The sequence below is a fragment of the Pseudomonas sp. TE3895 genome, assembly GCF_056278855.1.
On sequence record NZ_JBWBQE010000001.1, the window covers coordinates 1849060 to 2071990 of the forward strand.

The window sequence follows — 222931 nt, forward strand, 5'->3', positions numbered from 1 at the left end:
CTTCGAGCCAGGCAAGGTGCTGATGCCTCCGGAGCAGCCGCAGACGCTTTGATACCCACAAGGAGGGTTAGCATGATCAAGCATTACCTGGCAGGCCTGGCACTGGCCTGCGTGCTACCGGTAGCGATGGCGGACGATTACACGGCGGCCTACGGGCAGTGCATGGACAAGGCCTCCAGCACCGTGGCCATGAGCGCGTGCATTGGGGCCGAAACGCAAGTGCAGGACCAGCGCTTGAACCGGGTGTACAAGCAATTGATGGGCAAGCTGGATGCCGGGCAACAGAAGAGCCTGCGGGATGTGCAGCGCAAGTGGCTGGCCTACCGTGATGGCAATTGCCAGTTCCATGTACAGGCCAGTGGTGGAACCCTGGCGCAGCTGGAAGGTGGCAGCTGCATGATGGACATGACCCGCGACCGCGCTGCGGAGCTGGAGCGGGTGCTTAGCCCTGGGCAGTAGCGCCTGTTCAGGCATGATTGGCCCACATTTGCAGGCGCGGGTTCAGCCGCGAACACCGGCTTTGCCGGTGTCATGCTCCGCGTTGCCTTCTTCGCGGGTGAACCCGCTCCTACAGGGCACTGCAGGGTGCTGGTTCTATTTACGCGGTTGGCGCAGCGCCCGGGCCTTGAGGTACTCGCGCACTTCCACGGCATCCCCGGCAAACTCGATGCGCTCGGCCTTGGCTGCGCGCTGGTAGGCATACATCGGGTCGTAGTACTCGTTCAGCAAGCCTTCGATCCAGCCCCGGTGCAGGTCTACTGCGCCGCTGCGCTGCTGCTCTTCCAAGGCTTCGCGCAGCATCTCGGACAAGCGCTGATGGCGCTCTCCACCTAAACGCTTGTAGATGTTGGCCATGCTCTGCAGCATGCGCTCGGCAAACAGCCGGGGGCCGTCTTCTTCGCCATGCACGGCCTTGAACTCGGCGCTCAGGTTGACCACGTAGTCGCGCAGGATGCGCTCCACGCGGTTGGTGAAGCTGTCTTCAAGCCACACCAGCGGGTAATGCTGCATGCCTTGGTACAACTCCAGCGGCACCGTGCAGCTGCCAACAATGCGGCCTTCATCTTCCAGCACAAACTGCCCGATACCGCGGGCGCGCTTTTTCAGCACGTCGATTGCCAGCTGGTTTTCAAAGTCGATCTGCGCCGGTTGCGCCGTGGCGCGCTTGCCGAAACTGGAGCCGCGATGGTTGGCGTGGCCCTCAAGGTCCAGCACGTTGTCCAACTGGTGCAGCACATCGGTCTTGCCGGTACCGGTCAGTCCACCGACCAGTACGAAATCACATTGCTCCACCGCTTGCTGGGTAGTCTCCAGCAGGAAGGTACGCATGGCCTTGTAGCCGCCTTTGACACGCGGGTACTGAATACCCGCCTCATCGCGCAGCCAGCCCTGCACGATCTGCGAACGCAGGCCGCCACGGAAGCAGTACAGGTAACCGTCAGGGTGCGCCTTGGCAAACGCTGCCCAGGCCTCCAGGCGGGCTTGCTTGGTGGTGCCACTGACCAGCTGGTGGCCCAGGGCGATGGCGGCGGCCTGGCCCTGCTGCTTGTAGCAGGTGCCGACCTTCTGCCGCTCCTGGTCGTTCATCAGCGGCAGGTTTACCACGCCAGGGAAGGCGCCTTTGGCGAATTCGACGGGGGCGCGCATGTCCATCATCGGCACGTCGTCGAGGAACAGCTGACGGAAGTCGGTGCAGTCGGGGCGCATCAGATTACCTCGACCGCATGGCTCTGTCGCTCGACCAGCTTGCCGATCGGAGACAGTTTCAGGCCCAGTTCGGCAGCCACGGCGAGGAACTCGGTTTCACCCTCCGGGGCAACAGCAACCAGCAAGCCACCGCTGGTCTGCGGATCGCACAGCAGGTGCTTCTGGTCGTCGCTGAGGGCGCCGATCTTGTGCCCGTAGCTGTCGTAGTTGCGCAGGGTTCCACCGGGGATGCAGCCTTCGGCCAGGTAGTGGTCGACGCTAGGCAGGCGTGGCACGGCGGCGTAGTTCAGGTGCGCGGTGAGGCCGCTGCCTTCGGCCAGCTCGACCAGGTGGCCGAGCAGGCCGAAGCCGGTGACGTCGGTCATGGCCTTGACCCCGTCCAGCTTGCCGAAGCGGCTGCCGGGCGTGTTGAGGGTGCACATCCAGTCACGGGCCAGGCCTTGGTCTTGCACGCGCAGCTTGGCCTTCTTTTCGGCGGTGGTGAGGATGCCGATGCCCAGGGGCTTGGTCAGGTACAGCTGGCAGCCCGCGTTGGCAGTGTCGTTGCGTTTGAGGTGGCGTTTATTGACCACGCCGGTGACGGCCAGGCCAAAGATCGGCTCAGGCGCGTCGATCGAGTGGCCGCCGGCCAGCGGGATACCCGCTTCGGCACACACTGCGCGGCCGCCGCGGATGACTTCGCGGGCGACTTCCGGCGGCAGCACGTTGACCGGCCAGCCGAGGATGGCAATGGCCATCAGCGGGTCGCCGCCCATGGCATAGATGTCGCTGATGGCGTTGGTGGCGGCAATGCGGCCGAAGTCGTAAGGGTCATCGACGATCGGCATGAAAAAGTCGGTGGTCGAAACCACGCCGCGCTCGTCGTCCAGCGCGTACACTGCTGCATCGTCGCGCGAGGCATTGCCGACCCACAGTTTCGGGTCCAGGGCCTGGGTGCCGCTTTCGGCGAGGATCACGTCCAGCACCTTGGGGGAGATCTTGCAGCCACAGCCGGCGCCATGGCTGTACTGGGTCAGGCGAATCGGCTCGCTCATATGCACCTCTGCAGGTCAAATTGTTGCGCGATTGTAGCAAAGCTGGCCTTTAGGCCCTTGCCTCTTATAATTCCCGGTGTCGGCAAATGTGTCGGCACTTCCCCGCTATTGAACCGGAGAACACCCATGCTCAACCGCCCCCTGGCGCTCGCCGCCGGCCTCGTGCTGTCTTGCTGTGCCGCTGTCGTTCAGGCCGCAGAAACCCTGCGGGTCAGCGCCATCCCCGACGAAGCGCCGACCGAACTGCAGCGCAAGTTCAAGCCTTTGGGTGAGTACCTGGCCAAGCAACTGGGCATGGAAGTGAAGTTCGTACCCGTGGCGGACTACCCGGCGGTGGTCGAGTCGCTGGCCGCAGACCGCCTCGACCTTGCCTGGCTGGGGGGCTTCACGTTCGTTCAGGTGCACCTGAAGGACCCGACCGCCACGCCACTGGTACAGCGTGAGCAGGACGCACAGTTCACCTCCAAGTTCATCACCGCCAACCCCGACGTGAAAAGCCTGAGCGATCTGAAGGGCAAGTCGTTTGCCTTCGGTTCCATTTCGTCTACTTCGGGCAGCCTGATGCCGCGTTACTTCATGCTCAAACAGGACAATATCAAGCCTGAAGAGTACTTCAGCCGCGTGGCCTATTCTGGCGCCCATGATGCCACCGTGGCCTGGGTGCAGGCTGGTAAGGTCGATGGTGGCGTGCTGAACGCCAGCGTGTGGCAAAAGCTGGTGGATGCCGGCAAGGTTGACACCACCAAGGTGAAGGTGTTCGCCACCACCCCGACCTACTTCGACTACAACTGGACCGTGCGCGGCAACATGGACCCGGCGTTGAAACAGAAAATCAAGAAAGCCTTCCTGGACCTCGACCCGAGCAACCCGGAGCACAAGGCGATCCTTGACCTGCAGGCCGCCAGCCGCTTCATCGAGACCAAGCCTGAGAACTACAAGGGCACCGAACAAGCTGCACGCGAGGCCGGCCTGCTCAAGTGACAGCTTCGAATGCGGCAATCCATCTGCACGGTGCCAGCCTGCGCCATGGCCAGGTACGCGCGCTTGACGCGGTGAGCCTGCGGATCGCGCAGGGCGAGCGTGTCGCCATCATCGGGCCGTCGGGGGCGGGCAAGTCCAGCTTGCTGCACCTGATGGCCACGGCCATCCAGCCCAGCAGTGGGCGCCTGGAGTTGCTTGGCGAGCAGCCTTGGGCACTGTCGGCAAGGGCACGCCAGCGACTGCGTGCGCGGGTTGGTCTGGTGCATCAGTCACCGCCTTTGCCACCGCGCCAGCGGGTGGTGACCGCAGTGCTGGCGGGTCGCCTGGGGCAGTGGGGGACGCTGCGCGGCTTGCTCAACCTGCTGTATCCCAGCGATGTGCCGGGGGCGCGCCAGGTGTTGGCTGAACTGGGCCTGGCCGACAAGCTGTTCGTGCAGTGTGGGCAGTTGTCCGGTGGCCAGTTGCAGCGGGTGGGCATTGCTCGGGCGTTGTACCAGCGTCCGCAGGTGCTGCTGACCGACGAACCGGTGTCGGCCATGGACCCGGTGTTGGCCGACCACAGCCTGGCCTTGCTCAATCGCCATGCCCAGGCCACTGGCGTGACGTTGGTGGCGAGCCTGCACGCCGTAGAGTTGGCGCTGGCGCATTTTCCGCGGGTGATTGGTATTCGGGAAGGGCAGGTTGTGTTCGACTGCCCGGCCGAAGCGGTCACCGAGCAACTGCTGGACGCGCTATACGCCAACGAACAACTGGCTCCGCCGCCCACCCAGGGGCCGACCCTGACCGTGCAGATTCCGCGATGCTGAAGGCCGACGCCCGCGACCCGGCGCTGCTGCCACGGTTGCTGCTGGCCCTGTTGGCGGTAGCAGTACTGTGGCCGGCTATCCAGACAAGCGAACTGAACCCCGGGGTGCTGTTGCAGGCGGACAACCGTCAGCAGATTGCCAGTTTCACCAGCGCCTTCTGGCCGCCGGCACATGATGCCGATTTTCTTGCACTGCTGTATGAAGCCACCTTGCAGACGCTGGCCGTGGCGACTGCCGGCATGGCGCTGGCGTTGTTGTTGGCGATCCCGGCTGGCTTGCTGGCCAGCCGTGCCTTGTCCTTGCGTGCTGCTTCACGCGGTGGGCGGGCCGGGTTCTGGTCGCGACTGTTGCGCCTGCCGGTGCGCGGGCTGCTGATTTTCCTGCGTAGCGTGCCGGAGATCGTCTGGGCGTTGCTGTTCGTGCGCGCCGTGGGGCTGGGGCCGACGGCGGGCGTACTGGCTATCGCCATCACCTACAGTGGCATGCTCGGCAAGGTTTACGCCGAAATCTTCGAGTCGGTCGACCAGCGCCCGGCGCATGCCTTGTTGCAGGTGGGCAGTGGCCGGCTGGCGGCGTTTTTCTACGGCATCCTGCCCAATGCTGCCTCCGAAGTGGTGTCGTACACCGTGTACCGCTGGGAGTGCGCGGTGCGGGCTTCGGTGGTGATGGGCTTTGTCGGTGCTGGCGGGCTGGGCCAGCAGATCGACCTGTCGATGCGCATGTTTGCGGGTGCGCAAGTGGCGAGCATGCTGTTGACGTTCTTGCTGCTGGTGATCCTGGCCGACCTGCTCAGCCGCCTGCTGCGCTGGAGGCTGGCATGAACCGGGTGATCAATTGGGTGTTGCTGGGCGCCATGGTGGCAGCGGCGGTGGCCTCGTTCGCGTATCTGGAACTGGACCTGCACGCACTGGTCGGCAATGGCGGGCTGGGGCAGATGGGCGAGTACGCCGGGCGCTTCCTGCAGCCGGATCTGTCTGCGGGGCACCTCAAGGCGGTGTGGCGCGGGGCCCTGGAAACCCTGGCCATGTCTGGCATGGGCACCTTGTTGGCGATGGTATTGGGGATGTTGCTGGCACTGCCGGCGGCGGGCCGCTTCGGTTGGCCGTTGCAAGGGGCCGCGCGTTTGCTGCTCAATGCCTTGCGTGCCATTCCTGAACTGGTGTGGGCAGCGCTGACTGTGCTGGCGGCTGGGCTGGGGCCGAATGCCGGTACCCTGGCTTTGGCGTTGCACACCGCTGGCGTGCTGGGGCGGTTGTTTGCCGAGGCGCTTGAGAACGCCCCGCCCGAGCCGGCGGCGGCGATCCGTTTGCAGGGGGGCAGCCAAGTGGCGGCGTTCTGCTTTGGTACCCTGCCCAACCTGTGGCCGCAGTTGCTGGCCTACAGCTTGTACCGCTGGGAGAACAACATCCGCATGGCCAGCGTGCTCGGGTTCGTCGGGGCGGGCGGGTTGGGGCAGATGCTGTACACCACCTTGAGCCTGTTCCAGGAGGCCCAGGCCAGCACGGTGATCATCGGTATGCTGGTGTTGGTGTTGCTGGTGGATGTGTCGAGTGATGTGTTGCGTCAGCGCTATGTGCGGGCCTGACGGAAAGCCCGGGCTGCAAAGCAGCCCCGACATCTCTCAGGCGTCTACAGCCTCGGCACACTGCGCCTCCCGCTGCATCGACTCCAGGTTACGCTCGATCGTCTCGCATATGGTATCCATCTGGATCTGATGCTCGCTGAACCTGAACGGGCTCTGCAAGTCCGTGCCGATCCGCTCGATGGCCAGCAACATGAACCCTACCACCGTCGACGCCAGCGGCGTGAACCAGCCCAACGACTCCACCAGCCCCACCGGCACGATCAGGCAGAACAGGGTGATGAACAGCCGTGGGAAATACACATAGGGGTAGGGCAATGGCGTATTGGCAATCCGCTCCATGCCGCCCTGGGCGTTAGACAGGTCTACCAGCGTTGACTCCAGCCGCGCCAGGCGAATGCTGTCCAGTCGCCCGGCCTGGTATTCCCGCGCCAGCAAGGCTGCCGAGCCGCCGAGAATGTCATTGGCGAAATTGTTCGAGCGGTTGCGCCGTTCGAACTCACCTGGCGGGATGAAGGCCATCAGCTCCTCCGGGCAGGGCTCACCTTTCAGGTGCGCCGCCAGGCAGTTCACATAGGCGATATGCCGGCGCAGCAGGGTGGCCTTGACCGGGTTCAGGCCGTCATCCGGGTCATCGATCAGCGTCAGCGTCTGCCGGGCGAAGCTGCGCGAACTGTTCACCAGCGCGCCCCACAGGGTGCGAGCCTCCCACCAGCGGTTGTAGGCGCTGCTGTTGCGAAAACTTACCAGCACCACCAAGGCTGAGCCCAGCAGGGTCAGCGGGATCAGTGGCAGGGTGAACTTGCTGTTCAAGAACAGCATGAAATCGATGGTGACCAGCACATCCCAGATCAGCAGCCAGAACAGCGACCAACCGATATAGCCGATGGTCTTCACCACCAGGCGGTACTTGCGGGCGATGACGTCTTTCACGCGGGGGTACCTCGAAACGCGGGGGATGCAGGATGGGACGCCGAGGCTCGTCGAAGGTTCGAGGGTTGAATGTTGCAAGGGATTTTGTAGCTGAAACGAAGGGAAAACTCCGACCAGCCTATCAGACGTGCCTGAATTCCTGATTCAGCTCAAAAACGACAGAGTGGGTCGCTTCAATCCTTGAATGGGTGTATCCATAAGGATACGATTGGGTGACCACTTGATGTTTCTCGTTGAACAGACGGAAAGCTTTGCCGCTTGGCTATCGAGCTTGAGAGATTTGAGGGCCAGGCTGGCGATAGGTCGTAGGCTGGAGCGAGCAGCGGCGGGCAATCTTGGTGACTTCAAGTGGCTTGGAGGCGGTATTGGTGAGCTTCGCATCGACGTAGCTGCCGGTTATCGCGTCTATTTCACGCAAAAGGGGCAGAGGTTGGTTTTACTGCTGGTCGGCGGCGACAAGTCCACCCAAGCCGCCGACATCCTCAAAGCCAGAAAGCTGCTGAAGGAGATGAAATGAGCGAAAAATTGATCCCGTTTGATATGGCAGCCTTGTTGAGCAGCGATGAGGCAATCAGTGAATACCTTAGCCAGGTGCTATCAAATGGCGATACCGAGGAAATCATTCGAGCACTTGGCCATATCGCTCGTGCACGGGGCATGACACATATTGCTACGGAGAGTGGGCTGGGTAGAGAAAGCCTGTACAAGGCGCTGAGCCCTGGCGCGAAGCCTCGTTTTGACACTGTATTGAGGGTCATTCGTGCTCTGGGGGTGGACCTTCTCGTTCAGCCACATGCAATGACCCGCTGATCCAGCTCGGTTAAGTCAGTATTTGCTTCATCTGCACCAACGCTACCCGCGTGCCGTCCCACGCCTGCCGCTCCTCGATGCCGAACGGTGTGAAGCCCAGCTGTGGATAAAGCAGCAAGCCTGCGGTGTTGTGATTGAAGCATGACACCCAGACCTCCCGGGCGCTGTACTGCTGGCGGGCGAGGTCGATCATTGCCGTTACCAGATAACGCGCTACACCAAGACCGCGGGCGCTGGGGGCCACCACTACGTTGCCCAGGGCACATAGGCCGCCATGTTCGGCTTTGTAGAAATTGGCGAAGGCCAGGACAGCGCCGTTATCTTCCACTACCGTGGAGCCGCTGCGTTGGGCTATGGCGTCGCTCAGCTGGTTGGGGGTGAGGGGGTAGGTGGCTTTGGGGAACATGTAGAACAGTTCGTCCGGGCTCTGCGGGAAGCTGCAGATAACGGGGATGTCTTCTGGCCGGATGGGGCGGTGGGTCAGGTGCATGGCAGGTCCTTCTCGCGTTGGCTGGCAGGGCCTCTTCGCGGGTAAACCCGCGAAGAGGCCATCAGCCTCACATCATAGGCCGCTTTTCATCCAACACCGCGCCCCGATTCACGGCTTGGCAGCCACCGCCACGTAGCCTTTGACCGCAGCTGGTGCCTGGGGCTTGGCCTTGTGCGCCAGCAGGTACTGATAGCGTCGCCATTCCTTGTCGATTTCGCTGAACGACATGAACACGCTGATACGGTCCTTGCCGACCAGGTCCGGGCGCTTGCCCGCATCGATCTCGTTGGTGGGAATGATGGCCACGTTGATGCCCACCACCTTGCCGTCATCGGCAAACACCGGCCCACCCGACATGCCTTTGGTGATCGGGCCGTCATGCACCGAGTAGAAAACACTGCCAGGCGTACCTTCAAGCCGTACCAGTGACGGCAGGGCATGGCCCTTGCCCTGCATCGGCATCATGAAACTGTTGAAGCCCACCGCCGTCACGGCTTCCCCTGGCACGTACTGGCGCCAGTGCGGCACGCTGCTGGCTTTGTGCTTGAAGAACACTACGTCACCGAGGCCCTCGTGGACCACGTTGCGCAGGAAGGGGGTGTGTTTGGCGGTTACAGCGTAATCCTCGTTCCACTGGATGGCGCTGGCCATCAGCAACATCGGCAGAGGGGCACCAGAAGTGACCACGAAAGCCTGACTGTAGACGGGATCTGAAACGTACGACGTTGGCACTCCATTGCACCCACCGAGCAGCATCATTGCCGCCATGCAGGGCGCGATTGTTTTCATGTGTCACACAGGGCGTGGAAAAATGGGAACGCAACTATGGCTAAGTGCCATTACGCTAGCAATACTTTCGGCATATATCCGACGAATGACAGCTTAAGTGTTAGTCATGACGGCGGCCAATAGAATGCAGGTATGGCTACAGGTCCCAGAGCCATTGGGGCGGCGTCAAAGTGAAGGGATTTTTTTTCGGGCGAATCTGAGGGGTGTGAACTGCATTGAGCTGCATTGGGCGACCACACTGACAAGCTACCTTTTTCAGGGCGACCTGTTCATAGTTGCCAGTCGACTTACCCTGAAAGGAATCAGAACATTGTTTAAGCTAAATCCCCTGGTGCCGGAGCTGATTGTTTCTGATCTACCTCGCAGCCTGGCATTTTACTGCGGCGTACTCGGCTTCAAGATTGAATACGACCGGCCAGAAGAGCATTTTGCCTTCCTGTCTTTTGGTGGCAGCCAGCTGATGCTGGAGCAGGACTGGCAGAGTGAGTCACCCTGGCGGGTCGGCCCGCTGGAGCCGCCGTATGGTCGAGGCATCAACCTGTCGATCGAATGCGCTGATGCACTGGCCTTGGTCGCGTCGCTGGGGGTTGCGGGGCATAGCATCAGAAAGCCGATTGAAGAGTGTTGGTACCGCCAGGGCGGCATGCTGGTCGGCCAGCGCAATTTCCTGGTGCAGGATCCGGACGGCTACTTGCTTCGGTTTGCTGAAGATCTCGGCGTGAAGAGCGCCTGAGCCACGGGCGGGCACACGAAAAATTGACCCCAGGTTGCGCTCGATGGTCTCGCAACGGGTATCCATCTGGATCTGGTGCTCACTGAACCTGAACAGGCTCTGCTAATCCGTGCCGATCCGCTCCATGCCTCCCTGTGCATTGGACAGATCTACCACCGTCGGATCCTGATGCCTTTCTCCACACTGAATATGTGGCAATGAAGTGTTGCCGCATAACGCTATGCACCCACACAGTTACTGAATCCGCAGCGCTTATTGCCCCCGCGCACTTTCGGAACTAAGCCAGCATCTTCGCTCGAACTAACTTCCCTCTTTCGAGTGTTGAGTGTCGCCATATTAACTATTTATGTCACTTGCGCGATAGTTTCAAAATGGCTGAACTAAGTATTTGCCCACAGCGCTTTTTCCCGAAGCGGGTCATCAACAAAATAGCCGCCCTTCAATTTTAAACATCAGCCTGACGCGGTGGCCGAAAGTTGGCCGCGGCGGCTGGCGGCCGGGTAGGTGGCTCGCCGCCTGAGCTGATGAACCCACACCGATTACCAGGAAAGGAAAGTGTCATGGGAATGACGAGGCGTAAATTTTTGATCGGCGGCGGCGTCGTGGCTATTGCAGGTGGCGCAGGCATTCTGACCCCCTTGCTGACCCGCGAAGGCAGGTTGATCCCCGGCAAACCGCGGTTTGGTTTTGTAGAAGGTAGCGAAGGTGCGCTTCCCAAACAGGCAGACGTCGTCGTTGTTGGCGCTGGTATTCTGGGGCTCATGACCGCAATCAATCTTGTCGAGCGTGGCCTCTCGGTAGTCGTCGTTGAAAAAGGTGATATTGCCGGCGAGCAGTCATGCAGGTTCTATGGTCAGGTCATGACCTACAAGATGCCTGATGCGACGTTCCAGTTGCACCATCTTGCCAAACAACGGTGGCGCGAGATGAATGCCAAAGTGGGTGCAGATACCAGCTATCGCACTCAGGGCCGGGTCGAAGTTCCTTTCGATGAAGAAGACCTGGAAAACGTCAGAAAGTGGATCGATGTCAAAAGCCGGGAAGTAGCAGCGGACAACCCCTTCAAGACTCGGATCATTCAGGGGAATGAACTCGAACAGCGGCTGCGCGGTGCATCCTCGAGCTGGAAAATTGCAGGTTTCGAGGAAGACTCCGGTAGCCTGGACGCCGAGCGCGCATCGTTTGTCATGGCGGAGTACGCCAAGAAAATGGGTGTGCGCATCTACACCCACTGCGCCGCAAGGGGCCTGGAAACCCAGGCGGGCGTCATCTCCGATGTGGTGACCGAGAAGGGCGCCATCAGGACTTCTCGCGTGGTCGTGGCAGGCGGCGCCTGGTCCAGGCTGTTCATGCAGAACCTGGGCGTCGATGTGCCTACCTTGCCGGCCTACCAGTCCCAGCAAATCATCAGCGCGGCGCCCCGTGCACCGGGGGGCAACGTTGCATTGCCAGGGAATATCTACTTCCGTGAGCAGGCCGACGGTACATACGCCACCTCGCCGCGCGTCGTCGTTGCCCCGGTGGTCAAAGAATCGTTCATGTATGGTTATAAATACCTGCCATTGCTGGCCATCCCCGACTTCCCGGTGCACATCTCACTCAACAAGCAACTGATCGATTCGTTCACTCAGCCCACCCAGTGGAGGCTGGACGAGGTATCGCCCTTCGAGAAAAACAGGCTGATGACGGCGGCCCCGGATATTCCAGAGCTGGATGCATCTCTGGAAAAGCTCAAAGTCGAGTTCCCTGCCTTCAAAGATGCGAAGTTGATCGATCAGTGGAGCGGTGCCATGGCCATCGCCCCGGATGAGAACCCGATCATTTCGCAGGTCAACGAGTACCCAGGCCTGGTCATCAACACCGCGACCGGTTGGGGTATGACGGAAAGCCCGGTGTCGTCCGAGCTGACGGCAGACCTGCTGCTTGGAAAGGCGCCGGTGCTGGACCCGAAACCCTTCAGTTTGTATCGATTCTAAGTACGCATACCGCAATGGAATGACCCGTACACGCATAAACGGTGCGTGTACATTCTTGTGTAACCATCAGGAGAGAAATATGAAATGCGCTTTCAAGACCGTTGCAGCATTGGCGTTGGGAATAGCCGGTGGCAGCGTTCATGCACAAGATATCGTGCGCCATGGCGCAGGTAGTTTCCCTATCTCGTCGGCTGTAGAGATTCCTGCCGGGAAGTCGGTCGTCTATCTGAGCGGTTCCGTCCCGTCGGTGATCCATCCCGATGCGCCCAAGGATTCGCTGGAAGCCTACGGTGATACCAAGGCACAAACCATCAATGTGCTTGAAAGCATCCAGCAGCAGCTGAAAACGCTGGGTCTTGGCCTGACTGACGTGGTGAAGATGCAGGTTTTCCTGGTGGGTGGGCCGGAGAACGGCGGCAAGATGGATTTCGACGGTTTCATGGCTGGCTACACCCAGTTCTTCGGGCCAGCCGCCAAGCAGCCGGTGCTACCTGCGCGCTCGGCGTTCCAGATTGCAGGCCTGGCGCACCCTGCCTGGCGGGTTGAGATCGAAGTGACAGCGGTTCGTCCCTGAGAGGACCTTGGCCCAGCCCGACAAAATCGTCGGGCAAAAAAAAACCGACCATAAGGTCGGTTTTTCCGGATTTGGTGCCCCGAGGGAGACTCGAACTCCCACTCCTTTCGAAAACGGATTTTGAATCCGCCGCGTCTACCAATTCCGCCATCAGGGCGTGGCGCGCAGTATAAAGAGGTGCCGCTGGTCGGTCAATCGGCTTTCATGGTCAATTTTCACACATTGGGCTAAACTTCCCGGCCCTGCCGAACCGAACATCATCATGCGCGTCGCCGATTTTTCCTTCGAACTCCCTGATTCCCTGATCGCCCGCCACCCGTTGGCCGAGCGCCATGGCAGCCGTCTGCTGGTGCTCGATGGGCCTACCGGCGCGCTGGCGCACCGGCAATTCCCCGACTTGCTCGACTATCTGCGCCCCGGCGACTTGATGGTGTTCAACAACACCCGAGTGATCCCGGCGCGGTTGTTCGGCCAGAAAGCCTCCGGCGGCAAGCTGGAGGTACTGGTCGAACGCGTGCTCGACAGCCACCGGGTGCTGGCCCATGTGCGCGCCAGCAAGGCGCCCAAGGTTGGCGCGGTCATCCTCATCGATGGCGGTGGCGAGGCCGAAATGGTCGCGCGCCATGACACGCTGTTCGAACTTCGCTTCACCGAAGAGGTGCTGCCGTTGCTCGACCGTGTCGGCCACATGCCGCTGCCGCCCTATATCGACCGCCCGGACGAGGGCGCCGACCGTGAGCGCTACCAGACCGTGTACGCCCAGCGCGCCGGCGCGGTTGCCGCGCCTACCGCAGGCCTGCACTTCGACGAGGCGCTGCTGGAAAAGATCGCCGACAAGGGCGTCGAGCGCGCCTTCGTCACCCTGCATGTGGGCGCCGGCACCTTCCAGCCGGTGCGGGTCGACAAGATCGAAGACCACCACATGCATAAAGAGTGGCTCGAAGTGGGCCAGGATGTGGTCGATGCCATCGAGGCCTGCCGGGCCCGTGGTGGTCGGGTGATCGCGGTTGGCACCACCAGTGTGCGTTCGCTGGAAAGCGCCGCGCGTGATGGCGTGCTCAAGGCCTTCAGTGGCGACACCGACATCTTCATCTACCCGGGCCGGCCGTTCCATGTGGTCGATGCCCTGGTCACCAACTTCCATCTGCCGGAGTCCACGCTGCTGATGCTGGTCTCGGCTTTCGCCGGCTACCCCGAGACCATGGCTGCCTACGCAGCGGCGGTCGAGCACGGGTACCGCTTCTTCAGTTACGGTGATGCCATGTTCATCACCCGCAATCCGGCGCCACGCGGGCCCGAGGATCAAGCATGAGTCGCACCTGTCGAATGTCCTTCGAACTGCTGGCCACCGACGGCAAGGCCCGTCGGGGTCGCATCACCTTCCCACGTGGCACCGTGGAAACCCCGGCATTCATGCCAGTGGGGACCTATGGCACGGTCAAGGGCATGCTGCCACGCGACATCGAGGCCATCGGCGCCGAGATGATCCTCGGCAACACCTTCCACCTGTGGCTGCGTCCGGGCACCGAGGTGATCAAGAAGCACAACGGCCTGCACGATTTCATGCAGTGGAAAGGCCCGATCCTCACCGACTCCGGTGGTTTCCAGGTATTCAGCCTGGGTGCCATGCGCAAGATCAAGGAAGAGGGCGTGACCTTCGCTTCGCCGGTCGATGGTTCCAAGGTGTTCATGGGCCCGGAAGAGTCGATGCAGGTTCAGCGTGACCTGGGCTCGGACGTGGTAATGATCTTCGACGAGTGCACCCCGTACCCGGCCGAGCACGATGTGGCACGCACTTCCATGGAGTTGTCGCTGCGCTGGGCCCAGCGCTCGAAGAATGCCCATGCCGACAACACCGCAGCGCTGTTCGGCATTGTCCAGGGTGGCATGTACCAGGACCTGCGCATGCGCTCGCTGGAAGGCCTGGAAAACATCGGTTTCGACGGCTTGGCCATTGGCGGCCTGTCGGTGGGCGAGCCCAAGCACGAAATGATCAAGGTGCTGGATTATCTGCCGGACCAGATGCCTGCTGACAAACCTCGTTACCTTATGGGGGTAGGCAAACCGGAAGATCTCGTTGAGGGTGTGCGCCGCGGCGTCGACATGTTCGACTGCGTGATGCCGACGCGTAACGCGCGCAACGGTCATCTGTTCGTTGATACAGGGGTGATCAAGATCCGCAATGCGTTCCATCGTCACGATGAATCGCCGCTGGATCCGACCTGTGACTGCTATACCTGCACCAACTTCTCGCGCGCCTATCTCCATCATCTGGACAAATGCGGCGAAATGCTGAGCAGCATGCTGAATACCATCCACAACTTGCGCCATTATCAGCGCTTGATGGCCGGTTTACGCGAGGCTATTCAACAGGGTAAATTGGCCGCCTTTGTCGACGCCTTCTACGCCAAGCGCGGGCTTCCTGTACCGCCCTTGGACTGACTGTCCGCATCCATTATTAGAAAATTACATTAGGAGTGCCCAATGAGCTTCTTCATCCCCGCCGCATACGCGGACGCTGCAGCACCTGCCGCTGGCCCAGCCGGTACCGGCTTCGAGTGGATTTTCCTGGTCGGTTTCCTGGTCATCTTCTACCTGATGATCTGGCGCCCGCAGGCCAAGCGCGCGAAAGAGCAGAAGAACCTGCTGAGCAACTTGCAGAAAGGTGACGAAGTTGTCACCAACGGCGGCATCGCCGGCAAGATCGTCAAGGTTTCCGATGACTTCGTGGTGCTGGAAGTGTCCGACACTGTCGAGCTGAAGTTCCAGAAGGGTGCCATTGCTGCGACCCTGCCAAAAGGTACGCTCAAGGCTATCTGAGTTACCGGTTTTATTTTCCAGTCGGGGCGCGCAACGCGCCCCGCGTCTTGAACGGGCGGCGTGATGCTGAACAAATATCCTCTGTGGAAATATGCACTGATCGTGCTGGTACTGGTGGTCGGTTTCATTTATTCCGCTCCCAACCTCTACCCGGATGACCCGGCGGTACAGATCAGCGGTGCCAGCTCGGCGCTGCAGGTGAATCAGGCCGACCTTGATCGCGTCAGCAAGGCGCTGGTCGATGCCAAGATCGCTGTCAAGGGCGCAAGCCTGGGTGAAAAGGGCAGCGGGCTGATCCGCCTGACCAATCAGGAAGACCAGCTGCCAGCCAAGGATGTAGTGCGCAAGGCACTGGGCGATGATTACGTCGTGGCCCTGAACCTGGCCCAGACTACCCCGCAATGGCTGCGCAACCTGGGCGCAAGCCCGATGAAACTGGGCCTGGACCTGTCTGGTGGTGTGCACTTCCTGCTGGAAGTGGACATGGACAAGGCCATGACTGCCCGCATGAAAGTCTACGAAGGCGAGGTCAAGACCTTGCTGCGCAAAGAGCGCGTCCGCTACCGCAGCCTGCCTCAGCAGGATGGCGGCATCATGCTGGGCTTCGCTGACGATGCCACCCGCGAACAGGCACGTGCCCTGATCCGCAAGAATTTCAATGATTTCGACCTGACCACCACCGATCGCAACGAGCTTGCGGTGCTGCGTCTGGCGCTGACCCAGGCGAAAGTCGCCGAGATCCGCGAATACTCGATCAAGCAGAACCTCACCACCGTGCGCAACCGCGTGAACGAGCTGGGTGTGGCAGAGCCTCTGGTACAGCGCCAGGGCGCCAACCGTATCGTGGTCGAGCTGCCAGGCGTGCAGGACACTGCCGAAGCCAAGCGTATCCTTGGTAAAACGGCCAACCTGGAGTTCCGCTTCGGTGCCGAACCGGGTGCATCCAAGGCCACTACCGAGGTGTTCGAGTTCCGTGAGGGCGGCCGCTCCGCCGCAGTCGAGCGGGGCCTGATCATCACGGGTGACCAGGTTACCGACGCCCAGGCCAGCTTCGACGAGCATGGCCGCCCGCAGGTGAACATTCGCCTGGATGGCCACGGTGGCGAGCTGATGAGCCGTGCTACCCGTAGCAACGTCGGCCGTAGCATGGCGGTGATCTTCATCGAGCAGAAGCCGGTTACCCGCTACGTCAAGCAAACCGTCGGCGGCGTCGAGAAGGACGTTGCCGTGCAAAGCTTCGTCGAAGAGAAAAAAATCATCAGCCTGGCGACCATCCAGTCGCCGCTTGGCAGCCAGTTCCGCATCACCGGCCTGAACGGCCAGGGCGAATCGTCCGAGCTGGCCCTGCTGCTGCGTGCCGGTGGCCTGGCCGCGCCGATGTACTTCGCTGAAGAACGTACCATTGGCCCAAGCCTGGGTGCTGACAACATCACCAAGGGTATCGATGCCTCGCTGTGGGGCATGCTGTTCGTCTCGCTGTTCATCATCGCCATCTACCGCGCCTTCGGTGTGCTGGCCACCATCGCCCTGGCGGGCAACATGGTGCTGCTGCTGGCGTTGATGTCGCTGCTGGGGGCGACCCTGACCCTGCCGGGTATTGCCGGCATCGTGTTGACCATGGGTATGGCGGTGGACGCCAACGTGCTGATCTTCTCGCGTATTCGCGAAGAAATCGCGGCTGGTATGTCGGTGCAGCGCGCTATCCACGAAGGCTTCAATCGCGCCTACTCGGCAATCGTCGACGCCAACCTGACCACCCTGTTGGTCGGCGGCATCCTGTTTGCCATGGGTACCGGCCCGGTCAAAGGCTTTGCGGTCACCATGTCCCTCGGGATTTTCACCTCGATGTTCACCGCCGTCATGGTGACCCGTGCATTGGTCAACCTGACCTGTGGCGGGCGTGACATCAAGAAGCTGTGGGTTTGAGGGAGCTGCGATGAAAACCATCAATTTCATGGGCGTGCGCAATGTCGCGTTCGCCGTCACCGTGCTCCTCACCGTGTTGGCGCTGTTCAGCTGGTGGCAAAAGGGCCTGAACTTCGGGCTGGACTTCACCGGGGGTACGCTGATCGAGCTGACCTACGAGCGTCCTGCCGACCTCAAGGCGGTGCGTGCCGAGCTGGTCAACTCCGGCTTCCACGAGGCGGTGGTGCAGAGCTTCGGCGCCACCACCGACCTGCTGGTGCGCATGCCGGGCGATGACCCGCAGTTGGGCAACAAGGTAGCTGCCGCGCTGCAGAAGGCAGGCGGTGACAACCCGGCCACGGTCAAGCGTGTCGAGTTCGTCGGCCCGCAGGTCGGTGAAGAGCTGCGCGACCAGGGCGGCATGGGCATGCTCCTGGCCCTGGGTGGTATCCTCATCTACCTGGCCTTCCGCTTCCAGTGGAAGTTCGCCGTGGGCGCGATCATCTCGCTGATCCACGACGTGGTGGTAACGCTGGGTATCCTGTCGTTCTTCCAGATCACCTTCGACCTGACGGTGCTGGCGGCGGTCCTGGCGATCATCGGTTACTCGCTGAACGACACCATTGTTGTGTTCGACCGGGTACGCGAGAACTTCCGCGTCATGCGCAAGGCCTCGCTGATCGAGAACATCAACATTTCCACCACCCAGACCCTGCTGCGTACCGTCGCCACTTCGGTTTCGACCTTGCTGGCCATTGCTGCGCTGCTGTTCTTCGGGGGTGACAACCTGTTCGGTTTCTCGCTCGCCCTGTTCATTGGTGTCATGGCCGGTACCTACTCGTCGATCTATATCGCCAACGTGGTGCTGATCTGGCTGAACCTGAACAGCGAAGACCTGATCCCGCCGACCAAGGCCGAGGGTGTGGATGATCGTCCGTAAGGGCTAGTCCATCACCGCCTGGCGGTGTAAAAGGCGCGAGTATTGAACTCGCGCCTTTTTTTTTGCTCCAAGGCTGGGAGAAGCGCGGGTTGATACCCGCTGGTACGATCAGGAGGTCCACGTGAACAAATCAATGCTGGTGGGTGCGGTACTGGGTGCTGTCGGTGTGACTGCCGGAGGTGCTGTCGCGACCTACAGCTTGGTCAACAAGGGGCCTGAGTATGCCCAGGTCACCGACGTGCAGCCGATCAAGCAACAGGTGAAAACCCCGCGCGAAGTGTGCAAGGACGTTACCGTTACGCGCCAGGCGCCGGTCAAGGACCAGCATCAGATCGCCGGCACCGTCGTGGGTGCGCTGGCCGGTGGCTTGCTGGGTAACCAGATCGGTGGTGGCACCGGCAAGAAGATTGCCACGGTGGCCGGTGCGGTCGGTGGTGGTTATGCCGGTAACAAGGTGCAGGAAGGCATGCAGGAGCGTGATACCTACACAACCACGCAAACTCGCTGCAACACGGTCAACGACATCAGCGAGAAGGTGGTGGGCTACAACGTGACCTATTCCATCGGTGATCAGGTAGGCAAGGTGAAGATGGATCGCGAGCCGGGATCGACCATTCCGCTGGACAAGAATGGCAAGTTGATCCTGAGCGAAGCGGGTCAGTAATTTGCGTGGCCTGTGCCGGCCTCTTCGCGGGTAAACCCGCTCCTACATGGAACGCATTGTCCCTGTAGGAGCGGGTTTACCCGCGAAGAGGCCGGCACAGGCCGCGCAAAACCACCAGGCACAAAAAAAGCACCTCGAGAGGTGCTTTTTGTTTGCCAGCAATCTGCGCTTAGCGCTTCATGCTTTCTGGCAGGTGCGGTTGGATGGCAGTCAGTACTGCCTTGAAGCACTTGATGTTGCCTGCAACGATGTGACCTTTGTCGAGGAAGTCGTGGCCACCGTTGAAGTCGCTCACCAAGCCACCGGCTTCCTGGATCAGCAGTACGCCAGCTGCCATGTCCCATTCGGACAGGCCCGACTCCCAGAAGGCGTCGAAGCGGCCAGCAGCCACGTAGGCCAGGTCCAGGCTGGCGGAGCCGGCGCGGCGGATGCCGGCGGTCTGGCCGGTCAAGGCGCGGAACATGCCCAGGTAGTTGTCCATGTCCGCCATCTGGCCGTCACGGAACGGGAAGCCGGTGCCCAGCAGGGCGCCTTCCAGGCTTGTGCGCGAGCTGACGCGCAGGCGGCGGCCATTGAGTTGGGCGCCACGGCCACGGCTGGCGGTGAATTCTTCCTGGCGAACCGGGTCGACGATCACGGCGTGCTCAAGGCGGCCGCGGTATTTGCAGGCGATGCTGACGGCGAAGTGCGGGATGCCGCGCAGGAAGTTGGTGGTGCCGTCCAGCGGGTCGATGATCCACAGGTAATCTTTGCCTTCTTCGCCGCTACCCGCGTGCAGGCCGGTTTCCTCGCCCTGGATGGAGTGGTTCGGGTAGGCCTTGCGCAGGGCGTTGACGATGCTCTGCTCGGCTGCGCGATCGACTTCGGAAACGTAGTCCTTGGCCTCTTTCTCATCGACCTTGATGCTATCCAGGCGTTCGATGGAGCGGAAAATCAGTTCACTGGCGCTGCGAGCGGCGCGCAGGGCGATATTCAGCATAGGCTGCATGGGCGGGTCACCTGGAGATGTTAAAGAAGAAAGCCGATCATTCTAGCAGAAAACTTTGGCGGCAGAAGTGTCACATTTGCTTTCATGGCGTTACGTCTGTCGGTTCTGTAAGATCGAAGGCCCTGATTCCTGCATCTGTGAGCACAACACCTTGCTGCAAAATATTCGTGTTGTTCTGGTCAATACCAGCCACCCCGGCAACATCGGCGGCGCTGCGCGTGCCATGAAAAACATGGGCTTGTCGCGTCTGGTGCTGGTGCAGCCGAAAGAATTCCCCGCCGTGGATGCCAGTGCCCGTGCTTCGGGCGCCGACGATGTGCTGGATAACGCCCAGGTGGTCGACAGCCTCGAACAGGCGCTGGTCGGCTGCAACCTGGTGATGGGCACCAGCGCCCGCGAGCGCAGCATTCCCTGGCCGTTGATCGGCCCGCGTGAATGCGGTGCCAAGGCGGTGGAGCATGCCAATGGCGGCGAGGAAATCGCCCTGGTGTTCGGGCGTGAGCACGCCGGCCTGACCAACGAAGAACTGCAGCGATGTCACTTCCACGTGCACATTCCCTCCAACCCCGACTTCAGCTCGCTGAACCTGGCGGCTGCCGTGCAGGTGCTCTCCTACGAGGTGCGCATGGCCTGGCTGGCTGCCGGTGAAGCGCCGGGCAAAGTCGAGAAGGTTGACGCCGCTGAGCTGGCGACCATGGATGAAATGGAGCTGTTCTACGACCACCTGGAGAAAACCCTGGTGGGCATCGGCTTCCTCGACCCCGAAAAGCCCAAGCACCTGATGCCGCGCTTGCGCCGGCTGTATGGACGGGTGGCGGTCGAGCGTTCGGAAATGAGCATTTTGCGCGGCATCCTCACCGAGACCCAGAAAGTGGTCCGGGGCGAGCCACATAAACGGAAGGACTGACAGATGTTCGAACGTCTGCGTGAAGATATTCAAAGCGTATTCCACCGTGATCCGGCTGCACGCAATGCCTTCGAGGTGCTCACTTGCTACCCCGGCATGCATGCCATCTGGCTGCACCGCCTGGGCAATGCGCTGTGGAGGCGTGATTTCAAATGGTTGGCCCGGCTGGTGTCGAACTTCGGTCGCTGGCTGACCGGTATCGAAATCCACCCTGGCGCCACCATTGGCCGGCGCTTTTTCATCGACCACGGTATGGGCATCGTCATTGGCGAAACCGCCGAGATCGGTGATGACGTCACCCTGTACCAGGGGGTGACGCTCGGTGGCACCAGCTGGAACAAGGGCAAGCGCCACCCCACCTTGGAAAACGGCGTGGTGGTAGGGGCGGGTGCCAAGGTGTTGGGGCCTTTCACGGTCGGCGCCGGGGCCAAGATCGGTTCCAATGCGGTGGTCACCAAGGCGGTGCCGGCCGGGGCTACGGCGGTAGGCATTCCGGGGCGGATCATCGTCAAGAGCGAGGACACCGAAGTCGAAGCCAAGCGTAAGGCAATGGCCGAGAAGATCGGCTTTGACGCCTATGGTGTCAGTGGCGACATGCCCGATCCGGTGGCGCGGGCCATCGGCCAGATGCTCGATCATCTGCAGGCCGTCGACGAACGGTTGGAGGGTATGTGTGGCGCGCTGACCAAGATGGGCAGTGACTATTGCGCCAAGGAACTGCCGGCCTTGCCGGAGGACGACTTCACCGAGGTTACCCAGGTGGCCCAGCGCGACACTCAGCCGCATTGATCGCGCCGCACTGAAGTCATGGTGGCATGTGGGGCGTGTGCTCGCGCCCCTCGTCTGCTACAATCGCGCCCGCCTCCCTGATGCAAACCCGACTAAAGCAGTAGGTCTAATAGTTGACTTAAATGCTCGGGAATCGCATACTCGCACACATCCTGAAACTCCCGTGGTACCCAATAGCCATGCGACTGACTACCAAAGGCCGATACGCCGTGACCGCCATGCTCGACCTGGCGTTGCACGCGAAGCATGGGCCGGTGTCTTTGGCCGATATTTCCGAGCGCCAGGGCATTTCCCTCTCTTATCTGGAGCAGCTGTTCGCCAAGCTGCGTCGCAGCAGCCTGGTTTCCAGTGTGCGCGGTCCAGGCGGCGGCTACCAGCTGTCGCGGGGCATGGAAACCATCCAGGTGGCCCAGGTCATCGACGCGGTCAACGAATCGGTCGATGCCACCCGTTGCCAGGGGCTCGGGGACTGCCATGCCGGTGATACCTGCCTGACCCACCACCTGTGGTGCGACCTCAGCCAGCAGATCCATGAATTCCTCAGCGGCATAAGCCTGGCCGACCTCGTCAAGCGCCGTGATGTGCAGGAAGTCGCCCAGCGCCAGGACCTGCGCCGTGTCGCAGGACGAACCGCCCAGCTGGACAAGATTGAGACGTCTGCCGTCGATTGATCCTTTGGGACGACGAGCGACGCCACCGCCTGATAGGAGAGACAAATGAAGTTGCCGATCTACCTTGATTACTCTGCGACCACTCCGGTCGACCCACGCGTGGCCCAGAAGATGGCCGACTGCCTGCTGGTCGACGGGAACTTCGGTAACCCGGCCTCGCGCTCCCACGTCTTTGGCTGGAAAGCCGAGGAAGCGGTGGAGAACGGTCGCCGCCAGGTTGCCGAGCTGATCAACGCCGATCCGCGCGAAATCGTCTGGACCAGCGGTGCCACCGAGTCCGACAACCTCGCGCTCAAAGGTGTCGCGCACTTCTATCAGACCAAGGGCAAGCACATCATTACCTCCAAGATCGAGCACAAGGCGGTCCTGGATACCGCTCGCCAGCTGGAGCGCGAAGGTTTTGAAGTCACTTACCTGGAGCCAGGCGAAGACGGCATCGTTACCCCGGCCATGGTAGAAGCGGTGCTGCGCGACGACACCATCCTGGTCTCGCTGATGCATGTGAACAACGAAGTCGGCTCGATCAACGACATTGCTGCCATCGGTGAACTGACCCGTTCGCGCGGCGTATTGTTCCATGTCGACGCCGCCCAATCGGCCGGCAAGGTCGAAATCGACCTGCAAAAGCTGAAAGTCGACCTGATGTCGTTCTCGGCGCACAAGGTCTATGGCCCGAAAGGCATCGGCGCGCTGTACGTCAGCCGCAAGCCGCGTGTCCGTCTTGAAGCCATCATTCACGGCGGCGGTCATGAGCGCGGCATGCGTTCGGGCACCCTGCCGACCCACCAGATCGTCGGCATGGGCGAAGCCTTCGCCATTGCCAAGCAGGAAATGGTTGCAGAAAACGCACGCATCAAGGCCCTGAGCGACCGCTTCTTCAAGCAGGTCTCAAACCTTGAAGAGCTGTACGTCAATGGCAGCCAGACAGCACGTGTACCGCACAACCTGAACCTGAGCTTCAACTACGTCGAAGGCGAATCGCTGCTGATGTCGCTGAAAGACATCGCCGTATCGTCCGGTTCGGCCTGTACCTCCGCGTCGCTCGAGCCGTCCTACGTACTGCGTGCTCTGGGCCGCAACGACGAGCTGGCGCACAGCTCGATCCGCTTCTCCTTCGGCCGTTTCACCACCGAAGAAGAAGTCGACTACGCCGCGCAGAAAGTCTGCGAGGCCGTCAACAAACTGCGTGAGCTGTCGCCGCTGTGGGATATGTACAAAGACGGCGTTGACATCTCCAAGATCGAGTGGGCCGCCCACTAAGCAGTCGCCGGCAAGAGCGGCTCCCTGATGAGGAAGGAATTGCACCATGGCATACAGTGAAAAGGTCATCGACCACTACGAAAACCCGCGCAACGTCGGCAAGATGAATGCCGAAGACCCGGATGTCGGCACCGGCATGGTCGGCGCCCCGGCCTGCGGTGACGTGATGCGCCTGCAGATCAAGGTCAACGAGCAGGGCGTTATCGAAGACGCCAAGTTCAAGACCTACGGCTGCGGTTCGGCCATCGCGTCCAGTTCCCTCGCCACCGAGTGGATGAAGGGCAAGACCCTGGACGAGGCCGAAACCATCAAGAATACCCAACTGGCCGAAGAGCTGGCGTTGCCGCCGGTCAAGATTCACTGCTCGGTACTCGCCGAAGATGCCATCAAGGCAGCCGTACGCGACTACAAGCAGAAGAAAGGCTTGATCTAAGTCGCCTGTTGCAAGGTAAGGAGTTCTGATGGCTATCAGCATGACAGAAGCCGCCGCCAACCACATTCGCCGCTCCCTCGACGGGCGCGGCAAAGGTGAGGGCATTCGCCTGGGCGTGCGCACCACCGGTTGCTCGGGTCTGGCCTACGTGCTGGAATTCGTCGACGAACTGGCGGACGAAGACCAGGTGTTCGAAAACCATGGCGTCAAGGTGATCATCGATCCCAAGAGCCTGGTCTACCTCGATGGCACCGAACTGGATTTCGTCAAGGAAGGGTTGAACGAAGGCTTCAAGTTCAACAACCCCAACGTGCGCGGTGAGTGTGGCTGCGGCGAAAGCTTCAACGTTTGAGGCTGGCTGTGGGTACTCCTTGTCATTACGCATTGTTTGACCTCCAGCCAAGCTTCCGTCTGGATCTCGACAAGCTGGCCACTCGCTATCGCGAGCTGGCCCGCGAAGTCCATCCCGACCGCTTTGCCGACGCCTCCGAGCGTGAGCAGCGGGTAGCGCTGGAAAAGTCCGCAGCACTCAACGACGCCTACCAGACCCTGCGCAGTGCGCCGCGGCGCGCCCGCTATCTGCTGGCCATCAGCGGCCATGAAGTGCCTCAGGAAGTCACGGTCCACGACCCTGACTTCCTGTTGCAGCAGATGCAGTGGCGTGAAGAGCTCGAGGAGTTGCAGGACGAAGCCGACCTTGATGGTGTCGGCGTGTTCAAGAAGCGCCTCAAGGCTGCCCAGGACACGCTGAACGAGGACTTTGCCGCCTGCTGGGATGCCCCAGGCGAGCGCGACAAGGCCGAGCGCCTGATGCGCCGCATGCAGTTCCTCGACAAGCTCGCCCAAGAAGTGCGCCAACTGGAAGAGCGCCTCGACGATTAACCCGGTGTTGCCCGTGATGACACCTAAGGTATTCAGATAAGCATGGCCCTACTGCAGATTGCCGAACCCGGTCAAAGCCCTCAGCCTCACCAGCGCCGCCTGGCGGTGGGGATCGACCTGGGTACCACCAACTCTCTGGTCGCTGCACTGCGTAGCGGCCGCAGCGAGCCCCTGCCCGACGCGCAGGGCAACGTCATTCTGCCGTCCGCGGTGCGCTACCTCGACGGGCGTATCGAAGTGGGGCAGGCTGCGCGTGACGCCGCCTCAAGCGACCCGCTGAACACTGTGCTGTCGGTCAAGCGCCTGATGGGGCGCGGCCTGGCCGACGTCAAGCAACTGGGCGAGCAATTGCCGTACCGCTTCGTTGGCGGTGAGTCGCACATGCCGTTCATCGACACCGTGCAGGGTCCGAAAAGCCCGGTGGAAGTGTCTGCCGACATCCTGAAGGTGTTGCGCGAACGTGCCGAAGCTACCTTGGGTGGCGAGCTGGTAGGCGCGGTGATCACCGTGCCGGCCTATTTCGATGACGCCCAGCGTCAGGCTACCAAAGATGCTGCGCGTCTGGCCGGCCTGAACGTGCTGCGCCTGCTCAACGAACCGACTGCGGCCGCCGTAGCCTACGGCCTGGACCAGAACGCCGAAGGCGTGGTGGCCATCTATGATCTGGGCGGCGGTACTTTCGATATTTCCATCCTGCGCCTGACCGCTGGCGTATTCGAAGTGCTGGCCACCGGGGGTGATACCGCCCTTGGGGGGGATGACTTCGATCACACTATTGCCGGCTGGATCATCGAACAGGCGGGTTTGTCGTCTGACCTCGACCCGGCTACCCAGCGCGCGCTGCTGCAAACCGCTTGCGCCGCCAAGGAGGCCCTGACCGACGCTGACGTGGTCAACGTCAGCCACGGTGCCTGGCACGGTGAGCTGACCCGCAGCGCCTTCGAAGCCATGATCGAACCATTGGTTGCCCGCAGCCTGAAGGCTTGCCGCCGTGCGGTGCGCGACAGTGGTGTTGAGCTGGAAGAGGTCAGCGCCGTAGTCATGGTCGGTGGTTCTACCCGCGTGCCGCGTGTGCGTGAGGCCGTCGGTGCACTGTTCGGGCGCACCCCGCTGACCTCGATCGACCCAGACCAGGTGGTGGCCATCGGTGCCGCCATCCAGGCTGACACCTTGGCCGGCAACCGCCGCGAAGGTGGCGAGCTGCTGCTGCTCGATGTCATCCCGCTGTCGCTTGGTCTTGAGACCATGGGCGGGCTGATGGAGAAGGTGATCCCGCGTAACACCACCATTCCGGTGGCGCGCGCTCAGGAATTCACCACGTACAAAGACGGCCAGTCGGCCATGATGATCCACGTCCTGCAGGGCGAGCGCGAGCTGATCAGTGACTGCCGTTCGCTGGCCCGTTTCGAGCTGCGCGGTATTCCGGCCATGGTTGCCGGTGCTGCGAAAATCCGCGTTACCTTCCAGGTGGATGCCGATGGCCTGCTCAGCGTCGCTGCCCGCGAGCTGGGTTCGGGCGTGGAAGCCAGCATTCAGGTCAAGCCGTCCTACGGCCTGACCGACGGCGAAATCGCCCGCATGCTCAAGGACTCCTTCGAAAACGCCGGTTCCGACAAGCACGCCCGCCAGTTGCGTGAGCATCAGGTAGATGGCGAGCGGCTGCTCGAGGCGGTACAGGGCGCCCTGGACGCCGACGGCGAGCGCCTGCTCAGCAGTGACGAGCGCGACGCCATCGAATTCCAGATGCAAGAACTACGTGATTTGCTGACCGGCACCGATGGCGCAGCCATCGAGCAACAGACCAAGCGTCTGTCGCAGGTGACCGATGCATTTGCCGCCCGTCGCCTTGATTCGACGGTTAAAGCCGCACTGGCCGGGCGCAACCTGAATGAGATCGAGGAGTAATCGATGCCGCTGGTGACATTCCTGCCGCATGAGAAGTTCTGCCCCGAGGGGCTGACCGTGGAGGTCAAGCCCGGGACCAACATCCTGGAGCTGGCCCACGACCATCACATCGAGATGGAAAGTGCCTGCGGCGGCGTCAAGGCCTGTACCACTTGCCACTGCATCGTGCGCAAGGGCTTCGATTCGCTCGAAGAGGCTGACGAGCTGGAAGAGGACATGCTGGACAAAGCCTGGGGCCTGGAAGCGCAATCGCGCCTTGGTTGCCAGGTTTTCGTCGCTGACGAAGACCTGACCATCGAGATCCCCAAGTATTCGCTCAACCATGCCGCCGAAGCACCGCACTGAGGGCCTGTACATGAGTCTGAAATGGGTTGATGTACTTGAGATCGCAATCCAGCTTGCAGAAAGCAAGCCTGAGGTCGATCCTCGTTATGTGAATTTCGTGGACCTGCACCGCTGGGTGCTGGCGTTGCCTGAGTTCAGCGACGATCCGTCACGCGGCGGTGAGAAAGTGCTCGAGGCAATCCAGGCCGCCTGGATCGACGAAGCCGACTAAGCGTCACTTGCAGGTTAGGCAATCCCCCGGAACCCGCGTATAATTCGCGGGTTTAATTTTTCGTAACACTCATATTCTGGAGTTTTCCATGGCTGTTCAACGTACTTTCTCCATCATCAAGCCTGACGCTGTTGCCAAAAACGTCATCGGCAAGATCACCACTCGCTTCGAAGAAGCCGGCCTGAAAATCGTTGCCTCGAAAATGAAGCAACTGTCCAAAGCCGAAGCCGAAGGCTTCTACGCTGAGCACAGCGAGCGCGGCTTCTTCGGTGACCTGGTTGCCTTCATGACTTCCGGTCCGGTCGTTGTCCAGGTTTTGGAAGGCGAGAACGCCATTGCCAAGAACCGTGAGCTGATGGGTGCTACCAACCCTAAAGAAGCTGCTGCCGGCACCATCCGCGCTGACTTCGCCGAATCGATCGACGCCAACGCCGTTCACGGTTCGGACTCCGAAGCTGCTGCTGCTCGCGAAATCGCTTACTTCTTCGCTGCTACCGAGGTAACCACTCGCTAAGCGAAAGCTTACGGGTGAGGGTGAATCCATGACGACATCTACTGGCAAAATCAACCTGTTGGGTCTGACCCAGCCGGAAATGGAACAATTCTTCGACTCTATCGGGGAGAAGCGCTTCCGTGCCGGCCAGGTGATGAAATGGATTCACCATTTTGGCGTGTCCGACTTTGCGGCCATGACCAACGTAGGCAAGGTCTTGCGCGAAAAGCTCGAGGCCGTTGCCGAAATTCGCCCACCGGAAGTGGTCAGTGAAGACATTTCCGCCGACGGCACCCGTAAATGGGTGATCCGCGTTGCCTCCGGCAGCTGCGTCGAGACCGTCTATATTCCAACCGACGACCGTGGCACCCTGTGCGTATCGTCGCAAGCCGGCTGTGCCCTGGACTGCAGCTTCTGCTCCACCGGCAAGCAAGGCTTCAACAGCAACCTCACTGCCGCCGAAGTGATCGGCCAGGTGTGGCTTGCCAACAAATCCTTCGGGACCGTTCCTGCCAAAGTCGACCGCGCGATTACCAACGTGGTCATGATGGGCATGGGCGAGCCCTTGCTGAACTTCGACAACGTCATTGCCGCCATGAAAATCATGATGGATGACCTTGGCTATGGCATTTCCAAGCGCCGTGTCACCTTGTCCACCTCGGGCGTGGTGCCGATGATCGACGAACTCGCCAAGCACATCGACGTGTCGCTGGCCCTGTCGCTGCATGCGCCGAACGACGAACTGCGCAACAAGCTGGTACCGATCAACAAGAAGTACCCGCTGAAGATGCTGCTGGAATCGTGCATGGGCTACATGTCCACCTTGGGCGGCAAGCGCGTGCTCACCGTCGAGTACACCCTGCTCAAGGACGTCAACGACCAGCCCGAGCATGCCGCGCAGATGATCGAACTGTTGCGCGATGTACCCTGCAAGATCAACCTGATCCCGTTCAACCCGTTCCCGCATTCGGGCTACGAGCGACCGAGCAACAACGCCATTCGTCGCTTCCAGGACCTGCTGCACCACGGTGGCTTCAACGTCACCACCCGTACCACGCGCGGCGACGACATCGACGCTGCCTGTGGCCAGCTGGTCGGCCAGGTCAATGACCGTACTCGCCGCAGTGAGCGCTACATCGCTGTTCGCCAGCTTTCTGCGGACGTCGAACTGCCAGACAGCGCCGCCAGCCACTGACAGGTACCTTGCCCATGAGCCTGCGCGCCGCGCTGTCGATCCTTGCGCTTTCGCTGCTGGCCGGCTGCGTGTCGGGCGGCGCGAGCGACCCCTTGGCCAGCCGCCAGGGCAGGGTGGAGGCGGGGCGGGCTTATGTGCAGCTTGGCTTGGGTTATTTGCAACAAGGTTTGACCGAACAGGCCAAGGCGCCGCTGGGAAAGGCCCTGGCGCTGAATGACCAGGATGTCGATGCGCACGCCGCCCTGGCGGTAGTGTTTCAAGCCGAAGGCGAGCCGGCGCTGGCCGAAGCACACTTTCGCAAGGCCTTGCTGATAAGCCGCGGTGACACGCGAATTCGCAACAATTACGGCAGTTTCCTTTATGCTCAGGGGCGATTTGCCGAGGCCAAGCAGATGTTTCGCCTGGCCAGTGCCGATACCCTGTATCCTGAGCGCTCACGCGTTTACGAGAATCTGGGCCTGACCGCCCTGAAGCTCGAACGCCGCGATCAGGCGCACGCGTATCTGTTGAAAGCGTTACAACTCAACCAGCGGCAACCAAAAGCGTTGCTGGAAATGGCTGAGTTGTCCTACGAAAACAGGCATTATGTGCCGGCCCGGGACTACTACGATCGTTTCAGCCAGTTGAGCGACCACGACGCCCGTAGCCTGCTGCTGGGCAGCCGCCTTGCCAGGGTGTTCGACGAGCAGGGCGCACTGGCCGAATTGGGCCAGCAATTACAACGACTTTATCCCGGTACGCCGGAATACCAGCAATACCTGTCGGAGCAACGATGAACGCCGCGCACCCCGAAGTAGCAGTAGCGCCTGGCCAGAACCCCGGTGAGCTTTTGCGCCTGGCCCGTGAGAAACGGGACTGGTCTCAAGCCGAGGTGGCCCGCAAGCTCAACCTCACTGTCAGTTCGTTGAACCACGTGGAAACCGGCGCCTTCGACAAGCTGCCCGGGCATACTTTCGCTCGTGGCTACATTCGTGCCTACGCCAAGCTGATGGACCTCGACCAGGCTGCCCTGGTAGATGCCTTCGACCGTTACACCGGTACCCACGCCAAAGGCAGCGACGTGCATTCGCTGGGCCGTATCGAAGAGCCTGTGCGTCTGTCGCACAACATCCTGCGCGGCGTCAGCCTGCTGTTGCTGGTGGCTGTGGTCGGTGGTGGCTTTTTCTGGTGGCAGGACCAGGGCAGCCTGCGGGGCAAGGACCTGGCCAAGATTGCCCTGGAGCATGTCGAGGTCGAAAGCGCCGACGGCACCACACAGATTCACCCGCTCGATGAGCCTGAAGACCAGGCCGTTTCCGCTGGCCAGCAAGCTGAAAGTGCGCCGCTGGCGCTGGAGCAGGGCGCTGCCGAGCAGCCTGCTGCCGCTGAACAAGCACCGGTAAGCTCTGAGGCCGCCATTGCCGCAGCGCCTGCTCCAGCACAGCAAGCGCCGGTGCAACCCGCCCCTGCTGCTTCGCCTGCACCGGTTACGCCTCCGGTACAGGCCACTGCTGCACCTGCACCTGCACCGGCCGTGGCGGCCACCGAGCCTGCCGCAGTGCCAGCTGGCAGCGCCAAGGTCGCCATCCAGTTCACCGCCGATTGCTGGACCCAGGTCAGCGACGGCAACGGCAAGGTGCTGTTCAGCGCCATCAAGCGCAAGGGGGACAACCTCGAGCTGACCGGCAAGCCGCCATTCGCGGTACGCCTGGGCTTTGCCCGGGGCGCCCAGGTCAGCTACAACGGCCAGGCCGTCGATGTTGCCCCATTCACCAGTGGCGAGACTGCTCGCCTGAAGTTGGGACAGTAAGTCATGCACGGCGAATCTCCGATCAAACGTCGCGAATCCCGCAAAATCTGGGTTGGCAATGTGCCGGTGGGTGGTGATGCGCCCATCGCGGTGCAGAGCATGACCAACACCGACACCAACGATGTCGCTGCTACCGTGGCGCAAATCCAGCGACTGGTCGATGCCGGCGTGGACATCGTGCGTGTCTCGGTGCCGGACATGGACGCCGCCGAAGCGTTTGGCAAGATCAAGCAACGGGTCAGCGTGCCGCTGGTCGCCGACATCCATTTCGACTACAAGATTGCCCTGCGCGTTGCCGAACTGGGCGTTGATTGCCTGCGGATCAACCCGGGCAACATCGGCCGTGAAGACCGTGTGCGCGCTGTGGTCGATGCCGCCCGCGATCGCGGCATTCCGATTCGTATCGGGGTCAACGCCGGTTCGCTGGAAAAAGACCTGCAGAAGAAGTATGGCGAACCGACCCCGGCCGCACTGGTCGAGTCGGCCCTGCGCCACGTCGAGCATCTCGACCGCCTGGATTTCCAGGACTTCAAGGTCAGCGTCAAGGCCTCGGACGTGTTCATGGCTGTCGAAGCCTACCGTCTGCTGGCCAAGCAGATCGTACAACCGCTGCACCTGGGCATCACTGAAGCCGGTGGCCTGCGTTCGGGGACGGTGAAGTCCGCCGTCGGCCTCGGTATGCTGCTGGCCGAGGGTATTGGCGATACCATTCGCATCTCGCTGGCGGCCGACCCGGTCGAAGAAGTGAAAGTCGGCTACGACATCCTCAAGTCGCTGCATCTGCGTTCGCGTGGCATCAACTTCATCGCCTGCCCGAGCTGCTCGCGGCAGAACTTCGATGTGGTCAAGACCATGAACGAGCTGGAAGGGCGTCTGGAAGACCTGCTGGTGCCGCTGGATGTGGCGGTGATCGGTTGCGTGGTCAACGGCCCGGGTGAAGCCAAGGAGGCCCATGTCGGGTTGACCGGCGGCACGCCGAACCTGATCTACATCGACGGCAAGCCTGCGCAGAAACTGACCAATGACAACCTGGTCGATGAGCTGGAAAAGCTCATCCGCCAGAAAGCGGCCGAAAAGGCCGAAGCTGACGCGGCGCTGATCGTCCGTGGCTGACACACCGAATTCGTAAGGACTTTTCGTGAGCAAATCGCTGCAAGCCATCCGTGGCATGAACGACATCCTGCCAGAACAGTCGCCGCTGTGGCGCTACTTCGAAGGCACCGTGGCCGGGCTGCTGGACACCTACGGGTACAGCCAGATCCGCACGCCGATCGTCGAGTTCACCGAGCTGTTCAAACGCTCGATCGGTGAAGTGACCGACATCGTCGAAAAAGAGATGTACACCTTCGAGGACCGCAACGGTGATTCGCTGACCCTGCGCCCTGAAGGCACCGCGGCCTGCGTGCGAGCGGTGCTCGAGCACGGCATCACCGGCAACGGTCAGGTGCAGAAGCTGTGGTACATCGGCCAGATGTTCCGCCACGAGCGCCCACAGAAGGGCCGCTACCGTCAGTTCCACCAGATTGGCGTGGAAGTGTTCAACCTGGACGGCCCGGACATCGATGCCGAGCTGATCATGCTGACCTGGCGCCTGTGGGGCCTGCTGGGCATCCAGGACGCGGTCAAGCTGGAGCTCAACAGCCTGGGCACCAGTGAAGCCCGCGCACGCTACCGTGACGCGCTGGTCGAGTTCCTCTCGGCGCGCCTGGAGCAACTGGACGAAGACAGCCAGCGCCGCCTGAAGAGCAACCCGCTGCGCATCCTCGACAGCAAAGACCAGAACACCCAGGCGGTGTTGGTCGGCGCGCCGAAGTTGGAAGACTACCTGGACGAAGAGTCGCGCGTGCACTTCGAAGGCCTCAAGGCCCGCCTGGACGCAGCCGGTATTCCGTTCGTGATCAACACCAAGCTGGTACGTGGCCTGGACTATTACAGCAAGACCGTGTTCGAGTGGGTAACCGACAAGCTCGGCGCCCAGGGCACGGTGTGCGCGGGTGGCCGTTACGACGGCCTGGTCGAACAGATGGGTGGCAAGCCGACCACTGGCGTTGGTTTCGCCATGGGCATCGAGCGCCTGATCCTGCTGTTGGAAACCTTGGGCAAGGTGCCGGAGTCCATCAGCCGCCAGATCGACGTTTACCTGTGCGCCTTTGGCGAGCAGGCGGAGCTGGCAGGCCTGCGCCTGTCCGAAGGCTTGCGCGACCGCTTGCCGGGCCTGCGCCTGGCTGTCAACGCCGGGGGTGGCAGCTTCAAGAGCCAGTTCAAGAAAGCCGACAAGAGCGGTGCACTGTTCGCCCTGATCCTCGGCGACGACGAGCTGGCCAAGCAAGAGATCGGCTTGAAGCCCCTGCGTGGCCAGGGCGAACAACAGAACATTGCCTGGGATGCTCTTGCAGAGCACCTGGAAACCGCGATCGCGCAGGCGTAACGCGGTTCAACAAGCGAATAGGCGAAAAGGAGTATTGGGGTGTCGAGTACCGATGATGATGACCTGGCAGGGGTCAAGGACTGGTGGAACCGCAACGGCAAGCCGCTGCTGACCGGTGCATTGCTGGCTGGCGTGGTGGTGTTGGGCTGGAATACCTGGCACAAGTACCAGACCAACCAGTCGCAAGGTGCCTCGCAGTTGTATCAGGCGCTGATTGAAACCAGCCTGACACCGACCGGCCAGCCGGACGCCACCAAGGTCGCGGAACTGGCCGGCAAGCTCAAGAGCGAGTTTGGCGGCACCGCTTACGCCCAGTACGGCAGCCTGTTCGTGGCCAAGGTCGCGGTCGACAGCGGCAAGCTCGATGACGCCGCAGCCGAGCTGAAAAGCGTGCTGGATAAACCGGCCGACGTTACCTTGGGCGAGATTTCGCGTCAGCGTCTGGCGCGCGTACTGGCAGCCCAGAACAAGGCCGAGGATGCCCTCAAGCTGCTCGACGGCGACGCCGACAAAGCCTTCCTGGCCAGCCGTGAAGAGTTGAAGGGTGACCTGCTGGTGCAGCTGGGTCGCGCCGACGACGCACACAGCGCTTACGAAAAAGCCAAGGCTGCGCTGTCCGATGACGCGGCGGTCGGTGGCCTGCAATTGAAGCTGGATGACCTGGCTAAAGGGGACGCGTAAGTGATCGGTTGGAAACATGCAGCAGTGCTGACCCTGGCCGTACTGGCCGCAGGTTGCAGCAGCAACAGCAAGAAGGAACTGCCCCCGGCCGAGCTGACCAAGTTCACCGAGGAAGTGGTGCTGAAGAAGCAGTGGAGCCGTTCGATCGGTGACGGCCAGGGTGAAACCTACAACACCCTGGTACCGGCCATCGAGAACGACCGTATCTACGCTTCCGACGTCAACGGCGAAGTCTTCGCCCTCGATCGCATCACGGGTGACGTGGTGTGGAAGAAGGACCTGGAGCTGCAGGTTTCCGGTGCAGTTGGCGTAGGCTATGGCCTGGTCATGCTCGGTACCCTCAAGGGTGAAGTCATTGCTCTGGACTCCAGCACCGGTGAGGAGCGTTGGCGCTCGCGCGTGACCAGCGAAGTGCTGGCCCCACCTGCCAACAACGGTGACGTGGTGGTGGTGCAGACCCAGGACGACCGCCTGATCGGCCTGGATGCCGCCACTGGCGACCGCCGTTGGATCTACGAAAACTCGCCGGCCGTGCTGACGCTGCGTGGCACCGGTGCGCCGATCGCCACCAACCGCCTGGCGGTTGCCGGCCTGTCCACCGGCAAAGTGGTTGCGGTTGACATCAACAACGGTGTGCCGGTGTGGGAAAGCCGCGTGGCCATCCCGAAGGGCCGTTCCGAGCTGGACCGTGTGGTTGATATCGACGGCGGCTTGCTGCTGTCTGGTGGTACCCTGTACGTCAGCACCTACCAGGGCCGTGTAGCGGGCCTGGACCTGGAAAGCGGCCGCGAGCTGTGGCAGCGCGATGCTTCCAGCTATGTGGGTGTCGCTCAGGGCTTCGGTAACGTCTACGTCAGCGAAGCCTCGGGTACCGTGGAAGGTGTGGATGAGCGCTCTTCCAGTGCCCTGTGGAGCAACGACAGCATGGCTCGCCGCCAGTTGACCGCCCCTGAAGTGTTCAGCAGCTACGTGGCTGTGGGTGACTTTGAAGGTTACCTGCACCTGCTGAGCCAGGTGGATGGCCGCTTCGTCGGCCGTGAGCGTATCGACAGCGATGGCCTGCGCGCCCGCCCACTTGTGGTCGGCGACACCATCTATGTCTTCGGCAACAGCGGCAAGCTCGAGGCACTGACCATCCGCTGAAGCTATGCTTGAAGCCTTGGCGGGCTTCAAGCCGCGGCGTAGGACACGCCGCCCAAACTCCGGCCGCTGCCTTGCAGCGGCCTTTGCATTTTCAAGAATTCGAGAGTGGAGAGCCGATGGTTCCCGTAATTGCCCTGGTGGGCCGCCCGAACGTCGGCAAATCCACCATGTTCAACCGCCTGACCAAGACCCGCGATGCCATCGTCGGTGACCTGTCGGGCCTGACCCGTGACCGCCAGTATGGTGATGCCAGCTGGCAGGGTCGTTCCTTCATCCTGATCGACACCGGTGGTATCACCGGTGACGAAGTGGGCATGGACGAAAAAATGGCCGAGCAGTCGCTCATGGCCATCGAAGAAGCCGACTACGTGCTGTTCCTGGTTGATGCCCGAGCGGGCATGACCGCAGCAGACCAGATGATCGCCGAGCACCTGCGCAAGCGGAACAAGGCCGCGATCCTGGTTGCCAACAAGATCGACAACATCGACCCCGACGTTGCCCGCGCCGAATTCTCGCCAATGGGCATGGGCAACGCCATTCCGGTGGCAGGCTCCCAGGGCCGGGGTATCAGCGCCTTGATGGAGGCCGTGCTCGGTCACCTGCCGCGTGATGCCGAAGACGAAGCCCTCGAACAGGACGTTGCTGAAGGTGAGGAAGCCGTGCGCATTCCTGGCCCAAGCGAGAAGGATGGCATCAAGATCGCCATCATCGGCCGCCCGAACGTTGGCAAGTCGACGCTGGTCAACCGCATGCTCGGCGAAGAGCGTGTGGTGGTCTACGACGAGCCGGGCACCACCCGTGACAGTATCTACATCCCGTTCGAGCGTGATGGTGACAAGTACACCTTCATCGACACCGCCGGTGTGCGTAAGCGCGGCAAGATCCACGAGGAAGTCGAGAAGTTCTCGGTGGTGAAGACGCTGCAGGCGATCAAGGACGCCAACGTCGTCATCTTCGTCATGGATGCCCGCGAAGGTGTGGTCGACCATGACCTGAACCTGCTGGGCTTTGCCCTTGAAGCCGGTCGCGCCATCGTCATTGCCCTGAACAAGTGGGATGGCATGGAGCCGGGTGAGCGCGCCTACGTGAAGACCGAGCTGGAGCGCCGGCTGTTCTTCGTCGATTTTGCTGACATCCACTTCATTTCTGCGCTGCATGGCACGGGCGTGGGCAACTTGTACAAGTCGGTGCAGGCTGCGTTCCAGTCCGCGGTCACCCGCTGGCCGACCAGCCGCCTGACGCAGATCCTCGAAGATGCCGTGAGCGAGCACCAGCCGCCGATGGTCAATGGTCGCCGCATCAAGCTGCGCTATGCCCACCTCGGCGGTGCCAACCCGCCGCTCATCGTGATCCACGGCAACCAGACCGACAGCATTCCCAAGTCGTACTCGCGTTACCTGGAAAACACCTATCGCCGGGTGCTCAAGCTGGTCGGTACGCCGATCCGTATCGAGTACAAGGGTGGTGAGAACCCGTACGAGGGTAAGAAAAACACCCTTACCGATCGCCAGGTCAACAAGAAACGCCGCCTGATGTCGCACCACAAGAAGGCCGAGAAGAAGCGTCGCGACAAACGCTAAGCAGCCCCATGTGGGGGCGGGTAAGGCTGCCCCCACAGACACCCTTTGATCCAGAACAATCCCCCTATTGTTTCAACCTTTTTCCTGACCGCTCGATCCGCTATGCTCGGACTCCACCCCGTGCCGGATATACCCCAGGAAAGAGGGCTCCATGATCCGCAGCAAACTGCCGAATGTCGGCACGACCATCTTCACCACCATGTCTCAGCTCGCCGTGCAGACTGGCGCGCTCAACCTGTCCCAGGGCTTTCCTGACTTCAATGGCCCCCAGGCCCTGCTCGATGCAGTGGGCCGGCACGTGGCTGCCGGGCATAACCAGTATTCGCCGATGACCGGCCTGCCGGCCTTGCGCCAGCAGGTAGCGGCCAAGGTCGAGCGGCTGTATGGGGCCAGGGTGGACGCCGATCAGGAAGTGACTATCACCCCCGGCGCCACCGAGGCTATTTTCTGTGCCATCCAGGCGGTGGTGCATGCCGGTGATGAAGTGATCGTCTTCGACCCCTGCTACGACAGTTACGAGCCGTCAGTGGAGCTGGCCGGGGGCCGCTGTGTACACGTGCAGTTGAGCGACGGCGACTTCCGTATCGACTGGCAGAAATTCAGCGATGCTTTGAGCCCGCGCACGCGCATGGTCATCCTCAACTCGCCACACAACCCCAGCGGCGCGTTGATCACCCGCGAAGACCTCGACCAGTTGGCCGCACTTATTGCCGACCGCGATATCTACCTGGTCAGCGATGAAGTGTACGAACACCTGGTCTACGACGGCGTACGCCACGCCAGTGTGCTGGCCCATGAGCAGTTGTACTCACGTGCCTTCGTGGTCAGTTCCTTCGGCAAGACGTACCACGTTACCGGCTGGAAGACCGGTTACGTGATCGCACCGCCAGCCTTGAGCGCCGAGCTGCGCAAAGTGCACCAGTACGTCAACTTCTGTGGCGTGACGCCGCTGCAATGTGCCTTGGCCGACTTCATGGCCGGGCACCCCGAGCATATTGATGAGTTGCCGGCCTTCTACCAGGCCAAGCGCGACCTGTTCTGCGGTTTGCTGGACGGTTCGCGTTTCAACTTTACCCGCACGACGGGCACTTATTTCCAGCTGGTGGACTATTCGCAAATCCGTCCGGACCTGAACGATGTCGACATGTCGCTGTGGCTGACGCGTGAGCACGGCGTGGCGACCATCCCGGTATCGGTGTTCTACCAGCACCCCATCCCCGAGCAACGCCTGGTGCGCCTGTGCTTTGCCAAACGAGAGGAGACGCTGCGTCAGGCAGCGGAACGACTATGCGCGATCTGAGTACACTGCCGAACCTGAAAGTCGCCCTGGTGCAAACCACCTTGGCCTGGCACGACCGCGAGGCCAACTACGCGCACTTCGAGGTGCTGCTGGAGCAGGTGGGCGAGGTCGACCTGGTGATCCTGCCGGAAATGTTTACCACCGGTTTTTCGATGCAATCGGAAAGCCTGTGCGAGCCGGAGAACGGTCCGACCTACAAATGGCTGAAGGCACAGGCCAAGAAGCACAACGCGGTGATTACCGGCAGTGTGATCATCCAGGCCGCCGATGGCAGCCACCGCAACCGCCTGTTGTGGGCGCGGCCGGACGGCGAGATTCTGCACTACGACAAGCGCCACCTGTTCCGCATGGCCGGTGAGCACAAACATTACACCCCAGGCGAGCGGCAGGTGCAGTTCGAGCTCAAGGGCTGGCGGATTCGCCCGCTTATCTGCTACGACCTGCGCTTCCCTGTGTGGAGCCGTGACGCCCAGGACACCGACCTGCTGCTGTACACCGCCAACTGGCCGGCCGCGCGTCGCCAGCACTGGAACCGCCTGCTACCGGCGCGGGGGATCGAGAACCTGTGCTATGTGGCGGCGGTGAATCGAGTGGGCACGGACGGTAAAGGCTTTGCTTACTCTGGTGACAGCCAGGTGCTGGATTTCCAGGGCGAGAGCCTGCTCAGTGCCGGGGAGGCGGACGGGGTGTTCACTGCAGTACTGAGCGCGGCGGAACTGGCGGCGTACCGGGCCAAGTTCCCGGCCAACCTGGATGCCGATACCTTCGAGCTGCACTGACAGCAGGGCCGGCTTCTTCGCGGGTAAACCCGCTCCTACACACGCATCGGCGGTTGGTCACAGGCCGTTGTAGGAGCGGGTTCACCCGCGAAAGGGCCGGCCCTGCTGACCAATTTCCATCCGACGTTCACCATTGCCGCCGCCACCGTATTCGCGGGTAAACCCGCTCCTACACACGCATAGGCGGTTGGTCACAGGCCGTTGTGTAGGAGCGGGTTCACCCGCGAAAGGGCCGGCCCTGCTGGCCAATTTCCACCTGTCGTTCACCATTGCCGCCGCCACCGTATTCGCGGGTAAACCCGCGCCTACACACGCATCGGTGGTTGGTCACAGGCCGTTGTGTAGGAGCGGGTTTACCCGCGAAGAGGCCGGCCCTGCTGGCCAATTTCCACCGGCCGTTCACCGTTGCCGCCGCCACCGTATTCGCGGGTAAACCCGCTCCTACACACCGATCAATACACATCCCGCCGATACCGCCCATCCTCGATCAACTGCTGTACAGCAGCTTCACCCAGCATGCCTTTGAGCGCCGCATCCACCCCCGCCGCCATGCCTTGCAGGCTGCCGCAGACATACACGCAAGCCCCGTCGGCCACCCAGCGCTTGAAGTCCTCGGCCTGCTCCAGCATCACGTCCTGCACATACACCTTCTCAGCCTGATCGCGCGAGAACGCCAGGTCCAGCCGTGCCAGGTCACCGTTGTCCAGCCAAGCGTGCAGCTCATCGCCACACAGCAAGTCATGCGCCCGATTACGCTCGCCGAACAACAGCCAGTTGCGCTGCTCACCGGCATTGACCCGGGCGCGCAACAGGCTGCGAAGGCCCGCCAGGCCAGTGCCGTTGCCGATCAGGATCATCGGCGCAGCGGCCTCAGGCAGATGGAAGCCACTGTTACGCCGCAGGCGCAGGCTCAGGGTGCCATTCATTGGCAGGTATTCGGTCAGCCAGCCAGAGCCCAAGCCAAGGCTGCCGTCGGGGTGGCGTTCCTGGCGCACGATCAGCTCCAGCACACCATCGCTGGCGATCGAGGCGATGGAGTATTCGCGGCTACCGATTGGCACCAGTGCATCGACCAGCGCTTGTGGCTGCAAGCCGATCAGGTGGTCGCGGCGCGTCGGCAGTTGGCGGCCAGCGAGTGCCTGGGCAAGGGTTTCACTCAGGCCATTCACCTGCACCTGGCTGCTGGCGTCCAGTGCCATGCCCTTGAGGAACGCGTCGATCCGTGGCTGCCCATTCAGCGGCAGTATCTCCACCAGATCGCCGGCTTCCCAGCTTGCAGGTTCTGCAGCCTGCAGGCCAAGCAGGTACACCGGTTGGCCTTGGCTGCCGGGGTTGAGCAGTTTGCGGCGCACCAGCGACCAGTTGGCAAAGGTTGGCGGCTGCCAGGCGGCCACCGGCTGGACGCCCGTCAGTTGCGCCAGTTCCTGCTGCCATTGCTGCAGGGCGGCCTGGTCGGCGTTGTCCACTTCCACCGGGCTGAATGCACTGCTGGCACCGCGCTCCCCCAGCCACGCCTGGAGACGACGAGCGAAACCGCAGAAGTGCGGGTACTGACGATCACCGAGGGCGAGCAGGGCATAGTTGAGGTTGTTCAGTGCCCAAGGCTGGCCGAGCACCTTGCGCTCGAAGACGCGAGCGCTGTCGGGCGCTTCGCCGTCGCCGAAGGTACTCACCACGAAGAGCGCGCGATGGGCCTGGCGCAGGTCGTTTTCACCCAGCTCGGCAAGGGCGCGCACCTGAACGGGCTGGCCAGCTGCCTGCAGCTGCTCGGCACTCTGCCAGGCCAACTGTTCGGCAAAGCCACTCTGGCTGGCAAAGCCGATAAGCCAGCCGTCGCCATTGCCGCTGTTGGCGACGTTGCCACGGACTGCGCGCACCTGACGTTTCTTGCGGCGGCGGTCGAGGTACAGCAGCCAGCCGGTGACGAAGAACAACGGCATGGTGAGGCTGGCGATGGTGACGATGATGCGCCCCGGCAAGCCGAAGTATTCGCCGACGTGCAAGGCGTAAACACTCTGCAGCAACTGCGCCTTGAATGACTTGTCGGTGTAGCGGTCGTGCTTCTTAACTTGGCCGGTGGCCGGGTCAAGGACCAGGGTATTGAAGGCACGTGGGTGCGCGGCGTCGTCGAGCAGGTAGAACAGGTTGGCCGGCTGACCGCCAGCAGGCGGCAGGCGCAGGTTGTAGGTGGACAGGCCTGGGCCTGCGGCGTCCTTGAGGTTGGCCCAGATGGCGTCGTAGTCCACCACCAGCGGCGGCGCATTCTTGTCGACTTTTTGCGGCCCGTGCCGGCCACGGCCTTCACCACGTTTTTGCTGCTGGCCCGCAGCCGGCGCGTCGGCCAGCAGCTTGTTCAGGCCTTCACGGTACCACTCATAGGACCAGAACAGCCCGGTCAGGGCGAACAGAAGATAGAACAGCAGGCACCAGGTGCCGGCAACGGCGTGCAGGTCCCAGTTGAAGGCGCGGCCTTTCTTGGCCCAGTCGAAGGTCAGCCAGGTGCGCCAGTCCAGCGCTTTGCGCGGCCAGCGCAGGTAAAGGCCGGACAGGCAGAAGAACACCAGCATCAGGGTGCAGGCCCCGGTGATTTGCCGGCCAGTATCGCCCATGGCGAGGAAGCGGTGCAGCTTGAGCATGAGGTTGAAGAAGCCTTGCCCGGCCGCTTCGCCCTTGAGTTCGCCGGTGTACGGGTCGGCATAGCGCAGCTCGCCACGGCGTTCGCCCGGTGCGGGCATGAAGAAGATCCGTGCAGCGTTGCCTTCGCGTACGTCGACCCACAGCATCGACACTTTGTCGTGTTGCTGGGCTTCGACCCGCTTAACCAGCTCGGCCGGCGGTAGCACGCCTTCGGCGCGTACTTCTACCTTGAGTACATCGGCATTGAATGCGCGCAGCAGTTCTTCCTGGAACGAGTACAGCGCCCCGGTAATGCCCATCAAGGCCAGCACCAGGCCAGCGGTGATGCCAAAGAACCAGTGCAATTGGAACAGCGTCTTCTTCACCACGTTTCTCACCTTGAGTTGCTGCCGCGACCCGCGCGGCGTGCATTATGCCTTGATACGCAAAAGCCCCGCTCACGGGAATGAACGGGGCCGGGTGGGCTGCTTTTCGTGTTGTCTGTGCGGGCCTCTTCGCGGCTAAGGCCGCTCCTGCACCGGCAACGCAGGAGCGGCTTTAGCCGCGAAAGGGCCGGCACAGGCGCAGCCCTTCAACAGATCAACCCAACCCAGACATCAGAAGTGCACGCTGGTGGTCAGCAGTGCCGTCCGCCCGGCCGCCTGGTTGGCGAAGTGGGTGGAGAAGGCCTTGTCGTAGTACACCTCGTTGGTCAGGTTCTGCACGTTCAGTTGCAGGTCGACGTTCTTGGTCAGCTTGTAGGCGGCCATGGCGTCGTAGCGTACGTAGCTGTCGACCATGGTGGTGTTGGCCACGCTGCCGTACACGTCATCCACGTAGAACGCACCACCGCCAACGGTCAGCTTTGGCGTGATCGAGTAGGTGGTCCACAGGCTGGCGCTGTTGTTTGGCGTGTTCGGCAGCTGGTTGCCGTCGTTGGCCTTGCCCACCGGGCCGCCGTCGATCTGGCGAGCCTGCATGTAGGTGTAGCCGGCGAACACCTGCCACTTGTCGGTCAGCTTGCCGCTGGCCGACAGTTCGATACCTTGCACGCGAGTTTCGCCGACGTTCTCGTAGGTAGTGGTGTCCACCTGAACGCGGGCGTTTTCCTTCTCAGTGCGGAAAAGCGCCGCTGCCAGCGACAAGCGTTCGTCCAGTAAGTCCCACTTGGTACCGATTTCGTAGTTGGTGGTTTCTTCTGGTTCCAGGTCGCTGCCCAGAATATTGCCGCTGCGGTCGGTTGTACCTGGCAGTGAGTTGGTCTCGGTACCTTCGCCGAGCATTGCGCCTGGCGGTGTCGCCGAGGTGGCGTAGGAAATATAGATGCTACCGTTCTCGGCTGGCTTCCACACCAGACCCAGCTGGCCCGTGAAGAATTCGCTTTTGTCGCGACCTTTGGTGGGTACGCCGTTCTTGTTCAAGACGGTTGCGCCGCTGGCGTCGTAGGTGCGGAACTTGGTATCGAAATGGTCGTAACGCAGGCCCATGTTCAGCAGCCATTGGGGTGTGAGCTCCAATGTGTCGAAGACATAGATCGCTCGGGTCTTGCCGCTGGTCTTGGTGCCGGCGTAGTTGCGCGAGACAGTGCCGTCCCAAGTGTCGTCCGGGTTAGGGTCGCTCAGTGAGGTGCAGCTACCACCATTGCCAGGCCCGGTGCAGGTGAGCTTGCTGTTTGGCGTGACGGTGTAGCTCTGGCGGTCGGATTCTTCCTTGGTGAGTTCGATACCGGTCGAGAAGTTGTTTTTGAAACCGCCGACGAAGAACTCGCCGAACAGGTCGGTCTGGTTGGTGGTGGTGGCGGTGTTACCCACGCGGGTGTTGGCACGACGCCATACACCATTGTTGTTCACGTTGCCGACACTGTCATCCGGCTGGGTCAGCACGTAGTCTTGCATGCTGTTGCCGTGACGCAGGGTGTTCTTGATGGTCAGCGAGTCGGTCAGGTCGTGCTCGATGGCGAAAGTGGCGATGTCCACGCGGCTCTTGCGGAAGTCGCGACCGGTTAAGCCGTAGAAGTTGTCGCTGTCACCGCCATCGATCGGCTTGCTCGGGTGCGCCGAAGTACGGGCAGCGCTGCCAGTAACGGGGATGCTGTAAGGGATACCCGAATCCGGCAGGTCGTCGCTTTCCAGGTGGTAGTAGTCAAGGTTGACGCGGGTCGGCGTGCCCAGGCCAAAGGCCAGCGACGGGGCGATACCCCAGCGGTCGTAGTTGACCTTGTCGCGGCCGGCGACGTTGCTTTCGTGGGTCATCAGGTTCAGGCGACCGGCAACGGTATCGCTGAACTGGTAGTTGCCATCGAAGGTGTAGCGCTGGGTCTGGTCGCTGCCCCAGGTCCAGGCGCCGTCCAGCGAGTTGCCCAGATGCGCGCGCTTGCTTACCAGGTTGATGGTACCGCCGGCCGCGCCGCGGCCACCGATGGCCGAGTTCGGCCCCTTGGCCACTTCAACGGATTCGATGGCGAAGATTTCGCGGGTTTGGGCGCCAGTGTCACGTACGCCGTCCAGGTAAGTATCGCCCTGGGCGTCGAAGCCGCGGATGAACGGGCGGTCACCTTGCGGGTTGCCGCCTTCGCCAGCGCCGAAAGTAATGCCTGGCACGGTGCGCAGGGCATCCTGCAGGGTCAGGGCGTTGGTGTCCTTGATCACTTGCTGCGGGATCACGGTTATCGAGCGCGGGGTGTCTACCAGCGGCGCGGTGTACTTCTGCGAGGCGGCCTTGTCCACCTTGTAATCGGTGCTGGCTTGTTCAGCCTTGCCGTTGACGCTGGTGGCATCGAGGGTGATGGCGCTGCTGGCGGCCGGATCGGCGGCATAGACCGACGAGGCACTCAGGGCGACACCGATGGCAGACACGATCAGGCGTGGCGAACTCACAGCAGATGGTACGTACTGGCGCATTGCAAAGAACCTTCCCCAAGGTATTGAGGCGGTGGATCTTAATGTAAGCAATTTTGACTAACAATTGAGACTCGTTACCATTCGTGAAGAATTTACAATCTTTACAATTTGTCTTTACGGTTTCATGCCGCTGAAACGTCTTAAGTGGCGAATGGGGCTTGTGTAGCGTAAAAGGGAATCAATATCATTGAGCCTTTACATTTCCTAACGGTGCTGTTGCCATGCTGCTTCACATTCCAGGCCTGTTCGACGCTGATGAACTGGCCCGTATCCGCGAGGCGCTGGAGCGGGCCGACTGGGCCGATGGCAAGGTTACGGCGGGTTATCAGTCGGCCAAGGCCAAGCACAACCTGCAGCTGCCGGAAGGCCATGCACTGGCCAAGGAAATCGGCACTGCGCTGATCGACCGCCTGTGGAAGACCCCGCGCTTCATGTCGGCAGCCTTGCCGCACAAGGTGTTCCCGCCGCTGATCAACTGCTACCGCGATGGCGGCAACTTTGGTTTCCACATCGACAACGCCCTGCGCCAGCCCAAGGGCAGCCCGGAGCGGGTGCGTACCGACTTGTCTTCCACGCTGTTCCTCAGCGACCCGGAAAGCTACGACGGCGGTGAGCTGGTGATCCAGGACACCTATGGCGTGCAGCAGATCAAGCTGGCCGCCGGTGACATGGTGCTGTACCCCGGCACAAGCCTGCACAAGGTCAACCCAGTAACCCGTGGCCAACGCTATGCCGCATTCTTCTGGACCCAGAGCCTGGTGCGCGATGACAGCCAGCGGGCGCTGCTGTTCGAGATGGACAACGCCATCCAGCAACTGACTGCCGATGTGCCGGACCATCCTTCGCTGTTGCAGCTGACGGGCACCTACCATAATTTGCTGCGCCGCTGGGCTGAGGTCTGAGTCGTGTCCTACTTGCTGCGACGTGAGGAAGTGGTGGATGTGGCCGGCTTGCAGGCCATGCTCGAGGAAACCCCCGGCAAGGCCGCCCAGGCGATTCTGGCGGCAGCGGGGCAGGGCGTGGTCGAGGCGCAGTTGCTGCTGGGGCAGATCCTGCTGGATGGGTGTGGCATCCAGCAGGATGCCACGGTTGCCCGGCGTTGGTTCGGTATCGCTGCACAGAGTGGCAGTGCCATGGCGCACAACATGCTCGGGCGTTGCCTGGAGCATGGTTGGGGCGGCGAGGTGAGTTTGGCGCAGGCTGCCGTTCACTACGCCCGTGCGGCCGACTCCGGGTTGGACTGGGGCCTGTATAACCTGGGCAACCTTCTGGCGACCGGGCGTGGGGTGCCGGCCAATCAGGTGCAGGCACTGATGTGCTACGAGAAGGCTGCGCAGCTGGGGCATGCCAAATCGATGAACCTGTATGGGCGTTACCTGGAGCAGGGCATTGCCACGGCACCCAGCCCGGCGCGGGCGGTGCGCTGGTATCGGCGTTCGGCCGAGGCGGGGGATTTTCGTGGGATGTTCAGCCTGGCGCTGGTGCTGGTCGAGCGTGGGCAGTTGGCCGAGGCAGGGCAGTGGCTGGAGCAGGCCCGGGTTGCGGGGAACATGAATTTCCTGCGTGCTGCGTTGGTAACCCTGCAGGGTGCGGGGCCGGTGTTGATGGCCTTTGCGGCGCGGTATGCCGAGGAGATCGATCGGCGTGGTGAGTGAGGTTGACTGTGCCGGCCAATTTCCACTGGCCGTTCACCGTTGCTGCCGCTACCGTATTCGCGGGTAAACCCGCTCCTACACACGCATCGGTGGTTGGGCGCAGGCCGTTGTACGGTTTACCCACCAAGAGGCCAGCATCGACAGCACGCACATGAAAACGGGGCCTTTCGGCCCCGTTGTGCATTACAGGTAGTAAGCCTTCAGCGGCGGGAAACCGTTGAATTCCACTGCGCTGTAGCTGGTGGTGTAGGCGCCGGTCGACAGCCAGTACAGGCGGTCACCGATGGCCAGGTTCAGCGGCAGCCCGTACTTGTAGTTCTCGTACATGATGTCGGCGCTGTCGCAGGTCGGGCCGGCGATGACCACTTCTTCGGCTTCGCCTTTCTTCTCGGTCCAGATCGGGAACTTGATGGCTTCGTCCATGGTTTCGATCAGGCCGGAGAACTTGCCCACGTCGGTGTAGATCCAGCGCTCGACGGCGGTACGCGACTTACGTGCGACCAGCACCACTTCGCTGACCAGGATGCCGGCGTTGGCGATCAGCGAACGGCCGGGCTCGAGGATGATTTCCGGCAGTTCGTCACCGAAGTCTTCCTTGAGGAAACGGATGATTTCTTCGGCGTAGGTTTCCAGGCTGTTGGTACGGGTGATGTAGTTGGCCGGGAAGCCACCACCCATGTTGATCAGCTTCAGTTCGATGCCGTCTTCTTCTTTCAGGCGTTCGAAGATTACCTTGACCTTGGCGATGGCGGCGTCCCATACGCTGATGTCGCGTTGCTGCGAGCCCACGTGGAAGGAGATGCCGTATGGCACCAGGCCCAGGTCGCGGGCGAGGATCAGCAGGTCCATGGCCATGTCGGTCTGGCAGCCGAACTTGCGGGACAGCGGCCAGTCGGCAGTGGTGGAGCCTTCAGTCAGAATACGCACATACACTTTCGAGCCCGGTGCGGCCTTGGCGATGTTGCGCAGGTCGGCTTCCGAGTCGGTGGCGTACAGGCGCACGCCCTTCTCGTAGAAGTAGCGGATATCCTTGGACTTCTTGATGGTGTTGCCGTAGCTGATGCGGTCGGCGCTGACACCGCGGCCCATCACTTTGTCCAGCTCGTAGATCGAGGCGATGTCGAAGCTCGAACCTTTCTCTTTGAGCAGGTCGATGATTTCCACGGCCGGGTTGGCCTTGACTGCGTAGTAGACCTTGGCAAATTCGAAACCGGCGCGCAGGTCGTCGTACGCCTGGCTGATCATCTGGGTGTCGATGAGTACGAACGGGGTTTCCTGCTTGTCAGCGAACGCCTTCATTTTCTGGAAGGTTTCACGCGCGAAATAGTCTTCGACCTGGATCGACATGCTCAGGGACTCCATGGGCAAACTGAAAGATTAAGTGGCTGCAAACTGAACGTCCTCCGTATCCCCACTTTGGTTCGCCTACTCAGTACTTGAGCCGGATGGATCGTTTCCAGCATGGACGTTCGGCGCGCACTTTAGGGCGTGAAGAATGCAGAATCAACAGGCAATCCGGGCGTGATCGACGTGGATCGACGACCAGCCATTTGAATAACCGACTCGTGTGACCGGCTGATGTTCCCTGCGATCTTTCAAGCGTAAAAAATTGTGGAATGGAGCGTGTTGGGCCCTTCGCGGGCAAGCCCGCTCCTACAGGGGATACGCGTTCCATGTGGGGGCGGGCTTGCCCGCGAAAGGGCCGGAGGTGTTCATATTTATGGCCACATTTTCCTGGTACCCCCGTACAGGAAATCGCCCATAAATTTTTTGTTACCGACTGGCGGATTTGCTGCTTTTGATGCGAAACATTACTATTCGCACCCTTATCTGCCTCCCTGATGACCCCGACCGTGTCCGGACACAAAGGCTTCCTCGACCATTACCATGAGCTGATCGGCACCTGGACGCGCAAGCTGCGCAGTCGTCAGCAGGCCGAGGACCTCACCCACGATGCCTTTGTCCGGGTACTGGAAACCCCGCGCGAGCAGGTTGAGCAGCCACGCGCCTACCTGCATCAGGCTGCGCGCAACATCGCCGTGGATGGCTTCCGTCGCGAAGACCGCCGCCAGGCCCTGGAGCGGGAAGCCTTCGAAGAAGGCGCAACCGGCAGTGGCGACCCGGAAGCCTACGTGCATGCCCTGGAGCTGGCCGACAGCGTCGAGCGGGCCCTGGCCGAGCTGCCACTCAACTGCCGGCAGGTGTTCATCTGGCAGAAGCTCGAAGGCCTGACCCAGGCCGAGATTGCCGAGCGCATGGGGTTGAGCAAGAACATGGTCGAAAAGTATATGATCCGCACGCTCCGGCACCTGCGTGAGCACCTGGATGTGTCGGCATGAAGAGTCAGGAGACCTTTTCGATGAAACAGCACGGTACCGATGCCGTCCGCGAGCAGGCGGCCGCATGGTTCGCCCGCGTGCAGGATGCACCTCGGGATGCCGGGCTGCACAAGCAGTTGCATGCCTGGTTGGCGAGCGACGAGCACCACCGGGAAGAATATGAGCATCTCTGCCGCGTGTGGCAGGCCGCCGACTTCATTCCACGCCAGCACCTGGAGGCGCTGTGCCAGCCAGACCCGGTGCAGCAGCTACCACGACGGCGTTTCATGCGCCAGGCGTTGGCCGCCAGTGTTGCGGTAGTGGCGCTGGGCCTGGGCTGGGGCGGCTGGCACCACCTGCAACTGAACCATCAAGGCAGCCTGCAGACGGCCTTCAATGAGCGCCGTCAGGTCGAACTGCCGGATGGCTCGCATCTGGAGCTCAATGGCAACACGCAGTTGCAGGTCGAGTTCAGCGCCGGCCGGCGGCACGTGCGCCTGAACGCCGGTGAAGTGATGTTCAGCGTCGCCCATGACAGTAGCCGGCCGTTTGTGGTCGACACTGCCCAGGGTAGTGTGATCGTCACAGGTACCCGCTTTGACGTCCGCCTGGACCCAGCCAGCACCCGTGTGGCGGTGGAACAGGGGTCGGTGCGGGTGCAGGGCAAGGGCGCCTCGCTGGCGCAACTGACGGCCGGGCAGGGGTCGCATATAGATGCACAGGGCCTGGTCGCCGCACCCTATGCGGTCAACACCGGCGCCATGACCGCATGGCGACAGGGCAAGCTGGTGTTCGACAACGCAACCCTCGCCGAAGTAGTGGCCGAAACCTCGCGCTACCGTCGCCAGCCATTGCGGGTCGCCCCTGGGAAAGTCGCCCGGCTGCGCCTGTCCGGTACCTTCAGTACCAACGATACAGACGCTCTGCTGCGGGCCTTGCCGAGCATCCTCCCGGTGGCCATCAAAGCCCATGAAGACGGCTCCAGCGAAATAATCGCCAAATAGATTCAGGTTTTTTTTCACTCGTTCGTCTTCCTCGCCAGCTGCAACTGCCAAGCATTTCCATTTGCACGCGGTTGGCGTTTATTCCGCATTCCAGGATGTTTCGACGACGTGAACAACAACAAACCTCTCCCACGCTTTCGCGCCCTGGCGCTGGCCCTGGCGGTCAGTACTGTGGCCGTTGGCAGCCAGGCCGCAGAGGCCGCTAATGCCCTCCACATCCAGGCCCAGCCATTGGGTTCGGCGCTGAACCAGCTCGGCCAGCAAACCAGCCTGCAGCTGTTTTTCAGCCCCGAGCTGGTCGCCGGCAAACAGGCCCCGGCGGTATCGGGCAACCTGGCGCCGGTGCAGGCGCTGCAACAGCTGTTGCAAGGCAGCGGGCTCACCTACGAGATGTCCGGGGACACCGTTGTGGTGAAGCCTCTGCCGACTACCCTTGACCTGGGCAGCGGCAGCCTGGAGCTGGCCCCCACCGACATCAAGGTGGTCGGTGACTGGCTGGGTGATGCCCAGCAGAGCGTGGTACAGAACCACCCTGGGGCACGCACCGTGGTACGCCGCGAGGCAATGGTGGAGAAGGGCGCAATGAACGTGCGCGACGTGCTGCGCGGCATCCCCGGCGTGCAAGTGCAGGACTCCAACGGGACCGGTGGCAGCGACCTGTCGCTGAACGTGGGCGTACGCGGCCTTACTTCGCGCCTGTCGCCGCGCTCCACGGTACTGATCGATGGCATCCCGGCCGCCTTCGCGCCGTATGGCCAGCCACAGCTGTCGATGGCACCGATTTCCTCTGGCAACCTCGACAGCATCGACGTCGTGCGCGGTGCCGGCTCGGTGCGCTATGGCCCGCAGAACGTGGGCGGCGTGATCAACTTTGTAACCCGGGCGATACCGGAAAAGGCCTCGGCAGAGCTGTCCACCACCCTGGAGACCTCCCAGCACGGTGGCTGGAAACACACCGAGTCAGCGTTCGTTGGTGGCACGGCCGACAATGGCATGGGCGTGGCGCTGTTGTACACCGGGGTGAATGGCAACGGTTACCGTGAAAGCAACAACGGCAACGACATCGACGACGTTATCCTCAAGACGCATTGGGCGCCAACCGATGTCGATGAGTTCTGGCTCAACTTCCATTATTACGATGGCCGTGCCGACATGCCGGGTGGCCTGACCCAGGCCCAATACGACAGCAACCCGTACCAGTCGCTGCGCGATTACGACTACTTCGCGGGCCGGCGCAAGGATGTGTCGTTCAAATGGCAGCGGCAGCTCGACGATGCCACCCAGTTCGAAGTGCTGACCTACTACACCGACAGCTTCCGCGGCAGCACCATCGCCTCGCGGGACATGAAGACGTTGTCGTCGTACCCGCGCAACTACCACACCTTTGCCATCGAACCCCGTGTGTCGCGCATCTTCTTTGCCGGCCCAACCACCCAGGAAGTCAGTGTCGGTTACCGTTACCTGAAGGAAGCGATGCGCGAACAATCGACTCGCCTGGCGCTGATCGACAACGTGCCGACGGTGACCCCGACTTCCGACGGCCACGTGTTCCAGGACCGCAGTGGCGGCACCGAGGCCAGCGCCTACTACATCGACGACAAGATCGACGTGGGCAACTGGACCATCACCCCTGGCGTGCGCTTCGAGCACATCAATACCGACTGGCGCGACCGCCCGGTGCTGGACGCCAACAACCGCCCGGTAGCCGAGAAGAAGCGCAGCATCACCAGCAATGAGCCTTTGCCGGCACTGAGCGTGATGTACCACGTTTCCGATGCCTGGAAGGTATTCGCCAACTACGAGACTTCGTTCGGTAGCCTGCAGTACTTCCAGCTGGGCCAGGGCGGTTCTGGCAACAGTACGGCCAATGGCCTGGAGCCGGAAAAAGCCAAGACCTACGAAATCGGTACCCGTTATGACAATGGCGGCTTTGCCGGTGAGCTGACGGCGTTCTACATCGACTTCGATGATGAGCTGCAGTACATCAGCAACGACGTGGGCTGGACCAACCTCGGTGCGACCAAGCACCAGGGTATCGAGGCTTCGGTGCGTTATGACCTTGCCGGGCTGGACCCGCGCCTGGACGGGCTGTCGGTGAGCGGTGGCTACACCTATACCCGCGCAACCTATGAAGGGGATATCCCAGGGTTCAAGGGCCGAGACCTGCCGTTCTATTCACGCCAGGTGGCCACTGCCGGGGTGCGTTACGCAGTTAACCGCTGGACCTGGAACCTGGACGCCTATGCCCAATCGAAGCAGCGTGCGCCGGGAACCGGGATCAATGCCGATGGCAGTTTCAATGGCGACTACATCACCGAGCCGAGTGCTGACGGGCAGTATGGCGATATTCCGGGTTATGTGACCTGGCATGCCCGCGGTGGGTACGAATTCGGGCCTGAACTGTCCAACCTGAAGCTGGCGGCGGGGGTGAAGAACCTGTTCGACAAGCAGTACTTCACCCGCTCCAGTGACAACAATGCCGGCCTTTACGTGGGTGAGCCGCGGACCTTCTACGTGCAGGCCAGTGTTGGGTTTTGATCGAGACTGCCGGGGCCGCTTTGCGGCCCTTCGCTCGCTCTTGTAGGATCGGGTTTACCCGCGAAAGGGCCGGGCCTGCTGGCCAATTTTCACCAGTCGTTCACCGTTGCCGCCACCACCGTATTCGCGGGTAAACCCGCTCCTACACATGATCGGTGGTGGACATACATCGGGGATTGAACACAGGCCGTTGTAGGAGCGGGTTTACCCGCGAAGGGGCGCAAAGCGCCCCCGACGATTACGAAACCACCGCCTCGGCCGGCGAAACGATACTGCTCTTCGCCCCCCGCGATCTCCCCGAGCTCAGGTACGCGGCAATCGACTCCTGCGTCACCTCGCCCAAGAACACCTGCTCGGCATCCAGCACTGGCAACCACGCGCGGTTGAACTCGTACATGCGCGACAGCAGGATGCGCAAGTGCTCATCGTACGAGGCCGTGGCATTGAACGGCCGCAGGAAATCGCCACACGTCCCTTGCTGGCGGTGCATGTCGCGCCGGCGCACATAGCCCAAGGCCTTGTTTTGCGCATCGGTCACCACCACGTAGCGGCGGTCGTGCTCATCGAGCAGCTCCAGCGCGTCGCCCACCGGTGTTTCCGGGCTCACCGACGGCGCGTTGTCCGCTGCATCCTCGGCACGCACCAGCAACAGGCGTTTGAGGGTGCTGTCCTGGCCCACAAAATTGCTGACGAAATCATCCGCCGGGTGCGCCAGCAGGGTATCCGGGTGATCCAGCTGCAACAGCTTGCCGGCACGGAAGATGGCAATCTTGTCGCCCAGCTTGATCGCTTCGTCGATGTCGTGGCTGACCATGATCACAGTCTTGTTCAGCGCCCGCTGCATTTCGAAGAACTCGTTCTGGATCATTTCGCGGTTGATCGGGTCGACCGCGCCGAACGGTTCATCCATCAACAGCACGGGTGCATCTGCTGCCAGGGCGCGAATCACGCCGATACGCTGTTGCTGGCCGCCAGACAGCTCGCGCGGGTAGCGTTGCAGGTACTGCTTGGGTTCGAGCTTGATCATGTGCATCAGCTCGCGAGCCCGCTCGTGGCATTTCTGCTTGTCCCAGCCAAGCAGGCGCGGGACCACGGTAATGTTCTCCTCGATGGTCATGTTGGGGAACAGACCGATCTGCTGGATCACATAGCCGATGTGCCGGCGCAGGGTAACTTCGTCCAGGCCGGTGGTGTCTTCGCCGTTGATGAACACCTGGCCCGAGGTGGGCGTGATCAGGCGGTTGATCATTTTCAGCGTGGTGCTCTTGCCGCAGCCCGACGGGCCGAGGAACACGCAGATTTCCCCTTCATTGACGGTGAGGCTTACCGAGTCGACGGCTTTGACGTCCTTGCCGTTGACGTTGAAGGTTTTGCTGAGGTTCTTCAGTTCGATCATGAGCGCAGTCCTTCTGGAGTCAGGGCACGTTGCAGGGTTTGCAGCAGCAGGTCGGCGATGATCGCCAGCAGGCTGACCAGTACGGCGCCGACCAGCAGCATCGACATGTCGCTGCGGCTGATGGAGGTAAGGATCAGCACGCCGAGGCCGCCGGCGCCGATGGTGGCGGCAATGGTCATCACACCGATGTTCATCACCACGGCGGTGCGCACGCCGGCGAGGATCACCGGTACGGCGATGGGCAGCTCGACCATGCGCAGGCGCTGGCCGAAGGTCATGCCGATGCCACGCGCGGCTTCACGGATACCGGGCTCGACATTGGTCAGGGCCAGGTAGGTGTTGCGCATGATTGGCAGCAGCGAATAAAGAAACACGGCAGTGATCGCCGGCAAGGGGCCCAGCCCCTGGCCGAACTTGGAGTAGAACGGCAGCAGCAGGCCGAACAACGCAATCGAGGGGATGGTCAGCAGCACTGTGGCGCTGGCCTGCAGCGGGCCGGCCACCGCCGGGAAGCGGGTCATCAGGATGCCCAGCGGCACGCCAACGAGGATCGCCAGGCCGACGGCGATGCCGACCAGCATGATGTGCTGCCAGGTCAGTTGCAGCACCTGGGCCCAGTCGAGGTGGGCGAACGTGTCGAGCAGGCTCATGGCTGTACCTCCTTGAGGGGATGCTCTCGCAGGAATGCGGCGGCCACAGCGGTCGGGTTCTGGTGGTCTACGTCAACCTTGGCATTGAGCTGGCGCATGGTCTCGTCATCGAGCTGCTCGGCCAGTGGCTTGAGCAGGGCGACCAGTTGCGGGTTGGCGTCGAGCACGGCCTTGCGCACCACCGGGGCGGCGGTGTAGTCGGGGAAGTAGTGCTTGTCGTCTTCGAGCAGCTTGAGGTTGAACGCGCTCAGGCGACCGTCGGTGGTGTAGACCAGGCCTGCGAACACCTGGTTGTTGTGCATGGCCGTGTAGACCAGGCCCGCGTCCATCTGGCGGATGTTGGCGCGGCCGACCTGCAGGTCGTACATTTCCTTGAGCCCGACCAGGCCGTCGGGGCGGTTGGCGAACTCGGTGTCCAGAGCCACCAGGTGATTACGCTTGCGCTCGTCGCGCAGCACCTGGTTGAGGTCGCTGATCGAGTTGATCTGCGGGTAGGCCTCGGCGACCTGCTTCGGCAAGCCGAGGGCATAGGTGTTGCTGAATTTCGACGGGGTCAGCCAGATCAGGTCTTTTTTGGCATCCAGCTCCTTGACCTTGGCGTAGGTGGCCTCGGCGCTGGGCATACGCTCATCAATATGGTTGTAGGACACCAGCGACACCCCGGTGTATTCCCACATCAGGTCGAGCTGGCCGGTTTCCTGGGCCTGGCGAGCGATGCTGCTGCCCAGGCCGGTGGTGACGCGTACGTCAAAGCCGTTGGCGCGCAGGTACTGCGCGGTGATTTCGGCGAGCACGGTCTGTTCGGTGAACACCCGCGCGCCGATGCGCACCAGGGGTTTTTCCGCTGCCTGGGCAACTCCTGCGAACAGCAGGGCCGCGCCCAGCAGCAAGGCGATTCTCTTCTTCATACGTTTCCTATCCTTATTGGGCCAGGCCACGTTCCAGCCAGCGCCTGCTGGAGAAACTCACCGCCGCGTCCAGCACCAGTGCCAGCAGCGCGGTGCAGGCGGCACCCAGCAGCAGCTGCGGCTGGTTGTTCAGGGCGATGCCGGGGAAAATCAGGCTGCCCAGGCTGTTGGCGCCGATCAGGAATGCCAGCGGTGCGGTGCCCACGTTCAGCGCCAGGGCCACGCGTACGCCGCCGACGATGATCGGCACGGCGTTGGGCAGTTCTACCTGCCAGAGTTGCTGGCGCGGGGTCATGCCGATGCCGGTAGCGGCTTCCTTGAGCGATGCGGGGACGTTTTTCAGGCCTTCGTAGGTGTTGCGCACGATGGGCAGGAGGGACGCGAGGAACAGTGCGAAGATCGCAGGCCCGGCGCCGATGCCCAGGATACTCAGGGCGATGGCCAGAACGGCCAGAGGGGGGATGGTGTTGCCAACGTTGAAGAACTGCATGAAACGCTCGGCTTTGTCGACCCGGTGCGGTCGACTTAACGCAATGCCGGCGGGGATGCCCACGGCCAGCGCCGCCGCCATCGAAGCCAGCACCAATACCAGGTGCGCTTGCAGGTAGAACCCAAGATCGTCGCGATAACGCGCGATCGTGTCGATGCCGATCCAGTGGACCAGCAGGGCCAGGATGACGAGCACGGCGGCCCATCCCAACAGCCCCTTTCCGTAGCGTTTAGCCACAGGCGGACTCCTTGTGTTGTCGGCGAGCACACTTCTTGGAAGCCGGCCAATCCTGGCGGCGGGTGGTGTGTTCGCGAGTAGCAGCGAGATGCAAGCCGAAGGCTGCGATCAGGCCATGAGCCGAACCCCGTCGGGCCCGAAAATGCTGATGAAACCAGTCCCCAACCGAAGCGGGTTGCAGGGGAGTGGACGTCTCCGTGGGCGTAAAGGTTCCCATCTGAGGCGGCATTTGGCCAGCGTTAATCGCTGGGTGGCAGGATTTTTGGCGAGAAAAAACAGCGACTTAATGCGCTGCAGGCGTTGAAATAACTGCGCTTTGGGCATTTGTCGTGATAAATCGATTGCCTGTTGGATTTCTTTTGTCTGTGCCGGCCTCTTCGCGGGTAAACCCGCTCCTACAGTGACTGCACCGCATCCGAACCCTGTGTCGTACCTGTAGGCGCGGGTTTACCCGCGAAGAGGCCGGCACAGGCGCCATTCATTCGGCAGATTTTGGTCCAGGCCCAACTTCAGGTATGATACTGCCCCTTTCAAATCCCCCAGTCAGGCGATTTCCCATGACCAACCAGGCCGCCGAAGTCGCGAAGCGCCGCACTTTCGCAATCATTTCCCACCCCGACGCCGGTAAGACCACCATCACCGAGAAGCTGCTGCTGATGGGCAAGGCCATTGCCGTCGCCGGTACCGTGAAGTCGCGCAAGTCCGACCGCCATGCCACCTCCGACTGGATGGAAATGGAGAAGCAGCGCGGCATCTCCATCACCACCTCGGTGATGCAGTTCCCGTACCGCGAGCACATGATCAACCTGCTCGACACCCCCGGCCACGAAGACTTCTCGGAAGACACCTACCGCACCCTGACCGCGGTGGACTCGGCGCTGATGGTGCTCGACGGCGGTAAAGGTGTAGAGCCGCGTACCATCGCCCTGATGGACGTGTGCCGCCTGCGCGACACGCCTATCGTCAGCTTCATCAACAAACTCGACCGAGACATCCGCGACCCGATCGAACTGCTCGACGAGATCGAAGCCGTTTTGAAGATCAAGGCCGCGCCAATCACCTGGCCGATCGGTTGCTACCGCGACTTCAAGGGCGTGTACCACCTGACCGGTGACTACATCGTGGTGTACACCCCGGGCCATGGCCACGAGCGCACCGAAGCCAAGATCATCCAGAAGCTGGACTCGGACGAAGCCCGCGCGCACCTGGGCGACCAGTACGATTCGTTCGTCGAGCAACTGGAGCTGGTGCAGGGCGCTTGCCACGAGTTCAACCAGGAAGAGTTCATCAACGGTCAGCTGACCCCGGTGTTCTTCGGTACTGCGCTGGGCAACTTCGGTGTCGACCACGTGCTCGACGCCGTGGTCGACTGGGCGCCGCGCCCGCTTGGCCGTGTGGCCCACGAGCGCACCGTGGAGCCTGTGGAAGAGAAGTTCACCGGCTTCGTGTTCAAGATCCAGGCGAACATGGACCCGAAACACCGCGACCGTATCGCCTTCATGCGCATCTGCTCGGGCAAGTACGAGAAGGGCATGAAAATGCGCCACGTGCGCTTGAACAAAGACCTGCGTATCGGCGATGCGCTGACGTTCTTCTCCTCCGAGCGTGAGCAGCTGGAAGAAGCCTTTGCCGGTGACATCATCGGCCTGCACAACCACGGCACCATCCAGATCGGCGACACCTTCACCGAAGGCGAGGCGCTGGGCTTCACCGGTATCCCGCACTTCGCGCCGGAGCTGTTCCGCCGCGTACGCCTGAAAGACCCGCTGAAATCCAAGCAACTGCGTCAAGGCCTGCAGCAGCTGGCCGAAGAAGGTGCTACTCAGGTGTTCTTCCCTGAGCGCAGCAACGACATCATCTTGGGTGCGGTCGGTGTGCTGCAGTTCGACGTGGTCGCCAGCCGCCTGAAGGAAGAGTACAAGGTCGAGTGCGCCTACGAGCCTATCACCGTCTGGTCGGCGCGCTGGATCAGCTGCGATGACAAGAAGAAGCTCGAGGAATTCCAGACCAAGGCCATGGAAAACCTGGCCATCGACGGCGGCGGTCACCTGACCTACCTGGCGCCGACCCGGGTCAACCTGGCGCTGATGGAAGAGCGCTGGCCGGACATCAAGTTCCGCGCTACCCGCGAGCACCATTAAGGCCTGAAATCGGGGCTGCTTTGCAGCCCTTCGCGGGCACGCCCGCTCCCACAGGAATCACCAGACCTGGAGGTCATGTGATACCTGTGGGAGCGGGCGTGCCCGCGAAGGGCCGCTAGGCGGCCCCATTTCAATTTCCGGCTTTGATACTGGTCCAGATTCGCGTACGAATACGGTCGATCTTCGCCGGCATCGCCTCCAGCGCATACAGCTTGCCCATCACCTCGTCGCTCGGGTAAATCATCGTATTACCCTTCATCGCCGGGTCCACCAACCCGTCCGCCTTGAGGTTGCCGTTGGCGTACTGGACGTGGTTGCTGATGTTGGCCATCACCTCCGGCTGCAGCAGGTAGTTCATGTAGGCATATCCGGCCTTTTCATCCGGCGCATCGACGGGCATGGCGACCATGTCGAACCACATCGGCGCGCCCTCCTTGGGTATCGAATAGCCCACCTTCACGCCATTGTTCGCCTCATCGGCGCGGTTCTTCGCCTGCAGCACATCCCCCGAGAACCCCACTACCACGCAGATATCGCCGTTGGCCAGGTCGCCCGTGTACTTGGACGAGTGGAAATAGCTGATGTAAGGCCGCACTTTCATCAGCAGGTCCTTGGCCTTCTCGTAGTCCTTGGGGTCTTGGCTGTGATGGGGCAAGCCCAGGTAGTGCAGGGCGATCGGCAGCAGTTCGGGGCCATTGTCCAGCACCGCGACGCCACAGCTTTTCAGCTTGCTCATGTACTCGGGCTTGAAGATCAGGTCCCAGGAGTCCACGGGCGCGTTGTCGCCGAGCACCGCCTTGACCTTGTCGATGTTGTAGCCAATACCGGTACTGCCCCACAGGTAAGGGAAGCCGTACTGGTTGCCCGGGTCGTTCACCTCCAGCGCCTTGAGCAGCACCGGGTTGAGGTTGTGCCAGTTAGGCAGCTGGGATTTGTCCAGGCGCTTCAAGGCCTTGCCCTGGATCTGCCGGGCCATGAAATGGTTGGAGGGGAACACCACGTCGTAGCCGGAATTGCCGGTCATCAACTTGCCATCGAGGGTTTCATTGCTGTCGTACACGTCATAGGTCGGCACGATGCCGCTGGCTTGCTGGAAGTTCTTCAACGTATCGGGGGCCACGTAGCTGGACCAGTTGTAGATCTTCACCGTTTCAGCGGCGCTGGCCACGCTGGCGGCCAGCATCAGGGGGGCGAGGAGGAAGGTGCGCATGTCGGGTTTACCTTGCTTTGTCTGTTGTTATCGAAGGCAGGCGATCAGCGGATCAGAAAATAAGCACGTAGGTCTTGCGCACGGTCTCCTGGATGTCCCAGGTGCCGGTGCTGTTGGCCGGTAGCATCAATGCGTCTCCGGCTTCTATGACCAGGGGCTCGCCACCGTCGGGGGTGAACGTGCAGCGGCCCTTGATGAAATGGCAGAACTCCTGTTGCACGATCTGCCGCCGCCAGCGCCCTGGGGTGCATTCCCAGATGCCGGTTTCAACGCCATCGCTGCGCTCCACGCAGGTGACTGACGTGACTGCCACGGGTTCGCCGAGCGGTACCGCGACCGGGTTGGAGCTGTCGAGCACGGCAAATTCGGTGTTCTTGAACTGGGTGATGCTCATGACCGGTGGATCCTGTACGAGTGAAAAGGGAAGTCAGTGCATGAAGCCTTCCATGAAGTCCGCAACCGAGATGGCCAGGCGCCGCCTCCACGGCGCACTGGCAGGGTTGGCGAGGGTCCGGTCCTCATGGACGAAGCTCTGGATGATCGCGTTGTAGCCCAGCCAGCGGCAGGGCTCGGGGGGCCAGCTGGCCAGGCTCGATAGCGGGCGATTGTCGAGCACCCAGGGTTGCGCCGTCAGTTCGTTGCGCTGGTTGAGGATCAGCGCCGCCAGGGTGCGCCCACCCAGGTTGGTAGCCCCGACGCCTTCGCCGCCGTAGCCGCCGGCAAGGGCGATGCCGCGCTGGCGGTCGCAAAGCATGTGTGGGCGGAAGCGTCGCGCCATGCCGAGGTTGCCGCCCCAGGTATGAGTGATGCGTACCTGTTTGAGCTGCGGGAACAGTTCGCCGAACAGGTAGCGGCGCAGTTCGACTTCGTGTTCGTCGAGGTTGAAGTTTTCGCGCAGACGCCCACCGAAGCGGTAGCCACCGCGAGCACCGAAGACCAGGCGGTTGTCGGCAGTGCGCTGGCCGTAGGTGACCTGGCGGCTGCTTTCACTGAAGGCTTGGCCCTTGCTCAGGCCAATCTGCTCCCAGGTGGCCTCCGGCAGCGGCTCGGTGGCCACCAGCAGGCTCTGTACCGGCAATTGGTGTTTGCCCAGTGGCGGCAGGCTGGCGGCGTAACCCTCCACGGCAGGTACCATCCACTGGCAGCGAATCTGTGCCAGCGGGGTACGCACCTCGCTCGGCTGCCAGTCGATGGCCGGGGTGTTTTCGTAGATCGTTACGCCCAGCGCTTCCACTGCCCGGGCAAGGCCGCGCACCAGCTTGGCTGGCTGGATGGTCGCCGTGTGCGGGCTGTAGATCGCTCCAAACGCATTGCTGACCCGCAGCTGGCTCCCCAGCTGCTCGGGGCTCAGCCAGCGGTAGTCGTCCTCGGTCATGCCTTGACGATACAAGTCGTCGAGGTAGGCGCGCAGGCTGCGTTCCTGCTCCGGGTAGCGCGCCGCGCAATACAGCACGCCGCCTTTGCGGTAGTCACAGTCGATGCCTTCGCTTTGCAGCACGCGCTGCACTTCATCCGGGATGCCGTGCAGCAGGTCGATGCTGGCGCGGCGCTGTTGCGGTGAGAGGGTGCCGAGCAGGCGGTCTTCGCCGAGCAGGTTGCCCATCAGCCAGCCCCCATTACGGCCGGAGGCGCCGAAGCCGGCGATTTGGGCTTCGATCACCGCGATGTTCAGCTGGGGGGCCTGGCGCTTGAGGTAGTACGCGGTCCAAAGGCCGGTATAGCCGGCACCGATGATGCACACGTCAACGTCGAGGTCATTGCGCAGTGCCGGGCGCGCGCACAGCGGCTCGTCGAGCTGGTCCATCCACAAGCTGAGCGTGCGCAGGGGTTGCATCGGGTTCGGCTCCACATCCGTCAAGGTCTGTGGGCGATCGTAGTGGTGTCAGCGGGCAGCTGTCCTACGTGCGTGCACGCAGGGAAATTTGCTTGAGGTAGGCCTTGGGCGTGAGCCCGGTGTGCTCACGGAAGCACTTGTAGAACGCCGACAGCGAGTTGAAGCCGGCACTGAAGGCCAGCTCGTCGATCGTCGCCTCGACGCTGTCGTCGCCGAGGCTGGCCATCAGGTGCTGCAGGCGTGCCTGGTTGACGTAGCGGTAGAAGCTTTGCCCCAGCACCTGGTTGAGCAGGTAGGAAATCTGGTTGCGGCTGTAGCCGCTGGCGTCGGCGACCTGTTGCAGGTCGAGCTCCGGGTCGAGGTAGGGGCGTTGACGCTGGAAGTAGTGCTCCAGGTCCTGGGCCATGGTCGACAACTGCCGAGGCGACAGGCCCAGGCGGCTGGTGGCGGGGCGCGGACCGCTGTTGGCGTGGCCTGTGCCGTTCCGGCGGACCAGCGTGGCGTATTCGTTGACCCGCCAGATCAGCCCGTCCCTGACGGTGATCGCCTCGCTGGACTGAAACGCAACCAGGCCGTCGCCGCCCTGGACCGTGACCTGATACTGGATGAATGCGGTGCAGCCATCGACGCGGATGCGGTCGCTGTGGACGATGTCCTCGCCGGCTTCATGGGGCAGGCAAGCGCGTACGTAGTCGCGCAGTTCCTGGTGGCCGAGCACGCGGTTCTGGAAGAAGTCGTGGTACTGGATATCGGGGTGGTAGAGCGCCATGACACCGTCGAGGTCGCGGTGCTTCCAGCAGAGGTGGTAGCGCAGCACGATTTCGGCGGTAAGCGGCGTTTGCTCGGGGCCATCGGGGAGGGTGGTGGCGATCATGGGTGGATAGTGCATTGCAGAACACCCAGGTGCAAGGGCGTGGATCCTGCATATTGCACGGTTTGCTCAGGCGGCTTGGAGGGTAAGCCTTTGATTCTTATGAATGTAGTTTTTTGATACAACTGGCATGGCGGCTGCACCTTTCTTGTCACCATCGAACAAGGAGAAAGGCCATGCGCTCGATACTGCTTTGGATGATTGGGGTGCCGATTCCGGTGATCATTCTGATCTGGTTCTTTATGCATTGAGATTTTGGGGGCCGCTTTGCGGCCCTTTTGCTACAACTCTTCGCTACAAAAGGCATGTGCAAGGCAGGGCCCGGATGTCGGGCTTGAGATCAATAAATCCAATTTGGTGTTCTGATGAATACCAAAGGTCTCGTTGAATTAGTAATATTTAGTGTAGTAAGTGCAGGTGGAGTGTTGTCTGAAAGTTCCTACAGTATTCTCTCGGCACTTGCCGCTATCTCTACAGTACTAACTAACTCGTTAATGATGTTGCTAGGCTGGTGGGCGTGCCGAAATACGTTAGTCTGTAGATTCTTGTCAAAATAGGTGTTTGATTTCTGCTGTTTTCCCGATTACTGTCTGAGGAGGTTCAGGAATAATTCATAATTAAGGACCATTGCTATGGACGTATTCATGGGGTTGCTGGCTGCGCTGTTCTGGGGGGGCACCGACTTCTTGGTCGGCGTGAACGCAAGAGCGGTTGGAGTAAAGCGGGCGGTATTTTTCGGTCAGTTGCTAGGGCTTTTCTTGATGGCAATCATTATTGCCATTTCAGCCGATCAGTGGCAGAAATTTACTTCTGCGCCCTGGCTCACGATAGGGTTAGGAATTGTCGCCTCTCTATGCACCGTAGTAGGAGCGCTGGCGCTTTCAAAAGCTTTCGCTATTGGCAAGACAGCCATCGTGGCGCCCCTGGTCACTTCGTATGGTGTTTTTACAACGCTGTTGGCATGGCTGGGTGGTGACGCCCTTTCCGCTTGGCAGGTGGTCGGTATCCTTGTCTGCTTTTTCGGCGTGCTGTTGGCCTGCCGCAGCGATAATGGTGGTTTCGATCGTAAGGTCACCAGCGTAATGTCTGTGTGGTTTGCTTTGTTGGCGGCCATGCTTTACGGCATCAGCTTCTGGATTCAGGGGAAATTCACCTTGCCGGCGCTGGGACCGGTGAACATGCTGGCGCTAGGGTATGCGGTGGGGGTCATGTTCCTTATCCCTGAAGCCATCAAGTTTCTGCGGGATCATACGACGATAATGCTGAAGACCTATGGCTCACTGTGCGGGGCAAGTCTTTTCAACTTGGGAGGGTTTTCTGCGTTTTCTTGGGGGCTCTAAATGGCTCGGTGTCCGTTGTCACCGTCATCAGCACGTTGTCGGGTGGTATTGCCGCGATCCTGGGGTACTTCTTTTTTCGCGAGCGGCTGTCAGTCATCCAGATCGGTGGTGTTAGCCTAGTGTTGTCAGGCGCTTTGCTTCTTCACCTGTATGGGTGACATTTTCTTCGGTATATAAATCGTAGATTTTTTGGGGGTGCCAATGGCGTGTTTTTCGCTACGGGCCTGTAGATATGAGTGATCATAGTTATGGACTATCAAATCTATCTTGCGAAAGTCATGTTGATATGTTGCCTTGCATGGCAACATTTGCGGTAGTGGTTGAAACTGGAAGTATTGTAGACGCATCTGCCCGATTAGGCTTGACGGCGTCTGCAGTCAGCAAGCAGGTATCAAAGCATTGAAAATGCCTTGTCCCGTACACAAAAAACTGACACTTCCCTGATGGTCGAATCCCGGTATCCGTCCGGCCAACACATCTTCCTGACGGAACCGGCGAAGGCCATGGTGTCCACCTAAAAGTGGACACCATTTCTGACCCATCAAGCGCATTTTCCAGGCCTCAGCGCCGTACCTACAATAAACCTTTCAAAGCCCAGAGTGCGACGAGCCCGGCGCCTCCATCGCAAACATCGCCTTGGACTACAGCCTCAATGGCAACCTCGTCCACAAATGGATTCAGCTCCACAATCAAAAAGCCTTGGTACTTCAGCTGGGCAGCGCAGCAAACTGCTGTTTTTCGCACTGAGGGCTGCCCAGTTTTCTAACAGTTAAAGAAACTGCTCCGCATAGTGGCAGGCAACCTGCCGCGTACTCACCTGCCTCAGTGCCGGCACCTCCTTGGCACACCGCTCGGTCGCATACGGGCAGCGTTTGTGGAAGGCACACCCATCCGGCGGGTTCAGCGGGTTGGGGAGCTCCCCGACGATACGAATCTTCGGCTTCAACGGGTCTGGATGAATCGCCGGTGTCGCCGACAGCAGCGCCTGGGTATAGGGATGCAGCGGCTTGTTGTAGATGTCCTCCTTCGGCCCCATCTCCGCCGGCCGCCCCAGGTACATCACCAGTACCTGATCCGCCACATGCCGTACCACCGCCAGGTTGTGCGAGATGAACACGTAGGCAGTGTTGAACTCCTTCTGCAGATCCATGAACAGGTTCAGCACCTGCGCCTGAATCGACACGTCCAGCGCGGAGGTCGGTTCGTCGGCCACCAGCACCTTGGGTTGCAGCATCATCGCCCGGGCCAGGGCGATACGCTGGCGCTGGCCGCCAGAGAACATGTGAGGGTAGCGCTGGTAGTGCTCGGGGCGCAGGCCGACCTGCTCCATCATCTTCTGCACTTTGTCGCGGCGCTCGGCCTTGCTCAGCGAGGTGTTGATCAGCAGCGGTTCGGCCAGTTGGTCACCGATCTTCTGCCGTGGGTTGAGCGAGGCGTAGGGGCTCTGGAACACCATCTGCACATCGCGGCGCAGTTGTTTGCGCTCTGCCTTGCTGGCGCCCTTCACCTCGGTGCCGGCAATTTGCAGCGAGCCGGACGACGGCTCTTCGATCAGGGTCAGGGCGCGGGCCAGGGTCGACTTGCCGCAGCCCGACTCGCCGACCACGGCCAGGGTCTTGCCGGCCTCCAGTTCGAACGACACGCCATTGAGCGCGCGCACCAGCGCATGGCCCTTGAACAGCCCGCGGGAGACTTCGTAGTGCCGGGTCAGCTCCCGGGCAGATAGAACGACGGCCATCACGCCACCTCCTGGTTCAGCGGGTAGAAGCAACGCACCAGGCTGTGGGCCTGTGGGTCGAGGGGCGGGCGCTGGCGCCGGCAATTGTCCTGTACATAGGGGCAGCGTGGTGACAGCAGGCAGCCGACCGGGCGGTCGTAGCGGCCGGGGACGATGCCAGGCAGTGTGGCCAGGCGCTCGGCGCCAATGCTGTGCTCGGGGATCGCGGCGAGCAGGGCTTCGCTGTAAGGGTGGGCGGGCACATCGAACAGTTCTGGCACCTGGCCCACTTCCACGGCTTGGCCGGCGTACATCACGCACACCCGCCTGGCGGTTTCGGCGACCACGGCGAGGTCGTGGGTGATCAGGATGAGCGCCATGTTGCGCTCCTTCTGCAGGTTGACCAGCAGTTCCATGATCTGTGCCTGGATGGTCACGTCGAGGGCCGTGGTCGGTTCGTCGGCGATCAGCAGCTTGGGCTCGCCGGCAATGGCCATGGCGATCGCCACACGTTGGCTCATGCCGCCTGACAGCTGGTGCGGGTAAGCGTCCAGGCGGCTTTCGGCGGCCGGAATCTCGACCTTCTTCAAGAGCTCCAGAGCACGCTGGCGGGCAGCCTTGCCCTTGAGGCCCAAGTGCTGGCGCAGCACTTCCTCTATCTGGAAGCCCACGGTGTAGCTGGGATTGAGCGCGGTCATCGGGTCCTGGAAGACCATGGCGATGTCCTTGCCCACCACCTTGCGCCGCTGACGGCCGCTGAGCTTGAGCATGTCGGTGCCGTCGAAGGTGAGGGCGTCGGCGGTGATGCGCCCGGGCGCATCGATCAGGCCCATCAGGGCCATCATGGTGACCGACTTGCCCGAGCCGGACTCGCCGACGATGGCCAGGATTTCGCCGGCATCCACCGCCAGGTCCAGGCCATCGACCACCGGTACCGCGTTGGCGTCGCCGAAGCGCACATTCAGGTTGTTGATCTGCAACAGTGACATGGCGTTCTCCTCAGGCGGCGTTCTTGAGTTTCGGGTCCAGCGCATCGCGCAGGCCGTCGCCCATCAGGTTGATTGCCAGCACACTGAGCAGAATGGTCAGGCCAGGCAGGCTCACTACCCACCAGGCGCGCTCGATGTAATCCCGGGCCGAAGCCAGCATGGTGCCCCACTCGGGGGTTGGCGGCTGTACGCCGAGGCCAAGGAAGCCCAGTGCGGCGGCGTCAAGGATGGCCGAGGAGAAGCTGAGCGTGGCCTGCACGATCAGCGGTGCCATGCAGTTGGGCAGCACGGTGACGAACATCAGTCGGGGCAGCCCGGCACCGGCCAGGCGTGCGGCGGTGACGTAGTCGCGGTTCAGTTCGCCCATCACCGCGGCGCGGGTCAGGCGCACGTAGGACGGCAGGGAAACGATGGCGATGGCAATCACGGTGTTGATCAGGCCAGGGCCGAGGATGGCGACGATGGCCACGGCCAGCAACAGCGACGGCAAGGCCAGCATCACGTCCATCAGGCGCATGATCGACGGGCCGAGCAACTGCGGGAAAAAGCCGGCCAGCAGGCCAAGGAGAATGCCTGGGATCAGTGACATCACCACTGACGACAGGCCGATCAGCAGCGATAGCCGTGCACCCTGAATCAGCCGCGAAAGCAGATCACGGCCCAGTTCGTCGGTGCCCAGGATGAACTGCCAGGTGCCGCCTTCCAGCCACACCGGCGGGGTCAGCAGGAAGTCGCGGTACTGCTCGCTCGGGTCATGCGGGGCGACCCAAGGCGCGAACAGCGCGCAGAACACCACCAGGCACATGAAGGCCAGGCCCATCACCGCGCCCTTGTTGCGCGCGAAGGCTTGCCAGAATTCTTTGTACGGGGAGGGGTAGAGCAGGCTCTGGTCCACCGGGCTGGCCGGTGACACGGATTTTGTAATCGGGCTAGTCATGGCAAGGGCCTCAGCGCTGATGACGGATGCGTGGGTTGGCCAGGCCGTAGAGGATGTCCACGACGAAGTTGACCAGAATCACCAGGCAGGCGATCAACAGGATGCCGTTCTGGACCACGGGGTAGTCACGGGCACCGATGGCTTCGATCAGCCATTTGCCGATGCCCGGCCAGGAAAAGATGGTTTCGGTCAGCACCGCACCGGCCAGCAGCGTGCCGACCTGCAGGCCGAACACGGTCAGTACCGGGATCAAGGCATTGCGCAGGCCATGGACGAACACCACACGGGCCGGCGACAGGCCTTTGGCGCGGGCGGTGCGGATGTAGTCTTCGCGCAGTACTTCAAGCATCGACGAGCGGGTCATGCGGGCGATCACTGCCAGCGGGATGGTGCCGAGCACGATGGCCGGCAGGATCAGGTGCATCACAGCGTCCTTGAACGCGCCTTCTTCATCGCTGAGCAGGGTGTCGATAAGCATGAAGCCGGTCTTCGGCTCGATGTCGTAGAGCAGGTCGATGCGCCCGGACACCGGGGTCCAGCCCAGGCTCACGGAGAAGAACATGATCAGGATCAGGCCCCACCAGAAAATCGGCATCGAGTAGCCGGCCAGTGATATGCCCATGACCCCGTGGTCGAACAGCGAACCGCGCTTGAGTGCGGCGATTACACCGGCCAGCAGGCCGACGACGCCGGCGAACAGCAGGGCGGCGAAGGCCAGTTCCAGGGTGGCCGGGAACAGGGTGAGGAACTCGCGCCACACGCTTTCGCGGGTGCGCAGCGATTCGCCAAGGTCACCCTGGGCAAGTTTGCCGACGTAGTCCAGGTACTGGACCGGCAGTGGCTTGTTCAGGCCCAGGCGTTCCATGGCCTGGGCATGCATTTCGGGGTCGACCCTGCGCTCGCCCATCATCACTTCCACCGGGTCGCCGGGGATCAGGCGTATGAGCGCGAAGGTCAGCAAGGTGATGCCGAAAAAGGTCGGTATCAGCAGGCCAAGGCGCCGGGCAATAAAACTCAACATTGTCGGGGTTACCTCATCAGGCCGTGGGGCGATCAGCCCGGTACGGCAGTGCCGCCGGTCCCCGTATGGGTGGCCGGCGGTCGTTGTTGTTCTACTTCACCTTGGTCGTGGCGAAGTTATTGTTGGTCAGAGGGCTGATCACGTAGCCCTCCACGTTGTCACGCATGGCCGTGAACACCTTGGGGTGGGCCATGCTGATCCAGGGTTGGTCGTCATCGTACACCTTCAATGCCTCGCTATAGAGCCTTGCGCGCTCGTCGTTGTCGATCACCTCGCGGGCACGGGTGATCAGCTCCTGGAATTTCGAGTTGCACCAGCGCGCGTAGTTCTCACCGTTTTTGGCGGCCTCGCAACTGAGCAGCGGGCCAAGGAAATTGTCCGGGTCGCCGTTGTCGCCTGCCCAGCCGGTGGACACCAGGTCGGCTTCGCCCTGCTTGGCGCGGCGCAGCATCTCGGCCCATTCCATCACGCGAATATCCAGCTTCAGGCCGATCTGCTTGAGGTCGGCTTGCAGCATTTCGGCGGACAGGCGCGGGTTAGGGTTGGTCATGCCGCCGCCGTTGCGGGTGAACAGGGTGATTACCGTGCCCTCGGGTACACCGGCCTGCCTGAGCAGGGCGCGGGCTTTATCGAGGTCGCGCGGTGGGTTCTGGTTGTGGGTGTTGTAGCCGATCATGGTGGGTGGGTAAGGGTTTACACCCACCAGTGCGTTGCCTTTGCCAAACAGTTGGTCGACATGGGTCTGGCGGTCGAAGGCCATGTTGATGGCTTTACGCACGCGCACGTCGTTGAGGTATTTGTGCTGGGTATTCATGGCGATGTAGCCGGTGACCAACGCTTCGGTCTCTGCGACCTTGAGCCTGGCGTCGGCCTTTATCGACGGCACGTCCTCGGGTTTGGGGTACAACGCCACCTGGCACTCGTTGGCGCGCAGTTTCTGCAGGCGCACGTTGCTATCGGTAGCGATGGCGAATATCAGGGCGTCGGCAGGCGGCTTGCCGCGAAAGTAATCCGGGTTAGGTTTGAAGCGGACCTGCGCATCCTTGTTGTAGCGCTGGAAGATGAACGGGCCGGTGCCGATCGGCTTGCTGTTCAGCGCTGCGGTCTTGCCGGCCTTGAGCAACTGGTCGCCGTATTCGGCGGAGTAGATCGAGGTGAACCCCATCGCCATGTCCCGCAGGAACGGCGCTTCCGGGCGGGTGAGGGTGATCACCACCGTGTGGTCGTCGGTTTTGTCCACCGACTTGAGCAGTTGCTTGAAGGCCATGCTTTCGAAGTACGGGTAGCCGACGCTGGTCTTGTCGTGCCATGGATGGGCGGGGTCGAGCTGGCGGCGCAGGCTCCACAGCACATCGTCGGCGTTGAATTCACGGGTTGGGGTGAAGTACTCGGTGCTGTGGAACTTCACCCCCTGGCGCAGGTGAAACGTGTAGGTCAGGCCGTCGGCTGAAATGTCCCAACGCTCGGCCAGGGCCGGCTGGATATCGGTGGTGCCGGGCTTGAAGTCGACCAGGCGGTTGAACAGGGTTTCGGACGCGGCATCGAAAGTGACCCCAGTGGTGTACTGAACCACGTCGAACCCTTCCGGGCTGGCTTCGGTACACACCACCAGCGGCTTGGCGGCCAGATGCGTGGCGCTGCCCAGTATCAGCGCTGCCAGGGTAAGGCGCAGCACTGGCGTTTTCCTGAAAGCTATCTGCATAGGTTGAAGTCTCCCTGCGTGCATTGATTCCAGCGTAGCTGCCACGGCCCGCAGCGAAACAGGCCGTGGCGCCCGCGCTCAGAGAATGTTGAACGGAATGGTGGTGACCACGCGGAACTCATCCAGGCTGCCATCGCCCTGGGCCTTGCTGGCGCGATGGGTGGTGTAGGTGGCGCGTATGCTGGTGTCTTTCAGCGGCCCGCTCTGCAGCGCGTAGCTGGTGCCGATACCCCACTCATAGTGGGTTTCGCCATCCAGGCCATTCACGTCGTAGGCAGTGCCGCGGTAGTGAGTGCCGTCGATACCCCAGCCGCGGGCGTTGTACAGGTTGAACTTCAGGCCAGGCACGCCATAGGGCGCCATGTTCAGCACATAGGAAATCTGCAGCGATTTCTCGTTGGGGCCGTTGAAGTCCGACAGCAGCGAGTTGGCCAGGAAGATGCCGTTGGTTTCGTGCAGGTAGTCGAAGTACTCATTGCCGTTGACCTGCTGCCAGGAGGCGCTGAGGGTGTGGGCCTGATGGGTCAGGCCCAGTGACAGGCTGTAGGTGTCGTTGTCGATCTTGCCCATTTTCTGGCTGCCGGCGTCGACGGTCTTGTAGTAGTTCAGGCCGGTGCTCAGGCTGAGCACTGCGCTGTCGCCGAGCACATGGTTGGCGCCGAAGTAGTACTGGTTCCAGAAGTCGTCGACCTTGGTGGCGTACAGGCTGGTACTCAGGCTCTTGAACGGCTGGTAGTTGATGCCGGCGGTGCTGGCACGGTCGGTTTCCACGCCGGTGGCGCTGTACTCGCTGCGGAACTTGCTGAGGCTCTGTTCGGTACGTGGCGAGACGCGGTCGAAGGTGCCCAGGTCGAGGCTGAGGTTGTCGAATTCAGCGCTGTGCAGGAACGCGCCCTGGAAGCTCGAGGGCAGGGCGCGGTTGCCGATGTAGGCGATCATCGGCGTGTCCACCGACTGGCGGCCAAGGGTAAGGGTGGTGTTGGACACGCGCGCCTTGATATTGCCCAGGCCCAGTTTGCTCCACTGGCCGATGGGGTCGCCATCGCTGTGGGTGAGGGTGCGGTTGTTGGGGCCGGCAATGGCTTCGCGGCTCTGCTGCAGGGCGATGGCGTTGTAGCCGGCAGCCTCGACGGCGAAGCCCACGGTGCCCTGGGTGAAGCCGGAGCTGTAATTGAGGATGGTGCCCTGGACCCAGTTTTCACGGCTGTGGGTGTCGTGGCGGGTGCCGTCGTTCTTGTAGTACTTCCACAGCGGCGCGCGTGCGGCACGTTCGCGGGCATACCAGTTGCGGGTGCTGCCGGACAGGCTTTGGCCGTCGATGAAGCCGCTGGCTTGCGCTTGCTCGCTGCTGCTTTTGAGGGTGAGCGGGAGGTAGTCCTGGCTCTGCGGATCTGCCTGGGCCACCGTGGAAAAGGCACCGATGGATAACGCCAGTGCGGTCAAGGTGAATACTTTCAAGGTTAAAGCTCCCTTTCTTTTCTAGTTATGGCCGGCCTTGTGGGCCGGGTGATTGCTGCGGTGTTGCCAGGGGTGCCGCGGGATCGCCGGGCAGAATCGGGGCGTTGTGTTGGCCGTTCTGGCCTCGTCGCGGGCAAGCTCGCTCCCACAGGTAGGGCGCAGTGTCCGAACCTGTCGAGATCCTGTGGGAGCGGGCTTGCCCGCGAAGAGGCCGGTACTGGCTAACGCTTAATCAACACTCACACCGGAAAAATCATTGCGCCCAAACGGGCTGACCTTGAACTGGGAAACCTTGACGCTAAGCGGCTGACTCACGGTGGAATGCGCCACCGGCGTAATCGGTACCTGCTGCTTTAGCCGCTGCTGGGCCTGCTGGTACAGGGCGGTGCGTTGCGTACGGTCGGTCACTTGCTTGGCCTGCTTGACCAGGCTGTCGTACTGCGGGTCGCACCACTGCGAGTAGTTGTTGCTGCCGATGGCATCGCAGCTGTAGAGGGTGCCCAGCCAGTTGTCCGGGTCGCCGTTGTCACCGGTCCAGCCGATCAGGGCGATGTCGTGCTCACCGTTTTTCATGCGCTTGAGGTATTCGCCCCATTCGTAGCTGACGATGCGCACCTTGAAACCGAGTTTGCTCCAGTCGGCCTGGAGCATTTCGGCCATCAGCTTGGCATTGGGGTTGTACGGGCGTTGCACCGGCATGGCCCACAGGGTGACCTCGGTGCCAGGTTTGACACCGGCCTGCTGGAGCAGCTGTCTGGCCTTTTCGGGCGCGTACGGGGCGTCCTTGATGCTGTCGTCATAGGACCACTGGGTTGGTGGCATGGCGTTGACCGCCCGTTGGCCGGCGTCCTGATACACCGCCTGGAGGATGGCTTTCTTGTTGACCGCCATGTCCATTGCCTGGCGCACTTCCAGGCGGTCGAAAGGTGGGTGCTGGGTGTTGTAGGCGATGTAGCCGAGGTTGAAGCCTGGTTGCTGGAGCACCTGCAGTGTGCTGTCGGCCTTGAGCGCCGGCAGGTCAGCCGGGCGGGGGTGCAGGGTGACCTGGCATTCGTTGCGGCGCAGCTTCTGGATGCGCACCGACGGGTCGGTATTGATCGAGAACACCAGGTTGTCGATCTTCACCTCGTTCGCTGCCCAATAGTCCTTGTTGCCCTTGTAGCGGATCTGCGAATCCTTCTGGTAGCGCTGGAACACGAACGGCCCGGTACCGATAGGCTGCTGATTGATGTCGCTGGGGCGTCTACTGGCCAGTAGCTGCTCGGCGTATTCAGCGGAGAGGATGGAGGCAAAACTCATGGCCAGGTTCTGGACGAACGCGGCATCGACGGTGTTCAGGGTGAACACCACGGTCAATGGGTCGGTCTTCTCGACGCGGGCGATGTTCTTGTCCAGGCCCATGCCGTTGAAATAGGGAAACTCGGTAGGGTAGGCCTGACGGAACCGATGACCCTTGTCGAGCATGCGGTTGAAGGTGAACAGCACATCGTCGGCGTTGAACGTGCGGCTCGGGCTGAAGGCCTTGTTGCTGTGGAACTTGACCCCTTCACGCAGGTGGAAGGTGTAGCGCAGGCCGTCGTCGGACACCTCCCAGTGCGTCGCCAGGGCCGGGTGCACGGCGGTGCCGCCACGTTCGAACTCGACCAGGCGGTTGTAGATGGGTTCGGCGGCGTCGTTGTCGGTGGCGCTGGTGTACTGGGCGGTGTCGAAGCCGGCGGGGCTGCCTTCAGAGCAGAACACCAGGTTGTTGGCCAGCAGGACCGGGGATTGGCTGACCAGGCCCAGAGCCAGCAGCGCGGAAAGGCGGGTAACGTGGCGCATGGCAAATCCTTTTTCATCTGTTCGCGCCGCCTCCGGGTACGAATGGCGGCAACAGTTCGCCGTCCCCGCAGCGTATGGCCGCAGGACGACATGAAGAGGTGGCGGGGGTGAAGGGCACCCGCGATTCAGCGGGTGCCTCAGTCAGCCTATTTGTCCACGCTGACGCCGTAGAAGGAATTCAGCGCGAACGGGCTGATCTTGAAGTCCTTCACCTTGGCGCTCATGGGCTGGTAGACAGTGGAGTGGGCGATCGGGGTGATCGGTACCTGCTCCTTGAGGATATGCTGCGCCTTCTGGTACAGCTCGGTGCGCTTGGCCTGGTCGGACGTGGCCTTGGCCTGCTTGATCAGGTCGTCGTAGGGCTTGTAGCACCACTTGGAGAAGTTGTTGCCATCGACGGCATCGCAACCGTAGAGGGTACCCAGCCAGTTGTCCGGGTCACCATTGTCACCGCTCCAGCCAATCAGCATGGCACCCTGTTCGCCACCTTTGGAGCGCTTGATGTACTCGCCCCATTCATAACTGACGATCTTCGCCTTGATACCGATCTTGGCCCAGTCGGACTGGAGCATTTCGGCCATCAGCTTGGCATTGGGGTTGTACGGGCGTTGCACGGGCATGGCCCACAGGGTGATTTCGGTGCCTTCCTTGATGCCGGCTTCCTTGAGCAGTTGCTTGGCTTTCTCGGGGGCGAAGGCGGCGTCCTTGATGCTGTCGTCATAGGACCACTGCGTGGGCGGCATGGCGTTGACCGCCAGCTGGCCGGCGCCCTGGTATACCGACTCGATGATCTTTTTCTTGTCCACGGCCATGTCCAGCGCCTGTCGGACTTTCAGCTGGGCCATGGGGTTGGCCTCGTTGCTGCCCTTGATCTTGTCCATCACGTTGTAGGCGATATAGCCGAGGTTGAAACCGGCCTGCTGCGGCATTTGCAGGTTCTTGTCGGCTTTTAGCGGCTCGATGTCGGCCGGGCGTGGGAACAGGGTGACCTGGCACTCGTTCTTTTTAAGCTTCTGCATGCGCACCGAGGCGTCGGTGGTGATGGCAAAGATCAGGTTGTCGATCTTCACGTCCTCGGGCTTCCAGTAGTCCTTGTTGCCCTTGAAGCGGATCTGCGCGTCCTTCTGGTACTTGCTGAACACGAACGGGCCGGTGCCGATCGGCTTCTGGTTGATGTCGGCGGCCTTGCCATTCTTGAGCAACTGGTCGGCGTATTCGGCGGACTGGATCGAGGCAAAGCTCATGGCCAGGTTCTGGATGAACGCGGCGTCCACCTCGTTGAGGGTGAACTTCACCGTGTGCTCGTCAAGCTTCTCCACCTTGGCAATGTTCTTGTCCATGCCCATGTCGGTGAAGTATGGAAACTCGGTGGGGTACGCCTTGCGGAACGGGTTGTCCTTGTCGAGCATGCGGTTGAAGGTGAACAGCACGTCGTCGGCGTTGAACGGGCGACTGGGCTTGAAGTAGTCGGTGGTGTGGAACTTGACCCCTTCACGCAGGTGGAAGGTGTAGGTCTTGCCGTCGTCGGACACTTCCCATTTGGTCGCCAGGCCCGGGATGACCGCAGTGCCGCCGCGCTCGAACTGGGTCAGGCGGTTGAACACGGTCTCTGCCGAGGCGTCGAAGTCGGTCCCGGTGGTGTACTGCCCCGGATCGAAGCCGGCTGGGCTGCCTTCGGAGCAGAACACCAGGTTGGATGCGGCAACGGCCGAAGGTGCGCCGCTGAGCAAGCCTGCACCCAGCAGGAACGGAATGACTGCGTGTTTGAGCATGGTGGCCTCATTGTTGTCATTTTTTGGATGAGGTGGCCTCGTGAGCCGACCTGCGGATACTTATGCAGGGGGTGTTCCCAATGCAACAGGTACAAGGATAGTTGGCGTCAGAAAAGTGGTACGACCGTACATGGATGTCGCATCGGTATAACTTTTGGCGAAGTTAAACGTTTGCGTAGGCAAAATGATGGCGTTTTGCGCGATGTTTCTAGGCAAGGGTAAACGTAGGACGCACCTTGATGGTGCGTAAGAAAGGTCTGAAAATCGTGAAAATGGCGCGTTCACCTGTAGGAGCGGGTTTACCCGCGAACACGGGCGAAGCCCGTGCCATCCACCGCCGTGTCTTGCTCGCGGGCTCCCACAGATGATGCGTGGACGCCTTATGGCATCTGCACTTCGATCAGGCCATCGGCATTCATGCTCACTTCACTGGTGCCCGCCTCGATATCTGGCGCCGGTGCCGCTTCATCAGCCCCCATGGCCTTCATCGCCATCGGCGCGCTACGCAAGTACGGGCGCGGGTAGCCGCTGCTGTTGAGGTTCAGGCTCACCACTTTGTAGCCTTTGCCACCCAGCGCTTCAGTCGCCAGTTGCGCGCGTGCCTTGAAGGCATCGACCGCATCCTTGAGCAGAGCATCCTCGCTGGCCTTGCGCGTGGCCGGGGCGATGGAGAAGTCCATGCCAGCCATTTTCAGCTCTTGCAACAAATCGGCGGTAAGCTGGGACAAGGCCGGGAAGTTGGCGCTTTCAAGGCGCAGTTCCGCGCGTTCGCGCCAGCCGGTAATTTTCTGGCCCTTGCTGTCATACACCGGGTAGCTGTTGCGGCTGCCTTGGCTGATCTTCACGTCCTTGACCTGGCGTGACTGCTGCACGGCCTTGTTCATGGTTTCGGTAATCTGCTTGGCGAGCTTGCCCGGGTCGCTGTTCTGCGCTTCGCTGTACAGGGTCACGACCATCAGGTCGCGCGCCACTTCCTTGCTGACTTCGGCACGCAGCGATACCTGGTTGAAACGCGGTTCATCGGCGGCCAGTGCCGGCAGGCTGGCGAGCAGGCCGCAAGACATGATCAGGGCAGCGCCGCGACGTGGGATTTGCATGTGGTACTCCTTGGCATTTAAAGGCGTGGGGGCTGGTCATCCATTCCACGCATGGCCCATAAGACCGGCAACAGTGTAGTGGGTTCAAAAGTGCCATCATGAACCTGTGACAAAGTGTGGCGCTTTGCCGCATCGCTGCAGCGAGGCGCCCGGCTTCGGTATACTCCAGCCGATTTTTCTGGAGCACTCATCAGGAGAGCTCATGCTCGCCGCCGTACAACCGTTGTCCGCTACCCGCCAGAACCTCTGGCGCCTGACCGTCATTCGGGTCCTGGTCCTGGCTGCCCAGGCCGGCTCGGTGGGCGTTGCCTACTGGACCGAACTGCTGCCGTTGCCCTGGCTGTCACTGGCCGGCACCTTGGCCTTGTCTTCGTTGCTGTGTGCCTTCACGGCCCTGCGCCTGCGGCTGTCGCTGCCCGTCACCGAAATGGAGTACGCCCTGCAGCTGGCCTGTGACCTGCTGATCCACAGTGCCTTGCTGTATTACTCCGGCGGCTCGACCAACCCGTTCGTGTCGTATTACCTGGTGCCGCTGGCGATTGCCGCGGTGACTTTGCCGTGGCTGTATTCGCTGATCCTGTCGGGCATTGCGCTGACGGCCTACAGCTTGCTGCTGGTGCAGTTCTACCCGCTCGAAGGGCTGCCGATGGCGCGGGACAAGATGCAGGTCTACGGCATGTGGCTGAGCATTGCCCTGGCGGCGGCTGTGATCACCTTCTTTGCCGCGCGCATGGCCGAAGAGCTGCGCCGCCAGGAGCAGCTGCGTTCAGAGCGGCGTGAAGAAAGCCTGCGCGACGAGCAACTGCTGGCTGTGGCAACCCAGGCCGCCGGTGCCGCCCATGAACTGGGTACGCCGCTGGCGACCATGAGCGTGCTGATCAACGAAATGCGCCAGGACCACACCGACCCGCTGTTGCAGGAGGACCTGCAGATCCTCCAGGATCAGGTAAAGCTGTGCAAAGAGACCTTGCAACAGCTGGTGCGCGCAGCCGAAGCCAACCGGCGCCTGGCCATCGTGGAGCAGGATGTGACTGCCTGGCTGGACGAGGCGCTCAACCGCTGGCACCTGATGCGCCCGGAAGCCAGCTACCGCTTCCAGCGCCTGCGCGACGGCAAGGTGCCGCGTCTGGCGCCGCCGCCAGACCTGACCCAGGCGTTACTGAATCTGTTGAACAATGCCGCCGATGCCTGCCCTGATGATCTGGAGGTTCGCCTGGACTGGGACGCCCAGGACATCGTCATCAGTATCCACGACCATGGTCCTGGTGTACCGCCAGCCATTGCCGAAGCCATTGGCAAACCTTTTATTACCACCAAGGGCAAAGGCTTCGGCCTGGGCCTGTTCTTGAGCAAGGCCAGCGTGACCCGTGCGGGCGGCTCGGTGAAACTCTATAGTCATGAACAGGGTGGCACCCTGACCGAACTGCGCCTGCCCTATGGCAAGCGAGGAGATGAATGATGAGCGAAGAAAACCAGGTCGAAAGCGAAGAGCTGCCGCACCTGCTGCTGGTGGATGACGATGCCACCTTCACCCGGGTCATGGCCCGGGCCATGAGCCGTCGCGGTTTCCGTGTGAGCACTGCCAGTTCTGCCGAAGAAGGCTTGATTCTGGCCCAGCAGGACCTGCCGGACTACGCCACGCTGGACCTGAAGATGGATGGCGACTCCGGCCTGGTGCTGCTGCCCAAGCTGCTGGAACTGGACCCGGAAATGCGCGTGGTGATCCTGACCGGGTACTCGAGCATTGCCACCGCAGTGGAGGCGGTCAAGCGCGGTGCCTGCAACTACCTGTGCAAGCCGGCTGACGCCGATGACGTGTTGGCAGCACTGCTGTCGGAGCACACCGACCTGGATACCCTGGTGCCGGAAAACCCGATGTCGGTCGATCGCCTGCAGTGGGAACACATCCAGCGCGTGCTGAACGAGCATGAAGGTAATATCTCGGCTACCGCGCGGGCGCTGGGCATGCACCGACGGACGTTGCAGCGCAAGCTGCAGAAGCGGCCGGTTCGGCGCTGATTCTGTATTGATGATGTTGGCCTGTTCGCGGGGGCATCCGCTCCTGCGACTGTGAGCGCGGGCTTGCCCGCGAAGGGCTGCAAAGCAGCCCCCATCAAGGCGAGCACGATGAAGGTACTGTTGGTCATCCTTGCGCTGGTTGTAGGTAGCGCCAAAGCTGAAGACTGGCCTGACCCGCAGTGGCAGAACGACCCTGCCACCCTCGACTGGCAGGCCGTCGACGCTTACGCCTTTCCTGCACGCTCCCCCTCAGAGCGCAACGGCATCCGCACGGACGCTCTGCTGATCATCCGCGACGGGCGTATCCTCCACGAGCGCTACACCGCGCCCACCCGTGCCGCCACCGCGCACCTGACCTGGTCGGTAAGCAAGAGCGTACTGGCCACGATAATGGGCGTGGCCCAGGGCGAAGGCCGCTTCCAGCTGCAAGACCCGGTCAGCCGCTTCTATCCACCCATGCGCGCCCACCCCGGCGTGCGCGTGGCCGACCTGCTGCACTGGGCCAGTGGCCTCGAGTGGCAGGAAGACTACGAATACGCGCCGCTGAAGTCCTCGGTGGTGGCCATGCTGTATACCCATGGCCGCGCAGACATGGCTGCCTACGCGGCGGCGCAGGGTGCCGCCGCCAGCCCCGGTCAGCGATTCCTCTACTCCAGCGGCGACAGCAACCTGCTGGCCGCCGCGCTGCGCGGCATGCTCGATGCCGGGCAGTACCCCGACTACCCCTGGCACGCACTGTTCACCCCGTTGGGTATCGGCAGTGCGGTGTGGGAGCGTGACCGGGCAGGCACCTACGTAGGCTCTTCCTACCTCTACCTCAGTGCCCGCGATTTGGCCCGTATTGGGCTGCTGATGCAGCGCGACGGGCGCTGGCAGGGCCGACAATTGCTGCCCAAAGCCTGGGTCGTCTTCAACCGCACCCCGTTTGCCCAGGCCCAGGCGCTGCCTGGCGAGGCCATCCCGGGTGGCCACTGGTGGCTCAACCAGCCGCTGGCTGGCGCCGAACGGCCTTGGCCCAGTGCACCGGCAGACACCTTCGCCGCCCTTGGCCACTGGGGGCAGGCGTTATATGTGCTGCCTGAGCAAAAGCTGGTGATCGTGCGCTACGCCGATGACCGCGACGGCAGCTATCGACACGACGAATTGCTCAAGCGGGTGCTGGCGGTACTGGCCGGGGAGGGGGCATGAAGCGGTTATTGCTGCTGGTGCTGGCAGCGCTCCTGTACTGGGCCTGGCAGGAACGCCAGGCGCTGGCGGACTTCCCCGGCATACTCTCGGCCTACTCGGCCAAGGAATACTGTTCCTGCCGCTTTGTCATGGGCTTCGACAAGGTGTACTGCCAAGGGTACGTGAAGCAGTGGCTGCCACTGAGCCTGCTGGAGGAAAACAGCCAGCAGCAGCGAGTCACCGCTGAAGGCCTGGGGCGGCGCAGCCAGGCGGCCTGGCAAGGCGCGCGTGAGGGCTGCCGCTTGCTGCCATGAATACAGGCGGGTAAGGTTGGCGGCCTGGTTTCACGAGATCTGTCATGTTCAAGTTGCCCCGTCTGCTGCCTGCCTTATTGCTGGCTTTGTGCCTGCCCGCTCATGCCAATTGGCACCTGGATGGCGAATCTTCACGGCTGTCGTTCATCACCGGCAAGAACGGCGACACCGCCGAAGTGCATCGCTTTCTGGTGTTGCATGGCACGGTCGATCGCAAGGGTATGGCCGGGTTGAGGATCGAGATGGACTCGGTGAGCAGCGGTATTCCGCTGCGTGACGAGCAAATGCGCGACAACCTGTTCGAGGTCGAGCGCTTCGCCGAGGCCACCGTGAAGGCACAGATTGACCTGCAGCCGATCAATGACCTGGCCGACGGTGCACAGATCGAATTGCGCCTGCCGCTGACGGTCACCCTGCATGGCCAGTCGCACAGCTACAATGTCCTGTTGCTGGCCACCCGCCTGGATGCGCGGCGTTTCCAGGTGGTGACCCTTGAGCCTCTGGTGCTGCGCGCCGAAGATTTTGGCTTGCTGCCGGGGCTGGAAAGCCTGCGCAAGTTCGCCAGGTTGAAGTCCATCAACCCGTCGGTACCGGTTAGCGCGGTGCTGATCTTCACTGCGCGCTGACATGGCGGGGCCGGTCTTCCCCTGGCGTGATGGCAATCAGTTCGAACTGCTTATCGACGGCCCTGAGTTCTTTCCGCGCATGCTCCTGGCGATCATGCGTGCCGAGTTCCAGGTTGACCTGGAGCTGTACCTGGTCGAGGCCGGTGCCTGTGCCGAGGCGGTGGTCGACGCGCTGGAGCAGGCTGCCCGGCGTGGCGTGCGGGTGCGGTGCCTGTTCGATGACTACGGTTCATTGGCCTTCAACAGCGCGTTGCGTCAGCGCCTGCTGGACGCTGGCGTGTACTTGCGCTGGTATAACCGCCTGCGCTGGAAGCGTGGCCTGCGTAACCTCTACCGTGATCATCGCAAATTGCTACTGGTTGACGAACGTTGGGCAGTGGTGGGGGGGACGGGCGTTACCGACGAGTTCTGGACGCCGGGTGAGGCGACCAGCGAATGGCACGAAGTGATGGTGCAGATGCAGGGGCCGGTGGTGAGCGACTGGCAGTTGCTGTTCGACCGTCAGTGGCAAGCCAACAACCGCCGCACCGCCTGGCGCCCTGCTGAAGGCTTTGGCCTGCCGCGTCTGCCCAAGGTGCCTGCGCAGGGGCAGGGCATGGGCCGGGTCGCTTATGCCGACGCCCGCCAGCACCAGGACATCCTGCACGCGCTGGTACGGGCGCTGAACAGCGGCCAGAAACGGGTGTGGCTGGCCACGCCGTACTTCCTGCCGACCTGGAGCGTGCGCCGTTCGTTGCGCCGGGCTGCCAGCAAGGGCTTGGACGTGCGTCTGTTGTTGACCGGTCCGCGCACCGATCATCCCTCGGTACGCTACGCCGGGCATCGTTACTACCCGCGTCTGTTGCGCGCGGGCGTACGGATTTTCGAGTACCAGCCGTGCTTCCTACACCTGAAGATGGCTGTGGTAGACGACTGGGTCAGCGTCGGTTCGTGCAACTTCGACCACTGGAACTTGCGCTTCAACCTTGAAGCCAACATCGAAGCGCTGGACCCGCCGTTGACTGCGGCGGTGGTGGCCAGCTTCGAGCGCGACTTCGCCCAGAGCGAGGAAGTCGACCTCGCCCACTGGCATGCGCGCCCTTTGTGGCGCAGGGTGAAGCAACGGATCTGGGGCTGGCTCGATCGGTTGGTGGTCAACTTCCTCGACCGCCGTGACTGACAGCGGCTATCGTGCAGTGACTATTCACAGTTAACCGAAGGAGTGGGCGAGATGACGGCGAAGAAAATTCTCATGCTGGTGGGCGACTACGTCGAAGATTACGAAGCGATGGTGCCGTTCCAGGCCTTGAGCATGGTGGGCCACACGGTGCATGCGGTGTGCCCGGAAAAGCTGGCGGGGCAGACCGTGCGTACCGCGATTCATGACTTCGAGGGTGAACAGACCTACAGCGAAAAGCCAGGGCACAATTTTGCCCTGAATTATGATTTCGTGCGGGTGCGGCCCGAGAGTTATGACGCGCTGCTGATCCCAGGTGGCCGCGCGCCGGAGTACCTGCGCCTGAATGAAAAGGTGTTGGACCTGGTGCGGGCGTTCGACCAGGCCGGCAAGCCGATTGCGGCGGTGTGCCATGGGGCCCAGCTGCTGGCAGCGGCAGGGGTGCTGGAGGGGCGTGAGTGCAGCGCGTACCCGGCATGTGCGCCAGAAGTGCGCCTGGCGGGTGGCACGTTCATCGACATCGCGGTGGACCAGGCGCATGTGGATGGCAACCTGGTGACCGCACCGGCATGGCCCGCGCACCCGGCCTGGCTGGCGGCGTTCCTTCAAGTGCTGGGCACGCGTATTGTCTGACAGGTTTGATTGAATTGGCAGCGGGTTGCTTCAGGCAACCTGCTCCACCCAGTCATTGAGGTTGTAGTAGTTGGTCACCCGGGCAATCTTGCCACAGTGAATATAGAAGAACGCCCCCGCCGGCAGCACATAGGTTTGGCCGTTTGCCGTCGGCAGCCCTTCGTCATCGGCCAGGTATTGGCCATGCACGGTGAACTCCGCCGCCGCGCGGCTGCCATCGGCGTTCTGCATCACCACGATGTCGGCCAGGCGCTCGCGGTAGCAGCGGTTCATCTTGTCCATGAACGCGGCGAACCTGGCCTTGCCCATCTGACGCTCGCCCTGGTTGATGTCGTGGATCACGTCTTCGCTGAGCAGCGCCAGAAAGCCCGGCATGTCACCCGCGTTGAAGGCGGCGTAGTAAGCATTTACCAGTTCGGTTGCGGTCATGGAACATTTCCTGTCGTGTAGGGAAAAGGCGGGTCGTTACCTCGGATGATAGGGTTTCCCCTCAAGCCCGGCTTAGCCGAGCGCGTCATCCACATCGACAAAACGACCGCCAAACATGGAAATACGCCTGTTGCACGGTGCCGCTATCGCGCCTTACATCGATGACCTCGCTCGCCTGCGCCTTACTGTGTTCCGCGAGTTCCCCTACCTGTACGACGGCACCCCGGAGTACGAGGCCGACTACCTGGCCAACTATGCCCGCTCCGGGCGCAGCCTGGTTGTGCTGGCGCTGGACGACGGCAAGGTGGTCGGCGCCTCTACCGGCCTGCCGTTGGTGGATGTCGCGCCCGAATTCCAGCAGCCATTCCTGGCCCAGGGGCGCGACCCGGCCAGTGTGTACTACTTCGGGGAGTCGCTGGTGTTGCCGGCATACCGCGGTCAGGGCCTGGGGGTTCGCTTCTTCATCGAGCGCGAGTCCTACGCACACAAACTGGCCGAGTTCGATTACTGCGCGTTCTGCGCGGTCGAGCGACCTGGTGCGCACCCGCGACGGCCAGCCGAGTACAAACCCCTGCATGGCTTCTGGCGCAACCGCGGCTTCCTGCACGACCCATCGCTGCGTACCACCTACGCCTGGCGCGACCTGGACGAGCAGGAAAGCTCCGACAAGCTGATGTCGTTCTGGCTCAAGGCACTGCCGATATGATCCGCCTGGCAGCCTGCCAGTACGCCATCGAGCTGCACGAAACCTGGGACGCCTACGCCGACCACCTGCAAGGCCTGTGCGCCGAAGCGGTGGAGGCGGGGGCACGCTTGCTGCTGTTGCCGGAATACGCCGGGCTGGTGCTGAGCGGCCAGCTGAATGCCGGGCAGCGGGAAGACCTGAAGGCTTCGATTGCCGGCATCCAGCCGCTGATCGAACCTTGGAAAGCGTTGTGCGAGAGCCTTGCCCGACGCTGGGGGATCTACCTGCAACCGGGCAGTGTGCCGGTGCTGGACAGCGATGGGCGCTACCGCAACCGTGCCTGGCTGTTCGGCCCCCAAGGTGTGCTGGGTTATCAGGACAAACTGATGATGACCCGCTTCGAGCGCGAGCAGTGGGACATCGCTGCAGGCCAGGGGCTGCAAGTTTTTGAAACCGAACTGGGGCGCTTGGGCATCCTGATCTGCTACGACAACGAGTTTCCGATGCTGGCCCGCCGCCTGGCCGAGAGAGGGGCCGACCTGATCCTGGCGCCGAGTTGTACCGATACCGAGGCCGGCTACCACCGGGTGCGTATTGGCGCCCAGGCGCGAGCCCTGGAGAACCAGATTGCCGTGTTGCAGAGCCCTACGGTGGGCGTGGCGCCCTGGTCGCCGGCATTGGACGAGAATATCGGCCGGGCAGGCTTGTTCGTACCGCCGGATCACGGGATGCCGGGGGATGGGGTGGTGGCGTTGAGTGAGCAGTTGAACCCGAACTGCAGCCAGTGGCTGGTGTGTGAGGTAGATCTGGAGGAAGTGCGGCGGGTGAGGCGGGAAGGGCAGGTGTTTACCTGGCGGGACTGGCCGGAGCAGTTCGAGAGAGTCCTGTGATGGCCGTGGCGGCGTCTTCGCGGGCAAGGCCGCCCCACAGGTAACGCGTAGCCTTCTGGCTTGCGCTGTACGTGTGGGAGCGGGCTTGCCCGCGAAGCCGCCGCCGCAGTTACATCAGGTTACTTCACTTCGACGGCCAGGCTTTCGGCAATCTTGCTCTGCCACAGGGCAGGGCCAGTGATGTGTACCGACTCGCCGTTGCTGTCCACAGCGACGGTCACCGGCATGTCCTTGACCTCGAACTCGTAGATCGCTTCCATGCCCAGCTCGGCGAAGGCCAGTACCTTCGACTTGCGGATGGCCTGGGCGACCAGGTAGGCAGCGCCGCCAACAGCCATCAGGTACACGGCCTTGTTGTCCTTGATCGCCTCGATGGCGGTCGGGCCACGCTCGGACTTGCCGATCATGCCCAGCAGGCCAGTCTGCTCAAGGATCTGGCGGGTGAACTTGTCCATACGGGTAGCAGTGGTCGGGCCGGCTGGGCCTACCACTTCGTCACCCACCGGGTCGACCGGGCCGACGTAGTAGATGAAGCGGCCTTTCAGGTCTACCGGCAGCTCTTCGCCACGGTTGAGCATTTCAACCATGCGCTTGTGCGCGGCATCGCGGCCGGTCAGCATCTTGCCGTTGAGCAGGATGGTTTCACCCGGCTTCCAGCTGGCCACTTCTTCCGGGGTGATGTCGTCGAGGTTGACGCGACGGGCGCTTGGGCCGGCTTCCCAGACGATTTCCGGGTAGGCGTCCAGCGACGGCGCTTCCAGTTCTGCCGGGCCGGTGCCATCAAGCACGAAGTGGGCGTGGCGGGTAGCGGCGCAGTTGGGGATCATGCACACCGGCAAGGACGCCGCGTGGGTCGGGTAGTCCATGATCTTGACGTCGAGCACGGTGGTCAGGCCACCCAGGCCCTGGGCGCCGATGCCCAGCTGGTTGACCTTGTCGAACAGCTCCAGGCGGATTTCTTCCAGGCGGTTCTGTGGGCCACGGGCTTTCAGTTCGTGAATGTCGATGGACTCCATCAACACTTCCTTGGCCATGACCGCGGCCTTCTCGGCGGTACCGCCGATGCCGATGCCGAGCATGCCAGGCGGGCACCAGCCAGCACCCATGGTCGGCACGGTCTTCAGTACCCAGTCGACGATCGAGTCGGACGGGTTGAGCATGGCCATCTTCGACTTGTTTTCCGAGCCGCCGCCCTTGGCTGCGACATCGACTTCCACCTTGTCGCCGGGGACGATGGAGTAGTGGATCACTGCCGGGGTGTTGTCCTTGGTGTTCTTGCGGGCACCGGCCGGGTCGGCCAGGATCGAAGCGCGCAGGACGTTTTCAGGCAGGTTGTAGGCGCGACGCACACCTTCGTTGATCATGTCGTCGACGCTCATGGTGGCGCCGTCCCAGCGCACGTCCATGCCCACGCGGATGAACACGGTGACGATACCGGTGTCCTGGCAGATTGGACGATGGCCGGTGGCGCACATGCGCGAGTTGATCAGGATCTGGGCGATGGAATCGCGTGCAGCAGGCGATTCCTCACGCAGATAGGCCTCGTGCATGGCCTGGATGAAATCGACGGGGTGGTAGTACGAGATGAATTGCAGGGCGTCGGCGACGCTCTGAATCAGGTCGTCTTGCTTGATCACGGTCATGCAGCGCGCTCCTCTTAAAGACGGGAACATTCAAAAAGACGCTCGACATAGCCGACCAGCACGTCGAAGCGCCTTGCAAGGCGCCGGCAGGTCAGGCCGACGGAAAAAGGCGCGGCAGTATAGCGCGCATCGGTGCCCGGCACACCTGCGGCCGGTCTGGACCATGGTCGGCAGCGTGTAGGCATCTATTTTGCTGGTGTGCGCTGCTTGGCTTACAGTGAGCCTTGGATAGCAGGAGATGTACCGAACATGCCCGAAATTTGCGTGGGCGAGCGGCGCTGGGTGGTGCCTATTGGCAGCAACCTGCTCGATGCCCTCAACGAGGCGGGGCTTAATGTGCCTTACAGTTGCCGCGCCGGCAGTTGCCACGCCTGCCTGGTGCATTGCCTGGACGGGCAACCGGCAGACGCTTTGCCCGAGGCATTGGCGTTGGAGAAGCACGCCCAGGGCTGGCGCCTGGCTTGCCAGTGCCGGGTGGTCGAGGACCTGCGTGTGGCGCTATACGACCCCTTGCTGGGTGGTGTACCGGCACAGGTCTGTGCGTTGGACTGGTTTGGCGATGTATTGCGCCTGCGGTTGCGCCCCGATCGGGTGGTGCGTTACCAGGCGGGGCAGCACGTGGTGCTGTGGCTAGGCGCGGTTGCTCGGCCTTATTCCTTGGCCAGTCTGCCGGGTGAGGACGATTTTCTCGAGTTTCATATCGATTGTCAGCGGCCTGGTGCCTTTTGCGACAAGGCGCGTGGTCTGCAGGTCGGCGATCAGATGCGTTTGGGGGAGTTCAGAGGCGGAGCCCTTCATTACGACCCTGATTGGCAGGAGCGGCCGCTGTGGTTGCTGGCTGCGGGAACCGGGCTGGCGCCGCTCTGGGGTATCTTGCGCGAAGCGTTGCGCCGGGGGCATCGGGGCGAAATCCGGGTGGTGCATGTGGCGCGGGATCCGGCTGGGCACTATCTGGCGGAGAAGCTGCTGAAGCTGCCCGGGGTGAGTGTCGAGCTGGTGCTGGTGGAGCATGTGGATGAAGCGTTGGCCGGGATGCGGCTGTTGTCGCGCCAGACGGTGGCGCTGCTGTGTGGGGCACCGGGGAGTGTCGAGCGGTTTGCCCGGCGGATGTTCATGGCAGGGGTACCGCGGGGGCAGGTGTTTGCTGATGTGTTCGTCGAGCATGCCTGAGGGTCGCCTTGAAGTGCGAAGGGCCGCAAAGCGGCCCCTCTTTCATGCGGCGCTGCGCTCGGCGACGGGCACCTCGGCCTGCCCCCGCCGATAGAGAACCAGGTAATACGACCCCAATCCGATCAACCAGCAGAACACTGCCGTCCACACATTGTGCGACAGGAAGTGCGCCCCCTGCATCATCCTGCCCACCGACAGTACCGACCCTGCTATCAAGGCCACTGCAAATGCCACCCGCGCCAGGCGCGGCTTGCGATCACGCAGCATGAAGAACAAGGCGAACAGGCAGAAACCGGTCGCTGCATGCCCGCCCGGCCAGCACAGCCCAGGCTTGTCGGTAGGCGGCCGTGGTTCCAGCAGCTTGCTGTAGGTTTCGGTGCCGCCAAACTGGGTCAGGCTCCAAGGGCACTGCACCTGGGTGACTTTTTTCAGCGGCGTGACAAACGCCGTGGACAAGCCCAGTGCCAGCGCCAGGCAGCCCAGTTCACGGCGCCAGCCAAACAGGCGCTTCCAGAAAAAGCTCGCGGCAAAGGTCAGCAGCGATATCACCCCCAACAGGATCACCACTTGCTTGACCCGGTCATGCAGGATGTTTTCCAACAGGTAACTGTGGCGGCCAATGAACTGCCCGGCAGCGGGGTCGAAGAACAGGTTGGCGACATCCATGTCGACCGAAGTCAGCTCCAGCAGGATCAAGGCCAGCGCAGTCGCCAGGGGAATACCCAGGTACAGCCAGTAGTTGATCGGGCGAGGGCGGGTGCGTTGCTGCATGACGGCTCCAGGGCGCGAAAAAGAACGGGTATTGTCGGCCGCCCGCTATCCTGTGTCCGTGAAGGATCAGTGAAAAAACCGTCAAGTGCGGTGAATTTTCCCCAGGGCTGGCACCGTGCAGGCATAGGCCTTAAGCTGCGCCTGCCGCGCACCACAGCGAGAAGCGCCGCACAGGAGAAACCGATGCGCATTCTTTTGGTTGAAGACAACCGCGATATCCTGGCCAACCTGGCCGATTACCTGGGCATGAAAGGCTACACCGTCGACTGTGCCCAGGATGGCCTGTCCGGGCTGCATTTGGCCGCCACCGAACACTACGACCTGATCGTACTCGACATCATGCTGCCAGGCATCGATGGCTACACCCTGTGCAAGCGCCTGCGCGAAGATGCCCGCCGTGACACGCCGGTGATCATGCTCACTGCCCGTGACCAGCTGGACGACCGCCTGCAGGGCTTCCGCTCTGGGGCTGACGACTACCTGCTCAAGCCATTTGCCCTGTCGGAGCTGGCGGCGCGCATCGAAGCGGTGCTGCGCCGTGCCCAGGGCGGTGGGCGGCGCACCCTGCAGGTGGCTGACCTGAGCTACGACCTCGATACCCTCGAGGTAACCCGCCAGGGTCGCCTGCTGAAGCTTAACCCGGTCGGCCTCAAGCTGCTGGCGGTACTGATGCAGAAAAGCCCGCACGTATTGCGCCGCGAGGTGCTGGAAGAAGCCTTGTGGGGCGACGACTGCCCCGATAGCGACAGCCTGCGCAGCCATGTGCATCAGCTGCGCCAGGTGATCGACAAACCGTTTGAGAAACCGTTGCTGCATACCGTCCATGGCGTCGGCTATCGCCTCGCCGAGGGCCGCGATGGAGTTTAAGCAAAGCCTTGCCCAGCGCATCATCATCGCCTTTGCCCTGATGAGTGCGCTGGTGGCCGGGGCCTTCGCATTCGGTATCGTCGGCACGGTGCACCTGGTCGAAGAGCGACTGATTTCCTCGGTACTGGGCGGTGACCTGCAGCGCCTGCTGCGTATGGACAGCGTCAGTGACTGGAGTCATCGGCCTCGCCCAGACCAGCTGTTCTATTTCAGCGGCGGGCGTGACGACTTCGAGCTGCCAAAGGACCTGCGGCACCTCGACCGCGGTTTCCACGAAGTGTTCCGAGACCAGCTGTCCTACCACGCCATGGTTGAGATCGTCGATGGTCGCCGTTATGTACTGCTGCAGGACCAGAGCGACTTCGAGGAGCGCGAGCGCGTACTGTTTGCCGTGGTTGTGGTGGGCTTCGTGCTCAGCCTGGTGCTGGCGGTCATCCTTGGCTGGCTGGTTGCACGTCGGGTAATGGCACCGGTCATCCGCCTGGCGCGTCAGGTGCGCCACCGCGATCAACTATTGGGCCTGGCCCCGCCGCTGGCTCCGGATTATGCGGCAGACGAAGTCGGCCAGCTTGCAGTGGCTTTCGACGACACCCTGGGCCGCCTGCGTGATGCGCTGACCCGCGAGCGGCTATTCACCAGCGACGTCAGCCACGAGCTGCGCACGCCGTTGATGGTGTTGGCTACGTCGTGTGAGCTTCTGATGGAAAACCCCGGCCTCGATGCCCGTGCGCGTAGCCAGGTGGAGCGCGTGGCGCGGGCCACCGAAGAAATGCGCGAGCTGGTCAAGACCTTCCTCATGTTGGCCCGCGCGCAGCGTGATGAGGGGGCAGTGGCGTCACGGGCGACCCTGCGCGAAGTGGCCGACGAGCTCATCGGGGTGTGGCGCGACACCATCGAACAGAAAGGCCTCACCCTGTATTTCGATGGCCGCGTGAGCGCTAGCCCTGTGCTGTACAACGCCACCTTCCTGCAGTCGGTGATGGGCAACCTGCTGCGCAATGCGGCGCACTACACCGACAGTGGGTATATCCGCCTGAGCCTGGAAGCTAACGGTTTCAGCGTAGAGGACAGCGGCGTGGGTATCCCCGAAGAGCAGCGTGAGGCCATGTTCAGGCCGTTCGTGCGCGGCGATGAACGGCGTGGCGAGGGCCTGGGGCTAGGGCTTTCGCTGGTGCAGCGGATCTGTGACGACCAAGGTTGGCGTGTCACCCTGACATCCACCTTGCCGCATGGCTGCCGCTTCCAGGTGGACCTGAGCAACACCGTGGCCAAAGGCGACCCGGACTCCTTGGTCGAGTAATGTCTTGTATCAGGTCAAATAGTGCTCAACGTTTTTTTCACATTGGCATGACCTGATTCCAACGCTTGCATGACTAGTGTGGGCGCAATGGAGTCAGGAGATGCCCAATGCGTAGCCCCATCAAGCTTGAATTTTCCGAGAAGTACGACAAAGACCATGCGCGCGAGTACTTTCTCAAGCACCAGGACGGCCTGGCGCGACGCCTTTCCCACAAGCGAGATGAGCAGTTGGCACGCCGCGCCCTGGCATTGGCGGGCGAGCCTGGTTTGGTACTGGACCTGCCATGCGGAGCGGGCCGTTTCTGGCCGCTGTTGGCGGAAAAGCCCAATCGGGTAATCATCGGTGCCGACAACTCCGAGGCCATGATCGAGACCGCCTGTGCGGCGCAACCGCCAGAAGTGGTGGCACGGGTACGGCCTTTGCAGACTTCGGCATTTGCCATCGACCTGCCAGATAACGCCGTGGACAGCATTTTCTGCATGCGTCTGTTCCATCACATTGGCGAGGCAGCGCACAGAAAGACCATTCTTTCGGAATTTCAACGGGTTAGCCGTGATAGCGTGATCCTGTCACTGTGGGTGGATGGCAACTTCAAGGCCTGGCGCCGGAAAAAGCTGGAGCAGCGCCGTAGCGCCAAGGCCGAACAGGATAATTACCAGAACCGTTTCGTGTTACCTGCCGAAACGGTCGAAGAAGAATTCAGGGCCGCCGGCTTCAGAATCCAGGAACGCCTGGACTTCCTGCCGTTCTATGCCATGTGGCGGGTCTATGTATTGCGTAAGGGGTAGTGTTTGATGGCTGTAGCCCATAAAGGGGAAGCGCAGTTCGATTTTTACTGGCGCCAGCAAGGCGAGTGGGTCGAGGAGCCTAACCAGCGCCGCGGCGGCGAGAGTGGCGTGCAACGCCTTAACGATGCCGATGGCAAGCTGTTGTATGCCAAACGCCAGGTCGGGCATATCTACCGCAGCCTGTTGCACCCTTTTGGTCGGCCGACCGTGTTGCGTGAACTCGATGCGCTGAACAGTTTCGAGCAGTTGGGCGTGCGTGTGCCGCGCATCGTCTTCTGTGGCGCACAGCGTGATGCCGAGCACCAGTGGCGCGCGCTGCTGGTCAGCGAAGCGCTGGACGGTTTTGTCGAACTCGACACCTGGCATGCCGAAGGTGCCCGCGAGCGTTACCCGCAGGTAGTGCATGAGCGCATGCTCAAGGACCTGGCGGACAACCTGGCGCGGATGCACTTGGGGCACTGGCAGCACGGCTGCCTGTATGGCAAGCACGTATTCATCAAGGTAATCGGCGAGGGCGAGCAGGCCCGCGTCGAAGTGGCGCTGCTGGACCTGGAAAAGTGCAGGCGGCGTATCAGCTGCCAGCGGGCGGCCGGCAATGACTTGCGTCAGCTACGCCGCCATTCGTCGCTCAATGACGCGGAATGGCGGACGCTGCTCTACTTTTACAAGATGGCGTTTGGCAGCGCTGTCAAAGGGTTAGAGTAATGAAACTAGAAATTGCTCGAGCTTTGTTCCTGGTAGCTGGCCTGGCGGTGACCACCGTGGCGGTGGCTGCCTGGGAAGAGCCGAGGCCGACCGTGTTCAGCAAGGCTGAGATGGCAGACCAGTGCGCGTTGCCGCGGGATGCAAAACCGCAGCAGCAGGCCCGGAGCGAGCCGGACCAGGACCTTTTGCTGTTCCTGTTTGGCCTGCGTCAAGGGTTGCGGCCACAGGGATGAACCCTGCGTTAGCTGAAAAAGCCAGAGGCCTCGCGATTGCGGGGCCTTTGGTTTTTTGCGGCTGCCTTGCCGGCCTCTTCGCGGGCAAGCCCGCTCCCAAAGGTCGGTTCAAGCGATTGCAGGTGCCTTGGCGCTCGCCTTGTGCGCCAGCAGGGTGTAGATGCACGGCAACACAAACAAGGTAAACAGCGTGCCAATCGACATCCCGGTGGCAATCACCATACCGATGTCAAACCGGCTTACTGCTCCCGCCCCGGTTGCCAGAATCAGCGGCACCATGCCGAACACCATCGCCGCGGTGGTCATCAGCACCGGCCGCAGGCGAATGGCCGCTGCTTCCTCGATCGCTTCGCGCACACTCAGGCCACGCTCATCGCGTAGCTGATTGGCGAACTCGACGATCAGGATTCCGTGCTTGCTGATAAGCCCGATCAATGTCACCAGCCCGACCTGGGTGTAGATGTTCATGCTCGACACACCCAGGAACAGCGGCAAAAGCGCGCCACAGATGGACAACGGCACGGTCACCAGAATCACCAACGGGTCGCGGAAGCTTTCGAACTGTGCAGCCAGCACGAGGAAAATGATCGCCAGCGCCAGGCCGAAGGTGACCCACAATGCGCTGCCTTCCTGTACATACTGGCGGGCCACGCCGGCGTAGTCGAAGGCAAAGCCCTCCGGGGCCTCTTCGCGAGCGATGTCCTGCACGGTCTTCAGTGCCTCGCCCAGGCTGACCATGGGGACGCCCTGGATGATCGCAGCGTTCAGTTGCTGGAACTGGTTGAGCTGGCGTGGGCGAGCGCGGTCGGTGAGGGTGATCAGGGTCGACAGCGGCAGCAACTGGCCCTGGTCGTTCTTAACGTAGTAGTTGTTCAGCCAGCCGGGGTTGTCGCGGTAAGGCCGTTCAACCTGGGCGATCACCTTGTAACTGCGGCCTTCAAGGGTGAAACGGTTGATTTCCGCCTCGCCCAGCAGGGTCGCCAGGGTGCCGCCGAGGGTGTCCATCGACACCCCCATCTGCGCCGCCTTTGCCCGGTCGATGTCCACCACCACTTCGGGCTTGTCGAAGGCAAGATCGATATCAAGGAAGGCGAACTTGCCCGATTCCTGAGCGCGCGTCTTGATGCGCTGGGCCACGTCCAGCAGAGCCGGGTAGTCGCCAGCGGTATTGATCACGAACTGGAATGGCAAGCCCTCGCCAGTGCCGGGTAACGAAGGCAGGTTGAAGCCGAAGATCTGCAGCCCGCTGATTTCCTCGAGTTTGGCCTGCACCAGCGGCAGTAGCTCCATCTGTGTGCGTTCGCGCTCGTTCCAGGGCTTGAGCAAAAAACCACCAATACCGGTCTGCACGCCATTGAAGCCGTTGATCTGAAACGACGAGTAATACTCGGGGAAGGCCTTGAACAGCGGTGTGAACTGGTCGGTGTAGGCGTTGAGGTAGTCGAGGTTGGCCGGTTGAGGCGAGCTGCTCATCATGAAGATCACCCCCTGGTCCTCGTTGGGCGCCAGTTCGTTCTGGGTGAATTTGAGCAGCACCGGGATCAGGCACAGGATGATCACGGCAAACACCAGCACCACCGGCCGGCTGTCGAGGGTGGCGTGAAGCACGCGCTGGTAGCGCCCTTTCAGTCGTTCGAACAGCTGGTCGAGGCGGTGGGCCAGGCCGCTCGGGTTCTGCTCCCGGCGCAGCAGCAGGGCGCACATCATCGGTGACAGGGTCAGGGCAACGATACCGGAAATGATCACCGCCCCGGCCAGCGTCAGGGCAAACTCCTTGAACAGCGCGCCGGTGAGCCCGGTGAGGAAGCCGATCGGTGCATACACGGCGGCAAGGGTGATGGTCATGGACACCACTGGCATGGCAATTTCGCGCGCGCCTTCCAGGGCTGCGTCGAACGGCGACTTGCCTTCTTCCATGTGCCGGTGAATGTTTTCCACCACCACAATGGCATCGTCCACCACCAGGCCGATCGCCAGCACCATGGCGAGCAGGGTCAGCAGGTTGAGCGAGTAGCCCATCATCTGCATGAAGAACAGTACACCGATCATCGACAGCGGTATGGTCACCACCGGAATCAGTACCGAGCGCAGGGCGCCAAGGAACAGGAACACCACGACGATGACGATCAACACCGCTTCGCCCAAGGTCTTGATCACTTCGTCGATCGAGGCCTGGATGAACCGCGTGGCGTCGTAGGCAATCGACACTTTCAATGCCGAGGGCAGCTGGCTTTCCAGCTCAGGCATGATACGCCGCACTTCCTTGATGACATCCAGTGGGTTGGCGGCCGGGGTGGCCTTGATGCCGATATAGACCGACGGAGTGCCGTCGAACGAGCTGACCGTGTCGTAGTTTTCTGCGCCCATCTCGACCCGCGCCACATCGCCCAGCAGCACGCGGCTGTCACCGCTGGTCTTGAGCGGCAGGGCGGCGAACGCCTCGGCCGACTTCAGCTCGGTGCTGGCGTTGACGCTGGTGACCACGTATTCGCCTTTCACCTCGCCAGCGGCGGAAAGGAAGTTGTAGCGGCGTACGGCATTGGTCACGTCGGTAGCCGAAAGGCCGAAACCGGCCAGCTTCACCGGGTCCAGCCAAAGGCGCATGGCGAACACCTGGTTGCCGAGGATCTCCGCCTCGGCCATGCCCGGCAAAGTGGCCAGCTTGGGCTGGATAACCCGTGACAGATAGTCGGTGATCTGCGGGTTGCTCATTTCCTTGCTGTAGAAGCTGACGTACATCAGCGCCGAGGCGTCGGCAGCTTCCTTGCTCAGTACCGGGTCTTCGGAGTCCTGGGGTAGCTTGTTACGCACCTCATTGGCCTTGGCCAGCAGCTCGGTGAACAGCCGGTCGCTGTCGGCGCCAACGCGCGCGTAAATGGAAATGATCGAGAAGTTCTGCCGGCTCACCGAGGTCATGTAGTCAATGCCTTCGGCGCTGGCCAGGCTTTGCTGCAATGGCTGGGTGATATAGCCCTGAATGGTTTCGGCGTTGGCCCCGGGGTAGGCGGTGGTGACCGTGATCAGGGCGTTTTCCATTTGCGGGTACTGGCGGATCTGCAGCTTGTTCCAGGCCTGGAAGCCGAGCAGCAGAATCAGCAGGCTGACCACGCTGGCCAGCACCGGGCGGCGGATGAACGGGTCGGTGAACGCCATGCCAGCCTCCTGTCAGTCCTTGGCCGCTGCGCCCGGTTCGGGCTTGAGGGCGTTGTCCTGGCCAATGCGTATTGCGGCACCGGGTGTGAGTTTCAGCTGCCCGGCGGTGACCACCTGTTCCCCGGCCTGCAGGCCTTCGCTGACTACAACCACGCCGTCTCGGCGCTCGCCAGTCTTTACCGTGCGCTGTTCGGCGACCAGCTGGGGTTGGCCCTTGTCGTTGTATTCCGGTTTGCCGTCCTTGTCCTTTTTCGGTGAGGCGACATACACCGAGTTGCCATACAGGGTGTAGGTAATGGCGCTTTCCGGCACCACCACTTGCGGCTGCGGGTTGGGCAGCAGGATCAACAGGCTGGCGAACATGCCTGGCAGCAGTTTGCCGTCGGGGTTGGCCATGGTGGCGCGTACCAGCAGGTTGCGCGTGGTTTCCTCGACCTTGGGGTTGATGGCGCTGAGGCTGCCGGGGAAGCGCTGGCCGGGGTAGGCGGCCACTTGCACCAGCACCTGCTGGCCCAGGCTCAGGTGTGGCAGCGCCTGTTCCGGCACGTTGAAGTCTACGTACAGGCTGGACGTGTCTTGCAGGGTGGCGATCACAGCCCCGGCGGCCAGGTACTGGCCGATGTCCACCTGGCGGATGCCGATGGTGCCGCTGAAAGGCGCATTGATGCGTTTCTTGATCTTCTGCGCCTTAAGCTGCTCGACCACTGCCTGGTTGCGCCGGTACTGGGAGGAAAGGCGGTCGAACTCGCCGCGGGAGATGGCCGAATCGCCCACCAGCTGGCTGCCACGGCCGAAGTCGACCTTGGCCAGGCCCAGGTCGGCCAGGGCGGTACCGAGCAGGGCTGTTTCCTGATCGTCGTTGAGCTGCAAGAGCAGTTGCCCGGCCTTGACCTGCTGGCCTGAGTCGAAGTGCAGGGATTTGACGATGCCTTCCACCTCCAGGCTCAGATCCACACCCTGCAGCGCCTTGAGGCTGCCGACAGCGGGCAGGCGTTCTTGCCACGGGCGTTGTTCGGCCATGGCAGCCGCCACGGTGATGGGGGGCTTGGGGGCAGTGAACATCTGGATCTGCTGGTAGATCGAGAAGGCTTTGTAACCCCCCAGGGCCAGCACGATCAGCAGAACCACGGCCAACATGATGAGCATGCGGCGGCGCAGCATAGGTCCGGTTCCTTGGATGCAGTTGTTATTCGCTTCTACACGACAACGGGCGATCCTGCCCACGTGCGGATGGGGGAAGTATTGACTGTTTTTCGGGAGGAGGGGCGTGAAATGCCTGTGCCGGCCTTTTCGCGGCTAAAGCCGCTCCTACAGGGACCGTGTAGAACCCTGTGGGATCGGCTTTAACCGCGAGAAGGCCAGTGAATGCAACGGAAAAATCAGACGAGATGCAGGTGGTTGTCCCAGAAGCCGGACGGCAGGTTCATCGGTTGCCCGACCAGTTCGGCCTTGCGGCAATCGTAGAACCGGCAGCGGCCCTGCCCGGAGGTGACGACAAAGCCGTCCTTCACCGCGCCAACGCCTGCGCAGTCGGGCATCGGGGCATCCAGCCGCACCGCGCCGCTGTCCAGGTCCCAGACGAACAGGCGGTTGGCCCGCGGTGCCGTCAGCGCCACCAGCCGCAGCTCGCTGTGGATGGCAACGCTTGCGGTGTATTGGGCCATGGCTTGCAGTTGCCGCTCTGGCACCGGGAAGGCCTTGAATGGCTCGCCCGGGCGCTTGATCGCCAGCAGCTCGGCAGTTTCATCGGCATCGCCCATGAACTGCTGGCAGGCGGCGATGGTGCCATCGCTGGCCACTGCCAGGTGTCGTACGCTGTTCATCTGCTGGGCCAGGGTTTCCTTGCTCAGCAGGGTGCCGTCGCGCTGCATCAGCACCAGGCTCGGTTGCATGGCGTCGAGGTTCATCTCGACACGGCTTTCGGCTTCGGTACGGATACCGCCGTTGGCCACGACCAGCGTTTCACCGTCAGGCAGCCAGGCAACCTCGTGCGGGCCGATACCGTGGGTCGGGATCTCACCGGTGTGCACCAGGCGTTCGCCTTCGAAACGGTACACGCCAAGCACACCGCGGCCTGGGTCGGTGGTGTCGTTCTCGGTGGCATACAGCCATTCGCCGCCTTTGTGCACGACGGCGTGGCCATAGAAGTGCCGGTTCGGCTGCGAGGCTACCGTTTGCAGCAGGCGCCCGTCACGCAGGTCGATCAGGTAGCTTTCGGTGCCTGGGCGGCGGGCGACGAACAGGGCGATGGGCAGCTCAGGGTGGTGGATGATGGCATGGCAACGCTGAGCGACCTGGGTGCTGAACACCTGTGTGCCGTCCAGGCGAAAACCTACGGCATAGTGCTGGCCGTCGCCGTTGTCACGCGCCGAGAGCAGCAAGGGTTCGCTGCCTTTGCTGCGGAACAGGCTCCAGCCGCCCAAGGTGAGGGCACTGAGCAATACGCTACCGAGTTTGAGTGCCTGGCGTCGCAGCATGATCAGTCACCGTCGTTGGCATTGAAGCCCAGCTGGATGTTCAGCGCCTTGGCCAGATCGCCTTCGTGCAGGCGGTGGACGACGTTCAAGCTGTCGTAGATCTGGTTGAGGGTTTGCTGACCGGCGTCGTCGGCCAGCAGCTCACCCAGCGTTTTCTGGTTATCGGCCAGCAACTTGAGCGAGGTTGCGTAGGCAGCGTCGATCTTGTCCGCCAGCGCTTTCTGATCGCTGGGCAGCAGGCCGCGCAGGCCCTGGTTGTCTACCCCGACCCAGACAGCTTCGGCGGCCTTGAGGCTGGCCTGCAGGCTGTTCATCGAGTTGTGGCTGCGCCAGGCCTCGGCCTGCAGCGGCTGCGGGATGCCCTTGCTCTGACGGCCCATCGGTGCGCCGAGCTTCTTCTTCAGGGTATCCAGGGCGGTCACCTGGGCGCGCAGCAGATCGGCGATAGCCTCGTGGGAATCGGCGTAGCGCTGGTTGGGGAACTTAGTCATCTGCGAAAGCATGCCATCGGTGCTGTTCCAGCCTTTGAGAATCTCCTCTGCCAAGGCCTTCTGGTGCGCGCCGATGGCCACCAGCAGCGGGCAGTAGCGGGCTTTCTGTTCGGCAGTGGCGATGTCCGGCTTGCTGTCGAACAGGATGTACTCATAGGCCGACAAGCCACGTACCACTACGCTGGACTTGCCCAAAGCCTCAGCATCAACCGGCTTGTCGCCGTTGACCAGTTGCTCGACCTGACGGCCGACCAGGTTTTTCTTGTCAGGCCAGAATTGGACCTGCCAGGCGCGGTTGCCTTCAGCCAACGGGCCGACCAGTAGCGGTTGCAGCTCGGCCCAGGCTTTTTGTGCATTGAGGAAGTCGGCGCGGGCTTTGTCCAGGCTTTCCTTGCCTTCGCAATACGCCAGGGCACTGGCAGCCAGCGTACGATCGGCCTCGACCCAGCGGCTGTAGGTAGGCAGGATCACCTGGTTGGCGATGGCGGCGGAGGTCACTGCTTGCGGGTCTTGTGGCGAGCAGGCACCGAGGGCGAGTGCGGCGAGGCTGGTGAACAACAGTTTGGGTCGGAACATGCCCGGCTCCTTTGCGCGTTTAAAGTGAGTTCAGGAACGCCAGCAACGCGGCGCGCTGCTCGGCATTGAAAGTGAGTACGAAGTTGCGTGCCGCCTCGGCTTCGCCACCGTGCCACAGGACGGCTTCAAGCAGGTTGCGGGCGCGGCCGTCATGCAGGAACTGGCTATGGCCACTGACCGTTTCGCTCAGGCCGATGCCCCACAGTGGCGGCGTACGCCAGTCCTGGCCGTTGGCGGCGAATTCGGTGCGCTCGTCGGCCAGCCCCGGGCCCATGTCATGCAGCAGCAAGTCGCTGTAGGGGCGGATGACCTGGTTGGCCAACGCGGGTTCGGTGGCGTCGGCGGCGGTGGTGAACTGCGGTGTGTGGCAACCTTGGCAACCCGCCTGGTAGAACAGGTTCTTGCCCGCCAGCACCTGTGGCGAGCCGACGTCGCGGCGGGCCGGCACCGCCAGGTTGCGGGTGTAGAACGTGACCAGGCGCAGGATGTTGTCGCTGACTTCTTTCTCGCCATCGGCACCGTCGCCGTTGGGCGCAGCCAGGCAGCCGGTTTGTGCCGGAGTGCAATCGTCGTTGGGCAGCAGGGTGCTGGTCAGGCCCATGTCGCCGGCAAAGGCGTGCACGTTCTGCTGGTTGACGTTGGGCTGCCCGGCTTTCCAGCCGAAGCGGCCGATCACTGTTTTGCCCTGGGCGTCGTCCCACACACGGTTGGCCCGCCCGCGGATGCCATCGCGGTTACGGTCGTCCGGGTCTTCGTTGGCCAGCAGGTCGGCTTCGGGGATCGCTTCAAGCAGGCCCAGGCCGATCATCGGTGGTGCCACCCGCGCAGAAAAGCGCGTGTCGGGGTGCATCACACCATAGCCGAGCTGGGTGATTTGCAGGGCTGGCTTGCGCAGCTCGACCTGGTGGCCGTCCTTGAATGACACGGTTTCGCGGGTGTAGCTCACCCGCACCTTGCCTTCGGGCGCCACGCCGGGGATGGCCATGTCCTGCAACTGGGTACCGTAGACAGGCTCTGGCACCACGCCGAGGCGCTCGATCACTTTGGCCAGGTAGGGTTGGTCGGGGATCGACAGGCGTACCAGCATACCCACCGCGTTGCTGTCGCCCGGCTCTGGTGGATGGCCACGGCCATCGCGCACGTGGCAGTTCTGACAGGCGTTGGTATTGAACAGCGGGCCCAGACCATCACGCGCGGTGGTGGTTGACGGCGCGATCACCCAAGGGTTGCGAAAGAAGCTGTTACCCACGGCGAAGTCCAGGCGTAGCGCTGGCGAGAGGTTGGCCGAGGGTAGGGAATAGGCATTGCGGTCGCTGCGCTGCACGGTCGCCTGGCCACCCGACAACGCTTCGCCGGGCTCGGCGTGGGTGAAACGCGGGGCGTCGTCACAGGCGGCCAAGGCCAGGGCCAGCAGCAGGGGGGGGAGTCGGGACAGCGACAAGGACATCGAGAATCCTGGGCGTGAGCGAAAAACCGGCGTGCAGCTTAGCAGGCCCAGGATCATTGAATAAGAGCAATTTGCGTTTGCTTGATGAAATCGCTGCGAGCGCGGTTGGTCAGGCCATATAGAGCATGAAGTGTCGGTTGACCAGGTTGACGATCAGGTTCTTGTTGCCGCCACCGCGATTATCGCCGGTGACTTCGATGACTTCTTCGCTGGTGTATTCCATGGAGGAGGCGGTAATGCACTTGACCGCGTCCATGTGCGCAGGTTGCCAGTAATCCTGGAATATCCAGATGCTGGTGTCGGCAGACGGGCCGAGGATCAGGCGCAAGGCCTTGTGGTTCTCGGTCGATCTGCCGATCCACGGGATGGCCAGCGAGCCATTCCAGACGTGCTGGGCGCCGACTGCCAGGCTGTTGCTGCGGTTTTCACCGTCGATCAGGGTCAGGGTATAAGGCGTGTTATTGGCGATGGAGCGCAAGTAAGTGACATTGGCCATGTTTTGTTTCCTTTCAATGTTCAGTTTTCGGGCGGGGTAACGGGCTGGTCGGGGCGCGATAGACATAGGCCGCGAGCAAGGTGATTTCGTTGAACGGGGGGTCGAGCTCGGCGGGATGAAAGCGACCGAGCAGCTGCATCCCATGGTCAATGGCGACTGCCTCGAACATCCGGCGGTCGGTTTCGTTGGGGTCGTAGAGGTAGATCTTGCCGGGGCGGGCAACTACCCGGCACATTTCCTCGGCCACATGGTGGGTGATCGGAGCGCCCATCAGCGTCACGTGAGGGACTGCATGGTCGTCGAGGGGAAAGTCCGGAGCATCGTATTCGTATACGACAATGAGGTTGGGAATGTGCCCGCCAGCGAACGGCCCGTTGGAGATGAGCTGGCCAGCCTTGTTCAGGTTGTACGCATCGTTGAATCCGGTGATGAGGTCTTCCCCATTCATGCGCTGGACGATTCGGCCTTCGCCCCAGACATCAAGAATCTGTAGCACTGTGCCTCCTGTTAGGTTTGATCGAAGGCCTACAGGATGAGCATCTGCGTGCACGCCAGGCAGCGGGAAGCGTTTTACCCGGCAGCAAACGAAAACGCCCGGCACAAGGCCGGGCGTTTGCGATGAAGCGCTACAGCAGGATCAGAACTCGTGATCCGCAGTGTCCGGGTTCAGGTTGGCAATGCCCAGCTTGCCCGCGGCCTGCTCGATCGAGCCGGTCTGCTTGACCAGGGCGGCGATGGCGTCACGCACGATCTGGTTGCCAGCAGCGTTGTCGGCGGCGATCAGCTGGTCGTAGTGCTCGCCTTTGAGGGCGTGGTCGACGATTACCTGAAGCTTGGCCTCGGTGGCTTCCAGATCGGCCTTGAGGGCCGCATCGGCGGCCGGGTCAACCTTGGCGACCAGCGACGACAGGCTAGGGCCGGTCAGCTTGGTGCCGTCCGGGCGGGTGTACTCGCCCAGGTAGACGTTGCGGATGCCCTTGGCGTCGTAGAAGTGCGAGTAGTGGGTGTTGTCGCTGAAGCAGTCTTGCTCGTCTTCCGGCGAGTTGGCTTCCAGCGAAACTTTCATGCGCTCGCCAGCCAGTTCGCCCAGCGACAGGCTGCCCATGCCGAACAGCATCTTGCGCAGGCCGTCGTTGACAGGCTCGGCTTCCAGCTTGGCGCGGTAGTTGTCGGCGACGTTCGGTGCCCAGTTGCCGACCATCTCTTCGAGGTCGGTGACCAGCAGGTCGGTAACCGCTTTCAGGTAGGCGCGGCGGCGGTCGTTGTGGCCGCCGGTAGCGCCTTGGCCTTCCAGGTAGTCGGATGCCGGGCGGTTGCCAGCGCCAGGGCCGGTGCCGTTCAGGTCCTGACCCCAGAGCAGGAATTCGATGGCGTGATAGCCCGTGGCAACGTTGGCCTCGGAGCCAGCCAGCTCGTTCAGGCTAGCCAGTTTTTCGGGGGTGATGTCCTTGACGTCGACCTTCTCTTCGCCCACCTGGATCTCGGTGTTGGCGATGATGTTGGCGCTGGCCCCCGGGTTGCCCAAGGCGTGCTCGTAGCTCTTGTCGACGTAGTCGATCAGGCCTTCGTCCAGGGGCCAGGCGTTCACCTGGCCTTCCCAGTCGTCGATGATGGTGTTGCCAAAGCGGAAGGTTTCGCTCTGCAGGTACGGTACGCGCGCGGCGAACCAGGCTTCCTTGGCGGCTTTCAGGGTTTCGTCGTTGGGCTTGGCCAGGAACGCGTCGACCGCGGTCTGCAGCGTCTTGGCAGTGCTCAGCGAGTCGCTGTACACGGCGTAGACCATGTCGGTGTAATGCTTGACCACGGCTTTGCCGGCTGCTTCGTCGACAGCCCCTGGCGCAACAGCGGTGGTGGCGGCAGCAGGTGCCTGGGCTTGCGGCGCGGCGGCTTTTTCGTCCTTGCCTTCACCGCAACCGGCGAGGGCGATGGCAATGGCCAGCAGACTGGCGGAGGCCAGAGGCATTCGAATCATTATTGGTTTTCCTGCATCGTGTGGTTGGACCAAAGGGGTGGACCGTGCGCCGTGGCACGCAAAACTACAACATCATGCGAAAGATTTGCATTTGCTGTAAAGAGGTGGGCGCGCAATTCATGTAAATCAGGGGACCTGTAACCGGGCAGGTGGCCTCAGGACACCGAAACCCGGTTGCGTTGCGCTTGTTTGAGGAAGTGGGTCAGTTCACGGGCCGATAGGGGCTTGCTGTAGTGGTAGCCCTGGCCCTCGTGGCAACCCTGGGCAACGATGTAGGTTTCCTGCTCGGCAGTCTCCACGCCCTCGGCGATCACCTGCATCCCCAGGCTCTTGCCCAGCTGGATGATGGCGCGAACGATGGTGGCGTCGTCATCGTCGTCGAGCAGGTCCTGAACGAAACTCTTGTCGATCTTGATCTTGTCCAGTGGCAGCGACTTCAGATAGCTGAGGGACGAGTAGCCAGTGCCGAAGTCGTCGATGGCAATCAGCGCCCCGGAGCGGCGCAGGCTCAACAGGTGCTGGGCGGCGGTGCTGATGTCTTCCATCAGGCCGGTTTCGGTGACTTCCAGTTCCAGGCTGCGCGGTGGTAGGCGATAGGCTTGCAGCAGGTTGTTGACCACCCGTGGCAGCTCGCTGTGGTGCAGTTGCACGGTAGACAGGTTGACCGCCATGCGCAGGTCGCTGAAGCCCTGGTCGTGCCATTCGCGCAGTTGCCGGCAGGCCTGGTCAAGCACCCATTCGCCGATGCTGATGATGCTGCCGTTCTGCTCGGCCAAGGGGATGAACTGGTCGGGTGGCACCATGCCCAGGTCCGGGTGCTGCCAGCGTAGCAGGGCCTCTACGCCGACCACTCGGTGGTCGCGGTAGCTGATCTGTGGTTGGTACACCAGGTACAGCTGGTTGCGGGGCAGGGCTTCACGCAGGTCCTTTTCCAGTTCGCGACGGCGACGCATCTCGCTGTCGACGCTGGCGATATAGAACTGGTAGCGGTTGCGCGAGCGGGCCTTGGCCAGGGTCATGGTCTGTTCGGCTTTCTGCAGCAGTTTTTCGGTGCTGTCACCGTCTTCGGGGAACAGGGTGATGCCGATGGTCGCGCGCAGGCGGATTTGCTCGTGGTCGAGGTCGAACGGTACTTCCAGGTCGTCTAGGATGCTTTGCGCCAGTTCGGCAGCCTCGTAGGGCTGCTCGATATTGGCCTGTACCAGGGCGAACTGGTCGCCGCCCAGCCGCGCCAGAGCGCCCAGCCGGCCGCTGTGGGCGCGTAGTCGATCGGCCAGGGCCAGCAGCAACTGGTCACCGACCTGGTAGCTGAATTGTTCGTTGATACCCTTGAAGTCGTCCAGGCCAACGCACAGCACAGCCACTCGGTGCTGCAGGCGGCCGCCGTCGACGAGGATCTTGTCCAGTTGCTGCTGCAATTGCTGGCGGTTGGGCAGGCCGGTGAGGAAGTCGTACTGGGCCATGCGCTGCAGGCTGTTTTCCGCCTCGTGGCGCAAATGGGTGTTGCGCTCGATCGAGGCCAGCAACTGGTTGGCAGTGTTCACCCACAGGCCCAGCTCGTTTTTCTCGTGGCCCTTGAGCAGCGGTATCTGGTGCTGGCTGGGGCGGTCAGGGTTGATCTGGGTGAGGTGCTCGATGATCTTCGACAGCGGTTTGGTCAGCAGCCAGTGGTAGACCAGGTAAAGCACCAGGCCCATGGCCATGGCCCGCAGCACGCCGGATATGAAGATGATCACCGCGTTGATCAGGAAATCTTTGCCGTAGGAGGAGGTATCGAGGGTAATGCTGAGGTCGCCGTAGTATTCGCTGTAAGGGCCACGGCCTACCAGTTGCGTGGTGTAGGTGCGCTCCTGGCCGAGGATGAGGTCGGTGAGCCAGCGCATGGACATGTCCTGCAGCGGGCGGGACTTTTCTGCCAGCATGGTTTCGTTGGGGTGGCCAATGGAGGCCATGCGCACTGATTCGTCCTGGAACAGGCCTTCCATGACCTGCATGCCCATTTCACGGTCAAGGCTGTAAACCGCCTGGGTCGAGGGATCGCGGAACATGTCGAGGATGCGCTGGGCATCGTTGTTCACGGCTTGGCGGGTCTTGTAGGTGTCATAGACGATTTGCGCACAGCTGAGCACGACGCCGACCGCCAGCGCCGACAGCAGCACGACCCTGAGCAACTTGACCGACAAGCTGTTCCGCAATTCCAGCTTCAATGGGGTTTCCTTAATCCATGCGCATGGCATCATTTTGCCATCAACGATGACGATACACTACCGGCCGATCATGAGCAGTGTATCGGTTGCCTGACCCCGCAACTTGAATGCGCTGTGTCAATCTTCCAGAGGTTTGATGTTAGCGTGGTATGCGGTCTGAGCAAGCGTTTTGCGGGTGGGGCGCAGGTGAAATACGTGCTGGCTGCTTCGCGGATAGCCCGCCCCCACAGGCATGGCACACTCCTCGAACAGAGGGCCTGTGGAGCGGAAGTAACCGATGGCTGCCCCTGAAAGGCAGCGCTATTTCTCCGGCAGCGCCCAGGCAATGATGCTGTCACCCAGCTTGGTCGGAATCCGGTCATGCCCGCCGACCACGGCAACCACGTACTGGCGACCTTCGCTCACGTAGGTCAGGGGCGACGCCTGGTTGCCGGCCGGTAGGCGTTCTTCCCACAGCAATTCACCACTTTCGCTGTTGTAGGCGCGCATGAAACGGTCGATGGCAGCGCCGATGAAGGTCACGCCGCCGGCTGTAGCCACGCCGGTGGCATCGCTCGGTGTACCAATTTCGAAGCGCAGTTTCGAGGCGATGCCCAAGGGACCGCTGTCATAGCCGGTGCCGAATGGGCGGCTCCAGCGCACTTCACGGGTGCGCAGGTCGATAGCGGAGATGAACCCCCAGGGTGGCGCGATGCACGGTTGTTCCAGCGCCGACATCCATGGGTCCTTGATGGCCCCGTACGGCAGGCCGGCCTGGACGCGGAACCCTTGGTTATTGCCGGGCGACTCCTGGAACGATTTGGCATTGATCGCATCGAGCTGCTCGCGTGGAACCAGCCCCTGCATGTACGGCAGCCGCTGGTTGTTGATGATCAGCAGGCCTCGCTGCAGGTCCACCATCACGCCGCCCCAGTTCAGGCCGCCGTGGTGCCCGGGGAAGATCAGGCTTTGCTGGCCGACTACCGGTGGCGTAAAGATCCCTTCGTAACGCGCCTGGCGAAACTCGATGCGACATTGCAGCTGATCGAACGGTGTCAGGCCCCAGGCATTGGCTTCGTTCAGCACTTCCGGGTTTTTCGATGGACGGCCCATGGTGCTCGGCATGCCCGGTGACAACGGTTGCGTCGCCGCGGTGTTGTCCCCTGGGGCCGTGCCCTGTGGGACGGCAGCCTCCGAGATATCGACCAGCGGTTCGCCGGTGGCTCGGTCCAGGACGAACAACTGGCCTGACTTGGTGGCTTGAATGACTGCCGGGCGTGTGCCGTTGGCGGTGGGGAAATCGATCAGCGCCGGTTGTGGGCTCAGGTCGTAGTCCCAGAGGTCGTGATGGACGGTCTGGAAGTGCCATTTGACCTTGCCGGTGAGGGCATCCAGGGCCACCAGCGAAGAGCTGAACGTGTCTTCCTGTTCGGTACGGGTACCGCCATAGAAGTCACCTGCAGCATTACCAGTGGTGATGTATACCAGCCCCAGCTCGTCGTCGGCGGAAATCGGCGCCCATGAGTTGGGCGTGCTGAGCGTATAGGTTTCATCTGCCTCGGCAGGGGCAGTGCTATCGGGACGGCCAAGATCCCAGGCCCACTTTTGTTTGCCGCTGACTGCATCGTAGGCGCGAACCACGCCTGACGGTGCCGGGCGCACATCCGAGTCCAGCACCCGGCCACCGGTGATGACCACCCCGCGGATGACCAGCGGTGCGGAAGTGATGCCGGTGGAGCCTTTACGGAACGTACCCAGGCCGTCCTTGAGGTCGGCAAAGCCTGCCGTGCCGAAGTCTGGGCAGGCCTGCCCGGTAAGCGCATCAACTGCACCCAGGCGGATGTCGTTGGTGCCCCAGATGATGCGTTTGGCGCACAGCCCGCTGGCATTGGGTACTTCGTAGTACGAGACACCACGGCAATAGGCACCGCCGTTGGCGAAGTAGTCCGGGTCGACTTTCGAATCGTAGCGCCAGTTCTCTTTGCCGGTGGTCGCGTTCAACGAAATGATGATTTGCTTCGGCGTGCAGGTATACAGCGAGTCGCCAACCTTGATGGGGGTCGCCTCGTTCAGATACTTGGTTTTTTCGCCAGGCTGTTTGACATCGCCATGGTGGTATTCCCACGCCTTGACCAGGCCGGAAACGTTAGCTGGAGTAATCTGCGCTGCAGCGGAATAGTGGTTGCCGAGGTTCGAGCCGGCATAGGCGGTCCAATTGGTCTTGTCGTGAGACGCGGCGACGTTGGCGTCTGGTGATGCCACCGTGCTGCGGCTGAACGGTTGCTGTGAATGCGCGGTGATAGCCGGCGAGTCGGCCAGATGAACGGTGTTCGGGAAGAACAGCGGTGCCAGGATGGTGGCCGCCATCAGCAGCGGCAGCACGCCCATGATGCTGAAGTACAGTGCCTTGTTGATTTTGGCGAAGTCGCGGCGGACCAGTGGCCAGAAAGCCAGAAAGATCACACTGAGCAGTACCAGCCAGGCCAGGCGTGGAATATAGGCCCAGCCGTTGTAGCCCGACTCCCAGATCGCCCAACCGTAGGTGGCCAGGGATGCTGCGCCATAGAGGTAGATTCCGACCGCCTTCTTCAGGCCCATGAGTGCGGCGGCCAGCAACAATACGGTGCCCATCATCGCGTAGTAAGGCGAGCCACCGGCATTGACCAGCGCGCCTCCCTGATAGGCCAGTGTCAGGCCAAGCAGGGCCAGCAGAATCGTGTACACCCCGAACAGAAGGCTCGAGACCCCCGTCCCTTTAGCCAACGTTCCTTGTTCCATTGCATCCCTTCCTGTGTGATTCGGTGCCACAGTGCGTCCGAGCGGTGCGCATATTGCTTATTGTTGCAATGAAATACAATAAGTGGCGCGAAATTTACGGCGAGCGCTCATTTTTCAGGCTGCTTTGTATCTTGTGTCAAAAGGAGGCAATGGCTAAGCTGCCATGCCTGATTCACGCGCGGGTTTGAAGGGAGGTGGGAGAGGGGTTATGCCGGCTGGCTTTCCTGCAAGGCAGCCTGGCCGGTTTTGAGGCGGCCGACTTCGTCCAGATGTTTCCACAGAAACCGTGCGGCCTCTTCGCGCCGACCGGATTCGATCAGGTCGAGCAGGTGCAGGTGCTCCAGGCATTGCGTCATCAGGCGACTGCGGTCGACGTTGGCTTTGTAGCTCATGAAGCGTCTGAGCTGGTTTTGCCGGCGTATGGCATCGATGAAGAAGAGGTTGCCCGAGCATTGCACGATCATTTCGTGAAACTGGGCGCCGATTTCAAACAGTTGGGCACGTGACAGCGTGTGAATCTCGCCGTCGAGCATGGCCTGCTGTTGCGCCCTGGCTTTGGCAAAGGCGGCCTGGTTCACGTTGTAGCCCGGCTCACGCAGTGCGGCCGGCTCGATGGCCATGCGGAAGCGGTAGCTCTGGATGTGGGTCTGGGCGTTGTGCACGAATTCGTTGAGGCTCCAGCCTTGCCCGGGCTTGCGCTCGACCATGGCTTCGCTTGCCAGCCGGTTGAGGACCTTGAGCAGTTGCCCGCGAGGCACAGAGTAGCGTCGCAGTAGCTGGGCTTCAAAGAATTCGGCAGGGATTTCCCCGTTGAGGATGTCGTCCACCACACGCAGGTAGAAGTCTTCGAAGGGGTCGCAGACGGGCGGTACGGTGGCTTCCTGGATCTGCCCGGCGTCCTGTTTCAGAAAATAGCCGCGATTGGGCTCCTGGACCGCGATGTTCCACTCGGCGAGCAGGGCGAATACCCTGCGGATGGGGGAGCGGGAGACATCGAAGGCTTGGGCGAAGGTCTGCTCGCGCAATGGCTCGCCGGCCTTCATCGACCGGGCGCGGATCATCTCGATGACGCGAGGGGCCAATTGCAGGGCGAGGTCTTTCTTGATCACAGGCTGTATTCCGAATGTTTGACTTCAGTCGATCCGGCAGATTTGGGTCGGACTGGGGCAGGAAAATACCACACACGAAGGACCTGAGTATCTGCACGCAGCGAGCTGGCGCAGTTGCCGCCAGCGCAGTGCCTGAGCCGCGGCTCAGGATTTGGAACGACGAATGTTTTCTTCCCGGGATGGATCTTTACACATGCTCAAATTCAATGCTCACCTCGGCTTCCAGTTCAACGAAATGCCTTTTCTGCAGCGTATCGAAGCCGCCGCTGCCGCCGGATTTCGCGCGGTGGAATTCCCCTCGCCCTATGAGTTGGATGCGAGTTTGTTGGCTGATGAACTGGCAAAGTACGCGTTGCCATTGGTCCAGTTTGCCGCACCGGCTGGCGTTTCCAAGGGCATTGCTGCAGTGGCGGGCAGGGAACCCGAGTTTCGTGACGGGTTGCGCCAGGCAGCCAGCTATGCCCGCACACTGGCATGTACGGATGTGCACCTGATGTCCGGGATAACCCACGAGGATGGCGCCGGCAAGGTGTACGCGAGCAACCTGGACTATGCCGTGAAGTACTTCGAGGACCAAGGGCTGCGGCCATTGATCGAAGTGATCTGCACGCAGGAAATGCCAGGGTATTACATGTCCGACTTCAGCAAGGCACAGCAGGTGCTGGAGACGTATGCGAGTCTCGGGCTGATCCTTGATCTTTACCATGCGCAGTTGTTGACCGGAAATGCGGCCGATGTGCTGGCACAGTTCTTTGAGCGGACGGTGCATGTGCAGGTGGCCGACTGTCCTGGGCGGCATCAACCGGGGACGGGGCAGATGGACATTGCAGGGTTGTTTGCGACGCTGGAGCAGCGCGGGTATGCGGGCTGGGTCGGGTGTGAGTACCGGCCTACGGGCGCTACTGCGGATAGCCTTGGCTGGCTTGGTCAGTACGCCTCATGAAAGCCCTGTGCGCTGGCCCGTTCCAGAACCCTTGAAAAAAAACCGATGCCAGAAGACTGGCATCGGTTTTTCGAGGAAGCCCGGCGTGGATGGCAATGCTGGACTGCCAGCATTACGGCGCGAGGCCGGGTTTCTTGCTCAAGGCTGAGGGACTCAGGCCTTGAAGGTCTTGCCTTCGAACTGCTCGGCAACGAAGGCCCAGTTGACCAGGTTCCAGAACGCCTCGACGTACTTCGGACGCAGGTTGCGGTAGTCGATGTAGTAGGCGTGTTCCCAGACGTCGCAGGTCAGCAGCGGGGTGTCGCCGCTGGTCAGTGGGCAGCCGGCGCCGATGGTGCTGGCCAGGGCCAGGGAACCGTCAGCTTTCTTCACCAGCCAGCCCCAGCCGGAACCGAAGGTGCCAACCGAAGTCTTGGTGAACTCTTCCTTGAACTTGTCGAAGGAACCGAAAGCGGCGTTGATGGCGTCAGCCAGTGCACCGGTAGGCTGGCCGCCGCCGTTTGGCGACAGGCAGTTCCAGTAGAAGGTGTGGTTCCAGACTTGAGCGGCGTTGTTGAAGATGCCGCCCGAAGAGCTCTTGACGATCTCTTCCAGGGTCTTGCCTTCGAATTCGGTGCCTGGGACCAGGTTGTTCAGGTTCACGACATAGGTGTTGTGGTGCTTGTCGTGGTGATACTCCAGGGTTTCCTTGGAGATGTGCGGCTGCAGGGCATCATGGGCGTACGGCAGCGGCGGCAATTCAAAAGCCATGGTGGATCTCCTGATTCAGGTCTGTTTGCGGTTTGCGCAAGGCCGATCACGGGCGGCCCGATAAGCGTCGGCGAGTCTGTACTCTTTGCGACGCAAGGGCTGGATCATAGCACCGGGCCCGGCGCATAACCACGCAACAAACATAGGGAATAGAGGTTCCGCAGGGGCTGGGCTGTGCCGACCGGCGGCTCGGCGTTGCGCGGGTGTTGCCTGCAAGACCGCGTGCCGCTCGATCTTGCCGTTGATGAATATGCCGCGCCCCGAGGTCAGTTGAAGATCAATTGCGCCGCCACCGCGAACATCATCACCGCCACCATCAGGTCGAGCATGCGCCAGGTCGCCGGCCGCGCCAGCCACGGTGCCAGCCACGCCGCGCCAATGGCCAGGGTCGAGAACCACAGCAGCGAAGCGCTGGCCGCACCGGCCACGTAGGCGCCAGGGGCGGACTGTTGGGCGCCCAGCGAGCCGATCAGCAACACCGTATCGAGGTACACGTGCGGGTTCAGCAGGGTCACCGCCAGGGCGCTGAGCAGCACGGCGCGCCGAGAGCGAACGCCCTGGCCTTGCTGGTGCTGCAGGCTCTGCTTGGAGCAGGCACTGCGCAGCGCCTTGGCGCCGTACCAGATCAGGAACACTGCGCCGCCCCAGCGGGCGATTGCCAGCAAGGTCGGGTTGTGTGCCAGCACGGTGGCCAGGCCGAATACCCCGGCGGCCACGAGGATGGCGTCACAGACGATGCACAGCGCTGCCACCGGCAGGTGATGCTCACGGCGCAGGCTCTGGGCGAGGACGAAGGCGTTCTGGGCACCGATGGCCATGATCAGGCCGAAGGCCACCAGCATGCCATTGAGATAGCTTTGCCACATGGCAGGGCTCTCCAAAAAGGGTCACGGAAGATGCTGGCCATTGTGATGTTCGGCGCTGTATAAGAAAAACAAATAAAGCTGATCACCCATTAGGAAAATCGATGTTCGACTACAAACTGCTGGCTGCCCTCGCGGCAGTGATCGAACAAGGCGGTTTCGAGCGTGCGGCGCAGGTGCTGGGCTTGTCGCAATCGGCCATTTCCCAGCGCATCAAGTTGCTTGAGGCGCGGGTCGGCCAGCCGGTGCTGGTACGTGCCTCGCCGCCCGGCACGACCGAAGTCGGTCGGCAGCTACTCAACCATGTGCAGCAGGTGCGCCTGCTTGAACGCGACCTGCAGCGCCAGGTACCGGCGCTGGATGAAGAGGGCATGCCGGAGCGCCTGCGTATCGCCCTCAACGCCGATAGCCTGGCCACCTGGTGGGCCGGCGCGGTGGGCAACTTCTGCGCACAACAGAACGTGCTGACCGACCTGGTGGTTGAGGACCAGGAAGTGGGCCTGAAACGCATGCGTGCCGGCGAAGTGGCGGCCTGCCTGTGTGGGAGCGAGCGGCCGGTAGCCGGCGCACGCAGTTTGCCACTGGGGGCCATGCGCTACCGGGCATTGGCCAGTCCCGTGTTCATGGCGCGGCACTTCCCCCAAGGTTTTGTCGCCAGCCGCCTGGCCCGTACGCCAGCGATCGTGTACGGCCCGGACGATTTCCTGCAGCATCGCTACCTGGCATCGCTGGGCATAGAGGGTGGTTTCCTGCACCACCTGTGCCCTTCATCCGAAGGCTTCCTGCGCATGACCGAGGCCGGGTTGGGGTGGGGCCTGGTGCCTGAGCTGCAGGCCCGGGAGCAACTGGCCAGTGGGCAATTGGTAGAAATCTGCCGCGATACCCCTATCGATGTGCCGCTGTACTGGCATCATTGGCGCAATGGCGGGCAATTGCTCGCGCAACTGACCGACCACCTTCGGCACACCGCACAGCATTGGCTGGTGCCCTTGTAGCCATGGCTGGCGTCAGTTGCATCTGAAATCTGGCAAGACGGAGTGTTACATGCGAATTCTGGTCACCGGCGCGAGTGGCTTCATTGGCGGGCGCTTTGCGCGTTTCGCCCTGGAGCAAGGCCTGGACGTGCGCGTCAGCGGCCGCCGTGCCGAAGGGGTCGAGCATCTGGTCAAGCGTGGCGCACAGTTCATCCCGGGCGATCTGGGTGACGCCGAGCTGGCCCGGCGTTTGTGCCAGGGTGTCGAAGCCGTGGTGCATTGCGCTGGCGCGGTGGGTAACTGGGGGCGCTATCAGGATTTCTACCAAGGCAACGTGGTGGTGACCGAGAACGTGGTCGAGGGCTGCCTGAAAGAGCACGTACGGCGTCTGGTGCACCTGTCTTCGCCGTCGATCTACTTCAATGGCCGTTCGCGTCTGGACGTCCGTGAAGACCAGGTACCGCGTCGCTTCCACGATCACTATGGGCAAACCAAGTACCTGGCCGAGCAGAAAGTGTTCGGTGCCCAGGAGTTCGGCCTGGAAGTGCTGGCGCTGCGTCCGCGCTTCGTTACCGGTGCGGGCGATGCCAGTATCTTCCCGCGGCTGATGCAGATGCAGCGCAAAGGGCGTGTGGCGATCATCGGCAACGGCCTGAACAAGGTCGATTTCACCAGTGTGCATAACCTCAACGAGGCGCTGCTAAGTGCATTGTTCGCTGATGACCGGGCGCTGGGCCAGGCTTACAACATAAGCAACGGCCAGCCACTGCCGCTGTGGGACGTGGTCAACTACGTGATGCGCCAGATGCAGCTTCCCCAGGTGACCCGCTACCGTTCCTATGGCCTTGCCTACAGCCTGGCCGCGCTCAACGAGGCGGCCTGCATGTTATGGCCAGGGCGCCCGCAACCGACCTTGTCGCGCCTGGGGATGCAGGTGATGAGCCGTGATTTCACCCTGGATATCAGCCGTGCCCGGCAGTACCTGGACTACCAACCCAAGGTCAGCCTGTGGACGGCGCTGGATGAATTCTGCGGCTGGTGGAAGCATTTGCCGCCCGGCTGACAATGGTCATCAATGCGCCGCGCTGGCGGTTTATACTCGTGCCTCTTTGTGACTACCGCGGTTGAATGTATCCATGCGTAACCATGCTCACGATGACTTTGATGACGTGCCTGCCTTGCGGGCGGGCACCGTTGATGATGACGAACTGATGCCGGCGCATGTGATGCGCAGCCGCCAGAAAGCCGCCCGCGGGGCCAGCACGGCACCGTTGTGGGCGTTGATCGGTGCCGCGTTCATCGCGTTGGCGGGGCTGGGTTGGTGGAGCTTTCAGCAGATCTCGCTGATGGAGCAGCAACTGGTGGCGACCCAGGAAAGCTTTGCCCGCATCAGTGAAGAGGCGGCTGGCCGCCTTCAGGCGATCAGTGGCAAGGTGGCGGCCAGTGAGTCTGGCGCCACTACCAGCAGTGAGGCATTGAAGCTACAGCTGCGCCAGTTGCAGCAGGGTGTTGCCGGGCAAACCGGCGACCTGGGCAAGCGTCTGGAGCAGGTGCTGGCCGATACCCGAGAACAGCAGAAGGCTGTGACCGAGTTGCAAAGCCAGTTGCAGGCGCAACTGAAGCTGGTCAATGGCGAGCTGGCGGCGCTGCGTTCGGGCCAGGTCGATGGTGGCAAGCTGGATGCCCAGTTGAAGAGCCTGAGCGAGCAGGTTGCCGCGCTGAAAGCCTCACAGGTGGATGGCGGCCAGCTGGACGGCCAGCTCAAGAGTTTGGGTAGCGAGGTGGCAGCCTTGAAGAAACAGGGCAACCCGAGCGCTGAGATTCAGAGCCTGCAGCAGGACATGCTGGTGTTGAAGAGCCAGGTCGACAACCGCCCGGCCGCGGCGTCATCCAGTGGTGCTTCGGTGCAGGAGTTCGATGCCTTCCGTGCGCAGATGACGCGTAACCTGAATACGCTGCAGAGCCAGATTCAGAACCTGCAGCAACAGATCAACGCTCGGCCGTGACGCCGCAGGGGAGGGCGTTGCCCTCCTATCGCGACACAAGGCCGCTCCCACTATGTACGGTGAACGCCGATTGAGCTGCGCCCCGGCAATCTTGATTACAACCGCGGGTAATCGATGTACCCCACCGGCCCCTTGCCATAGAAGGTTTCGGGATGTGCCTCGTTCAACGGCGCATCCGCTGCCAGCCGTGCCGGCAGGTCGGGGTTGGCGATGAACGGCACACCAAACGCCACGGCATCCGCTTTGCCACTGGCCAGGGCCGCATTGGCACTGGCCTTGTCGAACCGCTCGTTGACGATGTACGGGCCACCGAATGCCTCTTTGATCAGCGGCCCGATGCTGTCGTCGGCTTCCCGCTCCCGTGAGCAGATGAAGGCGATGCCGCGCTTGCCCAGCTCTCTGGCCACATAGGTGAAGGTCTCGGCGCGGTCGGCGTCGCCCATGTCGTGGGCGTCGGCTCGCGGTGCCAGGTGCACACCTACGCGCTGCGCGCCCCACACTTCAATGGCCGCATCGGTCACCTCCAGCAACAGGCGCGCGCGGTTTTCCAGCGAGCCACCGTAACGGTCGGTGCGCTGGTTGGTGCTGCTTTGCAGGAACTGGTCGAGCAGGTAACCGTTGGCGCCATGGATCTCCACACCATCGAAACCGGCAGCCTTGGCATTTTCGGCGCCACTGCGGTAGGCCTCGACGATGTCGTTGATTTCTTCGGTTTCCAGCGCCCGCGGGGTAGGGTAGTCACTCAGTGGGCGCACCAGGCTCACATGGCCCTTGGGCTGGATCGCGCTGGGGGCCACAGGCAGTTCGCCATTCAGATAGCTGGGGTGAGAGATACGACCCACGTGCCACAGCTGCAGGAAGATGCGACCGCCCGCGGCGTGCACCGCCTTTGTCACGTTGTTCCAGCCACGTACCTGTTCATCGTTCCAGATGCCGGGGGTATCTGGGTAGCCGACGCCCATGGGGCTGACCGAAGTCGCCTCGCTGAGGATCAGCCCGGCGCTGGCACGTTGTACGTAGTATTCGGCCATCAGCGCATTGGGCACGCGGCCTTCATCGGCGCGGCAGCGGGTGAGCGGGGCCATGATGATACGGTTGGGCAGTTGCAGGTCGCCCAGTTTGATCGGATCGAAAAGCGTGGTCATTGTGGTTACCTGCCTTGTCAAAGTGCTTGGCGCAGTTGTTCGAGGAACGCCTGGATGGTGGCTTCGTCGCGTTTGAAGAAGTGCCATTGGCCAATCTTCTGGCTGCTGATCAGCCCGGCGCGCTGCAAAGTGGCCAGGTGGGCAGAGACGGTCGACTGCGACAGGCCGCAGCGTTGGTCGATTTGCCCCGCACACACACCGTTTTCGGTGCTGTGGTACTGGTCCGGGAACTGGGTTGCCGGGTCTTTCAGCCAGCTGAGAATTTCTCGCCTGACCGGGTGGGCCAGTGCTTTTATGATTTCGTCGAGATCGAGTGGCATGGTTTGAGGCTCGTTGTAGCGGTATATCGCGATAGGGCGAAATATAATTCGCTGAATTCCGATATACAAATACGAAGGCGTTCTGAGCTGAGCACGAATCGATATATCGCGTTATAACGATATGCTGGGTGTCAATGCTAGACTGCGCTCATGAACTACCTCGCACACTTGCACCTGGGCGGCCCGGCGCCGCAACAACTGCTTGGCAGCCTGTATGGCGACTTTGTCAAAGGCTCCTTGGAAGGGCGCTTTGCGCCTGCGCTGGAGGCGGCCATCCGGCTGCACCGGCATATCGACAGTTACACTGACCAGCACCCGTTGGTGCTGGCGGCTCTGGCACGTTTTCCGCGCGAGCGGCGGCGTTTTGCCGGCATCGTTCTGGATGTGTTTTTCGACCATTGCCTGGCACGGCACTGGGGCAACTACGCCGATCAGCCGCTGGAGCAGTTCACTGGCGCGTTTTATCGGGTATTGCTGGCAGAGCCCGAGCTGCCTGGGCGGCTGGCGCGGATTGCGCCGTTCATGGCAGCGGATGACTGGCTAGGGGCGTATGGCGATTTCGACACGCTGGAACAGGTGTTCAACGGCATTGCCCGGCGCTTGTCGCGGCCTGAGGGGATGGCCGGGGTGATGGTGGAACTGGAGCGGCTGTACGAGCCGCTGCTGGCGGATTTTCGCGAGTTCTACCCGCAACTGCAGGCGTTTGCGGCGGTAGGGCGGATGTCTGACAGTTAGAGGTGTGTGGGTGATACTGGCCTCTTCGCGGGTAAACCCGCTCCTACGGGCAATGCGATCGGTGTAGGAGCGGGTTCACCCGCGAAAGGGCCAGAACAGGCAGTGCAAGCGTTCAGGCAGCCCGCGCCTGCCGACGTGGCGCCATCTCCACGTCTTCAACCCCGAACAACGCCAGGTGAATCGCCTGCTGTGCCTGCAATGCCAGCACCGCACGTTCCTTGCCCACGCTACCTATTGGCTGCAGCAGGTGGATGCACACCTCGCCCCGCGGCAGGGCGAACAGGCGCATAAGGTGGGACACCAGGTCGTCCTCACCAATGAACGGCGCTACCGGGTCGATCTGGCCATCACGCAGGTACTGAACAGCGACTGGCTGCACTGCCACGCCACGGTCGATGGCACCTGCTAGCAGGCGGCCATGAAAGGTGCGCAACGTGCGGCCGGTGGTAGTGGTGCCTTCGGGGAATATCAGCAGCGGGCGGGCCAGCCCCAGTTGCCCGGCGATCTGTTCGCGCAGGCGCTGACTGTCGCCACCACCACGGCGAATGAACAGCGTGCCGGCCTTTTCCGCCAGCCAGCCGGCCACCGGCCAGTGGCGCACTTCGGCCTTGGACAGGAAAGACAGCGGCGTGAGCATGCCAAGCAGGGGGATGTCGGTCCAGGAAACATGGTTGCTGACCCACAGCATCGGTCGCTGTGGCAGTTCGCCGACTACCTTGACGTCGAAGGGCAGGGCAGCGACCAGGCGCTTCATGAACAGGCAAGTCCAGCGCTGGCGCCGTTCGATCGGCGCCTTGAAGCCCAAGCGTTCGCCCAAGGCGATAATGCTGGCCATCAGCATGCCCTGCGCCAGCACCAGCAGCAGTCGGATGAGGCGGGCCAGTACCCGCAACTTCGGCATCAGACCGCCGCCTTGAAGTGGCGGGCGTAGCGTGGGCACAACTCGTCGCGTTTGAGCAGGATGAACACGTCTGCCACCTGGAAGTCTTCGTCCCAGCATGGCTCGCCGCAAATCTTCGCGCCCAGGCGCATATAGGCCTTGAGCAGCGGTGGCATTTCGGCAATGACGTTATTGGGCAGGGCCAGTTTCGGCAGCGGGTTCTTCGGCTCGGCACGCAGGTGTTCGGTGCACAGGTAACGTTCACGCAGGCGCTGCATCACTGCATGGGCCTGCACGCCGCCGTCCTGCATGGGGATACTGGCGCAGCCCATCAGATAGCTGTAGCGGCCCTCGTTGAGCACCTCGGCCAGTTCGCCCCAGAGCACGGCGATGGTACCGCCGTTGCGGTAGTCGGGGGCGACGCAGGTACGGCCCAGTTCGAGGATTGGGCCTTGCAACTGCAACAGGCCGTGCAGGCTGAATTCTTCTTCGCTGTAGAAACGGCCCAGGCTACTGGCGGCCTGGTGATCGAGCAGGCGGGTGGTGGCAACCAGTTCGCCGGTGCTCAGGTCGCGTACACCAATGTGGCGGCAGTGCACGTCGTAGTCGTCCATGTCCAGGCCCTGCTCGGCACCTTTGAGCTTGGCCTTGAATTCTGCGCTGAATACGGTGTAGCGCAGAGCCTGGGCTTCTTGCAGCGCCGCGGCGCCAACCAGGCGTTCGGCTTGCAGACGGCGTTCGGTGCTGTAGTCGCCAGCGGTAGCGATCCGAGTCATTACGAGTCTCCATAAGCCAGCCAAGAAGGGTTGCGGCCGGTCGGCTTTGTTGTGCAAAGTCAGCCTAGGTAGACCCAGTGTCACCCCTGTGAATGTTTGGTGATGCTTGCGTGACACACCCTGAGCCTTAACTGAAAGCCCTCCAGCAAGGAGCTGTTCCATGGCCTGGTTGCAACGACTCAACGATCCGCTTCGCCTCGCGCCGACAGGCACCCTGGGCGAAACCTACGCCGCGCTGCTTGAGCGCCTCGGCCCGGTTGCCCCGTTCGAACTGGCGGTACTGGGTGGGCGTGCAATGGCCACCCCGGGCCTGGCCTTCCTGGTGGGTTACCAGGCTGCCCTTCGCGTGCTGTGGCCCAGTGCGCCGCACAGCCTTGGCGCCTTGTGTGCCACCGAGCGGCGCAGCGTGAGGCCTGCAGATATGCGCACACGGCTGGACGCTCTGCGGCTGTCGGGCTGCAAAGACTTCGTTACCGCAGGCCTGGAGGCGGAGTGGTTGCTGGTGGCGGCGCGTAGCGAAGCGGCTGGCGCGGCGCCACAACTGAGCCTTGCGGTGGTCTACCCCGGGGAGCCTGGGGTGACACTGGAGCCATTGCCGACCCTGCCGCTGATGCCGGAAGTCGGGCACGGCCGACTGCTGCTGGAGCAGGCATCGTGCGAGTTGCTGGCCGGTGACGGCTGGGATGCCTACGTGAAGCCGTTCCGTTCGCTGGAGGATTTGTATGTGCTCACGGCGCTGACCGCTTGGTTGTATGGCGTTGGGCAGGAGTGCGCCTGGCCGCAGGGGCTTCGCCTGCAGTTGCTTGGGCTGTTGGCCGGCTGCGCCGAGGGTAGCCGGCAGTGTGCCGATAGCATGGGTTGTCACTTGTTGCTGGGCGGGTTGTTTGCGCAATTCCAGGCGTTGCGGGGGGAGATCGATGCGGCGTTGGCGACAGGGCCGGTGCAGTGGGCGCACATCTGGCAGCGTGACCAAGGGGTGATGGCGCTGGCGGCGTCGGCGCGGGAGAAGCGGCTGAACAAGGCGTGGGTTGCTGCGGGCTTTTCATGAATGGCTCACAGGTTTGTGTGAACCGATGAGTCGCGGCGTGGTACCTGTGGGGGCGGGGTTAGGTGCAAAGCGGCCGGTACTGGCAGCAGAAAACCTGAAAGACATTTCCTTTTATCGCGCTTGATCCCCGCAAATCCCAGCCGTTGACGTATCATTGGCCGCCTGACGGCAACCCCTCCAGGATCGCTTGCGCATGCTCGCCCTTCTTATCCAGACCCTGAACATCACGGCACCGGTTTTCGCCATGCTGTTCATGGGCGTCCTGCTCAAACGCATTCACTTGATCGACGACAACTTCAACCGCGTCGCCTCGCAGCTGGTATTCAACGTCTGCATGCCGGCGCTGCTCTTCCTCGGCATCTACCACGCCGACCTGGCCGCAGCGGTCAAGCCCGGTGTCATCCTGTATTTCATCGTCGCCACCCTGGCCGGTTTCGCCCTTGCCTGGGGCATGGCCATCTGGCGCAGCCCGATGGCCGACCGAGGCATCTATACCCAGGGCGCCTTCCGCGGCAACAACGGTGTGATCGGCCTGGCCCTGGCCGCCAGCCTGTACGGTGACTATGGCATTTCCCTGGGGGCAGTACTCGCAGGCCTGGTCATCCTCATGTACAACTCGCTGTCAGCGGTGGTTCTGGCGGTGTACAGCCCGGACCTCAAGTCCGACCCGTGGAGCATCTGCAAGAGCATTTTCAGCAACCCGCTGATCATCAGCGTGCTGGTGGCCGCGCCGATGGCTTACGGCCAGGTGCCATTGCCCAACTGGCTGCTGACCTCAGGCGACTACCTGGCACAGATGACCCTGCCGCTGGCGCTGATCTGTATCGGTGGCACGCTGTCGCTGGCAGCGCTGCGTAACTGTGGCCGGCTGGCCATCGATGCCAGCCTCGTGAAAATGCTCTGGCTGCCGCTGCTCGGCACCCTTGGGGCCTGGTTGTGCGGGTTTCGCGGGGCGGAGCTGGGCATCCTGTTCCTGTACATAGGCAGCCCGACCGCTGCGGCCAGCTACGTGATGGCGCGGGCGGCCAACGGCAATCATGAACTGGCCGCGTCGATCATCGTGATTACCACGCTAATGGCGGCGATCACCACCAACATTGGTATTTTCATCTTGCAGTGGGGCGGATGGATCTAGATCCTTGACTGCAAATAACAGCAACAACACTGCCTCACTGAGCTAAAGGACACTTCATGCAAGACCAGAGCACGCCCGAGCGGTTACAGCGCGGGCTGAAGAATCGCCATATCCAGCTGATCGCGCTGGGCGGGGCCATCGGTACCGGGTTGTTCCTGGGCATTGCCCAGACCATCCAGTTGGCCGGCCCCTCCGTGTTGCTGGGTTACGCCATCGCCGGCCTGATGGCCTTCCTGATCATGCGCCAGCTGGGCGAAATGGTGGTGGAAGAGCCGGTTGCCGGCAGCTTCAGCCACTTCGCCCACCAATACTGGAGCGAGTTCGCCGGCTTTGTCTCTGGCTGGAATTACTGGGTGGTGTACGTGCTGGTCGGCATGGCCGAGCTGACGGCAGTCGGTATCTACGTGCAGTACTGGTGGCCGGACTTCCCCACCTGGGCCACGGCGGCGATCTTCTTCGTGGTGATCAACCTGATCAACCTGACCCAGGTGAAGGTCTATGGCGAGATGGAGTTCTGGTTCGCCCTGGTCAAGGTAGTAGCCATCGTCAGCATGATCGGCTTTGGTGCCTGGTTGCTGGGCAGCGGTCATGGTGGCCCGGATGCCAGCGTGGCCAACCTGTGGCAGTACGGTGGCTTCTTCCCTAACGGCGTCACGGGTCTGGTAATGGCCCTGGCGGTGATCATGTTCTCGTTCGGTGGCCTGGAGTTGGTCGGCATCACGGCTGCCGAGGCTGACAACCCGCGCGAGAGCATCCCCAAGGCCACCAACCAGGTGGTGTACCGCATCCTGATTTTCTACATCGGTGCCTTGGCAGTGCTGTTGTCGCTGTACCCGTGGCAGAAGGTGGTGCAGGGCGGCAGCCCGTTCGTGATGATCTTCCACGAACTGGACAGCGACCTGGTGGCGACCATCCTCAATATCGTGGTGCTGACGGCTGCGCTCTCGGTGTACAACAGCTGTGTGTACGCCAATAGCCGTATGCTGTTCGGCCTGGCCAGCCAGGGCGATGCGCCGCGTCAGTTGCTGAAGGTGAGCCGTAGCGGCGTACCGCTGACTGCGCTGGCCGTGTCGGCCTTTGCGACCGGCCTGTGCGTGCTGATCAATTACCTGATGCCGGGCGGGGCCTTTGGCTTGCTGATGGCGTTGGCAGTGTCCGCGTTGGTGATCAACTGGGCGAGCATCAGCATTACCCACCTCAAATTCCGCAAGGCCAAGCTGGCCGCCGGGATCACCCCCTTCTACAAAAGCCTGGGGCACCCACTGACCAACTACCTGTGCCTGGCGTTCATCGTGCTGATCCTGGTGGTGATGTACCTGACGCCGCCGATTCGCATCTCGGTAATGCTGATCCCGGCATGGATCGCTGTGCTGTGGGTGGCCTTCAAGCTGAAGAAGGCTCGCCAGGCCAAGGGCTGATCGGGTTTGTTCGTAAGGGGTATGCCGTTAGGTTTTCGGCGCCTGTGAGATCGAGCGCCGCCCGCGCGGCGCTTGATCTCACAGGCGATGAAAGCCTAAAGGCATGCGTCTGGCGGCCCTGACGCGTGCCCCTTCCATGCCCCTCAATGCTGCCTCCGCCAGGCACGCACGGTGGTGTACAGCAACACTGTGGCGAGCACCGGCAGTACATAGAACAGCATCAATCGCTCCAGGCGGCCAGCCAACGGCATACCCATGGTAAAAGCCGCCACATGAAGGCCGTAGGCCAGGTACAGGCAAAGAAACACCAGGCCTTCGGCACGAGTGATGCGGTAACCGGAATAGAACACTGGCAGGCTCAGTACGGCAACGCCGAGCATTACAGGCAGATCGAAAGACAGCGCGTTAGGCGAGATCGACAGGGGTTCCGGGGTGATCAGTGCGGTCAGGCCCAGTACAGCCAGCAGGTTGAACAGGTTGCTGCCGATCACCGTGCCCACGGCGATCTCCCGTTCGCCACGCAAGGCGGCGATCAGCGCAGCGGCCAGTTCCGGCAGGGAGGTGCAGATGGCGACGACCGTCAGGCCGATAATACGCTCGGACAGGCCCAGGTCGGTGGCCACCTCGATGGCAGCTTCCAGTAGCAAGTGGCCCGCCAGGCTCAGCAGGCCAAGGCCGACCAGTATCTGCAGCAGCGTACCTGACCAGAAGCGCCCGGCCCCGGACCTGGCGGCGTCCGGGGCAGGGTAGGTGCGTGCGTAATGGCGCGACTGATGCCAGAGCATTGCCAGGTAACCGGCCAGCCCCAGCAATAGCAGTGCCCCTTCAACCCTGCCCAGGTGGGCATTGGCGGACAGTGCATACACCAGCCCGCTGGCAAGGATCATCAGGGGAATGTCCAGGCGCACCAGCTGACGAGACACCCGTAGCGGGATGATCAGCGCGGCCAGGCCGAGAATGACCAGCACGTTGAAGATGTTGCTGCCGATCACGCTGCCTACTGCCACATCCGGCGCGCCCTGGTAGGCGGCCTGCAGGCTTACGGTCAGTTGTGGCGCGGTACTGCCGAAGGCCACCAGGCTCAGGCCTATGATCAGCGGGCGAACGTGCAGGCGCTGCGCCAGGCGCAAGGCGGAGCGCACCAGTAGCTCGGCGCCACCGATCAGCAACAGCAGGGCAACGCCCATTTGCAGCAGGCTAAAAGTGGGAAGGGTGGCCAGGTCGAAAATGGTCGGACTCCTGTCGCGTCAGTCGCTAAGCCCTTGTACGCGCACGCGCGCTGTTCCGCTACGGAGCATACCGATTTTTTCTGCTGCTGCGCGAGACAGGTCGATCAGGCGGCCGCGGGTGTGCGGGCCACGGTCGTTGATGCGTACCACCACACTGCGCTGGTTGGCCATGTTGGTCACCCGTACACGTGTGCCGAAGGGCAGGCTGCGGTGTGCGGCGGTGAGGCCGTGCTGATTGAACGGTTCGCCACTGGCGGTGCGTTTGCCATGGTGGCGCGAGCCGTAGTAGGAAGCGGTGCCCGTCTGGTCGTAGCCGCGCGGGTCGATGTTATGGCTGGCGCAGCCGGCCAGGAAAGAAAACAGGGCGAGGGTGCCGAGGGAACGTTTTAGCAAGTCAGGTGCTCTCCGGTGCGACCATTCGCGGGTAAACCCGCTCCTACAGGGAAAACGCTGGCTTGTGTAGGAGCGGCTTCAGCCGCGAACGAGGGCGAAGCCCTCGCAGCATTACAGGGGTAAAACCATCACCCTTCGAGCTTGGCCTTGAGCAATTGGTTCACCTGCCCCGGGTTGGCCTTGCCTTTGGAGGCTTTCATGGCCTGACCGACGAAGAAGCCGAACATCTTGCCGCGCTTGGCCTCATCGGCTGCGCGATATTGTTCGACCTGCTCGGCATTGGCTGCCAGCATTTCGTCGAGCATCTTGTCGATCGCACCCGTGTCGGTAACCTGTTTCAGGCCTTTGCTCTCGATGATGCTGTCGGCATCGCCTTCACCGGCGGCCATGGCCTCGAACACGGTCTTGGCAATCTTGCCGCTGATGGTGTTGTCACGAATGCGCAGCAGCATGCCGCCCAGTTGCGCAGCGCTGACCGGCGCCTGATCGATTTCGACACCCAGCTTGTTCAGCAGGCTACCCAGTTCGACCATGACCCAGTTGGCCGCCAGCTTGGCATCACCACCGATCTTCACCACTTCTTCGAAGTAGTCAGCCTGTTCGCGGCTGGAAGCCAACACGTTGGCGTCGTAGGCCGACAGACCGTACTGAGTCTGGAAGCGCTCGACCTTCTGTGGCGGCAGCTCCGGCAGGCCGGCGCGAATGGTTTCGAGGAAGCTGTCCTCGATGACCACCGGCAGCAGGTCGGGGTCGGGGAAGTAACGGTAGTCGTTAGCTTCCTCTTTGCTGCGCATGGAGCGGGTTTCGTCCTTGTTCGGGTCGTACAGGCGTGTTTCCTGCACGACTTTGCCACCGTCTTCGATCAGGTCGATCTGGCGCTGGATTTCGCTGTTGATCGCGCGCTCGATGAAACGGAACGAGTTGACGTTCTTGATTTCGCAGCGAGTGCCGAACTCGGTCTGGCCTTTCGGTCGGATCGATACGTTGCAGTCGCAGCGCAGCGAACCTTCGGCCATGTTGCCGTCGCAGATGCCCAGGTAGCGCACCAGCGCGTGGATTGCCTTGACGTAAGCCACGGCTTCCTTGGCGCTGCGCATGTCAGGCTCGGAGACGATTTCCAGCAGCGGGGTGCCGGCACGGTTCAGGTCGATGCCGGTGGAGCCGCTGAAGTCTTCGTGCAGGCTCTTGCCGGCGTCTTCTTCCAGGTGCGCGCGGGTTACGCCGATGCGCTTGATGGTGCCGTCTTCCAGCGCGATGTCCAGGTGGCCCTTGCCGACGATCGGCAGGTCCATCTGGCTGATCTGGTAGCCCTTGGGCAGGTCGGGGTAGAAGTAGTTCTTGCGTGCGAACACGTTGCGCTTGCCGATCTCGGCATCGATGGCCAGGCCGAACATGCACGCCATGCGCACGGCCTCCTCGTTCAGCACCGGCAGTACACCGGGCATGCCCAGGTCAACCAGGCTGGCCTGAGTATTCGGCTCGGAGCCAAAGGTGGTAGCGCTGCCGGAGAAGATCTTCGACTGGGTGGCGAGCTGAGTGTGGATTTCCAGCCCGATCACAACTTCCCATTGCATGTGTGAATTCCTCAGAAGCCGTTGGGGGCGCGGGTATGCCAGTCGGTCACCTGTTGGTAGCGGTGCGCGACGTTGAGCAGGCGGCCTTCCTGGAAGTAGGGCGCCAGCAGTTGCACGCCGACCGGCAGGCCGTCGACGAAGCCCGCAGGCATCGACAGGCCAGGCAGGCCCGCCAGGTTGGCGGTGATGGTGTAGACGTCTTCGAGATAGGCGGCAACCGGGTCGCTGCTCTTGGCGCCAAGCTTCCAGGCCGGGTTTGGCGTGGTCGGGCCGAGAATCAGGTCGACATCGTTGAAGGCGGCCATGAAGTCGTTCTTGATCAGGCGGCGGATTTGCTGCGCCTTCACGTAATAGGCGTCGTAGTAGCCGGCCGACAGGGCGTAGGTACCGACCATGATGCGGCGCTGTACTTCAACGCCGAACCCTTCGCCGCGTGAGCGCTTGTACAGGTCGGTGAGGTCTTTCGGCTCTTCACAGCGGTAGCCGAAGCGTACGCCGTCGAAACGCGACAGGTTGGAAGAGGCTTCAGCCGGGGCGATCACGTAGTAGGCCGGAATGGCATGCTGCATGTTCGGCAGGCTGATTTCCTTGACCACTGCGCCGAGCTTTTCCAGCTCTTTGACGCTGGCCTGGACCAGGTCGGCGATGCGTGGGTCTAGACCGGCACCGAAGTACTCTTTCGGCAGGCCGATGCGCAGGCCCTGCAGCGAAGCGCTCAGGCTGGCGCTGTAGTCCGGCACCGGTTCTTCGATGCTGGTGGAGTCCTTGGCGTCGAAACCGGCCATACCTTGCAGCAGCAGCGCGCAGTCCTCGGCGGTGCGGGCCAGTGGGCCGCCCTGGTCGAGGCTGGAGGCGTAGGCGATCATGCCCCAGCGCGACACACGACCGTACGTCGGCTTGAGGCCGGTGAGGTTGGTCAGTGCCGCTGGCTGGCGGATCGAGCCGCCGGTGTCGGTGCCCGTGGTGGCGGGCAGCAGGCGCGCGGCCACGGCAGCGGCCGAACCACCGGACGACCCGCCCGGAACGTGCTCGAGGTTCCACGGGTTCTTCACCGCGCCGTAATGGCTGGATTCGTTGGCCGAACCCATGGCGAACTCGTCCATGTTGGTTTTGCCCAGGGTGACCATGCCGGCTTCGGCCAGCTTGGCGACCACGGTGGCGTCATAGGGCGCCTTGAAGTTGTCGAGCATCTTCGAGCCGCAGCTGGTGCGTACGCCGTTGGTGCAGAACAGGTCTTTGTGGGCGATCGGTGCACCCAGCAGCGCGCCGGTTTCGCCAGCGGCGCGACGGGCATCGGCGGCACGCGCCTGGCCCAGGGCCAGGTCTTCGGTGACGCTGATAAAGCTGTTGATCTGTGGGTCGAGCTGCTTGATGCGCGCCAGCAGCGTGCCGGTCAGCTCTTCGGAAGAAAACGATTTGTCGGCGAGTCCGCGGGCGATCTCGGCCAGGGTCAATTGATGCATGGCAGGCTCTATCCCTTACTCGATGACTTTGGGAACCAGGTACAGACCGCTTTCGGTCGACGGTGCGATGGCCTGGTAGGCATCGCGCTGGTTGCTTTCGGTGACTTGGTCAGGACGCAGGCGCTGGCTGGCCTCCAGCGGGTGGGCCAGGGGCTCGATGCCAGTGGTATCGACCGCTTGCATCTGGTCGACCAGGCCGAGAATGCTGTTCAGGGCGTCGGTAATGCGTGGCAGTTCGCCATCATTCAGGCCCAGGCGGGCCAGATGGGCGATCTTTTCCACGTCGCAGCGTTCAAGCGCCATGAGGATCTCCAAGGGAAACAAAGAACGGAATTTGGGTCCGCGGTGAGGAACATGTCAGCTTTCTGGCGGTCTAACGGCCGCGAAATTCTGCTGGCGTGCTCGGAAAAACAGCCAATTTAACATATTGGCTCCTTGCCCAAAATCCCTGCCATTGTTAGAGTTTGCCGCACTTTTTTACCCACGCTTTCCCCAGGGTCACTTTCCCATGTTCAAGAAACTGCGTGGCATGTTTTCCAGCGATCTTTCTATCGACCTGGGTACTGCCAACACCCTTATTTACGTGCGTGAGCGCGGTATCGTCCTGAATGAGCCCTCGGTTGTTGCCATCCGTACCCATGGCAACCAGAAAAGCGTTGTCGCCGTCGGTACCGAAGCCAAACGCATGCTGGGCCGTACGCCTGGCAACATTGCAGCCATTCGTCCGATGAAGGACGGCGTCATTGCCGACTTCAGCGTCTGCGAAAAAATGTTGCAATATTTTATCAACAAGGTTCACGAGAACAGCTTCCTGCAGCCGAGCCCGCGCGTGCTGATCTGCGTGCCGTGCAAGTCGACCCAGGTCGAGCGCCGCGCCATCCGCGAGTCGGCCCTCGGTGCGGGTGCCCGTGAAGTGTTCCTGATCGAAGAGCCAATGGCCGCTGCCATCGGTGCCGGCCTGCCGGTTGAAGAGGCCCGCGGTTCGATGGTCGTCGATATCGGTGGCGGTACCACTGAAATCGCCCTGATCTCGCTGAACGGCGTGGTCTATGCCGAGTCCGTCCGCGTTGGCGGTGACCGCTTCGACGAAGCCATCGTGACCTACGTGCGCCGCAACTACGGCAGCTTGATCGGCGAATCCACCGCCGAACGTATCAAGCAGGAAATCGGTACTGCCTACCCAGGTGGCGAAGTACGTGAAGTCGACGTGCGTGGTCGTAACCTGGCCGAAGGTGTACCGCGTGCCTTCACCCTGAACTCCAACGAAGTGCTCGAAGCGCTGCAGGAATCGCTGGCGACCATCGTCCAGGCGGTCAAGAGCGCCCTCGAGCAATCGCCGCCGGAGCTCGCCTCGGACATCGCCGAGCGCGGCCTGGTGCTGACCGGTGGTGGTGCGCTGCTGCGTGACCTCGACAAACTGCTGGCCCAGGAAACCGGCCTGCCGGTGATCGTCGCCGAGGACCCGCTGACCTGCGTCGCCCGTGGCGGCGGTCGCGCCCTGGAGATGATGGACAAGCACGCGATGGACCTGCTCTCCAGCGAGTGATCCCGCTCGCTGTTCACGAGCGCCCGGTTTACAGGTAGTACGTACAGTGCTACCTGTATGCGCTGGGCTGGCGCCCGTTTGGGGCGCCGTATCCGTCAACCCGCAACCAGGCTGGTGCGTTGTTCCATGTCCAATGACCTCCTGAGTCGTCCACGAGGAACGGCCCATTAAACCGCTTTTCTCCAAGGGCCCTTCGCTGGGCGTTCGCCTGCTCGTTCTGGTGGTGATGTCGGTCGCGTTGATGGTTGTCGACGCGCGCTTCGACGTGCTCAAACCCGTGCGCAGCCAGATGGGCCTGGTGCTGATGGAGTCGTACTGGATCACCGATTTGCCACAGCGTGCCTGGCAAGGTGTGGCCGGCCAGTTCGGTAGCCGCACCGAGCTGATTGCCGAAAACGAGAAGCTCAAGACCGAAGCCCTGCTGCTGCAGGGGCGCCTGCAGAAGCTGGCGGCCCTGACCGAGCAGAACGTGCGGCTGCGCGAGTTGCTCAACTCTTCGGCGCTGGTCAACGAAAAGGTTGAAGTGGCCGAGCTGATCGGTGTCGACCCCAACCCGTTTACCCACCGCATTCTGATCAACAAGGGTGAGCGTGATGGTGTGTTCCTGGGCCAGCCGGTGCTCGATGCCCGCGGCCTGATGGGCCAGGTCGTAGAGTTGATGCCCTATACCGCGCGGGTGCTGTTGCTGACCGATACCACCCACAGCATTCCGGTGCAGGTCAACCGCAACGGTCTGCGAGCCATCGCCAGCGGCACTGGCAACCCGGAGCGCCTGGAGTTGCGCCATGTGGCCGACACTGCCGACATCAAGGAAGGCGACCTGCTGGTCAGTTCCGGCATGGGGCAGCGCTTTCCTGCCGGCTACCCGGTGGCCACGGTCAACGAAGTGATCCACGATTCCGGCCAACCCTTTGCCATCGTCCGTGCCATCCCCACCGCCGCGCTTAACCGCAGCCGCTATATGTTGCTTGTGTTCAGTGACCGGCGTAGCCCGGAGCAGCGTGCCACCGATGCCGCCATTGCCCAGGAAGAGGCTGACCGAAAGGGGGCTGCACCTGCTGGCCAGCCGGCCGCTACCCGTGATCAGGTCGCACCCGCCGCTGGCACGCCTGCCGCGTCGGTCACACCGGCAGCGCCGGCCACTCCGGTCGCGCAGCCAGCAGCCCCGTCTGCTGCACCTGCCATGCCGGCCGCACCCGCTCAACCCCGGAGGCAATGATGGCTGCATCACGCCGCAATAACGGCTGGGTCATCTGGCTTACGTTCGCCATCGGCCTGCTGCTCAGCGTTTCCCCCATGCCGCAGTTCATGGAAGTGTTCCGGCCCATGTGGCTGGCCTTGCTGGTGTCGTTCTGGACCCTTGCCGTGCCGAACAAGGTTGGCATGACCACGGCATTCGTGCTGGGCCTTGCCGAGGACGTGCTGTATGGCACGCTGCTGGGGCAGAATGCGCTGGTCCTTACCCTCATTACCTTTCTGGTGCTGTCCCTGCAGCAGCGTCTGCGCATGTTCCCCATGTGGCAGCAAAGCCTGGTCATTCTGGTGATCTTTGGTATCGCCCAGTTGATCCAGCTGTGGCTCAGTGCACTGACCGGCAACCGCCTGCCCACCCTGGCGCTGGTCTGGTCGGCGGTGATCAGTGCCTTGCTCTGGCCATGGATCAGCTTTGCCTTGCGCGACCTGCGTCGACGCTTGCACATCAACTGACGGCAACGCGCCACTGACAGGGAGATGTCTGCATGACCCCGCTATACCTGGCTTCAGGCTCGCCCCGTCGTCGTGAACTGCTGACGCAGATCGGCGTGCCGTTCATTGTCATCAGTGCCCCCATCGATGAATCTCCGCTACCCAGCGAAAGCGCCCCTGCCTACGTCGAACGCCTGGCCCGGGCAAAGGCCGCCGCCGGCCTGGCCCGTGTCGACGGCCCGGCTGTAGTGCTCGGCGCAGACACTGCCGTGGTGCTCGATGGTCGTATTCTCGGCAAACCGGAAAACCGTGAAGATGCCTTGGCCATGCTGGCTGACCTGTCAGGCCGCGAGCATCAGGTGCTGACCGCTGTCGCCCTGGACGATGGCCAGCGTGTGCACAGTTTTTGCGTGACCAGCACGGTGCGCTTTCGCGCCATCAGCACCGATGAAGCGCAACGTTATTGGGCCAGCGGTGAGCCAGTTGACAAGGCTGGTGGCTATGCCGTCCAGGGGCTGGGTGCGGTCTTCGTCACCGGCCTTTCCGGCAGCTATTCGGCGGTGGTCGGCTTGCCGCTCTGTGAAACGGCCGATTTGCTTGGCCAGTTCGGCATCGCCTGCTGGCAATCGCTCGCGCATACGCCAGAGGTAACAAACCCGCAGTAGCCAGCAGTGCATACGCCATCCATCATTAGAAGAACCTTTGACGAGAGCCTGCCATGAGTGAAGAGATCCTGATCAACATCACCCCGATGGAGTCACGTGTGGCGGTGGTGGAAAACGGGGTGCTGCAGGAAGTGCATGTCGAGCGCACCCAGCGCCGTGGCATCGTCGGCAATATCTACAAGGGCAAGGTGGTGCGTGTGCTGCCAGGCATGCAGGCGGCCTTCGTCGACATCGGCCTCGAGCGCGCAGCGTTTATCCATGCCTCGGAAATCTCCCAGCGCGAAGGCTCGGCGGTAGAGAACATCACCGCACTGGTACATGAAGGCCAGGCCTTGGTGGTGCAGGTGACCAAGGACCCGATCGGCACCAAGGGGGCGCGCCTGACCACCCAGCTATCGATCCCGTCGCGCTACCTGGTGTACATGCCACGCAGCAGTCATGTCGGTATTTCGCTGAAAATCGAGGACGAGGCCGAGCGTGAGCGCCTCAAGCAAGTGGTCAGCGACTGCATGGACAGCGAGAACATCAAGGATGCCGGCGGCTTCATCTTGCGCACCGCCGCCGAAGGCGCGCGTGCCGAGGAGATCTTGCAGGACATCCGTTATCTGCGCCGCCTGTGGGAGCAGATTGGCACCCAGATCAAGACCTGCGGCGCGCCCACGGTCATTTACGAAGACCTTGGCCTGGCCCTGCGTACCCTGCGCGACCTGGTCAACCCGAAGATCGAGAAGATCCGCATCGACTCGCGGGAAACCTTCCAGAAGACCACGCAGTTTGTCGGCGAGTTGATGCCGGAAATTGCCGACCGCCTCGAACACTACCCGGGCGAGCGCCCAATCTTTGACCTGTACGGTGTCGAAGATGAGATTCAGCGGGCTCTGGAGCGCAAGGTACCGTTGAAGTCCGGCGGTTACCTGGTGGTCGACCCGGCCGAAGCGATGACCACCATCGACGTCAACACCGGGGCTTTCGTCGGTCATCGCAACCTCGAAGAAACCATCTTCAAGACCAACCTCGAGGCCGCTACCGCCATCGCCCGACAACTGCGCCTGCGCAACATTGGCGGCATCATCATCATCGACTTCATCGACATGGAAGACGAAGATCACCAGCGTCAGGTACTGCGTACCCTGGAAAAACAGCTGGAGCGCGATCATGCCAAGACCAACATCATCGGCATCACCGAGCTGGGCCTGGTGCAGATGACCCGCAAGCGTACGCGGGAAAGCCTGGAACAGGTGCTTTGCGAGCCGTGTCTGGCCTGTCAGGGCCGCGGCAAGCTGAAAACACCCGAGACCATCTGTTACGAAATATTCCGCGAGATCCTGCGTGAGGCCCGTGCCTATCAGGCTGAAGGCTACCGTGTGCTGGCCAACCAGAAGGTGGTCGACCGCCTGCTGGATGAAGAGTCAGGCAACGTGGCGGAACTGGAAGCCTTCATCGGTCGAACCATTCGCTTCCAGGTCGAGTCGATGTATTCGCAGGAACAATACGACGTGGTGCTGCTCTGAGGCCTTCTGAAACACGCCACTGCATCGTCGTGCTGGCAAAACCGGCACGACGGGCCATCATGGATAAACGACTTGGAGGGCCATGGCCATGGGACGTCTGAACCGCGTTCTTGTTGCTCTGACCCGCTGGGGGTTGGGCATATGTGCCCTGTTGGCAGTATTGGTGGCGCTGTATGTCAGCCTTGGTCGTGAACTGGTGCCGCTGGTAGCCGAGTACCGTGCTGACGTAGAAAGCAAGGCCGAGCAGGCGCTGGGCCTGCCCGTGCATGTCGGTGCCCTGGAAGGGCACTGGAGCGGACTGGCCCCTGTGCTGCGGGTACGTGACCTGCAACTGGGCGAAGGCACCAAGGCGCTCCGACTGGACGACGTCATGGTGGTGCCCGACATCTGGGCCAGCCTCACCGCCCGCGAAGTGCGCCTGGCGCGCATCCAGCTGGGCGGGCTGCAACTGATCCTTCGCGAAAACGAGCAGGGCGCCTGGAGCCTGGAAGGCCTGCCGAAGAAGGACGACGCGCCGCTGGACCCTGCCGACTTGCTGCAGCGCCTGCGCCAGCTGGGGCGCATCGATGTGTTCGACAGTCTGGTCACTCTGCACCCCTGGCAGCGCGACCCGCTGACCCTGACTTATGTGAGTGCCGGCCTGCAGGCCGGTGCCACCCGTCAGGCCTTGGATTTGCGTGCGACCCTGCCTGACGGCCAACCCCTGGCGTTGAGCCTGAACAGCCGTATGTCGGCCGACGCTTGGCGTGATGGCGAGGTAGAAGCCTATGTCAGCCTGCCGCAAAGTGACTGGGCACATTGGTTGCCGCCCAGGGTGTTGGGGCAGTGGCATGCTGACACCCTGCGGGCGGGCGGTGAGTTCTGGATCGGCTGGGGCAAGGGGCAGTTGCAACGGGCCGTCGTAAGGCTCAATGCACCCAGGCTGGAGGGGGCCTATGCCGGGCGCAAGGCTGCCAACCTGAATAATCTGGCTTTGGGCGCCTGGTTCCAGCGCCGGGAGCAAGGCTTCGATGTGGTCGTCGACTCGTTGGCCATGGACCTCGGCAAGGCCCGCTGGGAGTCTCACCTGCAGTTGCAGCATCGCCCTGGCCAGAATGCAGCCGATGAAAGCTGGCAGTTACAGGCCGACCGCCTCGACCTCACCCCGCTGACTCCGCTGATCGATGCCCTGGCCCCCCTGCCGGACAAGGTCAAGGATGTGGTCGATGGCTTGAAGGTGACCGGTGCGTTGCGCAATGTGCGCCTCGAGGCCAGGCCCAAGGCCGAGGGTGACCAGCGCCTGCAGTTCGCAGCCAACCTGGAGAAGGTAGGCTTCGATGCTTATCACAACGCCCCGGCGGCCGGTAACGTCAGTGGCAGCATCAGTGGTGACCTGGGCCACGGCGAGCTGCGCCTGGATACCGATGCGTTCATGCTGCATCTGTACCCGATCTTCGCCAAGCCCTGGCATTACCAGAAGGCGAATGCGCGCTTGACCTGGACCTTGGACAAAGACGGTTTCACCCTGATTGCGCCCTACCTCAAGGTGCTGGGCGAGGAGGGCAAGATCGCCGGTGACTTCCTGATTCGCCTGTTGTTCGAGGAAGGCCGCGAGGACTACATGGACCTGCGCGTCGGCCTGACCGAAGGCGATGGCCGCTATACTGCCAAGTATCTGCCCGAGGTGCTCAGCCCGGCCCTCGACGAGTGGCTGCGCAGCGCGATCGTCAAAGGCGCTGTGGATGAAGGCTACTTCCAGTATCAGGGCTCGCTGAACCATGGCGCAGCGCCGCAAGCGCGCAGCATCAGCCTGTTCTTCAAGGTGCATGACGCCGCCCTGGACTTCCAGCCCGGTTGGCCACAGGTGCAGCACGTCGATGGTGATGTGTTCATCGAGGACAGTGGCGTGCGCATCAAGGCCCAGCGAGGCGTGCTGCTCGACACCAAGGTCAGCGATGTGAATGTCGATATCCCGCATGTCGAGGGTGGCCAGCACAGCCACCTCTACCTGGATGGCGATTTCGACGGTAGCTTGGGTGATGGCCTGAAGATTCTCAAGGAAGCGCCAATCGGCACCGGGGAGATTTTCGCCGGCTGGGAAGGTGAGGGGCCGCTGAAGGGCAAGGTCAAACTCGATATCCCACTGGCCCATGGGCAGCGCCCAAAGGTGCAGGTGGACTTCGCCACCCACGATGCGCGCCTGAAAGTGGCCCCGCCAAGCCTGGAGTTGAACCGCCTGAAGGGCGACTTCAGCTTCGACTTCGACAAGGGCCTGAGTGGCAAAGGCATCAGCCTGCAGGCCTTCGGCAAGCCGGTAACGGCGCAAATAACCGCTGAAGGTCAGGCTGGGCAGATGCAGACCCGCATCAATGCCAATGGCCAGGTATCGCTCAAGACACTGACTGACTGGCTGCAGTTCAAGCAGGCCTTGCCGGCCTCCGGTGAACTGCCCTATCAGTTGCAGCTCAGTCTGGGGAGCCGGGACAACCGCCTGAGTGTCACTTCCAGCCTCAAGGGGCTGGCCATCGACCTGCCGGCTCCGTTCGGCAAAGCGGCAGCAGATACCCGTGACAGCCGTTTCAGCATGAGCCTCCAGGGCCCGGAGCGGCAATTCGATGCTGCCTACGCCGACCTTGCCCGCTTTGCCTATGCTGCACCGGCTGAAACGTTGACTCAGGGCCGTGGCGAGCTAGTGCTGGGCACTGGCGACGCCCGGGTACCTGCCAGCCAGGGGCTGAGGGTGCGCGGGCGCCTGGAGACCCTGGACCTGGCCCCTTGGCAAGAGCAGGCGGGCCGGCTGGCTGGGGACGACCCCGGTGGCAGCGCGCGGCAGAACCTGCAAAGCGTCGACCTGAGCATCGGCCAGTTGAAAGCCTTCGGCATGGACCTGAACCAGGCCGTGATACGCCTGGCCCGGGGCGGCCCGGCCTGGGATTTGCGCCTCGACAGCAAGGAAGTCATCGGTAATGCGCGCGTACCGGATGCCAAGGGCGCGCCCATGGTCGTGCGCATGCAGACCTTGCGGCTGCCTGCCGCCAGCGCCGCTGAACAGCAGGCTGAAGACGGCCCCGACCCGCTGGCCTCGTTCGATCCGCGCAAAGTCCCGGCACTGGACCTGAGCATCGACAAGCTCTATCGCGGTGACGATCTTTACGGCAGCGCCGCGATCAAGCTGCGGCCGACCCCACGTGGCGTTACAGCCAGTGATATCGACCTCGACCTCAAGGGGTTGCGCATCGATGGCGGTGGTGGCTGGGAGGGTGAAACGGGCAAAACCAGCAGCTGGTACAAAGGGCGCCTTGACGGCAAGAACCTGGCGGATGTGCTCAGCGCCTGGGGCTTTGCCCCGACGGTGACCAGCCGCGACTTCCGCCTGGACGTGGATGGCCGCTGGCCGGGTTCGCCGGCCGCAGTGGGCCTGAAGCGCTTCTCGGGCAGCATGGATGCGGCGCTGCGCACCGGCCAGTTCGTCGAGGTCGAAGGCAGCGCACAGGCACTGCGGGTGTTCGGCCTGCTCAACTTCAACTCGATTGGCCGGCGCCTGCGTCTGGACTTTTCCGACCTGTTTGACAAGGGCCTGGCCTATGACCGGGTCAAGGGCTTGCTGGTGGCCAGCAGTGGCGTGTACGTGACCCGCGAACCGATTACCGTGACCGGCCCGTCGAGCAACTTCGAGCTCGACGGCACGCTGGACATGGTCAGCGACCGGGTCGATGCTGACTTGCAGGTGAGCCTGCCGGTGACTAACAACCTGCCGCTGGCGGCGTTGATCGTCGGCGCGCCGGCGGTGGGCGGTGCGCTGTTCCTGGTCGATCGGCTGATCGGTGACCGCGTGTCACGCTTTGCCAGCGTGCACTACCGTGTCGAAGGGCCGTGGAAAGAGCCTAGAATCACCTTTGTGAAACCTTTCGAGAAATCCCGCTAGGAGTACCCATGAAGGCAGCGGTAATCCAGATGGTCAGCCAGGACGACGTGCAGACCAACCTGCAGCGTGCCGGTGCCCTGTTGGAGCAGGCCGCATTGGGCGGCGCACGGTTGGCGGTGCTGCCGGAAAACTTTGCCGCCATGGGGCGCAAGGACGCTGCTGCCATCGGCCGTGCCGAAGCCTTGGGGGAAGGGCCCATTCTGCCGTGGTTGAAACGCACCGCCCGCGACCTCAAGTTATGGATTGTTGCCGGTACTTTGCCCTTGCCACCGTTCGGCCAGCCCGATGCCAAGGCCCATGCGTGCTCGCTGCTGGTCGATGAACACGGCGAGGTGGCGGCAAGGTATGACAAGCTGCACTTGTTTGATGTGGATGTGGCCGACAACCGGGGCCGTTACCGCGAGTCGGATGACTACGCGCAGGGTGCTCAGGTGGTGGTGGCTGATACGCCGGTCGGGCGGCTGGGGCTGAGCGTGTGTTACGACCTGCGCTTTCCCGAACTGTACAGCGCGCTGCGTGCGGCCGGCGCGGAGTTGATCACCGCGCCAGCAGCTTTTACCGCAGTGACCGGCGCAGCACATTGGGAGGTGCTGGTGCGTGCCCGGGCCATCGAAACCCAGTGTTACCTGCTGGCTGCGGCACAGGGTGGTGCCCACCCAGGCCCACGGGAGACCCATGGCCATGCGGCGATCGTCGACCCTTGGGGGCGCATTCTCGCAGAACAGGCGCAAGGTGAAGCGGTACTGCTTGCCGAGCGCGACATTGAAGAACAAGCGTCCATTCGGACGCGCATGCCGGTGGTATCGCACCGGCGCTTTTTTTCGCAGGGCGCGTTGCGGCCTGCGCATACCTCGGAGTGACTATGAGCCAGATGTTATCCACCGTCAGTGAGCAGCTCCTGGCCCCAGGCGGCTTGACCCTGGACAGCCTGCAGAGCGTGCTGGGTGAGTTGGCTGGCCCCGGCATCGATGCCGCCGACCTGTATTTCCAGGGCCAGATCTCGGAAACCTGGGCGCTGGAAGACGGCATCGTCAAAGAGGGCAGCTTCAACCTCGACCAGGGCGTGGGCGTGCGTGCCCAGTCCGGCGAAAAAACCGGCTTCGCCTACAGCAACGCGATCAACCTTGAAGCGCTGACCTCGGCAGCCCGTGCCGCCCGTTCGATTTCCCGTGCCGGGCAAAACGGCACGGTGCAAGCCTTCCGCAGCCAGGAAGTGGCCGCCCTGTATACCGCGGACAACCCGCTGGACGTGCTCAGCCGTGCCGAAAAGGTCGAGCTGCTTAAGCGTGTCGATGCCGCCACCCGTGCCCTGGACCCGCGCATTCAGCAAGTCAGCGTGAGCATGGCCGGGGTTTGGGAGCGTATTCTGATTGCCGCGGCCGATGGCAGCCTGGCCGCCGACGTACGCCCGCTGGTGCGCTTCAATGTCAGCGTCATCGTCGAGCAGAATGGCCGTCGCGAGCGTGGCGGGCAGGGCGGTGGCGGCCGTACCGATTACCGCTACTTCACCGAAGAGCGGGTGATGGGCTATGCCCGCGAGGCCCTGCGCCAGGCCCTGGTGAATCTGGAAGCGATCCCGGCACCGGCCGGTACCTTGCCGGTGGTGCTGGGCTCGGGCTGGTCGGGCGTGCTGTTGCACGAAGCGGTCGGCCATGGCCTGGAAGGCGACTTTAACCGCAAGGGCAGTTCGGCGTTCAGTGGCCGCATTGGCCAGAAGGTGGCGTCGAGCCTGTGCACCATCGTCGACGATGGCACCCTCGAAGGCCGCCGCGGCTCGTTGAGCGTGGACGACGAAGGTACCCCGACCGAGTGCACCACGCTGATCGAGAATGGCGTGCTCAAGGGTTACATGCAGGACAAGCTGAACGCGCGCCTGATGGGCATGGCTGTGACCGGCAACGGCCGCCGTGAATCCTACGCGCACCTGCCGATGCCACGCATGACCAACACCTACATGCGAGCCGGCGAAAGCGACCCACAGGAGATCATCGCGTCGGTGAAGAAGGGTATCTACTGCGCCAACCTCGGTGGTGGGCAGGTGGATATCACCAGCGGCAAGTTCGTGTTCTCCACCAGTGAGGCCTACCTGATCGAAGACGGCAAGATTACCGCGCCAGTGAAGGGCGCAACCCTGATCGGCAATGGTCCCGAGGCGATGAGCCGGGTTTCGATGGTCGGTAACGACCTGGCACTGGACAGCGGGGTAGGAACGTGCGGAAAGGACGGGCAGTCGGTGCCGGTCGGGGTGGGGCAACCTACCTTGAAACTGGATGCGATTACCGTGGGCGGTACCGGGGCTTGATGGCTTCGGGGGCCCTTGCAGGAGCGGGCACGTCCGCTCCCACAGGGCCCCAGTCCGTCAGCGCAACCCGCGCTGCAACTCGTCGAGGTCGCGGATGTACTTGAACACCTTGCGCGCGGCGGCAGGCGGCTTGTTCCGCGCCTTCTCGTGCTGGGCATGGCGCACCAGCGAGCGCAACTGCTGGCGGTCGGTGTCGGGATACTCGTTGACGAAGCGCTCGAGGTCTTCGTCGTTACCGTCGATCAACCGGTCACGCCAGCGCTCCAGGCTGTGGAAACGTTCGTTGTACTGGCGAGTCGAGCTGTCCATCTGTTCGAGCAAGGCATGGATGGCATCGAGGTCTTGCACGCGCATGAGCTTGCCGACGAACGACATGTGGCGTTTACGGGCGCCATGAGCGGTGTGCTTGCTGGCCTCAGCCAGTGCCTTGCGCAGCTCGTCGGTCAAAGGCAGGCGCGCCAAGGTATCGGCCTTGAGCGTGGTAAGCCGCTCGCCGAGTTCGACCAGCGCATGCAGTTCGCGCTTGATCTGGGTTTTGCTTTTTTCGCCGTCGAAGGCGTCGTCGTTTGAATCAACCATGGTGGCAGTCCGCTAGAAATCGCCGCCATGATAACCAGTCGGGGGCCGCTTGTCCGGCCCGGTCGTAGAATGACCCCAAGCCGAACGCAGAATTTGAGTGGAGAGAACCATGAGTGCAGTCCAGAGCGTAGGTCCGAAAGACCTGCCAGCATTGCAGGAACAGGTCGAGGCGATCATCGCCGAGGCGCGTCGTCAGGGGGCCAGTGCCTGCGAAGTGGCGGTGTCGCTGGAGCAAGGGCTGTCCACCACCGTACGCCAGCGTGAGGTCGAAACGGTCGAGTTCAACCGCGACCAAGGCTTTGGTATCACCCTTTATGTTGGCCAGCGCAAAGGTTCGGCCAGCACCTCGGCCAGTGGTCCGGAGGCGATTCGCGAGACCGTCACTGCAGCGTTGGCAATTGCCAGGCATACCTCCGAGGATGAATGCTCGGGCTTGGCCGACGCAGCGCTGATGGCGCGTGAAATCCCGGATCTGGACCTGTACCACGACTGGGGTATCGAGCCCGAGAAGGCCATCGAAATGGCCCTGGCCTGCGAGGCGGCGGCGTTCGACGCCGACCCGCGCATCCTCAACGCCGATGGCACCACCCTCAATACCCATCAGGGCTGCCGCGTGTATGGCAACAGCCATGGATTCATCGGTGGTTACGCCTCGACCCGGCACAGCCTGAGCTGCGTGATGATTGCCGAAGGCGACGGGCAGATGCAGCGTGACTACTGGTACGACGTGAACCGCCAGGGCAACCTGCTGGCCGACCCGAGCAGCATCGGCCTGCGCGCTGCCCAGCGTGCCGCCAGCCGCCTTGGCGCCCGGCCGGTGCCGACTTGCGAGGTACCGGTGCTGTTTTCGGCCGAATTGGCCGGTGGCCTGTTCGGCAGCTTCCTGTCGGCCATTTCCGGCGGCAACCTGTACCGCAAGTCGTCGTTCCTGGAGGGTACCATTGGCCAGCGCCTGTTCCCTTCCTGGCTGACCCTCGACGAACGCCCGCATATTCCGCGCGCGTTGGGCAGCGCCGCCTTCGACGGTGATGGCCTGGCCACCTATGCCAAACCGTTTGTCGACAAAGGCGAGCTGGTGTCGTACTTGCTGGGTACCTATTCGGGGCGCAAGCTGGGTTTGCCGAGTACGGCCAATTCCGGTGGCGTGCACAACCTGTTCGTCAGCCACGGTGTCGAAGATCAGGCCGCGCTGATTCGCCGCATGGGGCGCGGGCTGCTGGTGACCGAACTGATGGGGCATGGCTTGAACATGGTGACGGGGGACTATTCCCGTGGTGCGGCGGGGTTCTGGGTCGAGAATGGCGAGATTCAGCATGCCGTGCAGGAAGTCACCATCGCCGGAAACATGAAGGACATGTTCCAGCAGATTGTCGCGATCGGTAGCGATCTTGAAACCCGTAGCAACATTCATACGGGCTCGGTGCTGATCGAGCGGATGACCGTTGCTGGTAGCTGATCTTTAGCCTGCGCCGGCCCTAGCGCGGATCCATCCGCTCCTACACGGTGGTAGACGCACATCGGGGCGGGGACACAGGCCGCTGTAGGAGCGGGTTTACCCGCGAAGAGGCCTACACAGCACTACACCTTTCTCTGCAAATCCGAAGACCCGGCCCCCGCGCCGGGTTTTTATTTCATCACCTTTTTCTTGAAGTGATTCTATTTATCACTTAATAATGAATATCATTATCCAGTAACCCGGCGATGATGTTCATGAAATCCGTCCTCCGCGAACTGCCCTACCTGGAAAACTGGCGCTGGCTCAGCCGGCGCATTCGCTGTGCGCTCGACCCCGACGAGCCGCGCCTGATCGAGCATTACCTGGCCGAAGGCCGCTATCTGGTGTGCTGCACCGAAACCTCGCCATGGACGGTGGCGCTGACAGCGTTTCGCCTGCTGCTGGATACCGCCTGCGATCGCATGCTCCCCTGGCATTGGCGTTGTCTGTGCCTGGACCAGGCCTGGCGTCCTCTGCTGGACCTGCGCAACCTCGACCGCCAGGAACAGAACCAACGCTGGCAACCCTACGCCCTGCAGCTGGCCAATTGCCGTCTGCTGCCTTCGATTTCTCCCGATGAACTGATGCAAGGATTTGATGATGAGTGATACCCGTATCGAGCGTGACAGCATGGGTGAGCTGCAGGTGCCGGCCCAGGCCCTCTATGGCGCCCAGACCCAGCGCGCGGTCGACAACTTCCCGATCAGCGGCCAGCGTATGCCGGCCCAGTTCATTCGTGCCTTGTTGCTGGCCAAGGCCGCTGCGGCCAAGGCCAACGTCGAACTGGAGCAACTGTCTGCCGGGCAGGGCCAGGCTATCGTCAAGGCTGTCGAGCAATTGCTGGCCGAGGACTTCATCCAGCACTTCCCGGTGGATGTGTTCCAGACAGGCTCTGGCACCAGTTCGAACATGAACGCCAATGAGGTGATCGCCACCTTGGCTACCCATGTACTGGGTGAGGCGGTCAACGCCAATGACCACGTCAACTGTGGCCAGAGCAGCAATGACATCATTCCGACCACCATCCATGTCAGCGCCGCGCTGGCCCTGCACGAGCAGTTGCTGCCAGCCCTGGCGCACCTGGTACAGGTGATCGAGGTCAAGTCGGCACAAGTACATCAATTCGTGAAGACCGGTCGTACTCACCTGATGGACGCGATGCCCGTGCGCATGAGCCAGGTGCTGGATGGCTGGGCAGCGCAGATCAATGCTGCCAAGGCGCACATCGAAGGGGTGCTGCCGCGCTTGCAGGCGCTGGCCCAGGGCGGAACCGCCGTGGGTACCGGCATCAACGCCCATCCGCAGTTCGCTGTCGGTTTCGCTCGCCAGCTCAGTGGCTTGACCAAGATCGAGTTCACGCCCGGCCAGAACCTGTTCGCACTGATCGGCTCGCAGGACACTGCCGTGGCTTTGTCTGGCCAGCTCAAGACCACTGCGGTGGCGTTGATGAAAATCGCCAACGATCTGCGCTGGATGAACTCCGGCCCGCTGGCCGGTCTGGGCGAAATCGAGCTGCAAGCTCTGCAGCCGGGCTCTTCGATCATGCCAGGCAAGGTCAACCCGGTGATCCCGGAGGCCACTGCCATGGTCGCCGCCCAAGTGATTGGCAACGACGCGACCATCGCCGTCGCAGGCCAAGCCGGTAACTTCGAGCTGAACGTGATGCTGCCGGTAATCGCCCGCAACCTGCTGGAAAGCATCGAGCTGATGGCCAATGTCAGCCGCTTGCTGGCCGACAAAGCCATCGCCAGCTTCAAGGTCAACGAAGACAAACTCAAGGAAGCGCTCGCGCGCAACCCGATTCTGGTCACGGCGTTGAATCCGATCATCGGCTACCTCAAGGCCGCCGAAATCGCCAAGACCGCCTACAAGCAGGGTCGTCCAATCATCGATGTGGCGCTGGAGCACACCGACCTGTCCCGCGACCAGCTTGAAGCGCTGCTGGACCCGGAAAAACTCACCGCCGGCGGTATCTGACACTGCGTCACCGCCCAGGAGACAACCATGCAGCACTGGAAACGCACCACGGAAACCGCCAACCGCCTATTCGAACAAGGCGAACTGGTGGACGCCCGGGAACACTACCTGCAGGCCTTGGCGTTGGCCCAGGTGCTGTTCGAGCGCTGGCATGACGTGGACGAAGCGGTGGCTGCATTCGTCATCGCCCACCACAACCTGGCTGACCTGCACCTGCGCCTTGATCAGCCGCATGAAAGCGCCGACTACCTGTGCGCTGCTCACCAGCGACTGCTGCAGGCCTGCCAGGAAGCGCGCCTGCCTCAGGCGCTGCGTGATGCAGCCTTGCGCCACAGTGCGCGCACTTACACCGAGCTGCTGAGTTTCATTGCCGAGTATGGCCAGTACCCGCGTACCGAGCGCTTGCTCAATCGCCACAGCGCCGGGGCCAGCGAGCTCGCTGCCCTGCCGGATGTGGCACCCAGAACCCATGCCTACGGAATTCACTGACATGCCCCATACCTTGCCTGCATTGCCATACGCCTACGATGCGCTGGAACCACACATTGATGCCCAGACAATGGAAATCCACCACACCAAGCATCACCAGACCTACGTGAACGGCCTCAATGCCGCCCTCGAAGGTACCGAGTGGGCCGAATGGCCGGTGGAAAAACTGGTCGCTGCCGTCAAGCAACTGCCGGAGAACCTGCGTGGCGCTGTGACCAACCACGGTGGCGGTCACGCCAACCACAGCCTGTTCTGGACTGTCATGTCACCTCAGGGCGGTGGCGAGCCTGTGGGCCAGCTGGCGCAAGCCGTCACAGCACAACTTGGCGGCTTCGAGGCTTTCAAGGAGGCTTTCACCAAAGCCGCGTTGACCCGCTTCGGCAGCGGTTGGGCCTGGCTCAGCGTCACGCCGCAAAAAACGTTGGTGGTGGAGAGTAGCGGCAACCAGGACAGCCCGCTGATGCACGGCAATGCGCCGATCCTGGGCCTGGACGTGTGGGAGCACGCTTACTACCTCAAGTACCAGAACCGTCGTCCGGAATACATCGGTGCCTTCTACAACGTCATTGACTGGGTGGAAGTTGAACGTCGTTACCTTGAAGCCCTGAAGTGAGTCGGACCGGTATGCGCTCTGAGGTGATGTCTGTCAGCAGTGTGCGCCTGTTCCGCCTGGCGCTTGGGACTTTGCTTTTGCTGGCTGGCGCCGCGTTACTGGTGGCACGGGGCCTCGCCTGGCTAGACCTCGATCCGCGCATGCTGCGCGCCCTGGAGGGCGGTGCTTTATGCGCGCTGGGTACGGCACTGGGCGCAGTACCGGTACTGGTCATTCGCAATATGCCCGTGGCGCTGGCGGATACGCTGTTGGGCTTCGGTGCTGGCGTGATGCTGGCGGCCACCGCGTTTTCCCTGATCATGCCGGGCCTGGCGGCGGCTCAGTCTATTGGCTTCAGCCCTTGGGGGGCAGGTGGCCTGGTCAGTTTTGGCCTGATGTTCGGGGCGTTGTGCCTGTTCCTGGTCGACCTCAAGGTATCCTGGGCTTCGCCGGAGGCGTTGGTGGGCACAGCAAACCAGCCGGTGATTGCAGCGCGCATCTGGCTGTTCGTGATTGCCATCATTGCCCACAACATCCCCGAAGGTATGGCCATTGGTGTGTCGGCCGGGGGAGGTATGGCCGACGCCGACAGCCTGGCCATGGGCATTGCCTTGCAGGATGTACCTGAGGGGCTGGTGATCGCGCTGGTGCTGGCAGGGGCGGGCATGCCGCGCTTCAAGGCCTTCCTGATCGGCGCAGCCTCAGGCTTGGTCGAGCCGGTGGCGGCGTTGATCTGTGCCTGGCTGGTGAATGTTGCCGAACTGCTGCTGCCGCTGGGGCTGGCCTGTGCAGCGGGGGCGATGTTGCTGGTGGTCACCCAGGAAATCATCCCCGAATCGCGCAGCAATGGCCATCATCGTCTGGCCAGCCTTGGGCTGTGTACAGGCTTCTGTCTGATGATGGTGATGGATACCGCGATGTCCTGATCTTGTGCAAGCGCAGGTTTGCGAGGCCTATTCGCCTTCGTCAAAGAAATTGTTGATCAGCTCGACCAGTGCGTCCATGGCGTCGCTGTCCTGCTCGCCCTCGGTATGCAGGTGCACCTGGGTGCCTTTGCCTGCGGCCAGCATCATCACCGCCATGATGCTCTTGCCATCCACCAGCTTGTCCGGGGCGCGACCTACCCGTACCTGGCAGGGGAAGCGGCCGGCCACACCGACGAACTTGGCTGCCGCCCGGGCATGCAGACCCAGCTTGTTGATGATGGTGATTTCGCGGGCGGGCATCTGGGGTGGATCCTTGGGCTAGAGGTCGCGATGACGGACCTGGACGTTTTTCAGGGTTTGCTGCAGCTGTTGACCAAGGCGCTCGGTGATGTACACCGAACGGTGATGGCCGCCAGTGCAGCCGATGGCAATGGTTACGTAGGCGCGGTTGCTGGCAGCGAAGCGGGGCAACCATTTGAGCAGGTAGCTGGAGATGTCGTTGTACATGTCTTCGACATCCGGTTGTGCGGCCAGGTAGTCGATCACGGGTTGATCGAGACCTGAGTGCTCACGCAGTTCTGGTTTCCAGTAGGGGTTGGGCAGGCAGCGCACGTCAAAAACCAGGTCGGCGTCGACCGGCATGCCCCGTTTGAACCCGAACGACTCGACCAGAAACGCTGTGCCAGGCTCGGGTTGGTTGAGCAGGCGCAGTTTGATCGAGTCACGCAACTGGTACAGGTTCAGGTTGGTGGTGTCGATCTTCAGGTCGGCCAGGTCGGCAATAGGGCCCAACAAATCGCTTTCCACGCGGATCGCTTCCGCGAGCGAGCGGTTGGCGTTGGTCAGGGGGTGCCGCCTGCGGGTTTCCGAGAAACGCTTGAGAAGGACCTCTTCATCGGCATCCAGGTACAACACGTCGCACTGGATGTGCCGTGCGCGGGCTTCTTCAAGCAGCTCGGGAAAACGCAGCAGGTGGCTGGGCAGGTTGCGTGCGTCGATCGAAACCGCCACCTTGGGCTGCAGCAATTCGGTGTTGATCAGTGCATTTTCCGCCAACTGCGGCAATAGCCCGGCTGGCAGATTGTCGATGCAATAGAAACCGCTGTCTTCCAGGACATCGAGGGCGGTGCTCTTGCCGGAGCCGGACCGGCCGCTGACGATGATCAGGCGCATGTTCAGTGCTCGTTCTGTACGTCCAGGACAACCTGGAACAGGGCCTCGTTGCTGGTGGCCGCACGCAGTCGATCACGGACCTCCTTGCGATCGAGCATGCTGGCGATCTGACGCAGAAGTTCAAGGTGGGCATCGGTGGCCGCTTCGGGCACCAGCAGCACAAACAACAGGTCCACCGGCGCGCCATCAATGGCGTCGTAATCGATAGGCGCTTCCAGGTGCAGCAGGGCGCTGACTGGCGCGGAGCATCCTTCAAGCCGGCAGTGCGGGATGGCGATGCCATTGCCAAAACCGGTAGAACCGAGCTTTTCCCGGGCTACCAGTTTTTCGAAGACGTCCTGCATCTCCAGTTCTGGCACTTGGTCGGCGATGACAGTGGCGACCTTTTCCAGGGCGCGCTTCTTGCTGCCGCCCGGCACGTTCACGAGGGAACGGCCGGGGGTCAGGATGGTTTCAAGTCGGATCATGGATGAGGGGGATCAGCGGGCAGCTGCACCTTGCAGCAGGCTTTGCTGTTTTTCCTTGTGTTTTTTCAGTTGGCGGTCGAGCTTGTCGGCCAAGGCGTCGATCGCTGCATACATGTCTTCGTGTTCGGCGTTGGCTACCACTTCGCCGCCGGGAATCTGCAGGGTCGCCTCGACCTTCTGCTGAAGCTTCTCGACTTTCATGATTACCTGCACGTTGGTGATCTTGTCGAAGTGACTCTCCACGCGGGCGAGCTTTTCAAGCACGTAATCGCGCAGTGGCTGGGTGACTTCTACATGCTGTCCACTGATATTGACTTGCATACAGCTTCTCCTTTGTTGCCCGTGCATAAAGAGGCAGGTCTTGCACCTGCCACGAAAACGCTGTGGCACATCTCAGGGGCTACATCAGTCGCTTGCGTTCGCTCGACGGTGCGATGCCGAGGGACTCGCGGTACTTGGCGACGGTGCGACGGGCTACCTGGATGCCTTGTGCCTCCAGTAAACCAGCGATCTTGCTGTCACTCAATGGCTTTTTCTGATTTTCCGCCGCAACCAGTTTCTTGATGATCGCGCGGATCGCCGTGGACGAGCATTCTCCGCCTTCGGAGGTGCTGACATGGCTGGAGAAAAAGTATTTCAGTTCGTAGATGCCACGCGGGGTGTGCATGTATTTCTGCGTGGTAACCCGCGAGATGGTCGATTCGTGCATGCCTACGGCTTCGGCAATGTCATGCAGTACCAACGGCTTCATCGCTTCGTCGCCGTGGTCGAGGAAGCCGCGCTGGTGCTCGACGATCTGCGTGGCAACTTTCATCAGGGTTTCGTTACGGCTTTGCAGGCTCTTGATGAACCAACGCGCTTCCTGCAGCTGGTTGCGCATGAAGGTGTTGTCGGCACTGGTGTCGGCACGGCGCACGAAGCCGGCGTATTGTGGGTTGACGCGCAGGCGTGGGATGGCTTCCTGGTTCAGTTCTACCAGCCAACGGTCGCTGTCCTTGCGCACGATGACGTCGGGCACCACGTACTCGGGCTCGCTGGACTCGATCTGCGAACCAGGGCGCGGGTTAAGGCTTTGCACCAGTTCGATGACCTGGCGCAGCTCGTCTTCCTTGATTTTCATCCGCCGCATCAGCTGGCTGTAGTCACGGCTGCCGAGCAGGTCGATGAAATCGGTGACCAGGCGCTTGGCTTCGGTCATCCACGGGGTTGTAGCGGGCAGTTGGCGCAGTTGCAGCAACAGGCATTCGCCCAGATTGCGGGCGCCGACGCCAGCCGGCTCGAACTGCTGGATGCGGTGCAGTACGGCTTCGACCTCGTCCAGCTCGATATCCAGCTCCGGGTCGAACCCTGCGCAGATTTCTTCGAGTGTGTCTTCCAGGTAGCCCTGGCCGTTGATGCTGTCGATCAGGGTCACGGCAATCAAGCGGTCGGTGTCGGACATCGGCGCCAGGTTCAACTGCCACAGCAGGTGGCTTTGCAGGCTTTCGCCGGCCGATGTGCGCGTGGTGAAGTCCCATTCGTCATCATCGTTGCTCGGCAGGCTGCTGGCGCTGGTCTGGTAGATGTCTTCCCAGGCCGTATCGACGGGGAGCTCGTTGGGGATGCGCTCGCTCCACTCACCGTCTTCCAGGTTGTCGGCGCTGACGGTGCTTTCCTGGAAACTGTTGTCCTGAACTTCGGCGGCCGGCTTGTTCTCGGCGTTGTCGGCCATCGGGTCGCTGTTGTCGAAGTCTTCGCCGTCTTCCTGACGTTCGAGCATCGGGTTCGACTCCAGCGCTTCCTGGATTTCCTGTTGGAGGTCCAGGGTAGAGAGCTGGAGCAGGCGGATGGCCTGTTGCAACTGAGGTGTCATCGTCAGTTGCTGGCCCATTTTTAGGACGAGCGATGGTTTCATGGCAGGGGCTTAATACCTTGTTCGCCGGCGCGCATGCGCCATCCACTACACGAGGGCGCCGAAGCGCCAGATCAAGCAAGTTTTATGCCTTAAATTGTAGCGTTTGCCTAGAGTACCGTAACAACTTTACCCGCAGTTTCAGGGCTGTTTGCCAGTACTTCAGGCGCGTGCCGGGTCAGAGGCGGAACTCGTGGCCCAGGTAAACTTCTTTGACCAAGTCGTTTGCCAGGATGGTTTCAGCGTCGCCTTCGGCGATCAATCGGCCATCGTTGACGATATAAGCGGTTTCGCAGATATCCAAGGTTTCACGCACGTTGTGGTCGGTAATCAGTACACCGATACCTTTGGCCTTGAGGTGGTGGATGATCTGCTTGATGTCGCCGACCGAAATCGGGTCGACACCGGCGAACGGTTCGTCCAGCAGGATGAACTTGGGTGCGGTCGCCAGGGCGCGCGCAATTTCGACGCGGCGGCGTTCACCACCGGACAGGCTCATGCCGAGATTGTCCCGGATGTGGCTGATGTGGAACTCCTGAAGCAGGCTTTCCAGCTCTTTGCGGCGGCCGTCCCGATCGAGGTCCTTGCGGGTCTCGAGGATGGCCATGATGTTGTCGGCGACCGACAGCTTGCGGAAGATCGAGGCTTCCTGCGGCAGGTAGCCGATACCGGCGCGGGCGCGGCCGTGCATGGGCTGGTGGCTGACATCGAGGTTGTCGATCAGTACGCGGCCCTGTTCGGCCTGGACCAGCCCGACAATCATGTAGAAGCAGGTGGTCTTGCCGGCGCCGTTGGGGCCGAGCAGGCCGACGATCTGGCCGCTGTCGATAGACAGGCTGACATCACGTACTACCTGCCGCCCCTTGTAGCTCTTTGCCAGGTGCTGGGCTTTGAGGGTTGCCATTTACTCGGCCTTCTTCTTGGGCTGGATCACCATGTCGATGCGCTGACGGGGTGTTGTCACATTGCCACCACGGCCGGCGGTCGCCACCTGGGTCTGAGTGTTGTAGACGATCTTTTCGCCTTCGGTGGTATTGCCTTCGCTCTCGACCTTGGCGCGGTCGGTGAGAATGACCAAGTCCTTCTGCGACTGGTACTGGATGGTTACGCCCCAGCCTTTCATCTTGTCCGGCTTGGCTGCGCTCTGCTGCTGCTCGAAGTAGGCCAGGTTGCCCACCGAGGTCACTACATCGATATCGCCAGAGGCGGAGCGGGTAATGGTCACGGTGTTGCCTTTGATCATCATCGAACCCTGAGTGATGATCACGTCGCCGGTGTAAGTGGCCACGCCTTGTTTGTCATCCAGGTGAGCGTTGTCGGCCTGGATGCGGATAGGCTGGTCACGGTCGTTCGGCAGGGCGAGGGCGCTCGCGCTTCCCAGTGCTGCGCTCAGGCTGAGCAAAAGGGGGAGGGTTTTAACGAGCCTCATACTGTCCTCTTACGTTAGAGAGCAAGTCCATCTTGCCTTCTTTCAAATACGCTTTCATGCCTTTGCCCGTAGTTGTGCCTCCGGCGCCGTCGATTCTAACGGCTTGCTCGGTCTGCGCATATTGCTTCTGCGGGAACACGGTCATGCGTGAGCTGGTAATGATGGTTTCACGCTGCCTTTCATCGGTGCGGGCAATCCGTACCTTGTCGATCAGTTCGACCTCGGTACCGTCAGGATTGACCTCGGCGCGCGTGCTCTGCACATGCCACGGGTACTCGGTGCCGCGGTACAGGTGCAGGTCCGGTGTGGTCACCTGGGTGACTTCGCTGGTCTTGAGGTGTTCGATTCTGTCGGCGGTCATTTCGTATTGCAGCTTGCCGTCGGGCAGGAACTGCACGCTGTGGGCGTTGATCGCGTAGTAATCGATGGCGCTTTCGTCGACCTGGGCCACGGGCTTGTCGAGGAAGCTTTCCGGGCTGACATTCCAGTAGCCAATGGCTACCAACAGGGCGGCTATCGCCCCCAGCAGCACAATGTTTCGGGCTTTCTTGCTGAGCATGGGCAGCCTTACAGGTAGTTGGCGTTGGCAGCGTCCAGGGTGCCCTGGGCCTGCATGATCAATTCGCAGAATTCACGGGCCGCGCCTTCGCCGCCACGTGCCTGGGTCACGCCGTGGGCGTGCTGGCGTACGAACGGTGCGGCGTTGGCTACGGCCATGCCCAGAGCCACCCGGCGAATCACCGGCAGGTCGGGCAGGTCGTCGCCCAGGTAAGCCACTTGATCATAGCTTAGGCCCAGTTCGGCGAGCAGGCCGTCAAGCACCACCAATTTGTCCTCCCGACCTTGGTAGAGGTGCGGGATACCGAGGTTCCTGGCCCGGCGTTCGACCACTGGGGTCTTGCGCCCGCTGATGATCGCGGTGGTCACGCCCGAGGCCATGAGCATCTTGATGCCCTGGCCGTCGAGGGTATTGAACGTCTTGAATTCGCTGCCATCCTCGAGGAAGTACAGGCGCCCGTCGGTGAGCACGCCGTCTACGTCGAACACTGCCAGCTTGATGCCTTTGCCGCGTTGCATGAGGTCCTGGTTCATTCCATCGCTCCTTTACATTACGCCGGCGCGCAGCAGGTCATGCATGTTCAGGGCGCCGGTCGGGCGGTCTTCACGGTCCACCACCACCAGGGCGTTGATCTTGTGGTCTTCCATTATCTTCAGGGCTTCGGCGGCGAGCATGTCGGCACGCGCAGTCTTGCCATGAACGGTCATGACCTGGTCGATCAGGGTGGTATGCACATCGATATTGCGGTCCAGGCTGCGGCGCAGGTCACCGTCGGTGAAGATCCCGGCCAGTTTGCCATCGGCTTCGACGATCACGGTCATGCCCAAACCTTTGTGGGACATTTCCAGCAGCGCGTCCTTGAGCAGGGTGCCGCGTGGTACTTGAGGCAGGTCGTCGCCGGCGTGCATCACGTTCTCGACCTTCAGCAGCAGGCGGCGGCCCAGCGCGCCTCCCGGGTGCGAGAAGGCGAAGTCCTCGGCGGTGAAGCCGCGGGCTTCGAGCAAGGCGATGGCCAAGGCGTCGCCCAGTACCAGCGCTGCCGTGGTGGAGGAGGTGGGGGCCAGGTTCAGCGGGCAGGCCTCTTGTTCGACGCGTGCGTCAAGGTTGACCTCGGCGGCCTGGGCCAGCGGCGAGTCCGGGTTGCCGGTCAGGCTGATCAGCTTGATGCCAAGGCGTTTGATGAACGGCAGCAGGGTGACGATTTCGGCGGTGCTGCCGGAGTTCGACAGCGCAAGGATGACATCATCACGGGTGATCATGCCCATGTCGCCATGGCTGGCTTCGGCCGGATGCACGAAAAACGCCGGTGTGCCGGTGCTGGCCAGGGTCGCGGCGATCTTGTTGCCGATGTGCCCGGACTTGCCCATGCCGACCACGACGACCCGGCCCTTGCTGGTCAGAATCAGTTCGCAGGCTTTGACGAAATTGTCGTCGATGCGCGCCAAAAGGGCCTCTACGGCCTCGAGTTCCAGGCGCAGAGTGCGTTGGGCGGATTGGATCAGCTCGCTGGATTGGCTCATGTCGAAAAAGCAATGCCTGATGAAAGGGCGACGATTATACGCGCAATGATGAAAACCCTCACCTCCTCGATTGCTGTAGTGAATACCACCAAAGCCTGTCCCGGGGCTGAACGACTGCTTGTCCGGCCTTGGGGCGGGGCTGTCAGCGGTGCTATAGTTCGCCGCTATTCGGCCTGTCAGGGGTGCGTGTGCCTTCCAGATGGAGGCCGGCGTCCATTAGGACGAGGCTGCATTAGCAAGGAGTCTAGATGAGTGTGGATAGCGCCTACGCGGTCGAGTTGAAGGGTGTAACCTTCAAACGTGGTTCGCGCAGCATTTTCAGCAACGTGGACATCAGCATCCCGCGCGGCAAGGTCACCGGCATCATGGGGCCATCGGGGTGCGGCAAGACCACGTTGCTCCGCCTGATGGGCGCACAGTTGCGCCCCGCGAGCGGTGAGGTATGGGTTGCCGGGCAGAACCTGCCGACGCTGTCGCGCAGCGACCTGTTCGACGCCCGCAAGCAGATGGGCGTGCTGTTCCAGAGCGGCGCGTTGTTCACCGACCTCGATGTGTTCGAGAACGTCGCGTTCCCGCTGCGCGTGCATACTCAGCTGTCGGACGAAATGATCCGTGACATCGTGTTGATGAAGCTGCAGGCCGTGGGCCTGCGCGGTGCCATCGACCTGATGCCCGACGAGCTGTCCGGTGGCATGAAGCGCCGTGTGGCACTGGCCCGGGCGATTGCCCTGGACCCGCAGATCCTCATGTACGACGAACCGTTCGTCGGCCAGGACCCGATCGCCATGGGGGTACTGGTGCGCCTGATTCGCCTGCTCAACGATGCCCTGGGCATCACCAGCATCGTGGTTTCCCATGACCTGGCAGAAACCGCCAGCATCGCCGACTACATTTACGTGGTAGGTGACGGCCAAGTGCTGGGCCAGGGGACGCCTGATGAGCTGATGGGTTCGGACAATCCACGGATCCGCCAATTCATGAAAGGCGACCCGGATGGCCCGGTTCCCTTCCACTTTCCCGCGCCTGACTACCGCGCCGACCTGCTGGGGGCGCGTTGATGCGCAGAAAATCCTTACTCGAACGTGTCCGCCTGCTGGGCCGCTCGGCAATCGACGTGCTGGCCGTGCTCGGGCGTTCGTGCCTGTTCCTGTTCCATGCGCTGGTCGGTCGCGGTGGTATTGGCGGCGGCTTCCAGCTGCTGACCAAGCAGTTGTACTCGGTGGGTGTGCTGTCGCTGGCGATCGTCGTCGTGTCCGGTGTGTTCATCGGCATGGTGCTGGCGCTGCAGGGCTACAGCATCCTGACCAAGTACGGCTCGGAGCAGGCGGTAGGGCAGATGGTCGCCCTGACCCTGCTGCGTGAACTTGGCCCGGTGGTAACGGCGTTGCTGTTTGCCGGGCGTGCCGGTTCCGCGTTGACCGCCGAAATCGGCAACATGAAGTCCACCGAGCAGTTGTCGAGCCTGGAAATGATCGGTGTCGACCCGCTCAAGTACATCGTTGCGCCACGCCTGTGGGCCGGTTTCATCTCGCTGCCGCTGTTGGCGCTGATCTTCAGCGTGGTCGGTATCTGGGGTGGCTCGTGGGTGGCGGTGGACTGGCTGGGTGTCTACGAGGGCTCGTTCTGGGCCAACATGCAGAACAGTGTTTCTTTCACTGACGACGTGCTCAACGGGCTGGTCAAGAGCCTGGTGTTTGCTTTCGTCTCGACCTGGATCGCCGTATTCCAGGGGTACGACTGTGAGCCCACCTCAGAAGGGATCAGTCGTGCAACCACCAAGACCGTGGTCTATGCCTCGTTGGCAGTGCTGGGTCTGGACTTTATTCTGACCGCCTTGATGTTTGGAGATTTCTGATGCAAAACCGCACCCTGGAAATCGGTGTCGGCCTGTTCCTCCTGGCCGGGATCCTGGCGCTGCTGCTGCTGGCCCTGCGTGTCAGCGGGCTGTCGGCCAGCCCGAGCAGCGATACCTATAAAGTTTATGCTTACTTCGACAATATCGCCGGTTTGACGGTCAGAGCTAAAGTGACCATGGCCGGTGTGACCATCGGCAAGGTTACCGCCATCGATCTGGACCGTGATTCCTACACCGGTCGGGTGACGTTGCAGCTGGACAAGTCGGTCGATAACCTGCCGACCGACTCCACTGCCTCGATCCTGACCGCCGGTTTGCTTGGTGAGAAGTACATCGGCATCAGCGTTGGCGGTGAAGACGACGTTCTCAAGGATGGTGCAACCATCCATGACACTCAGTCGGCACTGGTGCTGGAGGATCTGATTGGCAAGTTCCTGCTCAACTCTGTTGGCAAGGAACCGAAAGAAGCGCAACCGGCTAATTAAGGAGTACCCATGATTTCGATCTTGCGACGTGGCTTGCTGGTGCTGCTGGCGGCCTTCCCCCTGCTGGCCCTGGCTGTGCAGACACCGCACGAAGTGGTTCAAAGCACCACCAATGAACTGCTCGGCGACCTCAAGGCCAACAAGGAGCAGTACAAGTCCAACCCCAACGCCTTCTATGACTCGCTCAACCGCATTCTCGGCCCGGTGGTGGATGCTGACGGTATCTCGCGCAGCATCATGACCGTGAAATACTCGCGCAAGGCGACCCCGGAGCAGATGCAGCGCTTCCAGGAAAACTTCAAGCGCAGCCTGATGCAGTTCTATGGCAATGCCTTGCTCGAGTACAACAACCAGGGCATCACTGTCGACCCGGCTAAAGCCGATGACGGCAAGCGCGCCAGTGTCGGCATGAAGGTTACCGGCAACAACGGTGCCGTGTACCCCGTGCAGTACACCCTGGAGAACATTGGCGGCGAGTGGAAGGTGCGTAACGTGATCGTCAACGGCATCAACATCGGCAAGCTGTTCCGTGACCAGTTCGCCGATGCCATGCAGCGCAACGGCAATGACCTGGACAAGACCATCGACGGCTGGGCTGGCGAAGTGGCCAAGGCCAAGCAGGCTGCCGACAACTCGCCAGAGAAGACCGTCAAATGAGCGAGGCCGCTGTAAGCATGGCAGAGCCGGGCGTGCTGCGTCTGGCTGGCGTGCTGGATTACCGCAGCGGCCCGGCCTTGCGCAAGCAAGGCAAGGTGCTGATCGATGGCTCGCGCGAGCCGCGACTGGTGCTTGATTGCTCGGCTGTCGAGAAGTCGTCGAGTGTCGGCTTGTCGTTATTGCTTGCGTACATGCGTGATGCTCAGGCCACTGGCAAGGCGTGCGAAGTGCGTGGCATGCCTGACGACATGCGGGAAATTGCCGAGGTCTATGATCTCGATGAAGTGCTGGCAAGCTAGTGGCCCGGCACGGATGATGGCCCCTCGGTCAGCGAAGCCTTCGTTGGGCTTCGCAGGCGAGGGGCTTTTTTGTATGATGGCCGACCCGTGCGCATCGGGCGCCGATTGAGGTTGAGCATGCAGGCCGTAGAAGTTAAAAGCTTCCTTGAAGAGAAATTGCCGGGTTCCCGGGTCGAAGTTGAAGGCGAAGGCTGCAACTTCCAGTTGAACGTGATCAGCGACGAGTTGGCTGGCCTGAGTCCGGTCAAACGCCAGCAGGCGATCTATGCTCACCTGAATCCGTGGATCGCCAATGGCAGCATCCATGCGGTAACCATGAAATTTTTCAGCAGCGCAGCCTGGGCTGAGCGCACCTGAGCCAACTTGGCGGCGAGACTCCAATGGACAAACTGATTATTACTGGCGGCGCTCGCCTTGACGGCGAGATCCGCATTTCGGGCGCGAAAAACGCAGCCCTGCCGATTCTGGCAGCGACCCTGCTGGCCGATGGCCCGGTCACCGTGGGCAACCTGCCGCACCTGCACGACATCACCACCATGATCGAGCTGTTCGGGCGCATGGGCATCGAGCCTGTGATCGACGAAAAGCTGTCGGTGGAGATCGATCCACGCACCATCAAGACCCTGGTCGCGCCGTACGAGCTGGTCAAGACCATGCGCGCCTCGATCCTGGTGCTGGGCCCGATGGTTGCCCGTTTCGGCGAAGCCGAAGTGGCCCTGCCTGGCGGTTGCGCCATTGGCTCGCGCCCGGTCGATCTGCACATCCGTGGCCTTGAGGCCATGGGGGCGAAGATCGAAGTGGAGGGCGGCTACATCAAGGCCAAGGCGCCTGAAGGTGGCCTGCGTGGCGCGCACTTCTTCTTCGACACCGTCAGCGTGACCGGTACCGAGAACATCATGATGGCCGCTGCCTTGGCCAAGGGCCGCAGCGTGTTGCAGAACGCCGCGCGTGAGCCTGAAGTGGTCGATCTGGCCAACTTCATCAACGCGATGGGCGGGAACATTCAGGGCGCAGGTACCGACACCATCACCATCGATGGTGTCGAACGACTGGATTCGGCCAACTACCGCGTCATGCCGGACCGCATCGAGACCGGTACCTACCTGGTTGCCGCTGCCGTGACCGGTGGCCGCGTCAAGGTCAAGGACACCGACCCTACCATCCTTGAAGCCGTGCTTGAAAAACTCAAGGAAGCGGGTGCCGACATCAACACCGGCGAGGACTGGATCGAGCTGGACATGCATGGCAAGCGGCCGAAAGCCGTGAACCTGCGTACTGCCCCGTATCCGGCGTTCCCGACCGACATGCAGGCGCAGTTCATCTCGCTGAACGCCATTGCCGAAGGCACTGGCGCGGTAATCGAGACCATCTTCGAAAACCGCTTCATGCATGTTTACGAAATGCACCGCATGGGCGCGCAGATCCAGGTCGAAGGCAACACCGCCATCGTTACTGGCGTCAAGGCGCTGAAGGGTGCCCCGGTCATGGCCACCGACCTGCGTGCTTCCGCCAGCCTGGTGCTGTCGGCGCTGGTTGCCGAAGGCGATACCCTGATCGATCGCATCTACCACATCGACCGTGGTTACGAGTGCATCGAGGAAAAACTGCAGATGCTCGGCGCGAAAATCCGCCGCGTACCGGGCTAGTACCCCGCGGGTGCAAGGACGCACCTTTTGAATTGAATGCGGCCAGGTCGATGACCTGGCCGGCAGCAGCCGCTTAAGGACCGACGTTCCAATGTTGACCATCGCGCTTTCCAAAGGCCGTATTCTCGACGATACCTTGCCGTTGCTCGCCGAGGCCGGCATCGTGCCGACCGAAAACCCGGACAAGAGCCGCAAACTGATCATTCCTACCACGCAGGACGATGTGCGCCTGCTGATCGTGCGTGCCACCGACGTGCCGACCTATGTCGAGCATGGTGCTGCCGACCTGGGTGTGGCCGGCAAGGACGTGCTGATGGAGTACGGCGGCCAGGGCCTGTATGAGCCCCTGGACCTGCAGATTGCTCAATGCAAGCTGATGACCGCGGGCGTAGTCGGCGCAGCCGAGCCCAAGGGCCGCCTGCGTGTGGCCACCAAGTTCGTCAACGTAGCCAAGCGTTACTATGCCGAACAAGGTCGCCAGGTCGACATCATCAAGCTGTATGGCTCGATGGAGCTGGCGCCGCTGATCAACCTTGCCGACAAGATCATCGACGTGGTCGACACCGGCAACACCCTGCGTGCCAACGGCCTGGAACCCCAGGAACTGATCGCCACGATCAGCTCGCGCCTGGTGGTCAACAAAGCCTCCATGAAAATGCAGCACGCCCGTATCCAGAGCCTGATCGACACGCTGCGTCAAGCGGTCGAATCGCGACACCGCGGTTGACTCCTGCGCGCGACCTTCGCTGTCGCGCCCGTCTATCCGCGTCATAGCCATTTTTCTCGGGTGCCCGCGCGGATGGACTGGTAGCTTGGGATTGTGCGAAAAGTCGCCGAGCGGCGATCATGCAAGAACGAAAACAGGCGAGGAACGGCCGGGGTCGCGCCCGACTTTGCTGGTTGCAAATGAGCATTCCAAGCCTGTTTTTAACGTAGCATGATCGTCGCGCAGGCACTTTTCGCACAATCCCCTAGGGCGCCTGAGCATTCGCTAATATTACGAGGCCCTCGCCATGACCGTGTCCACTGCAATTGCCCGTCTCAACGCCGCTGATCCGGATTTCGCCCGACATCTGGATCATCTGCTGAGCTGGGAAAGTGTGTCCGATGACGCGGTCAATCAGCGCGTGCTCGACATCATCAAGGCCGTGCGTGAACGCGGTGATGCGGCGCTGGTGGAATTCACCCAGCGCTTCGATGGTGTTGACGCCAAGTCGATTGACGACCTGATCCTCAATCGCGCGCGCCTGGAACTGGCGCTGACCCGTATTACACCGGTCCAGCGCGAGGCCCTGGAAAAGGCCGCCAACCGTGTGCGCATTTATCACGAGCGGCAGAAGCAGGATTCCTGGCAGTACACCGAGGCCGACGGCACCGTGCTCGGCCAGAAGGTCACCCCGCTGGACCGTGCTGGCCTGTATGTGCCGGGCGGCAAGGCGTCGTACCCGTCGTCGGTGCTGATGAACGCCATCCCGGCCAAGGTCGCGGGCGTGGCTGAGGTGGTGATGGTGGTACCGACCCCGCGTGGTGAGGTCAACGAGCTGGTGCTGGCGGCTGCCTGCATCGCCGGTGTCGACCGGGTGTTCACCGTCGGTGGTGCCCAGGCCGTGGCTGCGCTGGCCTACGGCACTGAAAGCGTGCCGCAGGTGGACAAGATCGTCGGCCCGGGCAACATCTACGTTGCCACCGCCAAACGCCACGTGTTCGGCCAGGTAGGCATTGACATGATCGCCGGCCCCTCGGAAATTCTCGTGGTGTGCGACGGTCAGACCGACCCGGACTGGATTGCCATGGACCTGTTCTCCCAGGCCGAGCACGACGAAGACGCCCAGGCCATCCTGGTCAGCCCGGATGCCGCCTTCCTCGATCGTGTGGCTGCCAGCATCGACAAGCTGATGCCGACCATGGAACGTGCCGATATCATCGAGAAGTCGATCAATGGCCGTGGTGCGCTGATCCAGGTGCGTGACATGCAGCAGGCCATGGACGTGGCCAACCGCATTGCACCGGAGCACCTGGAGCTGTCCGTGGCCGACCCGCAAGCCTGGCTGCCACACATTCGCCACGCTGGCGCGATCTTCATGGGCCGCCACACCAGCGAAGCGCTGGGCGATTACTGCGCTGGCCCTAACCACGTGCTGCCCACTTCAGGTACCGCGCGTTTTTCGTCGCCGCTGGGGGTGTATGACTTCCAGAAGCGTTCGTCGATCATCTTCTGCTCCGAACAGGGCGCGTCCGAACTGGGCCACACTGCCTCGGTCCTGGCCCGTGGCGAGTCGCTGACCGCCCACGCCCGCAGCGCTGAATACCGTATCCTGACCCAAGAGAAGGGGAACTGAGCATGAGTCGATTCTGGAGCCCCTTCGTCAAGGACCTGGTGCCTTACGTGCCGGGCGAGCAACCCAAGCTGGCCCGCCTGGTCAAGCTGAACACCAACGAAAACCCCTATGGCCCGTCGCCCAAGGCGCTGGAGGCCATGCGCGGCGAGCTGAACGATAACCTGCGCCTGTACCCGGACCCGAACGGTGACCGTCTCAAGCAAGCGGTGGCCGAGTACTACGGCGTGACCCCGGCGCAAGTGTTTGTCGGCAACGGCTCGGACGAGGTGCTGGCGCACATCTTCCACGGCCTGTTCCAGCACGATGCGCCCCTGCTGTTCCCGGACATCAGCTACAGCTTCTACCCGGTGTACTGCGGCCTGTACGGCATTGCCTTCGAACAGGTGGCGCTGGATGAGCAGTTCCAGATCCGTATTGAGGACTACAAAAAGCCCAACGCTGGCATCATCTTCCCCAACCCCAACGCGCCGACCGGTTGCCTGATGCCGTTGCAGGTGGTGGAGCAGCTGCTGCAGGCTAACCGTGATTCGGTGGTGGTAGTGGATGAGGCCTACATCGATTTCGGTGGTGAAACGGCGATCAGCCTGGTGGACCGCTACGATAACCTGCTGGTTACCCAGACGCTGTCGAAGTCGCGCTCGCTGGCGGGGCTGCGAGTGGGCCTGGCGGTGGGGCACCCGGACCTGATCGAGGCCTTGGAGCGGATCAAGAACAGCTTCAACTCCTATCCGCTTGACCGTGCAGCTATCGTCGGTGCGGCGGTGGCGTTCGAAGACCGTGAGTACTTCGAGGACACCTGCCGCAAGGTGATAGACAGCCGGGAGGTGTTGGTCGGTCAGCTGCAGGCCAAGGGCTTTGAGGTGCTGCCGTCGGCTGCCAACTTCATCTTCGCCCGCCACCCGCAGCAGGATGCGGGCGAGCTGGCGGCACGCTTGCGCGAGCAGGGCGTGATCGTGCGTCACTTCAAGCAGCCGCGTATTGCCCAGTTCCTGCGGATTACCATCGGTACGCCGGAAATGAACCAGGCACTGCTGGATGCGTTGAGCTGACGTGTAGGAGCGGGTTTACCCGCGAATACGGTAGCGGCGGCAGCGGCGAACGGCGGGTGGAAACTGGCCAGCAGGGCCGGCCCTTTCGCGGGTGAACCCGCTCCTACAACAGCCTGTGCGCGTCCATCGTAGGAGCGGGTTTACCCGCGAATACGGTAGCGGCGGCAACGGTGAACGGCTGGTGAAATTGGCCAGCAGGGCCGGCCCTTTCGTGGGTGAACCCGCTCCTACAACAGCCTGTGCGCGTCCAATGTAGGAGCGGGTTTACCCGCGAATACGGTAGCGGCGGCAACGGTGAACGGCGGGTGGAAACTGGCCAGCAGGGCCGGCCCTTTCGCGGGTGAACCCGCTCCTACGGGGATCGCGCCAGCCCTTGAGGAACGACAGAACTGTTGCTTCTCAAGGGCTTAATAGCGGCGGTCTTCGATCACAAATGGCTTGGCTGCCGGCCTGTTGCGCACCGCCGCCGGTGTACCATCCAGCACCAGTACATAATCGTTCTGCTTGTCCATCCCCTCCGGATCGATCCATTGGTCGTCTCTGGCCGCAACCTGGGCAACCACATGGCCGTTCTTGATAATGGTCAGATAACCCTTGGCGTTACTGTTCCAGCGTAGCCGTCCTTTGTTTTCATCGGCCCGCGCCTTGCGCACGCCGGTATCACCCAGTAAAGGCGTGCCGTCCAATAGCCATTCCGGCTGCAGCTTGAGGCCCATGTGGCGCAGCACCGTGGGCGCTACCGAGGTCTGCGCGGGAAGCCCGTACAGACCGCCGGGCCCAGGCATTTCCACAGGAATGCTGAGCTCGGTCAGTTCCTGATTCAACGGTTTGTTGCTGGCGATGAAGATGCTCTTTTCCTGCTCCGAAACGCCGCCATGGCCTTTCCCCCAATAGTCCCGGCCATGGTTGGTACTGACGAGTACCAGCCAGTCTTCCTGTGGGAACATGCGACGCCGCTGGTCTACCTTGTCCAATAGCCGCCCGATCTCGCTGTCGGCCTTGCGCAACGCCTGTGCATAGCGCTCACCATAACCCCTTTGATGGCCGATCTGGTCAGGTTCGTCCAGTTGAATGAACGTGAAGTCAGCGGGTGTGTCACCGAGGATCTGCAACGTTCGTTCAATCACCTGTCCATCTGGCAAGCCACTTTCGCGTACATCGGCGTCATGGGCGTCCTCCAGCAGAAATGCCGTGTTGATGGGCGACCAGTTGACGATGCTGGAAAGGTAGGCATTGGGGTAGGCCAGGCGTAGCCGCTTGAACAGACTAGGAAACGCCGGGTTTACCCGTTGCGAGTCGTCGTCCGATTCAACGCCATGCTTGTCGCTCCACACGCCGGTCAGCAAAGTGATCCAGCCAGGGCCGCTCAAAGTGAGCTGCTCGCTGGCTTTACCATTGATCCCCCCGGCGTAAGCCTTGCCGTAGTAAAGCCGCTGCTTCAGGTTGGTCGCATCGCCCAGTTGCAGGTACTGCTGCAATTGCACGCCGTCAAGGCCGATGAGCAAGGTTTTAGGGCGGCTCGGGTGCCGGGCCGGGTCACAGCCCGGCTGCAGGGCCAGGAACAGCAATAACAGCAAACTTGCCAGTCGCATGGGGGCGCATCCTTGAAAGCACGCAATGAGCGTTGCAACAAAGTGGCATGCCCACAACTGGCAGAAATACCAGGTGGTTTACCTCTTTGCCTGCAATCCAGTAAGCTGCATCAATTCGTCGGATGATTGGTTGAGTGGCATGAATACAGAGCTGACCAAGCGCTCCCTGGTGGAGTTGGCGGTAGAGCGCATGCGTGAATGCATCGTGCTGGGCGATTGGCAGGTCGGCCAGCGCCTGCCTACCGAGCCAGAGCTTGCCTTGCAACTGGGCATCAGCCGCAACACCGTGCGTGAGGCCATGCGCGTGCTGGCGTTCAGTGGCCTGGTGGAAATTCGCCAGGGCGACGGCAGCTACCTGCGCACTGCCCAGGACCCGCTGCAGGCGGTGCATGCGATGTCTCGATGTACGCTCGAGCAGGCCCGCGAGACACGCCATATCCTCGAGGCGGAGGCCATTGGCTTGGCGGCTTTGCGTCGTAACGATGCCGACCTGCAAGCGCTGAAGGATGCCCTGGAAGGCAGTGCCGGGCACTTTCACGGCGATGTCGATGCCTATGTCGCCTGCGATCTGGTCTTCCACCAGCGGCTGGTCGATGCCGCCCATAACCCGGCATTGAGCGAGCTGTACCGTTACTTCTCCGGGGTCGTGGCTGCCGCTCTGCAACACAATATGGCCACCGTTCCGCGCTGCCAGGCCACGTTCGACTTGCATGGGCAGATCCTCGACGCCATCGAGCAACGTGACGCTGAACGGGCCAAGCGCCTGAGCCGTACCCTCATTGAATCCTGACACCGAGAAGGCCATGGCTGAATCCATCACCCGTAATACCCCATCGAACGAGCGGGATCTCGATGAGCTGCTGATCGACGCTGAAGCTGACGACGAACAGGTCCAGCAACAGGCTGTGGTGTTGCGGCGGCCCTGGCTGTTGCTGCTGGGCCTGGTGCTGGTGGCCTTGAACCTGCGCCCGGCATTGTCGAGCATGGCGCCGGTGCTGGGCCAAGTATCTGAAGGCTTGGGGCTGAATGCTTCGCAGGCGGGCTTGCTGACCACCCTGCCGGTGCTCTGCCTGGGCCTGTTTGCTCCCTTGGCGCCAGTGCTGGCGCGGCGCTTTGGCAGCGAGCGGGTGATTCTTGGCATCCTCGTCACCCTGGCGCTTGGCCTCGTGGTACGAAGTACCTTTGGGGCTGTCGGCGTGTTCCTCGGCAGCCTGATGGCAGGGGCCAGCATCGGCATTATCGGCGTATTGTTGCCAGGTATCGTCAAGCGCGACTTTCCGCAACACGCTGGCACGCTGACCGGTGTATACACCATGGCATTATGCCTGGGCGCGGCCATGGCCGCGGGTGCCACCGTGCCGTTGGCCCAGCATTTCGACGGCAGCTGGGCACTGGGGTTGGGCTTCTGGGTGCTGCCGGCTTTGCTGGCCATGCTGGTGTGGCTGCCACAGGCCCGTCAGGGGCATGGGCTGCACAGGGTGGCCTATCGCGTGCGAGGCTTGTGGCGTGACCCACTGGCCTGGCAGGTGACCCTGTATATGGGCCTGCAGTCATCACTGGCTTACATCGTGTTCGGTTGGTTGCCATCGATCCTGATCGGTCGCGGCCTCAGCCCTACCGAGGCAGGGCTGGTGCTGTCGGGGTCGGTAATCGTGCAGTTGATCAGCTCGCTCAGTGCCCCCTGGCTGGCCACCCGCGGCAAGGACCAGCGGCTGGCAATCGTGCTGGTCATGTCAGGTACGCTGGCGGGGCTGTTCGGTTGCCTGTATGCGCCACTTTCCGGGTTGTGGGGGTGGGCCATTGTGCTGGGCCTGGGGCAGGGCGGTACCTTTGCCCTGGCGCTGACCTTGATCGTGCTGCGCTCGAAAGATGCCCACGTGGCGGCGAACTTGTCGAGCATGGCCCAAGGGGTGGGTTATACCCTGGCCTCGATGGGGCCTTTCGCGGTGGGCCTGGTGCATGACCTGACCGGCGGCTGGGCGGCATTGGGTTGGATTTTTGCGGTACTGGGCGTTGGCGCCGTCGTGTTCGGGCTGGGTGCCGGGCGGGCACTGCAGGTGCAGGTGACCTGCGAAAAAGTCTGAGGCCTGTTTTAGCAGTACCGTCCTCTTGCCTGCCAAGAGGACGGTACTGGCATAAGCCATCGGGGCAGATTATCGTGCAGTTTTCGAACCTAGGACGGACAAGCCCACAATGAGCGATGCCAACCGCGCCCTGATTACCCGTTTCTACCAGGCTTTCCAGCGCCTGGATGCCGACGCCATGCTGGCCTGCTACAGCAGCGATATCGTTTTCAGCGACCCGGTGTTCGGCACCCTACGCGGCAAGGACGCAGGCGATATGTGGCGGATGCTCACCACCCGCGCCAAGAACTTCACCCTGACATTCGACAGCATACGTGCAGATGAGCACAGTGGCAGCGCGCACTGGGTGGCTACCTACCTGTTCAGCCAGACCGGCCGTGTTGTGGTCAACGATATCCAGGCACGCTTTGTCATGCGTGATGGGCTGATTTGCCAGCATGACGATACCTTTGACCTGTGGCGCTGGTCGCGGCAAGCGTTGGGTGTTCCTGGAATGCTGCTGGGGTGGTCGCCGCTGATGCAGAACAAGGTCCGCCTGCAGGCATTCAAGGGGTTGCGCGCATTCCAGCAGGCCCAGGGTGAGTGAAGTCGTCGAACCTGCCGTTGGTAAGCCCTGGTTTGTCTATCTGGTAAGGGCAGCCAATGGCTCGTTGTATTGCGGCATCAGCGATGACCCGCAGCGTCGGTTCGCCGCGCATCAGAAAGGGCAGGGCGCCCGCTATTTCAAGACCAGCCCGGCCCAGGCGCTGGTGTACGTGGAGCAGTGGCCGGACAAGGGCGCGGCGCTGCGCCAGGAGCGGTTGGTGAAGCGGCTGCGCAAGTCAGCGAAGGAGGCACTGGTGGCCTCCTTTGGCGGCTTGGGGGAAATCAGTCCTTGCGGCGCTTCAGCTGATCCACCAAGGTTGTCGGCAGCCCCTTGATGATCAAGGTCCCCGCCGCTTCGTCATACTCCACCTTGTCCCCCAGCAGATGCGCCTCGAAGCTGATCGACAGCCCCTCGGCACGCCCGGTGAAACGGCGGAACTGGTTGAGGGTGCGCTTGTCAGCAGGGATTTCCGGCGACAGGCCGTAGTCCTTGTTGCGGATGTGGTCGTAGAACGCTTTGGGGCGGTCTTCGTCGATCAGGCTGGACAGCTCTTCGAGCGTCACCGGCTCGCCCAGCTTGGTCTGGGTGGTGGCGTACTCGACCAGGGTCTGGGTCTTTTCGCGGGCGGATTCTTCCGGCAGGTCTTCGCTTTCGACGAAATCGCTGAAGGCCTTGAGCAGGGTACGGGTTTCGCCCGGGCCGTCGACGCCTTCCTGGCAGCCGATGAAGTCGCGGAAGTAATCCGACACCTTCTTGCCGTTCTTGCCCTTGATGAACGAAATATACTGCCTGGAGTTCTGGTTGTTCTTCCACTCCGACAGGTTGATGCGTGCTGCCAGGTGCAGCTGGCCAAGGTCGAGATGACGGGAAGGGGTCACGTCGAGCTCGGCATTCACCGCCACGCCTTCGCTATGGTGCAGCAGGGCGATCGCCAGGTACTCGGTCATGCCTTGCTGATAGTGGGCAAACAGGATGTGGCCGCCGGTGGACAGGTTGGACTCTTCCATCAGCTTCTGCAGATGCTCGACAGCCACGCGGCTGAAGGCGGTGAAGTCTTTTTCTTCATCCAGGTACTGCTTCAGCCAGCCGCTCAGCGGGTAGGCGCCCGATTCGCCGTGGAAAAAGCCCCAAGCCTTGCCTTGCTTGGCGTTGTAGCTGTCATTGAGGTCGGCCAGGAGGTTTTCGATGGCATCGGAGGCAGCCAGTTCGGAGTCGCGAGCATGCAGCACGGCGGGGCTGCCATCGGGCTTTTTGTCGATCAGGTGAACGATGCAATGACGGATTGGCATGGAATTCTCGGCGAGCTGCAAAAGTTGCCAAGTTTAACCTAGACCTGAGGTGATGCAGTGGCCGTATGTTGGCAGATATGTCGGTTGTTCGTTTTTTGTTCAATTTTGTGTGTTTTCAGCTGAAACCCCCGAAAAACCTGCATTTAATCAAAGTGCGAAGCGGATATTTATCCATTCATGTGGTAGTTTTGCGCGGTCTTGCGCCCCTCGTGTGCGCATTGCTGGCAGCATGCTGTCGTCGTGTCGAACCAAACGCCGATTTTCGTATCTACATACGCAATTGGCGCGGCCCTCCATTTCAAGGGGCTGGCCCGATAACGTCGTAGTCCGCTGCATAACCATCGAATTTGATAGGGAAGGAACACCACCATGGCATTGACCAAAGACCAACTGATTGCCGACATCGCCGAATCGATCGCCGCGCCAAAAGCCACCGCCAAGAACGCTCTGGAGCAACTGGGCCAGATCGTTGCCGACCAACTGGAAAACGGCGCTGAAATCACTCTGCCAGGCATCGGCAAGCTGAAAGTCTCCGAGCGTCCTGCCCGTACCGGCCGCAACCCTTCGACTGGCGCTGCCATCGAAATCGCTGCCAAGAAAGTCGTCAAGTTCGTTCCAGCCAAAGTGCTGACCGACGCTATCAACAAGTAATTGTTGTTTTGACGAAACCGCGCCCGGCTTGCCCGGGCGCGGTTTTTTCATGCCTGTGATTTACGCTGGGCGTGCCAGGCCTGGCGTGCGGCGTCGTCATGGAAGCTCCAGGCGACCATGCGGCTCTGTTTCTGACCCTGGCCCATCTCGATGATGCGCACGGCCTTGGCGCCGGACTTCTTCAACGCGGCCTCGATGCCCGGCAGGTTGCTGGCCTTGGACACCAGGCTGGTGAACCACAGCACCCGTTCGGCGTACTGCACGCTTTCGCCAATCAACTGGGTGACAAAGCGGATTTCGCCACCTTCGCACCACAGTTCATTGTTCTGGCCACCGAAGTTCAGCACCGGCAGCTTGCGTTTGGGGTCCTGCTTGCCGAGGTTCTTCCATTTGCGCTGGCTGCCGCGGGTGGCTTCGTCGCGTGAGGCATGGAAGGGCGGGTTGCACAGGGTCAGGTCAAAGCGTTCGCCCTCCTGCAGCAGGCCGCTGAGGATGTGCGCTCGGTTGGCCTGCTGGCGCAGGGTAATGGCTTTGCCCAGGCCATTGGCCTGGACGATAGCCTTGGCCGAGGCCAGAGCCACGGGGTCGATGTCTGAACCGAGGAAGCGCCAGCGGTAGTCGCTGTGGCCCAGCAGTGGATAGATGCAGTTGGCCCCCACGCCGACGTCCAGCGCACGCACTTGGGCGCCCCTTGGGACGTCGCCAGCATTGTCATCGGCCAACAGGTCGGCGGCTACGTGGATGTAGTCGGCACGGCCAGGAATGGGCGGGCACAGGTAATCGGCTGGGATGTCCCAGTGCTGGATGCCGTACTGGGCCTTGAGCAGTGCACGGTTGAACACGCGGACGGCTTCGGGGTTGGCAAAGTCGATGCTGGGCTTGCCGTGGGGGTTGGTGATGGTGAAACGGGCCAGGTCAGGGTGGGCCTTGATAAGGCTGGGGAAGTCGTAGCGACCCTGGTGGCGGTTGCGCGGGTGCAGGGTGGGTTTGTTCGGGGTCATGGCAGTGTCCAGCCCTATACGAGCGGTGGCTTGAAGAACCTGGGGCTGCTACGCAGCCCTTTCGCGACACAAGGCCGCTCCCACAGGGTGGTGGCGCCTTGAAGGTTGGCGCCGTCCTGTGGGAGCGGCCTTGTGTCGCGAAAGGGCCGTGCAGCGGCCCCAACGGTCTCTCTAGTGATTACAGCGCTGCAATCCGCGCATGCTGCTCGGTGAAGTTGGCCAGGGCCTGTTCGGACTCGGCCAGCTTGGCGCGTTCCTTCTCGATCACCGCAGGCGGGGCCTTGTCGACGAAGGCTGCGTTGGACAGCTTGCCGCCAACACGTTGCACTTCACCTTGCAGGCGCTGGATTTCCTTGTTCAGGCGCGCCAGCTCGGCATCCTTGTCGATCAGCCCGGCCATTGGCACCAGCACTTGCAGGTCACCGACCAGGGCGGTAGCGGACAGCGGCGCTTCGTCGGCATCACCCAGTACGGTGAACGACTCGACCTTGGCCAGCTTCTTCAGCAGCGCTTCGTTTTCCTGTAGGCGGCGCTGGTCGTCGGCGTTGGCGTTCTTCAGGAACAGCGGCAGCGGCTTGCCGGGGCCGATGTTCATTTCGGCGCGGATATTACGCAGGCCGACCATCAACTCTTTCAGCCACTCGATGTCGCCTTCGGCGGCGGCGTCAATGCGCGTTTCGTTGGCCACTGGCCATGGCTGCAGCATGATGGTCTTGCCGTCGATGCCGGCCAGCGGCGCGATGCGCTGCCAGATTTCTTCGGTGATGAACGGCATGAACGGATGCGCAAGACGCAGTGCCACCTCCAGCACGCGCACCAAGGTGCGGCGGGTGCCACGGGCGCGCTCTACCGGGGCGTTTTCGTCCCACAGTACCGGTTTGGACAGCTCCAGGTACCAGTCGCAGTACTGGTTCCAGATGAACTCGTACAGCGCCTGGCTGGCCAGGTCGAAGCGGAACTGCTCCAGCTGGCGGGTTACTTCGGCTTCGGTACGCTGAAGTTGCGAGATGATCCAGCGGTCTGCCAGCGACAGCTCGTAGGCTTCGCCGTTCTGGCCGCAGTCTTCACCCTTGTCCAGCACGTAGCGGGCAGCGTTCCAGATCTTGTTGCAGAAGTTGCGGTAGCCTTCGACGCGGCCCATGTCGAACTTGATGTCGCGGCCTGTCGAGGCCAGCGAGCAGAAGGTGAAGCGCAGGGCGTCGGTGCCGTAGCTGGCAATACCTTCGGGGAACTCGGCCTTGGTCTGCTTGGCGATCTTCTCGGCAAGCTTGGGCTGCATCATGCCGCTGGTGCGTTTTTCCAGCAGGGCGTCGAGGGTGATGCCGTCGACGATGTCCAGCGGGTCCAGCACGTTGCCCTTGGACTTGGACATCTTCTGGCCCTGGCCGTCACGTACCAGGCCGTGCACGTACACGGTCTTGAACGGTACCTGCGGGGTGCCGTCTTCGTTCTTGATCAGGTGCATGGTCAGCATGATCATGCGCGCAACCCAGAAGAAGATGATGTCGAAGCCAGTCACCAGCACGTCGGTGGAGTGGAACTTCTTGAGGAATTCGGTCTGTTCCGGCCAGCCCAGGGTGGAGAATGTCCACAGGCCCGAGCTGAACCAGGTGTCGAGTACGTCGTCATCCTGACGCAGGACCACGTCGGCGCCCAGCTTGTGCTTGGCGCGCACTTCTTCCTCGTTGCGGCCAACGTAGACCTGGCCGGCCTCGTCGTACCACGCAGGAATGCGGTGGCCCCACCACAGTTGGCGGCTGATGCACCAGTCCTGGATATCGCGCATCCAGGAGAAGTACATGTTCTCGTATTGCTTGGGCACGAACTGGATACGGCCATCTTCCACGGCGGCGATGGCAGGCTCTGCCAGCGGCTTGGTGGAAACGTACCACTGGTCGGTCAGCCACGGCTCGATGACCGTGCCGGAGCGGTCGCCTTTCGGCACTTTCAGGGCGTGGTCGTCGATGCTGACCAGCAGGCCCTGGGCGTCCAGGTCGGCGACGATCTGCTTGCGCGCGACAAAGCGGTCAAGGTTGGCGTACTGGGCCGGCAGTTGGGTGTCGACCTGCTCGTTAACGCTGCCGTCGAGGTTGAAGGCCTGGGCGCTGGCCAGCACGAAGGCGTTCTTGTCGAAGATGTTCAGCAGCGGCAGGTTGTGGCGCTTGCCGACTTCGTAGTCGTTGAAGTCGTGGGCCGGGGTGATCTTTACGCAACCGGTACCGAACTCGGGGTCGCAGTAGTCATCGGCGATGATCGGGATGCGGCGGCCGACCAATGGCAGTTCGACGAATTTGCCGATCAGTGCCTGGTAGCGTTCGTCGTTCGGGTTGACGGCCACGGCAGCGTCACCCAGCAGGGTTTCCGGACGCGTGGTGGCAACTACCAGGTAGTCCTGGCCTTCGGCGGTCTTGGCGCCGTCGGCCAGCGGGTAGCGCAGGTTCCACAGGTGGCCTTTCTCGTCGTGGTTTTCCACTTCGAGGTCGGAGATGGCCGTGTGCAGCTTGGTGTCCCAGTTGACCAGGCGCTTGCCGCGGTAGATAAGGCCGTCTTCATGCAGGCGCACGAACGCTTCTTTAACCGCTTCGGAGAGGCCGTCGTCCATGGTGAAGCGCTCGCGGCTCCAGTCTACCGATGAGCCCAGGCGGCGAATCTGGCGGCTGATGTTGCCGCCGGACTGATCCTTCCATTCCCAGACTTTTTCCAGGAACTTTTCGCGGCCCAGGTCATGACGGTTCTGGCCTTTGGCTTCAAGTTGGCGCTCGACCAGCATCTGCGTGGCGATACCCGCGTGATCGGTACCCGGCTGCCACAGGGTGTCGCGGCCTTGCATGCGGCGGAAACGGATCAGGGCGTCCATGATCGCGTTGTTGAACCCGTGGCCCATGTGCAGGCTGCCGGTTACGTTCGGCGGCGGGATCATGATGGTGTAGGACTCGCCTGCACCTTGTGGAGCGAAATAGTTCTCGGACTCCCAGGTGTTGTACCAGGAAGTTTCGATTGCGTGCGGCTGGTAGGTCTTATCCATGCGCGGCGGGACCCTGTGCATTTATTCGGGAAAGCCGGGAAGTATAACCAAGCTGGGGGCCGCAGGCGACAAGCTGCTGACAACTGTCGGAACAGAGTCGCCTGCTTCGCGGGCAAGTCCGCTCTTACGGGCAAAGCGCAGGCTCAGAACCTGTGGGAGTGGGCGCGCCCGCGAAGCAGGCGACACCGTTGCCCGGGTCTACTCGGAACGCTTGATCAGCCGCTCGATCCGCGCATCCAGCCGGCGCTTGATTTCGTTCTCGATATGCGGGGTAAAGTCGTTGATCACGTCCTGCATGATCATCTGCGCTGCGGCGCGCAGCTCGCTTTCCAGGTGCAGCAGGGTGTCCTGGCGGCGGGTCTGCGGGTCGTCCTCGGGTTCGGCAGCTACAGGTTCGGCGGGCGCCGCGGGGTCGCTGGCGGCTTCGTCCAGCAGCAACGGAATCTGCTCTACCGTCTCGGTGAGCAGCGGCGGTTGCAGGTCGGCGTCGCCAAGCAGCTGACGGATCGACTCGAGGTCATCGAGCAGATGGGCGGAATCGGGCAAAGGGGAGGGCTTGTCCATCGTCGTCAAAGTCGCTGTAAGCGGTGGTCTTGCAGAGCATAGCCCTGTTCACGGTAGAAACGGAATCGCTCACGGGCTGATTGGCGGATAGCCGGCTCTTCAACAACGATTTCGGCCACCCGCTCGAACTGCCCGACAAAGCCCGGCACGCTGGCGCCGAGGTTGATCAGCAGGCCGTGGTGCTCGCCGGCGTTGTCAGCCAGGCCCAGAACCACGTCAGCATCGGCATGCACCTCGGCGAGGTCGTGGGGCACGAAGGCCTCGCCCTTGAAGCGCCACAAGCGTTGGTCCAGTTCACTGCGCTGTTCTGCATCCTGGCAGTGCAAATAGACCTGGTGGCCAAGGCGCCAGGCCTTCTCGCACAGCTTGCAGGCGAAATCGAGCCGCGCCGACAGCGAGTCGGTGGGCAGAATGTAGAAGTCGACTTTGCTCATGGTGGGAATCGCCGGCCGGTGGCGCGCAAGGCACCACCGGCTTCACGGCTTCAGGCGCCAGCGCGGTCCAGCAGGTACTGGGTCAACAGAGGTACCGGGCGGCCAGTGGCGCCCTTGTCCTTGCCGCCACTGACCCAGGCGGTGCCGGCGATGTCCATGTGCGCCCAGTTGTAGGCTTTGGCGAAGCGCGACAGGAAGCAACCCGCGGTGATCGTACCGGCCTTCGGCCCACCGATGTTGCCCATGTCGGCGAACGGGCTGTCCAGCTGCTCCTGGTATTCATCGAACAGCGGCAGCTGCCAGGCACGGTCGTCGGCGCGCTTGCCGGCATCGAGCAACTGCCCGACCAGGTCGTCGTTATTGCCCATCAGGCCGGAGGTGTGGCTGCCCAGGGCGACGATGCAGGCGCCGGTCAGGGTGGCGATGTCGATCACCGCCTGCGGCTTGAAGCGCTCGGCGTAGGTCAGGGTGTCGCACAGCACCAGGCGGCCTTCAGCGTCGGTGTTGAGGATTTCCACGGTCTGGCCGCTCATGGTGGTGACAATGTCACCTGGGCGGGTGGCGCCGCCGCTTGGCATGTTCTCGGCGCAGGCCAGCAGGCACACCAGGTTGATCGGCAGCTGCAGCTCGAGCACTGCACGCAGGGTGCCGAACACGCTGGCGGCGCCGCACATGTCGTACTTCATTTCATCCATGCCGGCGCCTGGCTTGAGGCTGATGCCGCCGGTGTCGAAGGTAATGCCTTTACCCACCAGCACGAATGGCTTGTCGGCCTTTTTGCCGCCCTGGTAATTGAGCACGATCAGGCGTGGCGGCTGGTCGCTGCCCTGGCCCACGGCGTAGAACGCGCCCATGCCCAGGTCCTTGATCTTTTTCTCGTCCAGCACTTCAACCTTGAGGGCCTTGTGCGCCTTGCCCAGTTCCTTGGCCTGTTCGGCCAGGAAGCTTGGGTGGCAAAGGTTGGGTGGCAGGTTGCCGAGGTCACGGGTGAAGGCCATGCCGCTGGCGATGGCGCTGGCATGCTTGACCGCACGCTCGACTTCGGCCTGGCCGGCTTTGTCGGCCAGCAGGGTGACCTTTTTCAGCGCGCGCGGCTCGGCTTTCTGGCTCTTGAAACGGTCGAACACATATTCGCCGTCCAGCAGGGTTTCGGCCAGCAGGCGGTACTTGCCGTAATGGGCGTCGCGGTTGCTGACTGAGATATCGTCCAGGGCCAGTACTGCGTCAGCGCCGTTCAGGCCCTTGAGTACGCCAGCGACACTGGCCACCAGTTTGCGCCAGGCGCGGTCGCCCAAGGCTTCTTCCTTGCCGCTACCCACCAGCAGCACGCGCTCGGCCTTCAGGCCCGGGAGGTTCTGTAGCAGCAGGGTCTGGCCCGGCTTGCCGGCCAGGTCGCCGCGCTTGAGCACGGCGCTGATGGCGCCTTCGCTGGCCTGGTCGACAGCCTTGGCAACAGCGCCGAGCTTGCGGTTTTCACCTACCGGAAGGACCAGTGTGGCGGTTTTTACGGATGCAGCAGCTACGCTTTTTACAACCAGTTCCATGTCAGGATCCCCGAATGATCGATACGAATGGCGCTGTGTGTTCCAGCGCTCTGGACGGGCCTGGCCGCGTCGTCGCGCACCAGCGGAAAAGCTGCCAGTTTGAGCCTGTGGCAAGCGTGCTGACAACCCCGTTGTGCACCTTCGTACGCGGCCAAGTGACAGGGGCGGTCAATCACAGGATAATGCGCGCACTTTACATGGAGGTTCGCCTTTGGCGAACCGGCATTGGTCTTGGATGTACTAAGTCATTGTTTGGCGCCATTGCATGGCAGTCCGCCCTGACAACCCAGGAGTGTCTGGTTTGATCGTCTTTCGTTATCTGTCCCGCGAGGTCCTGGTCACCTTGAGCGCCGTCAGCGCTGTGCTGTTGGTGATCATCATGAGCGGGCGCTTCATCAAGTACCTGGCCCAGGCTGCCCAGGGCGTGCTCGACCCTGGCGTGTTGTTCCTGATCATGGGCTTCCGCTTGCCAGGCTTCCTGCAACTGATCCTGCCTCTGGGGCTGTTCCTCGGCATCCTCCTGGCTTACGGGCGCCTGTACCTGGAAAGCGAGATGACCGTGCTGTCGGCCACTGGCATGAGCCAGCAGCGCCTGCTGGGCATGACCATGGCGCCGGCTGCCCTGGTTGCCCTGCTGGTGGCCTGGCTGAGCCTGAGCCTGGCCCCGCTGGGCGTGGCCCAGGTGCAGCAGATCATCAGCCAGCAGGATGCCCTGACCGAGTTCGACACCTTGGTGCCGGGCCGCTTCCAGACATTGCGTGATGGCTCGCGGGTAACCTATACCGAGCAATTGTCGGATGACCGCATCAACCTGGGCGGGGTGTTCATCTCCGAGAAGCGCTTCAACCAGGACAAGACCAAGGACCGCGCCCCCTCGGTGCTGGTCGCCGAGAAGGGCCACCAGGAAATCCAGGCCGACGGCAACCGCTACCTGGTGCTGGAAAACGGTTACCGCTACGACGGCAACCCGGGCCAGGCCGACTACCGCGCCATCAAATATGACACCTACGGCGTGCTGCTGCCCAAGCCGGAAGTCGCCGAGGAAGTGACCGAGCGCGAAGCGCTTCCCACCTCCGAACTGATCGGCAAGGAGGGCCTGCGTGAGCGCGCCGAGCTGCAATGGCGGCTGTCGCTGCCGATCCTGGTGTTCGTCGTCACCCTGCTGGCGGTGCCACTGTCGCGGGTCAACCCGCGCCAGGGCCGCTTCCTCAAGCTGCTGCCGGCAATTCTTCTGTACATGGCCTACCTGACAATGCTGATTTCCGTACGCGGCGCCCTCGAGAAGGGCAAACTGCCGATCGCCCTGGGCATGTGGTGGGTACACGGTCTGTTCCTGCTGATCGGCCTTGGCCTGATGTACTGGGAGCCGCTGCGCCTCAAACGTGCCGCCCGCCGTGCGGAGGTGGCTCATGGCTAAGCTCGATCGCTACATCGGCCAGAGCGTGCTGCTGGCCATCCTGGCGGTGCTGGGGATCATCCTCGGCCTGGCTTCGCTTTTCGCCTTCATCGATGAAATGGGCGACCTGAGTGACACCTACACGGTGATGGACGCGGGCAACTTTGTCCTGCTTACCGCACCTCGGCGGCTGTATGAAATGCTGCCAATGGCCGCCCTGATCGGTTGCCTGATCGGCCTGGGCAGTCTGGCCAGCAGCAGCGAGCTGACCATCATGCGTGCGGCTGGCGTGTCCATCGGCCGTATCGTCTGGGCGGTGATGAAGCCGATGCTGGTGCTGATGCTGGTGGGGCTGCTGATTGGCGAATATGTGGCACCGGTGACCGAGAACAAGGCCCAGGCCGACCGTTCCCTGGCCCAGGGTGGTGGTGAAGCACAGAGCTCCAAACGTGGCATGTGGCACCGCCAGGGCGAGGAGTATGTGCACATCAACGCCGTACAGCCCGATGGCCTGCTGCTGGGCGTGACCCGCTACCGCTTCGACAGCGAGCGCAAGATTGTCACCTCGAGCTTTGCCCGCCGTGCGCAGTACCAGAACGACCACTGGCTGCTCGCCGATGTGCGTACCACCTACTTCCGTGGCGACCACACCGAGGTGGTCAACGCGCCGGAGGAGCGCTGGGATGTTTCGCTTACGCCAGAACTGCTCAATACCGTGATCCTCGCGCCGGAGTCGCTTTCGATTACCGGGTTGTGGGATTACATCCACTACTTGTCTGATCAGGGCCTGAACAACTCCCGCTACTGGCTGGCGTTCTGGACCAAGGTGCTGCAGCCGATGGTAACGGCGGCCCTGGTGCTGATGGCGATCTCGTTCATCTTTGGCCCGCTGCGTTCGGTTACCCTTGGTCAGCGCGTGTTCACGGGTGTGCTGGTGGGCTTCGTGTTTCGCATTGGCCAGGACCTGCTCGGGCCTTCGAGCCAGGTATTCGGCTTCCCGCCGCTGCTGGCGGTGGTGATACCGGCGGGCATCTGTGCCTTGGCCGGTGTGTGGTTGTTGCGCCGGGCAGGGTAATAGCCAGAGCTGCACAAGAAAGCCGACCTCAGGGTCGGCTTTTTCATGGGTGTTTATCTGGCCCGGCCCGTTCGCGGGTAAACCCGCGCCTACAGGTATCGCGCAGGCATCAGGAAAGGGCCCGAACCGGCAACGCCAATCCTCTGGCTCATTTCTTCTGTTTAGGTACCCGCACCAGCTGGCTTTCCGAATAGATGTCATGCCAACCACGCTTGCGCTTGTCGATCAGCACCCAGAAAAAACCCAGCCCCAGGCACAGCCACGAGGCAATCGACACGACGAACCGCAAGAGCGCCTGCCACAGGCTGATGGCCGAGCCATCGGCATTCTGCACCCGAACGCCCCATACCTGCATACCCAGCGTCTGCCCACCGTGGGTCCAGAACTTGGCAAAGAAGCCGAACAGGGCAAACAGCAGTACCGTAGACAGCAATGGGTCGCCATCCAGTGCACCGGCCTCGGTCAGCTCGCGCATACGTGCTTCGCCGATGATCGACATCTGAATCATCTTGTAGGCGCCGGCGGTCACGATCAGCAGCGCGGTGCACAGTAGAAAGTCATAGAACATCGCTGCCAGGCGCCGGCCCAGGCCGACCGGCGGAAAATCACCCTGGGGTGTGAGCAGAGGCTTGGACATGCAGGACAGCTCCAGAAGACGAGCCTGCTATTCTACGGGCAAAAAAAAACCCCTGCACTTGGCAGGGGCTTTTCAAAGTCTGGCGCTGGATCAGACAGGTTGAACCTTGTCAGCCTGCATGCCTTTCTGGCCCTGAACTGCTTCAAAGGTAACCTTCTGGCCTTCTTTCAGGCTTTTGAAGCCGCTACCTTCGATAGCGCGGAAGTGCACGAACAGATCCGGACCGCTTTCTGGGGTGATGAAGCCGTAACCTTTTTCGTCATTGAACCACTTGACGGTACCGTTCTGACGCTCAGCCATTGTCTTATTTCCTATGAAGCTTAAATTTTGATGACAGTTTCTTTCGCACTTTTTTGTAAGCGAAAGATTACTGGGCTGGGTTGCAGGAAGTAAGAGACGTCGAACGGGTTGTAGCAAATCTCGGCTACTGGCCCAGGTCACGAACTGTTGCGACCCATGCAAACACAGTGCAGTGACTCTACGCCAACTCCCGAGCGAAAAACAAGCCCTTGGTCGTATGGAAAACTGGCCGCTTGCCGATAACCGACCGATTTGTCGGAAACGGCATGGCGCCTGGCCTGGCGCCATGTTCAAAAGTTATTGGGCAGGTTCGAAAACGAATATGTCGACGCTGCCCAAAACCTTCACAAAGCTGTTTCAGCCACGGTAGTAACGTGGTGCCACGAAAGGCATTTTGCTGACTTTCAAGGCCACCTTCTTTCCACGCACCACGGCAAACAGCTCGGTGTCGAGTGCAGCATGTTCACTATCGATATAACCCATTGCGACAGGTGCGGCGAGTGTCGGGCCAAAGCCCCCGCTGCACACTTTACCTACCGCTTTATCGTTTGCGTCGACAATGTCCGCACCTTCACGAACAGGCGTACGCTCCTGCGGCAACAGGCCGACACGTTTGCGCGCAACACCATCGCGCACGTGGGCGAAGATCGTCTCGGCACCCGGGAAGCCGGCAGCCCGTGCACCCTCGGCACGGCGCACCTTGGAAATTGCCCACAGCAGGCTGGCTTCGATCGGCGTAGTCTCGCTGTTCATGTCGTGGCCATACAGGCACAGGCCAGCTTCCAGGCGCAGCGAGTCGCGTGCGCCCAAGCCGATCGGCTGTACTTCCGGCTCGGCCAGCAGGCGGCGAGCCAGGGCGTCGGCAGCGTTGACCGGTACCGAGATCTCGTAGCCGTCTTCGCCGGTGTAGCCCGAGCGGCTGACGAAGCAGTCCACACCCAGCAGTGTTACTCGGCGGAACTGCATGAAGGTCATGCCGGCCACTTCTGGAGCCAGGCGTTCCAGCACCTTGACTGCAGCCGGGCCTTGCAGGGCGAGCAGGGCACGCTCCTCGAACAGCGGCTGCACCTCGCAACGGTTGCCAATGTGGGATTGCAGGTGAGCCAGGTCCTGCTCCTTGCAGGCGGCGTTGACTACCAGGAACAGGGTGTCCTCGCCCAGGTTGGCCACCATCAGGTCGTCGAGAATGCCGCCTTGCTCATTGGTGAACATGGCATAACGCTGCATGCCCACCGGCAGGTCGATGATGTCCACCGGTACCAGGCTTTCCAGCGCCTTGGCGGCGTCAGCGCCACGCAGAACGATCTGGCCCATGTGCGAGACGTCGAACAGGCCGGCCTGCTCGCGGGTGTGCAGGTGTTCCTTGAGCACGCCCAGCGGGTACTGCACCGGCATGTCGTAGCCGGCGAACGGCACCATGCGTGCACCCAGTTCCAGGTGCAAGGCATGCAGTGGGGTCTTGAGCAGTGTTTCGGACATCGATGACTCCTTGCTGTCATTGTTGGGTCAACATTCGATGATGTTGACGGCCAGGCCGCCACGGGCGGTCTCTTTGTATTTGCTTTTCATATCGGCGCCAGTCTGGCGCATGGTGCGGATGACCTTGTCCAGCGACACGTAGTGCTGGCCGTCGCCGCGCAGGGCCATGCGTACCGCGTTGATGGCCTTCACCGAGCCCATCGCATTGCGCTCGATACAGGGCACCTGTACGAGGCCGCCGATCGGGTCGCAGGTCAGGCCCAGGTTGTGTTCCATGCCTATTTCGGCTGCGTTCTCCACCTGCTGCACGCTGCCGCCCATCACCTCGCACAGCGCCCCGGCGGCCATCGAGCAGGCGACGCCGACCTCGCCCTGGCAGCCCACTTCGGCGCCGGAGATGGAGGCGTTTTCCTTGTACAGGATACCGATGGCTGCGGCGGTGAGCAGAAAGCGCACCACCCCATCCTCGCTGGCCCCCGGGACGAAGCGCATGTAGTAGTGAAGGACTGCCGGGACGATGCCCGCTGCGCCGTTGGTAGGGGCGGTGACCACACGACCGCCGTAGGCGTTTTCCTCATTCACCGCCAAGGCGTAGAGGTTGACCCAGTCGAGCACAGACAGGGCGTCACGCAGGCTGGCTTCCGGGTGGCCGCTCAGTTGGCGGTACAGGGCCGGCGCGCGGCGTTTGACCTTGAGCCCTCCCGGTAATATGCCCTCATGCTGGCAACCTGCCGCGACGCAATCTTGCATCACCTGCCAGATGCGCAGCAGCCCGGCCCGGGTTTCTGCTTCTGGGCGCCAGGCGGACTCGTTGGCCAGCATCACCTGGCTCACCGACAGGTCATGCGCGGTGCAGTGGCCGAGGAGCGCCTTGGCGGTCTTGAACGGATAGGCCAGCACCGTGGTGTCCTCGACGATGCGGTCGTGGCCGGCAGCGTCCTCGTCGACCACGAAACCACCACCTACCGAGTAGTACTCGCGGCTTCGGATTTGCAGGCCTGCGTCGTCGAACGCGCGGAAGATCATGCCGTTGGGGTGGTAGTCCAACGGCTTGCGGATCATCGCCAGGTGCTGCTTTTCGATGAACGCAATGCTGTGCTCGCCCAGCAGGTTGATACGTCCGCTGTCGCGGATGACCTGCAGGCGGGCGGGAATGCTGTCGGTGTCGATAATGTCCGGGTGTTCGCCTTCAAGGCCCAGCAGCACGGCTTTGTCACTGCCGTGGCCTTTGCCTGTGGCGCCCAGTGAGCCATACAGCTCGGCTTTGACGCTGGCGGTGCGGGCCAGCAGGCCGTCACGGCGCAGCCCTTCGGCAAACCGCGCAGCGGCGCGCATCGGGCCGACCGTGTGGGAGCTGGAGGGGCCGATGCCGATCTTGAACAGGTCGAAGACGCTCAGTGACATGTTGACCTCCTGCCAGTTTGTTGGGCGGACGTTGAGCCCTGTAGGCGCGGGTTTATCCGCGAATGCGGTGGTATTGCCACCCTCGCATTCGCGGGTAGACCCGCGCCTACACAGAGCCCGCCACCCAAGCCAGGTGGCGGGGAGGGGCTATCAGGCGTCCTGATAGCTCTCGATCGACGGGCAGGCGCACACCAGGTTGCGGTCGCCGAACACGTTGTCGACCCGGCCCACCGGCGGCCAGTACTTGCCTTCCACCAGGCTCGCCAGGGGGTATACCGCCTGCTCGCGGCTGTAGCCATGGGTCCATTCGCCAACCAGCTCAGCCGCAGTGTGCGGTGCGTTTTTCAGCGGGTTGTCGTCCTTGTCCAGGCTACCGTTCTCCACCGCGCGGATTTCTTCGCGGATCTGGATCATTGCGTTGCAGAAGCGGTCCAGTTCTTCTTTGGACTCGCTTTCGGTCGGTTCGATCATCAGCGTGCCAGCCACCGGGAAGGACATGGTCGGGGCGTGGAAGCCAAAGTCGATCAACCGCTTGGCCACGTCGTCGACACTGATGCCGCTGGTGTCCTTCAGTGGGCGCAGGTCGAGAATGCACTCGTGAGCCACCAGGCCGTTACCGCCGGTATACAGAACAGGATAGTGCTCTTCCAGGCGGCGGGCGATGTAGTTGGCGTTGAGGATTGCCATCTGCGAGGCACGTTTGAGGCCGGCACCGCCCATCATGCGGATATACATCCATGTGATTGGCAGGATGCTGGCGCTACCGAACGGCGCAGCGCATACCGCGCCCTGGGTGTTTTCCAGCTGTGCATGGCCTGGCAGGAACGGCGCCAAGTGCGACTTGACGCCAATCGGGCCAACACCCGGGCCACCACCACCGTGCGGGATGCAGAAGGTCTTGTGCAGGTTCAGGTGGGAAACGTCGCCGCCGAACTTGCCTGGCGCGCACAGTCCGACCATGGCGTTCATGTTGGCGCCATCGATATACACCTGGCCACCGTTGTCGTGGATGATCGCGCAGATTTCGCCGATCGCTTCCTCGAACACGCCGTGGGTCGACGGGTAGGTGATCATGATTGCAGCCAGGCGCTCGCGGTGCTCGATGGCTTTGGCGCGCAGGTCCTCGACATCGACGTTGCCACGGGCGTCACAGGCGGTAACCACGACACGCATGCCAGCCATGTGTGCGGTGGCCGGGTTGGTGCCATGGGCCGACGACGGGATCAGGCAGATATCGCGGTGGCCTTCACCACGGCTGCGGTGGTAGGCGCGGATCGCCAACAGCCCGGCGTATTCGCCCTGCGAGCCGGCGTTGGGCTGCAGCGACACGGCATCATAGCCAGTGGCCGCGCACAGCATGGCCTCCAGTTCGGTGGTCATCTGCAGGTAGCCCTGGCTCTGCTCGGCCGGGGCGAACGGGTGCAGGTTGCCGAACTCGGCCCAGGTGACCGGGATCATTTCGCTGGCGGCGTTCAGCTTCATGGTGCACGAGCCCAGCGGGATCATGCTGCGGTCCAGCGCCAGGTCCTTGTCGGCCAGGCGGCGCAGGTAGCGCATCAGCTCGGTTTCGCTGTGGTAGCGGTTGAACACCGGGTGTTCGAGGATGGCCGACTGGCGCAGCAGGGCGGCAGGCAGCAGGGAACCGGTGCTGGCGGCCAGTGCGGTGAAGTCAGGCTGTGCCTGCTCGCCACCCAACAGCTGCCACAGCGATTCGACGTCAGCCTGAGTGCTGGTTTCGTCCAGAGACAGGCCCACATGGGCGGCATCGATCTGGCGCAGGTTGATGCCCTGGGCGCGTGCCTTGTCATGCAGGCTGGCGGTGGCAGTGCCGGTGGCCAGGGTCAGGGTATCGAAGGCGCTGGCGCCCACCACTTGTACGCCCAGCGCCTTCAGGCCGGCGGCGAGGATCGCGGTCAGGGCATGGGTGCGCTCGGCAATGCGCTTGAGGCCGGCAGGGCCGTGGTACACGGCGAACATGCTGGCGATGTTGGCCAGCAGCACCTGGGCGGTGCAGATGTTGCTGGTGGCCTTTTCGCGGCGGATGTGTTGCTCGCGGGTCTGCATGGCCAGACGCAGGGCGGTTTTGCCGAAGCGGTCAATCGACACGCCGACCAAGCGGCCAGGCATGTCGCGCTTGAACGCGTCGCGGGTGGCGAAGTAAGCCGCGTGCGGGCCACCGAAGCCCAGTGGCACGCCGAAGCGCTGGGCGCTGCCGATGGCTACATCGGCGTCGAATTCGCCCGGTGGGGTCAGCAGGGTCAGGGCCAGCAGGTCTGCCGCTACGGCGACCAGGGCGTTGGCCGCGTGGAAGCGCTGCACGACCTCGCGGTAGTCGAACACTTCACCGTTGCTGCCCGGGTATTGCAGCAGGGCCCCGAAGAAGGTGCTGACATCGCCCAGCTCGCGTTCGTCGCCAACCACAACCTCGATACCCAGCGGCTCGGCACGGGTGCGCAGCACGTCGAGGGTTTGCGGGTGACAGTGCACGGAGGCGAAGAAGGCATGGCTGGACTTGTTCTTCGACAGGCGCTTGCAGAAGGTCATGGCCTCGGCCGCAGCCGTGGCTTCGTCGAGCAAGGAGGCGTTGGCGATCGGCAGGCCGGTGAGGTCGCTGATCAGGGTCTGGAAGTTCAGCAGTGCTTCCAGGCGGCCTTGGGAAATTTCTGGCTGATACGGGGTGTAGGCGGTATACCAGGCCGGGTTTTCCAGCAGGTTGCGCAGGATCGGTGCCGGAGTGTGGGTGTTGTAGTAGCCCTGGCCGATGTAGCTTTTGAACAGCTGGTTCTTGCCAGCGATGGCCTTGAGCGCAGCGAGCGCGTCGGCCTCGCTCTGGCCGTCGTGCGAGCCAAGCACGCTGGTGCCTTTGATGCTGTCGGGGATGACCGCAGCGGTCATGGCGTCCAGCGAGTCGAAGCCCAGTGCAGTGAGCATGGCCTGTTCGTCAGCGGCGCGCGGGCCTATGTGACGGGCGATGAATTCGTTGGCGGTGCCGAGGTTGATGGTCATGGCGGGATTCCTCAGGCGTCGTCGTTGGCTTTGAGCAGGCGGTCGTAGGCGTCCTGATCGAGCAGAGCGGTTACGGCTTCTGCATCGGCAGGGATGAAGCGGAAGAACCAGCCTTCGCCCATCGGGTCTTCGTTGACCAGTTCCGGGCTGTCTTCAAGCTGGCCGTTGACCTCGACCACTTCACCCGTCAGTGGCATGTACACGCCGCTGGCGGCCTTGACCGATTCGACGGTGGACGCTTCGCTGCCTTTCTCATACTGCTGCAACTCTGGCAGTTGCACGAAAACCACGTCGCCCAGGGCATTCTGGGCGTAGGCGGTGATGCCCACGGTGACGCTGCCATCGGCTTCGACGCGCAGCCATTCGTGATCTTCAGTGAAACGCAACTCGCTCATGGGGAATCCTCGGGAAGCAGGGCGTTGGGGGGGCGCGGTGGCGCCGCGCTCTTAGGGTAGGATTCCCTTAGCAATAATGCGGCCAACCTATAAAACTTCTTATTTATCAATAGATTACGTAATTAGGTGGAGAAGCCGTATTTTTCGTATGGAATGATATCGTTACAGGTGCTCATGGGAGGAAAAGGGTTTGAGCATCAAACCCTTGTGCACCCACGTCGAGGAGGGTGTGTATCTTTTTCGTTACGACGTATTGAAAACGATACATGTGGTGCCCGACAGGCCTGGTGCCAATGGCCTCCGGTCATCTCACTTTCAGCAAATGATCCAGCGAAAACGCGCCGGCGCCACGTGCGACCAGGAGCAGCAAGAGCCCTGCCCAGGTCAGGTGGGTAGGCCACGCATCGGGGTAGACGAACACTTCGATCACCAACGTCATGCCCAGCAGTGCCAGCGCTGATAGCCGGGTCATCAGCCCGAGCACCAGCAATAGCGGGAACAAGTGCTCAGCGTAGGCGGCCAGGTGCGCTGCAAGCCAGGGCGAGAGTAGCGGCAGCGCGTACTCGGTGCGGAACAGCTCATAGGTGCCGGGTGTGAGGGTAAGTAAACCTTCCACTTTGGTGCGCCCGGAAAGAAAGAATACCGAGGCGATCCCTAACCGGGCGACTATGCACAATAAGTCATCGCTCAAACGGTGCTCGAGGCTCTGTGCAATGTGGTTCCAGGCGCGCCGCAGGCTGCTGGCCAGGGGCGTGAAGTCGGCACTAGCCATGATGGTGTTCTCCTGTGAAGGCAAGTGGGCGAAAAGCCTGGGCTGTCATCAGGCGCCCGAGCATCTCGGTGAAATCCAGGTCGGTTTCAGCGTGTCGCGCCAGTTCCGAGGCCTGCATCAGCGACTGTCCGGCCGCACAGGCCTTGAGAAACGCATGGCCACCTTTCCCCAGCGGCTGATGGCATACGCCATCAGCGGTGCCGACAAACAGCACCCCTTCGCCCACCCATGGCTGGTCATGGGGCCAGGCAACCTGCTCGCGGGCGCAGCGCCACAGGGTGTACACAGGATGCGCTTCGCACCAGTACCAGCGAGCACTGGCACGGGGGGGCAAGCAACCGTGATCAAGATCGCTGGGGGTCATGCCTGCCAGTTCGACAAGGTTCAGGCACGTTTCGTACGGCGCGCTGAAGGCTTCTGTCCAATGCAGGTCCAGGCGGGCGACATCCGCCAGATACGGCACAGCGTGCTGTGACTGAATGTCTTCGAGGAAATCCGGGAAGGTTGCGCCATAGCAGATCAGCCGGGGATCACTGGGGGGGAATTGCCGCGCGTAAACTGCCGCGGTCTCATCCATCCAGGCGCGCCCGACGAGTGTGCACACGCTCGGAAAGTTTGCGCGCAGCGCATCCACGCAGCCGGCCAGCACCGTGTTGCGATAAACCGCGAACGCCGCCTGTTCGGTCACTCCTGAAAGCTCGGGAGCAGGACGGGAATAGAGCGCCTCGATGAACGCTTGCTGGAACTGACCAAGGGAAAGGTTCATGGCAATACACCTGGGCAAGTCATGATCGAGTGTGCGATGGACCGTTCAGCAAGCAGTTCGGTGAACGGGGGAAGCTTGTCGTCACGTTCAATGAGGGTCGGGCGCGGACCGACACGGGAAACCAGTTTGCGGTACAGCGCCCATACAGGCTCGGCCACCCGCGCATCATGAGAGTCGATCAGCAGGATGCCTTGGTCATCGTCGCTGTGCCCGGCCAGATGAACTTCTGTGATGGCTTGCGCTGGAAAGCGATCCAGGTAGGCAGTTGCCGAGAACCCCAGATTGTGAGCGCTCACGTAGACGTTGTTGATGTCCAGCAACAGACCACAACCGGTGCGACGTGTCAGTTCGCCAAGAAAGTCGATCTCGTCCCAGTCATGGCCCTGCAGCTGCAAATAATGACTGGGGTTTTCGATGGATATCCGTCGGCCCAATACCTCCTGGCATCGCTGGATGTTTTCAGCGATGCGCTGCAGAGCTTCGTTGCTGCGCGGAAATGGCAGCAGGTCTGGATGGTAGTGCCCCTGCCAGGTTGACCAGGCCAGGTGCTCTGATACCAGTACCGGTTCGGTCTGATCGCACAGTGCGCGCAGACGTTGCAGATGGTCCTGATCGGGGGCCGCGTCAGCCGCAAGCGAAAGTGCCACACCATGCAATGAGACCGGGTGCCGCTCTGCGATTCGGTTCAGCCAGGCAAGGCGAGGGCCACCGACCATGTAGTTCTCCGGGTGAACTTCAAACCAGAGCCCTTCGAGATTGCACGCCAGCGCCTGGTCGTAGTGCTCGGCCTTCAGGCTGACTCCGGCGCCCATTCGTGCGTCTGCGTTCATGGTCGGTTTCCCCTGATCAAGACTTGATAGGTGTCAGCGAGCCCATGCCGGCGGGTGTCTTGATCGATGTGCAGGTGCCGGCGGGGACGTTTTTCCAGTGCATGCCGTCGTAGTCCTTCTTCGCACTGCCGGCGCAGCTGGTGCCGGCGCCGGCCTTGCAATCGTTCTTTCCTGCCATGGCGACGCCGTAGCATTTTTCCATGGCAGCGCCATTGCCGGCGGGTTGCGTGCTGTCGGCCGCCATGGCGGCGCCTGCAAGCGTGGCAAGCGCGAGCGCTGCGGTGGTGAGGGCGAGGGTTTTCATGGTCAATCTCCTGAGAGTGTGGCCGTGGTGTATACCGGCGGCTCATGGAGTAATTCGTGCCTTGCGTAAAACGGGTTACAGCCTTGGAAGAAATTTTTCAGGGCGTGTCTTCACGACCTGATGTTGAAGCCAAGGGCATGGCATATTTGCAGCACCTGCGTGCCACACGCCGGGAGCGGATGAATCAAGTCAATTGTATTCAGGGTGTAACCCAGGCGACCCATGCAGCGAACTAACTCACAGGATGAGCTCGAGGCTCGCGAGGCCCGGTTGAAAGCACTGTTGCTTCGGGGGCTGACAGGCGACCAGCTGGCCTATCAGGATTTTCTTGGCACGCTTGCGCTGCATGTGCGTGCGTTTCTGCGCAGCCGTCTGAGCAGGCGCCCGGCCGAGATAGAGGACATGGTGCAGGATGTGCTGCTGGCGGTGCATAACGCGCGCCACACTTACCAGCCGCAGCAGCCTTTGACTGCCTGGGTGCAGGCGATCGCCCGTTATAAGCTGGCGGATCATCTGCGAAGTGTTTCACGTCGCGACGCCCGGCATGATGTGCTGGACGATGATGCGCAACTGTTTGCCGTCTCGGAGGTTGAATCAGCCGAGGCCAGCCGAGACCTGACCAAGCTGCTCAAGCAACTGCCAGAGCGGCAACGACTGCCGATTGTTCATGTCAAGTTGGAGGGGTTGTCTGTCGAAGAGACGGCACAACTTACCGGGCTTTCCAGTTCAGCGGTAAAGGTTGGGATACATCGAGGTCTGAAAGCGCTATCCAGGCTGATTGGAGGAGCCAACAACCATGAAGACTGACGATTTGATTGCCTTGCTGGCCGCAGGCGAAGGGCCAGTGCCGCGCTACGCCGTTGGCAGGCGGATGGCAGTGGCTGTGCTGGGCGGGCTGACCGCAGCACTGCTGCTGACTATTACCCTTTACGGTGTACGCAGTGATATCACAGAGGTCGCACAAACCCCGTTGTTCTGGGGCAAAGTCGCCTTTCCAACCAGCTTGGCGTTGATCGGGCTGTGGTTGACGAGCCGCTTGGCCAGGCCAGGAGGGAAGGGCGCTGCAGGCTGGAAGATGCTTGGCTTGCCACTGCTGCTGGTCTGGTGCGGGGCGGCGGTGAGTATCGCCGGGGCGCCTGTGGAGGCACGCGCCGACCTGTTGTTCGGGCGCACATGGCGTACCTGCGCACTGAATATCGCGTTGCTGTCGGTGCCGGCCTTTGTCACCGTGTTCTGGGCGCTGAAAGGCCTGGCGCCCACCCGGTTACGGCTGGCAGGTGCTGCCGGTGGCCTGCTGGCGGGCTCGAGCGCAACGGTGGCCTACTGCCTGCATTGTCCGGAAATGGGCGTGCCGTTCTGGGGTGTGTGGTATGTCCTCGGCATGCTCGTGCCGACGGTGTTCGGTGCCTGGTGGGGCCCCCGCATGCTGCGTTGGTAGGCTGCACCGGCAGGCCCCACACAACTCAGAACGACGTGCTGATTGCCTGCCCTGGCTTCACAGGTTCGTGACCTCGCTTAACCCGCAACAAACCAGGGCAATGCCAGGTACAGCTTGATCACGATGACATTGATGATGTCGATGAAGAACGCCCCCACCATCGGCACCACCAGGAAGGCAAGGTGCGAGGCACCAAAGCGTTGTGTCACCGCTTGCATGTTGGCGATGGCTGTCGGTGTTGCACCCAGGCCGAAGCCACAGTGGCCGGCAGCCAGGACTGCTGCATCGTAGTTGCGCCCCATTACCTTGAACGTCACGAAGATTGCGAACAGCGCCATGACCAGTGTCTGCGCGGCCAACAAGGTAAAGAAGGGTAACGCCAGGGCTGCCAGGTCCCACAACTTGAGCGACATCAAGGCAATGGCCAGGAACAGGGACAAACTCACATTGCCCAGTACCGACACTTCCCGTTCGAATACTTTGTAAACGCCTAAAGCCCGAAGCCCATTGCGCAACACTACACCGACGAAGAGTACGCAAACGAAGGTCGGCAGTTCGAATGCTGTGCCTTTCAACAAGCCATTAAGTAATGTGCCCGTCAGTAAGCTGACAGCAATAAGTGCCAAGGTTTCTATAAATGAAAACGATGTGATCAAGCGCTCTCTGTCTGGTTGTTCAAAGCCCTTGGGTAACTGCGGTGCCTCTTCTTGCACGCCAGGTGTTTCGACCCGTTTGATCAGCAACCGGGCGACTGGGCCACCAATCAAACCGCCCAACACCAGGCCGAAAGTGGCAGAGGCCATTGCCAGTTCCGAAGCCGAAGCCAGGCCGAACCGCTCAGTGAAGGTCGCGCCCCAGGCTGCGCCTGTACCGTGGCCACCCGACAAGCTGATCGAACCGGCCAGCAGGCCCATCAGCGGGTCGAGCCCCAGTGCTGTTGCCAGGCCGATGCCCATGGCGTTCTGAACCATTAGCAAACCCGTCACAACCAGAAGGAATACGGCGACCACGCGTCCACCCTTCTTCAGGCTTGCGAAGTCTGCACTCAAGCCGATGGTAGCGAAGAATGCCAGCATCAATGGTGTTTGCAACGAGGTATCGAATTGGACGTGTACATCGAAACTGCGCAATGCCAGGAGTAACAGGGCAACGACCAGGCCGCCTGCAACAGGCTCCGGGATATTGTATGCGCGCAGGAAACCAATGCGTGCAACCAGGCCGCGTCCCAGTAGCAGTACCAACGAGGCGGCTACCAGTGTCCCGTAAAAATCGAGTTCGAACATCAGGGTACTCTTCGTTCAGGGTGACAAGCAAAATTGCAATGTCGCCATTCTACGGGGAGCACTCCAGTCACATGTGGCTGAGCGGCTAGGAAAAGTCCGATTCAATTATGGGTTTTGACCACAGCCGTCATGGTTTCCCGGGTATTCCATATTTACGCAGCCTCTGCGCGATAGCCGTGTGCGAAGTTTGCAAGCGCCCGGCCAGTTGCCGTGTTGACGGGTAGCTGGCATACAAGCGCTGTAACAGCTCGCGCTCGAAATCACCTACAGCCTGTTCCAGGCTGGCCACTTCGCCATCTTGCCCGCGTGCCACCGAGGTGCCGGCGATGTCCAGGTCGCCGATATCCACCAGGTTGCCCTCGCAGATAGCCGCAGCGCGAAAGATCACGTTCTGCAATTGGCGCACATTGCCCGGCCAAGGGTTGGCCAGCAGTGCCGAATGGGTGGAGGGGGTCAGCCGACAGGCTGGGCGCTGGATCTGTGTGCACGCCTGCTGCATGAAGAAGTGCGCCAGCATCAGGATGTCCTGGCCACGGTCGCGAAGCGGCGGTACCTCCAGGTTAAGCACGTTCAGGCGGTAGAACAGGTCTTCGCGAAAGCTGCCTTCGGCGACCATGCGCTCCAGATCGCGGTGGGTGGCGCTGATGATGCGCACATCCACCTTCACTTCACGGTCGCCACCACACCCGGCGGAAGCTGCCATCGCTGAGAAAACGCAGCAGCTTGGCCTGCAGGTAGGGCGACATTTCACCAATTTCATCGAGAAACACGGTGCCCTGGTTGGCCAGTTCCATCAGCCCAGGCTTGCCACCGCGTTGCGCGCCGGTAAAGGCTCCGGGCGCGTAGCCGAACAGCTCGCTTTCGGCCAGGCTCTCGGGCAGCGCGGCGCAGTTCAGCGCCAGGAACGGGGCCGCATGGCGGCTGCTGACGGCATGGCAGGCGCGGGCTACCAGTTCTTTGCCGGTGCCGGTCTCGCCATGCACCAGCAGCGGCGCATCGAGCGCAGCCACGCGTAAGGCGCGGGCCTTGAGGGTGCGGATGGCCGGCGACTCGCCAAGCAAGGCATCGAAGCCTTCGGCGTGGTCGTGGTGCAAGGCCGACAGGCGTTCGCCCATGCGCGAGGGGGGGTACAGCGTCAGCAGGCCACCGGCGTTGGTAATCGGCATGGCGTCCAGCAGCAGGCTATGGCCATTGAGCTGCATCTCGCGCATGGGCAGGTGGAAGTTGTTGTCCAGCAGTGCTTGCAGCAGCGCGGGGTCGCCAAACAGCTCACCCACAGAGCGCCCGGCAGATTCGCGGCCGCACAGTTCGATCAGCGCCGGGTTGGCCAACAGCACCAGGCCTGCGCTGTCCACCGCCAGCACCGGGTCGCTCATGGCGGCCAGCAGGGCATCGAGCTGCAGGTGGCGGCGCTGGCCGGGGAGGATGTCGACCACGTCCACCGATTGCACGCCGTGTACTTCGAACAGCGCGTCGTGCAGTTCTTCAAGTACGGCGGGGCTGAGGGTGGGGGCGTCGATGTAGACGTTCGGCGGGACCATCTCCACGGCGTCCAGGTTGAGGTTGCGGGCACCGAGCAGGGCGAGGACTTCCTGGGTGATGCCGACGCGGTCGATGAAGCTGACGTGGATGCGCATGGGGTTCGAACAGTTGGCAACGGAGGCCGCCAGTATGCCCTGAGACGGGGTTCAGGCCCAAGGTCGGCGGTGGCGCATTCGCGGGCGCGCCCGCTCCCACTGCCACAGGGTTGCTGCTGTCCATGCGGGGGCGGGCTTGCTCGCGAAAAGGGTCACTCCAGATGTTCAGGTTTGATCGGGTCGCCCGATTTCACGTCGAGCTTTTCGCGGATGTCTGCAAACATATGGTCATAGAGCTTGTGCGGCGAACTCAGGGTCTCGAATTTCTTCGGCGGCGCCAGATACGACTGCGCCTTGCGGGTCAGTAACATGAGGAAGCTGGGCAAGGCCTGGTCCTTGGCCAGGAAGAACTTTTCTTCCACCGTTTTGCCTTCGATGCTGCCATGCATGTGGAACTGAATGCCTCTGCCTTCCTTGGGGTCCGACACAGCTTCGTACTCGATGTTCAGGTCATAGCTGTGGTCGGCGTTGTTCAGCGCAGAGCGCTCGATGTGTACATGACCGGGCTGATACTGGGCCATGGCTATCTCCTTTGGAAGGTCGAAAATGGCGGGCCGCGTAAGCCCGCCGACTGCATTCAACGGTAGCTGATCCCCGGCTTCTCGGTGGAAACCCGAGTGCCGGCTTTGCCTTTGACGATGCCTTCGATGTTCTCCAGCGAACTGATCACCGCCACCTTGCCGGTGTTGCGGGCAAAGTCGCAGGCGGCCTGCACCTTAGGCCCCATGGAGCCGGCGGCAAACCCCAGCGTTTCCAACGCGTCCGGGTGGGCCTGGGCGATGGCCTTCTGCGTCGGCTTGCCCCAGTCAATGTAGGCTGCATCGACGTCGGTGGCGATAATCAGAAGGTCGGCTTCCAATTGCTCGGCCAGCAGCGCCGAGCACAGGTCTTTGTCGATCACCGCCTCGATGCCTTTGAGCTTGCGGTTTTCATCGTACATGGTGGGGATGCCGCCACCGCCTGCGCAAATCACGATGCTGCTTTTTTCCAGCAGCCACTTGATCGGGCGAATTTCGAAGATGCGCTTGGGTTTCGGGCTGGCTACCACGCGGCGGTACTTGTCGCCGTCGGCCTTGACCACCCAGCCCTTTTCCTTGGCCAGGCGCTCGGCCTCTTCCTTGCTGTAGACCGGGCCGATGAACTTGGTCGGGTCCTTGAAGGCAGGGTCGTTGGCGTCCACTTCCACTTGGGTGAGCAAGGTGGCGAATGGCACCTCGAAGGCCAGCAGGTTACCCAGTTCCTGTTCGATCATGTAACCGATCATGCCCTCGGTCTCGGCACCCAGCACGTCCAGCGGGTAGGCCTCGTCTGGCTTGTACGACAGGGCCTGAAGCGACAGCAGACCCACTTGCGGGCCGTTGCCGTGGGCGATGACCAGCTCGTTGCCAGGGTGAATCTTGGCGATCTGTTCGGTGGCGGTGCGGATATTGGCGCGCTGGTTGTCAGCGGTCATGGGCTCGCCGCGACGAAGCAGGGCGTTGCCGCCCAATGCAACAACGATACGCATGGTAATGTCCTTTGGTGAAAGAGGGGACGCTGCTCTCGGACCGTACCGCTCCCAGTTGTAGGAGCGGGTTTACCCGCGAATGCGTCAGCCCAGGTAAAGCTGTTGGAGCTGCCGACGCCTTCGCGGGTGAACCCGCTCCTACACACACACACACAAGGGCGGGGTGGCCGCGCTATCGAGACAGCCCTTACAGATCAGCCAGGGTCGATACCAGGATCGCCTTGATCGTGTGCATGCGGTTTTCCGCCTGCTCGAAGGCGATGCACGCTGGCGACTCGAACACGTCATCGGTCACTTCGATGCCGTTGGCCAGGTCCGGGTATTGTTCGGCGATCTGCTTGCCTACCTTGGTTTCGGAGTTGTGGAATGCCGGCAGGCAGTGCATGAACTTGGTCCGCGGGTTACCGGTGGACTTCATCAGTTCGGCATTCACCTGATAAGGCTTGAGCTGCTTGATGCGCTCACCCCAGGCTTCGATCGGCTCGCCCATCGATACCCACACGTCGGTATGGACAAAGTCGACACCCTTGACCGCGGCTTTCGGGTCTTCGGTGAGGGTAATGCGTGCGCCGCTTTCTTCAGCGTACTGCTTGCAGCGCTCGACCAGGTCGTCGTGTGGCCACAGTGCCTTGGGCGCGGCGATGCGCACATCCATGCCCAGCTTGGCACCGATCAGCAGCAGCGAGTTGCCCATGTTGTTGCGGGCATCGCCCAGGTAGGCGTAGCTGATGTCGTGCAGCGGCTTGTCGCTGTTCTCACGCATGGTCAGCACGTCGGCGATCATCTGGGTGGGGTGATATTCGTCGGTCAGGCCGTTGAACACCGGTACGCCGGCGAACTTGGCCAGCTCTTCGACGATTTCCTGCTTGAAGCCACGGTACTCGATGGCGTCATACATGCGCCCGAGCACTCGGGCGGTGTCCTTCATGCTTTCCTTGTGGCCGATCTGCGAGGAGTTGGGGTCGATGTAGGTGACGTTGGCGCCTTGGTCATAGGCTGCGACTTCGAAGGCACAACGGGTACGGGTGGAGGTTTTTTCGAAGATCAGGGCGATGTTGTTGCCCTTCAGGTGCTGCTGCTCGGTGCCCGTGTACTTGGCGCGCTTGAGGTCGCGGGACAGGTCCAGCAGATAGCGCAACTCACGGGTGGTGTGGTGTTCCAGGCTGAGCAAGTTGCGGTTGTGAATGTTGAACGCCATGACAGTTTCTCCTTGAGTTCGGTGATGTCCCGGCCGCCACTTCATGGGTGCGGCCGGGCGTAATGGTCGTTAGTAGTCGATCGGGTCGCGCACGATAGGGCAGGTCATGCAGTGGCCGCCGCCACGGCCCCGGCCCAGTTCGCCGGCGCTGATGGTGATGACCTCGATGCCAGCCTTGCGCAGCAGGGTGTTGGTGTAGGTGTTGCGGTCGTAGCCAATGACCACGCCCGGCTCGATGGCCACCACGTTGTTACCGTCATCCCACTGTTCGCGTTCGGCGGCGAAGCTGTTGCCGCCGGTCTCGACCACGCGCAGCTTGACACCCAGTTGCTCGCCCACCACTTCGATGAACGACTTGTTGATGCGGCGTACATCCATTCCGTAAGGCTTGCTTTCGTCCGGGCGGATGATGAATGGCACAATCTCTTTCACCACTTCCGGGAAGACCGTGACCAGGTCGCGGTCGCAGAAGCTGAAGACAGTGTCCAGGTGCATGGCGGCGCGGGACTTTGGCAGGCCGGCGACGATCACTTCCTTGACGGCGCCCTTGGCAAACAGGTTTTGCGCGAGCTGGCCGATGGCCTGGCGCGAGGTGCGCTCACCCATGCCGATGAGCACGATGCCATTGCCGATCGGCATCACATCACCGCCTTCGAGCGTGGCATTGCCATGGTCCTTGTCCGGGTCGCCATACCACACCTGGAAGTCGGCCTCGGTGAACGCCTTGTGGAACTTGTAGATGGCGGTGGTCAACAGGGTTTCCTGGCGACGCGCCGGCCAGTACATCGGGTTCAACGTCACGCCGCCGTAGATCCAGCAGGTGGTGTCGCGGGTGAACTGGGTGTTGGGCAGGGGTGGCAGGATGAAGCTGGAGTGGCCCAGGTAGTCGTTGTACATCTTCACGACTTCGGCGCCTTCGCTCTGCGGCAGGTCCTGGCCTGCCACGCCGCCGATCAGGAATTCGGCCAGGTGGCGTGGCTCCAGGCCTTCGAGCCAGCTGCGCACTTCGTTGGTCAGGCCTACGCCGACGGTGTCAGGGGTGATCTTGCGGTCGAGGATCCACTTGAGGGCCTCTTTGTTCTGCACGATATCGGTCAGCAGGTTGTGCATCTCCAGCACATCCACACCACGCTCGCGCATCTTGGTGACGAAGTCGAAATGGTCACGCTTGGCCTGGTCGACCCAGATCACATCGTCGAACAGCAGTTCATCACAGTTGCTCGGCGTCAGGCGCTTGTGCGCCAGGCCCGGGGCGCAAACCATCACTTTGCGCAGTTTGCCGGCTTCGGAGTGGACACCGTACTTCTGTTTTTCAGCGGACATGGTTTCATTCCTCCAATTGAGCGAAGACGTGGGTCAAAGGGTCAGGAAGCCGTCATACAGGCCAAAGGCTGCCACCAGGGCGCCAATGACCACGGCTGCGAAGATCAGTTTTTCCACGTTGGTGAAGACCGGTTTGCCCACCTCACGCTTGGCCTTGGCGAACAGGATGGCGCCAGGTGCGTAGAGCAGGGCTGAGAGCAGCAGGTATTTCACGCCGCCGGCGTACAGCAGCCAGATGGCGTACAACAGGGCGATGCCACCGATGATCAGGTCCTTCTTGCGTTCGGCCAGGGCCTGTTCGTAGGTTTCGCTGCGCAGTGCCAGCAAGAACGCATAGGCTGCCGACCACAGGTAGGGGACCAGGATCATCGAGGTGGCGAGGTAGATCAGAGACAGGTAGGTGCTGCTTGAGAACAGCGTGATGACCAGAAAGATCTGCACCATGGCGTTGGTCAGCCACAGGGCGTTGGCCGGTACCTGTTTGGCGTTCTCGCGGCGCAGGAACTCCGGCATGGTGTGGTCCTTGGCTGCGGCGAACATGATCTCGGCGCACAACAGCACCCACGACAGCAGCGCCCCGAGCAGCGAGATGACCAGGCCGACGCTGATCAGCACCGCCCCCCAGTGGCCGACCACATGCTCCAGCACGGCAGCCATCGATGGGTTCTGCAGCTTGGCCAGTTCCGGTTGAGTCATGATGCCCAGCGACAGCACGTTGACCAACACCAGGAACAGCAGCACGGTCACGAAGCCGATCACCGTTGCCTTGCCCACGTCGGTGCGTTTTTCCGCCCGCGCCGAGAAGATGCTCGCGCCCTCGATGCCGATGAATACCCACACGGTAACCAGCATCATGTTGCGCACTTGGTTCATGACGCTGCCAAGCTCTGGCGTGCCTACGGCCCAGATATCGGCGGTGAAGATGTCGAGCCTGAAGGCGAACAGGCAGATCAGGGCGAACAGCACCAGCGGCACCACTTTGGCCACAGTGGTGACCAGGTTGATGAAGGCTGCCTCCTTGATGCCGCGCAGTACCAGAAAGTGCACCGCCCACAACAGGATCGACGCGCCAATGATGGCGGCTGGGGTGTTGCCTTCACCGAAGATCGGGAAGAAGTAACCCAGGGTGCTGAACAGCAGTACGAAGTAGCCGACGTTGCCCAGCCAGGCACTGATCCAGTAGCCCCAGGCCGAGGAAAAGCCCATGTAGTCGCCGAAGCCGGCCTTGGCATAGGCATACACCCCGCCATCCAGGTCAGGCTTGCGGTTGGCCAGGGTCTGGAACACGAAAGCCAGGGTCAGCATGCCGACCGCGGTGATCCCCCAACCGATCAACACGGCCCCAACCCCTGCGCTGGCGGCCATGTTTTGCGGCAGCGAGAAGATCCCGCCGCCAATCATCGAACCGACGACAAGTGCAACTAATGCGCCGAGCTTTAGTTTTCCGGATGAATCAGACATTTAACAACTCCTGCCAGGAGAAAGTTGACGACAGAATAGATCCGACGCCGTTGCCTTGACCTGACTTACGTCAGTTTAAGGCGACGTGAAGGTAGGAAATTTCCTTCACGGGTGCTCCTGGAGAGTGCCGACAGCTTGAGCTGCAGGCCTTGTGTGCTGGCACCTCCATGTCCTTCTAGAGCAAACGCTCTGTTCAGCCTGCGAAGCTTGAAACTAGCCGCTTTTGCCGCTTTAGCAAATTTTTCACAAGAATTTCGAGTTTTATCAGTTTCTTTTCTAGTTGCTGGACTGCTGCTAGTTTTGAGGGAGCAGGTACATAGACAAAGCAGTTATTAGTGATATAGGTTGGGCGCACGGCTTCAGTATAAGTAACGGTATTTATATAGCCAGCAAGGCTGTTTCAAACGCATGACAGGCTGGAAGAAAGGGAGGCTCATGAGCGAACCGGGACAGAAGCTGCGCCTGGGCGCGCTGATCGCGCTGGTGGTCGGGTCAATGATTGGCGGCGGTATCTTCTCGCTGCCGCAGAACATGGCCGCGCGTGCTGATGTGGGCGCAGTGCTGATCGGCTGGGGGATCACCGCAGTCGGCATGTTGGCCCTGGCCTTCGTGTTCCAGACCCTGGCCAACCGCAAGCCGGAACTGGACTCAGGGGTATATGCCTACGCCAAGGCCGGCTTTGGCGAGTACATGGGCTTTTCCTCGGCCTGGGGCTACTGGATCAGCGCCTGGCTGGGCAACGTCGGCTACTTCGTACTGCTGTTCAGCACCCTGGGTTTCTACTTCCCGGTGTTCGGCGAAGGCAACACACCCATCGCCATCGGTTGTGCCTCGCTGCTGCTGTGGTCGGTGCACTTCCTGGTACTGCGCGGCATCAAGGAGGCGGCCTTCATCAACCAGGTCACCACCGTTGCCAAAGTGGTGCCTTTGCTGATTTTCGTGGTGATCGCGGCATTTGCCTTCCGCGCCGATATCTTCACCCGGGATATCTGGGGCTTGAGCAACCCACAATTCGGCAGCGTGCTGGAGCAGGTGCGCAACATGATGCTGGTGACCGTATTCGTGTTCATCGGCATAGAGGGTGCCAGCGTGTATTCCGGGCGCGCCCAGCGTCGGTCAGACGTGGGCAAGGCCACGGTCATCGGTTTTCTGGGTGTGCTGGCGCTGCTGGTGCTGGTCAACGTGTTGTCGCTGGGCATCATGACCCAACCGGAACTGGCCGGGCTGCAGAACCCCTCGCTGGCCTCGGTGCTGGAGCATATCGTCGGCCCCTGGGGCGCCTTGCTGATCAGCCTCGGCCTGGCGGTCTCGCTGCTTGGCGCCTTGCTTTCATGGGCGCTGCTGTGTGCCGAAATCCTTTACGCCACGGCGCGGGACAAGACCATGCCGCGCTTTCTGGCCAAGGAAAACGCCAACCATGTGCCGGCTAACGCCCTGTGGCTGACCAACTGCATGATTCAGGGTTTCCTGCTGATTACGCTGTTCTCCGCCGGTACGTACACCAGTCTGATCTACCTGGCCTCGTCGATGATCCTGGTGCCCTACCTGTGGTCTGCGGCGTATGCCGTGTTGCTGGCGATGCGCGCAGAAACCTATGCCGGGCAGCCGAAGTTGCGGCGCAAGGACTTGCTGGTGGCGCTGGTTGCCCTGCTGTATGCCGTGTGGCTGCTGTATGCCGGCGGGCTCAAGTACCTGCTGCTTTCGGCGCTGCTGTACGCCCCCGGCGTCATCTTGTTCGCGAGGGCCAAGCATGAGCAGGGGCAGACGTTGTTCACGGCCTGGGAAAAGCTGATTTTCGCCGCCGTGCTGGTGGGTGCCGCGCTGGCGGCCTACGCCTTGTATTCAGGGCTGCTGAGCTTGTGACGGGGCAGGGCAGGCGTGTTCCGGGCGTGACCAGATCCACAGGTTGCCCAGGGTCATGCCGGCGATTGCCAGGAACACCGGCCAGTGGTGTTCCAGAAAGGTCAGCATCAGGCCTGCGCACAGTAGCATGCTGATGGTTGCGCTGACCTTGGCCCGGCGCTGGATCACCTTGCCGTTGCGCCAGTTATGCAGAATTGGCCCGAACAGCCGGTGGTTCTCCAGCCATGCCGACAGGCGCGGTGAGCTGCGCGTGGCGGCCCAGGCGGCCAGCAGGATGAACTCGGTGGTCGGCAAGCCAGGAATCACAATGGCGACCAGGCCCACCCCGAGGCTCACGTAGGCCAGGATTCCATACAACAGGCGGGCGAGTTTCGAGCGGGCTGGTCGGGTCATGTTCTCACTGCATAAAACGGTTCGGCCACCGGAGGGGTGGCCGGCTACGGCGTATCAGACCAGCGCGGCATCCGCAGCGTAGGCGTGCTTGAGCAGCTCGGTGAAGCGCTCGAAAGCGGCCACTGCACCGCGCTCGGCAGCCGCTTCCTCTTCCGGCGAGAGCGCCAGGCCATCGAGGATGCGGGTGAACTGCTTCCAGCCTTCGGCACGGCCACCGGCGGGCTCCCCCAGGTGACGGGCACCGAAGCTGTCGGACAGTTCCAGGGCCACGGCACGCTTGATCAGAAACGCAGCGCCCAGTTTGGAGCCTTCGGAGACGAAGATCCAGCCCATTGCCTCGCCCAGGCTCGGCTTGCCCACGGCACCCGGTACGGCGGCCGGTACTTCGGTGTCGAGGTCGGCGAGGTCCAGGCGGGCCTGCTCGGCACGGCAGCGCTCAGCCAGATCAGGGACGATGGCGATCAGCTGAGGGTCGTTGTACAGGGCCTGCAGCTCGGACTGGAACAGGTACTGCGCGACGACGAAGCGGGCGAAGCTTTCGCGGCTGTCGAAAGGCGCGTGGGATTTGACCAGGGCATCCAGTTCGGCGTGCGGGGCGTGGGTGATCTGGTTCAGGCGCTGGGAGCGCAGGGATGGGCGTTCGGTCATGGGGCAGTCCTTGGAAAGAGGGCGTCTAGATACAAGACGAAACAGCGGGAGCGGGACAGTAAAAAAAGCCGGTATTTGTGTTGCCAGTACCCGGCCTCTTCGCGGGTTTACCCGCAAAGAGGCCGGTACAGACGTAACGCCTCAGATATCCCAAACCACATTGATACCGAAGTTGCGCCCCGGCATGGTCAGGCGGTCGATGTTGGCCGGCTGGGTCACAGCCGCCTCACCCTGGCCGTCGTAGCTGCGCACCGAATCCCACTGCCAGTATTTCTTGTCGGTAAGGTTGTACAGCCCGGCATTGATGGTGACGTCGTCGGTGACCTTGTAGTAGCCGGTCAGGTCCAGCACACCGTAGCCCGGGGTGCGGAACTTCGAGGTAGAACCGTCAGGCGAATAAAAGGTGCTGTCGTCGACACGGGTCTTGCGCTTGACCAGCGTCCAGCTCAGCAAGCCACCGTAGTTCTGTTGCTCGTAGCCCAGGCCGAATACGCCCTTGAGCGGGTTGACACTGTTCAACGGTTGACCGGTGTCATCGTTACGACCATAGGTGTAGGCAATCGAGGTTTGGGTATAGAGGCCCTGCGGTGCGCCGAAGTGGTCGAGGTTCAGGCGGCCCTTGAATTCGGCACCCTTGATCGTGGCGTGCTTGATGTTGTTGGCCTGGAAGGTCTGTTCCAGGTTGGCGCTTTGCACGGCATCTTCGTCGATGAAATCACGGTACTTGTTGTAGAACACTGCCACGTCGAAGTTGCCGGCGTCGAAGTTGCCACGCAGGCCGGTTTCGTAGCTTTTGCTCTTTTCAGGCTCAAGGTTCGGGTTGCCCTCCACGCGGTAGCCTTGATCCAGGTTCTGGAAGCGGCCATACATGGCTTTGGCGGTCGGCGTGCGGAAGCCCTCTGCATATTGGCCGTACCAGGTGTAATTGTCGTTGAAGGCGTAGGTCAGGCCGAACTTGGGCGAGACGCGGTGCCACTTCTTGTCCGAATCGTCCTGGGAGGTAGGCGCCGTACCGCTGGACTCCAGACCACGCAGGAATTCCTCGGTGAATTTGGGCTCCATACGGGTGTAGTCGTAGCGCGCGCCGGGCATGAAGGTCCAGTTGTTCCAGCGGATTTCATCCTGCGCGAACAGGCTGTAGGTATTCACGGTCGGGTCCGGGAAGTCGCTGACCAGAACCTGGCCGTCTGCCGGGCGTTCGGCGCCGGCGGCGGAACAACCGGATCCTACGGTCAAGCAGGTACCGGTACCGCTGCGCGAACCGGTGACCTTTTCGTGCTTGAGCGTGGTGCCGTAGGTCAGCAGGTGGTCGGTGGCGCCGATGCTGAAGGCCTTGTCCAACTGGGCGTCGAACACCCACTGGCGGTCCTTGTAGGTGGTATCGCGGGTGCGCAGCACCTGGCGGCCAGGCGGCACGTAAACTTCCTCTGTGTGCTGGTCGGTCTTGGCAATCTGGTAGTTCAGGCTCCACTTGACGTGGTCGGCGACCAGCGAGTCCAGGCCGAATTCATGGTTAATGCCGAAGCGCTCGCGGGTGATGGTGTCGTTGCCATTACGCGCCTTGTAGTAGCCCATGCCACCAAAGCCGGGGATGAACGGCCCACCCACCGCGCTGAGGATGTTCTGGTCGCGGTCATCCTTGTAGCGCTCGTAGGTGAACCCCAGGCGCGCGTCGTCGGCGTAGTTCCAGCCCAGCTTGGCCAGCACGTTGGTGGTGCGCACGTCCATCGGGTTGGCTTCGGTGCGCGACAGGCCGTCGCCACTGTGGCTGCCGTGGGTTTCTGTCTCGTGGCCGTTGCGCTGGCTCAGGTGCAGCAGGCCGTCGAAGTCACCCTGGCGGCCGGCGACGGTGGCGGAGGTCAGCCAACTTTCGTCGGCCGAGCTGTAACCGGTTTTCAGGCGTGCACCCACGTCTTTACCGGGCTTGATGATGTCGTCCGGGTCGAGGGTGAAGTAGCTCACCGCACCGCCGATGGCGTTGCTGCCATACAACACCGAGGCTGGGCCGCGGAGGATTTCCACACGTTTGACGATTTCCGGGTCGACGTAGTTGCGCTGGGTCTGGGCGTAAGGGCCGTAGAAGAAGCTGTCGGGGATCGACACGCCGTCGACTTGGGTGAGGATCCGCTCGCCGTCGATACCACGGATGTTGTAGCCGTTCAGCCCGCTGCGTTGGCCGGTTCCGGATACCGACACACCCGGCTCGTAGCGCACCAGATCCTGGATATTGTTCACGTTCTGCCGGTCCAGTTGCTCACGGGTCTGCACGCTGACAGTGCTCGGCACCTGGCTGACGTCCTGTGCGCTGCGGGTGGCGCTGACGGTCACCTGCTGCAGGGCGATCACGTTGCTTGCGGTTTGGCGCTCCAGTACCACATTGCCGTTGCTGATCTTGCGAAAACTCAGCCCGGTACCCCGCAACAGGCGCTTGAGGGCAGCATCTGGCGGCAGCGAACCTTGTACGCCTGGCGAAGCCACGCCGTCGGCCAGCTCGGCGCTGAAGCCGACCTGCCAGCCGGTGACCTGGCTGAAGGCGTTGATCGCCGACACCAGCGGCTGCTGGCCGATGCTGAAGCGGTAGTCGCCCATGCGCGGGCTGCTGGCCTGGGCCGGCTCGGCGGCCAGCGCCGGCAGGCTGCAGGCGCCGCTGGCGAGCAGGGCAAGGGTCAACAGGGACAGTTGTCCTGTACGGCGGGGAAGGTTGGACGAGCGGGTAGGACCAGTGGACATCGGAAGCGCTCCCAGACGCGCGGGCTGTTATAGGTGATGGCTGTTCTCGTTCTCAAACAAGAATCAGTTGCATTGGCTATAACGAGACGGGCGGGCGAGTGCGATCGCGTAAAAATAATTCAGGGGTCAGTTCAGGATGACCAGCGCCGGGTACTCATGCAGTTGTGCCGAGGTGATGTGGGCCAGTGCGCGCAGGGTTTCCAGTGGCTGGTCGAGGCGGTAGTTACCGGTGACGGCAACGTGCTCCAACTGCGCATTGCGGTTGATGATCCAGCCCGGGTAGTAGCGCTGCACTTCGGCCAGCACCTGGCTCAACGGGCAGTTCTCGAACACCAGGCGGCCGTCGATCCAGGCCAGGTCCTTGTGCATGTCGGGGCGCTGGCGCTGGCCAAAGCCCTGGGGGCCGACGCTGATGCTGTCGCCGGCACTCAGGCGGATGCGCTGGTCACGCTCCCCCTGCAGGTCGACATCGCCGCGTTGCACCCGTACCTGGGCCTCGCCGTCAAGGTAGCGCACGGCAAAGTCGGTGTCGCGCACCTGTGCGCGCAACGGCCCGGCTTCCACCTCCAGCGGCAGCTGCGCGCCCTCGGGGACCTGGAAGTAAGCCTCGCCCTGTAGCAGGCGGGCGACCTGGCGGCCGTCCTGGCGTTCGCTGGCGAATGCCGAATTGGTGTTGAGCAGCACTTTTGCGCCGTCTTCCAGTTGCAGGCGCTGGCGCTCGCCGACCACCGTAAGGTGGTCGGCCTGCAGGCGCATGGGCAGGTTACCGACGGTGAACAGCCCGACCAGCAACAGCGCTGCGGTGGCCAGGGGTTTCCAGTGACTGCGCAGGCGCCCGCGCCATGAGCGGCGTTGCTGCTGGTGCATGTGCGTGGCCACCTTGTGCAACGGCGTACCATTCCACACCGCCTCGGCTTCGACATAGGCCTCGGCGTTTTCGGGCGCGGCGCTCAGCCAGGCTTCAAAGGCCTGGGTGTCTGCGGCATCTGCGCATTGCAGGCGCACCAGCCAGTCCAGCGCCTCGTCCATGGCACGAGCACGGGCATCAGGCCTGGCAGGTGACGGGCGAGGGGCAGGGCTGTCGGTCACGGTGAATCCTTGAATGGTTTTTTGCGAATGATCAAGGCTAAGGCGGGGTGTGGCAAGGGCTTTGCGTTGCCGTTCGCCTGGGGTCAGCTTACTTGAGTCGTTCGGCAACACCCATGCAGATTGCCATGATCAGTTTCAGTTCCTTTTGTACCGTGCTGGGCGAAACACTCAGTTGTTCGGCGATTTCCAGATAGGTGGCGCCATGCAGGCGGCTGAGGATGAAAATGCGTTGTTGGCGTTCGCTCAGTTGATTGAGGCTGACGCTGAGTTGCTTGAGCAACTGCTCGGCGTGGGCGGCATCCTCGCTGCTGGTGGCGGGCGCGGCGACACTGTGCAGCACTTCGTCGGGCACGTCGTCGACCAGCATGCGTGCCTGCACCCGGCGTGCACGCAGGTGGTCCAGCGCCAGGTTGCGCGCGGTCTGAAACACGAACGGCTCGATGTGCTCGATGGGCCGCTCGCCCAGCGCGCGGGACACCCGCAGGTAGGTTTCCTGCAGCAGGTCTTCGGCCGTGCTGGGGTTACCGACCATGCGCTGCAGGGTACGCAGCAGGGTGAGGCGCTGAACGAGGAAGACGGAATTGAACCGGGACTGACTCACGGGGGGACCTGGCCGACGAAAGGCTAATGATAATGCTTATCATCTGTGCCGCAGGTCAAGTGTGGAAGTATCAGGAAAAGGTAAAGATTGTAGTCGCGGGATGCCGTGTGCTTTTTTGTGGGAGCGGCCTGCAACCTTGAGCCTGCCCCAACCATTCATCGGTCACGGTGCGTTATACCTTGGTCGACGACCACGTTTGCCACGAGGCCTGAGCAACCCCTGTGGGAGCGGCCTTGTGTCGCGATAGGGCCGCAAAGCGGCCCCAGCAATCTAGGCATGATGCGGAGATCCTGGGGCCGCTGCACGGCCCTTTCGCGACGCAAGGCCGCTCCCACAGGGATCGCGCCAGCTTTTAGAAATTGAGCAAGACAGTTGCCCCCACACGGGTCGCGTCAGCCAGCCCGGTGCAGCGCCAGGCAGTTGTCCAGCATCCGGTTGCTGAACCCCCACTCGTTGTCATACCAGGCCAGCACCTTGAGCATCCGCCCGTTGGCCCGGGTATGGTTGGCATCGAAGATCGACGACAGCGGGTTGTGGTTGAAATCGCAGGAAACCAATGGCAGGGCGTTGTAGCCCAATACCTTGGAATGCTTGCTGGCCTCGAGGAACAGCTGGTTGACCTGCTCGGCCGTGGCCTCGCGCTTGAGGTTGACGGTGAGGTCCACCAACGACACGTTGATGACGGGCACCCGCACCGCCATGCCGGTCAGCTTGCCGGCCAGCTCCGGCAGCACCAGGCCCACGGCCTCGGCGGCACCGGTCTTGCTCGGGATCATCGACTGGGTGGCTGAACGCGCACGGTACGGGTCGCTGTGGTAAACGTCAGTCAGCACCTGGTCGTTGGTGTAGGCGTGGATGGTGGTCATCAGGCCTTGCTCGATGCCGAACTCCCGGTGCAGCACCTGGGCGATCGGCGCCAGGCAGTTGGTGGTGCAGGAGGCATTGGAAATGACCTGGTGCGAGGCACGCAGGATGTCGTGGTTGACCCCGTATACCACGGTGGCATCGGCACCCTTGGCCGGTGCCGAGACAATCACCTTGCCCGCCCCGGCGGCCAGGTGCGCAGCGGCTTTGGCGCGGTCGGTGAACAGCCCGGTGCACTCGAACACCACGTCGATCGCCTCGGCCTTCCAGGGCAGTTCGGCCGGATTGCGAATGGCACTGACCGCGATACGGTCCCCGTTGACCGTCAGGCTTTCGTGGTCGGCCTCGACGGTCGCGTCGAAGGTGCCGTGGACACTGTCGTACTTGAGCAGGTGGGCGTTCATGGTGCTGTCGCCCAGGTCGTTGATGGCGACGACCTGCAGGTCCTGGCGGTAGCCTTGGGTATACAGTGCGCGCAGGACATTGCGCCCGATTCGGCCGAATCCATTGATGGCGATGCGAAGGGTCATGGCAGTACCTCTGGCAGTTCGAGTGAAACCTATGGCACAAAGGAGCTTCACTGAAACGGTTTTGTTGTTGGAATTACAAGATTATTCACTGGCTGATAGAAAACAAGCCTTTTTAGTGGCAGTATTTTGTTTAAATATACAACGAGTGGTTGGGCAACGTGCCTCCACCGATGCAGCGGGCTCCTAACCATGAGCCTAGGCCGCAATCGTTTGGAGGGGAAATGCCCGGTAAACCGCCCTTACAATTAGCCTGGAGTCCAGTACATGCATCCGCGCATCCTTGAGGTCACCCAGCGGCTGGTCGAACGCAGCCGCGCCACCCGCGAACGCTACCTGCAACTGATTCGCGGTGCGGCCAGTGAAGGCCCCATGCGTGCCAGCCTGCAGTGCGCCAACTTCGCCCACGGCGTGGCCGGTTGCGGCAGCGAAGACAAGCAGACTCTGCGCCTGATGAACGCGGCTAACGTGGCCATCGTCTCGGCCTACAACGACATGTTGTCTGCCCACCAGCCTTACTTGCACTTCCCCGAGCAGATCAAGCAGGCCCTGCGCGAGGTCGGCTCGGTCGGCCAGTTCGCCGGTGGCGTGCCGGCCATGTGCGACGGGGTGACCCAGGGCGAGCCGGGCATGGAGCTGGCGATCGCCAGCCGTGAAGTGATCGCGATGTCCACAGCGGTAGCGCTGTCGCACAACATGTTCGACGCAGCACTCATGCTGGGCATCTGCGACAAGATCGTCCCCGGGCTGATGATGGGCGCGCTGCGCTTTGGCCACCTGCCGACCATCTTCGTCCCGGGTGGGCCTATGGTTTCCGGCATCTCCAACAAGCAGAAGGCCGATGTGCGCCAGCGCTATGCCGAAGGCAAGGCCAGCCGCGAAGAGCTGTTGGAGTCCGAGATGAATTCCTACCACAGCCCCGGCACCTGCACCTTCTACGGCACCGCCAACACCAACCAGTTGGTGATGGAAGTGATGGGGCTGCACCTGCCGGGCGCCTCGTTCGTCAACCCGTACACGCCGCTGCGTGACGCACTCACCGCCGAGGCTGCGCAGCAGGTGACGCGCATGACCAAGGCCAGCGGCAGCTTCATGCCGCTGGGCGAAATCGTCGACGAGAAGGCGCTGGTCAATTCCATCGTCGCGCTGCACGCTACTGGCGGCTCGACCAACCACACCCTGCACATCCCGGCGATTGCCCAGGCTGCCGGTATCCAGCTGACCTGGCAGGACATGGCCGACCTCTCCGAAGTGGTGCCGACCCTGTCGCACGTGTACCCCAACGGCAAGGCCGACATCAACCACTTCCAGGCTGCCGGCGGCATGGCTTTCCTGATTCGTGAACTGCTCGATGCCGGCCTGCTGCACGAAGATGTCAACACCGTGGCCGGCCATGGCCTGCGCCGCTACACCCAGGAACCCTTCCTCGACAATGGCAAGCTGGTGTGGCGCGAAGGGCCGCAACACAGCCTGGACGAAAGCATCCTGCGACCGGTGTCGCGACCATTCTCGGCCGAAGGCGGCCTGCGGGTGATGGAGGGCAACCTGGGCCGTGGCGTGATGAAAGTGTCTGCCGTTGCCCCCGAGCACCAGGTGGTCGAGGCCCCGGCGCGGGTGTTCCAGGACCAGCAGTCGCTGGCCGACGCGTTCAAGGCCGGTGAGCTGGAGCGTGACTTTGTCGCGGTGGTGCGCTTCCAGGGCCCGCGTTGCAATGGCATGCCGGAACTGCACAAGCTCACCCCGTTCCTCGGTGTATTGCAGGACCGTGGCTACAAGGTTGCGCTGGTTACCGACGGGCGTATGTCCGGTGCCTCGGGCAAGATCCCCGCGGCCATTCACGTTTGCCCGGAGGCTTACGACGGCGGCCCGCTGGCGCGGGTGCGCGATGGTGATATCGTGCGGGTCGACGGAGTCGAAGGCACGTTGCGGATCATGGTGTCGGCCGAAGAACTGGCCAGCCGTGAGCTGCCGCCAGCCCCCCAGGGCAACGACCTGGGGTGTGGGCGCGAGCTGTTCGGCTTCATGCGCATGGCGTTCAGCCCGGCAGAGCAGGGCGCCAGTGCCTTTACCTCGGCCCTGGAGCACCTCAAATGAAGCACCTGCTGGTTGGTGATATTGGCGGCACCAATGCCCGTTTTGCGTTGTGGCGTGACAACCAGCTGCATGAAGTAAATGTTTTCGCCACCGCGGACTACACCAACCCCGAGCAGGCCATCGAGGCCTACCTGGAAAGCCAAGGTATCGCCCGCGGTGGCCTGGCGGCGGTGTGCCTGGCGGTGGCCGGCCCGGTCGATGGCGATGAATTCCGCTTCACCAACAACCACTGGCGCCTGAGCCGCACGGCATTTTGCAAGACCTTGCAGGTCGAGCGACTGTTGCTGATCAATGATTTCACCGCGATGGCGCTGGGCATGACGCGTCTGCGCGAAGGCGAGTTCCGCGAGGTGTGCCCCGGCCAGGCCGACCCCTCGAGGCCGGCACTGGTGATCGGGCCAGGTACTGGCCTGGGTGTGGGCTCGTTGCTGCGTCTGGGCGAACAGCACTGGAAGGCCCTGCCGGGTGAAGGCGGGCATGTTGACTTGCCGGTAGGCAATGCTCGCGAAGCGGCAATCCACCAGCAGATCCACAGTCAGATCGGCCATGTCAGCGCCGAGGCCGTGCTCAGTGGGGGTGGCCTGGTGCGGCTGTACCAGGCGATCTGTGCGCTGGACGGCGACACGCCCAGGCACAAGACCCCGGCGCATATCACCGACGCCGCACTGGGCGGTGAGCCACGGGCGCTGGCGGTGGTCGAGCAGTTCTGTCGTTTCCTTGGGCGAGTGGCGGGTAACAATGTGCTGACGCTGGGCGCGCGAGGCGGGGTCTATATTGTGGGCGGCGTGATTCCGCGTTTTGCCGAGCTGTTCTTGCGTAGCGGGTTTGCCGCGAGTTTTGCCGACAAGGGGTGTATGAGTGGCTATTTCACCGGGGTGCCGGTGTGGCTGGTGACGGCGGAGTTTTCCGGGTTGGAGGGGGCAGGGGTAGCGTTGCAGCAGGCGTTGGATCACTGAGGGGGCCGCTTTGCAGCTCCGATGGCAATACCCGACAGCAGGCAAAAAGACCTGTAATCAACAAGAGGAAGGACCACCTTGAGCACTGCCGGCAAATCGATCCTGATGGTCGACGACGACCAGGAAATCCGTGAACTGCTGCAAACCTACCTGAGCCGCTCCGGCTTCCAGGTGCATGCCGAGGCTGACGGCAAGGGCTTTCGCCACGCGCTGGAAACCACGCCCTGCGACCTGGTCATTCTTGACGTCATGTTGCCCGACGAAGACGGCTTCAGCTTGTGCCGCTGGGTACGCCAGCACCCACGCCAGGCGCGCGTACCTATCATCATGCTCACCGCCAGCTCCGACGAGGCCGACCGGGTCATCGGCCTGGAGCTGGGCGCTGACGACTATCTGGGCAAGCCGTTCAGCCCCCGCGAACTGCAAGCGCGAATCAAGGCTTTGTTGCGCCGCACCGAGTTCGGCCAGGCGGCGCCGGGCAGTGCGGTGCTGGCCTTCGACGACTGGCGCCTGGACACGGTCAGTCACCGCCTGTTCCACCGTGATGGAGAGGAGGTGATCCTCTCCGGCGCCGACTTTGCCCTGCTCAAACTGTTCCTCGATCACCCGCAGCAAATCCTCGACCGTGACACCATCGGCAACGCCACCCGTGGCCGCGAACCGATGCCGCTGGACCGCATCGTCGACATGGCGGTCAGCCGTCTGCGCCAGCGCCTGCGCGATACCGACAAACCTCCCCGGCTGATCCGCACCGTGCGTGGCAGTGGCTACTTGTTGGCGGCGCATGTCTGCTGTGCGCCCTGAGCGGCGCTGGCGCCTGCTGCCGCGCTCCTTGCTGGGGCGCATGCTGCTGTTGACCTTGCTGGTTGTCCTGCTGGCCCAGGGGTTGTCCAGCATTATCTGGGTGTCCCAGCTGCGGGCCAGCCAGCTTCAGGGGCTGCGTGCCAGCGCCAGCAGCCTGGCCCATTCCATGAGTGCCAGCGTCAGTTACTTCCGCTCGCTGCCGGTGGCCTACCGGCCGCTGGTGCTCGACCAATTGCGCAGCATGGGCGGCACGCGTTTCTTCGTATCGCTCAACGCCACGCCGCTGGACATGCAGGCACTGCCCGTTACCCCTCGCAAGCAGGCGGTGATCGATGTGTTCCAGCAGGTGCTGCACGAGCGCCTGGGTTCGCAGATGGAAATTTCCGTGGAGTTTGTCGGGCCTGACGACCTGCGCATCTTCAACAGCGGCCTCAAACTCGACGAACTGCCGCGCTCATGGGCCCATTATTCGCTGACCCTGGAACCGCTGAAACCCCCGGTACTGGTCACGCAGATCCGCTTGGGCGAGGGCGAATGGTTGTACATCGCCTCACTGTTGCCCGAACCGTACACGGGGCTGGAAGCCGAACGCCTGCCGCGCCAGCAGATCGGCTTCATCGTGCTGACCACGGCCTTGCTGTTGCTGTTCATCGGCTTGCTGGTGCATTGGCAAAGCTGGCCACTGAAGCGCCTGGCGCGGGCCGCCCGAGAGATGTCGCTGGGTGCCGATGTGGCGCCAGTGGCTGAAGCTGGCGGCAGCGAAGTGGTCGAGGTGAGTCGGGCATTCAACAGCATGCGCGAGCGTATCAGCCGTTACCTGACCGAACGCAGCCAGCTGTTCAGCGCCATTTCCCACGACCTGCGCACGCCGATCACGCGCCTGCGCCTGCGCGTCGAACTGCTGGAGGACGAGCGCCTGCAGGCCAAGTTCAGCCAGGACCTGGACGAGCTGGAGTTGCTGGTCAAAGGCGCCTTGCAGTGCGTAAAGGACACCGACATCCACGAAAACATCGAGCCGGTTGACCTTAACCAGGTGCTGGAGATTCTGGCCGAGCCTTACCTGGGCGATGGTCGCATCACCGTCGAGGGCCAGGCGCTGGCGCCTTACCCGGGCAAGCCGCTGGCGTTGCGTCGCTGCATCGGCAACCTGATCGACAACGCCATCAAGTACGGCGAACGGGCGCGGCTGCGCATCATCGACGGGGCAGAGGGCTTTGTGCTGCAGGTGGATGACCAGGGGCCCGGGGTGCCGCAACAGCAGCTGGAACAGGTGTTCGAGCCGCATTTCCGTCTGGCCGGGCAGCAGCAGGGCTATGGGCTGGGGTTGGGCATTGCGCGCAACATCGCCCATAGCCATGGGGGCGAGGTGAGCTTGCTGAACCTGCGTGAGGGCGGGCTGCGGGTGACCCTGTATCTGCCGCGGGGTATGGATTGAGTTTTTGGGGTGCCTGTGCGGGCCTCTTCGCGGGTGAACCCGCTCCTGCAACGACCGAGTCAGGTTTGCGTCGTAGGAGCGGGTTCACCCGCGAAGAGGCCCGCACAGGCACCCAAAATGTCACTGCCCGGTGACAATCCCGTCGTCCTTCGTGACATCCGCCATGACCCCGCTGGCTAGAATTCGCAAACGACTGGCAAGGATCAAGCTGGCCCATGATTTCCCTCAACCTGTCCGCTCACAGCTGGCTCAATGCCCCGGCCCACGCCGCCTGGCGCCTGGCCGAAGCGCAGCGCCTGCTGGCATTCGCCAAAGCCGCGAAACTGCCCGACGGCTTCGGCAACCTAGATGCCAAAGGCCAGCTCACGCCCGGCGCCTGCGCCGAAACCATGAATACTGCGCGAATGACCCACTGCTTCGCCCTGGCCCATCTGCAGGGCATTCCCGGCAGCCTGGCCTATGCCGAACACGGTGTGGCCGCCCTGCGTGGGGCCATGCAGGACGCCAGCTACGGTGGCTGGTTCGCCCACCCCGGCGGCCAGGAAGACAGCGGCAAGGCTGCCTACCTGCATGCCTTCGTCGCCCTTGCCGCCAGCTCTGCAGTGGTGGCCGGTGCAGCCGATGCCCAGCTGTTGCTGGCCGATGCAACCGAGGTGCTCGAAACGCACTTCTGGAGCGAAGCCAAGGGTGCCCTTCGAGAGACCTTCTCTCGCGCATGGCAACTGCCTGAGCCGTACCGTGGCGCCAACAGCAACATGCACGCGACCGAGGCATTCCTGGCCCTGGCCGATGCCACCGGCAACAGCCTTTGGCTGCAACGCGCCTTGCGCATTGCTGAGCGCATTATCCATACCCATGCCGCCGCCAACGGTTATCGGGTCATCGAACATTTCGACGCCCATTGGCAGCCGCTGCCGGATTACAACCGCGAGCACCCCGCTGACCACTTCCGGCCCTATGGCACTACGCCCGGGCATGCCATGGAATGGGCACGGCTACTGTTGCACCTGGAAGCCAGCCTGCAACGGGCCGGGTTGCTCGCCCCGCAGTGGCTTCCAGACAGTGCCTGCAGATTGTTCGACGCCGCCTGCCAGCATGCCTGGAACGTCGATGGCGCTGCAGGTTTCGTCTACACCCTGGACTGGGCCAATCGCCCGGTGGTGCATGCACGCCTGCACTGGGTGCACGCCGAAGCTTGCGCCGCCGCAGCAGCCTTGTTGCAGCGCACCGGCGAAGCCCAGTACGAGCAGTGGTACCGCAACTGCTGGGGCTTTATCGCCAACCATTTCATCGACCCTGTCGCTGGCAGCTGGCACCACGAACTCGATGCCCGCAACCGGCCAGCGGGGACCATCTGGCCGGGCAAGCCCGACCTCTACCACGCCTACCAGGCGCTGCTGCTGCCAGGCTTGCCGCTGGCACCCAGCCTGGCCAGCAACCTGGCCAGCTCCAGCTATGTAACCAGATGATGACATTCACGCATCGCTTCGTTACCTGACGAGGCGGGCACGCTGTTTAGACTTCATGCTACGCAAGCGATCGACTTGCACGGCATAACAACAAGAAAGGTGCTCCGATGAATTCCACGCTCCGTCTCGCTGCCGCAATTTCCTTTGCCTCGTTAATCCCCTTGGGTGCCCAGGCTGCTGACGCCAAAGGCAGCGTCGAAGTGGTGCACTGGTGGACCTCCGGTGGTGAAAAAGCGGCGGTCGATGTGCTCAAGGCCCAGGTCGAAAAAGACGGCTTCATCTGGAAGGACGGCGCCGTCGCCGGCGGCGGTGGTGCCACGGCCATGACCGTGCTCAAAAGCCGCGCGGTGGCCGGCAACCCGCCGGGCGTCGCGCAGATCAAAGGCCCGGACATCCAGGACTGGGCGGCCACCGGCCTGCTGGATGCCGATGTGCTCAAGGGCGTGGCCAAGGAAGAAAAGTGGAACTCCCTGCTGGACAAGAAAGTCGCCGACACCGTGAAATACGACGGTGATTATGTCGCCGTACCGGTGAATATCCACCGCATCAACTGGCTGTGGATCAACCCCGAGGTGTTCAAAAAAGCCGGCATCGACAAGGCGCCCACCACCCTCGACGAATTCTACGCCGCCGCCGACAAGCTCAAGGCTGCCGGTTTCATCCCGCTCGCCCATGGTGGCCAACCCTGGCAGGACAGCACCGTGTTCGAAAACGTGGTGCTGTCGGTGATGGGCGTCGATGGCTACAAGAAGGCCTTGGTCGACCTCGACAGCGCAACGCTGACCGGGCCGCAGATGGTCAAGGCGCTGACCGAGCTGAAGAAAGTCGCCACCTACATGGACCCGGACGGCAAAGGCCAGGACTGGAACCTGGAAGCCGCCAAGGTCATCAACGGCAAGGCCGGCATGCAGATCATGGGCGACTGGGCCAAGAGCGAATGGACCCTGGCCGGGAAAACTGCCGGCAAGGATTACCAGTGCGTGCCATTCCCCGGCACCGACAAGGCGTTCCTGTACAACATCGATTCGCTGGTGGTGTTCAAGCAGAACAACGCTGGCACCTCTGCTGGCCAGCAGGACATTGCCCGCAAGGTGCTGGGTGAGGATTTCCAGAAGGTCTTCAGCATCAACAAGGGTTCGATCCCGGTACGCAACGACATGCTCGCCGACATGGGCAAGTATGGTTTCGATGCCTGTGCTCAAACCTCCGCCAAGGACTTCCTGGCCGACGCCAAAACGGGCGGCCTGCAACCGAGCATGGCGCACAACATGGCCACCACGCTGGCCGTGCAGGGCGCGTTCTTCGATGTGGTGACCAACTACATCAACGACCCCAAGGCCGACCCGGCCGATGCGGCGAAGAAGCTGGCGGCGGCTATCAAGGCTGCCCAGTAACGGCTGTTCGCGGGCACGCCCGCTCCCAGATGGGCCCTGCTCACCACTGTTCCTGGTCATGACGCCGGACCTGTGGGAGCGGGCTTGCCCGCGAAGCGGTGCGTAGCACCGCCACTACCTCGGGATCCAAGACATGACTACGACCACCGCCCAACTGCGGGCCTCACCCCTGGACGCGCTTCAGCGCTGGCTGCCCAAGCTGGTGCTGGCACCCAGCATGTTCATCGTCCTGGTGGGCTTCTACGGCTACATCCTCTGGACCTTCGTGCTGTCCTTCACCACCTCGACCTTTCTGCCCACCTACAAGTGGGCGGGCCTTGCGCAATACGCCCGTCTGTTCGACAACGACCGCTGGTGGGTGGCGAGCAAGAACCTGCTTCTGTTCGGCGGCTTGTTCATCGCCATCAGCTTGGCCATCGGTGTGTTGCTGGCGGTGCTGCTGGACCAGCGCATCCGTCGCGAGGGCTTCATTCGCACCATTTACCTGTACCCCATGGCGTTGTCGATGATCGTCACCGGTACCGCCTGGAAGTGGCTGCTCAACCCAGGCATGGGCCTGGACAAGTTGTTGCGTGACTGGGGCTGGGAGGGCTTTCGCCTGGACTGGCTGATCGACCCTGACCGGGTGGTGTATTGCCTGGTGATCGCGGCCGTGTGGCAGGCTTCGGGCTTCATCATGGCCATGTTCCTTGCCGGCTTGCGTGGCGTCGACCCGTCGATCATCCGCGCTGCGCAGATGGATGGCGCCAGCCTGCCGCGCATCTATTGGACCGTGGTGCTGCCCAGCCTGCGCCCGGTGTTCTTCAGTGCACTGATGATCCTCTCGCACATTGCCATCAAGAGCTTCGACCTGGTGGCGGCAATGACGGCCGGCGGCCCGGGTTACTCCTCCGACTTGCCGGCCATGTTCATGTACTCGTTCACCTTCAGCCGCGGCCAGATGGGCATGGGCTCGGCCAGCGCCATCCTCATGCTCGGGGCGATCCTGGCGATCCTCGTGCCTTACCTGTACTCGGAGCTGCGGAGCAAACGCCATGCATAGTCCTGTCGACAAGCCAGTGCTCAGCCTCAGCCGTATGGCCATCCATGCCGTGTTGCTGATCGCCGTGCTGCTGTATCTGGTGCCGCTGGTGGTGATGCTGCTGACCAGCTTCAAGACCCCTGAAGACATCAGCACCGGCAACTTGCTGAGCTGGCCTGCAGTGATTACCGGCATAGGCTGGGTCAAGGCCTGGGGAGCGGTCAGCGGTTACTTCTGGAACTCGATCATGATCACCGTGCCCGCGGTGCTGATCTCCACCGCTATTGGTGCACTGAACGGCTATGTGCTGTCGATGTGGCGCTTCCGAGGTTCGCAACTGTTCTTCGGCCTGCTGCTGTTCGGCTGTTTCCTGCCGTTCCAGACCGTGCTGCTGCCGGCCTCGTTCACCCTCGGCAAGCTTGGTCTGGCCAGTACCACTGGTGGCCTGGTGCTGGTGCATGTGGTCTACGGCCTGGCCTTCACCACGCTGTTCTTCCGCAACTTCTACGTGAGCATCCCCGACGCGCTGGTCAAGGCCGCACGGTTGGACGGTGCCGGGTTCTTCACCATCTTCCGCCGCATCATCCTGCCGATGTCCACGCCGATCATCATGGTCTGCCTGATCTGGCAGTTCACCCAGATCTGGAACGATTTCCTGTTCGGCGTGGTGTTCTCCAGCGGCGATTCGCAACCGATTACCGTCGCCCTGAACAATCTGGTCAATACCAGCACCGGGGCCAAGGAATACAACGTCGACATGGCGGCAGCGATGATCGCTGGCCTGCCAACCCTGCTGGTCTACGTGGTGGCAGGCAAATATTTCGTGCGCGGGCTGACGGCCGGCGCGGTCAAGGGGTAAGCCATGGCAACGCTCGAACTTCGCAATGTTAACAAGACCTACGGCAGCGGCCTGCCGGATACCCTCAAGGACATCCAGCTGTCGATCAAGGACGGCGAGTTCCTGATCCTGGTGGGCCCGTCGGGCTGCGGCAAGTCGACCTTGATGAACTGTATCGCCGGCCTGGAGCAGATCACCGGCGGCGCCATCCTCATCGACGAGCAGGACGTCAGTGGCATGAGCCCCAAGGACCGCGATATCGCCATGGTGTTCCAGTCCTATGCGCTGTACCCCACCATGAGCGTGCGCGAGAACATCGAGTTCGGCCTGAAGATCCGCAAGTTGCCCCAGGCCGCCATCGACGAGGAAGTGGCGCGGGTGGCCAAGTTGCTGCAGATCGAACACTTGCTGGCGCGCAAGCCGGCGCAGCTGTCCGGCGGCCAGCAGCAGCGTGTGGCCATGGGCCGGGCGCTGGCGCGGCGACCCAAGATCTACCTGTTCGATGAACCCCTGTCCAACCTCGATGCCAAGCTGCGGGTCGAAATGCGCACTGAAATGAAGTTGATGCACCAGCGCCTGAAGACCACCACGGTGTACGTCACCCATGACCAGATCGAGGCCATGACCCTGGGCGACAAGGTGGCGGTGATGAAGGACGGCATCATCCAGCAGTTCGGCACCCCGCAGCAGATCTACAACGACCCGGCCAACCAGTTCGTGGCCAGCTTCATCGGTTCGCCGCCAATGAACTTCATTCCGGTGCGTCTGGCCAGGCAGGATGGCCGCTTGCTGGCGCTGCTCGACAGCGGCCAGGCGCGCTGCGAACTTCCCTTGGGGGAGGCTGCTGACGCGCTTGAGGGGCGCGAGATCATCCTCGGCATCCGCCCTGAGCAGATCGCCCTGGGCGCTGCTGACGGCAATGGTTTGCCGGCTATCCGCGCCGAGGTGCAGGTCACAGAGCCCACCGGGCCGGACCTGCTGGTGTTCGTCACGCTCAACCAGACCAAGGTGTGCTGCCGCCTGGCGCCAGATGTGGCGTGCCGGGTGGGGGACACCCTCAACCTGCAATTCGACCCGGCCCGGGTGCTGCTGTTCGACGCTGCCAATGGCGAGCGCCTGCACCTGGCCAGCACTGGCGCAACCGCAAAGGACAACGTGGCTCACTTCAAAGGCCGTTGACTCGTCTACACCATCAATAAGAAAAAGAGGACGCAAAGGGATGGAACAGCGCAAACGCATCAAGACACTGGGATCGCTGGCCTTGCTTGCACTTGTAGGCAGCAGCGGTACACAGGCTGCCGAGGCTTTTTCCAGCGAATCCAAATGGATGACCGGCGACTGGGGCGGCACCCGGACCGAGCTGCTGGACAAGGGCTATGACTTCACCCTCGATTATGTGGGTGAGGTGGCTGGCAACCTGCATGGCGGCTACAACGACGACAAGACAGCACGCTACAGCGACCAGTTCGCCCTCGGCGCGCATCTGGACTTGCAGAAGATACTGGGTTGGCATGATGCCGAGTTCAAGCTGGCGATCACCGAGCGAAGCGGTCGCAACCTGTCCAACGACCGCATCAGCGACCCACGCGCCGGGCAGTTCAGCTCGGTGCAGGAGGTGTGGGGCCGTGGCCAGACCTGGCGCCTGACCCAGATGTGGATCAAGCAGAAGTACTTCGACGGCGCGCTGGACGTGAAATTTGGCCGTTTTGGCGAGGGCGAGGACTTCAACAGCTTCCCTTGCGACTTCCAGAACCTGGCCTTCTGCGGCTCGCAGGTGGGCAACTGGGTGGGCGGCATCTGGTACAACTGGCCGGTCAGCCAGTGGGCGCTGCGTGTGAAGTACAACATCACCCCGGCGTTCTTCGTGCAGGTCGGGGCCTTCGAGCAGAACCCCTCCAACCTGGAAACCGGCAACGGCTTCAAGCTGAGCGGTAGCGGTACCAAGGGGGCGATCCTGCCGGTGGAAGCGGTGTGGTCGCCCAAGGTCAATGGCCTGCCGGGCGAGTACCGCCTGGGCTACTACTACAGCACGGCCAAGGCTGACGATGTGTACGACGACGTCAACGGCAACCCGCAGGGGCTGACCGGTGAAGCCTTCAAGTCGCACTCAAGCAAGCATGGATGGTGGGTGGTGGCGCAGCAGCAGGTCACTGCCCATGGCGGCGACGTCAACCGTGGCCTCAGCCTGTTCGCCAACTTCACCGTGCACGACAAGGCCACCAACGTGGTCGACAACTACCAGCAGGTGGGGCTGGTCTACAAAGGCGCTTTCGACGCCCGGCCCAAGGATGACATCGGCTTCGGCGTGGCGCGAATTCATGTGAATGACGACGTGAAGAAGCGCGCCGAACTGCTCAACGCACAGAGCGCCATCAACGATTACGACAACCCTGGTTTCGTACCGCTGCAGCGTACCGAATACAACGCAGAGCTCTACTACGGCTTCCACGTTACCAACTGGCTGACCGTGAGGCCCAACCTGCAGTACATCAAGAGCCCTGGTGGGGTGGACGAGGTGGATAACGCGCTGGTCGCTGGCTTGAAGATTCAGTCGTCATTCTGAGTCAACTTGTTGTAAATTTACGCCAATCCATTTTCGGTTCCCGGCACCCACTGGTCTGCAGTGGGTGTTGGGGATAGGCCGAGACAGCGCTATCTCAAACAACAAGAGCTCTGAACCATGCCCGAACATCCGCTCCATCGCTTCTTCTCCTCGCAGCGGCCCCGGCCGACATTCGAGTGGGAGCGTTATCAGCAGCGCGATGTCCTGATCATCGATCACCCCCGTTGCCAGGCGGTGTTCAGCCGCCAGGGCGCGCAGTTGTTGCACTTTCAACCAGCGGGTGAACGGCCGTGGCTGTGGTGCGCCGAACAGTGGCCGCAGGTTGGGGCGATCCGGGGTGGTGTGCCGGTGTGCTGGCCCTGGTATGGCCGTCATCCCAGCGAAGACCTGTGGCCGGCCCATGGTTGGGCGCGGCTGCTGGACTGGAAGCTGGTGGACAGCCGTGAGGACGAGGAGGGCGTGACCCTGAAATGGCGGCTGGACCTGTGCGATTGGCAGGTCGACCTGCACGCCCGGCTGGGTAGCCGCATGGAACTGAGCCTGAGCACCGAGCATCAGGACAGCGAACCCTGCCAGTTGAGCCATGCACTGCTGGCGTACTGGCGCATCAGTGACGTGTCCGAGATAGCGCTGTCTGGTCTGGAAGACATCGAGGGTTACGACCGCCTCAACCGTCAGGCTTGCCGTGAAGATGGCGCGCTGAAGCTCAAGGGCGGCTGCCAGAAGGTCTACCCCGGTACGCCACGGGTGCAATTGCAGGACCCGGCCTGGCAGCGCGAGCTGTGCATCGACACCGGTGACAGCGACGACACCGTGGTCTGGCACCCTGGCAATCGCCCGCTGATGGGGGTGACTGGCCGCGAGTCGCAGCGTTTTGTCTGCGTCGAGGCGACCAGCGGCAGTGGTGAAGGCCTGAGCCTGGCGCCTGGGCAGCGTGCGCACCTGCGTTTGCAGGCGCACCGGCTCAGTTGAGTTCGTCGTCCTCGATCGGGTAGCGGCTGGCGTTGAGGCTTTCCTTGATCTTGCGCAGGTGGGGCTGGAAGTCCACGCCGCGGCGCAGGGTCATGCCGGTGGCCAGTACATCGAGCACGGTCAGCTGGATGATCCGCGAGGTCATCGGCATGTAGATGTCGGTATCTTCCGGCAGCGGAATGTGCAGGCTCAGGCTGCAAGCATTGGCCAGTGGCGAGCCTGCGGCGGTCAGGCCCAGCACCGAAGCGCCGTTTTCACGTGCCAGGCGCGCCACTTCGACCAGTTCGCGGGTGCGCCCGGTGTAGGAAATGATCACGAACAGATCGCCGGTGTGGGCGACCGAGGCCAGCATGCGCTGCATTAGCACATCGGCGTGGGCCGACACGGCCAGGTTGAAGCGGAAGAACTTGTGTTGCGCATCCAGGGCCACTGGGGCTGAGGCGCCGAGGCCGAAGAAGTGGATCTGCCGGGCCTGGATCATCATGTCCACGGCGCGGCTGACCTGCTGCGGGTCCAGTTGCTGGCAGGCGCTGTCAAGCGAGGCGATGGCGCTGGCGAAGATCTTCTGGGTGTAGGCGGCCGGGTCATCGTCGGCCTCTACCGCGCGGCTGACATAGGCGGCACCACTGGCCAGGCTCTGCGCCAGTTGCAGCTTGAGCTCGGGGTAGCCGCTGACGCCGAACGAGCGGCAGAAGCGGTTGACGGTCGGTTCGCTGACCTTGGCTGCCTGGGCCAGCGCAGCGATGCTGAACCGGGTGGCTTGTTGCGGGTTGAGCAGGATGACTTCGGCGACTTTGCGTTCGGCCTTGTTCAGCTCGTCGAGGCGGCCCTGGATCTGTTCCAGGAGGTTTCGCACGCGGTCCATGGGTGTGTCCTTGGGTCGGGAAGACAGCCGGCTGTGTGAGCAGCAGGCTTTTTGCACGGTCGTCTATCGTACTGTCGGTGCGGTTGGCGTACCACTTGTCTGTAACACTTGTGTGTAATGTTGTGGTTTTTACTACATTATCCCTTGAAAACCGTGTGTGAAAGCGGTATTCCTAGACCAACTTTAGGAAAGAACCAACATCATGGCTGCAATCAGTGTCGAACCTTGCACCTTTGCCCTGTTTGGCGCCCTCGGCGACCTGGCATTGCGCAAGCTGTTTCCTGCGCTCTACCAGCTCGACCGGGCCAACCTGTTGCACCCGGACACCCGCCTGCTGGCCCTCGCCCGTGAGGTCGGCAGCGCGCAGGAGCACCTGGACAGCATCGAAGCCCACCTGCGCCGGCACGTGCCCGAGGCAGATATCGAGCCTGCTGCGCTGGGGCGCTTCCTCGCCCGCCTGAATTACCAGCACCTGGACTTCCTTCAGCCCGAGGGCTATCAGGCCTTGGCCGAGCAACTGCCGGGCGAGCTGCCGCTGATCGCCTACTTCGCCACGGCGGCGGCGGTGTATGGGGCCATCTGCGAAAACCTCGACAAGGTCGGGCTGGCTGCGCGCACCCGGGTAGTGCTCGAGAAACCTATTGGCCACGACCTGGAGTCGTCGCGCCGGGTCAACGATGCCGTGGCGCGGTTCTTCCCTGAAAGCCGGGTCTACCGCATTGACCACTACTTGGGCAAAGAGACGGTGCAGAACCTGATTGCCCTGCGCTTCGCCAATAGCCTGTTCGAAACCCAGTGGAACCAGAACTCCATCTCCCATGTGGAGATTACCGTCGCGGAAAAGGTCGGTATCGAGGGCCGTTGGGGCTATTTCGACAAGGCCGGCCAACTGCGCGACATGATCCAGAATCACCTGCTGCAGTTGCTGTGCCTGATTGCCATGGACCCGCCCAGCGAACTGTCCGCCGATGCCATCCGCGACGAGAAGGTTAAAGTGCTCAAAGCCCTGGCACCGATCACTGGCGATGGCCTGAGCACCAGCGTGGTGCGCGGCCAGTACATTGCCGGCTACAGCGAAGGCAAGCCGGTACCGGGTTACCTTGAAGAAGACAACGCCAACGCCCAGAGCGACACCGAAACCTTCGTCGCCCTGCGCGCCGACATCCGCAACTGGCGCTGGTCGGGCGTGCCGTTCTACCTGCGAACCGGCAAGCGCATGCCGCAAAAACTGTCGCAGATCGTCATTCACTTCAAGGAAACGCCGCACTACATCTTCGCCCCGGAACAGCGTTTGCAGATCGGTAACAAGCTGATCATCCGCCTGCAACCGGACGAAGGCATTTCTTTACGGGTGATGACCAAGGAGCAGGGCCTGGACAAGGGCATGCAACTGCGCAGTGGCCCATTGCAGCTGAATTTTTCCGATGCTTGGCGCAGTGCACGAATTCCGGATGCCTACGAGCGGCTGTTGCTCGAAGTGATGCGCGGCAACCAGAACCTGTTCGTGCGCAAGGACGAAATCGAGTATGCCTGGAAGTGGTGCGACCAGTTGATCGCCGGCTGGCGTAATGCGGGCGATGCGCCCAAGCCATACGCGGCGGGCTCCTGGGGGCCGATGAGCTCGATTGCACTGATCACACGCGATGGGAGGGCGTGGTATGGGGATATCTGAATTGAAACTGCCAGCGGCCGTGAAGGCTCATGAACTGGCGGATGCCAAGGCACTGTCCGTGTCCTTGGCTCATGATGTGGCTGAGCGCCTGCGCGCCGCGATTGCCGCCAAGGGGCAGGCCTGTGTGGTGTTGTCTGGCGGCCGCAGCCCGGTGCCGTTCCTGGAGAAACTGGCCAGCGAGCACCTGGACTGGGCCAAGGTCATCGTCAGCCTGGCTGATGAGCGCTGGGTGCCAGTGGAGCACGCTGACAGCAATGCCGGCCTGCTGGCCCGCCACCTGTTGAAGGGCGCAGCGGCCGAGGCCCGTTTCGTTGGCCTGTACCAGCAGGCGGAGAACCTCGATGCAGCTGCGCTCAAAGCTGACCAGGCCTTGGCCGAGCTACCGCCGATCGACGTGCTGGTGCTGGGTATGGGCGACGATGGCCATACCGCCTCGCTGTTCCCCGCCAGTCCCAACCTGGAAGCAGGCCTGGACCCGGCCGGCCCACGCCGCTGCCTGCCATTGCTGGCGCCGAGCGTGCCGCACCAGCGCCTGTCGATGACCCGTTCGCTGCTGGCCAGCGCGGCCTTCATCGCGCTGTCTGTGCAAGGCCAGGGCAAACTCGCTACCCTGCGCGCCGCGCTGGCGGGCAACGACCTTACTGAAATGCCGATTCGCGCTTTTCTTCACGACCCCCTGGACATCTACTGGTGCCCATGAGCCAAGGATCCACAGTCATGACCACCCTTGAACGCCCACAGCCCAAGCTCTCGATGGCTGATAAAGCCGCGCGGATCGACGCCATTTGCAAAAAGGCGCGCATCCTGCCGGTAATCACCATTGCTCGTGAGGAAGACATCCTGCCGCTGGCTGACGCCCTGGCCGCTGGCGGTATCCGTACCCTGGAAGTGACCCTGCGCTCACAGCATGGCCTCAAGGCCATTCAGGTGCTGCGTGAGCAGCGCCCGGAGCTGTGTGTCGGCGCCGGTACCGTGCTCGACCGCAGCATGTTCGCGGCGGTTGAAGCTGCGGGCGCGCAGTTCGTCGTTACCCCTGGCATTACCCAGGACATTCTCGAGGCTGGCGTGGACAGTGAAATCCCGCTGTTGCCGGGCATCAGCACGCCGTCCGAAATCATGATGGGCTATGCCCTGGGCTACCGCCGGTTCAAGTTGTTCCCGGCGGAAATCAGCGGCGGCGTAGCGGCGATCAAGGCCTTTGGTGGCCCGTTCGGCGACATTCGTTTTTGTCCTACCGGTGGTGTAAACCCGGCCAACGTGCGCAACTACATGGCACTGCCAAACGTGATGTGCGTGGGGGGAACCTGGATGCTCGACAGCAGCTGGATCAAGAACGGTGACTGGGCGCGGATCGAAGCGTGCAGTGCCGAGGCGATGGCACTGCTGGACGCCAACTGAAAACTGTTGTGTGCTTTACGGCTTGTGGGGCGCTTGGTCGGCGCCCCTTTTTTTTTGCCTGGGGTATTTGCAGTGGTTGTGCTGGCCCTTTCGCGGGTAAACCCGCTCCTACGCACCGATCTGCGGTGGACATACACCGGGGGGCACAGGCCGTTGTAGGAGCGGGTTCACCCGCGAATGGGCCGGGCCTGCTGGCCAATATCCCTGGCCGTTCACCGTTGCCGTGGCCTCCGTATTCGCGGGTAAACCCGCTCCTACACCTGATCGGTGGTGGACACACATTGGTGATTGGACACAGGCCGTTGTAGGAGCGGGTTTACCCGCGAAAGGGCCAGTGCAGGCCAACAAAAAAGCCCGCATCAAACGATGCGGGCTTTCTCATCCCTCATTCCAGGCTTCAGGCCGCCTTGGCTTCCTGCTGGCTCAGCGAGCGGTTCAGTGCACTGAACAGCGCCTTGAAGCTGGCCGTGGTGATGTTCTCATCGATACCCACGCCATGTACCGGGCGGCCACCGGCCACGCGCAGTTCGATGTAGGCAGCTGCCTTGGCGTTGGTGCCAGCGCCAATCGCATGCTCGTTGTAGTCCATGATCTCCACGGCAATCGGCAGGCCGGCCACCAGTGCTTCCAGGGCGCCGTTGCCCTTGCCGCGCCAGTGCAGGGTGGTTTCGCCTTCACCGGCAACTTCCACTTCCACGGCGCTGTGGCCGTTTTCTTCCTGCAGGCGATGGCTGACCAGTGCGTATGGCGCGTTGGCCTGGAGGTATTCCTTGTGCAGCAGGCTGTAGATCTGCTGGGCGGTCATTTCCAGGCCCAGGCGGTCAGTCTCACCCTGTACCACCTGGCTGAATTCGATCTGCATGCGACGCGGCAGGCTGATGCCATATTCCTGTTCGAGCAGGTAGGTGATACCGCCTTTGCCCGACTGGCTGTTGACGCGGATTACCGCTTCGTAGCTGCGGCCGATGTCGGCCGGGTCGATCGGCAGGTAAGGCACCTCCCACAGTTCCCCATCCTGCTGCTTGGCGAAGCCCTTGCGGATGGCGTCCTGGTGCGAGCCAGAGAACGCGGTATGGACCAGGTCGCCCACATACGGGTGACGTGGGTGTACCGGCAACTGGTTGCACTCTTCGACCACCTTGCGCACACCGTCGATGTCGGAGAAGTCCAGCAACGGGTCGATGCCCTGGGTGTAGAGGTTCAGTGCCAAGGTCACCAGGTCGACGTTACCGGTACGCTCGCCGTTGCCGAACAGGCAGCCTTCGGCACGGTCGGCGCCGGCCATGAGGCCCAGTTCGGTGGCAGCGATGCCGGTACCGCGGTCGTTGTGGCAGTGCAGGCTGATGATCACGCTGTCGCGGCGGCTGACGTTGCGGCAGAACCACTCGATCTGGTCGGCGTAGATATTTGGCGTGGACACTTCCACGGTGGCCGGCAGGTTGAGGATGATCTTGTGTTCAGGGGTAGGGTTCCACACCTCGATGACCGCGTCGCAGACCTCCTTGGCGAACTCCATTTCAGTGGCGCTGAAGGTTTCTGGCGAGTACTGGAAGGTCCACTGGGTTTCCGGCTGCTGGGCGGCGTACTTGACGAACAGCTTGGCCGCGTTCACTGCGATGTCCTTCACGCCTTGCTTGTCCTGATTGAAGACGATGCGGCGGAACGACGGGCTGGTGGCGTTGTACAGGTGGACGATGGCCTTCTTCGCACCGCGCAGCGATTCGAAAGTACGGGCAATCAGGTCTTCACGTGCCTGGGTGAGCACCTGGATGGTGGTGTCATCCGGGATGTGGCCGTCCTGGATCAGGGTGCGCACGAAGTCGAAATCGGTTTGCGAGGCAGACGGGAACGAGGCTTCGATCTCCTTCACGCCAACCTGCACCAAGGTCTTCCAGAAGCGCAGTTTCTTCTCCGAGTCCATCGGCTCGATCAGCGACTGGTTGCCATCACGCAGGTCGGAGCTGCACCAGATGGGGGCCTGGGTGATGGTCTTCGACGGCCAGGTACGGTCAGGCAGGTCGATGGTCGGGAAAGCGCGGTATTTCTTCGAAGGGTCTTTGAGCATGGTCATGGAAGCAATCCTTTTGTGTGCGGCCGAGATCGGGCCTGCCGAGCGATAACGATATGAAGAGGCGAGGCGACGCGATTCAGCCTGGTAGTCGGGCGCTGACCAGGCAGAGGCTGCGATGTTGTCGGAGCAGGATGAGGGTGCTGAAGGTTTTCATGCCTTCAAACTTAACCAGTGGGGTGGGGGATGGCAAGCGTTCGGGGAAAATTGAGAGAAATGCTTAAAAAAAGCCATTAGGCGAGATTTTATGGCTTGATTGGGCTGAGTGCTTCGTTGCTTTTGCGCGGTATTTTTCGATGGCGCAACACAATGGAAGAAATGCCAGCGGTGCTGGCCCATTCGTGGGTAACCCCGCGCCTACAGGTACGCCGCCCCTTGTAGGAGCGGGTTTACCCGCGAATGGGCCGGCCCAGGCAGCGCACCGTTCAGGGCTGGAACGCCCCAATGAAAATCGCCGGGTCCACCCGCGCATCGTTCAGGCTGACGTTCCAGTGCATGTGCGGCCCGGTAGCCCGCCCGGTCGAGCCCACGCGCCCGACCACCTCGCCACGACGCAGTTGCTGGCCCACCTGCACATCGATTTTCGACATGTGGCAGAACATGCTGATAAAGCCCTGCCCATGGTCGACGAACACCGTGCGGCCGTTGAAGAAATAGTCCCCCACCAGAATCACTTTGCCATTGGCGGGTGTCTTGATCGGCGTGCCTGCCGGCACCGCAAAATCCAGCCCCGCATGCGGGTTGCGTTCTTCGCCGTTGAAGAAGCGGCGCACGCCGAACTTGCTCGACAGCGGGCCGTTGACCGGCTTGTCGAGAACCAGGTTGCTCGGCAGGTTAGGGCTGAAGCTGCGGTAGGCCTTGATCTGCTCGGCCAGTTCGCGGTCGATGCGCTTGAGGTCGGCCGGGTTCGGGTTGACCTGGCGCGTGTTCTTCAGGGTGATGCGCTGCTCAGGGTACGTCTTGCTGCCTACGCTGAAAGGCAGGGTGCGCCCGCCCTGGTTCAGCACTGCGGTGCCGGGCTTCTGGGTCAGCGGGATGCCGACGATGGCCAGCCAGTTGTCCTGCTCCTTCACCACCAGCACCGGTTTGCCGTCGAAACGGGCGCTGGGTGCGTTGGCGGCGGGGCCCAGGTCGACGACTGCCACACCGCCGGGTACCGGTTTGTTCAGTGTGCGGGTGATGTAGCTGGCCTGGGCGCCGCCGGCCAGCAGCAACAGGGAAAGGGCAAGCAGGGGCGCGAGCACGCGGGGCATGTGTCAGTCCAGTAGTGAGAGGGTGACCGGGGTCAGGTGGTTGTCTTCGACCCGCACCAGCAGCTCGCCTTCGTTCAGGCGGGCGGTCAGGCGTTGGCCATTGCGGGTCTGTTCGGCGCTGCGAATGGCCTGGCCTTGCTCATCCAGCAAAATGCTGTATCCGCGGGCCAGAGTGGCCAGCGGACTGACCACCTGCAGTGTCTGCAATTGGGCCTGGAACCGCTGGCGACGGTCCTTTAGCACCTCGCGCATGGCCCGTGGCAGGCGCTCGGCCAGGCTGTCCAGGCGCTGGTTCAGCAGTTTCAGGTTACGCCCCGGATGCTGCGCGGCCAGGCGGGCGTCCAGGCGTGCCAGGCGTTCGCGGCGCTGGTTGAGGTTGAGCATGAACGCGCGACGCAGGCGCATGTCCAGGTCGTCCAGGCGTTGAGCCTGCTGGCGCAAACGCTCGCCTGGGTGGCGCAGGCGCCGGGTGAGTGACTCCAGGCGCAGGCGGTCGTGGGTCAGGCGGTTCTGC

General features: G+C 62.2%; 214 protein-coding genes, 1 tRNA gene and 2 pseudogenes (2 of these 217 running past the window's edge). 119 read left to right on the top strand and 98 right to left on the bottom strand.

What is annotated here, in order from left to right:
• Both ACZ889_RS08270 and ACZ889_RS08275 read left to right on the top strand, forming a co-directional pair.
• Nucleotides 1-52: the 3' end of a hypothetical protein gene (locus ACZ889_RS08270; protein WP_047603271.1), read on the top strand. Its footprint begins 488 nt before the window's first position; only the last 52 of its 540 coding nucleotides appear in the window; its start codon lies beyond the left edge, outside the window; its stop codon occupies nt 50-52.
• A 20-nt stretch (nt 53-72) separates the two neighbouring features.
• A complete protein-coding gene (locus ACZ889_RS08275) occupies nt 73-459 on the top strand; it encodes a lysozyme inhibitor LprI family protein (RefSeq protein WP_003248584.1) in 387 nt (128 codons plus the stop codon).
• 135 nt (nt 460-594) lie between these two features.
• Here the strand turns inward: ACZ889_RS08275 and mnmH are convergent, their stop codons facing one another.
• Nucleotides 595-1707 carry a tRNA 2-selenouridine(34) synthase MnmH gene (gene mnmH, locus ACZ889_RS08280; RefSeq protein WP_014755375.1) on the bottom strand — a complete coding sequence of 371 codons (1113 nt, stop codon included), beginning with the start codon at nt 1705-1707 and terminating at the stop codon, nt 595-597.
• Nucleotides 1707-2741, bottom strand: a complete 1035-nt coding sequence (gene selD, locus ACZ889_RS08285; protein WP_180688825.1) for a selenide, water dikinase SelD — start codon at nt 2739-2741, stop codon at nt 1707-1709. Before selD ends, mnmH begins: the two co-directional genes overlap by 1 nt.
• Before the next feature lie 126 nt (nt 2742-2867).
• Between selD and ACZ889_RS08290 the strand changes: the two genes are divergently transcribed.
• Genes ACZ889_RS08290 through phnE form a run of 4 tightly spaced genes read left to right on the top strand, consistent with a single transcriptional unit; the run spans nt 2868 to nt 6113 of the window.
• The gene (locus tag ACZ889_RS08290; RefSeq protein WP_010952054.1) at nt 2868-3722 is read left to right on the top strand and encodes a putative selenate ABC transporter substrate-binding protein; all 855 of its coding nucleotides are present in this window, start codon (nt 2868-2870) and stop codon (nt 3720-3722) included.
• Nucleotides 3719-4528, top strand: coding sequence for a phosphonate ABC transporter ATP-binding protein (locus ACZ889_RS08295; RefSeq protein WP_019438899.1), 810 nt, complete (start codon nt 3719-3721; stop codon nt 4526-4528). Before ACZ889_RS08290 ends, ACZ889_RS08295 begins: the two co-directional genes overlap by 4 nt.
• Nucleotides 4522-5349, top strand: a complete 828-nt coding sequence (locus ACZ889_RS08300) for a PhnE/PtxC family ABC transporter permease (RefSeq protein WP_180688824.1) — start codon at nt 4522-4524, stop codon at nt 5347-5349. The genes ACZ889_RS08295 and ACZ889_RS08300 overlap by 7 nt, the downstream gene beginning before the upstream one ends.
• The gene (gene phnE / locus ACZ889_RS08305) at nt 5346-6113 is read left to right on the top strand and encodes a phosphonate ABC transporter, permease protein PhnE (RefSeq protein WP_014861461.1); all 768 of its coding nucleotides are present in this window, start codon (nt 5346-5348) and stop codon (nt 6111-6113) included. The genes ACZ889_RS08300 and phnE overlap by 4 nt, the downstream gene beginning before the upstream one ends.
• Before the next feature lie 36 nt (nt 6114-6149).
• Here phnE and ACZ889_RS08310 read toward each other — a convergent pair whose 3' ends face one another.
• A complete protein-coding gene (locus ACZ889_RS08310; RefSeq protein ID WP_012051235.1) occupies nt 6150-7043 on the bottom strand; it encodes a bestrophin family protein in 894 nt (297 codons plus the stop codon).
• 223 nt (nt 7044-7266) lie between these two features.
• Here ACZ889_RS08310 and ACZ889_RS08315 point away from each other — a divergent pair, with 223 nt between their 5' ends.
• Nucleotides 7267-7560 carry a type II toxin-antitoxin system RelE/ParE family toxin gene (locus tag ACZ889_RS08315; RefSeq protein WP_019472637.1) on the top strand — a complete coding sequence of 98 codons (294 nt, stop codon included), beginning with the start codon at nt 7267-7269 and terminating at the stop codon, nt 7558-7560.
• The gene (locus tag ACZ889_RS08320; RefSeq protein WP_004576347.1) at nt 7557-7853 is read left to right on the top strand and encodes an addiction module antidote protein; all 297 of its coding nucleotides are present in this window, start codon (nt 7557-7559) and stop codon (nt 7851-7853) included. Before ACZ889_RS08315 ends, ACZ889_RS08320 begins: the two co-directional genes overlap by 4 nt.
• A 10-nt stretch (nt 7854-7863) precedes the next feature.
• Here the strand turns inward: ACZ889_RS08320 and ACZ889_RS08325 are convergent, their stop codons facing one another.
• Entirely contained in the window at nt 7864-8343 is a 480-nt protein-coding gene (locus ACZ889_RS08325; protein ID WP_047603278.1) for a GNAT family N-acetyltransferase, read from the bottom strand.
• 108 nt (nt 8344-8451) lie between these two features.
• Nucleotides 8452-9099 carry a trypsin-like peptidase domain-containing protein gene (locus ACZ889_RS08330; RefSeq protein ID WP_476258014.1) on the bottom strand — a complete coding sequence of 216 codons (648 nt, stop codon included), beginning with the start codon at nt 9097-9099 and terminating at the stop codon, nt 8452-8454.
• A 343-nt stretch (nt 9100-9442) separates the two neighbouring features.
• Between ACZ889_RS08330 and ACZ889_RS08335 the strand changes: the two genes are divergently transcribed.
• Nucleotides 9443-9865 carry a bleomycin resistance protein gene (locus ACZ889_RS08335; protein ID WP_012051239.1) on the top strand — a complete coding sequence of 141 codons (423 nt, stop codon included), beginning with the start codon at nt 9443-9445 and terminating at the stop codon, nt 9863-9865.
• Between the two features lie 15 nt (nt 9866-9880).
• Here ACZ889_RS08335 and ACZ889_RS08340 read toward each other — a convergent pair.
• Nucleotides 9881-9991 (bottom strand): annotated as a pseudogene (locus ACZ889_RS08340) (effector protein); the annotation flags it as partial.
• 434 nt (nt 9992-10425) lie between these two features.
• Here ACZ889_RS08340 and ACZ889_RS08345 point away from each other — a divergent pair.
• On the top strand, nt 10426-11841 hold the full coding sequence (locus ACZ889_RS08345; RefSeq protein ID WP_041166846.1) for an NAD(P)/FAD-dependent oxidoreductase: 1416 nt from the start codon (nt 10426-10428) through the stop codon (nt 11839-11841).
• Nucleotides 11842-11920: 79 nt separating this feature from the next.
• Complete coding sequence (locus ACZ889_RS08350) at nt 11921-12415, top strand: RidA family protein (protein ID WP_012051241.1); 495 nt, start codon at nt 11921-11923, stop codon at nt 12413-12415.
• A 72-nt stretch (nt 12416-12487) separates the two neighbouring features.
• Here ACZ889_RS08350 and ACZ889_RS08355 read toward each other — a convergent pair.
• A tRNA-Leu gene (locus ACZ889_RS08355) sits at nt 12488-12572 on the bottom strand.
• A 105-nt stretch (nt 12573-12677) separates the two neighbouring features.
• Here ACZ889_RS08355 and queA point away from each other — a divergent pair.
• The 6 genes from queA (at nt 12678) to ACZ889_RS08385 (ending at nt 18744) form a co-directional block, all read left to right on the top strand.
• Nucleotides 12678-13727, top strand: a complete 1050-nt coding sequence (gene queA, locus ACZ889_RS08360; protein ID WP_004576301.1) for a tRNA preQ1(34) S-adenosylmethionine ribosyltransferase-isomerase QueA — start codon at nt 12678-12680, stop codon at nt 13725-13727.
• 14 nt (nt 13728-13741) lie between these two features.
• Complete coding sequence (gene tgt / locus ACZ889_RS08365; RefSeq protein WP_003248558.1) at nt 13742-14857, top strand: tRNA guanosine(34) transglycosylase Tgt; 1116 nt, start codon at nt 13742-13744, stop codon at nt 14855-14857.
• A gap of 42 nt (nt 14858-14899) precedes the next feature.
• Nucleotides 14900-15235 (top strand): preprotein translocase subunit YajC, encoded by a 336-nt coding sequence (gene yajC / locus ACZ889_RS08370; RefSeq protein ID WP_003248556.1) that lies wholly within the window; start codon nt 14900-14902, stop codon nt 15233-15235.
• A 63-nt stretch (nt 15236-15298) separates the two neighbouring features.
• Entirely contained in the window at nt 15299-17161 is a 1863-nt protein-coding gene (secD, locus tag ACZ889_RS08375; protein WP_047603284.1) for a protein translocase subunit SecD, read from the top strand.
• 10 nt (nt 17162-17171) lie between these two features.
• On the top strand, nt 17172-18080 hold the full coding sequence (gene secF, locus ACZ889_RS08380; RefSeq protein WP_003248552.1) for a protein translocase subunit SecF: 909 nt from the start codon (nt 17172-17174) through the stop codon (nt 18078-18080).
• Nucleotides 18081-18201: 121 nt separating this feature from the next.
• Nucleotides 18202-18744 (top strand): glycine zipper 2TM domain-containing protein, encoded by a 543-nt coding sequence (locus ACZ889_RS08385; protein WP_003248550.1) that lies wholly within the window; start codon nt 18202-18204, stop codon nt 18742-18744.
• A gap of 169 nt (nt 18745-18913) precedes the next feature.
• Here ACZ889_RS08385 and suhB read toward each other — a convergent pair whose 3' ends face one another.
• On the bottom strand, nt 18914-19732 hold the full coding sequence (gene suhB, locus ACZ889_RS08390) for a type III secretion system regulator SuhB (protein WP_003248548.1): 819 nt from the start codon (nt 19730-19732) through the stop codon (nt 18914-18916).
• Nucleotides 19733-19883: 151 nt separating this feature from the next.
• On the opposite strand from suhB, the gene trmJ reads away from it, so the two are divergent.
• The 21 genes from trmJ (at nt 19884) to ACZ889_RS08495 (ending at nt 38523) form a co-directional block, all read left to right on the top strand.
• The gene (gene trmJ / locus ACZ889_RS08395) at nt 19884-20639 is read left to right on the top strand and encodes a tRNA (cytosine(32)/uridine(32)-2'-O)-methyltransferase TrmJ (RefSeq protein ID WP_004576300.1); all 756 of its coding nucleotides are present in this window, start codon (nt 19884-19886) and stop codon (nt 20637-20639) included.
• A gap of 3 nt (nt 20640-20642) precedes the next feature.
• Nucleotides 20643-21428 (top strand): serine O-acetyltransferase, encoded by a 786-nt coding sequence (gene cysE, locus ACZ889_RS08400; protein ID WP_003248544.1) that lies wholly within the window; start codon nt 20643-20645, stop codon nt 21426-21428.
• Between the two features lie 179 nt (nt 21429-21607).
• Complete coding sequence (iscR, locus tag ACZ889_RS08405) at nt 21608-22099, top strand: Fe-S cluster assembly transcriptional regulator IscR (protein WP_003248542.1); 492 nt, start codon at nt 21608-21610, stop codon at nt 22097-22099.
• Nucleotides 22100-22144: 45 nt separating this feature from the next.
• Nucleotides 22145-23359, top strand: coding sequence for an IscS subfamily cysteine desulfurase (locus ACZ889_RS08410; protein WP_003248541.1), 1215 nt, complete (start codon nt 22145-22147; stop codon nt 23357-23359).
• 46 nt (nt 23360-23405) lie between these two features.
• Nucleotides 23406-23792 (top strand): Fe-S cluster assembly scaffold IscU, encoded by a 387-nt coding sequence (gene iscU / locus ACZ889_RS08415; protein ID WP_003248539.1) that lies wholly within the window; start codon nt 23406-23408, stop codon nt 23790-23792.
• Between the two features lie 28 nt (nt 23793-23820).
• Entirely contained in the window at nt 23821-24144 is a 324-nt protein-coding gene (gene iscA / locus ACZ889_RS08420; protein WP_003248536.1) for an iron-sulfur cluster assembly protein IscA, read from the top strand.
• 8 nt (nt 24145-24152) lie between these two features.
• A complete protein-coding gene (hscB, locus tag ACZ889_RS08425; RefSeq protein WP_003248535.1) occupies nt 24153-24674 on the top strand; it encodes a co-chaperone HscB in 522 nt (173 codons plus the stop codon).
• Between the two features lie 42 nt (nt 24675-24716).
• A complete protein-coding gene (gene hscA / locus ACZ889_RS08430) occupies nt 24717-26579 on the top strand; it encodes a Fe-S protein assembly chaperone HscA (protein ID WP_014861259.1) in 1863 nt (620 codons plus the stop codon).
• A 3-nt stretch (nt 26580-26582) separates the two neighbouring features.
• Nucleotides 26583-26924 carry an ISC system 2Fe-2S type ferredoxin gene (fdx, locus tag ACZ889_RS08435; RefSeq protein WP_003248531.1) on the top strand — a complete coding sequence of 114 codons (342 nt, stop codon included), beginning with the start codon at nt 26583-26585 and terminating at the stop codon, nt 26922-26924.
• A 10-nt stretch (nt 26925-26934) separates the two neighbouring features.
• Complete coding sequence (iscX, locus tag ACZ889_RS08440; RefSeq protein WP_003248529.1) at nt 26935-27135, top strand: Fe-S cluster assembly protein IscX; 201 nt, start codon at nt 26935-26937, stop codon at nt 27133-27135.
• An 88-nt stretch (nt 27136-27223) separates the two neighbouring features.
• On the top strand, nt 27224-27649 hold the full coding sequence (ndk, locus tag ACZ889_RS08445) for a nucleoside-diphosphate kinase (RefSeq protein ID WP_003248526.1): 426 nt from the start codon (nt 27224-27226) through the stop codon (nt 27647-27649).
• 28 nt (nt 27650-27677) lie between these two features.
• Complete coding sequence (gene rlmN / locus ACZ889_RS08450; protein WP_003248524.1) at nt 27678-28823, top strand: dual-specificity RNA methyltransferase RlmN; 1146 nt, start codon at nt 27678-27680, stop codon at nt 28821-28823.
• A gap of 14 nt (nt 28824-28837) precedes the next feature.
• A complete protein-coding gene (gene pilW, locus ACZ889_RS08455; RefSeq protein WP_014861260.1) occupies nt 28838-29599 on the top strand; it encodes a type IV pilus biogenesis/stability protein PilW in 762 nt (253 codons plus the stop codon).
• Entirely contained in the window at nt 29596-30612 is a 1017-nt protein-coding gene (locus ACZ889_RS08460) for a RodZ domain-containing protein (protein WP_003248520.1), read from the top strand. The genes pilW and ACZ889_RS08460 overlap by 4 nt, the downstream gene beginning before the upstream one ends.
• Nucleotides 30613-30615: 3 nt before the next feature.
• Nucleotides 30616-31725, top strand: a complete 1110-nt coding sequence (ispG, locus tag ACZ889_RS08465; RefSeq protein WP_003248517.1) for a flavodoxin-dependent (E)-4-hydroxy-3-methylbut-2-enyl-diphosphate synthase — start codon at nt 30616-30618, stop codon at nt 31723-31725.
• Nucleotides 31726-31750: 25 nt separating this feature from the next.
• Nucleotides 31751-33040 (top strand): histidine--tRNA ligase, encoded by a 1290-nt coding sequence (gene hisS / locus ACZ889_RS08470; protein WP_003248516.1) that lies wholly within the window; start codon nt 31751-31753, stop codon nt 33038-33040.
• 39 nt (nt 33041-33079) lie between these two features.
• A complete protein-coding gene (locus tag ACZ889_RS08475) occupies nt 33080-33721 on the top strand; it encodes a tetratricopeptide repeat protein (protein ID WP_003248514.1) in 642 nt (213 codons plus the stop codon).
• On the top strand, nt 33722-34864 hold the full coding sequence (gene bamB, locus ACZ889_RS08480; RefSeq protein WP_003248513.1) for an outer membrane protein assembly factor BamB: 1143 nt from the start codon (nt 33722-33724) through the stop codon (nt 34862-34864). It abuts the gene before it with no gap.
• Nucleotides 34865-34980: 116 nt separating this feature from the next.
• Complete coding sequence (gene der, locus ACZ889_RS08485) at nt 34981-36444, top strand: ribosome biogenesis GTPase Der (RefSeq protein WP_003248512.1); 1464 nt, start codon at nt 34981-34983, stop codon at nt 36442-36444.
• Between the two features lie 151 nt (nt 36445-36595).
• On the top strand, nt 36596-37744 hold the full coding sequence (locus ACZ889_RS08490) for a pyridoxal phosphate-dependent aminotransferase (RefSeq protein ID WP_014861262.1): 1149 nt from the start codon (nt 36596-36598) through the stop codon (nt 37742-37744).
• Entirely contained in the window at nt 37732-38523 is a 792-nt protein-coding gene (locus ACZ889_RS08495; RefSeq protein ID WP_012051253.1) for an amidohydrolase, read from the top strand. The genes ACZ889_RS08490 and ACZ889_RS08495 overlap by 13 nt, the downstream gene beginning before the upstream one ends.
• Before the next feature lie 452 nt (nt 38524-38975).
• Here the strand turns inward: ACZ889_RS08495 and ACZ889_RS08500 are convergent, their stop codons facing one another.
• Both ACZ889_RS08500 and ACZ889_RS08505 read right to left on the bottom strand, forming a co-directional pair.
• Entirely contained in the window at nt 38976-41528 is a 2553-nt protein-coding gene (locus ACZ889_RS08500) for a PepSY domain-containing protein (protein ID WP_476257308.1), read from the bottom strand.
• 228 nt (nt 41529-41756) lie between these two features.
• A complete protein-coding gene (locus ACZ889_RS08505; protein ID WP_180688816.1) occupies nt 41757-44039 on the bottom strand; it encodes a TonB-dependent receptor in 2283 nt (760 codons plus the stop codon).
• A 221-nt stretch (nt 44040-44260) separates the two neighbouring features.
• Between ACZ889_RS08505 and ACZ889_RS08510 the strand changes: the two genes are divergently transcribed.
• Together ACZ889_RS08510 and ACZ889_RS08515 are read left to right on the top strand one after the other, a co-directional pair.
• Nucleotides 44261-44941 carry a Fe2+-dependent dioxygenase gene (locus ACZ889_RS08510; protein ID WP_003248502.1) on the top strand — a complete coding sequence of 227 codons (681 nt, stop codon included), beginning with the start codon at nt 44261-44263 and terminating at the stop codon, nt 44939-44941.
• Nucleotides 44942-44944: 3 nt separating this feature from the next.
• The gene (locus ACZ889_RS08515; RefSeq protein ID WP_476257309.1) at nt 44945-45694 is read left to right on the top strand and encodes a tetratricopeptide repeat protein; all 750 of its coding nucleotides are present in this window, start codon (nt 44945-44947) and stop codon (nt 45692-45694) included.
• 183 nt (nt 45695-45877) lie between these two features.
• On the opposite strand, the gene ACZ889_RS08520 is transcribed toward ACZ889_RS08515, so the two are convergent.
• Nucleotides 45878-47041, bottom strand: a complete 1164-nt coding sequence (locus ACZ889_RS08520) for a type III PLP-dependent enzyme (protein WP_003248498.1) — start codon at nt 47039-47041, stop codon at nt 45878-45880.
• Nucleotides 47042-47535: 494 nt separating this feature from the next.
• Between ACZ889_RS08520 and ACZ889_RS08525 the strand changes: the two genes are divergently transcribed.
• From ACZ889_RS08525 to ACZ889_RS08535, 3 genes are all read left to right on the top strand, one after another.
• Entirely contained in the window at nt 47536-48033 is a 498-nt protein-coding gene (locus tag ACZ889_RS08525; protein ID WP_012051258.1) for an RNA polymerase sigma factor, read from the top strand.
• A gap of 20 nt (nt 48034-48053) precedes the next feature.
• Complete coding sequence (locus tag ACZ889_RS08530; protein WP_319006660.1) at nt 48054-49016, top strand: FecR family protein; 963 nt, start codon at nt 48054-48056, stop codon at nt 49014-49016.
• 108 nt (nt 49017-49124) lie between these two features.
• Nucleotides 49125-51554 carry a TonB-dependent siderophore receptor gene (locus tag ACZ889_RS08535; protein ID WP_047603301.1) on the top strand — a complete coding sequence of 810 codons (2430 nt, stop codon included), beginning with the start codon at nt 49125-49127 and terminating at the stop codon, nt 51552-51554.
• Between the two features lie 238 nt (nt 51555-51792).
• On the opposite strand, the gene ACZ889_RS08540 is transcribed toward ACZ889_RS08535, so the two are convergent.
• From ACZ889_RS08540 to ACZ889_RS08555, 4 genes are read right to left on the bottom strand one after another with little or no spacing between them, the layout of a single operon-like run.
• Nucleotides 51793-52950 carry an osmoprotectant ABC transporter ATP-binding protein OsmV gene (locus ACZ889_RS08540; RefSeq protein WP_003248489.1) on the bottom strand — a complete coding sequence of 386 codons (1158 nt, stop codon included), beginning with the start codon at nt 52948-52950 and terminating at the stop codon, nt 51793-51795.
• On the bottom strand, nt 52947-53600 hold the full coding sequence (locus ACZ889_RS08545; RefSeq protein ID WP_003248487.1) for an ABC transporter permease: 654 nt from the start codon (nt 53598-53600) through the stop codon (nt 52947-52949). The genes ACZ889_RS08540 and ACZ889_RS08545 overlap by 4 nt, the downstream gene beginning before the upstream one ends.
• Complete coding sequence (locus tag ACZ889_RS08550) at nt 53597-54508, bottom strand: glycine betaine ABC transporter substrate-binding protein (RefSeq protein WP_004575997.1); 912 nt, start codon at nt 54506-54508, stop codon at nt 53597-53599. The genes ACZ889_RS08545 and ACZ889_RS08550 overlap by 4 nt, the downstream gene beginning before the upstream one ends.
• A gap of 13 nt (nt 54509-54521) precedes the next feature.
• Nucleotides 54522-55235 carry an ABC transporter permease gene (locus tag ACZ889_RS08555; RefSeq protein ID WP_003248483.1) on the bottom strand — a complete coding sequence of 238 codons (714 nt, stop codon included), beginning with the start codon at nt 55233-55235 and terminating at the stop codon, nt 54522-54524.
• A gap of 557 nt (nt 55236-55792) precedes the next feature.
• Between ACZ889_RS08555 and ACZ889_RS08560 the strand changes: the two genes are divergently transcribed.
• A complete protein-coding gene (locus ACZ889_RS08560; protein ID WP_003248481.1) occupies nt 55793-57376 on the top strand; it encodes a peptide chain release factor 3 in 1584 nt (527 codons plus the stop codon).
• Nucleotides 57377-57506: 130 nt separating this feature from the next.
• On the opposite strand, the gene ACZ889_RS08565 is transcribed toward ACZ889_RS08560, so the two are convergent.
• From ACZ889_RS08565 to ACZ889_RS08580, 4 genes are all read right to left on the bottom strand, one after another.
• A complete protein-coding gene (locus tag ACZ889_RS08565) occupies nt 57507-58586 on the bottom strand; it encodes a polyamine ABC transporter substrate-binding protein (protein ID WP_003248478.1) in 1080 nt (359 codons plus the stop codon).
• Between the two features lie 52 nt (nt 58587-58638).
• Nucleotides 58639-58980, bottom strand: a complete 342-nt coding sequence (locus ACZ889_RS08570; RefSeq protein WP_012051262.1) for a cupin domain-containing protein — start codon at nt 58978-58980, stop codon at nt 58639-58641.
• A gap of 33 nt (nt 58981-59013) precedes the next feature.
• Nucleotides 59014-60420 (bottom strand): NAD(P)/FAD-dependent oxidoreductase, encoded by a 1407-nt coding sequence (locus ACZ889_RS08575; protein ID WP_180688813.1) that lies wholly within the window; start codon nt 60418-60420, stop codon nt 59014-59016.
• 64 nt (nt 60421-60484) lie between these two features.
• Nucleotides 60485-61309, bottom strand: a complete 825-nt coding sequence (locus ACZ889_RS08580) for an AraC family transcriptional regulator (protein WP_020191899.1) — start codon at nt 61307-61309, stop codon at nt 60485-60487.
• 614 nt (nt 61310-61923) lie between these two features.
• Here ACZ889_RS08580 and ACZ889_RS08585 point away from each other — a divergent pair.
• The 3 genes from ACZ889_RS08585 to ACZ889_RS08595 all read left to right on the top strand — a co-directional run bounded on the left by ACZ889_RS08585 (nt 61924) and on the right by ACZ889_RS08595 (nt 63034).
• A complete protein-coding gene (locus ACZ889_RS08585) occupies nt 61924-62631 on the top strand; it encodes an EamA family transporter (protein WP_476257310.1) in 708 nt (235 codons plus the stop codon).
• An 8-nt stretch (nt 62632-62639) separates the two neighbouring features.
• A complete protein-coding gene (locus ACZ889_RS08590; RefSeq protein ID WP_476257311.1) occupies nt 62640-62789 on the top strand; it encodes a hypothetical protein in 150 nt (49 codons plus the stop codon).
• 140 nt (nt 62790-62929) lie between these two features.
• Nucleotides 62930-63034, top strand: a complete 105-nt coding sequence (locus ACZ889_RS08595; RefSeq protein WP_180690161.1) for a helix-turn-helix domain-containing protein — start codon at nt 62930-62932, stop codon at nt 63032-63034.
• 366 nt (nt 63035-63400) lie between these two features.
• Here ACZ889_RS08595 and ACZ889_RS08600 read toward each other — a convergent pair whose 3' ends face one another.
• From ACZ889_RS08600 to ACZ889_RS08640, 9 genes are all read right to left on the bottom strand, one after another.
• Nucleotides 63401-64369 carry a peptide ABC transporter ATP-binding protein gene (locus ACZ889_RS08600; RefSeq protein ID WP_003255261.1) on the bottom strand — a complete coding sequence of 323 codons (969 nt, stop codon included), beginning with the start codon at nt 64367-64369 and terminating at the stop codon, nt 63401-63403.
• Nucleotides 64369-65337: an ABC transporter ATP-binding protein gene (locus tag ACZ889_RS08605; protein ID WP_003255260.1), complete on the bottom strand. Its 969-nt coding sequence runs from the start codon at nt 65335-65337 to the stop codon at nt 64369-64371. The genes ACZ889_RS08600 and ACZ889_RS08605 overlap by 1 nt, the downstream gene beginning before the upstream one ends.
• Nucleotides 65338-65347: 10 nt before the next feature.
• Entirely contained in the window at nt 65348-66274 is a 927-nt protein-coding gene (locus tag ACZ889_RS08610) for an ABC transporter permease subunit (RefSeq protein WP_003255259.1), read from the bottom strand.
• Between the two features lie 10 nt (nt 66275-66284).
• The gene (locus tag ACZ889_RS08615; protein ID WP_003255257.1) at nt 66285-67295 is read right to left on the bottom strand and encodes an ABC transporter permease subunit; all 1011 of its coding nucleotides are present in this window, start codon (nt 67293-67295) and stop codon (nt 66285-66287) included.
• Nucleotides 67296-67386: 91 nt separating this feature from the next.
• Complete coding sequence (locus ACZ889_RS08620) at nt 67387-68997, bottom strand: ABC transporter substrate-binding protein (RefSeq protein ID WP_033726404.1); 1611 nt, start codon at nt 68995-68997, stop codon at nt 67387-67389.
• A gap of 78 nt (nt 68998-69075) precedes the next feature.
• Nucleotides 69076-70455: an OprD family porin gene (locus ACZ889_RS08625; protein WP_143495753.1), complete on the bottom strand. Its 1380-nt coding sequence runs from the start codon at nt 70453-70455 to the stop codon at nt 69076-69078.
• A gap of 228 nt (nt 70456-70683) precedes the next feature.
• Nucleotides 70684-72276 (bottom strand): ABC transporter substrate-binding protein, encoded by a 1593-nt coding sequence (locus ACZ889_RS08630; protein ID WP_476257312.1) that lies wholly within the window; start codon nt 72274-72276, stop codon nt 70684-70686.
• Nucleotides 72277-72422: 146 nt separating this feature from the next.
• Nucleotides 72423-74048: an ABC transporter substrate-binding protein gene (locus ACZ889_RS08635; RefSeq protein WP_476238793.1), complete on the bottom strand. Its 1626-nt coding sequence runs from the start codon at nt 74046-74048 to the stop codon at nt 72423-72425.
• 380 nt (nt 74049-74428) lie between these two features.
• Nucleotides 74429-75145, bottom strand: a complete 717-nt coding sequence (locus tag ACZ889_RS08640; RefSeq protein WP_003255248.1) for an SIMPL domain-containing protein — start codon at nt 75143-75145, stop codon at nt 74429-74431.
• Between the two features lie 202 nt (nt 75146-75347).
• Here ACZ889_RS08640 and ACZ889_RS08645 point away from each other — a divergent pair, with 202 nt between their 5' ends.
• The 7 genes from ACZ889_RS08645 (at nt 75348) to ACZ889_RS08675 (ending at nt 81060) form a co-directional block, all read left to right on the top strand.
• Nucleotides 75348-76604 (top strand): ATP-binding protein, encoded by a 1257-nt coding sequence (locus ACZ889_RS08645; RefSeq protein ID WP_014589781.1) that lies wholly within the window; start codon nt 75348-75350, stop codon nt 76602-76604.
• The gene (locus tag ACZ889_RS08650; protein ID WP_003255244.1) at nt 76604-77164 is read left to right on the top strand and encodes a response regulator transcription factor; all 561 of its coding nucleotides are present in this window, start codon (nt 76604-76606) and stop codon (nt 77162-77164) included. Before ACZ889_RS08645 ends, ACZ889_RS08650 begins: the two co-directional genes overlap by 1 nt.
• 108 nt (nt 77165-77272) lie before the next feature.
• Nucleotides 77273-78352 (top strand): serine hydrolase domain-containing protein, encoded by a 1080-nt coding sequence (locus tag ACZ889_RS08655; protein ID WP_476257313.1) that lies wholly within the window; start codon nt 77273-77275, stop codon nt 78350-78352.
• Nucleotides 78349-78645, top strand: coding sequence for an amidase (locus tag ACZ889_RS08660; RefSeq protein WP_319006662.1), 297 nt, complete (start codon nt 78349-78351; stop codon nt 78643-78645). The genes ACZ889_RS08655 and ACZ889_RS08660 overlap by 4 nt, the downstream gene beginning before the upstream one ends.
• Before the next feature lie 44 nt (nt 78646-78689).
• Nucleotides 78690-79271: a YceI family protein gene (locus tag ACZ889_RS08665; protein ID WP_003255241.1), complete on the top strand. Its 582-nt coding sequence runs from the start codon at nt 78690-78692 to the stop codon at nt 79269-79271.
• Between the two features lies 1 nt (nt 79272).
• On the top strand, nt 79273-80430 hold the full coding sequence (locus tag ACZ889_RS08670; protein ID WP_319006663.1) for a phospholipase D-like domain-containing protein: 1158 nt from the start codon (nt 79273-79275) through the stop codon (nt 80428-80430).
• A gap of 51 nt (nt 80431-80481) precedes the next feature.
• Nucleotides 80482-81060, top strand: coding sequence for a DJ-1/PfpI family protein (locus ACZ889_RS08675; RefSeq protein ID WP_003255238.1), 579 nt, complete (start codon nt 80482-80484; stop codon nt 81058-81060).
• Between the two features lie 30 nt (nt 81061-81090).
• Here ACZ889_RS08675 and ACZ889_RS08680 read toward each other — a convergent pair whose 3' ends face one another.
• The gene (locus ACZ889_RS08680; RefSeq protein ID WP_003255237.1) at nt 81091-81489 is read right to left on the bottom strand and encodes a nuclear transport factor 2 family protein; all 399 of its coding nucleotides are present in this window, start codon (nt 81487-81489) and stop codon (nt 81091-81093) included.
• Between the two features lie 115 nt (nt 81490-81604).
• Between ACZ889_RS08680 and ACZ889_RS08685 the strand changes: the two genes are divergently transcribed.
• On the top strand, nt 81605-82195 hold the full coding sequence (locus tag ACZ889_RS08685) for a GNAT family N-acetyltransferase (protein ID WP_003255235.1): 591 nt from the start codon (nt 81605-81607) through the stop codon (nt 82193-82195).
• Nucleotides 82192-83064 (top strand): carbon-nitrogen hydrolase family protein, encoded by an 873-nt coding sequence (locus ACZ889_RS08690; protein WP_319006664.1) that lies wholly within the window; start codon nt 82192-82194, stop codon nt 83062-83064. Before ACZ889_RS08685 ends, ACZ889_RS08690 begins: the two co-directional genes overlap by 4 nt.
• 119 nt (nt 83065-83183) lie before the next feature.
• On the opposite strand, the gene ACZ889_RS08695 is transcribed toward ACZ889_RS08690, so the two are convergent.
• Nucleotides 83184-84707, bottom strand: a complete 1524-nt coding sequence (locus ACZ889_RS08695) for a fumarate hydratase (protein WP_003255232.1) — start codon at nt 84705-84707, stop codon at nt 83184-83186.
• Between the two features lie 249 nt (nt 84708-84956).
• Here ACZ889_RS08695 and ACZ889_RS08700 point away from each other — a divergent pair, with 249 nt between their 5' ends.
• Nucleotides 84957-85877 carry an iron-sulfur-binding ferredoxin reductase gene (locus tag ACZ889_RS08700; protein WP_014860090.1) on the top strand — a complete coding sequence of 307 codons (921 nt, stop codon included), beginning with the start codon at nt 84957-84959 and terminating at the stop codon, nt 85875-85877.
• A 42-nt stretch (nt 85878-85919) separates the two neighbouring features.
• On the opposite strand, the gene ACZ889_RS08705 is transcribed toward ACZ889_RS08700, so the two are convergent.
• Nucleotides 85920-86648, bottom strand: a complete 729-nt coding sequence (locus ACZ889_RS08705) for a phosphatase PAP2 family protein (RefSeq protein WP_014860091.1) — start codon at nt 86646-86648, stop codon at nt 85920-85922.
• 183 nt (nt 86649-86831) lie between these two features.
• On the opposite strand from ACZ889_RS08705, the gene colR reads away from it, so the two are divergent.
• From colR to ACZ889_RS08730, 5 genes are all read left to right on the top strand, one after another.
• The gene (gene colR / locus ACZ889_RS08710; protein ID WP_003255215.1) at nt 86832-87515 is read left to right on the top strand and encodes a two-component system response regulator ColR; all 684 of its coding nucleotides are present in this window, start codon (nt 86832-86834) and stop codon (nt 87513-87515) included.
• Nucleotides 87505-88815: a sensor histidine kinase gene (locus ACZ889_RS08715; protein WP_180688807.1), complete on the top strand. Its 1311-nt coding sequence runs from the start codon at nt 87505-87507 to the stop codon at nt 88813-88815. The genes colR and ACZ889_RS08715 overlap by 11 nt, the downstream gene beginning before the upstream one ends.
• A gap of 107 nt (nt 88816-88922) precedes the next feature.
• On the top strand, nt 88923-89603 hold the full coding sequence (locus ACZ889_RS08720; RefSeq protein ID WP_003255211.1) for a class I SAM-dependent methyltransferase: 681 nt from the start codon (nt 88923-88925) through the stop codon (nt 89601-89603).
• 6 nt (nt 89604-89609) lie between these two features.
• Nucleotides 89610-90308 carry a lipopolysaccharide kinase InaA family protein gene (locus ACZ889_RS08725; RefSeq protein WP_049586448.1) on the top strand — a complete coding sequence of 233 codons (699 nt, stop codon included), beginning with the start codon at nt 89610-89612 and terminating at the stop codon, nt 90306-90308.
• A complete protein-coding gene (locus tag ACZ889_RS08730; protein ID WP_047603320.1) occupies nt 90308-90541 on the top strand; it encodes a hypothetical protein in 234 nt (77 codons plus the stop codon). Before ACZ889_RS08725 ends, ACZ889_RS08730 begins: the two co-directional genes overlap by 1 nt.
• Before the next feature lie 108 nt (nt 90542-90649).
• Here the strand turns inward: ACZ889_RS08730 and ACZ889_RS08735 are convergent, their stop codons facing one another.
• From ACZ889_RS08735 to ACZ889_RS08785, 11 genes are all read right to left on the bottom strand, one after another.
• The gene (locus ACZ889_RS08735; protein WP_180688806.1) at nt 90650-93694 is read right to left on the bottom strand and encodes a multidrug efflux RND transporter permease subunit; all 3045 of its coding nucleotides are present in this window, start codon (nt 93692-93694) and stop codon (nt 90650-90652) included.
• A gap of 12 nt (nt 93695-93706) precedes the next feature.
• Nucleotides 93707-94855 carry an efflux RND transporter periplasmic adaptor subunit gene (locus ACZ889_RS08740; RefSeq protein ID WP_180688805.1) on the bottom strand — a complete coding sequence of 383 codons (1149 nt, stop codon included), beginning with the start codon at nt 94853-94855 and terminating at the stop codon, nt 93707-93709.
• A 218-nt stretch (nt 94856-95073) separates the two neighbouring features.
• A complete protein-coding gene (locus tag ACZ889_RS08745; protein WP_108078510.1) occupies nt 95074-96171 on the bottom strand; it encodes a DUF1513 domain-containing protein in 1098 nt (365 codons plus the stop codon).
• A 2-nt stretch (nt 96172-96173) separates the two neighbouring features.
• Complete coding sequence (locus ACZ889_RS08750) at nt 96174-97238, bottom strand: imelysin family protein (RefSeq protein ID WP_010952113.1); 1065 nt, start codon at nt 97236-97238, stop codon at nt 96174-96176.
• Nucleotides 97239-97257: 19 nt separating this feature from the next.
• A complete protein-coding gene (locus ACZ889_RS08755; protein ID WP_476257314.1) occupies nt 97258-98685 on the bottom strand; it encodes a di-heme oxidoreductase family protein in 1428 nt (475 codons plus the stop codon).
• A gap of 109 nt (nt 98686-98794) precedes the next feature.
• The gene (locus tag ACZ889_RS08760; protein ID WP_020192047.1) at nt 98795-99181 is read right to left on the bottom strand and encodes a hypothetical protein; all 387 of its coding nucleotides are present in this window, start codon (nt 99179-99181) and stop codon (nt 98795-98797) included.
• A gap of 13 nt (nt 99182-99194) precedes the next feature.
• Nucleotides 99195-99677, bottom strand: a complete 483-nt coding sequence (locus ACZ889_RS08765) for a hypothetical protein (RefSeq protein WP_180688803.1) — start codon at nt 99675-99677, stop codon at nt 99195-99197.
• A 141-nt stretch (nt 99678-99818) separates the two neighbouring features.
• Nucleotides 99819-101153: an imelysin family protein gene (locus ACZ889_RS08770; protein WP_012051295.1), complete on the bottom strand. Its 1335-nt coding sequence runs from the start codon at nt 101151-101153 to the stop codon at nt 99819-99821.
• Nucleotides 101154-101308: 155 nt separating this feature from the next.
• The gene (locus ACZ889_RS08775; RefSeq protein WP_180688801.1) at nt 101309-103360 is read right to left on the bottom strand and encodes a putative bifunctional diguanylate cyclase/phosphodiesterase; all 2052 of its coding nucleotides are present in this window, start codon (nt 103358-103360) and stop codon (nt 101309-101311) included.
• A gap of 300 nt (nt 103361-103660) precedes the next feature.
• Nucleotides 103661-106117 (bottom strand): membrane-bound PQQ-dependent dehydrogenase, glucose/quinate/shikimate family, encoded by a 2457-nt coding sequence (locus tag ACZ889_RS08780; RefSeq protein WP_180688800.1) that lies wholly within the window; start codon nt 106115-106117, stop codon nt 103661-103663.
• 206 nt (nt 106118-106323) lie between these two features.
• Nucleotides 106324-107226, bottom strand: coding sequence for a GntR family transcriptional regulator (locus tag ACZ889_RS08785; protein WP_003255190.1), 903 nt, complete (start codon nt 107224-107226; stop codon nt 106324-106326).
• 193 nt (nt 107227-107419) lie between these two features.
• Here ACZ889_RS08785 and ACZ889_RS08790 point away from each other — a divergent pair, with 193 nt between their 5' ends.
• Nucleotides 107420-108169, top strand: a complete 750-nt coding sequence (locus ACZ889_RS08790; RefSeq protein WP_104886647.1) for a hydroxypyruvate isomerase family protein — start codon at nt 107420-107422, stop codon at nt 108167-108169.
• A gap of 153 nt (nt 108170-108322) precedes the next feature.
• Here the strand turns inward: ACZ889_RS08790 and ACZ889_RS08795 are convergent, their stop codons facing one another.
• Nucleotides 108323-108919, bottom strand: coding sequence for a superoxide dismutase (locus ACZ889_RS08795; protein WP_003255187.1), 597 nt, complete (start codon nt 108917-108919; stop codon nt 108323-108325).
• Between the two features lie 266 nt (nt 108920-109185).
• A complete protein-coding gene (locus ACZ889_RS08800; protein ID WP_003255185.1) occupies nt 109186-109785 on the bottom strand; it encodes a LysE/ArgO family amino acid transporter in 600 nt (199 codons plus the stop codon).
• Nucleotides 109786-109886: 101 nt separating this feature from the next.
• Between ACZ889_RS08800 and ACZ889_RS08805 the strand changes: the two genes are divergently transcribed.
• The 3 genes from ACZ889_RS08805 to ACZ889_RS08815 all read left to right on the top strand — a co-directional run bounded on the left by ACZ889_RS08805 (nt 109887) and on the right by ACZ889_RS08815 (nt 112762).
• Nucleotides 109887-110777, top strand: a complete 891-nt coding sequence (locus ACZ889_RS08805; protein ID WP_003255184.1) for a LysR family transcriptional regulator ArgP — start codon at nt 109887-109889, stop codon at nt 110775-110777.
• Between the two features lie 49 nt (nt 110778-110826).
• Nucleotides 110827-111819 carry an NAD-dependent epimerase/dehydratase family protein gene (locus ACZ889_RS08810; protein WP_003255182.1) on the top strand — a complete coding sequence of 331 codons (993 nt, stop codon included), beginning with the start codon at nt 110827-110829 and terminating at the stop codon, nt 111817-111819.
• A 73-nt stretch (nt 111820-111892) separates the two neighbouring features.
• Nucleotides 111893-112762: an ATPase gene (locus tag ACZ889_RS08815; RefSeq protein WP_161774069.1), complete on the top strand. Its 870-nt coding sequence runs from the start codon at nt 111893-111895 to the stop codon at nt 112760-112762.
• A gap of 95 nt (nt 112763-112857) precedes the next feature.
• On the opposite strand, the gene ACZ889_RS08820 is transcribed toward ACZ889_RS08815, so the two are convergent.
• Together ACZ889_RS08820 and ACZ889_RS08825 are read right to left on the bottom strand one after the other, a co-directional pair.
• Nucleotides 112858-113907, bottom strand: a complete 1050-nt coding sequence (locus ACZ889_RS08820; RefSeq protein WP_010952123.1) for an alkene reductase — start codon at nt 113905-113907, stop codon at nt 112858-112860.
• 17 nt (nt 113908-113924) lie between these two features.
• A complete protein-coding gene (locus ACZ889_RS08825; protein WP_003255178.1) occupies nt 113925-114227 on the bottom strand; it encodes an ArsR/SmtB family transcription factor in 303 nt (100 codons plus the stop codon).
• Nucleotides 114228-114377: 150 nt separating this feature from the next.
• On the opposite strand from ACZ889_RS08825, the gene ACZ889_RS08830 reads away from it, so the two are divergent.
• Entirely contained in the window at nt 114378-114962 is a 585-nt protein-coding gene (locus tag ACZ889_RS08830) for an acyl carrier protein phosphodiesterase (RefSeq protein WP_180688799.1), read from the top strand.
• Between the two features lie 112 nt (nt 114963-115074).
• Here the strand turns inward: ACZ889_RS08830 and ACZ889_RS08835 are convergent, their stop codons facing one another.
• Together ACZ889_RS08835 and olsB are read right to left on the bottom strand one after the other, a co-directional pair.
• Nucleotides 115075-115863, bottom strand: a complete 789-nt coding sequence (locus ACZ889_RS08835) for a lysophospholipid acyltransferase family protein (RefSeq protein WP_180688798.1) — start codon at nt 115861-115863, stop codon at nt 115075-115077.
• Nucleotides 115863-116618, bottom strand: coding sequence for an L-ornithine N(alpha)-acyltransferase (gene olsB / locus ACZ889_RS08840; protein WP_003255175.1), 756 nt, complete (start codon nt 116616-116618; stop codon nt 115863-115865). Before olsB ends, ACZ889_RS08835 begins: the two co-directional genes overlap by 1 nt.
• A gap of 160 nt (nt 116619-116778) precedes the next feature.
• Between olsB and ACZ889_RS08845 the strand changes: the two genes are divergently transcribed.
• From ACZ889_RS08845 to ACZ889_RS08855, 3 genes are all read left to right on the top strand, one after another.
• Complete coding sequence (locus tag ACZ889_RS08845; protein WP_476257315.1) at nt 116779-117666, top strand: acyl-CoA dehydrogenase middle domain-containing protein; 888 nt, start codon at nt 116779-116781, stop codon at nt 117664-117666.
• 193 nt (nt 117667-117859) lie between these two features.
• Entirely contained in the window at nt 117860-118801 is a 942-nt protein-coding gene (locus ACZ889_RS08850; protein ID WP_003255173.1) for an AEC family transporter, read from the top strand.
• Nucleotides 118802-118857: 56 nt separating this feature from the next.
• Nucleotides 118858-120219: an amino acid permease gene (locus ACZ889_RS08855; protein ID WP_003255172.1), complete on the top strand. Its 1362-nt coding sequence runs from the start codon at nt 118858-118860 to the stop codon at nt 120217-120219.
• Between the two features lie 143 nt (nt 120220-120362).
• Here the strand turns inward: ACZ889_RS08855 and ACZ889_RS08860 are convergent, their stop codons facing one another.
• The 5 genes from ACZ889_RS08860 to gatC form a co-directional block, all read right to left on the bottom strand.
• Nucleotides 120363-121406 (bottom strand): calcium/sodium antiporter, encoded by a 1044-nt coding sequence (locus ACZ889_RS08860; RefSeq protein ID WP_392493393.1) that lies wholly within the window; start codon nt 121404-121406, stop codon nt 120363-120365.
• A 60-nt stretch (nt 121407-121466) separates the two neighbouring features.
• On the bottom strand, nt 121467-121841 hold the full coding sequence (locus ACZ889_RS08865) for a septal ring lytic transglycosylase RlpA family protein (RefSeq protein ID WP_476257316.1): 375 nt from the start codon (nt 121839-121841) through the stop codon (nt 121467-121469).
• Nucleotides 121842-121969: 128 nt separating this feature from the next.
• Nucleotides 121970-123415, bottom strand: a complete 1446-nt coding sequence (gene gatB, locus ACZ889_RS08870; protein ID WP_003255169.1) for an Asp-tRNA(Asn)/Glu-tRNA(Gln) amidotransferase subunit GatB — start codon at nt 123413-123415, stop codon at nt 121970-121972.
• Between the two features lie 11 nt (nt 123416-123426).
• Nucleotides 123427-124878, bottom strand: coding sequence for an Asp-tRNA(Asn)/Glu-tRNA(Gln) amidotransferase subunit GatA (gene gatA / locus ACZ889_RS08875; RefSeq protein ID WP_180688795.1), 1452 nt, complete (start codon nt 124876-124878; stop codon nt 123427-123429).
• A gap of 15 nt (nt 124879-124893) precedes the next feature.
• Entirely contained in the window at nt 124894-125181 is a 288-nt protein-coding gene (gatC, locus tag ACZ889_RS08880; RefSeq protein ID WP_003255165.1) for an Asp-tRNA(Asn)/Glu-tRNA(Gln) amidotransferase subunit GatC, read from the bottom strand.
• Nucleotides 125182-125386: 205 nt separating this feature from the next.
• Between gatC and mreB the strand changes: the two genes are divergently transcribed.
• The 8 genes from mreB to tldD all read left to right on the top strand — a co-directional run bounded on the left by mreB (nt 125387) and on the right by tldD (nt 136492).
• Nucleotides 125387-126424, top strand: a complete 1038-nt coding sequence (gene mreB / locus ACZ889_RS08885; RefSeq protein WP_003255163.1) for a rod shape-determining protein MreB — start codon at nt 125387-125389, stop codon at nt 126422-126424.
• 166 nt (nt 126425-126590) lie between these two features.
• Complete coding sequence (gene mreC, locus ACZ889_RS08890; RefSeq protein ID WP_080756804.1) at nt 126591-127643, top strand: rod shape-determining protein MreC; 1053 nt, start codon at nt 126591-126593, stop codon at nt 127641-127643.
• Complete coding sequence (gene mreD, locus ACZ889_RS08895) at nt 127643-128131, top strand: rod shape-determining protein MreD (protein ID WP_003255161.1); 489 nt, start codon at nt 127643-127645, stop codon at nt 128129-128131. Before mreC ends, mreD begins: the two co-directional genes overlap by 1 nt.
• Before the next feature lie 32 nt (nt 128132-128163).
• A complete protein-coding gene (locus ACZ889_RS08900) occupies nt 128164-128775 on the top strand; it encodes a Maf family protein (protein ID WP_180688794.1) in 612 nt (203 codons plus the stop codon).
• Nucleotides 128776-128828: 53 nt separating this feature from the next.
• Nucleotides 128829-130286 carry a ribonuclease G gene (gene rng, locus ACZ889_RS08905; protein WP_003255158.1) on the top strand — a complete coding sequence of 486 codons (1458 nt, stop codon included), beginning with the start codon at nt 128829-128831 and terminating at the stop codon, nt 130284-130286.
• A gap of 82 nt (nt 130287-130368) precedes the next feature.
• Nucleotides 130369-134190, top strand: coding sequence for a YhdP family protein (locus tag ACZ889_RS08910; RefSeq protein WP_476257317.1), 3822 nt, complete (start codon nt 130369-130371; stop codon nt 134188-134190).
• A gap of 8 nt (nt 134191-134198) precedes the next feature.
• Nucleotides 134199-135050 (top strand): carbon-nitrogen hydrolase family protein, encoded by an 852-nt coding sequence (locus ACZ889_RS08915; RefSeq protein ID WP_014589818.1) that lies wholly within the window; start codon nt 134199-134201, stop codon nt 135048-135050.
• Nucleotides 135051-135052: 2 nt separating this feature from the next.
• Complete coding sequence (gene tldD / locus ACZ889_RS08920) at nt 135053-136492, top strand: metalloprotease TldD (RefSeq protein ID WP_476257318.1); 1440 nt, start codon at nt 135053-135055, stop codon at nt 136490-136492.
• 57 nt (nt 136493-136549) lie between these two features.
• Here the strand turns inward: tldD and yjgA are convergent, their stop codons facing one another.
• On the bottom strand, nt 136550-137071 hold the full coding sequence (gene yjgA, locus ACZ889_RS08925) for a ribosome biogenesis factor YjgA (protein ID WP_003255152.1): 522 nt from the start codon (nt 137069-137071) through the stop codon (nt 136550-136552).
• Nucleotides 137072-137180: 109 nt separating this feature from the next.
• On the opposite strand from yjgA, the gene pmbA reads away from it, so the two are divergent.
• The 6 genes from pmbA to ACZ889_RS08955 all read left to right on the top strand — a co-directional run bounded on the left by pmbA (nt 137181) and on the right by ACZ889_RS08955 (nt 142550).
• Entirely contained in the window at nt 137181-138527 is a 1347-nt protein-coding gene (gene pmbA / locus ACZ889_RS08930) for a metalloprotease PmbA (protein WP_180688791.1), read from the top strand.
• Between the two features lie 245 nt (nt 138528-138772).
• Complete coding sequence (locus ACZ889_RS08935; protein WP_012051310.1) at nt 138773-139174, top strand: hypothetical protein; 402 nt, start codon at nt 138773-138775, stop codon at nt 139172-139174.
• Complete coding sequence (locus tag ACZ889_RS08940) at nt 139167-140543, top strand: class II fumarate hydratase (protein ID WP_047604996.1); 1377 nt, start codon at nt 139167-139169, stop codon at nt 140541-140543. The genes ACZ889_RS08935 and ACZ889_RS08940 overlap by 8 nt, the downstream gene beginning before the upstream one ends.
• Nucleotides 140544-140570: 27 nt before the next feature.
• A complete protein-coding gene (locus ACZ889_RS08945) occupies nt 140571-141032 on the top strand; it encodes a hypothetical protein (protein ID WP_180688790.1) in 462 nt (153 codons plus the stop codon).
• Between the two features lies 1 nt (nt 141033).
• The gene (locus ACZ889_RS08950; protein WP_003255144.1) at nt 141034-141645 is read left to right on the top strand and encodes a superoxide dismutase; all 612 of its coding nucleotides are present in this window, start codon (nt 141034-141036) and stop codon (nt 141643-141645) included.
• A gap of 11 nt (nt 141646-141656) precedes the next feature.
• Nucleotides 141657-142550, top strand: a complete 894-nt coding sequence (locus ACZ889_RS08955; RefSeq protein ID WP_003255142.1) for a ZIP family metal transporter — start codon at nt 141657-141659, stop codon at nt 142548-142550.
• 27 nt (nt 142551-142577) lie between these two features.
• Here ACZ889_RS08955 and ACZ889_RS08960 read toward each other — a convergent pair whose 3' ends face one another.
• The 10 genes from ACZ889_RS08960 to ACZ889_RS09005 all read right to left on the bottom strand — a co-directional run bounded on the left by ACZ889_RS08960 (nt 142578) and on the right by ACZ889_RS09005 (nt 149589).
• Nucleotides 142578-142850, bottom strand: a complete 273-nt coding sequence (locus ACZ889_RS08960) for an HPr family phosphocarrier protein (RefSeq protein ID WP_010952144.1) — start codon at nt 142848-142850, stop codon at nt 142578-142580.
• Between the two features lie 18 nt (nt 142851-142868).
• The gene (gene rapZ / locus ACZ889_RS08965) at nt 142869-143723 is read right to left on the bottom strand and encodes an RNase adapter RapZ (RefSeq protein ID WP_180688789.1); all 855 of its coding nucleotides are present in this window, start codon (nt 143721-143723) and stop codon (nt 142869-142871) included.
• A gap of 2 nt (nt 143724-143725) precedes the next feature.
• The gene (gene ptsN, locus ACZ889_RS08970; RefSeq protein WP_003255137.1) at nt 143726-144190 is read right to left on the bottom strand and encodes a PTS IIA-like nitrogen regulatory protein PtsN; all 465 of its coding nucleotides are present in this window, start codon (nt 144188-144190) and stop codon (nt 143726-143728) included.
• 12 nt (nt 144191-144202) lie between these two features.
• Nucleotides 144203-144511, bottom strand: a complete 309-nt coding sequence (gene hpf / locus ACZ889_RS08975; RefSeq protein WP_003255135.1) for a ribosome hibernation-promoting factor, HPF/YfiA family — start codon at nt 144509-144511, stop codon at nt 144203-144205.
• Between the two features lie 79 nt (nt 144512-144590).
• Complete coding sequence (locus ACZ889_RS08980; protein ID WP_003255133.1) at nt 144591-146084, bottom strand: RNA polymerase factor sigma-54; 1494 nt, start codon at nt 146082-146084, stop codon at nt 144591-144593.
• Nucleotides 146085-146259: 175 nt separating this feature from the next.
• Nucleotides 146260-146985 carry an LPS export ABC transporter ATP-binding protein gene (lptB, locus tag ACZ889_RS08985; RefSeq protein WP_003255132.1) on the bottom strand — a complete coding sequence of 242 codons (726 nt, stop codon included), beginning with the start codon at nt 146983-146985 and terminating at the stop codon, nt 146260-146262.
• Nucleotides 146986-147510, bottom strand: a complete 525-nt coding sequence (gene lptA / locus ACZ889_RS08990; protein WP_003255131.1) for a lipopolysaccharide transport periplasmic protein LptA — start codon at nt 147508-147510, stop codon at nt 146986-146988.
• Entirely contained in the window at nt 147497-148069 is a 573-nt protein-coding gene (lptC, locus tag ACZ889_RS08995) for an LPS export ABC transporter periplasmic protein LptC (protein WP_003255130.1), read from the bottom strand. The genes lptA and lptC overlap by 14 nt, the downstream gene beginning before the upstream one ends.
• Before the next feature lie 8 nt (nt 148070-148077).
• On the bottom strand, nt 148078-148602 hold the full coding sequence (locus ACZ889_RS09000) for a KdsC family phosphatase (protein WP_020192841.1): 525 nt from the start codon (nt 148600-148602) through the stop codon (nt 148078-148080).
• Between the two features lie 12 nt (nt 148603-148614).
• Nucleotides 148615-149589, bottom strand: a complete 975-nt coding sequence (locus ACZ889_RS09005; protein ID WP_180688788.1) for a KpsF/GutQ family sugar-phosphate isomerase — start codon at nt 149587-149589, stop codon at nt 148615-148617.
• A 248-nt stretch (nt 149590-149837) separates the two neighbouring features.
• Between ACZ889_RS09005 and ACZ889_RS09010 the strand changes: the two genes are divergently transcribed.
• The 10 genes from ACZ889_RS09010 (at nt 149838) to hisC (ending at nt 157919) form a co-directional block, all read left to right on the top strand.
• Nucleotides 149838-150647 carry an ATP-binding cassette domain-containing protein gene (locus ACZ889_RS09010; RefSeq protein WP_003255127.1) on the top strand — a complete coding sequence of 270 codons (810 nt, stop codon included), beginning with the start codon at nt 149838-149840 and terminating at the stop codon, nt 150645-150647.
• A complete protein-coding gene (gene mlaE / locus ACZ889_RS09015) occupies nt 150647-151444 on the top strand; it encodes a lipid asymmetry maintenance ABC transporter permease subunit MlaE (RefSeq protein WP_003255125.1) in 798 nt (265 codons plus the stop codon). The genes ACZ889_RS09010 and mlaE overlap by 1 nt, the downstream gene beginning before the upstream one ends.
• A complete protein-coding gene (gene mlaD / locus ACZ889_RS09020) occupies nt 151444-151929 on the top strand; it encodes an outer membrane lipid asymmetry maintenance protein MlaD (RefSeq protein ID WP_014755441.1) in 486 nt (161 codons plus the stop codon). Before mlaE ends, mlaD begins: the two co-directional genes overlap by 1 nt.
• Before the next feature lie 9 nt (nt 151930-151938).
• Nucleotides 151939-152586, top strand: a complete 648-nt coding sequence (locus ACZ889_RS09025; RefSeq protein WP_003255123.1) for an MlaC/ttg2D family ABC transporter substrate-binding protein — start codon at nt 151939-151941, stop codon at nt 152584-152586.
• On the top strand, nt 152583-152885 hold the full coding sequence (locus tag ACZ889_RS09030) for an STAS domain-containing protein (RefSeq protein WP_003255122.1): 303 nt from the start codon (nt 152583-152585) through the stop codon (nt 152883-152885). Before ACZ889_RS09025 ends, ACZ889_RS09030 begins: the two co-directional genes overlap by 4 nt.
• 117 nt (nt 152886-153002) lie before the next feature.
• Nucleotides 153003-153242 (top strand): BolA family protein, encoded by a 240-nt coding sequence (locus ACZ889_RS09035; protein WP_003255121.1) that lies wholly within the window; start codon nt 153003-153005, stop codon nt 153240-153242.
• A gap of 23 nt (nt 153243-153265) precedes the next feature.
• The gene (gene murA / locus ACZ889_RS09040) at nt 153266-154531 is read left to right on the top strand and encodes a UDP-N-acetylglucosamine 1-carboxyvinyltransferase (RefSeq protein WP_003255119.1); all 1266 of its coding nucleotides are present in this window, start codon (nt 153266-153268) and stop codon (nt 154529-154531) included.
• 91 nt (nt 154532-154622) lie between these two features.
• On the top strand, nt 154623-155258 hold the full coding sequence (hisG, locus tag ACZ889_RS09045; RefSeq protein WP_003255118.1) for an ATP phosphoribosyltransferase: 636 nt from the start codon (nt 154623-154625) through the stop codon (nt 155256-155258).
• Nucleotides 155259-155544: 286 nt separating this feature from the next.
• A complete protein-coding gene (gene hisD / locus ACZ889_RS09050) occupies nt 155545-156870 on the top strand; it encodes a histidinol dehydrogenase (protein WP_003255117.1) in 1326 nt (441 codons plus the stop codon).
• A gap of 2 nt (nt 156871-156872) precedes the next feature.
• Nucleotides 156873-157919: a histidinol-phosphate transaminase gene (gene hisC / locus ACZ889_RS09055; protein ID WP_004574500.1), complete on the top strand. Its 1047-nt coding sequence runs from the start codon at nt 156873-156875 to the stop codon at nt 157917-157919.
• Between the two features lie 407 nt (nt 157920-158326).
• Here hisC and ACZ889_RS09060 read toward each other — a convergent pair whose 3' ends face one another.
• On the bottom strand, nt 158327-159511 hold the full coding sequence (locus ACZ889_RS09060; protein WP_180688786.1) for an alkaline phosphatase family protein: 1185 nt from the start codon (nt 159509-159511) through the stop codon (nt 158327-158329).
• Between the two features lie 139 nt (nt 159512-159650).
• Here ACZ889_RS09060 and ACZ889_RS09065 point away from each other — a divergent pair, with 139 nt between their 5' ends.
• The 4 genes from ACZ889_RS09065 (at nt 159651) to ACZ889_RS09080 (ending at nt 162515) form a co-directional block, all read left to right on the top strand.
• A complete protein-coding gene (locus ACZ889_RS09065; RefSeq protein ID WP_004575660.1) occupies nt 159651-160301 on the top strand; it encodes a FadR/GntR family transcriptional regulator in 651 nt (216 codons plus the stop codon).
• 13 nt (nt 160302-160314) lie between these two features.
• Nucleotides 160315-161595: a CynX/NimT family MFS transporter gene (locus ACZ889_RS09070; protein WP_047605000.1), complete on the top strand. Its 1281-nt coding sequence runs from the start codon at nt 160315-160317 to the stop codon at nt 161593-161595.
• A gap of 109 nt (nt 161596-161704) precedes the next feature.
• A complete protein-coding gene (locus ACZ889_RS09075; RefSeq protein WP_003255111.1) occupies nt 161705-162181 on the top strand; it encodes a nuclear transport factor 2 family protein in 477 nt (158 codons plus the stop codon).
• Nucleotides 162174-162515, top strand: a complete 342-nt coding sequence (locus ACZ889_RS09080) for a GIY-YIG nuclease family protein (RefSeq protein ID WP_003255109.1) — start codon at nt 162174-162176, stop codon at nt 162513-162515. The genes ACZ889_RS09075 and ACZ889_RS09080 overlap by 8 nt, the downstream gene beginning before the upstream one ends.
• Here ACZ889_RS09080 and yejK read toward each other — a convergent pair.
• Complete coding sequence (yejK, locus tag ACZ889_RS09085; protein WP_021781869.1) at nt 162463-163470, bottom strand: nucleoid-associated protein YejK; 1008 nt, start codon at nt 163468-163470, stop codon at nt 162463-162465. The two genes, ACZ889_RS09080 and yejK, sit on opposite strands and share 53 nt — an antisense overlap.
• Before the next feature lie 369 nt (nt 163471-163839).
• Here yejK and ACZ889_RS09090 point away from each other — a divergent pair, with 369 nt between their 5' ends.
• Nucleotides 163840-164121, top strand: coding sequence for an HU family DNA-binding protein (locus tag ACZ889_RS09090; protein ID WP_003255106.1), 282 nt, complete (start codon nt 163840-163842; stop codon nt 164119-164121).
• Nucleotides 164122-164168: 47 nt separating this feature from the next.
• On the opposite strand, the gene rlmF is transcribed toward ACZ889_RS09090, so the two are convergent.
• The 5 genes from rlmF to ACZ889_RS09115 form a co-directional block, all read right to left on the bottom strand.
• Nucleotides 164169-165122, bottom strand: a complete 954-nt coding sequence (gene rlmF, locus ACZ889_RS09095) for a 23S rRNA (adenine(1618)-N(6))-methyltransferase RlmF (protein ID WP_004575659.1) — start codon at nt 165120-165122, stop codon at nt 164169-164171.
• Between the two features lie 178 nt (nt 165123-165300).
• Complete coding sequence (locus ACZ889_RS09100; protein WP_004575658.1) at nt 165301-168147, bottom strand: valine--tRNA ligase; 2847 nt, start codon at nt 168145-168147, stop codon at nt 165301-165303.
• A gap of 198 nt (nt 168148-168345) precedes the next feature.
• Nucleotides 168346-168711 carry a hypothetical protein gene (locus ACZ889_RS09105; RefSeq protein ID WP_003255102.1) on the bottom strand — a complete coding sequence of 122 codons (366 nt, stop codon included), beginning with the start codon at nt 168709-168711 and terminating at the stop codon, nt 168346-168348.
• A 5-nt stretch (nt 168712-168716) separates the two neighbouring features.
• The gene (locus tag ACZ889_RS09110; RefSeq protein ID WP_004575657.1) at nt 168717-169145 is read right to left on the bottom strand and encodes a DNA polymerase III subunit chi; all 429 of its coding nucleotides are present in this window, start codon (nt 169143-169145) and stop codon (nt 168717-168719) included.
• A 50-nt stretch (nt 169146-169195) separates the two neighbouring features.
• Nucleotides 169196-170689, bottom strand: a complete 1494-nt coding sequence (locus tag ACZ889_RS09115) for a leucyl aminopeptidase (protein ID WP_047605003.1) — start codon at nt 170687-170689, stop codon at nt 169196-169198.
• A 301-nt stretch (nt 170690-170990) separates the two neighbouring features.
• On the opposite strand from ACZ889_RS09115, the gene lptF reads away from it, so the two are divergent.
• Nucleotides 170991-172106, top strand: coding sequence for an LPS export ABC transporter permease LptF (gene lptF / locus ACZ889_RS09120; protein ID WP_004575655.1), 1116 nt, complete (start codon nt 170991-170993; stop codon nt 172104-172106).
• Nucleotides 172099-173160 (top strand): LPS export ABC transporter permease LptG, encoded by a 1062-nt coding sequence (gene lptG, locus ACZ889_RS09125; RefSeq protein WP_014755453.1) that lies wholly within the window; start codon nt 172099-172101, stop codon nt 173158-173160. The genes lptF and lptG overlap by 8 nt, the downstream gene beginning before the upstream one ends.
• A 148-nt stretch (nt 173161-173308) precedes the next feature.
• On the opposite strand, the gene ACZ889_RS09130 is transcribed toward lptG, so the two are convergent.
• The 10 genes from ACZ889_RS09130 to ACZ889_RS09175 form a co-directional block, all read right to left on the bottom strand.
• A complete protein-coding gene (locus tag ACZ889_RS09130) occupies nt 173309-173797 on the bottom strand; it encodes an RDD family protein (protein ID WP_003255094.1) in 489 nt (162 codons plus the stop codon).
• Nucleotides 173798-173887: 90 nt separating this feature from the next.
• Nucleotides 173888-174097, bottom strand: a complete 210-nt coding sequence (locus ACZ889_RS09135) for a cold-shock protein (RefSeq protein ID WP_003255093.1) — start codon at nt 174095-174097, stop codon at nt 173888-173890.
• Nucleotides 174098-174454: 357 nt separating this feature from the next.
• Complete coding sequence (gene gcvT, locus ACZ889_RS09140) at nt 174455-175576, bottom strand: glycine cleavage system aminomethyltransferase GcvT (protein WP_476257319.1); 1122 nt, start codon at nt 175574-175576, stop codon at nt 174455-174457.
• Between the two features lie 27 nt (nt 175577-175603).
• Entirely contained in the window at nt 175604-176980 is a 1377-nt protein-coding gene (locus ACZ889_RS09145; RefSeq protein ID WP_003255090.1) for an L-serine ammonia-lyase, read from the bottom strand.
• Between the two features lie 150 nt (nt 176981-177130).
• Nucleotides 177131-179986 (bottom strand): aminomethyl-transferring glycine dehydrogenase, encoded by a 2856-nt coding sequence (gene gcvP / locus ACZ889_RS09150; protein ID WP_476257320.1) that lies wholly within the window; start codon nt 179984-179986, stop codon nt 177131-177133.
• Nucleotides 179987-179997: 11 nt separating this feature from the next.
• On the bottom strand, nt 179998-180381 hold the full coding sequence (gene gcvH, locus ACZ889_RS09155; protein WP_003255087.1) for a glycine cleavage system protein GcvH: 384 nt from the start codon (nt 180379-180381) through the stop codon (nt 179998-180000).
• Nucleotides 180382-180685: 304 nt separating this feature from the next.
• Nucleotides 180686-181153, bottom strand: coding sequence for a DoxX family protein (locus tag ACZ889_RS09160; RefSeq protein WP_108078464.1), 468 nt, complete (start codon nt 181151-181153; stop codon nt 180686-180688).
• A complete protein-coding gene (locus ACZ889_RS09165) occupies nt 181146-181919 on the bottom strand; it encodes an HvfC/BufC N-terminal domain-containing protein (protein ID WP_180688783.1) in 774 nt (257 codons plus the stop codon). Before ACZ889_RS09165 ends, ACZ889_RS09160 begins: the two co-directional genes overlap by 8 nt.
• Entirely contained in the window at nt 181916-182749 is an 834-nt protein-coding gene (gene bufB, locus ACZ889_RS09170) for an MNIO family bufferin maturase (RefSeq protein ID WP_476257321.1), read from the bottom strand. The genes ACZ889_RS09165 and bufB overlap by 4 nt, the downstream gene beginning before the upstream one ends.
• Before the next feature lie 16 nt (nt 182750-182765).
• Entirely contained in the window at nt 182766-183053 is a 288-nt protein-coding gene (locus ACZ889_RS09175; protein WP_010952179.1) for a BufA1 family periplasmic bufferin-type metallophore, read from the bottom strand.
• 222 nt (nt 183054-183275) lie between these two features.
• Between ACZ889_RS09175 and ACZ889_RS09180 the strand changes: the two genes are divergently transcribed.
• Both ACZ889_RS09180 and ACZ889_RS09185 read left to right on the top strand, forming a co-directional pair.
• Nucleotides 183276-183860: a sigma-70 family RNA polymerase sigma factor gene (locus tag ACZ889_RS09180; protein WP_003255081.1), complete on the top strand. Its 585-nt coding sequence runs from the start codon at nt 183276-183278 to the stop codon at nt 183858-183860.
• Nucleotides 183850-184491 carry a DUF1109 domain-containing protein gene (locus ACZ889_RS09185; protein ID WP_476257322.1) on the top strand — a complete coding sequence of 214 codons (642 nt, stop codon included), beginning with the start codon at nt 183850-183852 and terminating at the stop codon, nt 184489-184491. Before ACZ889_RS09180 ends, ACZ889_RS09185 begins: the two co-directional genes overlap by 11 nt.
• 77 nt (nt 184492-184568) lie before the next feature.
• Here ACZ889_RS09185 and gltS read toward each other — a convergent pair whose 3' ends face one another.
• The 7 genes and pseudogenes from gltS to arcD (ACZ889_RS09220) all read right to left on the bottom strand — a co-directional run bounded on the left by gltS (nt 184569) and on the right by arcD (ACZ889_RS09220) (nt 192900).
• Nucleotides 184569-185774: a sodium/glutamate symporter gene (gene gltS / locus ACZ889_RS09190; RefSeq protein WP_180688780.1), complete on the bottom strand. Its 1206-nt coding sequence runs from the start codon at nt 185772-185774 to the stop codon at nt 184569-184571.
• Between the two features lie 127 nt (nt 185775-185901).
• Nucleotides 185902-187411 (bottom strand): annotated as a pseudogene (locus tag ACZ889_RS09195) (sigma-54-dependent transcriptional regulator).
• 152 nt (nt 187412-187563) lie between these two features.
• A complete protein-coding gene (locus ACZ889_RS09200) occupies nt 187564-187932 on the bottom strand; it encodes a DUF5064 family protein (RefSeq protein ID WP_003255077.1) in 369 nt (122 codons plus the stop codon).
• A gap of 56 nt (nt 187933-187988) precedes the next feature.
• Complete coding sequence (gene arcC, locus ACZ889_RS09205) at nt 187989-188918, bottom strand: carbamate kinase (protein WP_047605011.1); 930 nt, start codon at nt 188916-188918, stop codon at nt 187989-187991.
• A 187-nt stretch (nt 188919-189105) separates the two neighbouring features.
• Entirely contained in the window at nt 189106-190116 is a 1011-nt protein-coding gene (locus ACZ889_RS09210) for an ornithine carbamoyltransferase (RefSeq protein WP_180688779.1), read from the bottom strand.
• A gap of 69 nt (nt 190117-190185) precedes the next feature.
• Nucleotides 190186-191439, bottom strand: a complete 1254-nt coding sequence (arcA, locus tag ACZ889_RS09215) for an arginine deiminase (protein WP_003255072.1) — start codon at nt 191437-191439, stop codon at nt 190186-190188.
• A gap of 33 nt (nt 191440-191472) precedes the next feature.
• The gene (gene arcD, locus ACZ889_RS09220) at nt 191473-192900 is read right to left on the bottom strand and encodes an arginine-ornithine antiporter (protein WP_003255071.1); all 1428 of its coding nucleotides are present in this window, start codon (nt 192898-192900) and stop codon (nt 191473-191475) included.
• Between the two features lie 435 nt (nt 192901-193335).
• Between arcD (ACZ889_RS09220) and arcD (ACZ889_RS09225) the strand changes: the two genes are divergently transcribed.
• Nucleotides 193336-194763 (top strand): arginine-ornithine antiporter, encoded by a 1428-nt coding sequence (gene arcD, locus ACZ889_RS09225; protein WP_180688778.1) that lies wholly within the window; start codon nt 193336-193338, stop codon nt 194761-194763.
• On the opposite strand, the gene ACZ889_RS09230 is transcribed toward arcD (ACZ889_RS09225), so the two are convergent.
• The 6 genes from ACZ889_RS09230 to gap all read right to left on the bottom strand — a co-directional run bounded on the left by ACZ889_RS09230 (nt 194743) and on the right by gap (nt 201618).
• Nucleotides 194743-195156, bottom strand: a complete 414-nt coding sequence (locus ACZ889_RS09230; protein ID WP_003255065.1) for a YbaN family protein — start codon at nt 195154-195156, stop codon at nt 194743-194745. The two genes, arcD (ACZ889_RS09225) and ACZ889_RS09230, sit on opposite strands and share 21 nt — an antisense overlap.
• A gap of 54 nt (nt 195157-195210) precedes the next feature.
• On the bottom strand, nt 195211-195804 hold the full coding sequence (locus tag ACZ889_RS09235; RefSeq protein ID WP_180688777.1) for a biliverdin-producing heme oxygenase: 594 nt from the start codon (nt 195802-195804) through the stop codon (nt 195211-195213).
• Nucleotides 195805-195945: 141 nt separating this feature from the next.
• Entirely contained in the window at nt 195946-198534 is a 2589-nt protein-coding gene (locus ACZ889_RS09240; protein WP_180688776.1) for a TonB-dependent receptor, read from the bottom strand.
• A 126-nt stretch (nt 198535-198660) separates the two neighbouring features.
• Nucleotides 198661-199623, bottom strand: coding sequence for a FecR family protein (locus tag ACZ889_RS09245; RefSeq protein ID WP_180688775.1), 963 nt, complete (start codon nt 199621-199623; stop codon nt 198661-198663).
• A gap of 88 nt (nt 199624-199711) precedes the next feature.
• On the bottom strand, nt 199712-200224 hold the full coding sequence (locus tag ACZ889_RS09250; RefSeq protein WP_180688774.1) for an RNA polymerase sigma factor: 513 nt from the start codon (nt 200222-200224) through the stop codon (nt 199712-199714).
• 392 nt (nt 200225-200616) lie between these two features.
• Entirely contained in the window at nt 200617-201618 is a 1002-nt protein-coding gene (gene gap, locus ACZ889_RS09255; RefSeq protein WP_014589858.1) for a type I glyceraldehyde-3-phosphate dehydrogenase, read from the bottom strand.
• Between gap and ACZ889_RS09260 the strand changes: the two genes are divergently transcribed.
• The 12 genes from ACZ889_RS09260 (at nt 201617) to ACZ889_RS09315 (ending at nt 215161) form a co-directional block, all read left to right on the top strand.
• Complete coding sequence (locus tag ACZ889_RS09260; RefSeq protein ID WP_135007147.1) at nt 201617-201805, top strand: hypothetical protein; 189 nt, start codon at nt 201617-201619, stop codon at nt 201803-201805. The two genes, gap and ACZ889_RS09260, sit on opposite strands and share 2 nt — an antisense overlap.
• 77 nt (nt 201806-201882) lie before the next feature.
• Nucleotides 201883-203709 carry a phosphogluconate dehydratase gene (gene edd, locus ACZ889_RS09265; protein ID WP_003255057.1) on the top strand — a complete coding sequence of 609 codons (1827 nt, stop codon included), beginning with the start codon at nt 201883-201885 and terminating at the stop codon, nt 203707-203709.
• Entirely contained in the window at nt 203706-204665 is a 960-nt protein-coding gene (locus ACZ889_RS09270; RefSeq protein ID WP_004575645.1) for a glucokinase, read from the top strand. Before edd ends, ACZ889_RS09270 begins: the two co-directional genes overlap by 4 nt.
• Nucleotides 204666-204743: 78 nt before the next feature.
• Nucleotides 204744-205469 carry a two-component system response regulator GltR gene (gltR, locus tag ACZ889_RS09275; protein ID WP_108191521.1) on the top strand — a complete coding sequence of 242 codons (726 nt, stop codon included), beginning with the start codon at nt 204744-204746 and terminating at the stop codon, nt 205467-205469.
• Nucleotides 205450-206904, top strand: a complete 1455-nt coding sequence (locus tag ACZ889_RS09280) for an ATP-binding protein (protein WP_010952195.1) — start codon at nt 205450-205452, stop codon at nt 206902-206904. Before gltR ends, ACZ889_RS09280 begins: the two co-directional genes overlap by 20 nt.
• Before the next feature lie 215 nt (nt 206905-207119).
• Complete coding sequence (locus ACZ889_RS09285; RefSeq protein ID WP_180688773.1) at nt 207120-208373, top strand: D-mannose isomerase; 1254 nt, start codon at nt 207120-207122, stop codon at nt 208371-208373.
• Nucleotides 208374-208480: 107 nt separating this feature from the next.
• On the top strand, nt 208481-209767 hold the full coding sequence (locus ACZ889_RS09290) for an ABC transporter substrate-binding protein (protein WP_476257323.1): 1287 nt from the start codon (nt 208481-208483) through the stop codon (nt 209765-209767).
• Nucleotides 209768-209900: 133 nt separating this feature from the next.
• On the top strand, nt 209901-210809 hold the full coding sequence (locus ACZ889_RS09295; protein ID WP_003255050.1) for a carbohydrate ABC transporter permease: 909 nt from the start codon (nt 209901-209903) through the stop codon (nt 210807-210809).
• A complete protein-coding gene (locus ACZ889_RS09300; RefSeq protein WP_003255048.1) occupies nt 210802-211647 on the top strand; it encodes a carbohydrate ABC transporter permease in 846 nt (281 codons plus the stop codon). The genes ACZ889_RS09295 and ACZ889_RS09300 overlap by 8 nt, the downstream gene beginning before the upstream one ends.
• 3 nt (nt 211648-211650) lie before the next feature.
• Nucleotides 211651-212805, top strand: coding sequence for an ABC transporter ATP-binding protein (locus ACZ889_RS09305; protein ID WP_003255047.1), 1155 nt, complete (start codon nt 211651-211653; stop codon nt 212803-212805).
• A gap of 40 nt (nt 212806-212845) precedes the next feature.
• On the top strand, nt 212846-214189 hold the full coding sequence (locus ACZ889_RS09310) for a carbohydrate porin (protein WP_476257324.1): 1344 nt from the start codon (nt 212846-212848) through the stop codon (nt 214187-214189).
• A 117-nt stretch (nt 214190-214306) separates the two neighbouring features.
• Entirely contained in the window at nt 214307-215161 is an 855-nt protein-coding gene (locus ACZ889_RS09315) for a D-hexose-6-phosphate mutarotase (RefSeq protein WP_003255044.1), read from the top strand.
• Here the strand turns inward: ACZ889_RS09315 and hexR are convergent.
• Complete coding sequence (hexR, locus tag ACZ889_RS09320) at nt 215154-216017, bottom strand: DNA-binding transcriptional regulator HexR (protein WP_169774905.1); 864 nt, start codon at nt 216015-216017, stop codon at nt 215154-215156. The genes ACZ889_RS09315 and hexR overlap by 8 nt on opposite strands.
• A gap of 211 nt (nt 216018-216228) precedes the next feature.
• Between hexR and zwf the strand changes: the two genes are divergently transcribed.
• The 3 genes from zwf to ACZ889_RS09335 are packed head-to-tail and all read left to right on the top strand — an operon-like array spanning nt 216229 to nt 219096.
• Nucleotides 216229-217698, top strand: a complete 1470-nt coding sequence (gene zwf, locus ACZ889_RS09325; protein ID WP_010952201.1) for a glucose-6-phosphate dehydrogenase — start codon at nt 216229-216231, stop codon at nt 217696-217698.
• Nucleotides 217685-218398 carry a 6-phosphogluconolactonase gene (gene pgl, locus ACZ889_RS09330; protein ID WP_180688770.1) on the top strand — a complete coding sequence of 238 codons (714 nt, stop codon included), beginning with the start codon at nt 217685-217687 and terminating at the stop codon, nt 218396-218398. Before zwf ends, pgl begins: the two co-directional genes overlap by 14 nt.
• Before the next feature lie 17 nt (nt 218399-218415).
• On the top strand, nt 218416-219096 hold the full coding sequence (locus ACZ889_RS09335) for a bifunctional 4-hydroxy-2-oxoglutarate aldolase/2-dehydro-3-deoxy-phosphogluconate aldolase (protein WP_003255037.1): 681 nt from the start codon (nt 218416-218418) through the stop codon (nt 219094-219096).
• A gap of 397 nt (nt 219097-219493) precedes the next feature.
• Here the strand turns inward: ACZ889_RS09335 and leuA are convergent, their stop codons facing one another.
• The 3 genes from leuA to xseA form a co-directional block, all read right to left on the bottom strand.
• Nucleotides 219494-221167, bottom strand: a complete 1674-nt coding sequence (leuA, locus tag ACZ889_RS09340; RefSeq protein ID WP_003255035.1) for a 2-isopropylmalate synthase — start codon at nt 221165-221167, stop codon at nt 219494-219496.
• Nucleotides 221168-221589: 422 nt separating this feature from the next.
• The gene (locus tag ACZ889_RS09345; protein WP_012051358.1) at nt 221590-222417 is read right to left on the bottom strand and encodes a M23 family metallopeptidase; all 828 of its coding nucleotides are present in this window, start codon (nt 222415-222417) and stop codon (nt 221590-221592) included.
• Between the two features lie 3 nt (nt 222418-222420).
• On the bottom strand, nt 222421-222931 hold the 3' portion of the coding sequence (gene xseA / locus ACZ889_RS09350; RefSeq protein ID WP_476257325.1) for an exodeoxyribonuclease VII large subunit. 869 nt of this gene lie beyond the right edge of the window; 511 of the gene's 1380 nt are visible here — the last part of the coding sequence; the start codon falls outside the window, past its right edge; its stop codon occupies nt 222421-222423.

What these genes read in the sequence shown, in the direction of transcription:
- ACZ889_RS08275 (WP_003248584.1), top strand. Translation starts at nt 73, where the DNA reads ATGATCAAGCATTACCTGGCAGGCCTGGCACTGGCCTGCGTGCTACCG.
- mnmH (WP_014755375.1), bottom strand. Translation starts at nt 1,707, where the DNA reads ATGCGCCCCGACTGCACCGACTTCCGTCAGCTGTTCCTCGACGACGTG.
- selD (WP_180688825.1), bottom strand. Translation starts at nt 2,741, where the DNA reads ATGAGCGAGCCGATTCGCCTGACCCAGTACAGCCATGGCGCCGGCTGT.
- ACZ889_RS08290 (WP_010952054.1), top strand. Translation starts at nt 2,868, where the DNA reads ATGCTCAACCGCCCCCTGGCGCTCGCCGCCGGCCTCGTGCTGTCTTGC.
- ACZ889_RS08300 (WP_180688824.1), top strand. Translation starts at nt 4,522, where the DNA reads ATGCTGAAGGCCGACGCCCGCGACCCGGCGCTGCTGCCACGGTTGCTG.
- phnE (WP_014861461.1), top strand. Translation starts at nt 5,346, where the DNA reads ATGAACCGGGTGATCAATTGGGTGTTGCTGGGCGCCATGGTGGCAGCG.
- ACZ889_RS08315 (WP_019472637.1), top strand. Translation starts at nt 7,267, where the DNA reads ATGTTTCTCGTTGAACAGACGGAAAGCTTTGCCGCTTGGCTATCGAGC.
- ACZ889_RS08320 (WP_004576347.1), top strand. Translation starts at nt 7,557, where the DNA reads ATGAGCGAAAAATTGATCCCGTTTGATATGGCAGCCTTGTTGAGCAGC.
- ACZ889_RS08325 (WP_047603278.1), bottom strand. Translation starts at nt 8,343, where the DNA reads ATGCACCTGACCCACCGCCCCATCCGGCCAGAAGACATCCCCGTTATC.
- ACZ889_RS08330 (WP_476258014.1), bottom strand. Translation starts at nt 9,099, where the DNA reads ATGCTGCTCGGTGGGTGCAATGGAGTGCCAACGTCGTACGTTTCAGAT.
- ACZ889_RS08345 (WP_041166846.1), top strand. Translation starts at nt 10,426, where the DNA reads ATGGGAATGACGAGGCGTAAATTTTTGATCGGCGGCGGCGTCGTGGCT.
- ACZ889_RS08350 (WP_012051241.1), top strand. Translation starts at nt 11,921, where the DNA reads ATGAAATGCGCTTTCAAGACCGTTGCAGCATTGGCGTTGGGAATAGCC.
- queA (WP_004576301.1), top strand. Translation starts at nt 12,678, where the DNA reads ATGCGCGTCGCCGATTTTTCCTTCGAACTCCCTGATTCCCTGATCGCC.
- tgt (WP_003248558.1), top strand. Translation starts at nt 13,742, where the DNA reads ATGTCCTTCGAACTGCTGGCCACCGACGGCAAGGCCCGTCGGGGTCGC.
- yajC (WP_003248556.1), top strand. Translation starts at nt 14,900, where the DNA reads ATGAGCTTCTTCATCCCCGCCGCATACGCGGACGCTGCAGCACCTGCC.
- secD (WP_047603284.1), top strand. Translation starts at nt 15,299, where the DNA reads ATGCTGAACAAATATCCTCTGTGGAAATATGCACTGATCGTGCTGGTA.
- secF (WP_003248552.1), top strand. Translation starts at nt 17,172, where the DNA reads ATGAAAACCATCAATTTCATGGGCGTGCGCAATGTCGCGTTCGCCGTC.
- suhB (WP_003248548.1), bottom strand. Translation starts at nt 19,732, where the DNA reads ATGCAGCCTATGCTGAATATCGCCCTGCGCGCCGCTCGCAGCGCCAGT.
- cysE (WP_003248544.1), top strand. Translation starts at nt 20,643, where the DNA reads ATGTTCGAACGTCTGCGTGAAGATATTCAAAGCGTATTCCACCGTGAT.
- iscR (WP_003248542.1), top strand. Translation starts at nt 21,608, where the DNA reads ATGCGACTGACTACCAAAGGCCGATACGCCGTGACCGCCATGCTCGAC.
- ACZ889_RS08410 (WP_003248541.1), top strand. Translation starts at nt 22,145, where the DNA reads ATGAAGTTGCCGATCTACCTTGATTACTCTGCGACCACTCCGGTCGAC.
- iscU (WP_003248539.1), top strand. Translation starts at nt 23,406, where the DNA reads ATGGCATACAGTGAAAAGGTCATCGACCACTACGAAAACCCGCGCAAC.
- iscA (WP_003248536.1), top strand. Translation starts at nt 23,821, where the DNA reads ATGGCTATCAGCATGACAGAAGCCGCCGCCAACCACATTCGCCGCTCC.
- hscA (WP_014861259.1), top strand. Translation starts at nt 24,717, where the DNA reads ATGGCCCTACTGCAGATTGCCGAACCCGGTCAAAGCCCTCAGCCTCAC.
- fdx (WP_003248531.1), top strand. Translation starts at nt 26,583, where the DNA reads ATGCCGCTGGTGACATTCCTGCCGCATGAGAAGTTCTGCCCCGAGGGG.
- iscX (WP_003248529.1), top strand. Translation starts at nt 26,935, where the DNA reads ATGAGTCTGAAATGGGTTGATGTACTTGAGATCGCAATCCAGCTTGCA.
- ndk (WP_003248526.1), top strand. Translation starts at nt 27,224, where the DNA reads ATGGCTGTTCAACGTACTTTCTCCATCATCAAGCCTGACGCTGTTGCC.
- rlmN (WP_003248524.1), top strand. Translation starts at nt 27,678, where the DNA reads ATGACGACATCTACTGGCAAAATCAACCTGTTGGGTCTGACCCAGCCG.
- pilW (WP_014861260.1), top strand. Translation starts at nt 28,838, where the DNA reads ATGAGCCTGCGCGCCGCGCTGTCGATCCTTGCGCTTTCGCTGCTGGCC.
- ACZ889_RS08460 (WP_003248520.1), top strand. Translation starts at nt 29,596, where the DNA reads ATGAACGCCGCGCACCCCGAAGTAGCAGTAGCGCCTGGCCAGAACCCC.
- ispG (WP_003248517.1), top strand. Translation starts at nt 30,616, where the DNA reads ATGCACGGCGAATCTCCGATCAAACGTCGCGAATCCCGCAAAATCTGG.
- der (WP_003248512.1), top strand. Translation starts at nt 34,981, where the DNA reads ATGGTTCCCGTAATTGCCCTGGTGGGCCGCCCGAACGTCGGCAAATCC.
- ACZ889_RS08490 (WP_014861262.1), top strand. Translation starts at nt 36,596, where the DNA reads ATGATCCGCAGCAAACTGCCGAATGTCGGCACGACCATCTTCACCACC.
- ACZ889_RS08495 (WP_012051253.1), top strand. Translation starts at nt 37,732, where the DNA reads ATGCGCGATCTGAGTACACTGCCGAACCTGAAAGTCGCCCTGGTGCAA.
- ACZ889_RS08505 (WP_180688816.1), bottom strand. Translation starts at nt 44,039, where the DNA reads ATGCGCCAGTACGTACCATCTGCTGTGAGTTCGCCACGCCTGATCGTG.
- ACZ889_RS08510 (WP_003248502.1), top strand. Translation starts at nt 44,261, where the DNA reads ATGCTGCTTCACATTCCAGGCCTGTTCGACGCTGATGAACTGGCCCGT.
- ACZ889_RS08520 (WP_003248498.1), bottom strand. Translation starts at nt 47,041, where the DNA reads ATGTCGATCCAGGTCGAAGACTATTTCGCGCGTGAAACCTTCCAGAAA.
- ACZ889_RS08525 (WP_012051258.1), top strand. Translation starts at nt 47,536, where the DNA reads ATGACCCCGACCGTGTCCGGACACAAAGGCTTCCTCGACCATTACCAT.
- ACZ889_RS08530 (WP_319006660.1), top strand. Translation starts at nt 48,054, where the DNA reads ATGAAACAGCACGGTACCGATGCCGTCCGCGAGCAGGCGGCCGCATGG.
- ACZ889_RS08540 (WP_003248489.1), bottom strand. Translation starts at nt 52,950, where the DNA reads ATGATCGAACTGAAGAACCTCAGCAAAACCTTCAACGTCAACGGCAAG.
- ACZ889_RS08545 (WP_003248487.1), bottom strand. Translation starts at nt 53,600, where the DNA reads ATGAGCCTGCTCGACACGTTCGCCCACCTCGACTGGGCCCAGGTGCTG.
- ACZ889_RS08550 (WP_004575997.1), bottom strand. Translation starts at nt 54,508, where the DNA reads ATGAAGAAGAGAATCGCCTTGCTGCTGGGCGCGGCCCTGCTGTTCGCA.
- ACZ889_RS08560 (WP_003248481.1), top strand. Translation starts at nt 55,793, where the DNA reads ATGACCAACCAGGCCGCCGAAGTCGCGAAGCGCCGCACTTTCGCAATC.
- ACZ889_RS08565 (WP_003248478.1), bottom strand. Translation starts at nt 58,586, where the DNA reads ATGCGCACCTTCCTCCTCGCCCCCCTGATGCTGGCCGCCAGCGTGGCC.
- ACZ889_RS08570 (WP_012051262.1), bottom strand. Translation starts at nt 58,980, where the DNA reads ATGAGCATCACCCAGTTCAAGAACACCGAATTTGCCGTGCTCGACAGC.
- ACZ889_RS08575 (WP_180688813.1), bottom strand. Translation starts at nt 60,420, where the DNA reads ATGCAACCCCTGCGCACGCTCAGCTTGTGGATGGACCAGCTCGACGAG.
- ACZ889_RS08580 (WP_020191899.1), bottom strand. Translation starts at nt 61,309, where the DNA reads ATGCACTATCCACCCATGATCGCCACCACCCTCCCCGATGGCCCCGAG.
- ACZ889_RS08585 (WP_476257310.1), top strand. Translation starts at nt 61,924, where the DNA reads ATGGACGTATTCATGGGGTTGCTGGCTGCGCTGTTCTGGGGGGGCACC.
- ACZ889_RS08595 (WP_180690161.1), top strand. Translation starts at nt 62,930, where the DNA reads ATGGCAACATTTGCGGTAGTGGTTGAAACTGGAAGTATTGTAGACGCA.
- ACZ889_RS08600 (WP_003255261.1), bottom strand. Translation starts at nt 64,369, where the DNA reads ATGGCCGTCGTTCTATCTGCCCGGGAGCTGACCCGGCACTACGAAGTC.
- ACZ889_RS08605 (WP_003255260.1), bottom strand. Translation starts at nt 65,337, where the DNA reads ATGTCACTGTTGCAGATCAACAACCTGAATGTGCGCTTCGGCGACGCC.
- ACZ889_RS08610 (WP_003255259.1), bottom strand. Translation starts at nt 66,274, where the DNA reads ATGACTAGCCCGATTACAAAATCCGTGTCACCGGCCAGCCCGGTGGAC.
- ACZ889_RS08615 (WP_003255257.1), bottom strand. Translation starts at nt 67,295, where the DNA reads ATGTTGAGTTTTATTGCCCGGCGCCTTGGCCTGCTGATACCGACCTTT.
- ACZ889_RS08620 (WP_033726404.1), bottom strand. Translation starts at nt 68,997, where the DNA reads ATGCAGATAGCTTTCAGGAAAACGCCAGTGCTGCGCCTTACCCTGGCA.
- ACZ889_RS08630 (WP_476257312.1), bottom strand. Translation starts at nt 72,276, where the DNA reads ATGCGCCACGTTACCCGCCTTTCCGCGCTGCTGGCTCTGGGCCTGGTC.
- ACZ889_RS08635 (WP_476238793.1), bottom strand. Translation starts at nt 74,048, where the DNA reads ATGCTCAAACACGCAGTCATTCCGTTCCTGCTGGGTGCAGGCTTGCTC.
- ACZ889_RS08640 (WP_003255248.1), bottom strand. Translation starts at nt 75,145, where the DNA reads ATGCAAATCCCACGTCGCGGCGCTGCCCTGATCATGTCTTGCGGCCTG.
- ACZ889_RS08645 (WP_014589781.1), top strand. Translation starts at nt 75,348, where the DNA reads ATGCTCGCCGCCGTACAACCGTTGTCCGCTACCCGCCAGAACCTCTGG.
- ACZ889_RS08650 (WP_003255244.1), top strand. Translation starts at nt 76,604, where the DNA reads ATGAGCGAAGAAAACCAGGTCGAAAGCGAAGAGCTGCCGCACCTGCTG.
- ACZ889_RS08655 (WP_476257313.1), top strand. Translation starts at nt 77,273, where the DNA reads ATGAAGGTACTGTTGGTCATCCTTGCGCTGGTTGTAGGTAGCGCCAAA.
- ACZ889_RS08660 (WP_319006662.1), top strand. Translation starts at nt 78,349, where the DNA reads ATGAAGCGGTTATTGCTGCTGGTGCTGGCAGCGCTCCTGTACTGGGCC.
- ACZ889_RS08665 (WP_003255241.1), top strand. Translation starts at nt 78,690, where the DNA reads ATGTTCAAGTTGCCCCGTCTGCTGCCTGCCTTATTGCTGGCTTTGTGC.
- ACZ889_RS08670 (WP_319006663.1), top strand. Translation starts at nt 79,273, where the DNA reads ATGGCGGGGCCGGTCTTCCCCTGGCGTGATGGCAATCAGTTCGAACTG.
- ACZ889_RS08675 (WP_003255238.1), top strand. Translation starts at nt 80,482, where the DNA reads ATGACGGCGAAGAAAATTCTCATGCTGGTGGGCGACTACGTCGAAGAT.
- ACZ889_RS08680 (WP_003255237.1), bottom strand. Translation starts at nt 81,489, where the DNA reads ATGACCGCAACCGAACTGGTAAATGCTTACTACGCCGCCTTCAACGCG.
- ACZ889_RS08685 (WP_003255235.1), top strand. Translation starts at nt 81,605, where the DNA reads ATGGAAATACGCCTGTTGCACGGTGCCGCTATCGCGCCTTACATCGAT.
- ACZ889_RS08690 (WP_319006664.1), top strand. Translation starts at nt 82,192, where the DNA reads ATGATCCGCCTGGCAGCCTGCCAGTACGCCATCGAGCTGCACGAAACC.
- ACZ889_RS08695 (WP_003255232.1), bottom strand. Translation starts at nt 84,707, where the DNA reads ATGACCGTGATCAAGCAAGACGACCTGATTCAGAGCGTCGCCGACGCC.
- ACZ889_RS08700 (WP_014860090.1), top strand. Translation starts at nt 84,957, where the DNA reads ATGCCCGAAATTTGCGTGGGCGAGCGGCGCTGGGTGGTGCCTATTGGC.
- ACZ889_RS08705 (WP_014860091.1), bottom strand. Translation starts at nt 86,648, where the DNA reads ATGCAGCAACGCACCCGCCCTCGCCCGATCAACTACTGGCTGTACCTG.
- colR (WP_003255215.1), top strand. Translation starts at nt 86,832, where the DNA reads ATGCGCATTCTTTTGGTTGAAGACAACCGCGATATCCTGGCCAACCTG.
- ACZ889_RS08715 (WP_180688807.1), top strand. Translation starts at nt 87,505, where the DNA reads ATGGAGTTTAAGCAAAGCCTTGCCCAGCGCATCATCATCGCCTTTGCC.
- ACZ889_RS08720 (WP_003255211.1), top strand. Translation starts at nt 88,923, where the DNA reads ATGCGTAGCCCCATCAAGCTTGAATTTTCCGAGAAGTACGACAAAGAC.
- ACZ889_RS08725 (WP_049586448.1), top strand. Translation starts at nt 89,610, where the DNA reads ATGGCTGTAGCCCATAAAGGGGAAGCGCAGTTCGATTTTTACTGGCGC.
- ACZ889_RS08730 (WP_047603320.1), top strand. Translation starts at nt 90,308, where the DNA reads ATGAAACTAGAAATTGCTCGAGCTTTGTTCCTGGTAGCTGGCCTGGCG.
- ACZ889_RS08735 (WP_180688806.1), bottom strand. Translation starts at nt 93,694, where the DNA reads ATGGCGTTCACCGACCCGTTCATCCGCCGCCCGGTGCTGGCCAGCGTG.
- ACZ889_RS08740 (WP_180688805.1), bottom strand. Translation starts at nt 94,855, where the DNA reads ATGCTGCGCCGCCGCATGCTCATCATGTTGGCCGTGGTTCTGCTGATC.
- ACZ889_RS08745 (WP_108078510.1), bottom strand. Translation starts at nt 96,171, where the DNA reads ATGCTGCGACGCCAGGCACTCAAACTCGGTAGCGTATTGCTCAGTGCC.
- ACZ889_RS08750 (WP_010952113.1), bottom strand. Translation starts at nt 97,238, where the DNA reads ATGTTCCGACCCAAACTGTTGTTCACCAGCCTCGCCGCACTCGCCCTC.
- ACZ889_RS08755 (WP_476257314.1), bottom strand. Translation starts at nt 98,685, where the DNA reads ATGTCCTTGTCGCTGTCCCGACTCCCCCCCCTGCTGCTGGCCCTGGCC.
- ACZ889_RS08760 (WP_020192047.1), bottom strand. Translation starts at nt 99,181, where the DNA reads ATGGCCAATGTCACTTACTTGCGCTCCATCGCCAATAACACGCCTTAT.
- ACZ889_RS08770 (WP_012051295.1), bottom strand. Translation starts at nt 101,153, where the DNA reads ATGATTCGAATGCCTCTGGCCTCCGCCAGTCTGCTGGCCATTGCCATC.
- ACZ889_RS08780 (WP_180688800.1), bottom strand. Translation starts at nt 106,117, where the DNA reads ATGGAACAAGGAACGTTGGCTAAAGGGACGGGGGTCTCGAGCCTTCTG.
- ACZ889_RS08790 (WP_104886647.1), top strand. Translation starts at nt 107,420, where the DNA reads ATGCTCAAATTCAATGCTCACCTCGGCTTCCAGTTCAACGAAATGCCT.
- ACZ889_RS08795 (WP_003255187.1), bottom strand. Translation starts at nt 108,919, where the DNA reads ATGGCTTTTGAATTGCCGCCGCTGCCGTACGCCCATGATGCCCTGCAG.
- ACZ889_RS08800 (WP_003255185.1), bottom strand. Translation starts at nt 109,785, where the DNA reads ATGTGGCAAAGCTATCTCAATGGCATGCTGGTGGCCTTCGGCCTGATC.
- ACZ889_RS08805 (WP_003255184.1), top strand. Translation starts at nt 109,887, where the DNA reads ATGTTCGACTACAAACTGCTGGCTGCCCTCGCGGCAGTGATCGAACAA.
- ACZ889_RS08810 (WP_003255182.1), top strand. Translation starts at nt 110,827, where the DNA reads ATGCGAATTCTGGTCACCGGCGCGAGTGGCTTCATTGGCGGGCGCTTT.
- ACZ889_RS08815 (WP_161774069.1), top strand. Translation starts at nt 111,893, where the DNA reads ATGCGTAACCATGCTCACGATGACTTTGATGACGTGCCTGCCTTGCGG.
- ACZ889_RS08820 (WP_010952123.1), bottom strand. Translation starts at nt 113,907, where the DNA reads ATGACCACGCTTTTCGATCCGATCAAACTGGGCGACCTGCAACTGCCC.
- ACZ889_RS08825 (WP_003255178.1), bottom strand. Translation starts at nt 114,227, where the DNA reads ATGCCACTCGATCTCGACGAAATCATAAAAGCACTGGCCCACCCGGTC.
- ACZ889_RS08830 (WP_180688799.1), top strand. Translation starts at nt 114,378, where the DNA reads ATGAACTACCTCGCACACTTGCACCTGGGCGGCCCGGCGCCGCAACAA.
- ACZ889_RS08835 (WP_180688798.1), bottom strand. Translation starts at nt 115,863, where the DNA reads ATGCCGAAGTTGCGGGTACTGGCCCGCCTCATCCGACTGCTGCTGGTG.
- olsB (WP_003255175.1), bottom strand. Translation starts at nt 116,618, where the DNA reads ATGACTCGGATCGCTACCGCTGGCGACTACAGCACCGAACGCCGTCTG.
- ACZ889_RS08845 (WP_476257315.1), top strand. Translation starts at nt 116,779, where the DNA reads ATGGCCTGGTTGCAACGACTCAACGATCCGCTTCGCCTCGCGCCGACA.
- ACZ889_RS08850 (WP_003255173.1), top strand. Translation starts at nt 117,860, where the DNA reads ATGCTCGCCCTTCTTATCCAGACCCTGAACATCACGGCACCGGTTTTC.
- ACZ889_RS08855 (WP_003255172.1), top strand. Translation starts at nt 118,858, where the DNA reads ATGCAAGACCAGAGCACGCCCGAGCGGTTACAGCGCGGGCTGAAGAAT.
- ACZ889_RS08860 (WP_392493393.1), bottom strand. Translation starts at nt 121,406, where the DNA reads ATGGGCGTTGCCCTGCTGTTGCTGATCGGTGGCGCCGAGCTACTGGTG.
- gatB (WP_003255169.1), bottom strand. Translation starts at nt 123,415, where the DNA reads ATGCAATGGGAAGTTGTGATCGGGCTGGAAATCCACACTCAGCTCGCC.
- gatA (WP_180688795.1), bottom strand. Translation starts at nt 124,878, where the DNA reads ATGCATCAATTGACCCTGGCCGAGATCGCCCGCGGACTCGCCGACAAA.
- gatC (WP_003255165.1), bottom strand. Translation starts at nt 125,181, where the DNA reads ATGGCGCTTGAACGCTGCGACGTGGAAAAGATCGCCCATCTGGCCCGC.
- mreB (WP_003255163.1), top strand. Translation starts at nt 125,387, where the DNA reads ATGTTCAAGAAACTGCGTGGCATGTTTTCCAGCGATCTTTCTATCGAC.
- mreD (WP_003255161.1), top strand. Translation starts at nt 127,643, where the DNA reads ATGGCTGCATCACGCCGCAATAACGGCTGGGTCATCTGGCTTACGTTC.
- ACZ889_RS08900 (WP_180688794.1), top strand. Translation starts at nt 128,164, where the DNA reads ATGACCCCGCTATACCTGGCTTCAGGCTCGCCCCGTCGTCGTGAACTG.
- rng (WP_003255158.1), top strand. Translation starts at nt 128,829, where the DNA reads ATGAGTGAAGAGATCCTGATCAACATCACCCCGATGGAGTCACGTGTG.
- ACZ889_RS08910 (WP_476257317.1), top strand. Translation starts at nt 130,369, where the DNA reads ATGGCCATGGGACGTCTGAACCGCGTTCTTGTTGCTCTGACCCGCTGG.
- ACZ889_RS08915 (WP_014589818.1), top strand. Translation starts at nt 134,199, where the DNA reads ATGAAGGCAGCGGTAATCCAGATGGTCAGCCAGGACGACGTGCAGACC.
- tldD (WP_476257318.1), top strand. Translation starts at nt 135,053, where the DNA reads ATGAGCCAGATGTTATCCACCGTCAGTGAGCAGCTCCTGGCCCCAGGC.
- yjgA (WP_003255152.1), bottom strand. Translation starts at nt 137,071, where the DNA reads ATGGTTGATTCAAACGACGACGCCTTCGACGGCGAAAAAAGCAAAACC.
- pmbA (WP_180688791.1), top strand. Translation starts at nt 137,181, where the DNA reads ATGAGTGCAGTCCAGAGCGTAGGTCCGAAAGACCTGCCAGCATTGCAG.
- ACZ889_RS08935 (WP_012051310.1), top strand. Translation starts at nt 138,773, where the DNA reads ATGATGTTCATGAAATCCGTCCTCCGCGAACTGCCCTACCTGGAAAAC.
- ACZ889_RS08940 (WP_047604996.1), top strand. Translation starts at nt 139,167, where the DNA reads ATGAGTGATACCCGTATCGAGCGTGACAGCATGGGTGAGCTGCAGGTG.
- ACZ889_RS08945 (WP_180688790.1), top strand. Translation starts at nt 140,571, where the DNA reads ATGCAGCACTGGAAACGCACCACGGAAACCGCCAACCGCCTATTCGAA.
- ACZ889_RS08950 (WP_003255144.1), top strand. Translation starts at nt 141,034, where the DNA reads ATGCCCCATACCTTGCCTGCATTGCCATACGCCTACGATGCGCTGGAA.
- ACZ889_RS08955 (WP_003255142.1), top strand. Translation starts at nt 141,657, where the DNA reads ATGCGCTCTGAGGTGATGTCTGTCAGCAGTGTGCGCCTGTTCCGCCTG.
- ACZ889_RS08960 (WP_010952144.1), bottom strand. Translation starts at nt 142,850, where the DNA reads ATGCCCGCCCGCGAAATCACCATCATCAACAAGCTGGGTCTGCATGCC.
- rapZ (WP_180688789.1), bottom strand. Translation starts at nt 143,723, where the DNA reads ATGCGCCTGATCATCGTCAGCGGCCGGTCCGGCTCCGGCAAGAGCACC.
- ptsN (WP_003255137.1), bottom strand. Translation starts at nt 144,190, where the DNA reads ATGATCCGACTTGAAACCATCCTGACCCCCGGCCGTTCCCTCGTGAAC.
- hpf (WP_003255135.1), bottom strand. Translation starts at nt 144,511, where the DNA reads ATGCAAGTCAATATCAGTGGACAGCATGTAGAAGTCACCCAGCCACTG.
- ACZ889_RS08980 (WP_003255133.1), bottom strand. Translation starts at nt 146,084, where the DNA reads ATGAAACCATCGCTCGTCCTAAAAATGGGCCAGCAACTGACGATGACA.
- lptB (WP_003255132.1), bottom strand. Translation starts at nt 146,985, where the DNA reads ATGGCAACCCTCAAAGCCCAGCACCTGGCAAAGAGCTACAAGGGGCGG.
- lptA (WP_003255131.1), bottom strand. Translation starts at nt 147,510, where the DNA reads ATGAGGCTCGTTAAAACCCTCCCCCTTTTGCTCAGCCTGAGCGCAGCA.
- lptC (WP_003255130.1), bottom strand. Translation starts at nt 148,069, where the DNA reads ATGCTCAGCAAGAAAGCCCGAAACATTGTGCTGCTGGGGGCGATAGCC.
- ACZ889_RS09000 (WP_020192841.1), bottom strand. Translation starts at nt 148,602, where the DNA reads ATGAACCAGGACCTCATGCAACGCGGCAAAGGCATCAAGCTGGCAGTG.
- ACZ889_RS09005 (WP_180688788.1), bottom strand. Translation starts at nt 149,589, where the DNA reads ATGAGCCAATCCAGCGAGCTGATCCAATCCGCCCAACGCACTCTGCGC.
- ACZ889_RS09010 (WP_003255127.1), top strand. Translation starts at nt 149,838, where the DNA reads ATGAGTGTGGATAGCGCCTACGCGGTCGAGTTGAAGGGTGTAACCTTC.
- mlaE (WP_003255125.1), top strand. Translation starts at nt 150,647, where the DNA reads ATGCGCAGAAAATCCTTACTCGAACGTGTCCGCCTGCTGGGCCGCTCG.
- mlaD (WP_014755441.1), top strand. Translation starts at nt 151,444, where the DNA reads ATGCAAAACCGCACCCTGGAAATCGGTGTCGGCCTGTTCCTCCTGGCC.
- ACZ889_RS09025 (WP_003255123.1), top strand. Translation starts at nt 151,939, where the DNA reads ATGATTTCGATCTTGCGACGTGGCTTGCTGGTGCTGCTGGCGGCCTTC.
- ACZ889_RS09030 (WP_003255122.1), top strand. Translation starts at nt 152,583, where the DNA reads ATGAGCGAGGCCGCTGTAAGCATGGCAGAGCCGGGCGTGCTGCGTCTG.
- ACZ889_RS09035 (WP_003255121.1), top strand. Translation starts at nt 153,003, where the DNA reads ATGCAGGCCGTAGAAGTTAAAAGCTTCCTTGAAGAGAAATTGCCGGGT.
- murA (WP_003255119.1), top strand. Translation starts at nt 153,266, where the DNA reads ATGGACAAACTGATTATTACTGGCGGCGCTCGCCTTGACGGCGAGATC.
- hisG (WP_003255118.1), top strand. Translation starts at nt 154,623, where the DNA reads ATGTTGACCATCGCGCTTTCCAAAGGCCGTATTCTCGACGATACCTTG.
- hisD (WP_003255117.1), top strand. Translation starts at nt 155,545, where the DNA reads ATGACCGTGTCCACTGCAATTGCCCGTCTCAACGCCGCTGATCCGGAT.
- hisC (WP_004574500.1), top strand. Translation starts at nt 156,873, where the DNA reads ATGAGTCGATTCTGGAGCCCCTTCGTCAAGGACCTGGTGCCTTACGTG.
- ACZ889_RS09060 (WP_180688786.1), bottom strand. Translation starts at nt 159,511, where the DNA reads ATGCGACTGGCAAGTTTGCTGTTATTGCTGTTCCTGGCCCTGCAGCCG.
- ACZ889_RS09065 (WP_004575660.1), top strand. Translation starts at nt 159,651, where the DNA reads ATGAATACAGAGCTGACCAAGCGCTCCCTGGTGGAGTTGGCGGTAGAG.
- ACZ889_RS09070 (WP_047605000.1), top strand. Translation starts at nt 160,315, where the DNA reads ATGGCTGAATCCATCACCCGTAATACCCCATCGAACGAGCGGGATCTC.
- ACZ889_RS09075 (WP_003255111.1), top strand. Translation starts at nt 161,705, where the DNA reads ATGAGCGATGCCAACCGCGCCCTGATTACCCGTTTCTACCAGGCTTTC.
- yejK (WP_021781869.1), bottom strand. Translation starts at nt 163,470, where the DNA reads ATGCCAATCCGTCATTGCATCGTTCACCTGATCGACAAAAAGCCCGAT.
- ACZ889_RS09090 (WP_003255106.1), top strand. Translation starts at nt 163,840, where the DNA reads ATGGCATTGACCAAAGACCAACTGATTGCCGACATCGCCGAATCGATC.
- rlmF (WP_004575659.1), bottom strand. Translation starts at nt 165,122, where the DNA reads ATGACCCCGAACAAACCCACCCTGCACCCGCGCAACCGCCACCAGGGT.
- ACZ889_RS09100 (WP_004575658.1), bottom strand. Translation starts at nt 168,147, where the DNA reads ATGGATAAGACCTACCAGCCGCACGCAATCGAAACTTCCTGGTACAAC.
- ACZ889_RS09105 (WP_003255102.1), bottom strand. Translation starts at nt 168,711, where the DNA reads ATGGACAAGCCCTCCCCTTTGCCCGATTCCGCCCATCTGCTCGATGAC.
- ACZ889_RS09110 (WP_004575657.1), bottom strand. Translation starts at nt 169,145, where the DNA reads ATGAGCAAAGTCGACTTCTACATTCTGCCCACCGACTCGCTGTCGGCG.
- ACZ889_RS09115 (WP_047605003.1), bottom strand. Translation starts at nt 170,689, where the DNA reads ATGGAACTGGTTGTAAAAAGCGTAGCTGCTGCATCCGTAAAAACCGCC.
- lptG (WP_014755453.1), top strand. Translation starts at nt 172,099, where the DNA reads ATGGCTAAGCTCGATCGCTACATCGGCCAGAGCGTGCTGCTGGCCATC.
- ACZ889_RS09130 (WP_003255094.1), bottom strand. Translation starts at nt 173,797, where the DNA reads ATGTCCAAGCCTCTGCTCACACCCCAGGGTGATTTTCCGCCGGTCGGC.
- ACZ889_RS09135 (WP_003255093.1), bottom strand. Translation starts at nt 174,097, where the DNA reads ATGGCTGAGCGTCAGAACGGTACCGTCAAGTGGTTCAATGACGAAAAA.
- gcvT (WP_476257319.1), bottom strand. Translation starts at nt 175,576, where the DNA reads ATGTCCGAAACACTGCTCAAGACCCCACTGCATGCCTTGCACCTGGAA.
- ACZ889_RS09145 (WP_003255090.1), bottom strand. Translation starts at nt 176,980, where the DNA reads ATGTCACTGAGCGTCTTCGACCTGTTCAAGATCGGCATCGGCCCCTCC.
- gcvP (WP_476257320.1), bottom strand. Translation starts at nt 179,986, where the DNA reads ATGACCATCAACCTCGGCACCGCCAACGAATTCATCGCCCGTCACATA.
- gcvH (WP_003255087.1), bottom strand. Translation starts at nt 180,381, where the DNA reads ATGAGCGAGTTGCGTTTCACTGAAGATCACGAATGGCTGCGCGTCGAA.
- ACZ889_RS09160 (WP_108078464.1), bottom strand. Translation starts at nt 181,153, where the DNA reads ATGGCTAGTGCCGACTTCACGCCCCTGGCCAGCAGCCTGCGGCGCGCC.
- ACZ889_RS09165 (WP_180688783.1), bottom strand. Translation starts at nt 181,919, where the DNA reads ATGAACCTTTCCCTTGGTCAGTTCCAGCAAGCGTTCATCGAGGCGCTC.
- bufB (WP_476257321.1), bottom strand. Translation starts at nt 182,749, where the DNA reads ATGAACGCAGACGCACGAATGGGCGCCGGAGTCAGCCTGAAGGCCGAG.
- ACZ889_RS09175 (WP_010952179.1), bottom strand. Translation starts at nt 183,053, where the DNA reads ATGAAAACCCTCGCCCTCACCACCGCAGCGCTCGCGCTTGCCACGCTT.
- ACZ889_RS09180 (WP_003255081.1), top strand. Translation starts at nt 183,276, where the DNA reads ATGCAGCGAACTAACTCACAGGATGAGCTCGAGGCTCGCGAGGCCCGG.
- ACZ889_RS09185 (WP_476257322.1), top strand. Translation starts at nt 183,850, where the DNA reads ATGAAGACTGACGATTTGATTGCCTTGCTGGCCGCAGGCGAAGGGCCA.
- gltS (WP_180688780.1), bottom strand. Translation starts at nt 185,774, where the DNA reads ATGTTCGAACTCGATTTTTACGGGACACTGGTAGCCGCCTCGTTGGTA.
- ACZ889_RS09200 (WP_003255077.1), bottom strand. Translation starts at nt 187,932, where the DNA reads ATGGCCCAGTATCAGCCCGGTCATGTACACATCGAGCGCTCTGCGCTG.
- arcC (WP_047605011.1), bottom strand. Translation starts at nt 188,918, where the DNA reads ATGCGTATCGTTGTTGCATTGGGCGGCAACGCCCTGCTTCGTCGCGGC.
- ACZ889_RS09210 (WP_180688779.1), bottom strand. Translation starts at nt 190,116, where the DNA reads ATGGCGTTCAACATTCACAACCGCAACTTGCTCAGCCTGGAACACCAC.
- arcA (WP_003255072.1), bottom strand. Translation starts at nt 191,439, where the DNA reads ATGTCCGCTGAAAAACAGAAGTACGGTGTCCACTCCGAAGCCGGCAAA.
- arcD (WP_003255071.1), bottom strand. Translation starts at nt 192,900, where the DNA reads ATGTCTGATTCATCCGGAAAACTAAAGCTCGGCGCATTAGTTGCACTT.
- arcD (WP_180688778.1), top strand. Translation starts at nt 193,336, where the DNA reads ATGAGCGAACCGGGACAGAAGCTGCGCCTGGGCGCGCTGATCGCGCTG.
- ACZ889_RS09230 (WP_003255065.1), bottom strand. Translation starts at nt 195,156, where the DNA reads ATGACCCGACCAGCCCGCTCGAAACTCGCCCGCCTGTTGTATGGAATC.
- ACZ889_RS09235 (WP_180688777.1), bottom strand. Translation starts at nt 195,804, where the DNA reads ATGACCGAACGCCCATCCCTGCGCTCCCAGCGCCTGAACCAGATCACC.
- ACZ889_RS09240 (WP_180688776.1), bottom strand. Translation starts at nt 198,534, where the DNA reads ATGTCCACTGGTCCTACCCGCTCGTCCAACCTTCCCCGCCGTACAGGA.
- ACZ889_RS09260 (WP_135007147.1), top strand. Translation starts at nt 201,617, where the DNA reads ATGGCAGTACCTCTGGCAGTTCGAGTGAAACCTATGGCACAAAGGAGC.
- gap (WP_014589858.1), bottom strand. Translation starts at nt 201,618, where the DNA reads ATGACCCTTCGCATCGCCATCAATGGATTCGGCCGAATCGGGCGCAAT.
- edd (WP_003255057.1), top strand. Translation starts at nt 201,883, where the DNA reads ATGCATCCGCGCATCCTTGAGGTCACCCAGCGGCTGGTCGAACGCAGC.
- ACZ889_RS09270 (WP_004575645.1), top strand. Translation starts at nt 203,706, where the DNA reads ATGAAGCACCTGCTGGTTGGTGATATTGGCGGCACCAATGCCCGTTTT.
- ACZ889_RS09280 (WP_010952195.1), top strand. Translation starts at nt 205,450, where the DNA reads ATGTCTGCTGTGCGCCCTGAGCGGCGCTGGCGCCTGCTGCCGCGCTCC.
- ACZ889_RS09285 (WP_180688773.1), top strand. Translation starts at nt 207,120, where the DNA reads ATGATTTCCCTCAACCTGTCCGCTCACAGCTGGCTCAATGCCCCGGCC.
- ACZ889_RS09290 (WP_476257323.1), top strand. Translation starts at nt 208,481, where the DNA reads ATGAATTCCACGCTCCGTCTCGCTGCCGCAATTTCCTTTGCCTCGTTA.
- ACZ889_RS09295 (WP_003255050.1), top strand. Translation starts at nt 209,901, where the DNA reads ATGACTACGACCACCGCCCAACTGCGGGCCTCACCCCTGGACGCGCTT.
- ACZ889_RS09300 (WP_003255048.1), top strand. Translation starts at nt 210,802, where the DNA reads ATGCATAGTCCTGTCGACAAGCCAGTGCTCAGCCTCAGCCGTATGGCC.
- ACZ889_RS09305 (WP_003255047.1), top strand. Translation starts at nt 211,651, where the DNA reads ATGGCAACGCTCGAACTTCGCAATGTTAACAAGACCTACGGCAGCGGC.
- ACZ889_RS09310 (WP_476257324.1), top strand. Translation starts at nt 212,846, where the DNA reads ATGGAACAGCGCAAACGCATCAAGACACTGGGATCGCTGGCCTTGCTT.
- ACZ889_RS09315 (WP_003255044.1), top strand. Translation starts at nt 214,307, where the DNA reads ATGCCCGAACATCCGCTCCATCGCTTCTTCTCCTCGCAGCGGCCCCGG.
- zwf (WP_010952201.1), top strand. Translation starts at nt 216,229, where the DNA reads ATGGCTGCAATCAGTGTCGAACCTTGCACCTTTGCCCTGTTTGGCGCC.
- pgl (WP_180688770.1), top strand. Translation starts at nt 217,685, where the DNA reads ATGGGGATATCTGAATTGAAACTGCCAGCGGCCGTGAAGGCTCATGAA.
- ACZ889_RS09335 (WP_003255037.1), top strand. Translation starts at nt 218,416, where the DNA reads ATGACCACCCTTGAACGCCCACAGCCCAAGCTCTCGATGGCTGATAAA.
- leuA (WP_003255035.1), bottom strand. Translation starts at nt 221,167, where the DNA reads ATGACCATGCTCAAAGACCCTTCGAAGAAATACCGCGCTTTCCCGACC.
- ACZ889_RS09345 (WP_012051358.1), bottom strand. Translation starts at nt 222,417, where the DNA reads ATGCCCCGCGTGCTCGCGCCCCTGCTTGCCCTTTCCCTGTTGCTGCTG.